This window comes from Pedobacter ginsenosidimutans (assembly GCF_001442625.1).
Taxonomy (GTDB): domain Bacteria; phylum Bacteroidota; class Bacteroidia; order Sphingobacteriales; family Sphingobacteriaceae; genus Pedobacter; species Pedobacter ginsenosidimutans.
Genome location: NZ_LMZQ01000006.1, coordinates 57672 through 288357, shown reverse-complemented (window position 1 = coordinate 288357; position 230686 = coordinate 57672). Strand labels below are relative to the sequence as shown.

Genomic DNA, 230686 nt, shown 5'->3' with positions numbered 1-230686 from the left:
AATAAAGAAGTTTCTAAGTACCCACAAGTGCGCAGAGATTTATCTTTATTGATCGATCAGGCCGTAACTTTCGATACTTTAAAAGGCATTGCTTTCAAAACCGATAAAAAGCTGATCAAGGAGGTTGGTGTGTTCGATGTGTATGTAGGTGATAAATTGCCTGAAGGTAAAAAATCGTATGCCTTGAACTTTATTTTGCAGGATGAGGAACAAACCTTAACCGATAAGCAGATTGAAAACACGATGCAGAAATTAATCGCGAATTTAACGGCACAAGCTGGTGCAGAAATTAGGAAATAAAATATAAATTCGTATTTTTAGAAATAAATTCATGGCTTCTGTTGCAGATCAATTAGATAAAGTATTACAAAAAACGGCTCAGGTATTAGAGCTATGTAATGCGCTACAGGAAGAAAATGATTTATTAAAGCTTGAAAATCAATCGTTAAAAGTAGCACTCGATACAGCGAAGGGCAAAAATGTAGAACTTGATGAAAAATTAAGGGTTACAAAATTGGCTAAAAGTATAGAGGGAACAAGTGAGAAGTCGCTTGACATTAAACAAAAAATTAACGATTTTGTGCGGGAGATTGATAAAAGTATTGCATTATTAAAAAAATAATGATGCAGAGAAATCAGAAACTAAGCTAAACAAATGGGAGAAATCTCGATTAAAATAACCATTTCCGACCGTATTTATCCACTAAAGGTGAATATGGAAGAGGAAGAAATTGTGAGACGGGCAGCAAAAATGATCAATGAGCGCATAAAAGATTATCAGGATAATTATGCGGTTAGAGATAAGCAGGATCTTCTTTCTATGGCAGTGTTACACTATGCAACAGCCGTATTGAGAACAGAGAATAAAGTACAAAACCAGGATACTGCTGTTGCCGATAAAGTCGAAGAATTGGATGTTTTACTCAGTAATTTCTTTTCAAAATAAGGTTCGTTCTTTCGGCGATTCGTCACTCTGAACTTGTTTCAGAGCCTAAAATAATTTAGGATGACAGCGCCAATATTTAGCATAAAAACATAGCCGCGGCTAGTTTTTGAGTTTCAAATTTTATAAAACTTAACACTTCAATATCTATAGGGTTAAGAGGGCGTATTTCATCTGCTATGGCACCTGAAAATGGCTTAAACCCTAATTATGCTTAGTTGAGGTTTAAAATGTATGAGACTTTAAAAATTAGTTGCGGTTTTTTTTTACTTAAAAAACAAAATGGAAATAGTTGAAATATTAGGATACGTATTTGCCGTAATAGCGGGTATAGCTATCGGAGTGGTGGTAGGAAGATTCCTCCTGCGTAACTTGCTTAAACAGCAGGAAGTTGCCGCACAGAACAAAGTGAAAAAGATTTTAAAAGATGCAGAAAACAATGCAGAGATCTTAAAAAAGAATAAACTTTTAGAAGCAAAAGAAAAGTTTTTGCAAATGAAAGCTGAGCATGAGCAAGAAGTGAATGCCAAAAACAATAACATTAACCAACGCGAAAATACCATGAAGCAGAAAGAGCAATCGGTAAATCAGCGTATGGAAAATTTTAATAAAAAAGAACAAGAACTCGATAAGCAAAAAAGCGTTTTAGAAAAGCAAACCGAAATTGCGATTAAAAAGCAAGAAGAGGTTGAAGTGCTTAAAAACCAACACCTAAAACAATTAGAAACCATTGCTGGTCTATCTGCCGAAGAAGCTAAAGAGCAATTGGTAGAAAACCTGAAACAAGAAGCCCGTACACAGGCAATGATGCAGGTAAAGGATATTGTTGATGAGGCAAAGTTAACAGCGAGCAAAGAAGCTAAAAAAGTAGTCATCCAAACCATTCAACGTACCGCTACCGAAGCTGCAATTGAAAATTCGGTTTCTATTTTTCATATCGAAAGCGACGAGATTAAAGGTCGTGTTATTGGTAGAGAGGGCAGAAACATCCGTGCTTTAGAAGCCGCTACCGGTATTGAGATTATTGTTGATGATACACCGGAAGCAATTATTTTATCAGGTTTCGATCCGGTAAGAAGGGAAATTGCCCGTTTGGCTTTACACCGTTTGGTAACTGATGGTCGTATCCACCCGGCTCGTATTGAAGAAATTGTAGCGAAAACCAAAAAACAGATCGAAGATGAGATTGTAGAGATTGGTGAGCGTACAGTGATCGATTTGGGTATCCATGGTTTACACCCTGAGTTAATCCGTATGGTTGGCCGTATGCGTTACCGTTCATCTTACGGACAAAACTTGTTACATCACTCTCGTGAGGTAGCTAATTTCTGTGCGACGATGGCTGCCGAATTAGGCTTAAATGCTAAAATGGCTAAACGTGCAGGTTTATTACACGATATAGGTAAGGTGCCTGATGATAACCCTGAATTGCCACATGCGATTTTAGGTATGCAATTGGCCGAAAAATATAAAGAGCATCCTGAAATCTGTAATGCTATTGGTGCCCACCACGATGAAATTGAGATGACTTCAATGATATCTCCAATTGTACAGGCTTGTGATGCGATCTCTGGTGCTCGTCCGGGTGCGCGTCGTGAGGTGGTAGAAAGTTATATCAAACGCCTGAAAGATTTAGAAGAACTGGCTTTATCTTACCCTGGCGTAGAAAAAACGTTTGCAATTCAGGCTGGTAGAGAATTACGCGTGATTGTAGAAAGTGAACGTATTACTGATGCACAGGCAGAACTTTTAGCTGCAGATATTTCGACCCGTATTCAAACTGAAATGACCTATCCAGGACAGATTAAGGTTACTGTAATCAGAGAAACCCGTTCTGTAGCATTTGCAAAATAATAATCTCAAGACCTTATAGGTTTTAAAAACCTATAAGGTCTAATATAAAGCGATGGAATATCCATCGCTTTTTTTTATTTTTACATAATGAGCAAGCAAACCATAACAACCGAACCCAAACGGCCAGTAGATGTGCTTTTTGATAAGTACGCCGAAAGTCATCAAAATCCAACAAACAAGCTGGTACACTGGATTTGTGTTCCGTTAATTGTATTCAGCTTACTGGGTTTGATCTGGCAGATCCCTTTTCCGTATATCGGTTTTTTAGGTAGCTACAACGGTTTCTTTAACTGGGCGTCTTTTCTATTGGCCTTTAGCTTGTATTATTACTTTACACTTTCGCCGGTATTGTTTTTTTTGATGATCTGGGTAGTGGGTTTAATGAGTTACATCATCGTAAAAATTGAGCAAGCAGTAGGCCTGGGTAATGGAACGGCCTATGCTATTTATGCGGCAATATTTGTAGCCGCCTGGATTGGTCAATTTATTGGTCACAAAATTGAAGGCAAAAAACCTTCATTCCTTGATGATGTTAAGTTCTTGTTAATAGGTCCGATCTGGTTATTGCACTTCATTTGCAAGAAAGTGGGTATCCGTTACTGATTCTAAAAGTGCTTAACGTTTAGTTAACCTTAAGGTAAAGCAATGTTAATTAACACCTAACTTGTAGTTAACACTGTGGTAATACTTTTGCCCTTATCAAATAAAGGCAAATTGGACTTACTAAACTCTTTTAAAAGAGCGGCACTCACTGTGTTCGCTTTAACGATTAGCATACTTGCGTATGCGCAAACAGGAAAAATTTCTGGTAAAATTACGGATAAATCTACAGGTCAAACATTGGTAGGCTTATCTGTCCTGATAGAAGGAACATCAATTGGTACCACCAGTGATGCTGAAGGTAATTATATTTTAAATACTGTAAAATCAGGAACTTACCGGGTAAGTTTTTCTTTTATTTCCTTTAAAAAACAGATAATTTCGAATGTAAAAGTTACTCCGGGAAAAACGACTGTAATAGATGTTGTAATGGAAGATGACCAATCTACCCTTAACGATGTTGTAATTACAGGAGCTAGAAAAACAGGTACTGAAGTATCTCTTTTGGCAGAGCTGAAAAAATCTCAGTCAATTGCAAACGGAGTTTCATCTCAAACCATTCAGAGATCTGGTGATACGGATGCTGCACAGGTAGTGAAACGTGTTCCGGGTATTACTATTGTAGACAATCGTTTTATTAATATCCGTGGTTTAGCCGAACGCTATAATAATGTTCAGTTAAACAATGTGACAGCACCAAGCTTGGAAACGGACGTTCGATCTTTTTCTTTTGATTTGATCCCAAGCAATCAAATCGATCGCGTATTGGTTTATAAAAGCCCTTCTGCTGATATTCCCGCTGATTTCGCTGGAGGTGTTGTAAAAGTTTTTCTTAAGAGTATTCCTGATGATGATCGGTTAACAATCGACTATGGCACAAGTTACCGCCAAAATGCTACTTTCAAAGATTTCAAAAGGACCAATACCGGAAGTTTATATTTTACGGGCTTCAATACAGGTGAAAATGATCTGCCTATTAATTTCCCTTCAAATTTAAACGAGGTTAATGCCAGCAAATTAAACGCCGCAGGGCATGCACTTAGAAATAACTGGGTGCCGGAAGTTAATACTGCTAATTTGGATCAAAAACTAAATATCTACGGTAGTAAGCGATTTAATATCAACAACAAGTTATTGGGAAATATTACCGCGGTAACCTATAGCAACAGCAAAACAAATAATGCCGTGTTTAGAGGGAATTACGAGGTTTACGATCCAATTTCTAAAATTGCTGAAGAAAATTACAGATATAATGATGATCAGTACACCTACAATGTTCGTTTAGGGGTTGTGCATAACTGGGCTTTTAAATTAGATAACAACAATACTTTCGAGTTCAAAAACTTGTATAATCAATTAAGTACATCACAATATGTTAGTCGCTTGGGGGCTGAAAAGCAACAAGAGTACGCCAATTATGCATCGAATGTTTTATATCGTGGTATTTATTCAGGACAATTATCTGGTGTTCATAAATTCAATGAAGAGCATACAAAATTTGACTGGGTTTTAGGTTATAGTAAATCATTTAGAGATCAGCCAGATTATTCACGTTACAGAACACTCGCTAATGGAGATGGTACATACAATATTTTCGTGCCAACTGGTGGCGCTCAGCCAGAGTTCTTAGGGAGATTTTATTCCAAAATGAATGAGGACATCAAAACGGGTTCATTTAATGTAGAACAGGCGCTAGCTCCAAAATCTGAAGGTTTTAAGCCTTCGATAAAAGTTGGAGGTTATTATGAAGATAAACAAAGAACATTTTCTTCAAGAAACATCGGTTATGTGAGGGCAAATTCGTTAAATTTTGATCAGTCGTTGTTGAAAGGAACTATAAGTGAGCTTTTCGATTGGAAAAATATTAATACGACCACGGGAATCAGACTGGATGAAAAATCTAATCCTTACGACAATTATGATGCTTCAAATAAACTATTAGCTGGATTCGCGAATTTTGTTTTGCCGTATAAAGATAAGCTAACGATAGTTGCAGGTGCGAGAGTAGAGAATAACGTTCAAAAACTGAACAGTTTTGATACTGGAGGTCCTGTTAATGTTAATAATGATATTACAAGGATACTTCCTTCTGCAAACGTACAGTTTAATATGAACGAAAAATCTTTATTCAGACTGGCTTATGGTAAAACATTAAACAGACCAGAATTTAGAGAGATTGCCCCTTTTTCATTTTATGATTTTGATCAGAATTTCAATGTTGCTGGTAACCCAAATTTAAAAACAGCAAAGATTGATAATTACGATTTAAAATATGAATTCTATCCTTCAACAAGCGAGCTGATCAGTATTTCAGGTTTCTACAAAAAATTTAAAGATGCCATTGAGATGACTGCTATACCGGGTTCTAATGCGCAATCTTTTAATTTCAATAACGCTCAGAATGTTAGAAATATAGGGGTAGAACTAGAAATGCGTAAATCACTTGCAGGATTAAGTGAAAGTAAGTTTTTAAATGATATCACAATTTTGTTAAATGCTTCTTACATTAATAGTAAAGTAATGTTTGATGGTGCCAGCGCAATTGGGCAATCAAATAATCGTCCGATGCAAGGGCAATCACCATATATTTTAAATGCAGCTATATTCTACAATAACATTAAATCTAAATTCCAGGTTAACCTGCTTTATAATGTTGCTGGAAAACGCATTGCATTTGTAGGCACAGACCTGATCAGGGATATTTATGAGATGCCAAGAAACATAGTTGATTTAGTTGTGACAAAAAACTTCACTAATAAACTATCGCTAAAAGCCAACTTCAACGACTTGCTCAACCAGAACTTTACGCTAATGCAAGACGGAAATCAAGATGGGAAATTTGATCAATCAGAAGATCAGGTTACTGCACAATTTAAAAGTGGCCGTCAATTCGGATTAACACTTTCTTACAAAATATTTTAATATAAAAAATAAAGACTTAAAATAGGAAAAATGAATATGAAAAAGCTTTACAAGCCAAAATTTGGTACTAACGGATTCAAAACAATGGTATTTGTTTTGGCAGGAACATTAATTTTTAGTTCATGTAAAAGAACAACTATTATCGAATACAACGAAGCAGGATATAATTCTGGTAACGGATCGGGCCCAAGTACAAATCCAGCTACAGGATTTACTAAACCAATAGTAGAAGTTGCGAATGGAAGCATTACTACAAATACCAAGTGGACTAAAGACAAAATTTACAGACTTAATGGTTTTGTTAGAGTGGGTAGAGATGCCAAAAATAAAGCTGGCTTAGCAGCAGTTGAAGGTGTCACTTTAGAAATTGAAGCAGGTACGGTAATTATCGGCGATAGAGAAACAAAAGGTACTTTGGTAGTACAAAGAGGAAACAAATTAATTGCCGAGGGTACTGCATCTCAACCAATTATTTTCACTTCTGAACGTGCAGCAGGATTACGTGAGCCAGGAGACTGGGGGGGGGTTGTATTATGTGGAAAAGCAACTAACAATCAATCAGGCGGAGAGGCTGAATTAGAAGGAGCTTACGAAGGCTGGCACGGTGGTGCTGTTGATACAGACAACTCTGGTATTTTAAAATATGTGAGAATTGATTATGCTGGTACACCGATTAATCCTAACCAAGAGGTTAACTCTTTAACTATGGGCTCAGTAGGTTCGGGAACTGTAATTGATTACGTACAATGTTCTTATGGTTTAGATGATGCTTTCGAATGGTTTGGCGGAACCGTAAATGCGAAACACTTAATTGCATACCGTGGTCTTGATGATGACTTTGACGTTGATTTTGGTTTCCGTGGTACCGTTCAGTTTGCTATTGGTATCCGCGATGCAAATTCTGCCGATCAATCTGGTTCTAATGGTTTTGAAGTTGATAACGATGGAACTGGATCAAGCGTTACGCCTTACACATCGCCTCAGTTTTCGAACGTAACAATTATCGGCCCAAAGAAAGACAGAACAAAAACCATTTCAACTCAATTTCAAAATGCAATGCATTTGAGAAGAAATAATAAAATAAAAATTTACAATTCTGTATTTACAGCATACCCTAATGGATTGTTTATTGATGGTGCAACCACCTTAGCCAATGCTGCAAATGGCGAGCTAGTACTAAAAAACATTGTTTTGGCAGGTGTTGATGGTTGGGGAGCAAATGGTTACGGTACAGGTGGAACAACAACATTCCCAAATCCAATCGGAGTTGAAACGAAATCAACTGGTAATGTTGGTACGCTGGCAATTGATGTTTGGTTTAAAACAGCGTCATTCGCAAACGAAACTTATGGAAAATGGCAAGATTTAGGTATTGATGAGACTATTTTTGATTTAGGTGCTACTCCTAAATTCACTTTAAATACTGGATCAATTTTATTGACAGGCGCTAGTTTTACAGGCTTAACTGGTTTTGATGTGGTAACTCACCGTGGTGCATTTGGTACTTCAGACTGGACAGCAGGTTGGGCTAACTTTACACCTCAAACTAACGTTTATTAAGCCTTCAAGAATATAAAATACAAAAAGCCAGGTAGAGATATCTGGCTTTTTGTATTTTATATTTCGTTGATAATATATTTTTAAGCATTATTTTTAGTCTTTTAACTTAATATTTAGTTAATTATGATTTGATTTTCATCATTTATTTTTAGTTGATGGAAAAATTAAAAATTAAGGCTCTCAAGATTGCAATAGTTGCGATTATGTTGCCGTCAGCTTTAGTAAGCTGTAAGAAAGAAAGTAGCCCGCTTATAGAGCCTGCTAATTTAAAAATACCAAATAAAATGGCAGTTATTCCAACTCATGTTTTTGACTGGGAAACAACAGATTATATGCCTACACCAGTGGGTTTACCACCTATCCTGGTGCCATGGGCATCTGGGAGTAACCAGTTATTCCCAGATGAAATTGCTTTTGATTATAAAAAGGCTGATGGCTGGAATCTGGTCTACAATACTTTTAGCCCAACACAAGTAACATCTCCAAATTTTTTTGCATTGTATAACAAGTATAGAGGAATAATACGCTTTTACTTGTATTTACCCCCTGGAAGCCCATATGCATCTTCATACTTTAGTGATGGATTAGGTATATCTGGTGGATTTCAATCTTCAATTATGAATTTTTCTAAAGAGATTATTGATCCTGAAAATATACAAAAATCTGTAACAAAAATTCAAAATTATCAAATACTATCAACTGGTGCTTGGTATGCCTGTCAATATGAACTAGCATATGACCAATATATTGCAAACGCCAATCATGAGAATTTAAACTTTGTTTGGAATGTGTCTTCAACTAATTTATCACAAATAGTTCTAAATGGAACGTCAAATGGAACTTTAACTGGTACAGTTGGTACTGCAAATTCTGGTGGTTTTAACTTAGGTAGTTTATTGGGTAATTTAGGAAATACGGCTATTCATGTAGCTGGTTTTAAGGGGATACAAGCACTAAATCTACCTAAATCAAAAGTCTTTGGAACCGATGTTACAAAGTCTATAGAGGATGGTATTAAAGGCGGATTAAGTGGTGCGGTTAAAGGGTTTTTTAGTGCGATATTAGGTGGGTCTGCTAGTAGCCCTCAAGTAGTTGATTTAAAATTAAAGGTAGAAACTAATTTAACGGGCTCAATAGCAAATAATAGTGGTATCCTAAGTACTACTTTAGCAATGCCAGGATCGGCGAATTCGAATACAGTTGGATATATACCAAACTATAATAAAATTATGGGTGTTGTAAATATTACTAAATCTCCCGTAGTTCATGTTTTTACTGAATTGCTTAACTCACTTGAAACTCAATCTACTCCAAAAAAATATATAAATGATCATAGCTTAATTTATCTTGATTATGAAAATACGGATAATATTATTTATAATCCAGAAGTTACAAATGATGGAACTACAATTAACCTTATAAGAACAGACTTGTTAGTGCCTTATAGGCATAGATATTGGTATCAAGGGGCTAATATTCCTATTCGAAAACCAGTTGGCGTAACCTGGAACGGTATTGAAAAAACAACAATAGTTCCATTCATAGCTGGAGAATATTTTTCATATAATCTATCTTCTTATACGCTTCCTAAATTTTCAGGGCGAGATATTGTGAGCGACGAAGTGTATATGTATGGGAGTAGTTCAGAAATTAAAAATGATCGTTTTATCGCCTTTAAAGTTCAACATCGTCAAGATATTAGCGGCGGAGGGACATCTAATTATAATGCTACTGATCTTAATGGTGTTTGTGTACGATATACTTTTTTAGTAACTCCACCAAATGGTTCAAATCCTGTCACAATAGTTAAAACATTTAAAGCAAGTATTGCACCAATAGGCGAAAAAATAACATATCCATAAACAACTAACAATAATGGTTGACTAAAGTAGAACAATAACCTTTGAGTTTATAATTATGATCTTTGAGATAATAGTTGTCAATCATCCGATAAAAATTATTAGTAAACGCAATATAAATCGGCAGTCAGTTTATAATATTTTTTGGCTTCGGATAGGTTTGAAAATGCAGGAACTAAGGTTGGGTTTGCGTAGCATAATAATTTGCCTTGCCTACAAAAGTTGATTTTTTTTATTTTAAGCATTTCCATTCGCTCGTCTGGGCGTTAGGTTAAATGGTTCTAGTTTTAAATAGTATTATAAAGCCAGATAGCGATATCTGGCTTTATTGTGTATATAAAAATTATTTTTTATCAGTAACTTCTTTCTCCGCCACTTTAGTTTTTTTTATTGATTCTTTCGCAACTACAACTGGTTTTTGTTTTTCAGCTGGTTTTTTTTCTTCTTTGATATATGGCGTTATAGAATCATCTTGAGTGGCGAAAGTAACTTTTTTAGTTAATTGCTTTGCAAATTTTTCGATTACTTTATCGGTTTTTTTGGCTTTGCCGTACTGGATAACAAGTTCGTTAAATGCAAGGGCTAATTTCGATTCTAATTCTTTACGTAATTTTTTGCTTGTCGAATGATTTTTCGACTTGGATTTGTTCTTTTTCATCTAAAACTTATGGGTTTTCCCAAAGATAGAAAAACAGAAGGTTAAATTAATATTATCATTATGTTAACACTTGTGTGTATGGTTAACATGTAAAATATTTCCTATAACTTAGTCTAAATCAGATCGCTTAGGTTTTAATCCAACGAATATGAACTATCCAGTATTAATCGGAGTAATTATTTTAGTTGCCATTTTAATCGTTTATCTTATCAAAAGAAACCAAAAAGACAAAAAGGAATTTGAAGAAGAGGTAATCCAGTCAGAACTTCCACCTGAGAAAGATGATAAAGAAAACAACTAAAAAGTATTTCCTGGCGCTATATCTCCGCCCAGATCGAGTGTGTTCTGGAAACCTTCCAGGTATTGAAGTAAATGCCGTTCGGCATTTGCGTAAGAAGTAAATGTTGATGCCGGTTCATAGGCATCAGAATCAGTTTTACTTTTGTAAAATGAACTGATTTTGAAAACGAAAACTTTGCCATCATTAATGGGCGACATAATTCTAGCCTTTATAGCGTGACCGTTTACCTCAACAAAAAATTCCTTTAAAACGGTATAGATAATAGCAGACATAGACAAGGTTTTAGATTTAACTCAATATAAGAAATCTAAATTACCTTAAATAGCTAATGAATCAACCTGTTGTTGATAAGATAATGATTTATTAACATTAATTTAATGTTTATTCTTTTGTTTATGCGAAGGGCTTATTTCTTGATAGGCTCATATGCATAAACCACTTCGTATTTACTGTTCCTAAAATTCGAAGAAAGTTGTCCGATTTTTAGATTCTGAGCCTGGGGTGTAGGCTCGCAGTACGAATACTTTTTGCCTTTATAGGTAATCGGTTCGCCAACTGGTTTGTCAAACTGAACAGCGATAGTTAAATGTTTAGGGTAAAGCAAAGCAATCATCGGCAGGTTATATATTTCCTTTACCAAATAGAAAAATAGTGCGGCCCGGTCATCGCAATCGCTGTAGGTACTTAATAATGTTTGTTCAGGAGAGAAACGTTTTTCCTTGCCAAAATTCTCACCGTCATCTTCATATAAAAAACCATAACGGGTAAATCTCATCAGATAATCAACACCTTTTTTCTGATCCATGCCTTTTAGGTTTTCTTTCAAGGTGGGAATAAGAGAGCTATAGGTTTCCCGGCTCAAAGGAATATTAAAATAGCTCTCAAAATCCACTACCGGATAGTTTTTGAAAATGGTTTGTACATCTTCATTAACTTTTAGTTTAAAATGATGGATTTTTTGACGATAGCTAAATTCGATATCTTTTTCCTGATAACTTTCCGGTTTAAAATCGGGCATTCGGGTAACCTTATAAGAGAAAGGGTTTTTAGCCTCTGGAATTAAAATTTTAACGGGCTTGTAAGCATCGGCCTGTTTAAACAGCTTGCCGTAATCATGGTAATTTAGGCACATAAACTTTTTATCATCAATCATAAAAAACGGAATATCGCTGATATCCTCTTCATTTCTTACATAAAAGATAACCTGATCATTGCCTACAGCTAACCTTGCATCATAGCCGCATTTACTCAGTAAAAACCATTTGTATAAAGTATAGCCAAAATAATTATCTGCTTTCGGACTAATCTGTTCTGCTGTTTTTCGGATCAGTTGATAATAAATCCAGTCGTTTAAATTATATTTTTTCTGGTATTTTTCTAAAGACGAAATAAGGGGCGTATACTGGCCAGAAGAGATGTGGTTGTAAAAGTTTGAAACAGCTGATGCAGTTGCTGTTTTTGGTATCGGAAAAACCACTGAAGAATCAACACTAAAATTAAAGGTCCCATCATAAAAATCGAAAGAATAATTCTGTCCCTTCGAGATGACGGTACTGATCATCAGGCAAGCGAACAAAATAGTTCTCAAAATATATGTGTAAATCCCTCTTTTCAAACCGCCTCATATTTGGTTACATTAAATTTACCTATTATTAACATAAAATCAACAATTTCTTTATGTAAACAATTAGGGTGGTGCTTAATGGGAAATTAACATTGTATTTTCATGAATCTGGATCAGGTTACTTTTTTAGGGCGTAAAGTCGATTTCTTAAATGTTTTAAAAGTGAGGTATTACAATCTTTACAGTCTATTTCTTTCAAATGAATGGGTTTGCCGATACTGATTTTTAACTGGTGACCATTTTTGTTGAATAACTCTGAAATCAGCTTTGCTGTTTGTAACGAAGGGTGTATAAATTTCAGCAGGCTAAAAAAAATGCCATTATTGCCATGAAAATATACCGGTAATATGGGTACATTGGCTTTTGAGATGATTTTCCCAACCACGGGATGCCATTCGCGGTCGGTAATCTGATTTTTTCTGAATTTATAAGAAGAAACTTCGCCTGCCGGAAAAATAGCAACAGGACTACCATCTTTTAAAACTTTTAAAGTTGTTTTTAATCCGCTAATACTTGATGAATCCTGAACTTTTTCGAACGGATTTACTGCGATAATACATTTCTCAAGGTTTGGGATTTTCTTTAACAGAAAATTTCCCATAAACATTGTATCAGGTCGGTAATTGGCAAGAGTACTTAATAATGCCAATGATTCTATAGCGCCGTAGGGGTGGTTTGCAATCGCAATAAATGCACCATCTTTTGGAATGTTGGTCAAATCTTCATCACTGATCTGAATAGTAACGCCCAGAACATCCAGAATATGATTGGCAAATTTTTCTCCTTCTAAGGTATTAGCATCTCTAATAATTACATTGAAGTCGTTAATCTTCAAGAACCTCATTAAAAAGGAAGCAAGACCAGGGATTGGAATATTACAAATGCCTGTTGCCTTTGAAAAATTCTCTTTAGAAATGACTGTCATAATTATAGTTCAAAATTGATTCCATTAGGGAGCCAACTTGATAAATGATTTTTTATTTGAGCTAAATATAAGGGAGGGAAACATTCGGCTCTTACGAAGAAGAATGTTTATCATAGCTCATACAGAGTACCTAAAGATAATGGAATAATATGAACAACAGCGTATTAATCGATTAAGAAATTGTAAGGAAGAAAATTCTATAAATAATATTCCATTAACACCAATTTAACAGGGCAAACCTACTTTTGTGGCATAAATATTTGGTTAGTATTTATAAAGTTTAGGTTAGTTGATAATAAAAAACCCAGATGGATGTCTGGGTTTTTTTATTGAATTCGTTTATAGATTCTTGCCGAGCTTTTCGAGCATTTCTGGTGGAATATTATGCGTATCAACCACTAAGAAACCATCTAAACAATCAGAAAATTTAGGATCGATATTAAATGAGATAATCTTTGCATTCAGGTTCATGTATTGCCTCAACAATACCGGAATCTTAATATGCGAGTTTTCGATATCTCCGATAATGCTATCCAGATCTTTAAAAGACTCGCTGCTATCAACCAATGTATCTGTAGAAATTGGTAAAAGATCGGCTTTAAATTTGTTTCTTGGCTTTACATACTTTGCCATCTCATAATCGAAATGGTTTTTGGTAATGTAATCTACAATTAAGGCTTTGCTAAATTTCGAGAAATTGTTACTGATACTTACCGGCCCGAACATATAGCGGTACTGTGGGTTATCGATCAGGTATTTTAAAATTCCTTTCCAGAGCAAAAATAATGGAAGTGGTTTACCCTGGTATTCTTTTCTGATCCACGATCTGCCCAACTCAATTCCCTGTCTTAACATTGGGTAGAACTGATCTTTCATTTTAAACAATTCAGACAGGTAGAAGCCACGGCGGCCCATACTTTCTAAAATCTCATCACCTTTACCAATCCGGTAGGCACCTACGATATTTTCTAGGTCCTTATCCCAAATAAATAGGTGATTATAGTAGATGTCGTAATTGTCGAGATCGATTTTTTTGTTGGTTCCCTCACCAACCTCGCGGAAAGTAATTTCACGTAAACGGCCAATTTCTCTTAAAATATTGGGGATTTTTAAAGTCGGAACAATGTATACTTCGTAATTTTTCTCCGTCCAAACTTTAAAATCTTCTAAAAGTACCACCTCGTTTTTAATTAAAACCCTCGAAGTTTCTTCAATTACCTCAACAGGTTTCTTTTTAATTTTGAATAAGTTCAGTGGATTAAAGAGTTTTTTCTCTGTATCTAAGCCAACACCAAGTGCATACGTCCGGGCCCTCAAAAAGTCCATCAATTTATTACTGCTGTTCATGTGCGAAATTTCAGATACAGCTATTGGTTTGCCAATCCTGACCTTAATGGTGCGACCATGTTTATTTAAAAACTCCGAAGGTAACTTTGCAGTACGCAGGGTAGGGTGGATGAAGCTTAAAATGTTAAAGAAAACACCGTTATTGCCGTGAAAATAAATAGGTACAACAGGTACTTTTGCTTTGGCAATCAGTTTTCCAACAACAGGATGCCACATCCTGTCGGTTACCTGTTGGGCATCTAACTTAAAGGTAGAAACCTCTCCTGCAGGGAAAATACCAATCGGTGTTCCATTTCTAAGCAGATCGAAAGTCGTTTTTAATCCACTGATGCTTGAAGAGTGCTGCACATTTTCGAAAGGATTTACGGCAACAAAAAATTCATCCAGGTTTGGTATTTTTTTCAAAATGAAGTTCACCATCACCTTGGCATCAGGTCTAACCGTACACAAAAGTTTAACTAAAGCCAAGCCTTCTACACCACCATAAGGGTGATTTGCAATAGCAATAAAAGGACCTGTTTTCGGAATACTATTTAAATCATCATCATCAAATTCTATAGAAACGCCAATGGTTTCTAATATCTTGTCTACAAATTCTAAGCCTTTAAAGTGTTGATTTTGAGCGAATACGTCATTGATGTCGTTCAGTTTCATGATCTCCATCATCAAACCTGCTAAACCTGGTACACCTAGCTTATCTATCTTTGTTGCTTTTGCAAACTCAGATGTAGTTATGATCTTCATATAAATTCTTAGATTGTTGATAGGCAAAACCTGTTCTGTTTTGCAATTCCAAAAATAAGATTTATATTTATAATACACATGTCATATCGCATCAATGAGAATTTGGCTCAACAAAAATTTTGGTGTTAGCAAAAGTGAATTTAATGGATTGCTATTTCTAGTCTTTATTATTATTGTAATTAAGGCAACACCTATTATATATGGCTATTATCAGCCCATTTCAAATGATGGTTCAGATCTTTTAGCACAAATTCAGAAGATAACCATAACAGATCAGGCATATGCCAATACTATTCGTGATCGGATTGAAAATTCAAATCCCGAAAAAACAGTTAAACTTTTCAAATTCAATCCCAATACTTTAGATGCACAGGGTTGGCAAACTTTAGGCTTATCCCCAAAACAGGCACAATCGATTATGAATTATACCGCTAAGGGCGGTAAGTTTTACAAAGCCGAAGATCTTCAGAAAATGTATACCATTTCGCCGGAAATGTATAAAAAGATATTGCCCTATGTTAACATACCCGATCAGCGCATCAATGTTTCAAGAAAATATACTCCTTTCAACAAAAAGGAATACGCTAAAAAAACTTTAGGAACCGTTGATATTAATAAGGCCGATTCTGCACAATTGGATGAGATAAAAGGTATAGGCGGAACTTTTGCACTTCGAATTATTAAATACCGTGAACGTTTGGGCGGTTTTTACAAGAAAGAGCAGCTTCTGGAAGTTTATGGCTTAGATTCTAATAAGTATGCCGAAATTAAAGATCAGATTGAAATCAGTAATGCCCCATTAAAAACAATAAATATAAATACAGCAACATTTAACGATTTAAAGCGCAATCCGTACCTTTCTTATAAACAGATTAATGCCATTATTCAATACCGTAAGCAGCATGGTAATTATGCTAGCCCATCCGATTTAAAAAAGATCATCATTTTAAACCAACAGGTTATTGATAAGATTGCGCCTTATATTTCTTTTTAATACTTTGAATTTAAAAGATTAAATTTTAAATGTTTTGCTAAAAACAGGTTTTATTTTATCCATATTCATCAAAAATTCCACATAATTAGTTTATTCGGTTATAGTTGTAAGAAAAATTGAAAAAAACTTTCTCCGTCAATTTCAAGGTTTAAAATTAACCGATAAACTAATTGAACCGAATACCATTTCATTCTGTAATTGTACAAATGTTTAATGGTAACTAACTATCAAATAATTGTTTATAATTGCCTCAACTAACTTTAAAATATAAATTTAATGAGCGTAAGCTTCGATTTTTCAGAAACAGAAACTCAGCAGAGTGTAAAGGCCATGGTCCGCGATTTTGCAGAGAAAAACATTCGTCCACATATAATGGAATGGGATGAGGCACAGCATTTTCCTGTCGAATTGTTTAAACAGCTCGGAGAATTAGGCTTAATGGGGGTTTTGGTTCCCGAAGAATATGGAGGCTCTGGATTGGGGTATCAGGAATATGTTGATGTAATTGTAGAAGTGGCCCGGGTTTGTGGCTCAATCGGCTTATCATTAGCAGCACACAACTCCTTATGTACCGGGCATATTTTGGCTTTTGCCAATGCGGAACAGAAACAAAGGTGGTTGCCCAAGCTGGCGACGGCCGAATGGATAGGTGCCTGGGGATTAACTGAAGCTAATACCGGGTCGGATGCCTTAAGGATGATGACCACTGCCGTTGAAGATGGAGATGACTATGTAATAAATGGTGCAAAAAACTGGATTACCCATGGCAAAAGCGGCGATATTGCGGTTGTTATGGTAAGGACAGGGGAGCAGGGAAGTTCGAAAGGGATTTCGGCCATTGTGGTAGAGCGGGGTACACCTGGTTTTACGGCGGGCAAAAAAGAAAATAAATTGGGCATGCGTGCATCAGAAACAACAGAAATGATTTTTGACAACTGCCGTGTGCCAAAGGCTAATTTATTGGGGAATGTTGGCGAAGGTTTTAAACAGGCGATGAAAGTTTTAGATGGTGGAAGGATTTCTATTGCAGCATTGGCTTTAGGTATTGCAAAAGGTGCTTTTGATGCAGCGGTAGCTTATTCAAAACAGCGCCAGCAGTTTGGTCAGCCCATTGCCAGCTTTCAGGCCATTAGTTTTAAACTTGCTGATATGGCTACTGAAATTGAGGCAGCTGAATTATTGATCCGCCAGGCGGCAGATTTAAAGAACAGGCATTTGCCTATGACAAAAGAATCGGCCATGGCAAAATACTTTGCCTCAGAGGTTTCGGTAAGGGTAGCAACAGAAGCTGTTCAGATATTTGGCGGTTATGGTTATACCAAAGATTTTCCGGTAGAAAAATTTTATCGCGATAGTAAATTATGTACAATAGGCGAAGGAACGTCTGAAATACAGAAAATTGTAATTGCCAGAGAAGTATTATCAAGGTAGAGGGTTTAGGGTAGAAGGTTTAGGGCTTATGCATTGAACCTTATACCTTAAACCTTTCGTCTTCAGTGTTATAAACAACAAACCAAATATATTATGAGTAATCCGGACGGTTTAAGCACCTCCGGATTTTTTTGTTTTAAAATTTTCAAAACCAACTTTCAATTGCCGGTGTTTTTGCTAAAGACTAAAGACTAAAGACTAAAGAGCAATAACCAATAGGCAATTACCAATGAACTATTGACCATTGAACTAATGAACTAAAAATATGGCAAAGTATTCAGAAAAAGCTGGTGAAAAAGTAGAAAAAACCATGCACGAAATGAAAAAAGGTGAGCTTAAAAGCGGGGCAGGTAAAAAAGTGACTTCAAAAAAGCAAGCGATTGCTATTGGATTATCGGAAGCCAGGAAAGAAGGGGCTAAGGTGCCGAAAAAAGGTTAGGAGGTAATAGGTTTATGGTGTAAGGTTTTAAAACTAATCTTCCAAATAATAGTTTCCCCTAAACCCTAAACCCTAAACCCTAAACCCTAAACCCTAAACCATTTACCTTATTGCGGTATATCTTTAGTAGTTAAAATGCTATCTACTACATAAACGCTAAACCCGCGCCATGGTAAGGTATTTTTATATTCTTTATAGTGGAGTTCGTAAAACTTGCCGCTATTGGCCATCATTTTATCTGCAATTTCTTTACTTGCAATAGAAAACTCAAACTCATTATTTTGTAATGTTCCTGCTTGTCTGGATTTTACCCCACTCTGGATCAATTTCCCTTCGTAGGTTTTAAAGAGATAGCCTTTCTTTACTACATAATTTAATTCGCCGGCTTTAACGCCTTCGCCAAAAACAAAGAAATACCGGTAATAGCAAATTGCTACGAGTAAAATAACGACTGTAACCGCGATAATTGTGCCTACTTTTTTGCCTGTTGTCATTTTAATTTTTTTAATTAAAAGTAAGAAAAGAATAGAAGAATATGCTAGTCATCTCGGTTAAAAAATGTAGGCGTGTTTTTGCTGTTTTTTTGTCTTTTATTGTGTTTTGATGATTTTTATTTAGTTTTTGCGTTAATTTTTTAATTGTTTTTAATCTTAAGCTATTTTTAATGAATTTTTGTGTTAATTTTTCAGGTATTTTTATTTTTTAATGATTTTTAATTTATTTTTTTTGTGATTTTTTATTAAATTTTTGCTTTGTATATTAAATTATTACATTTTTTGTTCTTTTTTGTTATTTGTTTTTAGTTTTTTTATGTAAATCATAACCTAAACAAATTTTTTAACCGAATATCGCTATTTTATTAAGTGAATTTTTATAATTCATGGTAAAGTAAGCGGTATTTTTTTGTTTTTAATCAGATCTAAGGGGTATTTCGTGAGTTAAGTAGAGCTTTTTAAGCTTATTGATCGATTGTATAAGGTTGATTTTGTAATTGAATGCAATTTCCTCAATAATAACTAATCAATAAACTAAAACTAAAAGCATGAAAGAAAAATTACTCGTTTCGTTCCTTCTCATGGTGATGAGTTTCTCTGTACTGGCACAACAGAAGAAAATTACTGGAAAAGTTACATCAGAAAAGGATGGCCTTCCTATTCCAGGCGTTTCCGTTGTGGTACCAGGTGCAAGAATTGTAGCACAAACTGGCAGTGATGGTATATATAGTATCGCTGTTCCCAATAGTACCACTTCTCTTACCTTTCGTTTTATTGGTTTTGCAAGCAAAACCGTTTCGGTTACCGGTTCAACCCTAAATGTTGCACTAAAAGAAGAAAATAATGATTTAACAGATGTTATCGTAACCGGATACGCTACATTAAGGAAGAAAGATAATATAGGATCTATTGCTACAATTTCTGGTAAAGATCTCGAAAATAAACCCGTTCAAAGTTTTGACCAGGCTTTGGGCGGAAAGGCTGCGGGGGTTCAGATTACCATACCCAATGGCGTACTAAATAATCCTCCCGTTATCCGTATCCGCGGTACAAATTCAATATCATTAAGTTCTTATCCTTTAATTGTAATCGATGGTGTGGCCACCTATACCGGAGATTTGAGTGGTTCCAGTGCTCCGGGTAATGCCTTGTCGAGCATAAATCCAAATGATATTGAACGTTTAGAGGTTTTAAAAGATGCAGCAGCATCGGCAATTTATGGTAGTCGTGGAGCTAATGGCGTTATTTTGATCACCACAAAAAAAGGGAAAACAGGCAAGGCTGTTGTTAACTTCGATACCTGGGTTGGATCTACCAAGCCAAGAAATCTGCCTGTATTATTAGATGCATACCAATATACTGACCTTAAAAATGAAGGCTTAAGGAATGCAGGTACGTTCGATAATACAAATCCGGTAGTAGCAAACAGGAAGTATTTTGCGTTGTCAAATGATGCTTCGGGAAATGTAATCAATACCAATTGGTACGATTACATATATAGAACAGGCTATTCCAATAGTAATACCTTGAGCATTTCAGGGGGGAACGAATCTACAAACTATTATATGTCTGGAAGTTACACTACTCAGGAAGGTATTGTAGTAAATAATAATTATAACAGAAAGGCGGGATTATTTAAGGTTGATCATCGTGAAGGAAAGATCTTTGTTGTTGGTGGTAAATTATCTTATTCAAATGAAGAAAACCTTTCAGCTACTTCTACTGGCTCTTTAGCTGGAGAAGCTTTCGGAACCGGAGGGCTTGGTAGGTTGGCAATTGTAACTGCCCCCAATGTTTCTCCTTATAATAATGATGGAAGCTACAGCGTATTTAACGCTACAACTATTGGCAGGGGAGCAAATATGGGTTCAGATGTTGGATTTTATAATCCGGCAGCCGTACTTAATTTAGACCGCTCAAATAATGAGATCAATCACATTCAGGGTAATATTTATTTGCAGGCAAATATTACCTCCTGGTTAAATGCCAAGTCTACCTACGGAATCGACTATATATTTTCTGATAACGATTCTTTTGCCAATCCAATTAATGGTGGTTCGGCAGCTGCAGGTGGTTCAGCAGCCGAAAGTTTGAATAAAAACAAACGTTGGGTGTTAACAAATACGATCCAGGCAAACCGCACCTTTGCCCAGAAGCACAATGTTTCCCTGTTATTGGGTAATGAGCAACAAAGGAGTACTTCTTTGGGGTTTGGTGCATCGCGTACAACACTATCCGATCCTGCATTTAATGTTTTCGCTGCTGGTTATGCTACGCCATCAGTAAATGTTGCCAACATGGGCGAAAATTACCTGGTTTCGTTTTTTAGTGGATTAACTTATGATTATGATAAAAAATATTATTTAACGGCAAACGTTCGTCAGGATGAATATTCTGCATTCGGAGCAGACAATAAAAAAGGTGTTTTTTATGGAATAGGATTGGGTTGGGAGATTGCAAATGAGAAATTCTGGTCAAAAGCAGGTTTAGATAAAACTTTTTCAAGTTTTAAACTTAGGGGTTCGTACGGAACAGTTGGTAATACCAGTGGTTTAGGGAACCTGGCGTCATATTCATTCTATAGTACGGGTTTATATAACGGTTCGCCAACTTTGGTGCCTAACCAAACAGGAAACGACCAGATTGGCTGGGAATCGAGCAAAAAGCTTGATTTAGGTTTTAACTTTGGCATTTTGAACGATAGGATTACTGTTGAGGCGGCCTATTATAAGAATACGCTTGATGGTTTAATTTATGAAGTTCCCCAAGTGCCATCGGCAGGTTTACCATCAAGACCTCTCCTAAATATCGCCTCTATGTATAATAAGGGGTATGAGCTTACTGTTAGTGGCGATGCCATTCGCTCGGCAGACTTTAGCTGGTCGCCTTCTTTTAATGTATCATATAATAAAAATGAAATCATTTCACTCTCGGAGGGCCTAACCCAGTTTATACAAGCCACCTCTACATTAGAGTCGGCAAGCATTTCGCAGGTTGGAGGGCCATTGGGAATGATTTATGCTGTGCAAACAGCTGGCGTAGATGCTGCTACAGGTAGAAGAATTTTTATTGAAAAATCTACAGGTAAAAAAGTGCTTTATCAACAGGTTGCACCTGTTGGTCAATTCAGGTATGCTTATGAAGATGGTACGGAAGCAAAGAATGGTATTTCATTGAATAATGATGGTATTGCTTACCGCAATACCCAGCCTAAATTTTCAGGTGGTTTCGATAATACATTTCGCTACAAACATTTTGATTTAGGCCTTACTTTTACATTTCAACTTGGCTTTTATATCTATTACGGAACAAACTCTGGCTTAAGAGATCAGCGTTTTTGGAACAACTCTGAAGATATGTTAAGAAGGTGGACAGCTCCGGGTCAGCAAACTGATATTCCAAAAATAATTAATGGTGATAATGTTTCTAACGGTTCATCATTCCCGATTGATGTTAATGTTTTCAAAGGCGATTTCCTTAAACTGAGGAGCGCTAGTTTTGGCTATACACTCCCAAAAGACTTTTTAGCTAAGATAAGACTTTCAAATGTAAGGTTATATGTAAGCGGAAATAACCTGTTGATTTTTACTAAATATCCTGGTTCAGACCCCGAAGTATCTTCAAATGGAAATTCAACTGCAGGTAACTCCGCTCAAGGGGTCGAAAGAAATTCAGTAGGAAATGGTAGGGCATTTACAGCAGGTTTATCAGTTAAGTTCTAACAAATAATTTGAAAAAAAATGAAAAAGAAACTAATATATATTACTTGTTTAACAATTGCTTTGTTTGCAAGTTGCAAGAAAGAATTTCTTACACCAGAATCGGAAACAGCCGTTGCAACACTCAATTATGCACAGTTTTCAACTGTAGGCAGAATTCAGGGCCAGGTGTTGGGTTTGTATGCTGGTTTAAGGGCGGGAGACTTTTATGGAAGCCGTTATCTGGTTTATAACGAGCTCAGGGCTGATAATTTTATCGCGCAAAGTAGTAATTCAGTAACGGCTTACCAAACCTATAATTATACACTCGGAAATGGTGCGCAAGAAGTTACCGATTTTTGGGCTTCTGCCTACAACACGATAAACAGATGTAATTTGTTTATTGAGGGGATGGCAGCAAAAGGAACTTCTGTAGTTGGCGATGCTATTTCCAAAAACTATATTGCAGAGGCAAAACTGGTTCGTGCCATATCTTATTATAGCTTACTTCAGCTTTATGCCAGGCCATATTACGATGGTTTGGGAACAAAACCTGGTTTGCCTTTGCGTTTATCGGGCAATTCGGTAGCCGGGAATTATGATCTGGCCAGAAGTTCAGTTGGGACGATCTATACGCAGATTTTAAAAGATTTAAACGAAGCGGAAACAGATCTGCCTTTAACCTACGGAACTGTTGCCGTAACAAACGTAACAAGGGCCCATCGAAACACAGCAATTGCATTTAAAACGAGGGTATACCTTACTATGCAGAAATATGCTGAGGTAATAACCGAAGCAAATAAAATCGTAAGTGCTGCTGCGCCTTTTACGGCTGCAACAGGTGTTCCGCTTGCTTTGCAAGCCGATATTACCAACGTATTTAAAACACCATATACCACAAGCGAATCCATTTTGTCGATGCCCTTTGTGAGTGGTACTGAAGTAGGAGGTGGACAAAGTGCTTTAGGCTCATATTTTTTTGGGGTAAAACTATACTCTTTAAATCCAAGTGGGATTATTGGAGATCCAACTTTTACAGCTGCAGACAAAAGAAGAAGTTTTATTACCGTATCGGCAGGACTGCCTTATATGTCTAAATTTCCTACGCTTGCCGCTGCTGGATATGCAGATTATGTTCCGGTAATACGTTATTCGGAGGTGCTGCTTAACCTTGGTGAGGCCATTGCAAGAAGTACAAATTCGGTAGACGCAAGAGCTGTTGCATTGCTCAATGCTGTAAGGTCTAGATCGGATGCTACAACTGTTTTTACTGTGGCAGGCTTTGGTTCATCACAAGCCTTGTTTGATACTTTCCTCAAAGAGCGTAATATCGAATTTTTGGGCGAGGGTTTTAGAAGTCCTGATTTGTTGCGTTTAGGCTTGACGATCCCTGGTAAAAGCAATGTTGATCCTGTGCCTCCAACTTCAACACAATATATTTGGCCGATATCGGGAGCAGAGTTGTTATATAATAAACTCATGACTGATAATTAATATTTTTTACGCATTATTTAAACTTAAAGAGGCAATCTTCGTCAGGAGGTTGCCTCTTTTATGGATACTGGCTATTGTTTTTGAGCCAATAAAATTTCGTTTTATTGTGGTTATGAGAAGAGTTAAGCCTAATTTTTTCATGTTGGGGCTATTTAATCTCTATTAAATCGAAAAATAATAACTAAACCTTTCTCATTTTCAATATTTTGCTTACATTTGCATCCCCGATAATACGGGAAATTTAAAAACCACGAGAGGAGGTATTTCAGCGTTATGATCATTATCAACATTAAAGACGGCGAATCATTAGATAAAGCCCTTAAACGTTTCAAGAAAAAGTTTGAAAAAACTGGTGTATTGAGAGAACTACGTAGTCGCCAAGCATACGAGAAAAAATCCGTTGCTCGCCGTACTGAAATTAAACATGCTGTTTACATTCAGAATATGAATCTAGATACAACTTCTTAGTTGTTTACGATATAAATACATTAAAGCTCCGATCATTTGATCGGAGCTTTTTTGGTTTTAAAAGAAATCAAAAACTTTACAATAAACAATTAATTAATGATTTCTTTATATCAAAACTATTTGTAACTTCATATCAATGCCCAGCAAAAAAATATTGAATGTTGCTAAAAAGTTTTATAACCTATTTAACTCACGAGAAGCGCTATTCTCAGCATACCATTACCTCTTATCAAACAGATTTAGATCAGTTTGAAGAGTATATCAATATTACGTTCGATCTAAACTTTTTAGAAGTTAAGCATATTCACCTAAGAAGCTATATGGTAGATCTGATGGAGAAGAAAGTATCAGAACAGACCATCAATAGAAAAATTTCAACATTAAGGAGCTTTTATAAATTTTTGCATCGAAGCGGAAAGATTGATCAAAATCCTACCGTTTTAATTAAGGCACCAAAAATACCCAAAAGACTACCCGTATTTGTTGATTCGCAAAAGATGGATCAGCTATTGGATTCAGAGCATTATTTTAATGAAAGCTTCTCTTCTGTTCGCGATCATCTGGTAATTGAACTGCTTTTTGGTACAGGCATGCGTTTAACAGAACTACTCCAGCTAAAAGATACTGATATTGATATTTATTCGGGAACAATAAAGGTATTGGGTAAAAGAAATAAAGAACGGATCATCCCCGTAAATAAACAGCTTATCAATCAGGTAAATACCTATATTGAGCTAAAAAAGTTGCAAAACTTTAATAACAATTTGCCTATCTTAATCGTTACCAATACAGGTGCAGCGGCATATCCAAAATTAATATACCGTATTGTTACCTCATACCTAAACCACGTATCAACCAATGAGAAGAAAAGTCCCCACGTGCTTCGGCACAGTTATGCAACAAGCCTGCTAAATGCAGGAGCAGATCTAAATGCAATTAAAGAACTTTTGGGGCACGCCAGCTTAGCAGCAACCCAGGTGTATACCCACAATTCGATCGAAAGATTAAAAACAATTTATAAACAAGCCCATCCAAAGGCGTAAAAAAAAGGAGGAAAAATGAAAATCGGAGTTCAATCAATCCACTTCAGTGCAGACAGTAAGTTGTTAGATTTTATACAAAAAAAAGCAAATAAGCTAGATCAGTTTTTCGACCAGATCATTAGCGGAGAAGTGTATTTAAAGTTAGAGAACGTAGAGGACGAGGCCAATAAGATTAGTGAGATAAAACTCATTGTACCGGGTGGGACCCTCTTCGCTAAAGAACAATGTAAATCATTTGAAGAAGCCACAGATCTGGCAATTGAATCGTTAAGAAAGCAGATCACTAAACATAAGGATAAAACACGCGCAAAATTAAGTGAGCATAAAGCAATTTTAAGCGAAAGCGAAGCTGCTGATTACTAAAAATCAGCATAATTTTAAAAAAGGCAACATGATTAATCATTATGTTGCCTTTTTTTATGGGCTATAGTGAGGGATTTGCTGTTGTTTTTGACTAATAAATAATGGTATTGATTGTTTTTTTTAAAAATTTAATAAGGATATAAACGATTTAGTGGTGTTAAAGGATATAAGAAGTGGTAGCTGGAAAGCGCCAGGACATGGGGGCAAGCGCAATTAAACTTAAAAACCGATTCATATTCGTTAGAACACAGAAAAAGATGAAAAAATAATACAATTTTAAGCGAAAGCAAAGCGACTGATTATGAAGTACCTATTATTTTAAATCGTCTTAATTGAGTGGGAGGGCTAAAAATTTCGCTATTTTTTTTCAAATTTATTTTGAAGTGAAATATAAGTGTGTATATTTGCATTCCCTTTCGGAAACGGTGTTAGGCCAAGAAGAAAAGGCTTGTTCTTTAAAAAGATAAAAGTTTTAAAAAAACACGTTAATAGTATGAAAAATGAAGATTTTTCGTATCATTGCACAAAATTTAAAGCCTCCTTAGCTCAGCTGGTAGAGCAACTGACTTGTAATCAGTAGGTCATTGGTTCGATTCCGATAGGAGGCTCTTTTTATTTTAAAGTGTTAGCATTTTAAAGTAGAAAATGGGGAGATTCCAGAGCGGCCAAATGGGACAGACTGTAACTCTGTTATCGCAAGATTTCGAAGGTTCGAATCCTTCTCTCCCCACACTTTAAATGAACGACCAAATGTTTTAATGAGAGATTATTTCTATCATTCTTTCATTCAATCAATCACTAGTTTTTAAAAGCGGAAGTAGCTCAGTTGGTAGAGCGATAGCCTTCCAAGCTATAGGTCGCGAGTTCGAACCTCGTCTTCCGCTCCAATAAAAATTAGAAAGTGGGCAGTTATTGGTAACAGTTTTAATTTGGTTAAAACTAAAAGGCTGGAACTGGAAACTAAAAAGCCGACTTAGCTCAGCGGTAGAGCACTTCCTTGGTAAGGAAGAGGTCATGGGTTCAATTCCCATAGTTGGCTCAGGATAATAAAGCTTTGTTAAATCTGTTTAATATGCAGGGTAGACAAGGTTTTTTGTGTTGCATTGCATCAAAACAATAAATAAAATTAATAAAAAGTTAACCTACTAATTAGTTATAAATAAAATGGCAAAAGAAAAATTTGACCGTAGTAAACCGCACTTAAACATCGGTACAATCGGTCACGTCGATCACGGTAAAACAACTTTAACAGCAGCTATTACAAAAGTTTTAGCTGATGCAGGTTTATCTGAGGCACGTTCATTCGATTCAATTGACTCAGCTCCTGAGGAAAAAGAAAGAGGTATTACAATTAATACTGCGCACGTTGAGTATTCAACTGCAAACCGTCACTACGCACACGTAGATTGTCCAGGTCACGCGGATTATGTTAAAAACATGGTTACAGGTGCGGCTCAAATGGATGGTGCTATTATCGTTGTTGCTGCTACTGATGGTCCAATGCCACAAACTCGTGAGCACATCTTATTGGCTCGTCAGGTTGGTGTACCTTCATTGGTTGTATTCATGAACAAAGTGGATATGGTTGATGATCCTGAATTATTAGAATTAGTAGAAATGGAAGTTCGTGAATTATTATCGTTCTACGATTTCCCTGGTGATGATATTCCTGTTATTCAAGGTTCTGCTTTAGGTGGTTTGAACGGAGATGCTAAATGGGTAGCAAAAATTATGGAATTAATGGATGCTGTTGATAGCTACATTCCAATTCCTCCACGTTTAACTGATCTTCCATTCTTAATGCCTGTTGAAGATGTATTCTCGATCACTGGTCGTGGTACTGTAGCAACTGGTCGTATCGAGCGTGGTGTAATCAACTCTGGAGATCCTGTTGAAATCTTAGGTATGGGTGCTGAGAACTTAAAATCTACAGTAACTGGTGTTGAGATGTTCCGTAAGATCTTAGATTATGGTGAAGCTGGTGATAACGTAGGTTTATTGTTACGTGGTATTGAGAAAACTGATATCCGTCGTGGTATGGTAATCTGTAAACCAGGTTCAGTAACTCCTCACACTGATTTCAAAGCTGAGATCTATGTATTATCAAAAGCAGAAGGTGGTCGTCACACTCCATTCTTCAACAAATACCGTCCTCAATTCTATTTCCGTACTACAGACGTTACTGGTGAAATTTCACTAGCTGAAGGTACTGAGATGGTAATGCCAGGTGATAACGTTACAATCACTGTAAAGTTGATCAACGCTATCGCAATGGAAAAAGGTCTACGTTTCGCTATCCGTGAAGGTGGTAGAACAGTAGGTGCTGGTCAGGTAACTGAAATTTTAAAATAAATCTTAAATCCCGATTTATCGGGACTAAAGAAAAATAAGAAAAGCAAAGTGTTTGAGCACGCTTAAGCACTTTGCTTTCTAATTACGGGAATAGTTCAACGGTAGAATAGAGGTCTCCAAAACCTTTGATCAGGGTTCGAATCCTTGTTCCCGTGCTCAAAACAATGGTTGAGTAATTGAATGAGTGAATGATTGAATTTGAAAGTTAGCTTTCGAATATTATCATTCACTCATTTAGTCATTCTGTCATTCAATAAATTAAATATGGCTAAAGTAGTTGAGTTTATAAAAGAATCGTACGATGAAATGACCCAGAAGGTTACATGGCCTACCTGGGGTGAACTGCAAAGTTCGGCAATTCTTGTATTAGTGGCTTCTTTAATTATTGCATTGGTTATTTTTGCAATGGATAAAGGATCAACATTTGTGTTAGATACTTTTTATAAATCACTTTCTAATTAATATTTACTAATGAGCGATCTAAAGTGGTACGTTGTAAGGGCTGTTAGCGGTAAGGAAAAGAAAGTAAAACAGTACATTGATGCTGAGATCAGCCGTTTAGGTTTCTCTCATTTGGTTCCTCAGGTTTTAATACCAATGGAAAAATATTACCAAATGAAAGATGGTAAAAAAATTGCCAAAGAACGTAACTTCTATCCAGGTTATGTTTTAATCGAAGCTACATTAGATGGAGAATTAGAGCACATCATTAAAGGAATTAATAGCGTTATTGGTTTTCTGGGTGATAAAGCTGGTAACCCAATCCCAATGCGCCAGGCAGAAGTTAACCGTATTTTAGGTGTGGTTGATGAAATGAGCGAGCAAGGTGAAACGATGAATGTACCTTACTATGTTGGCGAAGGCATCAAAGTAATGGACGGACCTTTCAATGGTTTCTCAGGTATTATCGAAGAGGTAAACGAAGAGAAGAAAAAACTGAAAGTAATGGTTAAAATCTTCGGTCGTAAAACACCACTTGAGCTTAACTACATGCAAGTAGAAAAAGAATAAGAAATTATTTTGAAATATTCAGAAGCCTCGATTAATTCGGGGCTTTTTTTTGTCTTCATTTTTTAGATACGTTTTTGTCTTATTTGTTTGTAGTTTTAAATTTATTGCTATATTAGTTTAGTATTGCATTTACACAAAATATCCCGATTAAAAATTGTCCCATTTTTATTGTAACTATTTAATATAAATAAAGGATGAAAAACAATCTATTTAACGGAAATCTATTTAAGATTTCACTCTCATTAATAAGCATTACACTTTTGTTCGTACAAGCCTGTAAGAATGATAAAACTGAACTTAGAAATATAGACCCGATCGCCAGTGCCAAAGCCTGGTACTTAAAGAGTAATATAAATGGCAGTATGCAACTGCAACTTCAATCAAGTAAAGGGACCATTCAGCAAATCAAACAGGAGATAGACTGGGTGAGTGCAAAGGCATTTAAACTTGATGATGGTACCGATGTGTTTGGCATTCCTGTAAAAATGATTTTAGGCGAAGCTGTGCTTGGTGGGAGTTTCATGATGCTCATTTCCAAGGATAAAATCGGTTATAACCTGCAGATTGCTTATAATACGAGGACAGATTATTTTAAGGGCAGTATCTCTAATAAGGAGATGATCAATATCTATAAGCAGACCCTCGTACCCGATAAAATAAATTTGCGTGGAAACGGAAGTGGAGCTAAGCTAATGGCTATTACCTGCACCAATTGGCATATGGTAACCAATTTTTACGATGGTGCTGGTAATTTCATCACCAGTACATCACGGTTTTTATATCAAAGTTGTAGTGGCGATATAGGCGATTATCCAGAACCAGATCATGGCGGACCCGTAGATTGTGCTGGTACTTTGGCAGGGGGAGCTTATTTGTCAGATTGTGGCTGTATTTGGGGGAGCAACGGGAATTTTGGAGTGCTATAAAGTTATAATGAAAGTAGTCGTTGATCCAAACGTAAGACAATGTTTAAAAGATATAAAAGCTGCTCTTGAAGCTTTAGGAATGAAAAATACAAGCAGGAGTTTTAAATAAATTAAATCTGAGTACCGGTTTAGATTTTAATGCTACAATTACTGAGGGAAGTATAAATTCAAAATATATCGCTGAGACAACTTGGGAAACGAATCCAAATGGTAATAGAATTACTCAAATTAAATTTAATGAAACTTATTTAAACCGTGCAACAGATCTGAAAATGGCTGGTACCATGATGCATGAATATATCCATGCTTATTTTGATTGGAATCTATATCTGATGAAAAGTGGTGCTACAACTTATGATGCTAACTTTGAAAAAACATATAAATTACTTTTTGATGAAAGTGGTGTTCCATTAAACGATGGATTTGGCGCTAATCAGCATGAACAGATAGCTACTAGCTTTGTGAAAGAAATTGCAGCCATGCTTAAAATTTATGCAGCAAACCAAAATATTCCATTACCTGCCGATCCATTGTATTTTGAAAAGATTGGTTGGGGAGGCTTACAATATACATCATTATACAAGTATGCGCCAGAAGGAACAACATATGCAAACAGTGCTGAGGCTGGAAATAATTCAACAACTATAACACAAACGATTAAGTGTAAAAAATTATAACTTATGAAACTAGGGTATATTATTTTCTTATTAATTATGCTAAGCACTTTTCAATTGCTAGCACAAAATGATAATAGCCAAAAGTATATTCTTGTTAGCTTAGATAGCTCTAAAATAAAAAGCTTAGTTGGCTATTCATTCTGTAAAACACAAGACAAATTTAATAAACAAATTTATGTGTTTAGCATTAGGTATAACTTGCAACGGATTACTAAAAGTAAGATTGATTCAGACGCGGATTTTATGTTTGTTTTCTATATAATTCCAAAGGGCAATAAAGTTAAACTAACAATAATAAGTAACATCGACACAATTTTAAATAATGCTGTAAAAGATATAGTAAATGTTAAAAATGAATTACTCCAGGCGGGCAGTATTGATGATTTTAATTTTAAACCAGTATTAAGTCATAAAGGGCAATTATTTGGATTTGTAAATGCAGATATATTTGGCCAGGCGTTTAATTTAAAAGAAGAAGTACAATATTTTCCTGAATATAAGCCGCTGAGCTCAAATCGATATGAGCTAAATTTACTCAAAAAGCCTTATATTGAAGAGGATATTAAGTCTTTACAAAAGAAAGTAATAAGCGATACAAGTGGTTTTTTTCATTTTGATTATGATGGTTTTGATGGGAAATGGAACATAAAGGCGGTTAATAAAGTTGAAAAAAGTATAGTTTTTTGGATAAACTTAGTAAGGGTAGCTACTGGAACCTACAGTTTTGGCCGTTTTGTCACAGAAGTGCGTTTTAAAATAAATATCGGGATAACAGATTTTAAAGTGATAAGATTATTCCCCTTTTTTGATGAAAAATACAATAGAGAACCTGAACTAGTTCAATTTAATTTTAAACAGTTTGTAGATTTAAAAACTCTGATTAACTAGATTTAAGGCTTATTGGAATTACTAATAATATATTTCTCTCCATCTATTGTGCATTTACAAGATTATCCATATCTTTGCAGTCCTTTAAGCTTTATAGGAGCTCTAAGGAATTAAATGTTACATGCTTCCAATATTTAACATTGAGTTTTAAATAAACAAAAAACACAAAATGGCAAAAGAAGTCAGTGCAATGATCAAATTACAGATCAAAGGCGGAGCGGCAAATCCATCGCCACCAGTAGGACCTGCATTAGGTGCTAAAGGGGTGAATATTATGGAGTTTTGCAAACAGTACAACGCTCGTACCCAAGATAAAGCAGGTAAAGTATTGCCAGTTGTAATTACTGTTTATGCTGATAAGTCATTCGATTTCATCATCAAAACCCCTCCTGTAGCTATCCAGTTAAAAGATGCTACTAAATTACAGAGTGGTTCTGCTGAGCCTAACCGTAAAAAAGTTGGATCGGTGACCTGGGACCAGATTAAAGTTATTGCTGAAGATAAAATGCCTGATTTAAATGCATTTACAATCGAATCTGCAATGAGTATGGTTGCTGGTACAGCACGCAGTATGGGAATCACCGTTTCTGGTGACGCACCCTGGAACAATTAATTAAAAAACAGTTTACAACAGTGGCGAAATTAACTAAAAATCAAAAAAAGGCACACGCTAAAATAGAAGCTGGTAAAGCTTATACTTTACAGGCTGCTGCTGCTTTGGTAAAAGAAATCACTACCACTAAATTCGATGCATCAGTTGATATTGATGTATCTTTAGGTGTAGATCCGCGTAAAGCGAATCAAATGGTACGTGGTATAGCTACTTTACCACACGGTACAGGTAAAACTGTACGTGTTTTAGCTCTAGTAACTCCTGATAAGGAAGAAGAAGCAAAAGCAGCCGGCGCAGACTTCGTAGGTTTAGACGAATATGTGGCTAAAATTGAAGGTGGTTGGACCGATGTAGACATTATTATCACAACACCAGCTTGTATGGCAAAAGTAGGTAAATTAGGCCGCGTTTTAGGTCCAAGGAACTTAATGCCAAATCCAAAATCTGGTACAGTAACTAACGAAGTTGGTAAAGCTGTAACAGAGGTTAAAGCAGGTAAGATTGATTTTAAAGTAGACAAAAGCGGTATTATACACGCTTCAATAGGGAAAGTATCATTCCCAGCAGATAAAATTTATGAGAATGCACTTGAAATCATTCAGGTAATTTCAAAATTAAAACCATCTGCTGCTAAAGGAACTTATTTTAAAAGCATTCACGTGTCTTCTACAATGAGTCCTGGAATTGCAATTGAAACAAAATCAGTAGCGGGGATTTAATCATGAACAGAGAAGAAAAAAACGAAGTAGTTTTAGAACTACAAGGACAAATGCAAGAGTATGGCAATTTCTATATTGCTGATACCTCTAGCCTTTCTGTTGAGCAGATTAACAACATCCGCCGCAAATGTTTCGAAGGTGATATCATCATGAAAGTTGCTAAAAACTCTTTAATCCGCAAAGCGATTGAAGGTTTAGATGGCGATGCTTCTGAGATATACGAAGCCCTTAAAGGTTCATCATCATTATTATTCTCAAAAACAGCAAACGCTCCGGCTAAGTTGATTAAAACTTTGAGAAGAACATCTGATAAACCAGTGCTTAAAGCAGCATATATAGATTCATCAGTATACGTTGGCGATGACCAATTGAATAACTTAGTAAGCTTAAAATCGAGAGAAGAGCTTATTGGCGATATCATTGGATTATTACAATCACCAGCTAAGAATGTTATATCTGCGCTTAAATCAAGCGGAGGCAAAATTGCAGGAATTGTTAAAACTCTACAAGAAAGAGAAGGTTAACGAACACCTTAAGTTCGCAATTAAACAAAATTATTTTTACGTAAATTTTTAAAATCTTAATAAAATGGCAGATTTAAAATCGTTTGCTGAGCAATTAGTAAACTTAACAGTTAAAGAAGTTAACGAATTAGCTCAAATCTTAAAAGACGAGTATGGTATCGAGCCTGCAGCTGCTGCTGTAGTTGCTGGTCCTGCTGCTGGTGGTGATGCACCTGCTGCTGCTGCAGAAAAAACATCATTTGATGTTATCTTAAAAGAAGCTGGTGGCGCTAAATTAGCAGTTGTAAAACTTGTTAAAGACTTAACTGGCCTTGGTTTGAAAGAAGCAAAAGACTTAGTAGACGGAGCACCAAAAGAATTAAAAGCTGGTGTTACTAAAGACGAAGCAGAAGCTCTTAAAAAACAATTAGAAGAAGCTGGAGCAGTAGTTGAGATTAAGTAATCACTTAACTTAGCTAAGCTAAAAATGTATTAGACACCGACTGAAAATGTTGGTGTCTTTACCTGTTTATAAACATCTCATTTTGTTTGGTTAATGAGAATGCTTGAAACTGAAACCAAACAAATAGTTTATTCTTAAACTAAAATCTTTTAGTCCATTGGCAAAGACAGTCGAACAAAGAGTAAATTTTGCAACTAGTAAGCACATTATAGACTATCCGGATTTTCTGGATGTGCAATTGCAATCATTCAGAGAATTTTTCCAGATAGATACCACATCAGACGACCGCTCTAGCGAAGGTTTGTTTAAAGTGTTTGCTGAAAACTTTCCAATAACAGATTCAAGAAATATCTTCGTATTGGAGTTTCTTGATTATTTTGTTGATCCGCCACGTTACGATATACATGAGTGTATTGAGCGTGGATTAACCTACAATGTTCCATTAAAAGCAAAGCTGAAGCTTTCTTGTAATGATGTAGAACATGAAGATTTTGAAACCATTATTCAGGATGTGTACTTAGGTACAATCCCGTATATGACACCAAAAGGTACGTTTGTTATCAACGGTGCAGAACGTGTTATCGTTTCGCAATTACACCGTTCTCCAGGAGTGTTCTTCGGTCAAAGCCGTCACACAAATGGAACCAAATTGTATTCTGCACGTGTAATTCCTTTCAAAGGTTCATGGATCGAGTTTGCTACAGACGTTAATAACGTGATGTATGCTTATATCGATCGTAAGAAAAAATTCCCGGTTACCACTTTATTACGTGCTATCGGTTACGATTCTGATAAAGATATCTTAGAACTTTTTGATCTTGCTGACGAAGTAAAAGTTAGTAAATCTGGTTTGAAGAAATACATCGGTCGTAAACTGGCTGCAAGGGTATTAAAAAAATGGGTTGAAGATTTTGTAGATGAAGATACAGGTGAGGTAGTTTCTATCGACCGTAATGAAGTGATTCTTGAAAGAGAAACCGTTTTAGAAGACGAACACATTGATATGGTTATCGAAGCTGGCGTAAAAAGCATCATCTTATCTAAAGAAGATGGCGCAAGTCAGGCTGATTATACCATTATATATAATACATTACAGAAAGATACATCAAACTCAGAAAAAGAAGCTGTAGAAAACATCTATCGTGCTTTGCGTAACGCAGAACCACCTGATGAGGAAACAGCTCGTGGTATCATTGATCGTTTATTCTTTTCGGATAAACGTTACGATTTAGGAGATGTTGGTCGTTACCGCATCAACCGTAAATTAAAAATGAATACCCCTGATGAGGTTAAAGTATTAACAAAAGCAGATATTATTGCAATTGTAAAATACCTGATCAAATTGATCAACTCAAAAGAAGAGGTAGATGATATCGATCACTTATCTAACCGTCGTGTACGTACGGTAGGTGAGCAATTGTACGCACAATTTGGTGTTGGTTTAGCCCGTATGGCCAGAACAATCCGTGAGCGTATGAACATTCGCGATAACGAGGTGTTTACACCAACTGATTTGATTAACGCCCGTACGTTATCATCGGTTATCAACTCTTTCTTTGGTACTAACCAGTTATCTCAGTTCATGGATCAAACAAATCCATTGGCAGAGATCACGCACAAACGCCGTTTATCGGCTTTAGGTCCAGGTGGTTTATCACGTGAGCGTGCCGGTTTCGAGGTACGTGACGTTCACTATACTCACTATGGTCGTTTATGTACTATTGAAACTCCAGAGGGACCAAACATTGGTTTGATTTCATCACTTTGTGTGCATGCAAAAATCAACAATTTAGGTTTCATTGAAACACCATACAAACGTGTTGAAGATGGTAAAGTAGTTGTAGATTCAGACGTTATTTATTTATCTGCTGAAGATGAAGATGGTAAAACCATTGCTCAGGCCAATGCAGAGTATGATGATAAAGGTAACTTTACCACACCACGTGTTAAAGCGCGTTATGAGGGTGACTTCCCGATTATTGAGCCTGAGAAATTAGACTTAATGGACGTTGCGCCTAACCAGATTACTTCAATCGCTGCTTCGTTAATTCCGTTCTTAGAACATGATGATGCGAACAGGGCTTTGATGGGATCGAACATGCAACGTCAGGCCGTACCATTGTTACGTCCTGAAGCGCCAATTGTAGGTACAGGTTTAGAAGGTCGCGTTGCACGTGACTCAAGAACTTTGATCAACGCAGAAGGTGACGGTGTTGTAGAGTATGTTGATGCTAACGAAATCACAATTAAATATGAGCGTAACGAAGATGATCGTTTAGTTTCATTTGAAGGTGATAGCAAAACTTACCGTTTAATTAAATTCAAAAAAACCAACCAGAATACTTGTATCAACTTAAAACCAATCGTTAAGAAAGGTCAGAAAGTGACTAAAGGACAAGTACTTTGCGAAGGTTATGCAACTGAAAATGGTGAATTAGCATTAGGTAGAAACTTGAAAGTGGCATTCATGCCTTGGCAAGGTTTCAACTTTGAGGATGCGATTGTAATCAACGAGCGTATTGTTCGTGATGACGTTTTCACTTCATTGCATATTGAAGAGTTTGAATTAGAAGTACGTGATACTAAACGTGGAGAAGAGGAATTAACACCAGATATCCCGAACGTTTCTGAAGAGGCTACTAAAGACCTTGATGAAAACGGTATTATCCGTATTGGTGCTGATGTAAAAGAAGGTGATATTTTAATTGGTAAGATTACTCCAAAAGGAGAATCCGATCCTTCACCGGAAGAGAAATTACTACGTGCAATTTTCGGTGATAAAGCAGGTGATGTTAAAGATGCGTCTTTAAAAACTCCTCCTTCGATCCAAGGTGTAGTAATTGATACTAAATTATTCAGCCGTGCTAAGAAAACTACAAAAGCTGAGGAAAAATCGGCAATTGAGAAATTAGACAAAGGATATAACAATATCACTGAGAAATTAAAAGCAGAATTAGTTGACAAATTATTCACTATCGTAAACGGCAAAACATCTCAGGGTGTATTTAACATTTACAAAGAATTATTAGTTGCTAAAGGCGCTAAATTTACTCAGAAAATTTTAGCTGAGCTTGATTATAATCACATTAGCCCTAACAAATGGACTACTGATGATGATAAAAACGAGATGATTAAAATGTTGCTTCACAACTACGGTATCCGTGTTAACGAAGAACTTGGTGCTTACAAACGCGATAAATTCGCGATCAGTGTAGGTGATGAGCTTCCTTCAGGAATCGTACAGATGGCAAAAGTTTATGTAGCTAAAAAACGTAAATTAAAAGTAGGTGATAAAATGGCAGGTCGCCACGGTAACAAAGGTATTGTTGCACGTATTGTACGTGATGAAGATATGCCTTTCTTAGCTGATGGTAGTCCGGTTGATATCGTGTTGAACCCACTGGGTGTACCTTCACGTATGAACCTTGGTCAGATCTACGAAACCGTATTGGCATGGGCCGGTAAAGAATTGGGTGTTAAATTTGCAACTCCGATTTTTGATGGTGCTACGCATGATGAGGTGGAAGAATGGATCGCTAAAGCAGGAGTTCCTGCTTCAGGAAAAACCTACTTATACAATGGTTTAACAGGTGAGCGTTTCGATCAGACTACAACTGTAGGTATTATCTACATGTTGAAATTAGGTCACATGGTTGATGATAAGATGCACGCCCGTTCAATCGGACCATACTCATTAATTACACAACAACCATTGGGTGGTAAAGCTCAGTTCGGTGGTCAGCGTTTTGGTGAGATGGAGGTTTGGGCATTAGAGGCATTCGGTGCAGCTAATATTCTTCAGGAGATCTTAACCGTTAAATCGGATGATGTAATCGGAAGAGCCAAAACTTACGAAGCCATTGTTAAAGGTGAAAACCTACCAACGCCAGGTGTACCAGAATCGTTCAACGTATTGGTACATGAGTTACGCGGATTAGGTTTAGATATTACGTTAGACTAAGTATTGAGTATTAATGTATCGAGTATCAAGATTGGATTATCCGTTTTGATACTCGATACTAAGTACTTGCTACTAAAAACAAAAAGATATGTCTTACAAAAAGGATAATAAATTAAAAAGCAATTTCACATCAATCACGATTAGCTTATCGTCTCCAGAAATTATTTTGGAACGTTCAAGCGGTGAGGTGTTGAAACCAGAAACCATTAACTACCGTACTTACAAACCTGAGCGTGATGGTTTGTTCTGTGAGCGTATTTTTGGTCCGGTAAAAGATTACGAATGTCATTGCGGTAAATACAAACGTATCCGTTATAAAGGTATTGTTTGCGATCGTTGTGGTGTTGAAGTAACGGAGAAAAAAGTACGTCGTGAGCGTATGGGACACATTGCTTTAGTGGTTCCTGTTGCACACATCTGGTACTTCCGCTCTTTACCAAACAAAATCGGTTATTTATTAGGTTTACCTACTAAAAAATTAGATTTAATTATCTATTACGAGCGTTACGTAGTTATTCAATCAGGCTTAATGGCTGAAGAAGGTATCAACTATATGGACTTCTTAACGGAAGAAGAATATTTAGATATCTTAGATAAATTACCTAAAGAAAACCAATATCTGGATGATAAAGATCCTAATAAATTCATCGCCAAAATGGGTGCTGAAGCATTAGAAGATTTATTAAAACGTATTGATTTAGATACTTTATCTTATGATTTACGTCACCAGGCAGCTAACGAAACTTCTCAGCAACGTAAAAATGAGGCTTTAAAACGTCTTCAGGTTGTTGAAGCTTTCCGTGGAGCTAATACACGTATTGAGAATCGCCCTGAGTGGATGATTGTTAAAATCGTTCCGGTTATTCCACCAGAATTACGTCCGTTAGTACCATTAGAAGGTGGCCGTTTCGCTACTTCCGATTTAAATGATTTATACCGTCGTGTAATTATCCGTAACAACCGTTTAAAACGTTTGATCGAGATTAAAGCACCAGAGGTAATTTTACGTAACGAGAAACGTATGTTGCAGGAAGCTGTAGATTCGTTATTCGATAACTCACGTAAAGTTAATGCGGTTAAAACTGAAGGTAACCGTGCTTTGAAATCACTTTCAGACATCTTGAAAGGTAAACAAGGTCGTTTCCGTCAGAATTTATTAGGTAAACGTGTGGATTATTCAGCTCGTTCAGTAATTGTTGTAGGGCCTAGCCTTAAATTACACGAGTGCGGTATTCCTAAAGATATGGCTGCTGAGCTTTACAAACCGTTCATTATTCGTAAGATGATTGAGCGTGGTGTAGTAAAAACAGTTAAATCTGCTAAGAAAATCGTTGATAGAAAAGATCCATTAGTTTGGGATATCTTAGAAAATGTATTAAAAGGTCACCCGGTATTATTAAACCGTGCACCAACGCTACACAGACTAGGTATTCAGGCTTTCCAGCCAAAATTAATTGAAGGAAAAGCAATCCAGTTACACCCATTAGTTTGTACTGCATTCAACGCCGATTTTGATGGTGACCAGATGGCTGTCCACTTACCTTTAGGTAACGCAGCAATTTTGGAAGCCCAGGTATTAATGTTGGCCGCACACAATATCTTAAACCCTGCAAACGGTACACCAATTACAGTACCATCACAGGATATGGTTTTGGGTCTTTATTATATTACTAAAGGCCGTAGAACAGATGAAACCAGAGTTGTAAAAGGACAGGATTCGAATTTCTATTCTCCGGAAGAAGTTATTATTGCTTATAACGAGAAAGAATTAGACTTGCACGCATTTATCAAAGTAAGGGTAAATGTTAAACAAGCCGATGGTTCTATCGTTAATAAATTAACTGAAACCACTGTTGGTAGAGTATTGTTCAACCAAATGGTTCCTGAAGAAGTTGGTTATATCAATGAATTATTAACCAAAAAATCTTTAAGAGATATTATTGGTGAAGTAGTGAAAATGACTGGTATGGCCCGTGCTTCTCAATTCTTAGATGATATCAAAGAATTAGGATTCCGTATGGCATTCCAGGGAGGTTTATCGTTCAACTTACAAGACGTAAACATTCCGGTAGAAAAACATACTTTATTAGAACAGGCAGCAGCTGAGGTTGAAGAGGTAAGAAACAACTATAACATGGGTTTCATTACCAACAACGAGCGTTACAACCAGATTATCGATATCTGGACCCGTATCAACAACAGGTTAACTACATTCGTTATGACTCAGTTATCATCAGATAACCAAGGTTTTAACTCGGTTTACATGATGCTTGATTCAGGTGCACGTGGATCTAAAGAGCAGATTCGTCAGCTTTGCGGAATGCGTGGTTTGATGGCGAAACCTCAAAAATCAGGTTCAGGTGGCGATATCATCGAAAACCCGATCTTATCAAACTTTAAAGAAGGTTTATCGGTATTAGAGTACTTTATCTCTACTCACGGTGCACGTAAAGGTTTGGCAGATACGGCGTTAAAAACGGCGGATGCAGGTTACTTAACCCGTCGTTTACATGATGTGGCGCAGGATATGATTGTTAACGATAACGATTGTGGTACTTTAAGAGGTATGTATACAACCGCTTTAAAAGATCAGGAAGATATCGTTGAACCATTATACGACAGGATTTTAGGCCGTACTTCACTACATGATGTGTACAATCCATTGGATAACACTTTATTGGTAGGTGCCGGAGAAGATATTAACGAAGATGTAGCTAAATTGATCGAAGAATCTCCACTAGAAGGTATCGAGATCCGTTCAGTACTAACTTGCGAATCTAAACGTGGTGTTTGTGCATTATGTTATGGCCGTAACTTAGCATCTGGTAAACGCGTTCAAAGAGGTGAGGCAGTTGGTGTAATTGCAGCACAGTCAATCGGTGAGCCGGGTACACAGTTAACACTTCGTACTTTCCACGTGGGTGGTACTGCATCAAACATTGCTGCAGAATCTAACATCGTAGCTAAGTTTGATGGTGTTATCGAATTCGAAAATATCCGTACTGTTGATACACAAACAGAAGAAGGAACAGTTCAGGTGGTATTAGGTCGTTCAGGTGAGTTCAAAATTGTTGAGCCAGGAACCGGACGTATCATTGTAACCAACAACATTCCTTACGGTGCATTTTTGTTCGTAAAAGAAGGTGATAAACTTTCTAAAGGTGATAAAATCTGTTCGTGGGATCCGTACAACGCGGTTATTCTATCAGAATTTGCCGGTAAAGCACAATTTGATGCCATTATTGAAGGTGTAACCTTCCGTGAAGAATCAGATGAGCAAACTGGTCACCGTGAAAAAGTAATTATCGATACACGTGATAAAACTAAAAACCCTTCAGTTCAGATCGTTGATAAGAAAGGTGAATTCATTAAAGGTTATAACATTCCGGTAGGTGCCCACGTTTCAGTTGATGAAGGTGAAACAATCCAAACTGGTCAGATTATCGCTAAGATTCCTCGTGCAACTGGTAAAACCCGAGATATTACAGGTGGTTTACCTCGTGTAACGGAATTATTTGAAGCGCGTAACCCATCTAACCCAGCTGTAGTAACTGAGATTGATGGTGTGGTAACTTTAGGTGGCGTTAAACGTGGTAACCGCGAAATCACAATCGAATCGAAAGATGGTGAAGTTAAAAAATACCTGGTTCCATTGTCGAAACACATCCTTGTTCAGGATAACGACTTTGTAAAAGCAGGTATGCCTTTATCAGATGGTTCAATTTCTCCTGCCGATATCTTATCAATTAAAGGCCCTGCAGCGGTTCAGGAATACCTGGTAAATGGTATTCAAGAGGTTTACCGTTTACAAGGTGTGAAAATTAACGATAAGCACTTCGAGGTAATTGTTCACCAGATGATGCAGAAAGTTCACATTGAAGATCCAGGTGATACTATTTTCTTAGAAAACAATGCTGTTGACCGTTGGGATTTTGCTGACGAGAATGATGCAATGTACGATAAGAAAGTAGTTGAAGACGCAGGTGATTCTACAGATTTCAAACCAGGTCAGATCGTTTCATTACGTAGATTGAGAGACGAAAATTCTCAATTGAAACGTAAAGATTTAAAACAGATCACGGTTAGAGATGCAAGACCAGCAACTGCAAGTTCTATCTTACAAGGTATTACACGTGCATCATTAGGTACTAAATCGTTCATTTCTGCGGCTTCGTTCCAGGAAACTACGAAAGTACTAAATGAGGCAGCTATTGCAGGTAAACGCGATAATATGTTAGGCTTGAAAGAAAACGTGATCGTTGGTCACTTAATCCCTTCAGGTACTGGTGTACGTGGTTACGAAAGAATCATCGTTGGTTCGCAAGAAGAATACGATAAATTATTAGCTTCGAAACAAGAAGAAGTAGAAGCTTAGATTTTAATCTAACAATAATTTCAAGCCCCCGATGTAAAATCGGGGGCTTTTTTGTTAATGAAATAATCTATCTATTTTGTTACAGTCTCTCAAACGTTTGCGTAGAGGCACCTTCTTAGTCAGTTAATCTTATTCTAATAGGTTTGATTAACTTAGGTTTATGAAGTTTTTATTATTGATACTATTAATGAGTTTGGGTTTAACAAGCGCAGCTCAGGATGTTAGTCTGGCCTTACAAAAAGCAAAATTGTCAGATAGCGAAACTCTAAATAAGGAGTGGAATAATGCCTCTGAAGGATTAAATATTAGTTTTGCGAATAGTAACCTCAGGTTTGCAAAAGAGGTACCTCCAGCCGTTTCAATTCAAAATACATGGACTACTGCTGCCTGGAAAGGAGAAAAAGTACATACCCAGCTGTTACTTTGGACAAAGGCTAATCATACCAACATCAGTATACAGGTTTCTGATCTGAAAGATCAACAAGGTAATAGCATAAAAAAAGAAAACATTACTTCAGGTATAATTAAATATGTAATTACCGACGAGTTTAGAGATGGCTGTGGCTACCGTAAGGCTGCAGATTTTGATTCATCGTATGTAGCAGACCTGATCGATACTAAAATCAATACGTTCGGCATTAACGCTAACAATACACAGCCGGTCTGGCTAAGTATAAAAGTTCCTCTTAATGTAAAAGCTGGAAATTACTCAGGAACAGTCAAAATAAAAGGCAAAAAAGAATACAATTTGCCAATTAAAATCCATGTACTCGATAAAACTTTACCACCTCCAAGTGAGTGGAAATACGACTTGGATTTATGGCAGCATCCTGCTGCTATTGCCCGAGCGCATAACGTAAAATTATGGAGCAGCGAACATTTTGTTTTAATGAAACCATATTATACCATGTTGGCCAATGCCGGACAGAAAACCATTACGGCAAGTATTGTAAACGAACCCTGGGGGCATCAAACCTTTGATGACTATCCAAGTTTAATCAAATGGACGAAGAAAAAAGATGGCAGTTGGCTTTACGATTATAGCCTATTTGATAAATACATTGCTTTTGTAATGACCACTGGCATAAATCAGCGCATTAATTGCTACAGCATGGTGCCGTGGAAAATTGCTTTTACCTATTGGGATGAAAGTACACAGAAAGAAGCTGTTTTTACAGAAGCCATTGGTAGTTCTGGTTACAATGCTTTTTGGAAGAACATGCTTACTGATTTTACCAAACATTTAAAAGCTAGGAACTGGTTCGAGAAGACATATATCGCTATGGATGAGCGCCCAATGAAAGCTATGCAGGCCGTAATCAAACTATTAAAAAGTGTTGATCCGAAATGGAAACTCGCTTTAGCAGGTGAATACCATCAGGAAATTGAAAAAGATATCGATAATTATTGCATTGCTTCAAAATGGGAATTTCCGGCTGATGTGTTGCAAAAACGTAACGAGCAGGGTAAAACCAGCACCTGGTATACTTGCTGTACCGAACCTTACCCAAATGCATTCAGTTTCTCTTCGCCCGCAGAGCAGGTATGGATGGGTTGGTATACTGCCAATAAAAATATGGATGGTTATTTGCGTTGGGCCTATAACAGCTGGACCAAAAATCCTTTAACCGATACGCGTTTTACAGCTTGGCCTGCTGGCGATACCTATCAGGTTTATCCTGGGCCATTAACATCGGTCAGGTTTGAAAAATTGATTGAAGGTGGACAGGATTTCGAGAAAATTAAACAGCTGCAGGCACTTTACACCAAAAATAAAAATACAGCAGCACTCTCGGAATTGAATAAAGCGTTAGAGAATTTCAACTTAAAATCTTTATCAACCGTTACCGCAGATGAAATTTTGAAACGTGTAAAACCACTGCTAAACAAATAATAAATTAAACCAATTGCTTTTTTGTAGGATTGATAATCTGCCTGGTGTATTGCGAATTGAGTTATGAATGACGAGCTTTCTATAGGAATCTTCAATGGTAGCCTAATCGAAGGATAATCTTTTTCATTTACTTAACCATAGATCCCGGACCAGACCAAAATATTTAATTAACTAATATTTTATATATAAAAACACTTAGTTTTGTTATATGGAAGAACAACAAAACGAGAATCAATTAAACATAGAGCTATCAGAAGAAATTGCAGAAGGGATTTTTTCTAACTTAGCCATTATTACCCATTCTAATACCGAATTCGTATTAGATTTTATCCGTGTAATGCCGGGAATTCCGAAGGCAAAAGTTAAATCAAGGATTATCTTAACCCCAGAACACGCAAAGCGTTTATTATCAGCGTTGGAAGATAATATTCAGAAATTCGAAGCTGTAAACGGACGTATTAAAACTCAAGAAGAACCACCTTTTCCTATGGGCTTCGGCGGGCCAACCGCTCAGGCGTAAGACTATTCAAAATCTTACAAACAAATGTTTGTTTACTATGTTAGCATAGTATATATTTGTGTATAACCATTTATAGATGAAAAAAATTTTATTGAGCGTATTACTTTCTGCCCCACTTTGGGTTTTGGGGCAGGGTTTCCAGGTTAATTTACAAGGACAGAAACAAATTGGTATGGCAGGTGCAGGTTCTGCATTGGCTTTAGATGAGGCTTCCGTATTTTATAATCCCGGTGCAGTAACTTTCTTAGAGAAAAACTCAGTTTCAGCAGGTGTAAACCCATTATTATTCAAATCAGCTTTTAAACAAACGGGTTCGAATGTTACCGAGGATGTGAAGAACAAAATTGCCCCTCCCTTCGAGTTTTATGCGGTGTGGGGGCCGAAATCAAATAAGTGGAAGTTAGGCTTAGGTGTATATACACCTTTCGGCGGTTTAGTAGATTGGGGCGATAATTGGTCTGGTAAGTATGCGTTAACCTCATTAAATTTAAAAGCCATCTATTTTCAACCTACTTTAAGTATTAAAATCACCGATCGTATCGGCATTGGAGCTGGTTTTGTTTATAACCATGGCGATGTGAATCTTCAAAGAGCCATCCCGGTAAATTTTCCTGACGGTCGTTCGGGAAAAGCAACTTTAGATGGTACCGGAACAGGCTATGGATGGAATGCGGGTTTATATATCAAAACATTAAGCAATATCTCTTTTGCGCTTGTACATAAATCAAAGGTAATTACGAAACTTGATGGTGGTTCAGCAGAATTTGAGGTTCCAAAGTCATTAGAAGGATCTTTTCCAGCGGGAAATACTTTTAACGCCGAATTACCTTTACCAGCAACCACAAGTTTAGGTGTGGGTATTCCATTGTCAAAAAGTACAGTTTTAGCTTTTGATGCAAGTTGGGTACAATGGCATATTTATCAGGATTTGTCTTTTGATTATGCTACCAATACACCTGCGCTCGTTGATACAAAATCAGCGCGCAATTATCGTGATGGTTCTTCGTTTAAATTAGGTATTAACCACCAGGCATCAGAGAAATTAGCATTAAGGGCAGGTGTTGGTTATGCCTTTTCTCCAGTACAGGATGGATATGTAACTCCTGAAGCTCCTGATGCTGACCGATACATTTTAAGTGCAGGTTTAGGTTATACTCCAACCCACCATTTTGAAGTTAATGCATCATTCTTTTTTGAAGATGTTAAATCGCGTAAACAAAAGAATATTGAAACGGGCCTGGATGGCACCTTTAAAACTTTAGTTTATGCACCAGGTATTTCGTTAACTTATAAATGGTAGGAGAAATTTAAATGAAAAAATATATATTAAATAGTTTCGTTGCTGCTATCATCCTTTTTGCAGCAGCTTGTAAACCCGAAATAGAAACACCTGCAGGTACAACAGCCGGACAAGCTAATTTTAGTAAATACATTGCAGTAGGTAACTCCTTAACTTCTGGATATGCCGATGGTGGCTTATATTTGGAAGGACAAAAAGTTGCTTATCCAAACTTAATTGCCGCCAAAATGGCTACGGTAGGTGGTGGAGCATTTACCTCTCCGTTTTTTAGTGAAGAACATTTAAATGGCTCAGGTTACATTTCTTTAACAGCACTGGTTAATGGTACGCCAACTTTAACTCCTGTAGTTGATAAACTGGCTATAAGAGATGCAGCGAAGCATTTAGACAAATACAGTGGCGAAATCCAAAATTTAGGTATTCCCGGTATGCGTGTTGATTTGGCTTTTGCGCCAGCATTTAGTGCCGCAAATCCATTTTTTGAACGTTTATTAACTGATGCCCAAGTGGGTACTACAAGTTATTTTCAATATGTTCAAACCAAAAACCATACTTTCTTTTCATTGTGGCTTGGTAATAATGATGTATTGGGTTATGCTTTAAACGGAGCGGTAACTGTATCTACTGATCCAACTACCACTTTAACAGATAAGGTTACTTTTTCTTCTTTGTATGCTAATTTTTTAAATGCCTTAACTGCCGGGGGCCAAAAAGGTATAGTTGGTACAATTCCTGATGTAACTGCTGTTCCTTATTTTAATACAGTTACCGTAGCAGCTTTATTAAATGCTGCTAAAGCAATTAATCCTGCAGCTGCAGCTATTTATATCCAAACAGGAACAGGTGCGGTAAGGTCTGCAACTGCTGAAGATTTAATCCGTTTGCCATTCCAATCAGAAGGCATATTTGGAAAACCAAATGGTTCAGGCATTCCTTATGGTTTGCACCCATTAAATCCGATTGAAAATAGATGGGTATTGGATAAAGATGAAGTAATTAAAGTGAAAGATTATGTAAATAGCTACAACGGTACCATCAAATCTTTAGCCTCAAGCAAAGGTTTAGCCATTGCAGATACTTATGCGTATTTTAATCAGGTTAAAACTGGGATTAATGTTCAGGGTGTTGGTATCAACGCTTCGTTTATTACTGGTGGCGCATTCTCTTTAGATGGTATTCACTTAACGCCGCGTGGAAATGCAGTAATTGCCAATGTATTTATAGATGCCATTAATGCGAAATACGGTTCTACTGTACCAAACATTGATATTACGCAATATAGAGGCGTTAAATTCCCGAATTAATTCAAAAAGATTTTTATATTTAAAAGGTTCTAACACTGTTAGGACCTTTTTTATTTTAGCCTGTCATGGATAAGATTGATTATCTTTTCTTTTTCAATAGGTTCAAACCAATTGATCCCCTCATCTCTTCTAAACCAGGTGAGTTGGCGTTTGGCAAAGCGACGCGTATTTTGTTTAATTGCCGAAACGGCGTCCTCAAGAGATAATTTTCCGTCTAGGTAGTCGAAAAGCTCACTATAGCCTACTGTGTTTAAAGCATTATATTTTTTAAAGGGTATTAGCGATTTTACCTCTTCTACTAAACCATCAGCAATCATTTTATCAACTCTTCTGTTAATCCTGTCATAAAGGACAGCACGATCGGTATTAAGGCCTATTTTAATAATGTTAAATGGTCTTTCCTTTTTTGTAGCCGAAAGCATTGACGAAAGTTTTTGGCCTGTTGATAAAAATACCTCCAAACCCCTGATCATTCTTTGCGGATTTTGTTGATCTACCTTAGCGAAATATTCAGGATCTAATGTTGCCAGCTGTTTTTGGATACTGGGTAATCCTTCTTCTTCAAACTGTTTATTCAGCCTTTCACGTATGGCTAAATCAATGTCTGGCATCTCATCCAGACCATTAATTAAGGCATTAACATATAAACCCGAACCCCCAACCATAATAGCCAGATCGTGGTTTTTGAAAATTTGACCGAGGGTATTTAGGCCTTCTATTTCAAAATCGCCTGTACTAAATAGTTGTGAAACTGAATGAGAATCAATAAAGTGATGTTTTGCCGCTGCTAATTCGGCTGCATCAGGTTTTGCCGTTCCTATGTCCATTTCCTTAAAAAACTGGCGGGAATCGGCAGAAATAATTTCTGTGCCAAAATGTTGTGCCAATTGTATCGCCAAAGCTGTCTTTCCTATTGCAGTGGGTCCAACAATAGAAATTAAGGTTTTCGGTTTTTGAATAGTTTGATCTGCAGTAAGCATAACATTTTAAAAGAAAAAGTCAGATGTATACACCTGACTTTGTATGGATAATAATTCGTTCAGTTAATGCTGATCCCCGAAGTTTCAGGAGAGCATGACGATATGGTGAATTAATAGTCGTCTTTGTGGCTATCATCTTCGAAGTTATCACTATCAGAAAATTCGTCGCCGAATTCGTCTTCTTCGCTTTCTTCATCTTCGTCTCTCTCTTCGGCATTGATCCCCATTTCGCCCATAGCTTCCAATTCGTCGGTATCTTCTGGTACAAAGTTCATTTCATTTAAGAAATCAAATTCGCTTGCCGCCGCTGCTGCACCTCTTGGATCAACAGCCTGTGGACTGTTTTGCTCCATTATTTTGGGTGCTTCACCACTGCTTTTAGCTAGAAATGGATATTCTATATTTGGATCGGCATCTAAAATTATTTTTACAAGCTCCACATGAAAATCATAAGGGCGATCAAAATTGTAGATATAATAAAACTTTTGATGCGGATCTTCAATAAAACCACTCAGTTTAGAATTCTCCATTAAAACTACACGGTCTTTTTTACGTTCGCTTGGTAAATAAGCAATTTCATCACCTTTTAACCAATTATCGGTGCTTACGTAAAAAGAGGAAGATTTTTCGGCATTATAACCCGTAGATCTGTGAATAGCCTTATGCAGGTCTTCAAATGTTTGGTTTGATTTAATGTCGATCTCTCTCACAACATCATCAAAATCTTCGAAAGTAATTCTAAATTTATAAATAGCCATTATAGTGTTTTGGAACCGTAAAAATAAAGTTAATTTATAATTACCACAAATATCAGGTGTTATAAAAGACAGCCTAATTGTAGCGTTTTAGCAATTAAATTATTTATTAACAGGATTTAATCCCATTTGTTTTGCCTGATTTAGCATAAAATTAAATGCTTCTTGATAGTCGTTTGTAATCTCCCCCTCTAATATGGCTTCACGGATGGCATTTTTAATTATACCAACCTCTTTTCCTGCATCAAGACCGAAAGTTTCCATGATATCGTTTCCTGAAATAGGGGGTTGCCAGTTTCTGATTTTATCGCGTTCTTCTACATCCTTAAGCTTTTGCTTAACCAGCTCAAAGTTGTTTCGGTATTTTGTTTTTTTGTATTCGTTTTTAGTGGTTACATCGGCATTGCAAAGCAGCATTAAACTTTCAATTTCTTCGCCGGCATCAAAAAGTAATCTCCTTACCGCTGAATCTGTAACGGTTTCCTGCGCCAGAACAATCGGCCGTAAATGAAGCTGCACCAATTTTTGCACGTACTTCATCTTTTCGTTTAAGGGCAGTTTTAGCTGTGCAAATATTTTAGGAACCATTCTGGCTCCTCTATCTTCATGTCCGTGGAATGTCCAACCGTGGCCTTCTTCAAAACGTTTAGTGGCTGGTTTGGCAATATCGTGTAAAATAGCCGCCCAACGTAACCATAAATCATCAGTATCTGCACAAATGTTATCTAACACTTCAAGTGTATGGTAAAAATTGTCTTTATGCCCTTTTCCTTTTATAATCTCTACCCCATAAAGCTGTGCCATTTGAGGGAAAATGAGCTGCAATAAGCCTGTATCAAAAAGATGTTTAAAGCCGATAGAAGGTTTTTTAGAGAGGATGATTTTATTCATCTCATCTGTTATCCGCTCTTTTGATACGATGGTAATACGCTGTTTTTGCGTTTTAATGGCATTTAGGGCAGCTGGATCGATGTTAAAATTAAGCTGCGAAGCAAAGCGGATTGCCCTCATCATGCGCAAAGGATCGTCGGAAAAAGTAATTTCCGGGTCGAGTGGGGTACGGATGAGTTTATTTTCTAAATCTTTAATCCCGTCAAACGGATCTAACAATTCACCAAAATGATCAGCATTTAGATTGATGGCTAAAGCATTGATGGTAAAATCTCTGCGCAGCTGGTCATCTTCTAAGGTACCATCTTCAACAATTGGTTTACGTGAGTCAGAACGGTAAGATTCTTTTCTGGCGCCTACAAACTCAACTTCTAAATCCTGATATTTGATATTTGCTGTGCCAAAATTTTTAAAAACAGCAACTTTGGTATTTAGTTTTCTGCCTACTGCTTCAGCATATTCTATTCCACTGCCCACCACAACAACATCAATATCTTTTGAAGGGCGATCTAAAAATAAATCGCGAACAAAGCCTCCGATTACATATGCTTCGGTATTGTTCTTATCGGCAATTGTGGATAAGGTTTTAAATATTGGGTTTTGTAGGTGAACCCCTAAATCCCCTGAAGGGGACTTGGAGTTCCCTTCGTTTAAATCAGACTGCATATATAAGGGTAATTCATTTGTTCAAAATTAAGCAAAACATTTGGTCGGTAAAGACTATCAACGATTCAAAGCCCCTTTAGGGGTTGAGGCTTACTTCCTAATAAACTCAAATTGTCCGCCGGGAGAAAGTTTCATAATGGTTGATGGCTTTCTGTTGGTTCGGTTTTCCTGCTCAAAATCTACCACGTAATCAACAGCATCAATAATTTCAGGGGCTATATCGTCAAAGAATTTTGGCGAAGGCTGTCCGCTTAAATTTGCAGAGGTAGAAACTATGGGTTTCCTAAAGCGTTGGATTAATGGTGTGCAAAAATCGTGTTTAACAATTCTGATACCCACACTGCCGTCGGCATTGATTACATTTTGGGCTAAATTTTTTGCTCCAGAGAAAATAATTGTCAAAGGATTTTCAGCATATTCAATTAAATCGTAAGCCACATCAGGTATTTCGGCAACATAACTTTGCAGTTTGCTATCCACATCCAATAATACGATTAAACTCTTTTCGGCCGGACGGTTTTTTATCTTCAATAATTTATCTACCGCCTCGGCATTGCTTGCATCGCAGCCCAAGCCCCAAATGGTATCTGTTGGATATAAAATAACACCACCTGATTTTAATACTTCAAAAGCTTTGTTAATCTCGTCTCTTAGCATTTTACAAAGTTAATTTATTAAGAGGAAGTTAAATAATCTTAATATGTATTTCCTGTGGTGTCAGATATTTCTATCTAACACCCATAAATATCGATGAAAGAATTTTGCGATCGTAACCTGTTCTTATCATTTATTTACTGCAGCAATGTGTTTTAATCCAATAAACTAGTATTTTAGTAATAGGTTATTAAATAAAACATAAAATGAAACACACACTTAAATGGGGTATGCTGTTTACTATTGTAATGGCATTTACCAGTTGTATTGCTGTACTTACTGCATCAGATTACGACAAAAAGATCGATTTTTCTAAGTTAAAATCCTTTGCTTACTACGAAAAAGGCATTGAACATTTAGAATTAAACAACCTCGACAAGCCTAGGATGTTAAATGCCGTTGAAACTGCTATGACAAAAAAAGGTTTTGTTAAAAATGAGCAAGCAGATTTTTTAGTTAACGTAGCGGTTTTGAGCAGTACTAAAGCGAGGGCCGATTGGGGCTATAGCGGAGGCGGTTATCAATGGGATTCAGCTTCATCTTCCTACCAATGGAGAGATTCGCAGTTTGGGCCGCTCAACACCAGCAAACAATACCAGTCTGGTACCATTATCATTGATTTTTTAAATCCCGAAACCAAAGCAATTATGTGGCATGGGGTAGGCGCAGGATTTAATTTCGATGATTATGAGAATAGGGAAGGAAGGATAAATCTGGCTGTAAAACAGATCTTATCAGAATACCCGCCCATAAACTAATTCAACGATTTAATCCAATTGTAAAATATTTAGTCTGAGTGATATAACGTCAAAACATAATCAAATAGAAATCGTTTTACAGATAACAATCTGATTGTAAAAAATGTTAAATGATTTGCCATTTGGTTCCCAAAATCGTTATATTTAAGTCAGGTTATTTATACAACAGCGCACAAAATGAGAACAGCACAAAAATTATTAATGCTTTTTACAGTGGTATTGGCATTAGCAGGATGTACAACACTCCGCACCGCATCAGATTATGATAAAAATGTTGATTTAAGCGGTTACAAAACTTACAATTTTTACGATAAAGGCATAGCAAGGGTTAAACTTAACAATCTGGATAAACGCAGATTAATAGCTGCAGTTGAATCTGAAATGAATGCTAAAGGATTTACGAAATCAGACCGACCTGATTTATTGGTGAATTTAGTGGTAGTTGCCAGAGAAAAAACTGATGTTTATGGCCCAGGTTACTATGGTGGCTGGGGATGGGGCTGGCGTGGCGGCTGGGGAAATCCTTTCTGGGGCGGTGGCGGAACCTACGTAAACCAATATATTGAAGGTACAATCATTATCGATTTCTTAGATCCTGCTAAAAAGATTTTATTCTGGCACGGACAGGGATCTGGTTTTAACTTAGATAGTTTTAATAAAAGAGAACAGCGTTTATACACCGGCGTAAAAGAAATATTGGCGCAATATCCACCAACTGTTACTGCTGCTAAATAATTTGTAGCCGTTACGTTAAAATATCTAAATAGCAATCCATTAATTGCTGAGTAACTACAGGGCTGTTGAATTTTTGAACAAATTCCAGCCCTTTTTCCTTCATCTCTTTTTGGAGCTGAGGTCTTTCTAGAATTTGATTAATGGCTTTTGCAAGTCCGCTAGCATCATCAGGCGAAATGTATAAGCTATCTGGTCCGCCAGCTTCTTCCAGGCACGACCCAGTTGCTGCAACAATAGGAACCGCCGAATATAGCGCCTCGATAATCGGAATACCAAAACCTTCGTAAAAGGAAGGATAAACAAAAACATTTGCCATTTGATAAATACCGGGCAGATCGGCAAAAGGGATATTTTTTAAGAATAAAATTCTGTTTTTAAGGCCGAGTTTTTCTATTTCTTTCTCTACTGTTTTAAAATAAGCCGTTTGTTTACCTATTACTACCAGTTTATACTCCTCATTAACCTCTTTTAGAGCCTGTACAGCCAATTTAAGGTTTTTGCGCTCTTCAATCGTACCAACGTTTAGGATGTATTTTTCAGGCAGTTTATAAGTTGCCTTAATGCGGCTTAAGGTTGCTGCAGCAAAAGGCGTTTTAAAACTGTCATCACAGCTTTGGTAAATTACCTCGATTTTTTCAGAACTGATTCCGTATAAATCAATAATGTCTTCTTTTGTTTTTTCGCTGATGGCGATAATTTTATTGGCACGTTTACAAGCAGATTTGCTTTTCCACTCGTATAATTTTCGGTCGATAAATTTATAATACTGAGGGAAACGAAGAAAAATTAAATCATGAATGGTAACGATCGATTTAATCCGTGTATGTTGTATGGCTAATGGAATTTCATGACTGAGCCCATGATAAATCTGGCAACCATCTTGATTTAAATCTTTAAGGATATTTAAACTTCGCCATAAAAAAGGCCCGTTTTTTGGAAGCTTCAGTTCGATGTTTTCATTTGCGAGAAAAGCATCAATCTGTTTAGCCGATTTTACTTTTGGAGTGTACACCAAATACTGGTGCTGAGGAAACTGATGTGCCAAATGCTCAATTAAAGACCGGCTGTAATTACCTAATCCTGTTAAGTTATTGGCAGCACGCTTGCCATCGTATCCAATTTTCATAGAGGTGTAAGGTTTAAGGTAAAAGGTTTAAGGCTTTGGGTGTTACCTTACACCTTAAGCCCTATACCTTAAGCCATTTATACTGCTACATTATTTTCTCTTAACGCATCGTTAAGAGAAGTTTTCTTATCTGTACTTTCTTTACGTTTACCAATAATTAAAGCACAAGGTACCTGGAATTCGCCTGCAGGGAATTTTTTAGTATAGCTTCCTGGTATAACAACCGAACGTGCAGGAACAATTCCTTTATATTCTACTGGTGTAGGACCGGTAACGTCAATAATTTTGGTTGATGCAGTTAATACTACATTAGCACCTAAAACAGCTTCTCTTTCTACTTTAACACCTTCTACCACAATTGCTCTAGAGCCTAGAAATGCATCATCTTCGATAATAACCGGAGCAGCTTGTACAGGCTCTAAAACACCACCAATACCCACACCACCACTTAAGTGAACGCGTTTACCAATTTGTGCACAAGAACCAACAGTAGCCCAGGTATCAACCATAGTACCTTCATCAACGTAAGCGCCAATGTTTACGTACGATGGCATCATGATTACACCTTTTGCTAAAAACGCACCATAACGCGCACTTGCCATAGGCACAACACGTACACCAGTTGCTTTATAATCGGTTTTTAAATCCATTTTATCGTGGTAAACGAAAGGACCACTTTTAATTTCTTTCATCTCGCGAATCGGGAAATATAAAATTACTGCTTTCTTTACCCATTCATTAATGCCCCAAGAGTTTAAAACTGGCTCAGCAACACGGATTTCGCCCTTATCAAGGCCCATAATAACGGCTTCAATGGCTTCGCAATAGTTGCTATATTTTAAAAGGGTTCTATCCTCCCAAGCGGCTTCAATTAATTTCTTTAAATCTGAATACATGATGTTTTTAAATTTTACGCAAAATAAATCAATTTTTGCTTATTAAATGGTTAATTGTTTAAATTGTTTTGTAGATAGGTTAATTGTTTAAATCGTTTAAACTGGTTAACTATAAGTGGGCGCATGATATAACAGTTACCGATTAACCAGTTTCTACAATTAACCAACATAGGAATTAACCTAATTATGTATTTTTGAATTTTATGACAGAGACAGAAAAACTTAGGATAGATAAATATTTGTGGGCGATCAGGTTGTTTAAAACACGGAGCCTGGCTACCGATGCCTGTAAAGCGGGGAGAGTAAAACTAAAAGGGCAGAATATTAAGCCTTCGGCCATTGTGAAAGTGGGTGAAGTTTATCAGGTATCGAAAGGTATCGAAAAGAAAATTATTGAGGTAGTAGAGCTGTCGTACAACAGAACAGATTCGCCAACAGCCTTAACAAAATACAAAGATTTAACGCCTGTTGAAGAAACGCATGCTTTTAAATCGATGTTTCATGCGCCAAATCTAAAACGCGATAGGGGTACCGGCCGCCCGACTAAAAAGGACCGACGGGAGACAGATGACCTGATTGGAGGAATGTTCGAAGAGGAGGATTAGTTAGTTTCCAGTTTCTAGTTTGCGGTTTTCAGTTTGTGTACTGATCACTGCATACTGCAAATTGAAATACCGCATCCGGTAGCTCATCATAGCTGTTTTGCCCAGTTTTTCGATCAGTTTATAATTGGCAACTGCACCAACTGCTGCACCCACAAATGGAAGCATCTGCGCAAGTTTGGCTAAATCAATATAATCGCGGTATTGCTGTTGGAAGGTAAGCCAGTCAAATTCATCAATATTGGTAGGCAATTGATGGGCTTTATCATCCCAATCCTGCATTTTCATAAATATATTCTGGCTTTCTTCTTTACTTGAAAAGGCCAGCTGGAAGATGTGCAAAATATATAAACGTTCGCGGTAATCTTTAACATCGTATCCGTAAACTGCGGCAATATCAAAAAGCATCTTCATCTTTATGCCCAGCAATAGCGGAAAATCGGCCAGGCTCATTAAAAAACCTCCTGCACCTGTAATTCCGCCTTCGGCAGCACCCGTTTTTTTATAATTTTCTATCTTTTGTTTAATCAATGCTTCTCGGTGCATCAATGTTAAATCTATAATGGGTTTCGATGTGGTAAATGTCGATCCAAAAAGCACCGCCTTAACCATCTGTTTTATAGCAGAAGTTATAGCATTATGAACCTTATCAGGAATATAACTGTTTATTTTTTTCTGCACCCTATTAGTTACCTTATTCAACAGCGAAGGTTTTTGCAAGGTTTTAAACTTCCAGAAATTTAGTTCGCCACTTATTTTTTGTTCGTAGGTCATGCTTAATTACTACAATAATTATTCCTTAAAATTTAACATAAAATAACTTTGAAGAATAAAGAATAAACTATATATTTAGTTACCTGATAAAAACTTAATCCTTTCATTATGAAAACCTTAAAATTATTATGCTTGCTCACGTTTGCTGCTGGAGTAGCAAATGCACAAGGAGTGAAATTTTCTGCTAACAAACCTGCAGCAGGAAGTACAGTTAAATTTACATACGACCCGAAGGGAACCAATCTCGAAAATCTGGCAGATGTGAAGTGTACCGGTTATACTTTTTTTTCAAAATCGAACCCCAAAAGCACTAAAATTGAACTCACTAAAGATGGAGCGGTTTATAAAGGAGAAATCTCTACTCCGGATAGTGTTACAGTGGTTGGACTTGCTTTTTCGGTAGGTGATAAAAAAGATGAAGCGCCTGCCGGTTATGTTTTAGAATTCACTAAAGCAGGGAAAGTGCCAGCTGAAGCTTATCTTAACGAAGCTTTTTTGTACGGATTAGCAGGAAATTACTATTTGGGGCTTACTATCGATCCAGAAAAGGCCGTTTCACTGTATAAACAAGCTTTTGCTTTAAAACCCGAGTTGAAAAAGAAAAATCTAAATCAATATCTGTCGCTCGAGTACAAAGCAGATAAAGACAAAGGAACAAAACTAATCAACGAGAATATTTCTGCATTAACGAAACTAAAAGAACCAAAAGAAGAAGATTTAGGTACAGCTTTAAGCCTTTACTCACTATTAAAGAAAAAAACTCAGGCAGATTCTGTTAAAGCCATCATCATTAAAAAATACCCTAAAGGAAATTACGCCTGGAATGATGGTATGAATTCACTTTATGGTACAAAAGATTTTGCTACACAAATACAAAAGGCCGAAGAAATGATTGCCGCCTTTAAACTTGATCCAGGTAAAACAGTAGATGCAGGTAGATTGAACTCAATTTATAGTATGTTGGCTAACAGCGCTATAAAAGCTAAGGATCTGGGGAAATTTCAGGATTACGCTAAGAAGGTCACCGATAAAATGACCAGGGCAAGTTTGTATAACAATAGTTTTGCCTGGCCGTCTGCTGAGAAAAAAGAGAATATCGAACTTGCTGCTCAGCTTTCAAAACAATCGCTCGAACTGATTGAAGCATCAAGAAATGATGAAATGCCAAAATATTACAACACTAAAGAAGAATACCTCAAATATTTAGACGGCGCTTATGGTATGTATGCTGACACTTATGGACTGTTGCTATATCATCAGGGAAAATTTAAAGAGGCTTTGGCTATGCAAGAGAAAGCCATTCCTTTATATGCAACAGTTCCGCCCGATGTATCGTCCCGTTATGTAACTTATTTAATTAAAGATGGCCAGGATGATAAAGCTTATACTGAGGCCGAAAAATTGATTAAAGAGGGTAAAGGCAATGATTCGCTAAAGAACGAATTTAAAATGCTTTATACTAAACTAAAGAAAGATGGAACTTATGAAACTTATCTGGCCAATTTAGAAAAAGCAGCATTGGAAAAAGAGCGGGCAGAATGGACAAAAAAAATGATTAATATTCCAGCCCCTGCGTTTTCATTAACTAACCTTAAAGGCGAAACCGTAAGCCTAGCCAGTTTGAAAGGAAAGATTGTAATTTTAGATTATTGGGCAACATGGTGCGGACCTTGCGTGTCTTCTTTCCCAGGCATGCAAAAAGCCTTAAACAAATACGCCACTAATCCAAATGTGGTATTCCTGTTTGTAAATACCTGGCAAACAGAAGAGAATAGAGAAAAATTGGTAACTGATTTTATTACTGCAAAAAAATACAATTTTAATGTGTTGTACGATACCAAAAACGTAAAAGACCCTTCCAAATTTGATGTGGTAAGCGCCTATAAAGTTGATGGAATCCCAACCAAATTTGTGATTGACGGAGATGGTAATATCAGGTTTAAAGCTGTAGGTTTTTCTGGCTCTGACGATGGTGTGGTGAAAGAAATAGATTCGATGATCGGCTTGCTGGCAGGAAAAGAATCGAGCAAATAAACAATGATTTCCAAATAAAAAAGGTGCTGATTACCGGCACCTTTTCTATTTTAGTATTCTATCCTCATTGGTGAGGTTTCCCATAGCCTAAAAGCCGACAGGGCTTCATCACGCATCAGCTGGATAACCGGCAGGCTTCTGTTTTCCATCGGCTTGTCTAGCTCTTCATAGATAAATTTATCACTAAAACCAATGTGCTCGGCATCAGCCTTGGTATTTGCATAATAAATCTTGTCAATTCTTGCCCAATAAATTGCGCCTAAACACATAGGACAAGGTTCACAACTGGTATAAATTACACAGCCACTTAAATCGAAACTATTTAATTCGGTACAGGCAAGCCTGATTGCCGAAACCTCTGCATGCGCAGTTGGATCGTTGGTAGAGGTTACCTTATTTGCCGATTTAGCAATCAACCTCCCATCTTTTACCACTACAGCTCCAAAAGGCCCACCAATGCTTTCGCTTACATTTTGTACAGATAACTCGATTGCCATCCGCATATATTCCTGATGTTGATTGTTCATATTAATTTGATCTTTTATAAAAAAACAGCACAAAAAAAATGCCCCGATTTTATACGAGGCATTTATATTTTAATGGCTATTCGCTTATTTTTTGCTGTATTCTGCGTTTAAGCCTTTAATTACTTCTGAAGTAACATCTAAACTCTCGTCGGCAAATAAAATAGCGCTGTTACCTTTTGAGTAAGTTAAAACCATTTTATAACCCTTTTCTTTAGCGTAACCTTTTAAGTAATCAGCAACTTTATCATAAAGTTTTTCATTCTCAGCAGCTTGCTCGTTCTGTAAAGCACCACCAGCATTTTGTTGATAAGTTTGTAGTTCTTGTTGTTTACGTGCTAAACGCTCTTCAGTGCTTTTACGTTGATCGGCCGATAAAGTTTGTGCCGATTGTTGGTATTGTGCAACTTCTCTTTGAAAAGCCTGACCTTTAGCCTGCATGTCTGCCTGAGCATTTTTGGTCTTACCTTCAAATTTCACTTTTAGGTCTTTGAAGTATTCATATTTTGTAAGTAACGAGTCGGAGTTTACATACACAATTTTCTCAGTTTGAGAAACCGCTGCAGTAGTACCCTCTGTTTTTTTAGTTTCAGTAGTTTTAGTGTCTTTGTTCTGGCATGCAGAGAAAGCAGTTATCAAAGTTGCTGTTGCAAGTAAACCAAAGGTTTTAAAGGTTCTTCTTTCCATTCTTGTTTAATAAATTTTAGCAAACTTATATAAATTAGTTTTTATATCCAATTTAAAGCCGATCCGATAAATATAAGCGATTGTAAAATACTAACGATTTTTGATTGAGGAAAGCAATTACAGCATTCATTTTAATGTTACACCCGCTGTCCGCTTTATTTCATGCCCGCTGCCATCGGGTTTAGGTGGCATGGCTAGTAATGGCTATTTGGGGTTGCAGGGTGGCCATAGTAAATTTCATAACGCCAAACGTTCCTACGGAACGAAAAAAATGTTTCATTTTTTTTCTACCCATGAGGCGTTCCTCTGGAACGGGTTGTCGGATTAGAAATGTTAAATCTTAATGTCTATGGGAGACTTAAAAATGAGATATGAGGCGTTCCTCTGGAACGGTTTGCGATTTGGAAATCTTAATCCTTAACGTCCCCTTAGGGACGTTTCGTGGGTAGCCAATTGAATAATTGGCGTTTTCGTTCCGTAGGAACGTTTGGTGGGGCTGGTGCGATAATCCCATAATATTTGCAGGTTGTGGCCACCTAAACCCGATTGAAATGGAAAGCTCCCGCTTCTTCTGCGGGACTTATAACGGAAAGCGGGAGGAGACATGGATTGGAATGCCGGTTTTGCTTTCTAAAACCTGATTTAAACCTGTTTTAATCGCTTTAACTGTAATCTCTTAACAGCTCAAAATTTATCCACATATTAGTTTAAATGCCAAAATTTCCGTATTTTTGATACTTATTGTTTTTAATTAAAATATGAGCGAAGAACAGGATTTAAAGTCAAATTATTCGGCAGATAATATACAGGTTTTAGAAGGTTTAGAAGCGGTGCGTAAGCGCCCTTCAATGTATATAGGTGATACTGGTGTAAAAGGTTTACACCATTTGGTTTACGAGGTTGTAGATAACTCAATTGATGAGGCTTTAGCCGGTCATGCAGATACAATCGATGTTAGAATTTTAGAAGGTAACTCCATCAGAGTTGAAGATAACGGTCGGGGTATTCCGACCGGGATTAATACAAAAGAGAATAAATCGGCGCTTGAAATCGTAATGACGGTTTTACACGCGGGTGGTAAATTTGATAAAGATACCTACAAAGTATCTGGAGGTTTGCACGGTGTGGGGGTAAGTTGCGTTAATGCCTTATCTACACATTTAAAAGCCGAAGTTCACCGTGAAGGTAAAATCTGGATGCAGGAATATAACATTGGTAAACCTTTATACGATGTTAAAGAAGTGGGTGAAACCGATAAACGCGGTACCATCGTAACTTTTAGTCCGGATGCTACCATTTTTACACAAACTACTGAATATAAATACGATACTTTAGCTGGTCGCTTACGTGAATTGGCTTTCTTAAATAAAGGAATCACCTTAACGCTAACAGACGAGCGTGAGGTCTTAGAAGATGGTAAATTCTTGTCAGAAGTATTCCACTCTGATGGTGGTTTAAAAGAATTTGTTGCCTTTTTAGATGGAACAAGAGCATCTTTTTTGCCAGAACCGATTTATATCGATGGTATAAAAAACGGTGTTCCGGTTGAGCTGGCTTTTCAGTACAACGATAGTTACTCAGAAAATGTTCACTCTTATGTGAATAACATCAATACACACGAAGGTGGTACGCACATCGCTGGTTTCCGTAGAGGTTTAACACGTACGTTAAAAAGCTATGCTGATAAATCAGGTTTGTTGAAAAACCTCAAAATGGAAATTACTGGTGATGACTTTAGAGAAGGTTTAACGGCGGTAGTTTCTGTAAAAGTTCAGGAGCCTCAATTTGAAGGGCAGACTAAAACTAAACTGGGTAACAGTGAGGTAATGGGTGCAGTAGATGTAGCTGTAGGCGAAGCATTAGGTGCTTATTTGGAAGAAAATCCGAAAGAGGCTAAAATGATCGTTAACAAGGTAATCTTGGCTGCAACGGCCCGTGCTGCGGCGCGTAAGGCCCGTGAGATGGTTCAGCGTAAGAGTGTAATGGGTGGTTCTGGTTTGCCAGGTAAATTGGCCGATTGCTCAGACAGTGATCCTGAAAAATGTGAAATCTACCTGGTAGAGGGTGATTCGGCGGGTGGTACCGCTAAACAAGGTCGTGATCGAAACATTCAGGCTATTTTACCACTAAAAGGTAAAATCTTGAATGTAGAAAAAGCGATGGAGCACAAAATCTATGAGAATGATGAGATCAAGAATATGTTTACCGCTATCGGTGTGAGTATTGGTACACCAGAAGATGATAAAGCATTAAACCTAACTAAATTACGTTACCACAAGATCGTAATTATGACGGATGCGGATATTGATGGTTCTCACATTACCACTTTGATCTTAACATTTTTCTATCGTTATATGAGGGCATTAATCGAAGCGGGTTATGTTTACATTGCATCGCCACCACTTTACCAGGTTAAAAAAGGTAAAGATTTCGAATATTGCTGGAATGATGTACAACGCGATGCAGCTGTACAACGTATTAAAGGTAATGGTAAAGAAGATAGCGTACACATTCAACGTTACAAAGGTTTGGGTGAGATGAACGCTGAACAACTTTGGGATACCACGTTAAATCCTGCTACACGTACTTTATTACAGGCTACAATTGAAAGTGCTGCAGAATGCGATCATACATTCTCTATGTTAATGGGCGATGAAGTTGCTCCACGTAGAGAGTTTATTGAGCGTAATGCAAAATATGCGAAAATTGATGCTTAATTAAGCGAAAGGCTCAAAGAAAAAGCTGAAAGCAAAATAAATGAAACCTCTTCAAGTTAAATCTTGGAGAGGTTTTTTTGTGTAGATTCGTCATTGCAATGACGATAACCCAATGATTGTGGTGTAAGATGTTACCATCTTACACTGCGCTGAATTTTTCTTTTTCGGGTACCTTTAGTAATCACGAGTCAGATGGTAACATCTGACTACACAATAATGATTGTAAAACCAAAGCCATTCGTAAACAGAATGGCTTTGGTTCACTATAAACCTTTCAAAATGATTGTGCTATCCAGTACAAATACATTTTGATTAACTAACCATCTCAATGGATGAGATTATTTTATGGCATTGATTATTACAGGATGTAATATGACCCTACAGGTGCCAATTCGGTTTGAGGTTTGTCCTCGTATATTTTATTATCGTCCAGCATCTGACATAGATCGCGTTCAATAGTTCTGCAGATCGTTGTGGTTGGTGTATCTGTAGGTTTATTTTCAAAAGGATCCTGAAGATGCACCGCCATTTTTTCTACCAACAGGAAGAACGCAGCTATGGCAACCACTAATGGAACTTCCATGTAGCCAAAGTATTCAATTAAGCCAAAAGGCAGTAACACGATGAATAAATGGATAGACATGTTAATGTATTTACTATAAGTAACCGGAAAAACAGTATTTTTTATTCTTTCCGATCCACCCATGTGGTTGCATAAAGCTGTAATGGTTTTATCAATTTCTATTTGCTGATATTTATTGATCCAGCCTTCTTGCAATGCCTTTTTTAAGTCCATTGCGTGCAACTCTAATATCGTAGTAGTTACATTTTTACGTTTTTTAATAAAAGCGATTTCCTCTGCACACAGGTATTCTTCCAAACCTTTGCGTGGGTTAAAACCTCTTAGTGATTGGCTTAAGGCATAACACCAGGCAATCTGCCTTTTTATAAAACGTTCTTTAAACGCCTCAACCTCATCTAAGCCATAAGGGTTTTCTACAAAAGATAATATCTGGCGCGACAGGGTTCTCGAATCGTTAACAATTGCACCCCAAAGAATTCTGGCTTCCCACCATCTATCGTAAGCCTGGTTAGACCGGAATGCTAATAGCAGGGAAATGATTGTTCCCAGTAGTGCAGGTACAGCAACAGGAATGGAAATTCGTGTAACATGAAAGTTTTCATACAACACTACAATACCTATGGAGTAGCCAATAACAAACAGGAGTTCTTTTTTGATCTTTCCGAATATATAAGTGAGCGGAATATTATTTCGTAACAGCATAATATAAAGTTTAAAGTGTGGATGATTAAGCGTTTGCTTCTTGCAACTGCGTTTCGTGTATTTTTGTATCGATTAAGTTTTCGCTAGCATGAACTGTCAAGGTATTTAGCTGGATTACTTCGCAACCTGCACGTTCTGTTAATATTTTAGGGTCGATGCTATATTTGTTGATCGGCGTAAAATTATATTCTTTTAAGTAGGCAATACGTTCTACATCAAAAGCTTCGATAAAGTTTTTGAAAGCGGCTACTGTACTTCCGTAAAAGTATTCGATTCCAATGGCATTGATCTGACTAGGGTATTTTGCCTTGGCTTGATTTATCTGCTGATAAAATTCGTTGCTAACATTTTCGTAATCGCGGCTGCGGCGACTTAACATTAACATATCGGTTATAGAATCCGATAATTTAAAGGCATGTACAAAAATGATGTTTAAGGTTTCATTTTTTTGATGTTGAACAAGTGCATCAATAATTTTAATGCTTTCTAATTTAAAGTCGGTTGGTACTAATACTGTTTTCATCGCTATATCTTGTTTAAATGAATTGAAAAATTATTTATACAAGTTTAGCTTGATGTTATTATAGCGAAATAAGAGTAAGATTAGAATGAGATTAGAGTGTACTCCCTTTTGGAGTGGCTGTAAGTTTGGTTAACTGTATAAATTCGTTAATTGTACCATTAGGCTAGTAACAGTTAACCAGTTTTAACGATTTAAACAATTAACCATTAAGCGAACTAACTTTTGGTCGGCAATAAAACCTTAATCTCTGTGCCAACTCCTTCCTGCGATTTAATTGCAATACTACCCCGGTGTAAACGGATAATATTCAATGAAAGTGGTAAGCCAACGCCATATCCCTTAAAATCATTGGTATTAGAAGCACGATAAAAGGGTTCGAATATATGCTGTATATCTGTTTGCGGTATTCCAATTCCTCTATCTGTTACAGCAATAGAAAGCATATTGGCATTGCTTTCAATACTAATGCTTACCAGATTTTCATTTGAGTATTTACAGGCATTATTTACAATATTGCTGATGGCAAGCTTAATCAGGTTTTTGTTTACCCGTAGGGTTAGTAATTCATCATCATCAGGAAGTTTGGTGAAATCGATTTCTATTTGACTGTTGGGATGTACCTGATTAACGGATTCTTTAATTTCCCATAATAGTTCGTCCATCCGCACTTCTTCCCAGGGTTGGTTTTTTCCATTAAATCCAGATTGTGCCAGGCCCAGTAAACTGGTTAAGATATGTTCTAATCTTTCTGCCTCATCCTTAATTTTTGCTAATGCTTTTTCCTGTTTTGCGGTATCTTCGATGGTCTTCATTGCTAGCTCAACTTCACCACTAATAATAGTTAATGGTGTTCTTAACTCGTGCGAAGCATTACTGATAAAGTTATTCTGTGTTTCGAAAGCTGTTTCTAAGCGGTTAAGCATGTTATTAAAGGTTTGGGCCAATTGCGACATTTCATCGTTACCTTTTTTTACATCCAACCTTAAGTGTAAGTTTTCAGCCTTTATTTTTTTTACGCTCTTAATTATATTTCTTAGGGGCATTAACATGTAGTTGGAAAATTTCCAGCCAACTACAAAAGATAAAATAACAGAAAGGAAAAAACCGATAATCAAGATTCTTTGGAGGTCTTTTAGTTCCCTGAAGCCAAAGGGATCGTTTGCCGAAACAATCACTATATATCCTTTATTTGGATTTTTAAAGAATTTTCCGGCATAAAAGTGATTCTCAACACGATAACGTGCTACGTATCCGGCATTTATGCGGTTATAAAAACTAGCCGGTAGCTCCCGGTCCAATTTGTTGGTTGGTTTTCCAGCTTCTATGATATACTCTTTTTCTGAAGGTAAGCGTTCCAGGTATTGATTACGCATTTTAGCATAAACTTTATTGTTGCCATCTTCATATAGTTTGATCTGGGCAGCAATGTTAACCCTGGCTTCTAAACGTTTATAAAAATCTTCAAAGGCGAAATCGTTAGAAAAATACCAAACAAAACCACTTAATAAGGAGATAATAATTGCCGATAAAATGGCGAAAAGTAAGGTAATTTTCTTGGCTATCTCCATTATTTTTCTTTTAATATATAGCCCAGGCCTACAACAGTGTGAATGAGTTTCTGATCTGAATTTTTATCTATCTTTTTGCGAAGATAATTAACATAAACATCAACCACATTGGTGCCAAGGTTAAAGTCGATATCCCAAACGTTTTCTAAAATGTCTATCCTCGATAAAATTTTTGATTTGTTTTTGGCCATATACTCGATCAGGCGATATTCTGTTGCCGTAAGTATAATTTCCTGTTGGTTTCGTTTTACCGTTTTTGCGCTTAAATTAAGCTGGAGATCTGCTATGGAGATAATCTGATCTTGCGAAACCACACCATGATATCGCCTCAACAGCATTCTGATCCTTGCAAAAAGTTCAGCAAATTTAAATGGCTTTATTAAATAATCATCAGCACCATTATCCAGTCCGTTTACTACATTTTCTGTAGTACCCAATGCCGTAAGCATAATAATAGGCGTATTTGGTTTTTGTTCTTTAATGATTTTGCAGAGTTCCAAACCATTTATTCCAGGTAGCATAATATCCAGGATAATCAGATCGAACTGGTTTTCTATAGCCATCTGTTTCCCGATTAAACCATCAGGAGCTATACTTACGGTAAATCCTTCATCGGTTAAACCCCTCGAAATTACAGATACAACGCTCGGTTCATCTTCTACAAGTAATAAATTCATTTTGTTGGCAAGTAATCTAAAAAATGGGGAATTACAAAATATTAATCGCTGATTAACTGATTTTTAATGCTTTTTTAACGCAAAGCCGACACAATTGTTTGGATGATTGCAAATTGACGTAAAAAAAGCCTCTCAAAAGAGAGGCTAGTTATGTTTTAACCACAGAGAGAATAGAGGAAAGTCACAGAGTGCGCAGAGGTTTTTCTTGCGTTTTAGGCTTCCATCATCCATCATTAATAGGGTCTTCGACTCCGCTCAGGATGACACCGCGTTCTAGACTCCCTTTTCCGATTTTTCCTTCAAATATTTTAGCCCATCTTCAAAATCTTTCCCAATCATTTTGTCCATACTCACAAACACACACATCCATTTACTGATCAGGTTATTTTCTCCACTCATTGTCCAGGTTACCTTATTGCTGCTTCCCTCTGGCTGAATGTCGAATTTTGTATCCGCTAAACTTTCAAAAGGCTCAATAAATTTTAATTCGATATCTACCTGTTTGTTAGGTGTTACACTTTTTATTTTCATGTAGCCACTTCCTGTTTCTTTACCTTTCCATTCGTATATGTGGCCTGGCTCACCTGCAACACCACCGTATGTAGTTTTTGCTGAAGGTTCCATTTTTGCCCATGGATTCCATTTGTAGAATTCTTTAAAGTCGGCAATGTTTTTATAAATGACACTGTCTGGAGCATTGATTACAGTAGACCTGCTTACTGTATAACTTTTAGGCAAGAAGAAGCCACCCACAATGATGATTATTGCCAATACGACAATGATGCCTAGTAAGATTTTGAGGAATTTCATAATTTGATTTAGTTTGGTTAACTAAATTTATAAAGAAAGCAGTTTAAATCAAAGCAGAAAATCTATACAATTTTAATCTTCGATTGAGGAGAATTTATTTTAAAATGCATTAAATCGGCAATAGATTGTGCCTTTTGTTTAATCAGATTGGCATTTTCTCCCTTAAAAAGATCGTCGACAGTTTGGAAAAAGAGGTTTTTCCAGGTCTCAAAGGCTTCAGCTTGAAGGGGCGTTTGTTCATTCAAGGCAAAATGGGTAAGCATGGGGTTGCCTTTGTAAATTGCTTTTCCGAAAAGGATGCTTTCCCAGAAATCGTACATTTTAGGTAAGTGGTGCGACCAGTCTACTTTGGCAACATCGGTAAATATTGGGCCTATCTGTTTGTTAAGCGCAACATTTTTGTAAAATGTATCCACTAAAAGCATGATATCTTCTCTATTATGAATATCTTTTTTCATGGTACAGTGATTTTAAACTTAAAAAACCCAGAACAATTAATGACAGGAATTTTATGGTGTCGATAATGATGTATAAAATATGGTGATAACTTTTGATTGGAGCATTGCCTGCCAAAACCAGTTTTGCCCTTTCATCGAGTATTGGCAACAGCCAAAAAGTGTCTGCTATTAAAAGGATGGTAACCGAGAAAAGTAAAATGCTGTGAAAGTTTTTTAAAGGTGCGGGTAGCGAGCAGACTAAAATAATAATCAGTAATACGATCTCTATTTTATTGAGGGCCTGAAAAACCAATTGTCCTATACCTAAGCCTAGTGGAATTGTAATTCCTGGAGCCTGGAATTTTAATGGAGCTTCTAAAAAACTAATTCCACCGATTAAACCTGCCCAGAAAATGACACAAAAGATTGTGATTAACTTTTTCATCAGGTTCAAATATCATTTAAAATAGCTTAATAAAAATGATTAAAGTCATAAAGTAAAATTATGTTTATCTATAAAGCCTAAGGATCATTTTCTTGTAATCAATAACGGCTTTATACTGCATTAATATATCTCCACCAATAATACTCATAATAGGTGGGTGACCAAACTGTTGGTAAGTATCACTCACCGATTGCAGGTCGAAAGCCACTGTTTCGTAGTTTTTGATCTTTAAGGTTCCGATTTTTAGCTCAGGAATAGTTGCCTGAATGGTAGTGGTGGTGGTAAAAAGGGTGGCTGCATTAATTTCGTCAGATACCTGGAGGGTTTCTGATAGGTGTTGCTCAATCAACGATTTATCGAACACACTTCGCGATGCACCGGTATCTAAAACAGCAAAATGTTTTTCCTTAAAAACAACAACTTCCACCAAAAGGTGAAAACCGTCGTCCTGTAAGTTTATCAGAGTTAGTGGGATTGAAATTGATTTCATTGTTTATTGATGTCTACTGCCCTTCGACTACGCTCAGGGTGACAACTTATTTAAGTGTAAAAAATGCCACGTCTGTCTAGCTATTCAGGTAGGGGAGTACGAAATACACGGATGTAAAAGAACGGTCGTCATTCTCGCGCAGGCGGGAATCTTAAAGCCTATTGCACTAAGATTCCCAATCGAGTTGGGAATGACGCACCGAGGAAACCCATTTAGTAATTTAATACTTTCGTTAAAGATTTATCTTCAGAATGGTATTAAACCAACTTCATTTCTGCCAGTACATTATTCATATTTCTTACTGCATCGGCACTTTTGTTAAATGCGGCCTGTTCATCTTCAGTTAATTTAAAATCGATGATTTTTTCCCAGCCATTACGACCAATAATTACGGGTACGCCTAAACAGATATCTTCCTGTCCGTATTCTCCTTCAAGAGAAACGCAGCAGGTAAACAGTTTTTTCTCATCACGTAAAATTGCTTCAACCAATGCAGCGCCTGCAGCACCCGGTGCATACCAGGCAGAAGTGCCGATTAATCCTGTTAAAGTAGCACCGCCAACCATGGTATCGGCTGCAACTTTATCAAGCGTAGCTTTATCCAATAAATTACTAACTGGTAAACTTTGGTATGTAGCTAAACGGGTTAGTGGAATCATAGTGGTATCGCCATGGCCGCCAATTACAAAGCCCTGCAAATCGTTAGGGTTGCAATTTAAAGCTTGCGATAAATAAAATTTGAAACGGGAGCTATCTAACGTTCCACCCATGCCGATAATACGGTTTTTAGGTAGGCCTAACGATTTTAAGGCTAAATAAGTCATCGTATCCATTGGGTTACTGATTACGATGAAGATAGCTTCAGGAGAGTATTTTAAAATATTTTCGGCAACACCTTTAACAATACCGGCATTAATGCCAATCAGTTCTTCACGGGTCATCCCTGGTTTGCGGGGCAAGCCTGAGGTAATTACGACCACGTCAGAACCAGCAGTTTTGCTGTAATCGCCAGTTACACCGGTAATTTTAGTGTCGAAACCCAAAAGAGTTGCGGTTTGCATCATGTCGATCGCTTTGCCCTCGGCAAAACCCTCTTTAATATCTAACAAAACAAGTTCGTTCGCTAATTCTTTGCGGGCAATATTATCTGCACAAGTGGCACCAACTGCGCCTGCGCCAACAACCGTTACTTTCATATATTTTATTTTAATGGTTTGCGTATCGTTAAATATTAATCGAAGGTAGAAATAAATATAAGGTTTAAAAATCCTTTTCAAAACTTTATAATTTGATGATGGTTTACTTAATTCATAGGCGAGTTCAGTCCCGCTCTTTACTAAATTCCCATGAAACCTGTGAAACAAGCAAGCATACCAAAAAACAATGAATAGCCATGCTTAAATCGGAATACAGCTTTCGATCGGGTTTATTTACTATAGATAGTTGGAGCCACCTAAACCCGGCCAAAGTGAAACCCCAGTAAGACGAGGAACGAGGCGCGGACTTGTAACAGGTGCTGGACTGTATTAAGCCAGATATTGTTATATCTGCTTTTCAAGCCAAATCAATAATCATTTTAATCGTGTTGTAGATGAAGTTATTTGGTGGGCTTATATCATCCAAATTGCAAAAGATAACTAGTTTAAGGTTTTTCTTTATTCTCGATTATTTCCCATTTATCAAAGATCGCTCTCAGCCCAATCCGCTTTTCTTCATCATAAGAAGTAAGGCTCACTTTCCCGTCTTTTGCTTCCAATACAATTTCGGCAGGGCTTTTATTCCCATCTTGTTGTAGAATATATCCTTTATAATAAGCTTTGCCTGATGATAGTTTTTTGCTAAAAGAACATTCAATACTTTCAATCTGCGTTTCGAACAAAACTTTTTCCTGATCTGGTGGAGTGCTCACTAACGTAATAACCTTTGTAGTTGGGTTAATCGTTATTTCTGTTGGTGCAGTTATTTCTTCGCCGTTTGGCCCTAGCAGTTTATTGGTGGTGTACTTAATGGTTTTGCTACAGATTTCGCTTTCTGGGGTATTTTTGTTTACAGGAGATTCATCTGCGACAAAACTGCTGGCTAACAGGAAAAAGCTAGAAAGTACAATGAATCTATTGATGTAAGTTTTCATAAGGTGATCGATTTAGATATGGCTAATGTAACATTTATCTTAGATGTTTTATGGAGGCTTAAGCTATGGGTTTTTGCAATTTAAATCTGATTGATGGGGAAGCTTGGGGGTACAAAAACCAGATAGTTTTTTAGTTAGATGGTTTTATAATTTTCTTGATCTCGTCTAGCGTATATACTTTATAAACAAAACCAAATCGCTTCGTATTCTCTTCAACTGTTGTATCGAAACCTGCTTTCTTACGTCTTTGATTTACGTTTTTAGCATCTTTGATCGGGATAACATATTGGAAAAAGTCTTTTTTGCCAGTTTGAGGATTACTAATTTGCATTCCATATACTTGTGTGCCGTAAATCTGTTCCTTCCCTTCGTTGCTCAGTTTTCTATCCAACATCGTTGCTGTGTATTTAAAAGGTAATTCTCCACTTTTGCCCGCTTTTTCAATCAGTGGATAATATTTTGGAATAATACCAGGGTTATGCTGTATTACATAAAATACTGCGGTATTTGTTGGCTCTCCAACAAGCGTTTTTCCAGGATAACCATATTTTGCAATAATGGCTTCAACTTTTTTAAGATGAATAGAATCTATTTCCGCCATTATTTTCCATTGACTTTTTTTAAGCATCTCTTTCGAAGAATTAAATAATGCTGCAATGGTATCTTTTCTCTTTTCAGAGGTTTCCGTATCACCAAATTCTCTGATACCTTGGTCGAGCTGCAAAATAGAGTCAAGCTGTTTTTTTAATTCTATATTAATCTGCTGTTGTGCAGATGCAATTGAAACGGTTCCCGAAATAAAGAGGAAAAGTAAAATGAATTTCATAACATATCTTTGCAATTTTGGGTTATTGTATATTACTAAAATAATAGTTTTTTGATTGATATCTTTCTCGTTAACCAAGTTTAACTTTATTTAACAAGCTAATATATATCCTCCTAGTTTTGCAAGAGATAACTATTTTAAAGATTTGTTGCATCAGCTTTTTGACTGGTGGCTTTTTTTAAGTTTTGACCACAGACTTGTGTTAGCTAAACCCGATAACAGCGAACACGTAGTGCAACGGAGTAAAGCGTATAGCGGGGCTGAAAATCCCGATGAAAAACCGAAGCACTCATTTCCAAAAAAAAATAAAATGTTCAAAAAAGAACAAAATGGTAATGAGTTCGGGATTAATGCTTTAAAAAAAACTATCGGGTTTTTAAAACCTGATAGGTTTGATCGCCATTTTTTTGTTGATAAAATCCTGACAACTTCAACCCTCAAATTCCTTATTTTTGAAGAACCGTTATTATTCTAAAACGGTTAATTCTTTACCGCACTATATGTACTTAATTTTTGATACTGAAACCACTGGTTTGCCACGTAATTATAATGCACCCATTACCGATACGGATAATTGGCCGCGTTGTATACAGATTGCATGGCAACTGCACGATGAGATGGGGAGATTGGTTGAACATCAGGATTATCTGGTTAAACCAGAGGGATTTAATATTCCGTACGATGCAGAACGGATACATGGTATTTCTACTGAACTCGCTGCCGAACAAGGCATCGGTTTCGACGAAATGTTGGCCAAGTTTAACGAAGTTTTAGATAAAGCCAAGTTTATTGTAGGCCAGAATGTTGGTTTCGACGTAAACATTATGGGCTGTGAGTTTCACCGTTTTGGTGTAGCCAACCGTTTGGCCGAGATGCCTGTGTTGGATACCTGTACCGAAGTTACCGCCCAGCTTTTACAATTGCCTGGAGGTAGGGGTGGAAGGTTTAAATTGCCAACCTTAACCGAGTTACATTCTTATTTATTTGGTGTTCCTTTTAACGAAGCCCACAACGCAACTGCCGATGTGGAAGCCACTACGCGTTGTTTCTTGGAATTGGTAAAAAGAGAGGTTTTTAAAAAAGAAGAACTACAGGTTGACGTAGAATATTTTCCTCGTTTTAGAGAGGTAAACCCAGCTACGATTGAAGGAGTTGGGTTAAAACACATCAATTTAAAAGCTGCTTCTGATGAAATCCGCAAGCGTTTACAAAAAGCTGAGGGCGGAGGAATTTCGAAACAGGAACTTGCCGGAAACAAACAGGAACTTGCTGCAGCAACTTTTGTGCATTTGCATAACCATACACAGTTTTCGGTATTGCAAAGTACCATCAGTATTCCCGATCTGGTAAAAGCTGCGGCAGCACAAAAAATGCCGGCTGTAGCCATGACCGATCATGCGAACATGATGGGAGCTTTTCACTTTGTAAACCATGTTTTAAATCATAACAAAGCTGCCGAAGCGAAAAATGCTGCCGCAATTGAGGCTGGCGAGCGCCCAACGGAAGTGGTAATGACACCCATTGTTGGGGTAGAATTTTTTGTTTGTAATAATCACTTAGACCGGACCGCAAAAGATAATGGTTACCAGATGGTACTGTTGGCGAAGAACAAAAAAGGCTATCATAATTTAGCTAAAATGTCTTCTATCGCTTATACCAAAGGTTTTTATTACGTTCCACGTATTGACAGGGAGGTAATTGAACAGTATAAAGATGATATTATTGTTTTATCGGGCAACCTATCCGGAGAGATTTCGAACAAAATTTTAAACATGGGCGAAACCCAGGCTGAAGAAGCGCTGATCTGGTGGAAGAACATGTTTGGCGATGATTTCTATGTTGAGGTAATGCGTCACAACCAGGAAGATGAAGACCGTGTAAACGAATCGCTGATTGCTTTGGCGCGCAAACACGAGGTTAAATTAGTGGCTACCAATAATACCTATTACATTAACAAAAAGGATGCGAACGCACACGATATTTTGCTTTGTGTAAAAGATGGCGAAAAACAGGCAACACCAATTGGCCGTGGTCGCGGTTACCGTTATGGTTTGCCTAATCAAGAATATTATTTCAAATCTGGTGATGAAATGAAATCGCTTTTTGCCGATTTGCCAGAGGCTATTGTAAATATTAAAGAAATTGTAGATAAGATCGAAATCTACAAACTTGCCCGCGAAGTACTCTTACCTAAATTCGATATTCCAGACGAATTTTTAGTGGCGGAAGATGAGGCCGATGGAGGAAAACGTGGGGAAAATAAATTTTTGCGTCACCTTACTTATGAGGGGGCCAAGAAACGTTATGGCGTGTTAACCCCTGAGGTTATTGAACGTTTAGATTTCGAATTACAGACCATTGAAAAAACCGGTTATCCGGGTTATTTCCTAATTGTACAGGATTTTATTGCCGAAGCCCGCCGCAGGGATGTTTCGGTAGGACCTGGCCGTGGTTCTGCAGCAGGATCGGTGGTGGCTTATTGTTTGTGGATCACGAATATCGATCCCATTAAGTACGATCTCCTTTTTGAGCGTTTCTTAAATCCCGATCGTGTATCCATGCCCGATATTGATATCGATTTTGACGATGAGGGCCGTGGCCGTGTAATGGAATATGTAATTGGCAAATACGGTTCCAGCCAGGTGGCGCAGATTATCACATATGGAACCATGGCCGCCAAATCTTCTATCCGCGATACAGCGAGGGTGTTAGATTTGCCACTTTTTGAAGCAGATAAGATTGCCAAGCTGATCCCGAATATGAAGCTCGCAAAAATCTTCACTTTGGATGAGAAAACACTGAAAGAAGCTTTGCGCCCTGATGAATATGAACGTGTAGTAGAATTGAAAAACCTTGGCGCATTAAAAGATTTGAGTGCCGAAACCATTCAACAGGCACAGATTTTAGAGGGCTCTTTACGGAATACCGGTATCCATGCCTGCGGGGTAATTATTACGCCAAGCGATATTACCAATTTCGTTCCCGTTTCTACTGCAAAAGATTCTGATTTATATGTTACCCAATTTGATAACTCGGTTGTAGAAAGCGCGGGTTTATTAAAGATGGACTTTTTGGGTTTAAAAACCCTTACCCTGATAAAGGATACCGTAAAACTGGTTAAAAAACGCTTTGGTATTGATCTCGATCCGGATAATTTCCCAATTGATGATGTATTAACCTATGAGCTTTTCCAGCGAGGTGAAACCATCGGGATTTTCCAGTATGAGAGTCCGGGTATGCAGAAATACATGAAGGAGCTGAAACCAACGGTTTTCGACGATTTAATTGCGATGAACGCATTATATCGCCCGGGCCCAATGGAGTATATTCCAAGTTTCGTTCGCCGTAAAAATGGCGAAGAAGAAATTAAGTACGATTTAGATGCCTGCGAAGAGTATTTGAAAGAAACCTATGGAATTACCGTTTACCAGGAGCAGGTAATGCTTTTGTCGCAGAAACTGGCCGGATTTACCAAAGGTGAGGCCGATGTGCTACGTAAGGCGATGGGTAAGAAACAGAAAGACGTTCTGGATAAAATGAAACCCAAGTTTGTGAAACAAGCGGCCGAAAAAGGTCACGATGCCACAACTTTGGAAAAAATATGGAAAGATTGGGAAGCATTTGCATCTTACGCTTTCAACAAATCACACTCTACCTGTTATGCATGGATTGCCTATCAAACCGCATACTTAAAAGCACATTACCCTGCCGAATATATGGCTGCGGTACTGTCCAATAACATGAGTGATATTAAACAGGTGGCTTTCTTTATGGAAGAGTGTCGCCAGATGAGTGTTACGGTATTAGGCCCCGATGTAAACGAATCCGATCTCAAATTTTCGGTAAATGCCAAGGGCGAAGTCCGTTTCGGCATGTCGGCAGTAAAAGGTGTGGGCGAAAAGGCGGTAGAAAGTATTATTGAAGAAAGATTGGCAAATGGGCCTTATGGTAATGTGTACGATTTTGCCAAGCGTTCTAACACCCGCATTGTAAATAAAAAAGCTTACGAGAGTTTTGTGTACAGCGGTGCTTTCGATGCGTTTGGAGGTCATAGGGCACAGTATTTTTATATCGGACCGAACGATAAAATGAATGGTATTGAAAAGATTATCAAATATGCCAACGATTTTCAGAATAATGAAAGTACGTCACAAGCTTCCTTATTTGGTGGCTCTAAAGCCGATCTTATTTTAGAACCAAGTTTGCCCGTTTCGCCAGAATGGGCATTAATGGACCGGTTAAAGTACGAAAAAGATGCCATTGGGATTTTTCTTTCTGGCCACCCTTTAGATAATTATAAACTCGAACTCGATAAATTCTGTACACACGGTGTTAAGCAATTGAGCGTGATCAACAAGGTGCGTATGGGCGATAATAATGAAGAGGTTTTGGCCGAATTCGAAAAGCTGAAAAACCGTGAGCTTTGTGTAGGCGGACTCGTGGTCACCGCATCACAGCGGATTACCAAAACGGGTAAGCCATTTGGTACTTTTGTTTTCGAAGATTATGAGGATGCAAGTGAAATGGCCTTGTTCGGGGAAGATTTTTTAAAATTTAAATCGTTTTTAACTGAAGGATATTTCTTGCAGATTAGGGGTAGGGTTGGTGAGCGTTTCGGTAAAGCTGGCGATTGGGAGTTTAAAATTACTGCAATTAACTTAATGTCTGAACTGAGGGATAAATTAGCTAAAAGTTTAACGATCCAGGTGCCAATTGAGCGGGTTAACGATCAATTGATGCGCGAGATTGAAGCCATATTAGCAGACAATAAGGCAAACTCCGAGCAACAAAACTGCCAACTTAACTTCGCTATTTTTGATCGGGAAAAGGAGATTATGTTGGATATGCCATCCAAAAATCTTAAAATAAATCCAAACAATAAGTTTTTGGAACAATTACTCGGGCTTAATGTTGTAAATTACAAGTTAAACTAAGGTATGAGGCCTAAGGTTTAAGGTGGAAGGTTATAGCGCCTAAACCTTATACCTTTCACCTTTAAGCCCTCTACCTCAAAATAATGTCAAATTGACATTACCAATGGGTTGGCATTACAATTGAATACATATATTTGAACATAAAAAAAATAATTATGGCATTAGAAATCACAGATGCAAACTTCGAGGAGCTTGTATTAAAATCAGATAAACCCGTATTAGTAGATTTTTGGGCAGAATGGTGTGGCCCTTGTCGCATGGTTGGTCCAGTAGTAGAAGAAATCGCAAAAGAGTATGATGGCAAAGCGGTAGTTGGAAAAGTAAACGTTGATAACAACCCTCAAATTTCAATGCAGTTTGGTATCCGTAACATCCCGGCTTTATTATACTTTAAAGATGGTCAGGTTGTTGACAAACAAGTTGGTGCTGTTCCAAAATCAGTATTAGCAGAAAAATTAAACAAGCAATTGGCTTAAATAAAGGTTGAAGGTAAAAGGTAGAGGGTTTAAGCTAAACGCAAAATCTTCAAAACTTCACTAATAATATTACAAAAACCCAAGTTCATTTGATGAATTTGGGTTTTTTTCGTTTAGAACTAATTTTATCTACCTTGTCTTTCACAAGGACAAATTGAAAATCATTGAAAGAGGTTTTTTTTAACAGGTAATTCCTTTCGAAAAATAAGAGATACCCTTTTAGTGCCATTAAGCAGGAATACTTTGGACATTTAGCGTACCTCTCATTGATCATAAAGCCTATAATTACTGATTTAAATAGCTAAGCCTATTTAAATTTATCATATTCTTAAATCATTTTTACTGTTGAGCTCTTCTTTTCTCATCAAAACGGATGTCTTTGTTATTTCCGGAAACTTTTGATCGCCCGAATGAGTAGGTAATACCAAGATTAAAGGTTTTATAATTATAGTCTGTTTTTACAGTTTGCACAAAATCGACAAAGCGAATCTCATATTTGTTTACTGTGCCAATAAAAAAAGCTGGGCTGATGATCAAATTGTTATTAAATAACTTTATCCTGGCTCCAGTTCTTAAACTACGTTGACTATAGCTGTAAACATTTCTATCAGTTGACGGAAGATTTTGGCTGTAATTCAAATAAAAACTTAGCGAGTTAGTTGCCTTGAAACTATTATTGATACTGAATGAGGCAGCAGTTCCATTTGGAGTGTTGATTGCGTCTATTTTAGATTTTGGTGATGCATATGAGAAAGAGGCTGAAATGCTATTGTCCCACCATTTAAATAATGACCGATTAAAAGATAGGTAAGCCCCAAGATTATCCTGAGTCAGAAAGTTTCCTCTACTGGTTACCACTATTGGGCCATTAACCGTTGTAAGGTTCGAAATTATATCGCTGGTATGTTGTGTAAATACAGTAAAAGAAAACATGCCTTTATATAGGTAGTTAATCTCAATATTATTACTGTATGAAGGTAAGAGCAATGCATTTCCGGTAGAATAAGTATAAATATTTGTGTAATAGGCAAATGGATTTAAGGAGTTCAAACTTGGTCGGTTTATCCTCCTGGAATAGTTTAACGAAAAAGTATGAACCTCGTTAGCTTTGTAAACGATATAAGCTGTAGGAAATAAAGCGCCGTAATTACCTTTGTTGCGTTGATCTAAGGTAGGCGAATATCCATCCATCATAGTATACTCATAGCGTAACCCTGCTTTAGCTGTCCACTTTTTTGATAGTTCAGATTCCATACTGAAATAGGCGGCCAGATTATTTTCGGCGTAATTGAATTTGTTACTACGTGTTTCATCTAACAAGAAATCTTCTTGGATATAATTATAGTATTCAACATTAGCATTGTTGTTAAAATTAGCGAGCTTAATACCCGTTTCTATTTTGGCCCATTTATAAGGTAATGTTAAATCTGATTGAAATGACCATATATTGTATTTTGAAAAGTTATTATTCCGAATACTGGCATATGTATTTTCAGCCTCAGAAACAAAATCATTTTTCATTTCAGGTGTGTTTGTGAAAAAATTAACAGAACTACTCAATTTTTTTCCATTCGAATCGAGCTTTAAATCATGGTATAGATTGAAAGTCTGTGTAAATAACGGCCTTGAAAATTTTCCTGTAGTATTTAAAACCGAGTCAAGAGTGTTACCTGTAATAAAGCTATAGTTGTTACTAAAGCTTGTATTCGATTTGTTGTCTGAAATATTATATATAAGCCCAATGTTGTTGTGTTTATTTAGTTCATAATCAATGCTTAAACCTGCTTGCAAACCAGGGGAGCTTCCCAAGCGCTGCTCATTGCTTAGAATCTCGTTAGGACGCCCGGTTATATCGACAGATTCTTTAATAATGCTGCGGTAGTTTGATTGGTTAAATGTAAGAGAGCTGTTAACTTTTTTTGATCGAAAAAAAAGTGCTAGATTGTTGTTGTACGATCCATAGGTATTTTGATAGTACGTTGAACTTACTGATCCGCGCCAGCCTAAAGATTCGTTTTTCTTTAAAACAATATTAATCAAACCACCATTCCCCTGGGCCTCATATTTTGCCGGTGGGGTGGTTATGATTTCAATTTTTTCTATATTTTCAGACCGGAAGGTTTTCAGGTAGTTTACCAAGTCAGTTCCTCCTAAATTGATGATTTTTTCATTAACCATAACACCCATACTCCCTTTGCCAACCATAGATATACTGTTTTCGGAGACTATTAAAAGAGGTGCAACCTGCAAGGCTTCAAAGAGAGAAGCACCGTTAGCCATGATTGTCTTGTTTAGATTAAATATTAATCGGTCAACCTTTCGTTCAAGAAGAGGTTTTTTAGCCTCAACAGTTACTTCTTGCAGTTCTTTATCTTTTGTGCCAAGAATGATATCTGTTAATTTAACTGAAGAACCATCAAACTTAATATCTTTTAATAATTGAGTATGATAGCCTAAACACGAAATCTTGATTTTAAATATTCCACTACTTAAATTATTGAGCTCAAAATAACCTTCTTTGTTGCTTACCCCATATTTTACAACAGTCGAATCTGTAATGTTTAAGAGTGTCACAGTTGCATTTTCAATTCCAATACCCCTGGTTTCTTTTACCCTGCCGGAAATTGTTTGTGCTGTACTATGATACATTATGACGAAAAACAAAAGAGAACTTAGTATACCTCTTTTATAAAATAGCTTCATATAAATAATTTGATTTTACAGATAGGACACTATCAATCTGGAAACGTTGCACTCAACAAAACCACGTATATACACTTAAATCGGGTGTTTACACCCAATTTTAATATAAGTACTTCATTTAATTGATTTTTAAACAGGTTCGAATTATAAAATTTGATAAATTGAACTCGTTTTTTTAGATTTAAGAGAAAGCTTTTAGACCTTTTAACAGTAATATTACTATCACAGACTTTTTGTTATAAACTTATTTTTGTTTCTTTAATAAAAAACTAACAATCATGTCTATTAACCTATTTAACAATAAAACTTTAGGTATTTTATTGGCAGGTTTAACCCTAAACTGTGCAAATATTGCATGTGTATCGGCGCAAAACCCTGTTGAAACGAACGAACCATCAGCAGATTATAAGCCAGCATTTGCCGGGCAGACCCGAATTGCAGGTGTAAAGACCAAAACGCCTTTGGATATTACGATTATTAATGAAAAGTTAGAAAATCCCTGGGCCATTTCAGTTCTTCCAAATGGTGGTTTTTTAATTACACAAAAACAGGGTACAATGGTGATCCTTACTCCTGATGGGAAATTAAGCAAAAAGATAACCGGTTTACCCAAGGTAGACCCATCTGGCCAGGGAGGTTTATTAGATGTAACCTTAGATCCAAACTTTGCTAAAAATAGAATGATTTATTGGGCCTATTCAGAGCCACAGGATAAAGGTGTTTTATTAGCTATTGCTAAAGGGAAATTAGCAGCCAATGAAACTACAATAGAGAACCAGACTATTATTTATCGCGCTACACCAGCTTATGGTGGTAAACTTCAATACGGTTCGAGAATTGTCTTCGATAAGAGTGGTAATTTATTTATAAGTACCGGCGAACGTTCTGGTAACGATATCAGAATTCAGGCGCAGTATTTAAATTCTTCTTTGGGTAAAATTTTACACCTAACTACTGATGGTAAAGCAGTGGCAAATGGTCCATTTGCTGGCAAAGCAGATGCAAAACCAGAAATTTATGCTTATGGATTGCGGAATCCAGATGGTTTAGCCATTAATCCTTTAACCGGAGATTTATGGGAGGCTGAATTTGGCCCTAAAGGTGGCGATGAAGTGAATATCATTAAACCAGGCAAAAACTATGGCTGGCCAATTATTACCTACGGAACAGAATACAGCGGTAAAAAAGTAGGCGATGGTATTCAACAGAAAGAAGGCATGGAGCAGCCTGTTTATTATTGGAATCCAAGTATTTCACCTGGCTGTATTGCGTTTTATAACAGCAATAGCATTGCCGAATGGAAAGGGAATTTATTTGTGGGCGGTTTAGGTGGTTCGCATATTATCCGATTGGTGATAAAAGATAACAAAATTGTTGGTGAAGAGCGATTGCTGGAAGGTAAAGGCGAACGTTTCCGCGATATGGTAGAAGGAAAGGACGGGGCGCTTTATTCTGTAACCGATAATGGCCATTTGTTTAGAATAGCTAAGAAGTAAACTTATTTAAGCTGGAGGATGTATCATAAATATCAATTGTCATCCTGAGCTTGTCGAAGGACCTAGGTAAATACACTTGTATGTGTTTCGACAGGCTCTCCGTAGGAGTCCTTTGGACAACATGACAAAATCTGCCGAGAAATTGTCTTTATGATACAATCTTCTTTAATCCCGAATTCATTTATTGAGTCCGGGATTTTTTGTTTTAAGCTTATTGTTCGTTGTTTTTTGGAAATGTGGGGTTCTGCTTTTCATCGGGGTTTTAAGGGCGAGGCGGTTAAAATTATATGAACTTATTCGGAAAGGTGCTTTAGTAGTGCTTGGGTTTGTTCAGTCCTGCTGTTCACTGTAGCCCTCATACTTCGGGGCTGCCGCTGCCATCAGGTTTAAATTACTTAGGTTTGGTGGTACTTGGGCTGGGTTGCCTTTCTGGCGTTGATTACTCCCCTCCTTGTTTTAAGGAGGAGTGCCCTGCGGGGCGGGGTGGTTAGCGTTAGGGATTGTAAGGGTTCAGTACCGATCCTTCATCGGTACCGGAGCGTAGCGCAGCCCTGGAAAGCCCGCCCCTTGCGTAGCTTGGGGAACGCCCTTATCAGTTAGCAGCTTACGATTATCAGTTTACAGTTAGCTAATTGGCTATTTTTAATCTATAAAGAATTTTTAATAAATCTTTTATTAGCTTTACCCTATGCGGGTTGTAAACTACGAGAACGAAACAAGCTATGGTAATTTAGAATTGCTTGCACAGCAAGTGGTAGAAGGTTTTATTACCGGACTGCATAAAAGCCCATTTCATGGTTTTTCGGTCGAATTTGCAGAGCACCGCCAGTATAATAATGGCGATAATGTAAAAAATATCGACTGGAAATTATACGCCAAAACAGATAAACTTTACAGTAAACGTTTCGAAGAAGAAACCAATTTACGCTGCCAGTTTGTGATTGATGTTTCCTCATCAATGTACTTTCCTGAACCGAAAAATAACAAACTGATTTTCTCCATACAGGCCACTGCATCTTTGATGTACCTGTTGAAGAAACAGCGTGATGCTTTTGGTTTAAGCTTATTTACAGATGAAATACTATTGAATTCACCAGCAAAGTCTACTACCGTACATCAGAAATATTTGTTTACACAGTTAGAAGATCTGTTACATAAACCCAGGGTAAATGCGCAGACTAATTTAAGTGAAGCTTTGCATCAGGTTGCAGAATTGATTCATAAACGCTCATTGGTAATTGTTTTTAGCGATCTTTTTAATACACAAACCAGCACAGATAAAACGGACGAATTTTTTGATGCCTTGCAACATTTAAAATTCAACAAACATGAAGTGGTGGTTTTTAATGTGGTAGATAAATCAAAAGAAGTTGATTTTAATTTTGAGAACCGCCCATACCAGTTTATTGATATGGAAACCGGCGAAACGATTAAAGTACATACCAATCAGGTAAAGGAAAATTATACAGCAGCAGTTTCCTCATATCGACAGCAGATTGCGCTAAAATGCGCCCAATATAAAATTGACTTAATTGATGCCGATATGAACGATGGATTTTACCCTGTCCTTCAGTCTTACTTAATCAAAAGGCAAAAATTAGGCTAAAGTTTGTTGCAAACAACGCAGATTCAGCGTTGTTTAATAAATAATTTAAATTTTAAACTCCCTTATATGTTAGAAAAAGGCGCTACAGCACCAGATTTCGAATTGAATGCTACTCCCGATCAGAAAATAAAACTTAAAGATTTTAAAGGTAAAAATGTTATCCTGGCTTTTTATCCTGCCGATTGGAGCCCCGTATGTAGCGACCAAATGGCACTTTATAATGAAATGCTAAAATATTTTAATAAGTATGATGCACAGATCTTCGGTGTTTCTGTTGATAGTGTTTGGTGTCACCTCGCTTTTGAAGAAAATAGAAAACTGCATTTTCCACTTTTGGCCGATTTTGAACCAAAGGGCGCAGTGTCTAAAGCTTATGGTGTATACGATGAAGAACTTGGTGAAAGCAAAAGGGCACTTTTTGTGATTGATAAAGAAGGGAAAATTGTCTGGAGTTATTTGTCGCCAATAGCCGTTAACCCTGATGCCGACGGAATTTTAGACGCATTGGAGGAATTAAATAAGAAATAAGCTATGAGTACTTTAAAACCTGAAATAAACAATCAGGATCATATTCAAGGCGATGATTCTGCCAGTGTAACCATTGTCGAATTTGGCGATTATCAATGTCCATATTGTGGCAATGCCTACCCGATTATGAAGGAAATTGAAGAAACATTCGGTCATCAGATCAAATTTATCTTCCGTCATTTTCCTTTGGCAAATGCCCATGAGTTTGCTTTTCCGGCTGCCATCGCTGCAGAAGCGGCAGGTTTACAAGGTAAGTTTTGGGAAATGCACGATGCACTCTACGAAAATCAATACCGCTTGAATGGTGAGCTGTTTGACGAATTGGCTGAAACGATTGGTTTAGACCTGGAGCAGTTCCAGCAAGACAGTACCTCAGAAGAGATCAAACGAAAAATAGAAGATGATTTTGACAGTGGTGTACGGAGTGGCGTAAACGGAACACCTTCATTTTATGTAAACGGAACTAAATTTGATGGAGGTGCAACAGATCTTTATCAGATGCTTAAAGAAAGTGCCGAATAGAAGGGAAGACGCAGGATGTAAAGCCAGCTCTTCTGTACCATGTTGCGCAACTTATGCGGAAGGCCTCTTTAGTCGAGTGTGAAGTTAACGTTTATGCTATATTTTATAATCAGGTCTTTGACGATATGGAATTCACAATCGCCTGGGACTAAAAGCTGAGAAATAGTGACTGATTGATTAGGTTTAAGGTTAATCTTCTGCTTTATATTATATGCTTTATCGCAACCTTTAGCCACATAACCATCCAGACAAAAAGAAATATCAGTTATTACTTGTTTGGTTGTGTTTTTAATCGTGATTTTGGCAGATGTACTTGAATCGCTATTGTGTTTATATTTGACTTCTTTCACGTAAACGGTGTTTCGCCTGTTGATGGTATCATTTAATATTGATTTTGATGATTCAGGTTTTTGAAAAGTCGTGATTTTACCCTGCTTTACCTCTTTGTTTATTTCCTGAAATGGCATTTTCAATGCTCCACAACAGATAATCATTAATATTCCTAATTCTTTAGTAAGCATAAATTGAGTTGTTGTGGTTCAATAACCGTAAGTTATTGCTTTTTTTTAAATAAACCTATTGCATAATTTATGCCCTCATGGTGCAGAATTTTGAATAAAAAACCTCATGTATTTTGCAATACATGAGGTATCAGATAAGGGTAACCGGAAAACTAAAAAACTAATTATGAGTTTTTAGAATTTAACAAAATTGAAATCGCTTCGTGTTTTGTTATATCAAAGGTGCACTTCAATTATGAAGTTTTAGTGAAGAATTAAAATCAATAATCTATCGTCATCACCAGTTTCTTTCCTCTGGTTAAATTGTTTTCCATAATGTTATGCGCTTGCTGTACGGTTTTTAGAGAAAAATTGCCCAAAACATTTATTGATGGGGCAGCTAATTTTTCAGCTTCAATCAAGCCAGTGATTTTCCTTAAGGTGTTTCCATACCAGTTCAGATTGTTATCGAGTGTGAAAGCATAATTTGAAATATTGAGCACTGATGCTCCTTTATCAAATAAGGTTTCCCGGGTTTTTTGTGTGCCTAGAAATGTTATATCTGCATATACGCCATTTACTTTAAGCGTATTTGCAGCAATTTCTGCTGATTTATCGCCAACTATATCCACTGCAAAATCGAAATAATGATTGTGATTTGCATTCAATATGATGCTTTCGAGATCTGGATTACGATAATCTATTATTTGTGATTCTTTTAATCCAATGGCTTTAATCGCATCTATACTTTCCAAGCTTCCTGCAATGGTTATAATTTGATCAAGATGCCTGGGTTTTAATAGCCTGATAAGAAAAGATCCTACAGCACCGCTTCCTCCTGTGATGAAAATATGGTCTTTTTTTTTAATATGAAGTCGGCTAAAGGTTTGCCACGCCGTTAAACCAGCAGAAGGGATCGCTGCGGCTTCCTCGAAAGTTATATTTTTTGGTTTCAGCGCCACTCGTTTTTCTGTCAACGTCATGTATTGTGCATAACTGCCATTTGATCCGCCACTGCCTGAGGCAGCGTAAATTTCATCTCCTAACTTAAAATTTTTAACGTTCTCGCCAAGTTCTTCCACTATTCCTGCCAGCTCACGTCCTAAAATAGGAGAATTCATTATGTGGCTTTCCCTCCTTCCTAAACGCATTTGGTAATCAATAGGATTAAAGGCAGTTGCTTTTAATTTGATTAATACCTCATCATTTTTAGGTTTTGGAATAGGATAGTTCTCCAATTTAAAATTTTCTGTATTACCGAATTCTTTTAATGTAATTGCTTTCATAAATATTGTAATTAACTAACGGTTATGATTTAGTCGTGAAAAAATCCAGCGCTCTTTTTCTTAACTTAGTCAAAGTTGAATTTAAAAAACACGGCGTGCAATGGCTTGTTTTATTTGGAGTTACTCAAAAAAATGTGAGTTATGATTAAAGAAAGTTCCTCGAATGCATTAAATAAGGCTTTTTTGCTTAATTCATGCCGTGTAAACGGTGCGTTAGATATTATTTCAGGCAGATGGAAAGCATTGATCCTGATCCATATTTTTGAAGGAATGAACCGCTTCAGCTTGTTGAAAAATGTACTTCCTACTATATCTGATCAGGCTTTAGGCAAACAATTAAAAGAACTGGAAGCAAATAAATTACTGACCAAAGAAATTATTGCCGAGGTTCCAGTTAGGGTAGATTACCATTTGACGGAAAAGGGATTGGCATTAATGCCTATTTTGACCAATCTTTCGGAGTGGTATGATTTATAAATTGATTGCTGGATTTAAAACGGCAAATAAATAAAAAACAAAAAGCCAGAAATTAATTTCCGGCTTTTATAATGATTAAGTTAATTACTTTTTCGAATAGAGGCTTTGCAGGTGCATGAGCGCCACGATCAATTTCTCCTCATCTCCAGCAAGACAATAATATTTAATTCCGTTTTTATCATTGTCAGGTTCATTTTCACGCTTTTCGAAAACAGGATAAATTGATTTAAGGGTTGTACTATTCTGTTCAGGACTAACCTTAAATCCTTTCCAATGCTGTATTTGCGATTTGTTGGTGGTTTCTTCTTTGGCATTGTCTGAACTGGCAAAGGTTTTTCCAACTGTAAAAACCCCGAAATTCATTTCTTCATCAATAGAGAACGAATTTGCTGTAATGGTAAACGTGGTTTCTGTTCCCTTACGTAAAATACGATTGGTTCCACCGATAGCCTTTGCCAGCAATTGATTGATGGTTTTTACAATTTCGGCTTTTGGTTGCGCGAAGCCGCCGAATGATCCAGCCAGTAATAAAACCAGCATTAGTTGTGTTTTCATAATTCTTAAGGTTTAAATATTTGTGTGTATCTAAATTTAAATAATTATTTGATTAAACACATACCGAAAAATGAGTAAATAAAAAGGGCAACCAGATTTACTGATTGCCTTTAATTTATGTTGTTGGTGATACTATAAATTACCTCTCAATTCCTGCTCACGTTCTAACGATTCAAATAAGGCTTTAAAGTTACCAGCGCCAAAACTTTGTGCACCTTTACGCTGAATAATTTCGAAGAAAAGGGTAGGGCGGTCTTCAACTGGTTTAGTGAAAATCTGCAACAGGTATCCCTCTTCATCACAGTCGACTAAAATACCCAGACTTTCTAACAAAGCTATTTCTTCATCAATTTTACCTACGCGTTGTGGCATCATATCGTAATAGGCCTCTGGTGGCGCACTTAAAAACTCCACCCCACGTGCTTTCAGTTCTTTAACCGTTTTAACAATATCTTTCGTGGCAACAGCAATGTGCTGAACGCCTTCGCCTTCATAATATTCCAGGTATTCTTCGATTTGCGATTTCTTTTTGCCTTCGGCAGGTTCATTAATCGGGAATTTCGAATAGCCATTTCCATTACTCATTACCTTACTCATCAAAGCAGAATATTCGGTATTAATCTGCTTATCATCAAAAGATAAGATATTTACGAAGCCCATTACATCCTCATACCATTGTACGGCTTCATTCATGCGGTTCCATCCTACATTACCCACACAATGGTCGATGTATAAAAGACCCGCATCTGCAGGTTGATAATCGCTTTCCCACACACGGTAACCTGGCATAAAGGTTCCGTTATAGTTTTTACGCTCAATAAACATGTGTACTGTTTCTCCATAAGTATAAATGCCACTCATCTTAAGCTCTCCGTTTTCGTCCGTTAAAGTTTGAGGAGCCAGATAGGGTTTTGCGCCACGTTTTGTGGTTTCTTCAAAGGCACTATAGGCATCATCTACCCAAAGGGCCAATACTTTTACCCCATCGCCATGTTTTTTTACATGCTCTGCTATTGGATGCTCTGATTTTAACGCTGTCGTTAAGATCAATCTGATTTTACCCTGTTGCAATACATACGATGAACGGTCACGTACACCAGTTTCTGGTCCGGCATAAGCCAGGCTTTGAAACCCAAATGCAGTTTTGTAGTAGTGAGCCGCTTGTTTAGCGTTGCCTACATAAAATTCTATATAATCTGTTCCGTTAATAGGCAGAAAATCGGGTGCTTTTGATATTTTTTCTGCGAATGTTTGTGTTTCCATTGTTGTTATTATTTTAAATGGTTAACCGCTTAATTGTCTAAATCGGTTAACTATGTGTGTTACTTTAGAAATCTTAAATCCTATAATCCAGAAATCTTAATCATCCTAGCTTTACTCTACGTTAATCTGCCAGCTTTTGTGGTAATTTTCGTCCTCAATATCCAGGGCATCCTGTGTAAGCATTAAAGGTTTAAAAGGATCGATCATTACCGCCAGCTCGTCGGTTTTTTCTTTTCCGATCGATTTTTCTACTGTACCTGGATGTGGGCCGTGTGGAATACCACCAGGGTGTAAGGTAATTTGCCCTTTAACCACACTTTTGCGGCTCATGAAATCACCGTCTACATAGTAAAGCACTTCATCGCTATCTACATTGCTATGGTTGTAAGGTGCAGGAATAGAATCGGGGTGATAATCATATTTGCGGGGAACAAAGGAACAAACCACAAAATTGTGTCCTTCGAAAGTTTGGTGAACCGGAGGTGGTTGATGCAAACGACCTGTTATCGGCTCAAAATCGTGGATAGAGAAAGCGTATGGATAATGATAACCATCCCAGCCTACATAATCAAAAGGGTGCGTACCATACGTATATGGATAAATTAATCCTTGTTTTTTAATCAGAACTTTAAAATCGCCGTATTCATCAAAGGTTTGCAGGTTTTCGGGTAGTCTTAAATCACGCTCACAATACGGTGCGTGTTCCATCAACTGTCCAAACTGATTTAAATATCTTTTTGGCGGCCTTAGCGGACTAAAACTTTCTACAATGAAAAGTCTATTTTGTTCAGTATCAAACTCCATCTGGTAAATGGTTCCCCTCGGGATGATCAGATAATCGCCATAAGCAAACTTAATTTCTCCGAATCCTGTTTTCAATTTTCCAGAACCTTCATGTACAAAGATCATCTCGTCGGCCTGGCTGTTTTTGTAGAAATAATCGGTCATCGATTTTCTCGGCGCTGCCAAAACGATGTGTAGATCGCTATTCACCAAGACAGCTTTTCTACTTTTTAGAAAATCATCTTCAGGTCTGATATTGAAACCGATTAAACTGGTGTGTTTCAGGTGTTTTTCCCGGGCAATTTTTGGCTCAACACTGTAGGCTTCGCCTAAATTTTTTACAATTGTTGGTGGGTGACAATGATAAACCAATGAATATAAACTTGAAAAACCTTCGGTTGATACCAATTCTTCGGCATAAAGATTTCCATCAGGTTTACGAAAAACCGTGTGTCGTTTAGCTGGAATCTGCCCCAATTTATGATAAATAGGCATAATAAAATGATGTTATGGTTAGAAAAGAAAAAATCCTAATGAATTAACAATCAAAACGGTAATGCGTTTCAATTAAAAAAGAAAGGGGGAGTAAAAATTACAGAGAATATTGAGCCATGATCAGCTTGGATAGCATCTTATAGCGACGGGCCGCAATAGCGTCGTTTACTAGATTAATATGTAATGCTTTTAAGATCATGGTTTTAATGGCACCAAGGTAAGTATTTTATTTAAAAGTTGAAATTTTAATTATCTTTAATTACTTACTATATAATCATCCCGATGAAATTTATTTTTACATGCTTAATTTTTTTAGCCTTGAGCTATGCCGCTTTTGCACAACAAAAGGCGAAGTACACCATTAGGGTTATAGACCGAAGTGGAAAAGCAACAAGGGGTTCTTTTTACGCTGCGGCGGATGATGGTTTAACAATTATCAGAAACCGGAAGGATACCATAAAATTAAGTGCCGACAGTATCAGTGCATTATACATTCACCGTAAAGGAATAGCTGCACCGCTAGCCATTGCCGGAGGTTTAACATTTTTTGTATTGGCTGCCAAAAGTGATAAATTGGTCGAGTCGGTAGTGCTTATTGCTGCGGGTGTACCTGTTGGTGTATCTGGTGGAATATTACTTGGTGGATTACTCTCCAACAAAAAACATTACAAAGCGCTTCAGGCAAAAGATTTTCCTTTAATTAAATCAAACCTTCAGAAATATACCGTATTAAAATAATAACGCTTAAGTTTTATTTTGAATGGCCTAATTTCTTAGCTTTACCGCGTATTTAACCAAATCATATATGAAACTAGTATCTTATAAAACCGAAGACAGGGAGCATCTTGGTATATTTATCAACGGACATATTTATAACTTAAATAGTTGCGATAAATTGCTTCCAGATAATATGAGTACGTTTTTGCAAGGTGGCGAAGTGTTAATGGAAAGAGCAAAAAGGATAGACGATCAGATAAAAGATGGTAGTTTAGCTGCTAAAGAAGAAATTTTTTATGAGATTTTAGCACCTGTTCCGCATCCTACCAGTTGTCGTGATGGATACGCTTTCAGACAGCATGTTGCTGCGGCGCGTAGAAACAGAAAGGTTGATATGATCCCTCAGTTTGATGAATATCCGATCTTTTATTTCACCAATCACAACGCTATTCAAGGTACTGGTGAGATTGAATGTATGCCAGATCATTTTGACAAACTCGATTTCGAATTAGAGGTTGCGATTGTTATTGGTAAAAAAGGTAGAAATATTAAAGCTGCTGAGGCTGATGAATACATTGCCGGTTATATGGTAATGAACGATATGAGTGCCCGTACTTTGCAGATGGAAGAGATGTTATTGAACTTAGGCCCGGCCAAAGGAAAAGATTTTTCTACCGTAATTGGCCCATGGTTGGTAACGCCTGATGAATTATTGCAATATAAAGTTGCACCTAAAGAAGGGCATGTTGGTAATGCTTACGATCTTAAAATGACCTGCAGAGTAAATGGCACTGAAGTTTCGAAAGGAAATGCTGCTGATATGGACTGGACTTTTGCCGAAATTATAGAACGCTGTGCTTACGGTGTAGATATCCTTCCGGGGGATGTAATTGGTTCAGGAACAGTGGGTACTGGTTGTTTCTTAGAATTAAACGGGACTGGTTTACTTAACGATCCAAATTATAAAGTACAGTGGTTACAGCCAGGTGATGTTGTAGAGATGGAAATTACAGGGCTTGGTGCTTTAACCAATACGATTACTAAAGCAGACACCGATTTTTCGATTTTGGCGTTGAAGAAATAAAAAGGTTCTTTAGCGTTTTTGTTTAATCATCCGCGCTTGAATAATTTGGTACTAATTCTGAATTCATTTCATGATCTTTTTTCTATTACATGTTATCAATGATAAAATGTAATAGAAAAGTCGTCATCTCGACTGAAGCGCAGCGTAATGGAGAGATCTATGATAGATTTCTCGACTACGTTTCTCTCCGCTCGAAATGACGGCCGTTTTAAGGTTTTAATCTCCATTTAATCCTTGCAAATAGTAAACTTAACTACCTGTGCTAACTTTAAACACCTCCGATTTAACCCCCATAGAGCTGCAAAATTATTTGCAATATGCTATCGCTCCGCGGCCGATCTGCTTTGCTTCAACTATCGATGCCGAAGGGAATATTAATTTAAGCCCCTTCAGTTTCTTTAATATGTTTAGTACAAATCCGCCTATCTGTATTTTTTCCCCGTCAAGAAGGGTGCGTGATAATACCACCAAACATAGCTTGGAAAATGTACTGCAGGTTAAAGAATGCGTCATCAATATTGTAAACTATGATATGGTGCAGCAAATGAGTCTGGCTAGTACCGAATACGCGAAAGGCGTAAACGAATTCGAGAAAGCGGGATTTACCATGTTGAAATCTGATCTGGTTCGGCCACCAAGAGTTGCCGAAGCACCAGTACAGTTTGAATGTGTTGTAAATGAGGTAATTTCATTAGGCGATCATCATGGTGCAGGAAATCTCGTGCTGGCTGAAATAAAAGTGATTCATATTAATGAAGCTATTTTAGATGAAAATGGTAGGATTGATCAACATAAAATCGATCTTGTAGCACGTTTAGGTGGCGATTGGTACTGTAGGGTTACGAATGACAATTTATTCAAAGTAGCTAAACCCCTCGCTAAATTGGGCATCGGTGTAGACCGGTTACCACATTCGGTCCGTTTTTCTAAAGTATTATCGGGAAATGACCTGGGAATGCTGGGAAACGTTGAACATTTACCCAGCGACGAAGAAATCGACCTGATCAGTACCCATATAGAAGTAAAAGAAGTGCTCGATGCTACCATAGGTGATATAACCAACCGCGAGAGAGAACTGCACGAACTGGCAAAAAAGTTTCTTCATAACGGAGCGGTAGAACTTGCTTTAAAGGTTGTTTTGCTTTAAATTTATTAAGGTAATTTTTTAAACTATGCATACAATTGTTCAGGTAGATCAGTACATCATTAATTCGACAGAATTTGCGATTCCTATTTTAGATCATTTAAGGAATCTGGTTCATAAAGCCGATGCACGGATTGAAGAAAAAATGAAGTGGAGTATGCCATTCTTTGATTTCAAAGGTACGGTTTGTCATATGGCATCTTTTAAACACCACTGTGCCTTCGGTTTTTGGAAAGGATCGTTAATGCAAGACGAGTACGGCATTTTTAAAGAACGTTCTGAAGCGATGGGCTTGTTAGGGAAAATAACATCTTTGGAAGATTTACCTTCAGATGAGATCCTGATTGCCTACATACAACAGGCCATTAAATTAAATGAGGATGATGTAAAATTGCCTTCAAAACCAAAATCTACAGCGCAGAAAGAACTGATTATTCCCGAATATTTGATCGAAGCATTAAAAGATGATCCTAAAGCCCTAGCCGTATTTCAGAATTTTAGTTTATCCAATAAAAAGGAGTATGTAATGTGGCTTGAGGAAGCTAAAACAGAGGCAACTAAACAAAAAAGGCTGGATACCACACTGGAATGGCTCGCAGAAGGTAAAACAAGAATGTGGAAATATAAAAAGTAAGTTATATAATACTTACAATTTTCATGAAACGAGCTTTATAATGACCATCAAGATCAGTAATGGTTACCTGATGCACTTTACCCGATGAGGCATGGATAAATTTAATGCCGTTTTCATCGATAGAATAAACGATCCCAACATGACCGATTCTTCTTATTCTTGAATTACTGCCTGTAAAAATCAATACATCACCTACTTTTGCGTTTTCCAAGGTGGTTTCCTTACCCGCATAGCTAAACTCTCGTGAAGAGCGCGGAACCTTAAAACCAAAATTGCTGAATACATAACTTACAAAGCCAGAGCAATCGAAACCAACTTTAGGATTACTTGTTGCATAACGATAGGGGATACCTAACATGCTTTTAGCGAAATCGATTAAACTTTCAGATTGCTTAGCCGAAGAATTGTTTGATGGCTTATCCTCTTTAGGGAGGCTGGCAACGAGCTTTTTAACTAACTCCTGGTACTGAGCCGGGATGATGGTTTGGGCTTTTCCTGCCGTGGCAGACAAAATGAAAAACGCAATCGGGACTATTATTTTCTTCATATGTAGGAACCAAAGATATAAAAAATATCTAAAGTCGATTAAAATGTTGAAAATGAGTGCAAATAAAAAAGTCCAAACAATATGCCTGGACTTCTGATTAAAATATTTGTTTTCGATTAAATACTTGGGAACATGGTTTGTGCTCTTTCACCAATTAATGGAATAGGTTTTTTTTCTCCCTGGATTGCAGCAATTAATCCGATAATCCACAATACAAATAATCCAATTTGAACAATCCGGAGTATATAAACCGCATCTAAAAAGCCAGTTGCAAAAATTAAAGGGATTAAAAATAAGCTTAAACCCCAGCTCAAAACTGTTGATGCCAGATGGAATAGAAGCGTCTGTTTTAAATGATATCTACTCAATTCTGTTTGATTATCTTTGTACATGGCGAAATAGGCAATTAACCATCCAATAAACCAAAAATAGCTTACTATTGCTGCATTTTTTCCATTGTCGGCTGTTTTAAAAGGTGAGTTTGTTTCCATAGGTTTTTAGTTTTTCGATTTAGCACGTAAATTACTAAATAATATGGATATTACGGTGTGGTAACAGCAACAGGTAAAATCTTTCCATTAAAGAATTTATGTCCGGTTTTAGCAAAATCGGTAACATATTTCCCCATTTCGAAAGCCATAACCGGGCTTTGGTAACCAGGAAAAGCAGCTTCTAGCATTTCCGTTTGTGCCGATCCTAATGCAAGACAATTGATTTTGATTCCTGTTTCAGCCAATTCGAACGCCAAACATTCAGTTAGGGTATGCAGCGCCGCTTTACTCGCAGAGTAAGCCGAAAGCCCTGGGAATTTAATGCTTCCCTGAAAACCACCCATGCTGCCGATGTTTACAATGTGGCTTCCGCTTTTCATCAGAGGCAAAATATGTTGAATCATCCTGAAATGTGAAATCACATTGCTCTGTAACATTTCGCCCAGATCAGTTTCTGTAGTTTCTAAAAAGGGTTTATTAATTAAAGCGCCTGCATTGTTAATTAAGATGTCAACAGATCCTAATCGTTCCTTTAAAAATGGAACTAATGCGGCATAATCATCATTTACAATATCAAATTCTACTGGTAAAAGTGTACAGTCTGGATTAATGCCTTTAGCAATTTCTAAGAGTTTACGCAGTTTATCTGCAGATCGGGCAATGGCTACAATTTTGTTCTCTTTCTGTAAGCTAAACTCTAAAGCAGTTTCGAAACCGATTCCACTACTTGCACCTGTAATTATAATGTTCATTAAAAAAAGTTAAAAATTGTTGTAAAGTTAAAAGGTTGAAATGTTTTGGACCTGATGAAATCAAAGTTAGGAAAAAAAGAGTAAGTCAACTAGAACCTTGTTTGGCGACAAGGATTAGAAAATAGCGATTACATCCCTTGATTTACGCATTATATTGCCAACGATGGTGATAGTAATTTTATGAATTTAAGGGATTAAAAAGTTCAACACTACCATTTAGCTTTTCAAAATCTGATATATTATTGGTTAAGAGTTTTCCATTCATTACCTGAGCTGTAGCATAAATAATAGCATCGGGCAGTTTTATCCTATTGTTTTTTCTTATCGAAATGGTCATATTTACCACAGCATCATTTAAAGGTACAACGTTTAAAGAATCTATTAGATCGCTAATGTAGTTTTCTTCAAGGTTGCTATTAAATGCATACCCAAGTAATTCCATTTTTGAAATTATGGAAATAGAATACATGATATTTTCTGTAAATACTTTTTCGGGAGCTAAAAGTTTTTTAGATAAATAGATAACAATATTCGTATCAAATATTACGTTCCCACTCATCTCTTAAATCACTTTGCCATTTAGACGGATCTTTAATGTCTTTAAACATTATGTTGCCTTCAGTATTATCAATTGCCTTTTTTAATTTCTGGTATGATCCTTTTGGCTCTTCCACTATATTTGGCTGATTGTTTTTTATATCAACATCTTCTACAAAAGATAATGCCTTAAGCATCTTTTCGAGAAGCGCAGCATTTTGTTCGTTATCTACTTGTACTGTTATGGTTGTCATAAAGTAAAGTTAATGAAATTAAAGAGATAAATCAATCCTCCACAATCAGTTGACTCACCGGGTTTTTAATTACATGTAAGCCATCGCTGATCAATTTCGTATGATCAAGCTCCCTGCCAGCTTTTATTTCCAGATAAACCTGAATCTCTTTTTCCAGCTGATGATAAATCTTTTTATGGTAAATAATTTCCAGAATTTCCAATGCACAAAGCCAATCCTGCCTATGATTCGATTTTAGTTGTGCAAAGATTTCGGCAAGCTTATCCAAACCTTCGCTACTTTCTCTAATTTCTCTAACCGTTTGGTATAAACGGTGTAGTTTTAAAGTCTTATTATCATAAGTAATCTGATGTGTTTTCTCGTTACTAATTAACGTAATCTCTTCGTAAGCGTCTTTATCGGCAGCTCCATTAAAAACTGAAACAATGGCTTCGCCTATGGCCATATCATAAATGCCCCATTCGGGTTTAAACAAGATATTTCCATTACTTTCTGTAACCGTACAGTCTTTAAAGGCAATTAAAAGAAGCTTGTTGCTTTCGGTAATAATATTGTTAACTACACCAATTATTTTAATGCCGCTTTCAAATACAAGTTCAGTTTTTTCACCTGTAATTATCCCTATAGCCTGTAATTCAGCTAAGCTATAATCTTCCAGTGCTTTTACGGAACCTTTTAACCGACCAACTGGCGACGAAAAACCATCAGCGTGGTAATCTTTTCCGTGGCCTTTTAATTGTTTTCCGTTAAATGCCAATGCCGAAGGCCCCGTGGTTTTAATAAAGGTTACTTCGTCTTTTGTGCCAACACCAATGTCGGTAAATACACCGCTTACCTGTAAGCCCGAACTATAAACTGCTGTGGCTACATTTTTACAGGCAATTGCTTTCATAACGCTTTCTGTGCCACCTTTTCTAAAGGCCATGGTATTGGCAAAGGTTTCCAAAACATCAATAAGATTTTGGAATGTTTCGGTTACAAAAAGTTGCGGTTGTGGCTTGGTAATATCGTAAGCGTAATTAATCGTATCGATGTTGTACCAAAGTTTCTCAACATCATTTTGCATACAGGTTGCACTTTCACCAATAGAAGAAAGCAAACCGGCACCATAAATTTTTGGGTTTTCTAAAGTGCCAATTAAACCATACTCAACTGTCCACCAGTGTAGGCGACCAAGCAAAGCCATTTCAGAAGGTTCGCCCATGTTTTCGCTTATATATCGCAGCTCTTTTTCTGCCTTGGCAATCTGAAACTCATCTGCATCTACGGCTTCCTTCAAAATCGATAGTTTCCTAATGGCCTCGTAAAGTTCAAAATCTTTAGCCGAAAACATGGCTTTTGCACCAATCGAACCAAAATAACTTAAATAATTATTGTAATCTGTATCGGCAATAATAGGTGCGTGGCCAGCACTTTCGTGTATAATATCTGGTGCAGGTGTATATTCAATGTGATTAATCTGGCGGATATCAGCAGCAATTACCAGTACACGGTAGGCCTGATATTCCATAAAAGCAGCTGGTGGAATAAAGCCATCAACAGTTACGGCACCCCAACCAATCTTGCCCAGGTTATCGTTCATGGTTTGCAGATCGGGAATGTGTTCGATACTTAAACCCGCTCGTTGTAAGCCTTTTATGTAAGGGTAGTAAGCAACATTTTTAAGATAGCTGTAATTTTGACGCATCACGTAACGCCACACTGCTTGATCGATCGGTGTGTATTTTTCGTAATTCTGGTCAACAATAAATTGCTTTAAATGATTGGGCAATTTTGTTACCTGCGCATTATTAAAATCATTAAAATGGCTCATGGTTAATCTGAAAATAAGTTGGTCGGCAGCTAAGTTATGATGTTGTTTTTATCTTATCAAGAAAGTGGTTGGATAAATTAACAGGTGAAAGTAATAAAGGTTTTGGGTAGTAAAAAGGATAAGCTGATGATTGGGAAAGGTGCTGTCATATTTCATCGGCGGGGTTCTGTCGGGCTGTGCACTATATCTTTTGCTACCCTTCGACTCCGCTCAGGGTAGCCGCAAAAGGATAACGCTCCCATCCCGTTTATTCACAAGAGCTTGTGCTGATGAACCTTGTTTTTCCTGCATTTTGCTAAAGAACGAAAATAGGAGCAATGCTGTGGCCACCTAAACCTGACTGAGCGGAAAGCCCGTAAACCGAGGAACGAGGTGCGGACTTATAGCGAAGGCAGGACTAAAGAACCTGAAGTGCTTGTGGAACTGCTTTCCAAAAATAGATAAGATTAAAAGCAATTTATAACAGATCCAGTAGAAAGTCTCATCTCGACTGAAGCACCGCGTAGTGTTCCAAAGGAACTCCTTCGGAGGAGAGATCTTTAAACTATGTTATTGAAATCAAATTTAAAGATTTAGCTTCGCTGAGCTTCGGGTTCTCCACTACAGTCGAAATGACGATACTTCTGATCGACTCAGCTCTTTTTATCAGTACCTCCATGACAAACAATTACTGAAGGTTATTAATGCTTCTTCTCCTCCTTTTTACTCCCGATTTTTTTAACGCTAAACGTAAAGTAGTGTTGATACAGGTAACTGAAAAGTGCCATTAAAACAGATACCAGTATTCTCGAGAGCATCGCCAAAGTTGGATAATCTCTTAAAAGTTCCAACAAAAACTTCAATAAAACATAATTAGCCAGTATGTTAATGAATTGAAGATTTAAAAACCTAAAAAGCTGAACCCTGCCTTTTAATTCGCTATGGGTAAATATAACATACTTATTAAGCAAAAAACTGGTTGGGATGGCAATGGTATAATCGATCAATAGTGATGCGGTTTCTCTCTGAAGTACAATTACCCCAAAATCTACTTCTTCGGTTTTAAAAATGAAAAAGTAAGCAAAATAATAACTTAAGATGCCCAACAATAAAGTACCGCCACCAGTGGCCAGATACCTGAAATTATGTAAGGAAATGAATTTTTTAAAAGGCGGGTAAAAAAAATCTATTACGGCTAAAATTGCTGTACGCATTGAAAAAATATTAAAAGTTTCTAGGCCGAAATATTAACAACCAGTTTATCTCATATAAGTTTAAGGCGTAAAGGTAATTTTTTATATAGAATTTTGAAGAAACAAAAAATATCGGGATTTAATTGCTTTGGAGAAATTATACATTTTACTCGTTATTGGAGTAATATGCAGGTTGCGCAACAAAATCGATTACAGCACACCAGGTATAAGAGGGGTGGGGCTGTATGCTTACGCCAACGGTATTGAGCTTGTATTTTTGATCGAGTAAATTAAAACGATGGCCGAGGGAAGGTACACCACAATCTAACAACAAATGGCAAACAATATCTAAACTGTTCGAATAACCGAAATCGATATTTTCGCTCATGGCCTTGTTGGGGAAATATCTGGATAACCGCTTCGAAAATTTATCTCCGTTACTGCTTTCATGTGTATCGAGATTATTCCTGTTTAAATCCTGTGCATGGCTCCGGCTTAAAGATGTTAATTTATCATCAGGATAAAATAGCTGCAGGTTTTTTACGCCACGTAAATGTTTAAGTAAAGAAGTGTAGTAAGAATTGTTTCTGGTAATCCGGAGTTCATTGTAATTTCTATACTTCCGTACTTTAGCATTGTAATTATTGATGTAGTCTTCTAAAAACGTATAATAAAACTTTTCGCCATCAATGCGGATCAGGTTCATGTACATCACAATGTTTTTTTCTTCGTTACTTAAATAAGAAGCATTTGCTGCGGTATTGGCTTTGCGGAATTCGGCATCAGTCCATTTTTGAGCATTAACCTGGCTGGAAAAAATGAAGAGCAAAAGGGTAGGTAGAAGTATTTTAAACATAGGATGATTTTCATGGATAACGTCTTTTAATTTTTTTTATTTCTCGTCTTTTAAAATAATATCGCGTAAGCAATTAGTTACAGCCTTTACCTGATAAGGCAATATGAATATTCGTAATTTTAGTTTTAGAAAACGATGATGAAAAGAATATTAATATTGGGTTGTTTATTAAACTTTGCGGTTTCTTTAAAGGCGCAGGTTGATACGGCAGCAATTAGAACAGTTTCGAATCAGATAAAGAAAGAATTTGCCCCGGATAAACGGTCTGTTTATTTTAATATTCAGTTTAAAGGAGATACTGTTTTTGCAGAAAGTACCTCGGCGCAAGTGCTCGAGGCACTAAATAACCAAAGTAAAGATTTTAAGGGGTTCGTTAAAATAAATACACTCCTTCCTTCAAATAAACTGGCAGGAATGGAATATGGATTAGCCAATCTTTCGGTCTGTAACAATAGGGCAGCCCCTCAAAATGCAGCAGAGATGATGACGCAGATGATTTTGGGCACACCTGTGCAAGTATTAAAGAAACAAGGCGGTTATTATCTGGTACGCACACCCGATGGTTACTTATCATGGACTGATGCTACCGCTGTAAGTATAATGGATAAGACAGCTTTTGAAGAATGGAAAAAATCAAAACGGATTATTTTTACTTCCGATTTTGGTCATGCTTTTAGCAAAGCAGATATGAATTCCTTCCGCGTTTCCGATTTAGTAAATGGCAATATCTTAGTATTAACTGGCGAAGAAAAAGCTTATTATCAGGTTCTTTTTCCTGATAAACGTATAGGCTACATTAAAAAATCTGATGCAAAGTTGTTTTCAAGCTGGATAAAAAGGCCTAATCCAAGTGCTGAAGCTATTTTGGCTACAGCAAAAACATTAATTGGCGTGCCCTATCTTTGGGGTGGTACATCGATTAAAGGTGTAGATTGTAGTGGTTTTACCAAAACAAGCTATTTCCTGAATGGAATTATTATTCCTCGAGATGCCTCGCAACAAGCTTTGGTTGGAGCAGACATACCTGTTTTAGAAGGAGATTCAATTAGTCTCACTAAGTGCCTTAAAAATTTAAAAGCTGGCGATCTATTGTTTTTTGCCGCAGCAAAATTGAAAGAAACATCTGGAGGAAAAATAACACATACTGCTATTTATATGGGCAATGGCGAGTTTATTCAGTCAGCTGGAATGGTTAGGATTAACAGTTTGAAACCAGATGCAGCTAACTTTGATGAACGTGAAAGCAAAACCCTTGTTAGTGCTAAACGTTTTCTGAACTAGATCGGTACTCCCGAAATTACAAGGGTAAATCGACATACCTGGTATGGAGCCTCAGCTTATTAACGGTTGGGTTGAGGCAGTGCTATTCAATAAATTATATCATAAAGATGATTTCACACCAGATAATGTCATGTTCTCCAAAGGACTCCTACGGAGAGCCTGTCGAAACACCTAAAAGCGTATTTAATAGGCCCTTCGACAAGCTCAGGATGACAAATCTATATTTATGATATAGCCTCAAGCTGAAACAGAAGCCGTGGTTACAAACTTAAATAGGATGGGGCTACAAAAACATACCGCCCGATGCTTCAATGCGTTGTGCATTAATCCATCTGGCATCTTCAGTACATAAAAAGGCCACAACTCCACCAATATCATCAGGCAAACCTACCCGGCCTAAGGCTGTATTCGAGGCAATTCCTGCATTTAATTGATCGTTATCGCGCACTACACCACCACCAAAATCGGTTTCTATGGCTCCCGGTGCAACAATGTTTGATCTAATGCCCCTTGCACCTAATTCTTTGGCCTGATATTTTGTTAAGGTTTCCATTGCACCTTTCATCGATGCATAAGCTGCATAGCCAGGGGTGGCAAAACGTGCCAAACCAGTAGAAAGATTAATAATCCCACTGCCATCATTTAATAACGTTAAAGCCTTTTGGGTTAAAAAGAAAGCTCCTTTATAGTGGATGTTTACCAAAGTATCAAATTGCTCTTCGGTAGTTTCGGCAAAAGATGCATGAATGCCGATTCCTGCATTATTCACTAAAAAATCGAATTTTTCGGCATTAAAAACAGATTTTAATACAGCTTTAACTGCTACGAAAAAAGCATCGAAAGTTTTGGTGTCGGCTACATTTAGCTGTAGCGCTGCTGCCTGTACACCAAGTTGTTTTATTTCGTTAACAGTATCTTCGGCTTCTTCTTTTTTGGATTGGTAAGTAACAATTACACCAATTCCTTTTGCTGCAATTTTTAAAGCAGCATTTTTTCCTAATCCGCGGCTACCACCGGTTATTAGCGCAATTTTATTTTGTGTTTCCATTTTCTTTTAATTTGTTAAACAAAGTTAGATGGAAACCTGCTGAAAAAATGGTGACAGCTTAAGTAAAAATGGTGACTGTTTAAGTTTTATATGGTGACAATTTCCTTATTTGCGGCCAAAGATTGAAAATAAGCTTCTCTGTACTGTTTTGGTGTTTGGCCAGAGAAGTGTTTAAAAAACTTGGTAAAGTTAGATGGATCGTAAGTTAGTGTCCTTGCAATTTCGGCAATAGGCATACTTACATTCTGTAACATCGATTTCGAAATTTCCATTAAACGTTCTTCAAAGAAATAACAAGGTGAGTGACCAGTAGCCGATTTAATGGTATTGCTTAAGTGTGTGGGATGAACGTGGATAAGCTCCGCGAAATCCCTTACTTCGAACATCTCAGTTGCTCTGCCCGATACCACATCATCTAAATGTTTATCCAGTTCCTTCAAAAAATCGGCTGCGATTTCGTGTTGACGGGCAAAAAACTTCTGTGGGATTTTCATATTAAAGCGATTGCTGTTTAAACAAATATAATATCCGGATAAATGAATATGAAATCTGAAAGTTATTTGTGACCAAAGGATTATTAATGCAAAAACCGCTGATTTTTAGACCAACGGTTTTAGATTTTTTAAAAATTAATACTTATTTTTTGCTAAAAGGTAGATCAAAAGTGCCATCTGTAACCGTTACAGATGTATTAATCGTCGTATTTTCATTTGGTGCTTTAAATGAAAATGTTCCTTTTAATTTACCACCAGCTTCACTTGTAATCACCAATGTACCGCTTGTAGCAGTAAATGAGCCTGTAGGTGTTTGGTCTTTCATATAAGATCCAATTCCATCGGTTACAAGATCGTATGTGCCTATGCCTTTATAATCTATTACTGAAAGAATCATTCGTTTATCACCATTTATAGTTACAATCGTAAGTAAATTTCCAATAATCGGAGTGTTGATTGATATTGCTTCACCGGTAAAACCAATCGTGGTGCCATCTACCTTTGCACTTAAATTATTAGTGCTGTTATTGGTTTCTGGCAGTTTAACAGGAACCAAACTGATTATAAATTGCCCCTCGCTGATGGTTTTGCTTGTTGAAGTAGATTGATTTTCTCCTTTAAACTCAAAAGTGCCCTTAATGTATTTATCTGCTAGATAGCTGGTTATCTTTATTGTTCCTGATGTATTGCCAATGTAAGCATCTTGTAAACCGGATGTACTTAAAAGGTAAATCGCCATATTGTTATCCGATAACTTATAGGTGCCAACACCTTTAAAATCGCTGATCAGTAAACTAAAGCCGGTATTAATTCCTTTGTTTCCAGAGATTTGGACACTTATTTCTCCACCTACATCGTAAAGCTGGGCAGTAGCCAAAGTACACTGCACTAAAGCACCATCAACTTTTGCACTCATGGTAGATAAAGCCCATTCCTGATGGTAATCGATTTCTTTTTTGCAGGATGATGTAATTAAAAGGCATATGAGTGCCAGTAGCGATAATTTGAAAGGTACTTTCACGAGCGTTAATTGTTTGGTTAATTAATAATATGCTAAGATAAAGAAAACTGATGCAATTTTTTAACAAATTTCTCGCGCTGGTACCAATCGTTATACACCAATTCTACTTGCCTCACCTCGAAAGTGCCAAAATCAAAATCCCTGTATTTTTCGATAAGACTAAGCAAAGCGTCTACGCGGGCTAATTCCGATCTGAATCGGATCACCGTAGAATGGGCTGTTTGAATGGCATAACGTTTATCTATACTCTGTTGAAGATAGGAGTTTTTAAAGCCTGCCCTCAAGTCATCTCTGATTTCGTTTAACGTATCGGTTAAAAAGCCTTGAACTAAAATACAAGAAGGCGATGCCGTAAGTCCTTTAAACTGAATCTTGAAACGCTTATGTCTGGCTAAAACCTGTTGGATGAGCTGAATGTAATCCTCAACATGGATATACTTTAAATCAAAGCCATCATAACAGGAAATGATAGATATTAAGGTGATGTGGATATCCGAATTTTGATAATAATATTGATCTGGCTCAATCGCTTTTGCCTCAGTTAAAAACTGTTGGATTTTACCTTTTGTTGCAACATCTGGTCTGATTACCAGTGTGATTCCAAAACGCTGATCGGTATCCGAATCGATTAAATGATCCGTTTCATAATTCCCGGCAGATATCTTTGCGACTGATTCGGTATAAAGTTTATGGTAATGCTCGGCTAAATTCATTTTTTTGTACACAAAAAGAAAGCGTATCACCAAGGATTGTCATCCTGAGCCTGTCGAAGGACCTACTTAGATTTGTAGTAAAGCGTTTCGACAGGCTCAACGTGACAGATTGAGGGAAAATTAACTTTATGATACCCTCAAATATTATAAATTTACTTTAGAGGTCTGAGGGCATCTGAGGTGGTGAAAATTATGCCAACAAAGTTTTCCAGCTTACCGCCGAGCCGATAATGTTTCCTAAATCGGCAATGGCTACACGTTCTTGCTCCATACTATCACGATGGCGGATGGTAACCGTGTTGTCTTCTAAACTCTGGTGATCAACAGTGATACAGAAAGGCGTACCAACAGCATCCTGACGGCGATAGCGTTTACCAATGGCATCTTTCTCTTCATAAATACAGTTGAAATCAAATTTCAAGGTATCCATAATCTCACGGGCCTTTTCAGGTAAACCATCTTTTTTCGTTAATGGGAAAACAGCAACTTTGTACGGCGCCAAAGCTGGATGTAAACGCAATAAAGTACGGCTATCCTGTTTATCATCGGTGCTTAAATCCTGCTCTTCAAAAGCATTAATCATGGTTAACAAGAACATACGGTCTAAACCGATAGAAGTTTCGATAACATAAGGAACATAGTTGCCATAAGGCTTGCCTTCTTCATTTAAATCGTTATCGAAATATTGCATTTTCTTACCAGAATATTCCTGGTGTTGTGTTAAATCGAAATCGGTACGGCTATGGATCCCTTCAACCTCTTTAAATCCGAATGGGAATTCGAATTCAATATCAGTAGCTGCATTGGCATAGTGTGCTAATTTTACGTGGTCATGGTAACGGTATTTTTCAGGCGAAGTACCTAGAGCTTTATGCCATTTCAAACGTGCTTCTTTCCAGTATTCGAACCATTTTTTGTCTTCACCAGGGCGAACAAAAAATTGCATTTCCATTTGCTCAAACTCACGCATACGCATAATAAACTGGCGGGCAATTACTTCATTTCTGAAAGCCTTACCAATCTGCGCAATACCAAAAGGAATTTTCATTCTTCCCGATTTTTGAACATTTAAAAAGTTCACGAAAATACCCTGCGCTGTTTCCGGACGAAGATAAACCTCATCACTACCTTCAGCCATTGCACCAAATTGCGTGCTAAACATCAGGTTAAACTGGCGTACATCAGTCCAGTTAGAAGTTTTAGAAATCGGGCAGATTACTTTGTAATCAACAATTAAATCTTTTAGCTGTGCTAGATTTTCAGATTTAAGTGCAAGGTTCATTTCTACCTCAAGCGTTAAACCCTTTTTAACAAATCTCCAGCTCGCTTCCTCAACAAAAGGATATTTAGCGTGATCTAAAATCGTTTCCTCATCTTTAAATGTTGGTACCCAGCTCGCCTGACCTTCATCACTTAAGCCCAATATTTCTTGTTGAAATTCTTCAAATTTTGCTTTGTTTTCTGCACTGAAATTGGCCAGTTCCGAATATAGCTCATCAATTTTATTCTCCAATAACTGATCGGCTCGGTAACGTTTTTTAGAATCCTTATTATCGATCATTGGATCGTTAAAACCATCAACGTGTCCGCTGGCTTTCCAAACTTTAGGGTGCATAAAAATTGCAGAATCAATCCCTACAATGTTTTCGTGCATTTGCACCATGGCTTTCCACCAGTAGGTTTTAATGTTGTTTTTTAATTCAGCACCTAATTGGCCGTAATCGTAAACGGCACTTAAGCCATCATATATTTCGCTGCTCTGAAATACAAAACCGTATTCTTTAGCGTGTGATATTACATTTTTAAATTGTTCGTCGTTATTCTTTTGAGCCATAATGCAGCAAAGATAATAAAAAGGCGGAGGGTTTAAAGGTATAAGGCTGAAGGTTTTTGATCAATGGCAAAGGAACTGCAGATTTTAGAATTTCTGCACTTAACTTAGGTGTTCTAAGGTATCTTAGGAGGTCGAAAACATACGAATGTATCTTGCCAGTTAGCTTATTTGCTCTTAAATCTCTTATATGGTTCAAAATAATCAGGAAAGCAATAGTCGTGCTGGTCGGTTTCGGAGCTCCTGCTTTCCGTTTTAATTTTTTTATTGCAGTGATTTTTGAGAGGAATCGTCATTGCGAGAAGGCTTTTTCAGCCGACGAAGCAATCTTAAAACGATCGTTACTAGTCTGCGCTTTAAGATTGCTTCGTCGTTCCTCCTCGCAATGACGACCTTTCTGTGGATTCTGTTAATGGTAGCGGAGCCGAAGGGTAGCAAAAGATATAGCAAACAGCCCGACCGAACCCTCCCCATAAAATGTTACAGCACCTTTACTAATCATTTGCATTATCTAATCGGGCCTAACTCAGATATAAAAAAATCGGTGCAACTAAATGTCACACCGATTTTTAAAATTAAGAAAGTGATTAGGTTTTTGTTGGCTTAAATGCTGATGTCCCTTTCCTCTTCAACACTTAAAACGCCATCAATTTTTTTGATATCTGCAATTTTATGATTGCCCGGAACAATTACGATTACACCAATTGAATCTAAAGCTTCTACATCTTTAACACCAATTTCCTTCAGCTCTTTTGCTACTGAATCCATTGCATTGTCTTTTACAGATATTAACCATTTTGTTTTCATCTTATAATTTTTTCAATTGGGCCAATTGGATCGATAGGGAATTTCGGATTAACTAAAATAGGGAGTTTATCAATTGGGAATCGATCAATTGGGAATCTATCAATTGGGTATTTTATCAATCTTGTTTTTGTAGGTGCCTGTACCAATCCGGCTCCTACATCTCTACCTGGTAAAGGTAATGCTTTTGCTGTTGAGGTTAATTTTCTCCATAAATTAATTCCTCTCAGACCCGATGCCTGTGCCCATAGTGCGGCAATACCAGCAACATGTGGGGTAGCCATACTGGTTCCATTCCAGCTTGCATACTTAGTAGGCAGTTTTGTAGAAGAATACACGTTAACACCTGGAGCAGCAATATCTACAGCACCATAAGTTGGGTAAAGACCTCCGTTAGAAAAAGCCGCTACGTTCATATTTACATCTACAGCACCTACAGCCATTATTGACGGGCAATTTGCAGGGTGCATTACCTGTCTAACAGTGCCTGGCCTTGCCGAATCGTTTCCTGCAGCAGCAATAATTAAAGTACCTTGGGCTAAAGCACGGGCAGCAGCGGTTTCAAAAACAGCAGAATAGCCTGCTCCGGTTACAAAGCCCCTTAACGACATGCTTACCACATCACAACGGTTGGCAATGGCCCAGTTAATGCCAGCAAGAATGCCTCCATCACCACCAGAACCGCCATTGCTTAAAACTTTTCCGATATAAATACTGGCGGCATAGGCAATACCGTATCTTTCTGTTGCCGATGGCGAACTAGAGGGACCACAGGCAGTACCCGTACAGTGTGTGCCGTGGCCATGTCCATCCTGTGTGCTTTCTCCGCTAATAAAACTTTGATGAACAACAGGACGGCCAGCAAAATCAGGGTGATGGAAATCGAATCCTGTATCCAATATGGCAACTTTAATGCCTGCACCATTGTATGGGTTGTATCTTAAAAAGCTGGTTGGTACAACATTGGTTGCTTTTAATCCCCAGGTAGCGCCAACAGATTCTACTTCAGATTCCTGCTCTTCATAGTTGTAATCTTCTGTTTCGGTTCCCACCAATACATTGGTCATTTGGTTTACCGCATCTCTATAGCCCTCTACATAATTTTGGGTACTTTCATCCAGCATTCCAATAGCATAAACTACTCTTTCTTTTTCTACAATCATTTCACTTTCGCCTAAACTGCTGATTGAATTTTCAATTTTTGGTTTTTCGTTTACGATAGCAATACCCAGCTTGTCTAGTATGATACCATCAGTTTTAGCGAGGTCTTTATCAGTGAAAAACTCGTTTTCAAATTCTAAAGAGCTTTTTAAGTTCAATCCGCTAATAGAATTGATCTGGTTAATAGAATCGGAGGTGTTGGATCCTTCTGGTAGTAGTACAAGATATCTTCCTGTGTACTCTACTTTTTCTTCTTTTTTCAAGGTTTTTGACATGGTTTAAGTTTTTAAGTTTTGCCTACTCTATTCAGGATTTTCGGCTTATTCCCATTGGTGTTTTTTGTTGTTAAACACTAATCCAAAGTTGAAAAAGTTGGGGCAGAAAAACCTTAGGTAAACCACTAGAAATCAATGGTGAAAGCAACAAAATAAAAAGCAGTAAAAACAACAATAAAATATGGGGAAAACCCCATCTGTTATCTATAAAAGTTTTATCACATTTGGGAATAAAAGTTAACTTTAATATAAAACTCAAAAATTATGGAAATGCAACATCTACCTAGCTATGCTATCGTATTTTTATGTGGGGTACTAGCATGTTATCTGTTACTAAAACTAATCGATCTTATGAAAACAAATGAAAGGCGGGGACATCCAAATACCATGAATCCGGCAATAATTCAACAAATGGTAGATGGTTATCGGAATAACCATTTAGCTGCGATTAATAAAACATTGGGAATAAACGATTCGCATTCTGTTTCTTTCGGTTTAAAAACCTTGAAAAAATTTATTGCCGATATCGAATTTTTCAGCAAAAAAGTAGATCCGCGCATTGCTGATGGAGCGCTGGGCATTCGTTTCTATTACGCTGCTTATCCAAAAGAGAACGAATGGAGCGGTTTTGAAGATGAAAAATCGATAGGAAAAAATTATGCTCAAAAACATACACTTGTTATGATCCCTACTTTAAAGAAAAAGAGCAGTGACGGAAGCTACCAGGATTATGACTTTAATCCTTTAGACCGTGCTACTTTCCCGCTAAAAGAAAGAGAAAAACAGCATCCAATTACCTTAATGGCCATGAGTTCAGACAGTAGTGATAGTCAATCGCAGGAGGTAATGGCTCAAAATCATGGCCAGCTTATTCCACCAGCTGATTCAGCTATGCAGAAATATTAATGCACTATTTTGATGAGCGAATCTCAACAATTTCTAAGTGACAGTTTTCTCTGGATTGAAGGAGGGGCTGCATTGATAGCGCTATGCTACTTTAAACGATTAAAGGAGCAACATTGGAGATATTTTATCTATTATCTGATCATTATTTTTATCTGTGAAGTTATTGGGAAATGGGGAGGACAGTATATTAATTTTTCAAAAACAAAATATTATAATTACATCATTATCCCCTTCCAGTTTATATTTTTTTACTGGTTATATGGTGCAAAATCTTTTAATAATAAAACGTTATTTTGGACCATTACCATGTTGTACCTATTCTCATTTATATTCAGTGCACTTTACTTTAAAGAAAGAAGAATAATATTTTCATTTAACTATACTTTTGGATGCCTTATTTTAATGGTTTTGGTTGTAATGGAATACTATAAACAAATTACATCTTCAGATATCATTAATTTTAATAAAAATAGAATGTTCTATATTAATCTAGGTGTTACCTTATTCTATATTGGCACCCTTCCTTTTTTAACATTTTATTCGCTTTTGAGAGATTATACTCAAATTTGGAACATTTATTTTGATTACTTTTTGATTTCTAATATTGTAATGTATGTATTATTCTCAATTTCATTCATATGGGGAAAACAGAACTCTTAATTACAATTATCCTTTTTAACCTGTTTTTTGTGCTGTTTGTAGTGGCCATTATGGTTTATATCAAAAAATATAAAGAGCGGAAAAGAGAATATCTGAATGAAATTAAAATCACCAACGAAATACATCAAAAGGAACTTTTAACTACTCAATTAGAAATACAACAGGCCACCATGCAGCAGATTGGCCGCGAATTACACGATAATATCGGGCAAAAATTAACATTGGTGAGCCTTTATACCCAACAGCTTGTACACGAAAATAAGGTGCCTCAGGCAAGTAATAGAATTGAGCAGATTTATCAGATCATTAATTCATCGTTGCAAGACTTGAGGAGTTTGTCGAAAAACTTAACGAACGATAATATAAGTGAAAATGAAATTGTAACTTTAATACAGGAAGAAGTGAACAACCTCAATGCTTTGAAAAAATGTAAGGTAACCTTTCAATACAATTTCGAAAGTATAGATCTGGAGTTTGTGAAAAAGAATGTATTGTTAAGGATAACACAGGAATTTCTTCAAAACAGCTTAAAACATGCACATTGCAGTAATATAAAGATTCAATTAAATTCTTCTCCTGAAATTTTTTTAACGTTAAAAATACAGGATGATGGAGTAGGATTTGATTATGGTAAAATCACTTCTGATGGTATAGGATTAAAAAACATGAAAAAAAGAGCCGAAATTATCGGTGGACAATTTAATTTAGAAAGCAAACCCGATTTAGGCACTACACTTACTATTATTTTAAATGGCCCGGCATGAAAAAAACTATAGTTATTGTTGATGATCATATCCTGATTGCAAAAGCACTTCAAGGTATTATAGATAATTTTGCAGCCTTTGAGGTGCTGTATGTTTGTGAAAACGGAAAAGAGCTGATTAAAAACTTCAAGAACAGCAATAAAATCCCCGATATTTTACTTTTAGATATTAGTATGCCCATTATGGATGGTTTTGAAACCGTTACCTGGGTAACTGCACACCATCCGGAGGTAAAAGTAATGGCCTTGAGTATGCAGGGTGAAGAAAAAAGTGTGATTAAAATGGTTAGTAATGGTGCTAAAGGCTACCTTTTAAAAAATGCGCACCCGGTAGAGCTCGAAAACGCGCTTACAAAATTGAATATCAACGGATTTTTTTACCCTGACTGGGCATCAAAAATCATTTTTTCCAGCCTGAATAAAACCAAAGATGTTGAAATTAAAATTTCAGATCGGGAGAAAGAGTTTTTAAAATACACTGTTACCGAACTTAATTATAAGGAAATAGCCGATAAAATGTTCTGTAGCCCGAGAACTGTTGAAAGCTATCGCGATCAGTTATGTGAAAAACTCGAACTTAAAACCCGGGTAGGATTGGCTGTTTTTGCCATCAAAAATGGCTTTGCGTAAAGGTTAATTATTTAAAAATATGAATTGGTAAACGGATATAATGGCACGATTAACCGATTTCAACAATTAACCAATTAACCTTACTTTTGAAGCATGAAATTCCATCATTTGCTATTTTTGGTTATGGTTGCAGTTTTTACCTCATGCAAACCAGAAGAAAAAAGCCATCAATATATTAAGTTTAATACACTAGCGGAGTTATATCAATTCTTAAAATGGTCGCCAGAAAACCGTTTTCCATTAATCAGTGCCCATCGTGGTGGTCCAATGCCTGGTTTTCCTGAAAACTGTATCGAAACCTTCGATAATGCCACTACCTATAATCCGGTAATTATCGAATTCGACATTGCCTACAGTAAAGATTCGGTAATGGTGATTATGCACGATGATAAGCTCGATCGTACTTCGACAGGAAAAGGACCGATTGGCAGTTATACTTATGAAGAACTGAAGGCTTTTAATCTTAAGGACGATGAGGGCAAAGAAACAAAATTTAAAATCCCGACTTTAGATAGTGTATTAAGCTGGAGCAAAGGAAAAGTTTTATTAACCATCGATTTGAAAAAGGGTGTTTCTTATGCCAAAGTGATCGAAAAGGTAAGGCAATATAAAGTTGAAAGTAATTCGATAATCATTACTTATACTGCCAACCAGGCCAAGGAAGTGCATCAATTGGCACCCGAACTTATGATTTCTGCTTCTGTTCAAAAGAAAACAGAATTAAAACGTTTAAATAGCATGGGGATTCCCAATAACCGTATTGTAGCTTTTGTTGGTGTTTCTGCTCCGGATAAAGAACTGTACGAATACCTGCACAACAAGGGCATTACCACTATCTTAGGCACTATGGGGAATATCGATAAAAGTGCAATTGCCAGTCCGGTAAAGAATGTTTATTATCATTTGGTTAACAATGGTGCAGATATTTTATCGGGTGATAATTTACCACAGGCATCAGAAGAACTGGATAAGTTTAGGTATAATAAAAAATTAAGTTCATCGCATATTAATTAACCAGGGATGGAAAGGATGAATACAGATCTGTTTAACTAATTATGAAATCTGTGTTTATCTGTGCAAATCTGTGGTAAAAAACACAAAATGAGTATTTCCGTTAAAAATCTTTCTAAACATTACGATAAGCAAAAGGCGGTCGATTTGATTAGCTTTGAAGCCAGGCCAGGTCGTATTTTAGGTTTTCTTGGCCCTAATGGCGCTGGAAAATCTACCACCATGCGCATGCTTACCGGGTATTTGGAACCTACATCTGGTGAGGCTGAAATTTCTGGAAAGAACATTCTTTCAGAAGCCATAGAAGCTAAAAAACATATTGGCTATCTTCCTGAGAATACGCCACTTTATACGGATATGTATGTAAAGGAATTTTTGAATTTTGTTGGCCAAACTTATAAGCTTAACAATTTGCCTGCTCGGATTGATGAAGTCATCAAAATGGTCGGTTTAACACCCGAGCAACATAAAAAAATCGGGATGTTATCCAAAGGTTATCGCCAAAGGGTAGGTCTGGCTCAGGCCATTATCCATAACCCGGAGGTACTTATTTTAGATGAACCTACATCAGGCTTAGATCCAAACCAACTCGTTGATATCAGGCAATTGATCAAAACATTGGGAGCGGCTAAAACGGTCGTCATCTCCACGCACATTATGCAAGAGGTTGAAGCCATTTGTGATGACATTATCATCATCAGCAAGGGTAAAATTGTAGCTCACAACTCTCTTGAAGGTTTGAAAAAAGCTCACCAACAACAATCATTAGAAGATATTTTCAGAAAACTTACCGCTTAATCCATGCTTTGCCAAAAAATAAAAAATGCCTTAATAGTCCTTCTATTTTTAACACCTGTTATATTGAAAGCCCAAAATATCCCTAATATTGGTATTGGTGCCGAAATAGGTTTGCCATCGGGAAACTTCGTTAATTTATCTGGAATAGGTTTGGGCGCATCAATAAAAGCTGATTTCCCGATAGCTTCAGATTTTGCTATATCCTTAAACGGAGGTTTTATGAATTTTTTTGGTAAACGAAATCAGCTTTTTAAGGTTCAGGATTTAACTTATATACCCATTAAAGCTGGCCTGAAATATCAGCTGGGAGAAAGCTTTTACGCTGAAGGGCAGTTAGGCGCAACATTGCCTTTAAATAAAAATCAGAAAACCTTATTTGCCTGGTCGCCCGGCATAGGCAATCAATTCAAACTTTCAGGAGGAAATAAACTCGATTTAGGCATCCGCTATGAAGCATGGACAGGAAAGAATAATACGACAGGCCTGAACAGATCTGATACAAAAGGATTTGTGGGGATCAGATTTGCCTATGTGTTTGGGCTCTGAAACAATTGTTGTGTTTAATTGTTTGGTTTATTGGTCAAAAAAAATACAATGCTCCTAAATCTTATAACTTAATACAACGTTTTAGAATAAATTATTCTCTATTTAATGTTCAGTTAATCAGTGTGTTGTGTTTTATAATTTCTTTTTTAGGGTTTATTTGTAACGTTTTTGGCATCATGATTGTCTAAAATGGACAAATAATTAACGAACAATAAATAAAAATCACATGAAAAAAGTATTACTTTCTTTATTAATGGTTGCAGGCCTGGGCTTTGCAGCTTCAGCTCAAACAGAAGGAGCAGTTAACAAAATCAGTGTAGGACCAGAGTTCGCATTGCCAATTGGAGATTTTGGGGATGTTTATAACTTAGGCTTTGGCGGTTCAATTCAAGGTGAGTTAAATGTTGCTAAATCTTTAAATTTAACAGGATCGGCTGGATATTTGTCTTTCTCTTACAAGAAAGAGTATAAAGATGCTTTTAAAGCATTAGGTGTAGACCTTAAGAATGAAGGTGCTATTCCAGTAAAGGTTGGTGCTAAATATTATTTTGGTGGCAATTTTTATGGCGCTGGTGAATTAGGTGCTGCTTTTGGTACTGGAGAGGGATCAAGTACAGCTTTTGCGTATGCGCCAACCTTAGGTGCATCTTTTTCGGTAGCTGATAAATCAAGTATTGATTTAGGAATACGTTATGAAGGTTGGGCGAGAAATGGCTCTACCTCATCGTTTATTGGTATCCGCGCTGCATTCGCATTCGGTTTGTAATAAAAACAATAATTTATTCCAAAGCCTCCAAGAAATTGGGGGCTTTGTTGTTTATCAGCTGTTTAAGGTTTCATTGGTTATAAAATAATTTTAACTATCAAGTTAGTTTGTTTATCATTGTACTGTTTTCGCTTGATAGGTGAAGACACGGAAACTAAAAAATAATTTTCAAAAAAACTCTCAAAAAAAATCAGATGAAAAAACTAGTATTATCTTTATTAACAGTTGCAGGTTTAAGCTTTGCAGCTTCAGCTCAAACAAACAAACCTGTAATTTTTGGTGTGAAAGCCGGAGTAGCCTTTCCAAACATGACCATATCATCAGGAAACGCATCAGTAAGTTTCGATGCAAAAACATCTTATTATGTTGGCGGTACAGCCGAATTTGTATTATCTGATGTAATTTCAATTCAACCAGGTTTAACTTTTATAAACAAAGGAACAAAACTGGCCAGTGGTGATATTGATTTCGAAGATAACGATATTAACACTACTGAAGAGGCAACATTAAATTTTAAATATCTGGAGTTACCGGTAAACCTATTGGCGAATTTTAAAGTAGGAAGCGCTGGTAAGGTATTCCTAGGTGCAGGACCGTACTTTGCTTACGCATTAAGTGCAAATGTTAAATATGGGTCGATAAAAGAAGATATTAAATTTGGCGAGGCAGAATCAGAATTTAAACGGACTGATTTTGGCCTAAACTTTCTGGCAGGTTACCAATTAAACAATGGTTTTAATATTCATGCAGGTTACGGATTGGGGCTAAGCAGTATAGCAGATACAGATCTTTCGGATGATATTACCTTTAAAAATAAAGTTTTCTCAGTTGGTGTAGGTTTTTCTTTCTAAAAGAACCGGGAAATAAAGAAGTGGTTGTATCATAAAGAAGGTTTCTTTTGAGATTTTGTCATGTTGAGCCTGTCGAAACACATAAAAGATTATTTAACTAAGTCCTTCGACGGGCTCAGGATGACAATTCTATTTATGATACAACCTCTTTTTAAATTTAAATATTACTGATTTAATAATACATTCATTTAATCAATTCCTTTTAAATTTGCAGGAATAAATGGTTAACTTCGGCGTTTTAATAGCACATGTACGCAGTTTTTAAACGCGAGTTATTCAGTTTCTTAAGTTCGATGGTTGCTTATATTACCATTGGCATTTTTCTATTGGTTTCTGGCCTGTTACTTTGGTTTTTTCCAGATACTTCAATACTTGATTATGGTTATGCTGAGCTTGATGGTTTTTTTAGTTTGGTTCCTTATCTTTTCATGTTTCTTATTCCAGCCATTACCATGCGCTCTTTTGCCGAAGAGCGGAGAGAGGGAACTTATGAGCTTTTGATTACCCGTCCCATCCAAATCTGGCAGATTGTGGTGGCAAAGTATTTAGCGAGTTTAGTTCTGGTGCTTTTTGCCCTAATCCCAACCTTAATTTATTACTATAGCATTTCAAAGTTGGGTTTTCCTGAAGGAAATATCGATTCAGGATCGGTTATCGGCTCTTATATCGGTTTATTTTTATTAGGTGCTGCCTTTACATCCATTGGCATTTTCTCATCAGCATTGACTAAAAACCAGGTGATTGCTTTTGTGATCAGTGCTGCTTTATGTGCATTCGCTTTTTTAGGCTTCGATTACAGCAGTCAGCTTGCTGCATTTCAAAGTATCGGTAATATCATCAGCAGTTTAGGGATTAATCAACATTATACTTCGATAAGCCGTGGTGTTTTAGACACCAGAGATCTCATTTACTTTATTACTTTTTCAGTGCTGTTTTTATTGTTCACCAAAATAATAATAGGAGGGAAACGATAATGAAGCTTAAGAATAAATGGGTTAATTTCATCATCGTAATAACGGCACTGGTTATTGTGAATGTTTTAGGTCAGTATGTTTTCTATCGCTTTGATTTCACTGCCGATAAACGTTTTACGCTGAGCGAAAAAACAAAAAGCTTACTGCAGAAAAATGAAAAACCAGTAATCATAACTGTATTTTTAGCGGGAGAGTTACCACCTGCTTTTAAAAGGTTACAAGCTGCGGTGTCGGATATTTTAGCTGATTATCAGGCTTATGCTAAAACCGAGGTCAAGGTGGTTTTTGTTGACCCTTTAGCAGGGCTTAATCAGGCCGATCAAGATACAGTGATCAATAATTTGTACGAAAGAGGCATAGAAGCAACCAATCTAAGTGTTAAAACTGAAAGTGGATTAACGCAGAAGCTCGTATTTCCGATGGCGATGATGGAAAGTGAAGGAAGGGAATTTCCCATCAAACTCTTTCAAAATTTAGATACCCGCGGAAATTACGAAGATAATATAAACCGCTCTATTGAAAATCTGGAATATATTTTTACTTCGGGTTTAAGGAAAGTGCTTTCGGGTGATAACCCTCGGATTGGCTTCTCGGAATCAAATGGCGAACTTTCCGATTTACAATTGGCTGATGCCATTCACAGCCTATCTAGCAGTTATCTGGTTGGCCGTATTGATTTGAATAGTATTGATAAAGCAGGGCTGGATAAATTGAAAATGCTGATTATTGCCAAACCCAAAAAACCTTTTACTGAAACAGAGAAATACAAAATCAATTATTTCGTAATGAACGGCGGGAGGGTACTTTGGAGTATTGATCAGGTAAATGCCGAATTGGATAGTTTGCGCGGAAAAAGTGGGCAGATGGCCGTTAACAGTAATTTGAACCTTGATGATATGCTTTTTATGTATGGCGCAAGGATTAATTATAATATTATTGCCGATCCGGCAAACAGTGCCGAGATTCCGGTTTCTACAGGTATTGTTGGCGGACAGAACCAGATGCAGTTGGTACCCTGGATTTATTACCCGGTTTTATTACCAGATACTGTAGAAAGTGTTGTGAAAAAGCTGGATGGTGTAAAATCTGAATTTCCCAGTACGGTAGATACTATTGGTGTTAAAGGTGTAAAAAAATCTTATATTTTAGCAACATCTCCTTATAATAAAGTGTATAATGTGCCGAAATTGTTTAGCTTGCAAATGGTAAGCGAGCAGTTAGATCCGCGGTCTTTCCAAAGTAAACCACAGCCTGTTGGTTTGATGTTAGAAGGTAATTTTCCATCGGTTTTTGCCGGGCGACCCTTACCAGCTACCATTACACAACCTTATACCCTGGAAAGTATAAGTAAACCAGCTAAAATGATTGTGATAGGAGATGGCGATATTTTTAAAAACCAGGTATCGGAGCAAAATGGAACTCCCTTTCCGCTAGGTTTCGACCGTTATTCGCAGCGTACTTTTGGTAATAAGGCCTTATTGCTCAATATTGTTGATTATTTTACGGATAACGACAACTTAATTGCATTAAGGAATAAAGAATTAAAAATTAGATTGTTGGATAAAGCCAAAATTAAGCTCGAAAAAACGAAATGGCAATTTATAAATGTGGTGGCACCCTTGCTATTGTTAATATTCTTTGCGATTTTTCAACATTATCACCGCAAATACAAGTACGCTAAATAATTTTTATATTTTTGAAGAAGACTAAATAATATCATGAGATTTATTGTATCCACATCAACTCTATTAAAACACTTACAAACTGTAAATGGTGCATCAAGCAGCAGTACGGTTTTGCCTATATTAGAAAATTTTCTCTTCGAAATTAAAGATGGAAACTTAACTATCTCTGCTACCGATCTGCAAACCAGTATGACAACTGCTTTGGCTGTAGAATCAAAGGAAGAAGGTAAAGTAGCTGTTCCATCTAAAATTTTATTAGATACGCTTAAAACATTGCCAGATCAGCCCATCGCATTTAATATCGATGATAGTACTTTTGCGATCGAGATCAGTGCCGGAGATGGTAAATATAAATTAAGTGGTGAAAATGGTGATGATTTTCCGAAGATTCCAGTAGTGGAAAACGCATCTTCAGTAAACTTGCCTGCATCTGTTTTAACTGAAGCCATTACAAAAACCATTTTCGCAGTAAGTAATGATGAGTTGCGCCCTGCTATGACAGGTGTATTCTGTCAGTTATCCCCTCAGCACATTACTTTTGTAGCTACCGATGCACATAAATTGGTGAGATATCGCCGTATGGATAGCAAGGCAGATAAAGCAACCTCATTTATTCTCCCTAAAAAAGCTTTAACACTTTTGAAGGCTGCTTTACCCTCAACTGATATTAATGTATCAGTAGATTATAATGCAACAAGCGCTTTCTTTAAGTTCGAAAATATCAATTTAGTGTGTCGTTTAATAGACGAGCGCTATCCAGATTATGAGGCGGTAATTCCAACCAATAACCCTAACAAACTAATTATCGATAGAGGTTTGTTTTTAAATACACTTCGTAGGGTTGTAATTTTTGCGAATAAAACGACACATCAGGTAAGATTGAAAATTAGCGGAAGTGAATTAAATATCTCTTCTGAAGATTTAGATTTTGCTAACGAGGCACATGAACGTTTAAGTTGCCAGTATGACGGAGAAGACCTCGAAATAGGCTTTAATGCACGCTTTTTGATCGAAATGTTGAGTAATTTAAGCGGTGATGAAGTTACTTTAGAACTTTCGACACCAAACAGAGCAGGACTTTTAATTCCACAAACCAATGATGAAAACGAGGACGTTTTAATGCTGGTGATGCCTGTTATGTTAAATAATAGTTATTAAGAAAGAACTGGTTTATTAGTTTTAATAACAAAGTGGCTTGGTTTTTGACCGAGCCATTTTTGTTTATAACCAACTAACACAACCAATGAAAATCTATAACAATCTCTCTAAATCACTGATTTTACTCACCGTATTATGTAGTATAGGTCTATCATCCTGTAAAAAGGACAACCCGGATGAAGTAGTAAAAGGCCAGGCCAAGGTAAAAATGGTCAATGCAGTGCAGGCCGATGTACATCAGGATGTTTATTTAGATAATGAAAAACTAACCACTATTGCTTTAGCCTTTGGCGAAACCAGCGATTATGTAAAAATACCTTCAGGCAATAGAAGCGTTTCTTATACCGGCACAAATAATACAACTACAGATACCTCTTTAAACTTTACACCATCTATTACCTACACTACTTTTTTGGTTACCAATAAAAAAGGAGAGATGGAAATAGTAAGTTACGAAGATAATTTAAGTAATACCGAGTCAACCAAAGCCAAAATCAAACTGATTAATCTTACACCTAATTTTGCCACCGGCATAAATGTTATGGTACAAGGCGGTACCCAGTTTGTTAATGGACTGGCTTTTAAAGAAGCATCTAACTATTTTGCAGTGGATACAGGATTCGATTTAAGATATACAGTAGTAGGTTCTGGTAATGTTAAAACCATTCAAAGTACGGCTTTAGAAGGGGGAAAGATATATACCATTTGGTTTAGTGGTACAACGGCTGCAACGTTAGAAGCACATATCATTACCGATAATTAATTTCAAAGTTTAATATGCTTTCTGCTATCTTTACGTTTTATTAGCATCAGCGATTAATTATGAAAAACAAAGTATTGTTTCCTAAAATATTTCTTCTTCTTACACTTGCCGTTTTAATCAGCTCATGCATCAAAAACGATAATTTAATTGAAGGTGATGCTAAAGTTCGATTCTTTCAAACTGCTTCGACTGATACTACGCAAAATTTCTATTTAAATGGAATACAAATAGGAACACCTGTTGCTTACAATACAAACACAAGTTACGTAGTCGTTGCAGGCGATGCTGCTTATAATATAACCACGCGAAATATAAATACTGGTGTTGATGTAGCTGCACTAGGAGATCAAACATTTAAAATCGGACAGAATTATTCTGTTTTTTATTATAAAGAAAAAACTGGCGATCCTGCAAAATTGAAGGTTTATACCGATGATGTAAAACCAGATCTTGATTCAGCTAAACTAACTTTTTTAAACCTTGGTTATACGCTAGGCTCTAGTGTTGTAATTACAGATAGCACAAATACTGCTAAACCTGTAGAATCTACAATTGCGTATGGAGCGATTAAAACGTTCAAGGTTAAAGTTAATAGAAACATGAAATTTGCCTTTAAATTAACTAGTCCTACTGCTACAAACCCTCCGCCTGCGGTATCACGCTTAGATTCTCTTAATATTAATAATGGTAGGGTTTACCTGATATTATTTGATGGCGATAAAAAGGGAGAACTTAAAAATAGAATCATTTCTGCCAACTAATTTTATTGCAATATACTAGCATTTAATCCCTTTGATATTCATACTTTTGCCCAAAATTAGATAAATGGAACTACTACAGCAGCTTATAGATTTTATTCTTCATATAGACGTACATTTAGCTGAAATTGTTAACGAATACCGTACCTGGACTTACCTCATTTTATTCCTGATCATTTTTGCCGAAACCGGTTTTGTGGTAACACCGTTCCTTCCTGGCGATTCGTTGCTTTTTGCAATGGGCGCTTTAATTGCAGGCGAACATGAAACTGGTTTAAATATCTGGATCATGCTTATTATTCTAATTGTAGCAGCAATTTTAGGAAATACAGTTAACTATAAACTCGGGAGTGTTTTAGGCGCAGGTGTATTCAAAGAAAAAAATAAGATTTTGAAGCTTAAATATTATCATCAATCTCACGAATTTTTTGAGAAACATGGTGGTAAGGCCATTATGTTAAGTAGATTTCTTCCAATTTTCAGAACCATTGCACCATTTGTAGCTGGAATAGCCAAGATGCCATTCGGTCGTTTTACCTATTATAACATTATTGGTGGAGTAGCCTGGATATTTGCATTATTGTTAGGCGGTTATCTATTAGGGCAAATTCCGGTAATTAAAAACAACTTCGAACTGGTTATTATTTTTATTGCTGTGGTAACCTTTGTTCCCGCCATCTGGGCAGCTGTTAGGAGCCGTTTTCAGCCTAAAAAGATTGAAGCAATTATTGAAGGAGAGGATACAAAGGCATAATTATAGTTCCCTACCAATTAAGGAACCATTTTGATATTTCCTTTCTACCGTTTCACTTTCTATTTTCTCATCAGGTAATAGCGATGTTTTAATGAGATTTTTAAGCGCTGGCTGACCTGCATCTACCCAGGCGGAGTACCAGAATGATCCGGTTTTTAATATGGCAGCACGCATTTGCTTTTCTACCATGTTATTCATTTTAGTATGGTAAGCTTTTGAATAGGCTGTAGAGTATTGTTTCAGTACAGTATTATTCCTTTCAGAGAAGCTATACTTCTTGTCGGAAGGAAAAGATGCGTTCAGTTCAGCTTCGAAAGTTAGTACGGTATCAACCAAACTGTGTGTGTGTTTAAGTATTTTCCAGATTTCTTGTAATGGGTTTTCGATATAATCTGCTTTGCCAACAACAAAATTGTAATGAGTTGAAAACAATTCGGGTAAACGGCTTTCCCAAAAGGCATGTATACCTACCTGATTGGTGAGTTGGCCGTTATGGTTGGCAGTAGTGTGTAAAGGAACATGTGCATCGCCAATATAATGGCCCAGGTCTGCAGAATATTTTAAAATCTTTACCGAATCACGCATTTTAAAGGCTTTAACTAAACCATAATAGCTACGTTGTATTTGCCAGGGGATAATACCATCAGTGTTTAGTTTTTTTAGGCCGTATTTAACCAGGGCATCATCCCATTTTTCGGGAATACTATCGATATTTTTCTCATAGTTCTCCACATCGAGGTAATGCCGAGGTGCTTCGAGCGTATCAGCATACCTGCGTTTATCTGGGTCAACGGCATGTTCGGTAATGTATTTGATATTCTTTTTATAGAAACCGATCATATCAGAAGGCAAAGTGAAAACAGCAAGGCTATTTATCCTTTGATGTGCAAAGAACCCCCAAGAGGTACAAAGAAATATAGGGATGATTAACGCGGTTAAAATCGTTAATCTTTTCATATAACCTAAGATAAGCAATTTTCTTTGTAACTCAAAGGGTGCAGAAGTTAAAAATTATGCCTCTTCCATTTTTTTCATATCAAGCTTTTTCATTTTCATAACAACATCCATTACTCTTTTTGCTCTTTCGGGCGTTGCCATTAGCTCACCAATGTTTGATGGAACAATTTGCCATGAAAGACCGAATTTATCCTTTAGCCATCCGCAAACGCTCTCTGCGCCACCATCATTTAGGAAAGTATCCCAATAATAGTCTATTTCTTCCTGGCTGTCGCAGTTTACCATAAGAGAAATAGCTTCATCGAATTTAAACTGTGGACCGCCATTAAGGCCCATAAATTTATTTCCGTTTAATTCGAAAGTAACAACCATAGGGGTTACTTGTGTAATTTTGGAATCTTTAAAAACTGTACAATAGTATTTTGCTGCTTCTTCGGCTTGTCCGTCAAACCAAAGGCATGTTACAAGTGGTTTTGCCATTTTATATAAATTTTTTGTGTTACCACAAGTTAGGCAAGATTTTTAGTTTGCGTAAGGTTTAAAAGTGACGATTTAAGGGGGTAATTTGGACAATAATTTGCTGTTATGTGCCTGGAATTAAGCACCAAATTGTGCTAAATGATGATCTAGGTGTTTATAGAACATGTTATTCCACTCCGTTTTTGCTAACGGGCCAAATGAATGTGATTCTTTGCCGTCGAAATGATTTTCGCCAAGTTGTTGGGTTTGATTAATGTAATCAATTAAACGCCTTTTCTCTTTTTCAAAATCTTTTTCACCCTTAATAATAAATGGCGGGGCTGTCTGATTATTTTTAGGATAAGGTTTCTCGCTAACCACTTTGCTTTTGACTAATTTTTTCAGGATAAACTTCATTATCGGCCCTGGTTTTGGATGAATGTCATCGTAAACCATTTCGTAAGTTACATTGCAATGTGCCAGCATCTGTGCAACGTTCATTTTACCCCAAAGTTGAGTGGTAGCTGGAGTAAGCTTGTTAATTCTTTCAATAATTTCGCTAGTTACTGCGGGTTGGAAAATGTTCTTCATGGTTAATTAAAAATGATTTCTGGACGATAGATATTAAAGACTTCCGATCCTATATTGTTCAATTTTTCGATAAGTGGTTCACTGCCGTTTTCAATGACATGGTTTCTTTCATTTTCAGTTATGGGTATCATCCACAAAACATTAACTGAACTACCTCTATAATCATTGAGTTCTAATTTAGGTAGAACATTTAAGTCCCTAACTAAAATTACAGAAGTGATTTTGGTATTCTTAAATTCTTTAAATGTTATAGTATGGCCATTGCCCATCCATGTAATTCTTTTCCAGGGGATGTCTGCCTGTCCGCTTATCCAATTTCCGATTTTGTCTAACTCCGATTGCATTAAGCCTGATTTTAATATCAGGCCTAATTCTATTCTGTTTATTTGATTAGGATTTTCGCTATACATTTCAACTACTGGCATTGGCAGCAAAGAAAGTCCAACGGTAACAAATACATCATTAAAATCTCCAGTTTTTAAAAATAGTCCTTTTGGTGGCCATTCATTTCCATCAATAGCATAATATTTATTGCTCTTTCCTAAAATTTCTTCATAGCTTTTTAATAATTCTGGTTGTTTTATTTGAAATGGATTTGGTTCGCTATCCCATAAAGCCCAATATTCTTGGGCACTTTTAACCCTATCTATTAAAATATTCGATTCAGTAAGTTCCCAACAGAATTCGCCGTGATCTTTAGAATCTCTAGCGTAGCCGAAAAAGTCGCCACTGCCTGACCACGAAGGTATGATTGCAATAATTTCTTCTTTCGCTAATAAAGCTGCCGAGTCCCCCTCTTCGAGCCACACAATTTCCAAATCTTCACTTTTCAATGGAGGTTGCCCCGCTGGAAATCTACAAAATGAACTGGTAAGCATGGGTGGTATCCCTTTTTTGATAAGATTCGTTTCAAGGTTTGCAGGTGCTGCCGCTAAGTTTCTGATCCAACAGCTTTTAATGCCAAAATCTGTGTCTTTATCACCCCAAAGATAAAAGTAAGCAACTCTTTCATCTTGCTCTACGATTGCTGTAATCGGGCAGCTTGGGCTGCGAAATTCAGCAAGCACTTCTGGTTCTTGCCTTTTTTCTTTTCTCGAAGAAAAAAGCTTTTTTAATAAACTCATTTTTAATAATAAATCTTAATTCCTCAACATTTTAAATGAAAACCAGCCCAATAGTGCGATAATCACCGCCATTAATACCCAAAGCCATGCTTTGTTTTCAAATAATGGTTTTTCTATTTTAATGGAATAGGCAGGGTTTTGCTGTTCTGTTCCAATGTTTACGCTGGTTAAATTATTTGGGATTTTACTTTCAAATTTTTCAATTTCATAAACCGGACCTGTAGCTTTTTCATTGCCATAATATAAAGCATATTCATCTTTTGGTTCGTCAAACCGGGCTATAATTTCATAAATGTTTCCTTTTAACTGTAAGCCGCTTAAACGTAATGGCTTATTGTCGTTATTTTGGATGGTGATTTTTAATCTGGATGTAATGGTATTCGCGAAATTGAATGTTGGCTCTTCCAAAGAACTTATCGTGCCTTCATAGAGATTCGCATAATTGTACTGAATGCCTTTGTCGGTTTTAAAACTATCTGTTGCATATTCAATTTTGATCGAACGGTAGAAATCGAAATCGCTTTGTGCATTCAACTTTAAATAGGATAGGGGAACGGGATTGGCCAAGGTTACATCAATAACTGATTCCTTTTTGGATATATCGTTTTTAAGGTCGAAAGATTGATACTTAACCTCCTGATAGGTTCCCTTTATGGTATCTGTTTTCGAAATTTTTGCTTCCAATAATTCGGGCTGTATTGAGCTTTTTACCGCAATCCTAAAATATTGATATTTCGAATCAGGAAAATTCAATTTGGTAAACTGGTAATCTGTATCATTGTTCTTGATCGATAAAATTCGATAATCTGATAAGATAGCAAACCATTCTTTATTATCGTTACTGCCTTCTAGGGTAACTTTCCAATCGAAGTTTTCTTGTTTAAAAGCCAAATTAATCTGGTTGATTAAATTTATTCCTGGCGACTGAAAAGTATAATAATAACCATTAGGATTGGCACTTTGGTTAATCTGTTTAAATGCAATATCATTTGTAGTTACCTTATCGGCACGCTGTTTTAACAGGTAAGGAACTTCTATGGTATCTTTTCCATTGATGCCAAAAATCCTTAAATCTTCGAAACCTGCATTTGCTTTTTTATATAAATCATCTGGCAGTACCATTTTATGCCAAACCGTATTAACACCCGTTATACTTCGCTTAAATTTGTAAGTATTGGTTTGTGCATTTGCGATGGTGGTGCAAAGCAAAAGCAAGGTAAATAGTTTAATTTTCAATTTTAGCATCATCTATAATTAAATGTTTGTATTTATTGTAAAGGAAAGAAATGATGAGCAATAACACACCCAACGATACAAAAACTATGGTTTTAGAAATTGTGCTTAAAGAATAGATATCGTAAAAGAAAAGTTTGATCAACGTTATCCCAAATAAAACCATTGCCCCAATGCGCAAGTGTTTTTTGTTTTTGGCCAGACCCATGCTAATTAAGAATAATGAGAATATGCCCCAGAGGATGCTCAATCCCAGTTTATAACTTCCTTCTGAATGTGATAGTTCTAAAATATTGATCAATTCGCTACTGATGATCCATAAGATTGAAAGATAAAGCAGGTAATCGAACATGGTCTTTAAATCTTTTTTCAATAACCCCGAACGCTGCAACTGATAGCATTGTACAATCAGCAAAGCAAAAAAAGCAATTGCTACATACCTGATGCCGATATTAAATGAACCAATAATGAAATACTTACTTTCAGGAAGTAAATAGGCATCTCTAAGCTCACTTAATTTATAGAGTCCAAAAGTTAGAAATACTATGATAACCCAGATATTAATAACAAGGTTAGTGATGGCGAGTTTGGTGTTTTTTAGCTTTTTAATGTTCAAATAACTTAATGCTGAAGCAAAAAATAGGGTGTAAATATAAATCCACGCTGTTTTTAAGGTCTTATAATTATAGTTGTATTCACTAATTGAATCGTAAAATCTGGTTTTTGGAGTAGTGTTGATCTTGCTCAGTTCGAAGAGGTTATTAAAGTATTTAGAAATCTCGATCCTAAAGGTAATGTAGATTACAAAAACCAAAATAGCGGGAATGGAATAACTGAGTATCTGTCTCATCCAGATCCATGCTACGGGTTCTTCACTTTCTTTTTTGCTGATGCTGAACATCCAGAAGAAGCAGGCAATAAATATGCATGCGGTTAAAAAGCCAACGTTAAGAATTGGTGTGATTATGGCTGCATTTCCGTTATAGATATCATAATAAGTTATCCAGTCTTCCAGCAGACTAAAAAAGGCCAGAAATATTAATGGGAAGGAAAGTTTTTCGTAAATAACAATCTTTTTTATCCGCGCTAAGTAGAATAGTACAGCGGCTTCTACAACCCAGAAAATGGTTACCCAACCGCCATCTAGCTGAACAGGAACAGCCATTGTAATGAAGGTGATCACCATTGCCAGAATAAGGTAAAAGAGGTTTTTATCTGCAAGATTTTTCTTGTAAATAATCAGGCATACCACAAAGTGGATCACGGCATTTGCCAACGTAAACAAACCTAATAATTCAGTACTGTTTTTATTGTCGGATAATATTAGATAACCTATTCCATAGTATACAAACGAATTTAAAAGTAAAATGACGACATCGCTAAAGCCAAAAACTTCTTTTTTGCTCACTTTGTAGGCCAGGTTGGTAATGTAAAAAATAAGGAAAAATAGAGTAGAAAATAATAATGCGAGGCTAAAGTAATTGTTTGTGCTGCTTAAATCTAAGCGCCAGGCAGAAAAGATGATCCATGTTAAACCAAAAGATGCATAGAATAAAGGTTTCCAGTATTTTTTGAAACTGAGCACGAGGATGCCAATATTGATAATGGCCATGTAGGTAAACAAAACGCCAACCTTGCCCGAACCATCGCTCAGTAAAAAAGGCACGGCATAAGCGCCAACTAAACCAATATGGGCGATAATCTGTTTGTTATACTTAATTGCTGCAACAACGGTAAATGAGGTGAATACAACCATTAAGGCAAAGGCCAGTGCCTGCGGAATTAAAGCGTAGAAATCGTAAGCTGCATAGGTAATAAAATACATAATGGCAATTGCACCACTAACCAAAACGGCTGAAAAATTTTCGTATTTGGCTTTAAGCTTTATGGCAAAAGCCATTAAACCGGCTCCTACTGCATAACCCAATACAATCCTGGTAAGTGGACTAACCATATCATGATCAATGGCATATTTAGCGCCAATAGCCACACCAATGATTAAAATCAGGATTCCAATCTTGCTAATTAGATTTTCTCCAATAAATTTCTCGAAATCAGATTTAACCATGTTTTCACGCTTAAATCTCTCGGCAAAATTAGGTTGCGTTTGGTTTGCCGGCGACGGAATAGGCGCAGGGGTAGGTTGAGGTACAGTCGAATGTTGTGCGACAAAGCCCGGAGGCGTATTTCTTGGTGGTGCTGTAATGATTGGCTCAGGATTTATTGTTGGAGGTGTAGACACTGAACCTGGCGATTGCAGCGCGCTAACCTCGTTTCTTAAAGCTTGAATTTCGGCTTCAAAGCCTTGTTGCCTGAGCAACAGGTTTTCCAGCTTAATTAATAGCAGGTTTAATTTTTCTGAATTATCCATTCGATATCTGGTAGTGCGTAATTTTACTTTACTAAATATAGGAATGTATTTCTAATGGGTACAGAAAATTTTGCGAATGAGTTGAGGTAACGCTCTTACTGAGGCTGTGTCAAAAAGTTAAATTCGATCCGCATTGTCACGTTGAGCTTGTCGAAACGCTCTGCCAAGGCTATTTAATTTAGTCCTTCGACAGGCTCAGGATGACAATCTATTATAAGACAGCCACGCAGGAGCAGGGTTCGTGTCTTTTATTTAGAGTTTATAGTCTGAACCTGCATTAAAATGTTGTTCACATTGTAGATTTTATATTGATAAATCAGCTCCCGTTCTTATTTTCAAGGAGGGGTTGGGGGTGGTTTTTTGTTGGATTGTATACACATTAAATTAATTCGCTAATTTTACGGCAAAATTAGCCCTATGGAATTATCTTGCCCGGTATCAGCAGAAAGAATAAATGAAAATGTAGTTAGGATTATTGCCTTTATAGTTGCTGTGATCGCAATTACTTGTGTTGTGTTTTCAAATTATTGGGCAATTGTTTTCCTGCTGTTTGATTTTGCTTTAAGGGCATTTACTTCAGGTAAATTTAGTTTGTTGAAATTTATCGCCATCAAAATAGCTGACGGACTTTCGCTTTCGCCGAAAATGAAGGATCTGGCGCCAAAAAAGTTCGCGGCAACCTTGGGCTTTGGATTCTGCTTATTGATTACCGCGGTATTTCTATTTGATTTTTATAATGCAGCGCTAATTTTTACCTCTGTTATGATCATTTTCGCTTTGTTAGAGAGTTTATTCGCCATTTGTGTAGGCTGTTATATCTATTCTTTTTTGCAGATTTTCACCAAAAAGAATGAGGTATAATTTATTTCTTTAAAGCCTCGCGTACTTTTGGTGCAATTTTGCTTCCGAATAATTCTATTGATTTCATTAAGGCTGCGTGCGATGGGCCTCCTACATCCATGTGTGCTGAGAAACGTGTTAAGCCAAAGGTTTCTTCCATGGCTAAAATCTTCTCTACCGATTCGTTTACATCGCCAATAATTAAAGCCCCACTACTGTTTCGGCCAGCGTCGAACTGATTGCGTTGATAAGGTGCCCAACCACGTGATTTACCGATCCTGTTCATCTGAGCGGAATAAAGTGGGTAATAGTAATCTGCAACTTCGTTACTGTTTTCGCCAAATAAGGAATGCATATGCACACCTACCTCAAATTTACTCATGTCGTGCCCATACGCTTCATAAACTCTTTTATAATAATCGAAAAGTGGTTTAAACTGTATAGGCTGACCACCGATGATGGCAAACATTACAGGTAAACCTAGTCTGCCAGCGCGTTCTACTGATTCTGGTGTTCCACCAACGGCTACCCATATTTTTAAATTGTCGTTTACAGCTCTAGGCAACACTTCTTGATTATTCAGTTCTGGTCTGAATTTACCCTTCCAGCTGATTTTGGGCTCCTTATTTATTTTGAGGAGTAATTCTAACTTCTCTTCATAAAGTTCGTCGTAATCTTGTAGGTTATAACCAAACAGCGGAAACGATTCGATAAAACTTCCACGACCGGCCATTAATTCGGCCCTGCCATTTGAAATTAAATCTATTGTGGCAAAATTTTGATACAATTTAACCGGATCGGATGAACTTAAAACGGAAACTGCGCTGCTTAGTTTAATGTTTTTGGTTACTGTAGCTGCAGCGGCCAGTATAATTTCAGGACTTGATACGGCGTAATCAGGGCGATGATGTTCGCCGATCCCATAGAAATCTAAACCAACCTCGTCCATTAGTTTTATTTCTGCTATAATTTCCTGAAGTCTTTGCTGAGCGGGTTGGATTTCTCCTTTTGCATTAATCTGCAAATCGCCAAACATACCGATACCTAATTCCATAATGATAAATAATTTCAACAAAGTTAATGGATAAGGATGAAGAGGTTTTTGATGTATGGTAAGAAAAGAGATGAAAGGATTTGTAATTTAATCGTCCAGTTTACCTAAAGTTTTAAAAATGCTTTCGAGTTCGTGATTAGGATAATCGAAGTTGGTAGTGTCGATCTTGAACTTTTTACCATTCTGTAAAGTAATATTCATAAATTTGTACCTGTTACGGCTAAATGGTAGATCAGGAATAGCTTTAATCATTTTGATTTCATTCCACTTAAAAGTTCCCAATTTTAAGAATGTGATCTCATTTTCATCTGCTATGATGGCATATTCCTCTTGTTTGGCTATTAGATTTTTGAAAAAGAATATAAGAAATACCACCAATATCGTCATTGTAATTAATGTTGATTGTAGATAACTCAGGTCACAGATAAAAGTGAGGTTAATTAAAAATAATGGGAAGAAACCAAAAACATAGAGTAATGGACCCAAATTGCTATTATCCTTAACTTTTACCGATGTAATCATGTTTGAAACAGGCGTTGGTTTTTACAGCTTCATAGAAATAAGTCAGTTATAAACACGAAGTAAAGCGGCAAGCGGGACTATCGGAACCGATAAGTATTGGTATTGCTTTCCAAAACAAAAATTAAACATGGGAGTCTTATTTGCAGGATAGATTCTGAAACAAGTTCAGAATGACGACTGCTACTGGAATACTAAGAAAGATCCTGAAATAAATTCAGGATGACGTGCCGAGGCTGAAAACTGGCAATTGAAAACTGCCAACTAGTTACTCTATCTTCTTACCTTTCATTGCCGTAGAAATCGCTGCATCCATTACACGCTCTGCAAAAGGACGGGTAAATTCATTCAGCTCGTCTGCTTTCTTCAAAATGGTATCTTTTTCCTGAATAGCTAAAGCGGTTCTGAGCGCTTCGATATGTACTTTGGTTTCTGCAATTTCGGTCTCTGTTAAATGTTCAGCATGTTTTTCAATAAAACGTTCGGCGGTATAAAGCAATTGCTCACCCTCACTTCTCGCTTCAATGAGCATGCGTTGCTCCACATCACTTTTGGCATGTTCTATACTATCGAGGAGCATTTTCTCTACAGTATCGTCACTCAAGCCATAACTTGGGGTAATTTCTATCTCTTGTTTAACACCCGAACGTAACTCTATCGCTTGAACAGTTAAAATTCCATCTGCATTCAGTAAAAAATTGATATCTACTTTCGGCAAGCCAGCTGGCATCGCAGGAATTCCCTTTAAGTCGAACTCAGCCAGTTTTCTGTTTTCTTTCACTAAATCGCGCTCACCCTGATAAACAGAGATCTTCATGTTTACCTGTCCATCTATTGAAGTGGTATATTGGCGACCAGCTTTAGTTGGCACTTTGCTGTTGCGGGCAATAATTACATCCATTAGGCCACCCATAGTTTCGATGCCCAAAGAAAGTGGGGTAACGTCTAATAATAGGATGTCAGAACGGTTTCCTGCCAAAACATCGGCCTGAATGGCGGCGCCAAGTGCTACAACTTCATCAGGATTGATGTTGTCCTGAGGTTTTTTACCAAAGAAATTTTCTACTGCCTGTTTTACGTAAGGTGTACGTGTAGAACCACCCACCAAAATCACTTCATCTATATCGCTGGCTGATAAATCTGCATCTTTTAATGCATTTTTACAAGCAGTAATAGTTTCTCCAACCTTTGCTGAAATTAACTGCTCAAAAGTTTGTTTATCAAGTGTGCACCAGATTTCGCCAACTTGTTCATTGTATAAATTTTGGGTAGATAGTGCTTTTTTAGCAGCCTCAGCCTGTAAGCGTAAGGTTTGCATCAAAATGTTGTCCTGAGCAACAACTGCTACATCAAGGTTGTTTTTCTCCAACCAATAGTTTAAAATGGCACGATCGAAATCATCACCACCTAAATAAGTATTGCCGTTTGTGGCCAAAACTTCAAAAATTCCATTCTGGATCTGTAGAATAGAAACATCAAATGTTCCGCCTCCTAAGTCGTAAACCGCGATTGTTTTTTGTTGCGATGGATCTAAGCCAATTCCGTAAGCCAAACTTGCTGCGGTAGGCTCGTTTACAATACGCATCACATCTAAACCGGCCAGTTTCCCAGCATCTCGTGTGGCCTGGCGCTGGCTATCGTTAAAATATGCCGGAACAGTGATTACAGCTCTGTTAACCGGAGTTTTTAAAGCGTGTTCTGCTCTTGCTTTAAGCTCTTTCAAAATTTCCCCCGATAATTCAATCGGTGTATAGAAACGGTCGCCGGCATGGATTTTTACTAACGCATCGCTATCGTCGTCTATAATTTTGTAAGAGAAAATAGCTGCATGTTCGGCCACATCTTTATAAGAGCGGCCAAGTAATCTTTTAACTGAAAAAATCGTGTTTGAAGGGTCAGAGGTTAAGTATTCTTTCGCCTCGTTACCTACAACGGCTTCATTCTGGCCATTAAAGTATACTACCGATGGTACCAATATTCCTTTACCTGCATCGTTAATTACCTGCGGATTCTTATCTGGATTGATAAATGCCACCAAACTATTGGTTGTACCTAAATCTATTCCAACTATAATTTCTTCCTTTTGAAACGAACCTGTAGCAAGGTTAATTGATATTTTTGCCATGGCTGCAAATTTACAATAATGTTGTGCTAAAATTGTTGTTAAGTTGTAAGTTTTAGTTGAAAAAGTCCGAGGTCGGAGGTCCGAAAGTCGAGAGTTTTATTAATATCGCTATATCTTCGGACTCCCGACTAAAGACTCTGGACTATCTCTTATTCTTCTCCTCGATCCACAAACTCATATATTTGGTGCTCTGTGTCGTGTGGTGATTTAATATCTGTCCGAAAAAGTTATTTTGCCGGTGTGCAGTTAAATCTGAAGCTAATCTTTCAACTTCTTTAATGAATTGATCTGTAAAATATTTAGCAGCATACCTTTGGTTAATAATCTGTACGCCATTTTGCTGCGCAACTTGCCAGGCATTTTTATCCTGATAGAGCTTTAGCGCTTCATCAATAAATAGCGATAAATTGTCTTCGATGCTACCATTCCAATCTAAATTGCCTTTCATGGCTTCTGCGCCAACGGATGTGGTAACCGATGGGGTACCAACCTGCATCGCATTAATGAATTTCCCTTTTACACCTGCGCCAAACTGGATAGGGGCAAGTAATATCCGATGTTTAGCAATGGTTTCCTTAGCATCTAAGGCTCTTCCTTTAATTAAGAACTTTTCGCCTTTGTTATCCAGTTGCAGCACTTTTTGCGAGGCATAAGATCCAAATATATTCAAGTTTGCGTTTGGAAGCCTTTTTCTGAGTTCTGGCCAGATCTTGGTTTTTAAAACCTGAACGGTATTCCAGTTAGGCTCATGAAGGAAATTGCCAATGAAAACAAAATCAGCACGCTCTTCGAATGAGATCCAGTTTTCGATGGTCTGCTGATCCATTTCTTCTTCGAGAAATGGTAAATAATAAATCAGTGAAGGATCAATTTTGAATTGATTTTTCAGTATATCCATCTCCACTTCCGAAATCATTATAGATAAATCGCAGCGTAAAATTGAAGCGATTTCTCTTTTGGCAGTGTCCGAAAATAAATCTAAAACTTGTTTTTTCTTGTCGCTTTGCTGGCGGGCACTTCTCAGGCAGTGTAAATCTTCGGTATCTAAAATCCTAACTGCATTAGGGCATTCCTGCTGAACCCGCCAGCCATATTGCTCCTCTACCATAAAGCGATCGAACAATACCATTTCTGGATTTAATTCTTTCAGAAATAGGTTGAAACTTTCGTCGTTTAATTTGATTTGTTCGTCAACAACGCTAGTCTCACTAAAATCATAACTGAAATCGCTTTTTGATGCTGCCGATGCAAAAGTGATCTGATAACCTTTGGACAGAAATAAATCAACCAATTGGATCATCCTCGTACCCGCTGCTGATGAAGTGGGTTCGGGCCAAACAAATCCAATAATTAATAATTTCTTAGCGCTTGTATTCATTTACCTGCAAAATAAGTTCTTTTTTTTGGCTCCCGCAGATAAATGTGATTTTCGCGGAGTGAAATGTAAAATCTGCATGATCTTTTAAAACTGCGAGAGATATTAAACGTATCTTAAATATTCTTAATTTTGCAGCTCAATTACAAGCACTACATGTTAGGATTAAAATTATTGACAGACCCACGTTGGGCAAATATGGCGGAATCGAATTTAGAAGAAATTTTATCTGACCATGCCTGGTGCGAACAAAAGGCGGCAACCAATGCCATTACTTTAATTACTCAAAATTCAGAACATCAGGATCTTGTAGATGAATTAACAGCGATTGCCATCGAAGAAATGCAGCATTTCCAGATGGTAATTGAAATTATAAAAAAACGGGGTTATACTTTAAGCCGTGAGCGGAAAGATGACTATGTCGGCCGTTTGGTGAAGTTTAGCAAAAAAGACGGAAGCCGAAATATGGCTTTTATTGATAGATTATTGTTTGCGGCAATGATTGAAGCCAGAAGCTGCGAACGTTTTAGGGTACTTTCGTTAAATATAAAAGATCAGGAACTGGCCAAGTTTTATCACGAGCTGATGGTCTCGGAAGCCGGACATTATACCACATTTTTAAATTTTGCGCGTAAATACAGTACCGATGTTGATGTAGATAAACGCTGGAGAGAATGGTTAGATTTTGAAGGGGAACTGATTCAGAGTTTTGGAACTAAAGAAGCGATACACGGATAGTTCAGTTTGCAGTTTTCGGTTTTTCATTATCAACTGTTAATTGTCAACTCCTTTTTATGTATATTCCACAGCCAGATTACAATATCCTGATAACTATTAATTCCTTTTTTCTGATTGTTCAGTTTTAAGAAACTATCGAATGCGGCATCCATATAACCGAACATATCGCCATTGTATTTTCGCCAGAATTCTTTTTCGGTTTTGAAATCGGCTAAAACCTGTGGTAAGAGTTTCAAATAAAGTAATTTATAATCGTCGGGAGATTTCATCCTGATCTCAAACAAAATATACCGCAACATTTCATAATTAGCAGAATATTGATAATTTACATCTGGGCTGTTGCTTGCGGTTAAATAACCCAATAGGTTAGCTTCATCCTCATAAGCGATGCCCAATTGATGTCCGATTTCGTGGCAGCTTACATAAGGTTTAACGAAATCCGGTAAACTCATATTCATATTGGCTTCGCCGGAAAGCGGCGCGTAATAGCCTTCGATGCCAATTTTACTGATCATCCATGAATTTAAAACAGACTTTAAGCAAGGGTTTGGATAATGGAACAACTGATTTTTTTGTGCCATCAACGCATAAGCCGCTGTTGACCTTATTTCTAGTTCTTTGACTGTGTAAGCTGGAATTTTGCCTTGCTTCAGTTTTAGATTATTGGTTTTTTGGATAAAATAATCGCCAAGAACAACTAATTCTTTAACGTTATATTTTTCATTACCAATACCCAGTTCTTCACTAATGCTTGGCTGACTGTAATTTAGACCCCATACAATTTTGAAAATAATATAGAGCATCAGAAAGAAGTTGAGGACCTGTAAAGGAACAAGAATTCTATCCTGTCTTTTTAGCGATTTTCGTTGTTTATAAAACCTCACGATTTTATAAAGTACAAAGCCAATCAATAAGGCATAAATGATATCGCCAATGGCAAAAGGGAAAGTAGACGATAAAAACCTTAATGCCGAAGAGATGTGAGGATAAAAACCTGTTGAGTAATATTTTTGGACAAGGGAGGGGAAGAAGCCAAAGAAATAAATGAGTAAAGCAATTACTAAAACAACGATAAATTTTGAATAGATAGATTTATTTTTTTGCATTTGTATTACCAGTTGAAAATAATGACCATTATAATAATCACCAAGATGAATATTGGCCTGAGTAATTGTTGTTAGTCTGCTTTTCTAATGTATCCATCTTTCCTTAATTCCCAGGAAACTATAATCTCAAAAAGTGTTGTTGGGGGACTAAATATGAAATCAGAGATAGAATATGACTCATTTGCAAGCTTAAAATTTTCGATTTCAATTGCTTTTTGAGCATAAAATTTACTTTGGTTTATTTCACGTTCAGGTATATTTCTCAACTTGATTTCCTCTTCTGCCTGTACCAAGGCAATGTCATTCCAATCTTCAGGAGAACTAACAATCTGCAGAATTTGTTCTGTCGTTCTGTCTTTTATAGGAGGGTTAAAAGTAATCATTGCTTAAATAGCTTCAAATCCTCAATATTCTTGAAATGCTTGTAATTAAGTGTATCGAAATATAAATCGTGTGCAATAGCTGTTGCTGCAATGAATAAGTCAGCTTTATCTATACTTTTGCGATGCCTTTTTAGTTTGTTTTGAACTTCTACCGCCATCAAAGCCGCATCACTATCGAATGGAAATACAATAAAACTAGACAGCATGGCTTTCCAGAAATCTGCCTGCTCACCTTTTGCACCTGTATAAATTTCAAATTCAGTTATACTGGATATGCACAGGTTTTCTGATTTTTGAGATAAATCAAATAACCTTGTTTTTGATTTATCCATTTTTCTGAAATAATCAATCAAAATTGAGGTATCAACCATTATTATTTGGTCCGCCATTCATTTATTGATTTTCTTGCTTCATCGATTTTTTGAATTTGTGTTTCAGAAAATACTGGGCCATTTAATAAAAGATCCGAAAATTTTGTGCCATATTTTATAGCAGGCTCTTCGACTTTGTTATCAGGAATTACATTTCTATTCTTCGCTTTTTCTTTCAACTTAGCAACAAAATCCGAAACCTCCTTCTTCATGTTTGAAGGGAGTGCTGAAATTTCCGAAAATAACTGTAAATCTGTCATTGCTAATCTCTTAAACTAAACAAATATAACAAATCTATCTTGCAAAAGTTAAGCGTTTTCCAATCTGATCGGTCGTAAATTTGCCATTTTGATAAGCCAGATTTCCTGATACAAAGGTATGTGTAATACTTGCCTGGAAGGTATCTCCATCAAAAGGGCTCCAACCACATTTGTAGAAATTGTTAAGCTTGGTTACTGTCCAGGAATCTTTTAAGTCTACCAACACTAAATCTGCCCAGTATCCTTCACGGATGAAACCACGTTTTTCGATATCAAAACAGATGGCCAGGTTGTGTGCTGTTTTTTCAACAATTTTCTCTAAAGAGATCTTACCCTGTAAATGCATTTCTAACAATGCTGGTAAGGCATGTTGTACCAATGGACCACCAGATGGGGCTTGAGCGTAAGGCTGCTGCTTTTCTGCCAATGTGTGTGGCGCGTGATCTGTGGCAATCACGTCAATGTAATCTTCCAGCACACCTTTAAGCACACCTTTTTGATCATCTTCCGTTTTTACTGCAGGATTCCATTTAATGAAATTTCCTTTTGATGCATAATCTTTATCGTTAAACCAAAGGTGATGTACGCAAGCTTCGGCTGTAATTTTTTTATCCTTTAGCGGGGTAATATTATCAAATAGTGCTATTTCTTTTGCTGTAGAAATATGTAAGATATGTAAGCGGGTTTGATAAGTTTTAGCCAGTTCGACCGCTAGTGACGATGATTTATAACAAGCCTCTGTGCTGCGGATTAAAGGATGCATATCAATAGTCAGGTCGTCACCGTATTGCGCCTTAAACTTGGCTAAGTTTTCGCGGATAGTTGCTTCATCTTCGCAGTGGGTAGCCACTAATATTGGCGCTTTGCTAAAAATGTTTTCTAAAGTTTTCTCATTATCAACCAGCATATTCCCGGTTGATGAACCCATGAAGACCTTAATTCCGCAAACGTTTTTAGGGTCGGTTTTTAAAACCTCTTCAATATTGTCATTGCTGGCCCCCATGTAGAATGAGTAATTGGCCAATGAGGTTTGCGAAGCAATTTCGTATTTATCAGCTAATAAATCCTGTGTTAAAGTATTGGGTACCGTGTTGGGCATTTCCATAAAGGAGGTAATCCCTCCAGCCACAGCGGCCATGCTTTCGGTAAAAATATCGGCTTTATGGGTTAAACCAGGCTCGCGGAAATGCACCTGGTCATCAATCATCCCTGGTAAAAGGTATTGCCCTTCTGCGTTAATTTCTTGCGCATCAGGTGCAGATAGATTTTGACCGATTTTGGCTATCAATCCATCTTTTATCAATACATCGGCAACAACTTTTTGTCCTTCATTTACAATTGTAGCAGCTTTTATCAGGTAAGTATTCATGGTTTCAAAGGTAAAAATAGATTTGAGAAGTTAGATATGAGATTTGAGAATTTTGACACGCTAATTTGGCGGATGAAAGGTGCTGACTGAGTTTAATGTTACTGTTTTGAGTGAAATAAACCCGACAGTAGCGAGCACGAAGTAAAGCGGGTGGCGGGGCTTGCTGAAAAGAAGAGTTACTGGCTTTGCTTTACATTAAATAGCTGATAAGAGCTTTGAATTGCAATTGGGTTCAAAACCTTCTGCCTTACATCTTCTAACCCTCAACCTTAATCACTATCTTTGTGCGCTATGGCAAAATCGTTCGAAGAATTTAAGTTAAACAGGCAAATTTTAAATGCAGTTGCCGATGCAGGTTATACCGTTGCCACGCCGATACAGGAAAAAGCAATTGCACCAGTATTATCTGGACAGGATATTTTTGGTATTGCAGAAACTGGTACAGGAAAAACCGCGGCTTTTGTTTTGCCAATTTTAATGCAATTGAAATATGCACAGGGTGATAACCCAAGAGCACTGATTTTATCTCCAACACGCGAACTGGCGATGCAGATTGCCGAGCAGGTAAAGTTGTTTTCGATTTATACCGATTTACGTTCGTTAGTGATTTTTGGTGGAATTGGTCCGAAAACACAGAAAGAGCAAATTGCAAAAGGAGTTGATATCCTGATTGCCACACCCGGAAGATTTTTGGATTTATATTTGGCTGGTGATATTAATACCCAGAGCCTTAAATTTTTGGTACTGGATGAAGCGGACAAAATGATGGATATGGGCTTTATTGGCTCTATTCACCGGATTTTGGAAATAGTTCCGCGTAAACGCCAAAATTTATTGTTTTCGGCAACCATGAGTGATTTAGTGCAGAAAATTGCAGGCGATTTCTTGAATAATCCGCTTGTGATTGAGGCATCTGCGCAAGCAACCCCTGCTGCAAACGTAACGCAGGCTTTATACCATGTTCCCAATTTCAAAACGAAAATTAATTTACTACAGCATTTGCTGAAGAATGATGAGGCTTTTAACCGCCTGATCATTTTCTGTAAAACAAAAACCGTTGCCGATAATATTTACAGTTTTATTGAGCGCAGATATGGCGCTGAGAATGTTCGTGTGATCCATGCCAATAAAGGACAAAACACCAGAATTAACTCCATAAATAGTTTCAAAGAAGGTAATATCAGGGTTTTAGTGGCTACGGATGTTGCAAGTAGGGGTATTGATGTGAGTGATGTAAGCCATGTAATCAATTTCGATGTGCCGATCATTATCGAAGATTACGTACACAGAATTGGCCGTACGGGTAGGGCATTTGCCAAAGGTGATGCGATTACCTTTGCAACGGATGCCGAAAAATATTATATCCGCAAGATCGAAAAATTGATCCGCCAGTACATTCCTGTTGCTGAAATCCCTGAAGGCGTTTTTATTGATGAAACACCTTATGAAGAGCGCCAACATATTGCAAAGGAAATTGATATGCAGAAACGCAAGGAAGATCCTGATTTTAAAGGGGCTTTCCACGAGAAAAAACATGCTGCTGCAATAGAAAAAAAGGTGAGGGAGAAAGCCAAAGCAAAGGCTGGTAAGCAGGTAAAGAGTTTTAAAAAAGGTAAAAAATTCGATAAGAAAAAGTAATGAACCCGACACAATTAAAATAATTATTAATTTCTAAATAATTATTTCAATTGTCAAAGGCTCCATCTGACAATTGAAAACAAATAAATAAACACAGATGAACTTTAGGATTACGCCTTTAAATATAGTTCAGGCCATCACTGTTGCTGCAATGATTTATTTGATCTTTGCACAGAATAAAGTTGGCCGTAGTGAAGAAATTTCAATCGGTTTTTATTTTTTAATATTGGTCTGTTTAATGTTTGTCACAATAATCACGGATATATTATTCAGAATAACATTGAAAAACACAAAAAGGATTTGGATTATTGAATCGATTTTCATCGTGATAGCCATAATCTTGATGGTAATTTTACAAAAAGTAGCGTAAGGCTACGATGAAGTAAAACTAATATTAATCATCTTTGCATCCGAAAAAAATAAACTGATACCTAAGAATCCCTTTATCGGTGTAATCCTTTAATCGGTGTGATATATTTAAAAAAAATGAAAAAAGCAGAAATAAAAATAACCGTTGAGTTAGATGAAGGCAATAACCCAGATAACATACTTTGGGAGAGTACAGATGCTGGAAACGCTGATAAAGTGCCTGCCAAGGCGATGTTTTTATCGGTTTGGGACCACAATTATAAAAATACTTTAAAGATAGATCTTTGGACAAAAGATATGCCTGTTGATGAGATGAAACGTTTCTTCTACGAAACTTTGCAAACCATGGGCGATAGCTTTTTAAAAGCCACAAACGAAACTTTGATTGTTGAAGATTTACGTGATTACTGTGCCCACTTCGCAGATAAGATGGGGATTATTGAAGGGCAATAGTTCATTAGTCATTAGTCATTAGTCATTAGTCATTAGTCATTAGTCATTAGTCATTAGTCATTAGTCATTAGTCATTAGTCATTAGTCATTAGTCATTAGTCATTAGTCATTAAAAAATGCCAGACAAGTTAGCTATTAACCATCAACTATCAGCTATTAAAGCAATTCACCGATTTATACAGTTAACTGATTAACCAAAAAATATGTTAGTATTAAATAAATTCAGGGCTTGGTTAGGCATTTTATTATGCGTTATTGCAGGTTTCTGCCCCATGTTAAAAGTGCCCATTAAAGGCAATTGGAATTTGTATCAATCAGATGCACGTTTGTTTCTGATCACTTATGCCATTATCGCTATTTCGGTGTTGTTTCTGTTTATCAGAAAAGTAGGTGCCTTTAAGTTTATGAGTTTTGTAATGACTATCTGGTATGTTTTAGCGGTAGTTGCTGTTTATTTTACTGCAAATAATTATACTAAATATGGCTTCGCCAATAAACTTATCGGTAAAGTTGTTCATTTCCAGTGGGGCTGGATTGTACTTTTGGTAGGTGTTATATTTATGCTTTTCAGTGTTAAGAAATCACAATTAGAGGTGAAATCTTAGCTTATTCAACTTAATATTTCAGGAATATAGCTTGTAGCCGTGATTTTATTGGCTACCAGTGTTAAGAATGAACGGCTAGATATAAATAATATCAAATTAAAACGCAGGTAGCCGTCAAGTTACCTGTGTTCTTTTTTTTAACAAGGTTATATGGAGAATTAATTGTTCCCTTTCTTTTTAATCTGCTCCAAACCTTGTATCAGGATATCGCCTACTTTTTGGATGTCGGCTGAGGTTTTGGCATCTCTTTCGGCTTTTAAACGCGCTTTTTCAGCAGCAGCTTCTTTTTCTCGTTGCTGTTGTGCAAGCAAAGCTTCTTCTTTTTTGCGTTTGTTATCTGCGAAAACAGCCTCCTGGGCCTTCGAAAATATCATGATGTAGTACATTCGTGTTTTCTCAAATGGCTTATCGCTATAATTTATAATAACTTCCGATTTTGGATCTTTTGCCTGGGTGATTAAGTCGCTTTTCATTTTTTCATAGTAAGCTTTGTCGCCAGTGCTAAAATAGATAATGCGTGAATAGGTATCGCTCAGTTTGTATTCGTAAACGACATAACTAAGCGAATCGGATGGCGATTTGAAGTAGAACTCGTGCGGGTAAGCCGCCGCATTATAGGTCATCTTTCTACTCGCCCAATCTACACTTACCATTGTAACATATTCTTTGGTTAAAAGGGTTTTCAAAGCATTCTTTTCCATGTTCAAGTAATAGCTTACTAAAGCGCTTGCATCTATCGGATTAGTGTTTTGGTACCTGGTATGAATGTCATTAATAAAAGGTGAAATCGTAAATTGGATATATTTATCCTTGTCGTTATTTAAACATTGAAGATTGTTGTTGTTATAAATAATATCTCCTTCTTCGTCTCCTTCACCTTCATTAGCCCAATTGTTAAAACGGAACCATTTCTTTATTTTGTTGTGCACGAGTGGGTCGGTGAAATAGAAGTTAATACCATCTAATTTTCGATATTTATTGCATGAAATAGTTACAGATGTACCTTCTCCAAACATGTAAGTTGTAGTGTATCCAAAAACTGTTGAAATTCCTTTCCCTTCATAATTTGTTAAAATGTTGTTGAGCGATTTATAAAGAAATTTAATGCCCTGACCCTTTAAAAATTGTACAACACTTTGTCCGGTTTCTTCAGGGTTGCTATGAACCGTTAGCGAATCGGTATTGAATGTTTTTGTTATAGTGGGTGAGATAAAACGATCGGTTTTAGTTAAGTTAATGGCATAAGTAAATTTTGCTTTATCGCTTTCACTACTTCCCATTTCGCTTACTTCGGCTATTAAATTATTATTAAAATAAAGGCTTGAGGTAACAGCATTGCTGATTAAAGGCCACTTGCGGTAGCCCAGTATTTTTTCCGTAGCTGTAAAAGTTGCCGGCGAAATATTGTTAAGATACCAATTTACGCCCTGTACCTGATCGCTTGCATTTGCAAGCACATCTACCTGCATCTTGTTACTGCATCTTAACGATGTGCGCATTTCTAACAGTTTTCCGGGTTTTTCGTTGCTTTTTGGATGATCATATATAGATTCTTCTTCCATACTTTCTATCTGGATACCTATTGCTTTCAGTTCATTGCTGATAAGTTTACAGGCTTGCTCTGTATTGGAGCGAAGTAACTCAGCAGCTAAACTTTTTGCTGTAGACTGAGTGGCAATGATCTGTTTGGTTTTAACAGGCGTTGCTGCTTTTTTAATCTGTGCACTGGTCTTTGTTGCTATACACAATAGCATCAATATAAGGCCTTGTTGAATAAAACTTTTCATGGCTTTAATTGCTTAAGTTAAATGTAATAGGAAGTGTAAGTGAGTATCTTACGCTAATGTTGTTTAATCTGGCCGGTGTCCAGTTTCTACTGGTAAGTGTTGCAACCCTCAGCGCCTCATCCCTTAGTGCCATAGGGCCATCAATTATGGATGCACTAACGCTGCCATCAGTTTCTATTATGATTTTGACATTCACTTTGCCTTGTATATTACTTTCGATTGCTTTTTGAGGATATTTCAGGTTTTCGCCTATAAAAGCACCTAAATCTCCTTTAAATTTTGCCGGAACAACTCCAGAACCGGTATCATAAGCTGCATTCTGGTTTGATGAGGTCTGTTGATTTTGCAAGTTTCTTGCTCCGGTTGTTCCTGTATTTCGGTAAGTATTGGTAGTTTGATTGGACTGGGTAGTTCTTTCTCCGTTATAAGCTTTGTAATTAGGTATACCATTATCGCATTCTGCATAGTAATACCCTTTTCTGTAAATGGCAGGATTAGTTGAGCAATCATCAAGTAAAGTGCCATTATACTCCTTAAAAGCGAAACAGGCTGCCTCAAAGATCCATGAAAGTTCGGTTTCACTCCCAAAACTGCCATTTTTCCAGATTGCATTTGGCTCAAAAGTGTGGCGTGAATTTGTCACAGATGGCTTGCCTTCATTTTTATCGTAAAACACCCAGCTAATGGCTACTCTTTTGGTATACCTGTTTTGTATTTGCCAATTCCAGTACCATTGTTGAGAACTTTTGTTAAAATACGCCTTTTGAACACGGATATAAATGCCTTTATAACATGAGTTCTGGACCCAGCCGCCCCATTCAAATTGAGGATTTGAACTGGAATATAGCTGTGCAGAGGCATTTAATGTTATTCCAAAATATAAGACCATACCAAATACAGCCCGCAGCAAAATATTCTTTTTGATTATATACATGGTTACATTTCTTTAAGTAAAGTCAATATGAATGTGGTTTTTGTAAACTGGATCTTATCTTATTTTTAAAAGGTCGTAAACAATTTTCAACATGCTCACTTGCTGGTTTTTATGGCCTTCCTCTGCTTCAATATTGATATATGGAATTTTATTTTTACCGCAATACACAGATAGTGAGCCGTCATCATTTGGATTGTCGCTTTGCAGCACTACATTTTCATTCAATGCTTTTAAATAATTGAAATCATTTAATTCTGTCACCAGAAAAAAGTCATCTAAATCTTTTCCTCCGGCCATAAATACATCTTTAGCTTCCTTATAATATTTGTTTGGTTTGATATAATCGATCAATGAAAGTGCTCCATTATTGGTATTGTTGTGTATAGAAATGATGTATTTGTTTGGATTTCTGACATTAAACACTTTTAAAAGAGTATCTGAAAATTTTTTAATTTGGGTAGTTATTTCTGTTGGAAAGATTACGGTTCCCTGGTTGTACTTTTTTAGCGTACTGTCAATCCCTGTTTTTGAGAAAATACGGTTAGGATCAAAAAAATAATCCTTTTGGTGTATCCGATAAGCTAACCATCGTTCGTTTGCTTGATGTATTTCGAAAAGATTAAAACTTATTTCTTTCGGTAAGCTATTAAAAGCTTCGATGGCCGTATTTTCATTATCATGTAATGATAGGAGTGTGGCAATACTTTTTTTGTTTTCCTGATATTTTACTGTACAGGTTTTTGCACCCAACCGAAAAGAAATATCGGTATTTGAAGTAAACGCTGTTATTAACACAACATTTATTAAGAGTGCGCTAATTAAGGTCTTTTTCATCTCTATCTCATTTATTTTATGGCAAAGAGGTCACCATAATTTTCTACAGTTCAGCTATTAAAAAACACGTTTTTTTGTAGATTTTAATTTACATATCAAATTTAAGTTTACATTATTCTTTAATTGTGGCAATTGAGTGAAGTATCTACTTTTTATTGTGAACCTGCGGTTATGGAATGTGTAGTAAAATAATATTAAATGGAACAGCGGCTTCTCTGTTTGGTTGGTGCATTTAAACTTAGAATAGTAGGCTTCGCAAGGCTAAAACAAGACCTCACTCATTTTTAGTATTTATTGTACTTTTTCTAATTAACTTTAATGAGGAGATCTTTTTTTAGGTTTTTGATAGGATGGGTATAAAAAATAAATTTTTAATCACTTTAATAGCTTTTGTTTATACCATTATAGGTAACAGCCTGTATTTAATGGGACAACCCGTTATAAAACCTATTACAATTAATGATGAAACAAAAAAAACGGGTTTAGTAAATAATTCCTATTACGCTATTTCAAAAAATAATAACAAAACCATTAACCAGCTTAAAAAGTTAAAATGGTATATGCTAGATAGTGCTTCGCAAAAAACAGACGGATTTGCTGATACTGTGAGGCAATTTTGGATTAATTTTAATACAGTAAGTACGTTAGAAAAAGATACCACCCTAATTTTAAAACTGGGTGGTAAAAATGAAGAAACCTCGCTATATGAATATAAAAACAAGGAATTAGTATTACTCGGTAGAACAGGTTTTGGCAGTCGCATTACCGATTTATCAGTTAAAAGTGATTACTGGAGGGTGTATTTACCTATAAAAAAGCAGCGTACGCAGCATTTTTATCTGTTAATAAGTAAATATCAGTACAACATTATCTATCAATGGCCATATTTAGAAACTTTTGATACCGCATATAAAGAGAAAGTTGATGAGCTCATCACTTCTCCCGCCAGTTTTAAAAATTTAAAGCTATGGGTTGCCGGTTTTTATTTTGCCGTGTTTATATACTGTTGTTTGAAATATTTTCTGCAGCGGAGAGTTAAATCCTATCTCTATTGTGCTTTAGCCTCTATTTGGTTGTTTTTAAGATACTCTTTGCAGGTTGATGCATTGGTGTTTGAAGTAAATTGGTTGCCCTGGCTGAATAATGATTTTATATTTTTACTTTCTTTTATTCCTCAAAGTATTTTCTACATCCTCTTTTTGAGCGAATTTTTACAGGTTAGACAAAATAGATTCCTTAATTTATTCGTTAAAATTTGTTTAGTCCAATGGCTATTAATGTTGATTATAATGCCGGTACACTTTGTTTGGCCCGAGCAAAGTATTATAACCAAGATATTCTGGAAATACAATGTATTACCCTTTCTGATATTATTGCTTTTGTTAAGCTATTACACCAGACCAAAACCCAACAGAGGATATTTAAAGTTTGCATTTATAGGTTTGGTAACTTTATCAGCTGCGTTTATTTTTGTTGTTGTACCCAAATGGCTGTATTTTAATAGTTATCTGCCTCATTGGTACTACCATTTAAATAACCAATACGATTTAATAACATTGGCTTTTGTGGTTGATACGATTCTGTTTTTAACAGCCCTTGCCTATAAAGATAGATTGGATGAATTGGAGCGGATTAACTTAAAAATTAAAAATGCAGAAAATGAGCATAAGATTTTAAGATTGCAGATGAATCCTCATTTCATTTTTAATTGCTTAAATTCAATAAACTTATACATCGAACAGAATAATAGTGTTCTGGCATCTAATTACCTGAGTAAATTTTCTCAGTTAATGCGGTTATCGTTAGCACACTCCCGGAAAGAAAAAATAATATTATCAGAAGAAATCAAAACCATTAAGCTGTATTTGGAAATGGAAACCATGCGTTTTAAAGGTAAGTTGAAATATACTTTTGAAATGGAGGATACGGTTGATGTAGATTTTATAGAAATACCACCAATGCTGATACAACCTTACATTGAAAATGCCGTTTGGCATGGTCTGATGCATAAAAAGGAGGGAGGTGAGATCTTGATTAATATATCACAGAATTTTGCCAAACAAACTTTATTGATAACCATCAGAGATAACGGTATAGGCAGAGCTAAAGCAGCCGAATTGAATAGCAAAGCTGCTGAGAAAGAAAAATCTTACGGAACATTGATTACGGGCGAACGTATTGCTAATTTTAATAAGGAATTTAATACAGATACACAGATCCATACTGAAGACCTATACAATGATGAAAATCAGGCCATTGGAACCTTGGTTTTAATTAGTATTCATTTAACCTAAAATATCTTGTTATAAACATTAGTAAAACATATAATGCTCTTTAAATATGAAAACGCTCAATATTGTAATTATAGATGATGAAGAAGATAGTATAAGCCTGTTACGCATCCAGTTAAAAAAGCATTGTGAACAGATTGGTTCTATTTATTCTTTTAGCAATCCGATTAAAGCTTTAGAGGAGATAGAAAGTTTAAGCCCAGATTTAGTCTTTCTGGATATCGAAATGCCAGAACTAAATGGTTTTCAGCTTTTAGAAAAATTAATGCCGATAACCTTCAAAGTGGTTTTTACCACAGCCTATAATGAGTTTGCCATTAAAGCATTTAGATTTAGTGCATTAGATTATCTGGTAAAACCAATAGATGTGAATGATTTGATAGAAGCCGTAAATAAGGCGGCAGTTCAGCATAATCCCTCTGATGAGCAATTAAATCATTTTCAGCGGCAGATGAATTCGGAGCGCATAAACAAAATTGCCGTGAGCTCGCTTTCTGGTGTTGTTTTTATAAATTTAGATGATATTCTTTATATAGAAGCCAGTAGCAATTATTCTATTTTGGTTTTATTGGACGGAGAAAAGGTAATTGTTTCTAAAACCTTAAAAGATGTACAGGAGATTTTGGAGAACAGAAATTTCTTTCGGATCCATCGTCAATACATTATAAATTTAAACAAGGTAAAATATTTTAATAAAAACGATTGTTTGCTTACACTGGAAAATAATAAACAGTTGCAGGTTGCCCGTATCCAAAGAGATCGGTTTATTGATAAATTTGGGTTGGTTTAAAATTCCTTCTATAAACAATTTTAAAATTTAAACCTTTCGTGCAATTGTGAGTGTAGCTGGTTGAAAACGCTAATCTATAGTGAAATAGTCATCAGTATCATCTCCCAGGGGAATATAGATTCTTTCCCATTCATTACCTTCCATAACTTCCCAGGTGTGTCCTTCTCCGGCTGTATCGTTTGCAATGAGTATAATCCCCGGCTCTATAATAAAAGTTTCGCCATTGCTTACTGTAAATTGAAGTTTACCCTTAAGCGTAATTACGTATTGACGCCTTGGTGCAGGGTGGGGGATTTTCTCTAAAGAGGATACATCGGTTTGTGCGAAAAAATAATTGGCATTGATATGCTGACGGATTGGTATTGTACCCGTTTCAAAGGCACATTTGTTATTTTCAATATTAATTAAGCGGATGGCTTTTATAAAATTTTTAGTTGTTTCGGCTTGGTCTGTATTCATCTGCAAAAAAAAGTATGATTTTAAAATTTTAATTCGGTTTGTCCTTTTTGGGCAATTTCCCGTTCGTGTTGTAGCAGCCACTGTTTACGCCATAAACCACCGGCATAACCCACCAGTTTGCCGTTACTGCCAATTACCCTATGGCAAGGTACTACAATGGCAATATTGTTTTTTCCATTTGCTGCGGCAATTGCCCGTATCGCTAATGGATTGTGTGCAGAAAATTTGGCATATGAGGTGGTTTCGCCAAAAGGTATGGTCAGTAAATTCTGCCAGACCTCCTGCTGAAATTCAGTCCCTTTTTGCTTTATTGGGAAATCGAAATCCTTTAAATCGCCTTTAAAATAGTCATTTAGCTGGTTGGCTACCTTTACCGTAAGTTCATTTTCTGATAATCCAGTAATATCCTTCTCAGCAAAAGTAATTACATGCACAAATTCGTCATCAGCTAAGATAGTTATTGTGCCAACAGGCGATGCTATAACTGATGCGTAATCCATAATTTTCCGTGACTTCAGTGTTTCTGTGGCTAATTTCCTTTTCGCTTATTCTTAAACAAAATTACAACAATACAACAATTTAAGCATGCAATATTTATCAATAAAAGTATCTTTGCGGTTATGCAATTGGCCAAAGAGGTTAAATATTTAATTCACAAGGAAGTATTGTTAGAGTGGCGCTCCAAATATACCATTAACGGTGTATTACTCTATGTGGTTTCTACCATTTTTACTTGTTATCTCTCTTTTGTTAGCCTGGGCGATAAATTAACATGGAATGCCTTGTTTTGGATCATCATGCTTTTTGCTTCAATTAATGGCGTATCGAAAAGTTTTTTGCAGGAAACCAAAGGCCAACAGTTGTATAGTTATATTTTGGCAAGTCCGGCTGCGGTTTTAATTTCTAAAACGGTTTACAATACGCTCCTTATGTTGGTGCTTACTACAATTGCTTTAGGCTTTTATACACTGGTTTTCGATTCTTTTACCCCGCCTGATTTAGTGATGTATTACATAGCCGTGGTATTGGGCAGTATCAGTTTTTCTACTGTATTTACAATGGTTTCGGCAATCGCAAGCAAAGCGGGAAATGGTGGAATGTTGATGGCTATTCTAAGCTTCCCAATCATTATTCCGGTATTGATCCTGTTAATTAAACTGGCGAAAAATGCTGTTGACGGTTTGCCGTGGGAGAATAGTTACGATGAAATAGCGATGTTACTGGTGGTGAATGTGCTGATGGTGGCAACGTCTTTATTGTTATTTCCTTACCTTTGGAGGGATTAAAAAATGATTGAATGAGAGATGGATTGAATGATAGAACAGGGAATAACATTCACTAATTCAATCATTCAGAACTCAATAATTATATAGGTATGAATAAAACTTGGTGGAAAATTTTAGGTTCGGTTTTGGTAATTTATACTGCAATAGCAGGTTTATTACTTGGTGTACCGCATCTGGCTATTTTGAACGAAACAATCCGTAATCTGTATTTCCATGTTCCGATGTGGTTTGCCATGATTGTGCTTTTTTCGATCTCTGTTTTTTACAGTGTAAAATCATTGAGTACCAAAAGTGAAATTGATGATATTAAAGCCGTAGAAAGCGTAAATGCTGGGATTGTTTTTGGCGTTTTAGGTTTGGTAACGGGTGCCATCTGGGCTAAATATACCTGGGGGCAGTTTTGGAGTTTCGATCCTAAACAGAATTTTGCTGCCATCTCAATTTTGCTCTATTTTGCCTACCTCATTCTGCGCAATGCGATAGACGAAGAACAGAAAAGAGCCAAAATTTCGGCCATTTACAATATTTTCGCCTTCCCAATGATGGTGGTATTGCTTTTTGTTTTACCCCGCCTAAAAGATTCATTGCACCCAGGCAATGGCGGTAACCCAGGTTTTAACAGTTACGATTTAGACAGCCGCATGCGTATGGTGTTTTATCCCGCATGTTTGGGCTGGATATTAATTGGCTACTGGGTTTATACTATCCGTTTCAGAATACGTTCAATAGAAACCATTACGAATACACCTGATTATGGTGAAATTAAAGGTATTCGTGATAGCTTCGTTACAGATGAAAATCAATCAACAACAAACGAAAACAAACAACAACATAACTAAAATGAAGAAGATATTTTTCTCCCTGATATTAATGATGGCCACCATGCAACTATTTGCGCAGGATAATGGCGTAGAAATGGCTGATAGCCTTCGCAGCAATGGAAAGATATATGTTGTGGTAATATGTATCGTAATTATTCTTGTAGGTTTGCTGGCCTACCTGTTCTCAATCGATAAAAGATTAAAGAAAATAGAAAAAGAAAACCAAACTGATAAATAGTAGCGTAAATACGAATGCTGGTTAAAACCATACTTGGCTTTAGTAGTTTGATAAACCGATGTATTTGAAGACTAAATTCATCAATTTTTTATATTTATCTTATTGTAAAAGAGGGTTTTGGTAATTTTAAAAGCCCTAATTAAAAATACAAAGCAGTAACCACATAAAATACCTACATCACAGTATTGTTTTTTGGTAATTTATTGATCAAGTTTGATTAGTTATAAATTAAATCAACGGGACGATTTAGGTTAAATTAAGAAGTGATCAACACAATTGGTCACTTTTTTTATGTCCTGTTTTTTATAGGTATTTGCAATATTCATAATATTGATCTGTTTTTTAGCTTCTATTTGTTGAGTGTTGCAACAAAAGGCTGTTTTGAATATTTTTTTTATAATTTTTTTTTGATCAAAATGAGCTGTAATAAAACCTGTAAAAATAGTCGTTTTATGGTGTGGGCTGACAAAGATATCTACGTTTAAATGTGTTTAGGTATAGTTTTTAAACAGTTTTCTCCAACGGGTATAAAAGCTGTTGTTAGGCTAAAATAGAATGGTGTTTGCTTTACACTAAGTCTTTTTGCATTTGGATATGTGCAGTTTTTTTAGGCAATTTTGCATCGAAAACTTATTCAATATAAAAAATAAATAATGGCTAATCTAGCAGACGAGAACAAGTTCTTTGCAGATGTTTGTAAGAACTTTGACAGTGCGGCTCAATTCACCAATCATCCAGAAGGTTTATTGAACCAGATTAAAACATGTAATAGTGTGTATCGTTTCCAATTCCCCATCCGTCGCGGAAACGGTTTTGAAGTAATTGATGCTTGGCGTGTAGAACACTCTCACCACATGAGCCCTACCAAGGGGGGGATCCGTTACAGTGAAATGGTAAACGAAGATGAGGTTATGGCACTTGCAGCCTTAATGACTTACAAGTGTGCCATTGTTAACGTTCCATTTGGTGGCGCAAAAGGCGGTATTAAAATTAACACTAAACAATACAGTGTTGCTGAGTTAGAAACCATTACCCGCCGTTATACTACAGAATTAATTAAGAAAAATTTTATTGGCCCTGGTATCGATGTTCCTGCTCCTGATTATGGATCTGGCGAACGCGAAATGAGCTGGATTGCCGATACTTATATGACCATGAATCCTGGTCAGTTAGACGCTTTAGGCTGTGTAACTGGTAAACCAATTGCGCTACATGGTATCCGTGGCCGTAAAGAAGCTACAGGACGTGGTGTTGCCTATGCTGTGCGCGAATGTGTAGAAGTGGCAGAAGATATGGCTAAAATAGGTTTTAAAGCTGGTTTAGGCGATAAAAGAGTAATTGTTCAGGGTTTAGGTAATGTGGGCTACCATTCAGCTAAATTCTTAGCAGAATTTGGTGCTACTATTGTAGGTTTATGTGAGTTTGAGGGAGCTATTTACAATCCTAATGGATTAAATGTGGATGAGGTTTTTGCGCACCGTAAAAATACTGGTTCGATCTTAGGGTTCCCTGGTGCTAAAGACTTTAAAAATTCGATGGAAGGTTTAGAGCAAGATTGCGATATCATTGTTCCTGCTGCTCTAGAAAACCAGTTCACCGAGCTTAACATCCGTAATATTAAGGCGAAAATTATTGCCGAAGGTGCAAATGGGCCAACAACGCCAGAAGCGGAAACAATTTTTACCGAAATGGGTGGTATCATTATTCCTGATATGTATTGCAATGCGGGTGGTGTTACGGTTTCTTATTTCGAGTGGTTGAAAAACCTTTCTCACGTGGCTTTCGGTCGTATGGAAAACCGTTATGCAGCTAACTCAAATGCCAATCTGATCAATACTTTAGAAAACCTGACCGGTAAAACGATCCTTCCAGAGCACCGTTTAATGATTGTTAAAGGCGCATCTGAAATGGAATTGGTAAACTCTGGTTTAGAAGACACTATGATCCATTCTTACCACGAAATCCGTGAAACATTAATGAACAAACCAGCAACTCAAACATTGAGAACAGCTGCTTTTGTAAATTCAATCGATAAAATTGCGGTTTCTTATATGAATTTAGGCGTTTGGCCATAATCAACTAATCGTCATTGCCACATCCCGATCCTTATCGGGATGTGGCAATCTTATTAAAAAGCCTTGCAGAATTTAAAGCTGCAGGGCTTTTTTGTGCCTAAGTTCGCTATTTGAATCTTTTGCTGGCTGTGTAAGCCACTTCCAGCTTTTTTTTATTTTGGAAATGATAGGTCTGCATTCCATAGGAGTGGGCTAGTCCTGCTGTACCTCCTGCCGATGAAGGATCGGCATCCGTCCCATCAGGTTTAGGTACGATGGACAGTTAATCTGCGTAAATCATCCGAATCCATGTTTAGTGGCTCACCAGACAAGTGAATTATCATGTTAGATAATCTACTAGGATGTTTGTCATTCTGAGCCTGTCGAAGAACTAATGTTATTTTTATTGACACTGCAAACAATTATAGTCTGCGTAAATCATCTTCAATCTGCGGGAAAACCATTACTTGTGTATCGAAATATCAAGAGCCGATTTCAGATTTAACTGATTTTGTAAACCATTTCTAAACGCTTTTAAAAGTTGGATCAGGGCGTTGGCATCCTCGTTTAAAAATAAAAGTTCCGATTCCAGTTTGATTTTGTCTTTCTCTATGCTTTTTGCTTTAATCTCTAATTGACTAAAAGTGCCCAGTTTATCTGCAATTAATGGCATTGGCGTTTGTTTAATCAACTTTTTAAAATCTACTTTAAAGTAAAAGAAATCGTCAGATGATGTCCTTTTTAAATCGGGTTTAGTGCTTTTTACTGTACTTAATTGAATATTACCACTACTGCCTTTAAAGTAAACCTGGTACAATGGAATCATCGAACTGCTGATCTTTCCGGTAGATTGATCCAACGCGCCTAGTGATTTAAGATAATCGCTTACTTCCCGGTCATTGGCAGTCAGGTTCATGGAAATAAAAGGAATCTTCCGGTCCTGAAGTACTTTTTTTTCAACCCTTTCAAAATCATCATTGTATTCATAACCTACAACAGTATCAACCTGTGTAATGGTGTTTGTCCATTCAAAATCCACATAATCTTTGTAAAATCTGAAAAAGCTACCTTTTGAAAGGAGAGAAGGAGTTTCTGTTTGATTTTTTTTAGGTAATTCTGATTTAAACTTTGCATTTAGCCACATACCTATTGTGCTTTCCGGGTTTAAAGTCCGGTGCTGCGGTTTAGCTGCTGGCACGATCATTTGATTTATGAACTCATTGCTGAAATTAATTTTTCCGTCAGTAAAATTAATTTTGCTAAAGCTCTCGGTATTTTGAAACGAAATATGATCGGAAAGGTTTGCAAGCCTGTTAAATTGACTATCACCAAGTTTAACCATATTTTTTTTATCCAGAATTGCTTGCAGAACAGTTTTTAATTGCTCCTTTTGTGGTGTATAAGCTAAAGCGACAGTTGTTTTGTTAAATAAGACACAAAAGGTCGAATCTTTGGATTGAAAGAAATTTCTATCCTTTTTAATCAGCGGCAAAGCAGATTTTTTTTGAATAAAACGGTTAAATGCTAGCGTATCTGCTATTTCAAAAGTCGAAAAAAAAGTAGTTTTTGCTTTTCCTTTTAAACTATATATGTAAATGTTTGCCGGGATTTTCAAGCCTGTGTTTAAATCATCTACCTTTTCCTTAATCCCTTTTTTATCTGCTCCCGAATATTGACTTGGATGTTTTATATAACTAACCGCAATGGTTTTGTATAGCTCATCAACATTAATTTTAAGCAATGCATTGGTAGAATCAGGGATGGATATATTATTGGCCTGGATTTGCCTGTATTTGAAAAAGCCGAAATAACAAAGCAGCAGCAATATTGCTATTGCTGCTGTTATTTTTAAAAATTTCTTCATAGAATATGGTTAACTGTTTAAATTGGTTAATCGGTTAACTGTAAACTGATAATTGCCAACTAAACTACTTAGCTGCATTTTCAATTAAAGAAAACAGATATTTCAGAGCGTTCTCATGTCCGTTCGGAATTTCTGCACTAATATCTGCTGAAACCAATCTGCCCTTAATCGGGTTAGATTTCATGTATACATTACCCATTTTTTCTAAAGTGCTGTTAAATTTCTTAGCGGTTTCTTCGCCACCAATTTCCGAATCTGGTACTTTGCCCACAAGGTTTTTGGCATTAAATAAAAAGCTGAAATTGTTTTTGCTCAATAGTTGTTTGTGCAGTTTACTTAATTTATTGCTGTTGTATTGATTGTTGCTAATGCCCTGCATTTCAGTTAACGAATTACCAAAAAATACAATGCCATCTTTAATCATAAAGTAAATATCAATCGGGCTTTTCTTTTCCAATATTTTATAAATGTTGTTCTCAACAGATACATAATTTTTGTTTACGCCATATTTAATCAGTTTGTTAATCAATCTGTGATCTTCTGATGAAAACATGAAAAGGAAATCAGGCAACGTTTCTTTCTTGGTTTTAACTATTTCTTTTTGTTTGTAATCATCATCATATTCGTAAGTGGTGTAAGTAACGTCTTTGGTATTTAATCCATTGATTACGAATAAGGCATCACCTTTAATTACGTTACTTACTGCTTCTTCATCTAGCAAAAGACTGAAGAGCTCAGCGCCAAGATCAATTTCTTCATCCATTTTAGCGCCCAAAAAAGAACCATAGGTTTGTTTCAATAATTTAGGGAATTCTTCCAGATAAGCTTTGGTATCGATAGAATAGCTCATAAAACCAAGCGCTTTTTCGCTGTTTACATATTTCAAAAAGTTTTTGTTTAACTTTCTGTTCATGATTTTTTTATACGCATCTGCCTGTTCCTGCGCCAATTCTAAGCCTGTAGAGATGCGGAAACTTTTATCATCCATGAAAAGTTTCGCATTTAATGCACCATAACCTTTCATCAGTCCGGCTTTTCCGTAAGTGCCAAATTCTGGCGCAATCGAATTATAAACATCTTGAAGGCTCGATACCCAAAGTTCTGCAATGGCTTTATTATCTAAACTCGCCGTGTATGATTTATTGTTCTCGATAGACTCGTAAGTGCCATTGAAAATCTGATCTGCCTGGGCGGTCATCCAGGTGAAAGCCAATCTCTTTTTCTTTGCATCTTGTTCTAAACGCTCTTGTTGGTAAGTATCATATTGCTCATCAACGATACCATGAACTGGAGTCATGCCGCCTGCAGTGTCGAGTGCGAATTCCCTTGCTTCTCTTGTTTCTTCAAAATCTGAATCTATTTTAGCAACTTTTTTAGATTTTTTGGCCGTTTTCTTTTTACCGGTTTTTTTCGTTCCAACCGTTTTTTTGGTATTCTTTTTAGCCGTCGATTTTTTTTGAACTTTTACTTTTTCAACAACCGGGGCTTCAACTGCCTCTACCATAGGCTCATCTGTCGTTGCGTAAGTAGAATCTACAGCCACAGCCGCACTATCAGCAACTATTGTATCATCACTTTGGAACCTTACATCTTTAATCCCATAACGTGCAGATTTAACTGAATCAGCAAAGAAAGATCCTTTTATGCTTCCGGTTACAAAATACAGCATATTATTGTTCCATTTAATAATGCTCGTGCTATCTGGCAAAACCATCGTACGGGTATCGCCCTGCTGTGTAAACTTTTTCTCTTTGTTGTCAATCAGACTTTCAAATTTTTTGGCATCTTTTATCGGAATAAGAAAACAGTTATATGTAATACTATCGCTTAACTGATTAAAGTAATACATGTTTTTCTCCAGGTTGATGCCGAAATCTTCTATGCTGGTAAAGTTTTTATCAAGTGATTTTGAAGTTTCGGTAAGTAATTTTTTGCCTACAAAAGATTCGTTAAAATCTTTTACAAACATCAGTTTAAATACGTTATCGCCTTTAATGGTGGCAACTGTAAAGGCATTTGCAGGTATTTTCTTAACTAGATCCTGAGCCTTCGCCAGATTAAACGATAAGAAAAGAGAGATGGCAATTAGAATTTTTTTCATTAGATATAATTATTGATTCGGTGTTTATTGTTTTTCGATTGTATCAATGAGCTCGCTTACTCGGTTTGTTTTTTAGCGGTTATGAAGCTATCATGAACATATTCATCTCGGTTTGTGAACAGTATGCTCATGATGGTTTCATTGGATATAATTTGTTTCAGTGGAGGTGAAACGATCGCCGATGATGCGTTGGTTTCATTTTTATTTAGATAGTTGTATAGAATTAGATACGTTAATTTTTCCATTAATTAAATCCATGATGCTGCTTTTTAACATCACTGCTTTTTTAGATTTCGATACATTTGATGCCGGATTGGTACTACTTGTTACAGCAGATTCGAAACGATAGATGCTGGTGTAGGTTGCGCCGTTAAAAACTGCTTTGTCTTTTGCTTTTAATTTATTGAATTCCGTTTTAGCGGTACCTACTGCCTGATATTTTCGGCTAAAGATTTTGGTGGCCTTATTATAAGTATACGAGGAGGTGTTAGTGGCCTTAATTTTTTGCTGGGCAAGAATGTTTTTGGTGATGTTATTGATATTTGAAACATCTTTAAAAGAAAAACTAATGCTTGCGATGTAATTATTAAAATCGCTTGTGCTTTTTACATTAGAAATCCCTTCCGATTTTTTTAAATAGGCCACGGCTTCATTTAATTCCTGTTGAATTTTTTGTTTGCTGGGTACTTTATAGCCTTGTACGCTATCCAAAAGCATTACCGAAGCTACCTTGGTTTTGCTCTGGCTTAGGTTTATGGTGAGCACCACATCGCCGGTCCCATCGTTTTTCATGGCAATTTCTTCAATTACTTCAAAACAAGAGCTTAAAAAGGGTATCAAAACTATAAATAATAAAAGCTTATAAAACTGCTTTAATTTCATGTTAATCCGGTTTATGTTCTATTGTGGGATGTAAAAAAGGAATGATTATCTGACAGGCCAAACTTAACAATTTCAGCCCAAACTTTTAAACGATTTAAGATATTCCTTAAGATCGGTTATAAATATGGGCTTCAGAAAAAATATTTTCCTTCAAAAATCAGATAATTGTCAATATAAAGACAAGAAAAATGTAAAAGAATGCTGGCTAAGCCGATTTTTCTATCTTTGTTGCCAGCTTTTACAACAAGTATAACCATGAAGAAAAGTGCAATCATTGGATTAATTACCATCGCAATTTCCGTAGGGATTTTATTTAGCTTAAACGCAAATACTGATACCTACTCTAATTTCAAACAGGCAGCCCTTTCTGAGAAAGAAGAGCATGTTATGGGCTATTGGGTAAAATCGATGGGTACTTACTACGATGCCGTAAAAGATGCTAACCATTTTTCATTCCACATGAAAGATGAAAAGGGGGAAGTGAGAGAGGTAATTTACGCAGGTACCAAACCGCAGGATTTCGAAAAATCAGAAAAGCTTGTGTTAATCGGTAAGATGAACAAAGACAAGTTTTATGCGTCGAAAATTTTAATGAAATGCCCATCTAAATATAACGACAACCTTGTTGAGATTAATAAAGATGGTAAGGTTGATACGGTAGGTAAGTACGGCGAGAAAAAATATAACTAATTTTAATGGATATTCAATTTGTAGGCGAAAACCTGCTACCGGGTAAAATCGGGCAGTTTTTTATTGTGCTGGCGTTTAGTGCATCATTACTTTCAACAATCGCATACTTTTATGCCAGTCGCGAGAAAAATTTAGAAGATAAATCTTGGCGTAACTTAGGTCGGATTGGGTTCTTAGCTAATTTTGGCTGTATAATTGGTATCGGAGCAATTTTGTTCTACCTGGTACTGGGGCACTACAATGAATATAGCTATATCTATTGGCACTCTTCAAAACAACTTCCAATTCATTATATTATTTCTGCTTTTTGGGAGGGACAGGAAGGAAGTTTCTTGCTTTGGGCTTTCTGGCAATCGTTTTTAGGTACTTTATTAATCTGGAAAGCTAAAACCTGGGAGCGTCCTGTAATGACAGTTGTGGCTTTCTCTCAAGTATTTTTAACTTCAATGCTTTTAGGTGTAGAGATTTTTGGTGAGCGCATCGGAAGTTCTCCGTTTATCCTGTTAAGAGATTCTCTTGATCTAAAATCAATGGCTCCTGTAGTTTTCGCAAACCCTGAAAACTTCGCTAATTATTTAAAATTTATTACCGATGGTAGAGGATTAAATCCATTGTTGCAAAACTATTGGATGGTTATCCACCCACCAACCTTATTTTTAGGTTTTGCCAGTATGATTGTGCCTTTTGCCTATGGGATTGCGGCTTTGTGGCAAAAAAGATATAAAGAATGGATTAAACCAGCTATGCCCTGGGCGCTTTTTGCAGTGATGGTTTTGGGTACAGGTATTATTATGGGCTCTTTCTGGGCTTACGAAGCGCTAAATTTTGGCGGTTTCTGGGCTTGGGATCCTGTAGAAAATGCTTCTTTAATTCCATGGTTAACGCTAATTGGAGCTGTACACGTAATGATTGCTTATAAAAATACAGGACATGCTTATTTTACCGCAATTGCCCTGGTTTTTTTAAGTTTCTTATTGGTGCTTTACGCATCGTTTTTAACCCGAAGTGGAATTTTAGGTGATACATCAGTTCACTCGTTTACCGATATGGGGATGTTTGGCCACTTAATTTTATACAATGTTGTTTTCGCTGTTTTAGCAATTGTGCTCATTGTAGTAAGATGGAAAGAATTGCCAATTACCACTAAGGATGAAGAAACTTATTCGCGCGAATTCTGGATGTTTATTGGGGCTTTAGTGGTAACCATCGCTTGTATCCAGGTAATATTTTCTACATCAGTTCCCGTGTTTAACAAAGCCTTTGGAACAAACTTTACTCCGCCAATTGATGCTGTAAAATACTATAATCAATGGCAAGCACCATTTGCGGTATTAATTACTTTGATTTCGGGTTTCTCTCAATATTTAAAATACAAAAGGACTGATCCACGCAAATTTTATAGCAGTCTGGTATCGGCAATTATTTTCTCCATTGTGTTAACAGCAGGTTTGGTGTATGTGGCTGAGATTTACACCAACACCATGTACATCCTTATTACCTTTAGTTGTTTATTTGCTGTTCTTTCTAATGCTGCAGTATTATATCAAGCTTTCGGTGGCAAGGCTAAATTGGCTGGCTCAGCAATTGCACACATTGGTTTTGCTTTTTTGATCCTTGGCGCATTAATTTCTGCAGCTACAAACAAACCTTTATCAATTAATGCTACTAAATTTATTCCGGTAAAAGATTTCGAAAAAGTAGAAAAACCAGGCGAGAACATCATGTTATACAAAAATGAACCCAAGAAAATGGGTAACTACACTGTAACATATGTAGCCGATACCACTGTAGCGCCCAATACCATTTATACCCTTAATTTTAAAGTTTTAGATAAAGAAGGTAAGGTTAAAGAAGATTTTAACTTACATCCACACGTACAGGAGAACGAAAAAATGGGCTTAATTGCCTCTCCTGACACCAAGCATTATCTTACTTATGATGTTTATACCCACATTACAAGTGCTGCCATTAAAAAAACATCACATGAAGATCACGAAGGTCATTCTGATGATGAAAATTATAAAGCACCGCGTATTGTTAAGGTTTCGGTAGGAGATACCATCCATACCTCAAGTGGTATTGTTACCGTGAAAGATTTGAACAGAAAACCGACCGCAAAAGATTTAGTTTTAGGCCAGGGTGATTATGCCGTTGGTTTACCATTAGAGGTTAATGCTGCCGGTAAAGTTTACAACACAGAGCCTATTTTCTTAATCAAAGGAAATAACACTTTCGATTTCGCCCGCAAGGTAGATGAATTGGATTTGAAATTCCGTTTTGCCAGGGTATTGCCAGACGAGAAAAAAGTAGAGCTTCAGATCTTTGAAAAACCTCAGCAGGCTAAAGACTGGGTAGTTTTTAAAGCAATAGAATTTCCTTTCATCAATTTATATTGGGCAGGTACTATTGTAATGGTTGTTGGTTTCTTACTTTCAATTTTCAGAAGAAGAAAAGAGGCCAAAACCGCATAAAATCATGAAGATCGTTTTATTAGGTTCGGGAAACGTTGCCACACACTTAGCAAAAGCATTAAAAGCCAAAGGTGAAGATGTGGTACAGGTGTACAGCCCAAACCTTAATAATGCAAAGTTATTGGCTGATTTAATAGCAGCCGAAGCTGTAGACGATTTAAATGAGGTTAAACAGCATGCTGATTTATATATTATCTCGGTAAAGGACGATGCCATTGAAACCATAGCCAAATCGTTAAAAAACGTAAGCGGTTTGGTGGTGCATACCTCCGGAACCACCGATATTAATATTTTATCATCAGCGGTGAAAAAAGCAGGCGTTTTTTATCCGTTGCAAACTTTTTCGAAAGGTAAAGAGGTTTCATTTGAAAATATTCCGCTGTGTATCGAAGCGAATGATGAAAGTCAATTGACGATTTTAAACAATCTGGCAATCAAAATTAGCCGTCAGGTGTACCAGTTAGGTGGAGAGAAAAGAAAAGTATTACACCTTGCAGCGGTATTTGCCTGTAATTTTCCGAATCACCTATATGCTTTGGCGAATAAAATTTTAAGTCAGAACGACTTGGATTTCGAAATCATCAGGCCATTAATTGCCGAAACCGCCGATAAGGTAATGGGCAATCTACCTGAAAATGTGCAGACTGGACCGGCAGTTAGGGCTGACGAAAGCACTTTAAATAAGCATTTGAGCATGTTAACCGATATGCCCGAATTGCAGAACATTTATCAAACATTGAGCGATAGCATAAAATTAACGCTGAAATAGCATAATTACGGCTTTTGCTTCTTACTTTTGCAAAATAATTATGAGCATTTTTAAACTAAAAATAAATTTTGAAGAGGCAGATCACGAATCTATTGAATTACCAATAGCAGCGGGAGAATCTGTTTTAGATGTTTGTCTGGATAATGGAATCGAATTACAGCACAACTGTGGTGGTGTTTGTGGTTGCAGTACCTGCCATGTATACGTAACAAAAGGTATGGATAATATCGAAGAGATTTCTGATAAAGAAGAAGACTTTATCGATAGAGCTGTTCGTCCGAAAATTACTTCTCGCTTAGGTTGCCAATGTGTGGTAATTAACGGCGATATTGAAGTAACCATTCCAGATCAGTCTGACTTTATGGGACACTAGTTAGTCTTGAGTCCAAAGTCTTCATTCGGGAGTCGGTTAGCCGATTTAAACAGTTAACCGATTAACCAATTCAAATAATTAACCAACAACAAAACAACATGAACAACGATAAATTTGCTTTACCTTTTTACTGGAACGATTATGAAGATATTGCAATGTCTTTATATGAGAAATTTGGTGATGATTTTACAGAAGCCAAAATCTACCGTATCCGCTTTACCGAACTTTTAGAATGGGTTTTAGCGTTGCCAAACTTTAAAGGTACCCGTGAAGAAAGCAGTGAAGGCCATTTAGAGCAAATTCAATCTGCCTGGGTTTACGAGTGGAGAGATAATCAGTAATTAGTCCTAAGTTCGGAGTCAGCACCGAGCGCTTAACCCTAAACGCGTAAATGTTTTTACAGAAACTAAAAGAGATCACTACTTTCATTTTTGATGTAGATGGTGTGCTTACCGATGGATCAGTTCAGGTGACTGATAACGGGCAGTCGTTGCGTACTTTTAACATTAAAGATGGCTATGCCATGCAGTTGGCCGTTAAAAGGGGATATAACATCTGTATTATATCTGGTGGAGATGGTATTGCCATGGGAAAGCGTTTTTTCAATCTGGGCGTAACCGATGTTTTCCTCGGTACAGGAGATAAGGTGGCTATTTTTAAGCGATACCTTCAGGATAAAAACATTACTGCAGAAGAAGTGCTTTACATGGGCGACGATATTCCAGATTTAAAAGTAATGAAACTCGTAGGGCTTCCAACCTGCCCGGCAGATGCTGTAGAAGAAATAAAAGCGATATCTACATTCGTTTCTCCTTACAATGGTGGCAAAACCGCTGTCCGCGATATTATCGAAAAAGTAATGAAAGTACAGGGCAGATGGCATGATGAAAATCCAAATGCTGCCGATTCGGGTATTTAAATTAGTTCAGTAGCCATTGGTTCATTAGTGAATTATACAGGTGCCATAACGAATCGTCTTCCTGAACTTGTTTCAGGATCTTTCAGGCAAATAAATTTTTAGTTACCTAAACCTAGCATAGCGAATTCGGCTGGTGAAATTTTTTACGAGATTGTTATTCAGAGCGGAGTCGAAGGATCTTTTTGTCATTCATCCAAATAGCTAATTAAGTTAAAGATTTCTCCATTCCGCGGTGCTGCAGTCGAAATGACGACCAAGTTATCGTCACCTTTATCAGAATCGAAACATCTTTAGAGAAGATCAAAGATTATAAATCTCAGACATTAAAATTTGCAATACACCAGATTATATACGAAATTTACATTGATAAATTAATCAATCGATTGATTAATTTATCAATGTAAAAAATGTTAAATTTAATCACATGAGCACATACCTTGTACCAGTAGATTTTTCGAAAACAGCAGATCACGCAGCCAAATATGCTGCCAGGCTGAGTTTTGCGATGACGAACTCAAAAATTATACTGCTTAATGCCTACTATGTTTCAGAATACGAAAGCATTCTCCCAACACCCGATTTAATTGTTACCACAGATGTGCATATCGCCGATGAAATTACGAGAAGGCTCGAAGCACTGGAAAAACTTAAGGTAAAAATGCTTGAGATCAATCCCAAGGCAGAAATAGATGTTTACCTTACAAGAGAAACAATCTTACGTTCTATCATTGAGCGGGTAAATAGAGAAGAGATCGAACTCATTATTATCGGTAGTAACGGTAAAAAAGCGAAAGACGAAAGCGATATCGGTTCTAATGCGATCAAAATTTCTAAATCAAGCCCGGTTCCGGTTTTGGTTGTTCCGCCTAAGGCCGATTATCAATCGATCCGTAAAGCCATTTTGGCCTGCGATTTTAAAAAGGTTAAAGAGGTGATCCCCATGCATGCACTTAAAAATATTTTAAGCAAACATGCCTTAGAACTTTTGGTGCTTAATATCAATTCTGGTGATGTTATTGACTTGAAGGAAGAACATTTTTTACACGAAATGCTCAAAGATTTTTCTCCCGCTTATCACTATGCTGATCATCCTGATGCAATTAAAGGAATAGTAAAATTTGCTAAAAACGAAGAAGCCCAGCTGATCATCGCACTGCCCAAAAAATATAGTTTTTTCGAAAGTCTGCTTCACGAAAGTGTATCCCAAAAATTGACCATTAAATCACATGTTCCCGTACTATTATTAAAAGATTAACTATTTAATCTGCAACAGCTAAGTTACATTTACAGATTAAACTTTCATCTTTTTGCACACTCCAACATGCTCAATTTTCAACCAAAAACAACAAAAACAACATGAAAAAATTAATGATGATTTGCGGATTAATGCTAGGAATAGCTGGTTTCGCTAACGCGCAGCAAGGTAGTGGACCAGGAAGAATGATGATGAAACCTGAAGAAAGAGTAAAACAGTTAGACGAAAAATTAAAGTTATCTGATGATCAAAAAACAAAGTTAACCACTGTTTTTACTGAGCAGGCAGAAACCATGAAAAAAATGCGTGAAGAAATGCAAGGTGGTGATAGAGATGCAATGAGAGAGAAAATGCAAAAAATGCGTGCTGACAATGATGCAAAAGTAACTGCAGTATTAACAGACGATCAGAAAAAAACTTACGAAGCTTGGCAAAAAGAGCAACGTGCTGAAATGGAAAAACGTAGACAAGGTGGTGGAAATAACTAATCTTGGTAAAATATCAAATAAGAAAAGCGGCTTTATGCCGCTTTTCTTATTTTAGCAGAAAAATAAAATATGCCTGCCAATTTCCCTCCCATTATTTTAGCATCTAAATCGCCACGTAGACAAGAGCTTTTAACGCTTATGGGCTTAAATTTTAAAGTCGAACTAAAAGATGTAGATGAAAGCTACCCATCGGATTTAAGTCCTGCAGAAATTGCCGTTTACATTTCAGAGCAGAAGGCTAAGGCTTTTACGGCTAATGGTGAAATAGTGATTACAGCTGATACCATTGTGGCCTTGAATGGAGAAATTTTAGGTAAACCTGAAGATAGGGCGCATGCACAAGAAATGTTAAAAAAACTATCGGGAAGCAGACATGAAGTTTTTACAGGTGTTACACTTGTTAAAGGCGATAAAATTCATTCTTTTTACGATAGGACAGAAGTTTACTGTAAATCTGTTACAGCTGATGAAATTGATTTCTACATTGATAATTATAAACCCTTTGATAAGGCTGGGAGTTACGGCGTGCAAGATTGGTGGGGTATTGTTGTAGTAGAGCGCATAGAAGGCTCTTATACAAACGTAATGGGCCTGCCAACGGAAAAGCTATACAATGAACTGTTGAAGTTTATTTAAAACCTCTTGTGGAATTCGCCTGAAAGATTCATCATCTATGAAAATTAACACGATGAAAACGAGAATTAACAAAGTTACCATAGCCGAGCCATGTTTAGAAAACTGGGATGAAATGGATAAAGGAGAGGGCTTTAATTTCTGTAAAGCCTGTAGCAAAAATGTAATTGACTTTTCGGGCTATACCAATGCCGAAATCATTAGTGTATTGGCAGGTGCCAGTTCTTCTGTATGTGGGCGTTTAAGCCAAGCTCAATTAAACCAGCTTAACCATCATTTATCGGTTGTGCCCACCACTAATAGAAACTGGATGAAATATCTTGGTGTACTCGCCATAGGGATGAGTATTTTTGTGATGGATGCCAGGGCAGAAAATTTGAAAATGCCGATTGAAATAACAAGAAGTATAAACCACAAAACAGATGATAAAAAAACAGTTGTATCCAAAAAAATATGCGGTTACGTTATCGGTGCCGACAATAAACCTGCTGCAGGCATAAGATTAGCCATTCTTGACACCAAATTTTTTGCATTAACCGATAAAAATGGGCGGTATGAAATCACTTTAGATAACAAATTTGATCTAAACAATAATAAATTAGTGGTTGAAAGCATGAGGTATAGGGCATTTTTGACCATTGATTTTTCTAAGGAAAAACAAAGCAGCCTTAAGCTTAATAAGGCTGAGCCCATGATCATGGGAATAGTAATCCCCTCAATTAAGAAGAAATAATCCTAAATTAATATACGCTAATCTCTCGATGATCCATATCCGTATGGATCATTTTTTTTATATCATGCTGGCCAAAACCCCCATCTTTAAATCATAGGTAGAAAGCGTTAAGCGGTTTATTTTACATCGGCCTAAAACATAGTTTGTAAGTAAAACAGCGATCACAATCATATCAATCCTTAAAGGGATCATGCCTGGCATTTCGGCACGTTCGTTATGCGTAGCATTGAGTAGCTTGATCGAAGTTGAAATGTAATCATCGAAATTGAAGGCGAAGGTTTTGGCAGTATTAATATCTGCTTTTAAGTTGTTTTTTCTAATAATAAGCTCTGCGAATGTTTCGAATGCCCCAGCAGATCCGATTAAAATTTCAGGATGGTATTTTTCACAGATTTCGAAAAGATCTGCCAGTTGATTTTGAATGTGAAATAAAATGGCATTCTTTTCATCGTCGGTTATGGGATCTGATTTAAAGAACTGCTGCATTAAACGTGCCGCCCCAATGTTATAACTTTTCTTCCAGATCAGTTTTTCGGGATCGCACAGGATAAATTCTACGCTTCCGCCACCAATATCCATAATCAAAGATGTCTCTGTAATTGCTCCGCTCAGTTTTACACCTTGGTAAATTAATTCAGCTTCTTCATCGCCGCTAATCGTTTCGATGTTTATTCCGGCTCTTTCCTTTACTGCATGTACAAAATCTTGTCCGTTTTCTGCACTTCTAACCGCAGAAGTAGCTGTAGCTCTTATCTCATTAACCTGATATTGAGCAATTGTATGGCTAAACGTTTCAAGGCAGTTTATCCCCCTTTCAAAAGCTGCAGGAATGATAATATTGTCGTTAATTCTTCCTTCTCCCAATTTAACAGGTACATTGGTTTTGTATAAAACTTCAGGCTGATTTCCTGCTGTTTCAGCAATAAGTAAATGGAAGGTATTCGTACCTAGGTCGATAACTGCAATTCGCATAGTTTATATTTTTGTGTTTTGGAAAGCAGTGGCAGTAGTTCTTTGGTAACTGTCGTCCTGCTATCCATTAAATTTCGTATTGCTAAATTAAGGGTCGTAGAACGAAATACCATTGCTAACAGGTTTATTTTTCAGTAGCTCTTGGTTTTGGCAGGATAGCAAGTGGCTTATAAATTTACACTCTTGCGAGGTTTCCATAAATAGTAGCACAAACCCAGGTAAATAAACGGGATAGCAGCGGTAGCTCCCGATTTTTCATCGGGACTACAGCGTATAGCCCGACTAGCTTTAATATGAGTATTGCAATTGCCTTCCAAAATCTACTTGTTTATTATTGTGTGAAATTTCTGTGGAGTTGGATGTTACCATCTGACACAGCAAAAATTAAAATAACCGGAGTTGCTACTTAGTTTTACCTGAACAGTCAGAGACATCTCACTTCACTAAATAACCTGTTGCGTTAAATCCTGTAGCTGTTTCGCATTATGTAATGCCCCAACTCCCCAGGTATTGTTAAAATATACAAAAATTTCGCTTTCTGTATCCTTGATCTGATTTTTGAATGCTTCAATAACATTGATGTCGTATTCTGATTTGTAAAGCACAGGCTTCCCGTGAAAACGGTAATACACAGTTTCTGCATTCTGAATTGCATCATCAGGTAAGGCAGAAGGATAGCTTTGGCCGCTAAATATGATGTTTTTTTGAGCGAGGTTTTTATAAATTTCTTCATCAAACCAACTGATGTGGCGAAACTCTACCGCATTTTTAAAATCAGGGCTTAAATTTTCGATCAAAAGGTTTAACCGTTCCGCGCTATAATCGAACTTTGGTGGAAACTGAAACAGTACACATCCCAATTTCTCTTTTAGTCCGATTTGAATAGCCTCGTAAAAATCGTTTATGAGTTGTTCACATTCATTGAACTGTTTATAATGTGTAATCAGCCGCGGTGCCTTAATCGTAAATAAAAAATCACCCGGACTTTCATTATACCACTTATCGAAAGATTTTTGAGTTGGCATTTTATAAAAAGTAGAATTGATCTCTATTGTATTAAAATGCTCGCAATAATATTTAAACCAATCTTTTTGTGCCAGACCTTTTGGGTAGAAAATCTCTTTCCATTCGCGATAATAGAAGCCTGAGCAACCAATTCTCCATTTCATATATAGAAAACAGACTGTAAATGAAAAGGTTTATTATCCGTTATATATGACGATAAAAATAATTAATGAGACACCAATATAGCCGGATAACTTTAAATAGAAGTTATTTCTCTTAGCTACAAAACCTATTATCAACATAATTAACAAGTAGAAAATTGAAAGTGTTAAAAATCCGGCAAACGGTGAATGATTGTTTTTTAATTGCGACTCGTTTTTTGTCGAAGCAAAGAAAACCTCAATCAGGACTGGAGAAATCCAACCGATTAAATACAATGCAAATATTACTGATGCTATTGGGTACTTTCTGAAAGCGGTATTGAGTTCGTCCATATTTTGAAATTAATACCTGTTTTATGGATATGGTAACCCAAAAAATAAGCAATTTATGCTCAGATATCTGTGGTGTCAGATGTTACTATCTGATACGGCGAAAAATGGATTACCCAAGTTTATAGGTATGGTTTTAGTAGTGAAATGATAACATGTGACTTCACTAAAATAGGGGTTTTTGGTATGATGCTTATAAAATAAAAAAAACCGATGCTTGCGACATCGGTTTTTCAATTTATATTTAATTAATTACTCGAAGTATTCTTTCATTCTTTCGAAGAAACTCTTATCATTTTTACCCGGTTGAGGCTTAAAGTTTGGCGATTCACGTAATTTCTCTAAAGCATTACGTTCGTCGCTACTTAAAGCTTTTGGTGTCCAGATGTTGATGTGGATGATCTCATCACCTCTATGATAAGAATTCACCTCTGGTAAACCTTTACCTTTTAAGCGTAATAATTTTCCGCTTTGTGTACCCGGATCGATTTTGATTTTTGCTTTACCATCAATGGTTGGTACTTCAATGCTCATTCCTAAAGCAGCATCAACGAAGCTTAAATGTAAATCGTAAACGATATTGTTGCCTTCGCGTTTTAAAGTTTCGTGTGGCGTTTCTTCAATTAAAATGATTAAATCGCCTGGGATACCGCCATTAGGTGCTGCATTTCCTTTTCCACTCATGCTTAACTGCATACCTTCACTTACACCAGCAGGAATATTGATGGTAATGGTTTCTTCGCCACGTACAACACCGTCTCCATGACAAACTGTACATTTTGAGGTAATTTGCTGACCGCTACCGTTACAGGTAGGGCAGGTAGATGCTGTTTGCATCTGACCTAAAATAGTATTGGTTACTCTACGCACCTGGCCGCTGCCACCGCAGGTACCACAGGTACTTACCGATGATTTATCTTTCGCACCGGAGCCGTCGCAGGTTTTACAAACAATTAGTTTATTAACCTTGATTTTCTTTTCTGCACCATGTGCAATTTCTTCAAGTGTTAATTTAACTTTTATACGTAGGTTAGAGCCTTTGGCTACACGACGACCGCCACGTTGCTGACCGCCACCGCCACCAAAAAAGCTTTCGAAAGGATTGTGACCGCCAAATACATCGCCGAAATTGCTAAAAATATCGTCCATGTTCATGCCGCCACCGCCGTAACCACCGCCACTTGCGCCTCCAACACCTGCATGACCGTATTGATCATAACGCTGTTTTTTATCAGGACTGCTTAAAACTTCGTAAGCTTCGGCAGCTTCCTTAAACTTATCTTCAGCAGCTTTATCTCCTGGATTTTTATCTGGATGATATTTAATCGCCATCTTGCGGTAAGCTTTCTTTATCTCATCAGCGGCTGCGCCCCTAGTTACGCCTAGTACGTCGTAATAATCTCTTTTACTCATCTTCTTTATAAACGTTGAAATGTTTGAAAGTTGAAACGTTTAATGTTCCTGACCCAAAAACAAACACCAGTTTTATTAATTTTCTTGCTTGGGGTTAATTGTTGCTATTGCTACTGCAACTTTCCAACTTTTAACCTTCCAACTTTTCAATTTCCTTACGCTCCAACTACAACTTTAGCAAAGCGGATTACATTATCATTTAAGGTATAACCTTTTTCAACTTCATCAATCACTTTCCCTTTAAGATCATCGCTAGGAGCAGGGATATTGGTAATTGCTTCGTGGAAATCGGTATTGAAAGGTTGACTGATGCTTTCTACATCTTTCAATCCTTTTTGTGCTAAAGTGTTTTTTAGCTTTGTGCTTACCAATAAAATACCTTCTTTAACAGGGGCAACGTCAGCAGCAGTTTCCATTGCTTTTAAAGCACGGTCGAAATCATCTAAAACAGGTAAAAGTGAAACAATTACATCTTTACCAGCCGTTTGCAATAATTCTACACGTTCTTTTTGTGTACGACGTTTATAATTATCGAACTCAGCGTATAAACGTAAATATTTGTCGTTAAGTTGTTGAACTTCCGCTTGCAATTTTTCTTCTGCAGATAATTCGGGTGCCTGCTCAGTTTCAGCGATAGGAGCATCAGTATTCTCTACATTCTCAGCAGTATTTTCTGATGTATTTTCAGGATTCATTATATTTTCTTCTTTATCGTTATTTTTCTTCTTATTAAACATAATACTGGGCTGAATTTTTTTGTGTTGATCTCAACTATTTTGCCATAAACGGAAATCAGCCAAGCTGTCAGATTTATTTGTATTTATCTGAACAGATTGGCTGATTAGCTGACGGATGTCAGAATTTTTTATACGATTTGTGCATCTTCGTGCACAACTCCATTCTCGCATTTAATAATACGCGAAGGGAAAGTACGGATGATATGGTAATCGTGTGTAGCCATTAATACCGCAGTTCCGGCCTGGCTAATTTGTTTTAAAAGGGTTACAATTTCTTCTGATGTTTCCGGATCTAAATTTCCTGTAGGCTCATCAGCAAGAATAATCTCCGGATCATTTAACAAAGCTCTTGCAATAACAATACGCTGCTGCTCACCACCAGAAATTTCGTGTGGCATTTTTTTGATTTTAGAACGCAAACCAACTTTGTCTAAAACATCTTTAATGCGTTCGTTAATTAGTTTTTCGTCTTTCCAACCTGTTGCCTTAAGCACAAATTCAAGGTTTTTTTCAATGGTTCTATCAGTAAGCAATTGAAAATCCTGGAAAACTACTCCTAATTTACGGCGTAAAAACGGCACCTGACTTTCTTTCAGGTTTTTAAGGTCGAAACCGGCAATATTACCTTCGCCATTACCAATATGTAAGTCGCCATATAATATTTTAAGCAAACTGCTCTTACCCGAACCTGTTTGACCGATCAGGAAGACAAATTCGTCCTTTTCGATGTGTAAATTTACGTTTGAGAGGACTAAATGTTTCTGTTGAAAAACATCAACATTGCTTAAATGAATTACTGAGTTGCCTGCCATATTATATTTCTAATTTTGCAATCTGCCCGAAAGGCAAATCTTTAACCATTTCCATAATGTATTCTTGCTTGTCGCCAAGTCCGAGTTTTTCCAGCGATTTATCAGGCCTATCAACCCTAAAATAAGCTAAAAGTGTAAACTTGTCATCTCTTAACTGTACGTAATCTGGAATTTTGGCTATGCCTTTAACTTTAACGATATACATTGTGTCCAAAAATAGCATTTCCAAATGATAAGCGAAAGTAAGAAGTCCTTTTTATCTCATCAGCATTACCCAGCCGGTATAGGTTTTAAAATCTTTGTTTAAATAAATGCTGTAATAATATATTGCCGGAGGAAGATCTTTCCCATCCATTTTTCCATCCCAGCCCTTAAAATTTCCGGTACTCTGATAAACGAGCTGGCCATATCGGTTGGTTACTTTCACAATTGAATTGGGGAAAGATGTAATAGCTGGAATGTTCCAGGTATCGTTTACATTATCACCATTTGGCGTAAAGGTATTGGGGATTACCACTTTTGGATAAACCTTGATGAAAACCTCATCACTGCTACTGTTACAGCCTAAATTTGAGCTAGCATGTAAAGTATAGGTAATGTCTTCAGTTGGTGTAGCAATGGGATTGAGTTTGGTGGGATCGTCAAGATAATCTGATGGTGTCCAGAAATAGGTAAAATCATCACCACTCACTTTACCATTTAAAATTATCGGCTGTCCAGTTACAATCGTTTGATCCGCACCTGCATCGGCCATTACATTTTTATTCACATTGACGGTGATTTCTGCTTCGGCCGGACATTTTCCGTTTGAAACCTGAACAGTATATGTCGTGGTTTCAGTTGGTGAGGCGATTGGGTTAGCGATTTGAGGATCTGACAAACCTTTTGATGGGTGCCAAAGATAGGTAGAGCCACCCGATGCTTCTAATTGAACCGATTTACCTTTGCAAATGGTTGCATTTTGGATATTGGTTATTGGAATTATTGGCTCTAAAATTTCAACAGTTGTTGTTGCAGGCGATGTACACCCATTTGCAGTTACCTGAACAGTATAAATGCCTTCCATCGCTTTAGTAGCATTGGGGATGGATGGACTTTTATCTGTTGAGCTAAATTGATTCGGGCCCGTCCAGCTGTAACTTGTTCCGCCAGATGCATTTAACTGAATGTTATTACCAATACAAACCGGTCCAGAATTTTCTGCAATGGCTGTTGGCAATGGATTTACAGTAACCTTTATTGGCTCCGATACTGCCCTGCAGTAAGTTCTATCAATATTACCATTCATAGCCGTAATTAACCGATATTGATAAGTGCCAGCTATGCGATCTGAAAAATCTATAGCAGCTTGTTTCGTTGTTTTGCCAACAATGTCAGCCCAACCGCTACCCGTATTTTCCTGCCATTGGTAAACTGCGTTTGTATATCCTGCGGTAATATTTGCATCTAAAATGAAATTGCTGGTATTACCTTCACACATATTTAATAAAGAGGCATTCGTGTTGAAAAATGGAGCGATGGCCGGGCCGCAAGCTTGTACGGTGATATCATCCAAAGCAAAATCGTTGCCGCTATTTGTTAGTGTACTGTTAATTAGTTGTAAGGTTATGGTTGAGCTGTTGCCATTAGTGAAATCTACAAAATATTGATGCCAAGTGAGGTCTGCGTGCACACTTCCAGTAGGTTTCTCATTTAATACATTACCATTAGGATCGGTGATGCGTAAGATCATGTTTGGGGTTTGGGCATTGGCAGCCGGTGAATTTGCATTTAATACCCAGATTGATAAGCGTAAAATAGTATTTGGACACAAATTATCCATTCGTTGCTCAAAAAATACGGTTCGTGTGGCAATTCCGTCGATTAGAAGCATCAAGCCATTGGGATCTCCGGTATGATCAGCATGTGGCTGCCAATAAATGGGAAAGGGATTACCAGGTGTTGCAGGCGTTTTAACTAATCCTGATTGATTAGCCCTTAAAGCAGAATTGCTCGGCCCTGGGGGACCAATAAATTCTGTAAATGTTGAGGCACCTGGTGCATATTGCGCCAATGGACCATACCAGCTGTCAGTATTGTTTCCCTGCCCAAATGTCTGACTAATGAGTGGTTGTCCAAAAGTTCCGCTACAAAGCTGCGCTTTTGCAAAATTTGCAAACAGGAGGATATAAATAAAGAATAACGCTTTTGATAGAGAGTGCATTTACTGGCTCAGATTTATGCAATATTAAATAAATTTAAAATCTAAATGCCATCAGTGAGCAAAGTTACTGGCCGATATTAGTTTAACCCATTCAAAAACTCAACGGTATTTACATTATCTGCATAGTCCCAAAGTTTAGGGTGCTGACTTTGGCCAAAACCGAAAGTGTTTAAACTTAAAGGCGATTTGCTAATCACACATTGAATGTTTTCTGATTGGTTTTTCAGTTTATCTTCAAGCGCTTGTAACTGCTCGTATTCTTCATAAAAGAGAACAGCCAAAGGTGATGTCAGGCTTTCATCTTCTTTTAATAACAAGAAACCATTGTCGAAGTGCTTAGCCGCATTAACCAGATAGATAGATTTATTGTAATCGTAATTGTTATTGTATTTAAAGTGGTTGATAATAGGCTGAAAACTTTCTACGCCTTCGTAAAAATTTGCAATATCGTAACCTTTTGGGAAATAGATTTTAGATACATTTCTACAGCCTAAGCCAAAATAATCAAAAATATCGTTGCCCAGGTTTTGAATATCTTCGAAACTCTCAGCGCCATCTAAAACTGCAACACTGTTCCTGTTTTTTCTGATAATGTTGGGTACTTTACTGAAATAATAATCAAAATAGCGTGATGAATTGTTGCTTCCGGTTGCAATAACAGCATCAAAATCTTTTAAGCGCTCTACATATTCTATTTTATCCTCAAAAGCAGGTTCTATTTTAACGAGTTCTGCAATTACGGCTTTAATTAATTTATCATCAGCCGAAGAAAGTTTGATTAAAGCAATATTACCCGTGGCCAATACACTTAAAACATCATGTAAACCCACCAATGGGATATTCCCCGCCAGGATTAAACCAACCTTTTTAGGTGATGTACTAAACTTAACCGATTTGAACCAAATGGCCAAATCAGCCTCATTTAACATTTCAGCAAAAGATAAAATCGATTTTTTTATGTTTTCTGCAGTAAACCATGCATTAGTGCTTTCGGCACTATAAAATGCATTTCCTAGTATGTCAGTAGGGTTTGTAAGCAATTTACCCAGTTTGTTGAACGCGATTATTACTTTTTCTTGAGTTAATGCTGACATATTTAGAATTATTATTAAGTGATTATATCTTATATTTGCAGCGCAAAGGTAAACTAAGCAAAAGAATTAGACGAAAACATGGCGATTAAAATAACAGATGAGTGTATAAATTGTGGGGCTTGCGAACCAGAATGTCCTAATAACGCAATTTACGATGCCGGTACTGCATGGCGTTTTTCTGATGGTACAAATTTAAATGGTATCATTGATTTTGGTAATCAACAAATTGAAGCTGATGCAGCTCAAGAAGCAGTTTCGGATGAAGTTTATTACATTGTATCCGATAAGTGTACAGAGTGTAAGGGTTTTCATGATGAACCTCAGTGTGCGGCAGTTTGCCCGGTTGATTGTTGCGTAGATGACGAAGATATCCGCGAAACAGAAGAAGAATTATTGGCTAAGAAAGCTTGGTTACACCAGGAAGGATAAGCTTTATAAAATATTTATAATATTAAAGGCACCATTTGGTGCCTTTTTTAGTTTATAGATAGTCTATAATTTTTTTTATTCTTTCTTCAACAGTAAAATCACCTCTAATCTGCAAAATTTCTTTGTCTAAATCTTTAATCCAATCCTCATGTACTTTTAATGATCTGCCTGTAAAGCCAGATTTAATCGGATCAATATCATAATTAGTTGCCCATTCGATAAAATCCTGATACTTTTTTATTCTTTCAGGATCCTGATAAATTACAGAACCATAACGTTCAAATTCTCTTTTTTTTAATCTGTTCAACCTCACTTCTGGTGGAAGCCAAAGAAATACAATCAGATCAAATTCTGGAAAAACACCATCGCCCCAGCTCACACTTGAGCCACCAAAAACCCAATCATCACTTTCCGTTAAAGCCATTTTGATGAGGTCATTTCTTTCCTTAGGATTTCGTTTTGTTATAAATGGAGGATCAGTAGGTATCCAGAAATATTGATCACTGTCAAAATAGGGGATGTTTAATTTTTTTGCCAATGCTTTGCCCAGCGTAGTTACGCCCGAACCAGAAGCTCCAAATATGTGAATTTTCATTTGTTTGAACTGAATTTAGCTCAAACATCGCATTTATTAGGAATAATCAAAACCGGACAAGCAGATTTTCTCGCCACGTGTTCGGCAACACTTCCCATTAAAAAATGGTACAGGCCCGTACGTCCATATGTGCCAATAACAATTAGATCAGATCCCCACTCGTCTGATTGTTGGATAATACCATGCGCTGCGGTATCAACAACACTTAAATAGGTGGTTTTTGCACCTTTGCTATATTTTGTCTCCATTTCTTTGAGCAAAATGTGGCTGTTTTCTTCGCTGTTGTCATATGTTTCTAAAAACACTGGCGCCAGGGTTAAATCGGGGTTTACGTTAGCCGGAATAGGCTCGATAATGTTAACCAGTGCTACTTCTGCTCCAAATTTTTCAGCCATGTCGTAACCGGCTTTTGCCGCTTTTTCCGAGCAGGTACTATTATCAACGGCAATTAATATTTTTTTAAAATTCATGGCGAGCATATTTAAAGGGTGATCATCATAAAAATAACAAATTTGTGTGCAAAATGTTAGGCAATGGATGTATTTTATTAGTTTTACAATAGTTTCACGAGCATATTTAAATGGAAAATCAATACGGTATTTGTAGGGTTGCTGTAGCGGCCTTAAGAGCTGATGCATCAGATAAAGCAGAGATTGTTTCGCAACTTTTATTCGGCGATCATGTAGAAATTATTCAGAAGGAGGAACGCTGGTGGCTCATTCAAAATGGCTATGATGGTTACCAAGGCTGGATGGATTTCAGACAATTGGCCCCGATTACCCAAAGCCAGTTTACAGCAATGCACGATTGTAAATTGATTGCTCCATTAAGTTTCAATAATGTGCTAACAGCAGCCGATGGAAGTTCATATCATTTAAGTCCGGCAAGTAACCTTCCTTTTTTAAAAGAGGGTTTTTGTTATGCTGGCGAGGAAAAATTTAAACTGAATTTCGAAGCATACAACAATAGTGCTGTCGATTTTACCGATAAAGTTACCGAAACGGCAAAGTTTTTTCAAAACATCCCGTATCTATGGGGTGGAAGACATTTGTTTGGCTTAGATTGCTCTGGTTTTGTACAAACCGTATTTAAAATGTTAGGCATTAAGTTAAACCGCGATGCTTCACAACAGGCTGAACAAGGTGAACTGGTTGGTTTTCTGGCCGAATGCAAAGCAGGCGATGTGGCTTTTTTTGATAATGACGAAGGCAGAATTACCCATGTAGGCATTATGTTAAGCCCGAACGAAATTATCCATTCCTCAGCAAAAGTAAAAATCGATCCGATTGATGACCAGGGAATTTTTAATAAAGAATTGGGAAAATATTCGCACAAGCTGAGAATTATCAAACGTTTTGTGGAATAGTAACCGAAAATGTATCCTATATAAAAGATACATTTTTTATGCCATCTAAATTTAAAATTCAAATCTCAAATCCTTGTCATGAAGAGTGGGCGGGAATGCAAGCTGATTCAAACGGGAAATTTTGCAGTTCCTGCCAAAAATCTGTAATAGACTTTACCCATTTTACTGATGCAGAGTTAAAACGGTGGTTTAACCAAAATCCAGGGAATAGTTGTGGAAGATTTAAGCCTGAGCAGCTTGATCGTTATCTAGGTGGCAAAGCCGCACCATTTTTCAAAATTTTTAAACCCAGTTTAATTGCAGCTTCAATTTTTGCATTTTTAAGTATTCCTAAATTCACTTATGCAAAATATGTAAGGCCATTGGAAACGGAATATAAAATTCAACAAAGCCAGGTTTTGGGTGATGTAGAAGGAGAGTATACCTTTATAAAGGGAAGAGTATATGATCAGGATGGAATTGGCTTAAATCATATAAATATCGAATTAAAAGATCAAAATATTTATGCTGAAACGGCCGCCGATGGCTCATTTTATATTAAAATTAGAAAGCCAAAAAACAGGACTATCGCCGAATTGACTTTTACTTCAAACGCATTTGAGGCTAAAAAGAGTTTATTCCTTTTAGGAGAGGAAAAAGAGATCTCTATTGTTTTACAATATGCAATGCAGATGGATTTTACAAACAAAATGGTTGTTGATAAGGTAAGCGAACAATTGGAAGGAAGACTTGGTGGTATTTCGATAAAAACAACTGTAAGCAGGAGGATTGTGAGCGGTGTTATAAATATCTTTAGATAATTTGTTAATTGAATTTTATGAGCTCAAATTTTAAGATCCAGATTTCCAATCCTTGTCATGAAAAATGGGGCGAGATGATCGATAATAATACAGGGAAATTCTGCTGTTCATGTCAAAAATCAGTTGTTGATTTTGCCAATTTCTCCGATCACGAATTACATATTTGGTTTACAGAAAATCAGGGCAAAAGCTGTGGAAGATTTAAGCCCGAGCAGCTTGATCGTTTAATTCGTGTAAAATCGAATTTTGCAATTAGCCAATTTAAACCTAGCCTGATTGCCGCTTCTTTATTGGCTTTTTTGAGTTTTCCAAAATTGGTTAATGCAAATATTTCGTTATCATATCCCACAACATTTCAGACGGATAATAAGAAATCTCTAAAAGATGATGTTTTAAAAGAAAACACTGAAGATGATTTTGTTACCGTACGAGGTAAAGTTATTGATAAAGGTGATAAATTACCGTTAATTGCCGTGAGTATCAGGGTTAAAAATTCAAAGATTGGAACAACTACTGATCGAAATGGAGAATTTGAATTAAGGTTGGACAGAAAACAGTTTAAGGATAAAGTAATTCTGGATATCAGGTATATTGGATTTGAAAGTAAAGAGCTAAAAGTAAATCTCAATAAAAATGATGTTATTTTTGTTAAAATGAAAATGGATCAATCTATTTTAGGTGGATTTGCCATTATTAATCAGCCTACATTTTTAGAGCGTATTACCCAGCTGTTAAATGGGTAGACTAAATCTGTTCCATCTCCCAAACCATTACCTGCCTGTCATCTCCTGTAGAAATGAGATATTTACCATCATGGCTCCATATAATCTTATTGATGGAGTGAGTATGGCCGGTGCCTGCCTTCTCTAAGCTCAAAATTTTATACAATTTAAAATTCTCTGCATCCCAGAGTTTAATGCTTTTATCCTGACTACTCGTAGCGAAATAAGGCAGGCTAGGGTGAAAGGCAATATCGTAAACAGTAAACATATGTGCAGGAACGGTTTCTCTAAGTCCGTAATTGGGCAGATCCCATATTTTTAGCTGTGCATCCCTGCTTCCAGAAATTAAGTATTTACCTGTAGGATGATATGCCAAAGAGGTAACAGGTAATGAATGTCCTTCGAGAGATTGTTTGAGGCTATAATCAGCCAGGTTATAAATCCTGATCAGGTGATCTTTACAGCCAAAAGCCACTTCACTTTCATCAGGCGCAATGGCAATCGCTCTCACGGTATCGTAAGCCACCTGAAAGCGGTAAATCTCTGTAAAATCTACTAACGACCAAACCGCAACTGTACCATCTTCTCCAGTGGTTAGAAGTTCATTTTTGCCTTTTACCGTTTGTATATTGAAAATAGGTTTGGTATGTGCATTTATTCTGGCAATTACTTTCTGATCATTAAAATCATAAACGCTAAACGCACCACTGCGTTCACCGATAAATAGTTGTTTATTGTAATAGTGTAAACAATATACCGAGCTCTGTACCGGCATTTTAACTTTTACAAAAGCCATCGTATTTAACGACCATTCTACAACACCCTTATCGTTTCCTGCACTAAAAAATATACCATCCTCATCCGAATTGGCTAAAGCATATACAGGGTTTTGGTGTCCGGGAAGGGTTTGCAGGTGTTTGAGCATTTCTTGAGGTTTTGGGTTTAGGGTTTAGGGTGTAAGGTTAGGCATCTAGCACCTTAAACCTAACACCTTTTACCTCAAACCTTATTGATGTCTTTTCTCTAAATTCTTCGCTATATCCTGAATCGATAAGCCTTTTTCTTTCAATAAAAACAATAGGTGAAAAACAAGATCTGATGCTTCTCCAATGAGTTCTTCTTCCGTTTCAGCAAGTGCAGCAATTACCGTTTCCACACCTTCTTCACCGACTTTTTGGGCAATCTTATTCAAACCTTTGTTGCGCATTTTGTTGATATAAGACCCTTCAACGGGGTTTTCATATCGATCATTTATGATGTTTTCGAGTTCGAAAATAAAGTTCTGGTTAAAATCTGTTTTAAAACAGCTACGGCTACCGGTATGGCAGGTTGGACCAACGGCATCCGCTTTGATTAGAATGGTGTCGTTATCACAGTCTACAAAAAGTTCTTTAACAAACAAAAAGTTATTGCTGGTTTCACCTTTTGTCCAAAGGCGGTTTTTAGAACGAGAAAAGAAAGTTACCTTGCCTTCGGCCTGCGTTTTCTCGAGTGCTTCAGCATTCATATAACCCAGCATCAAAACCTCTAAAGTTTTGTAATCCTGAATAATTACAGGAAGTAAGCCAGCTGTTTTATCCCAATCAAGGGTTGATATATCGATATTCATTTTTATGATGTTTCCGTCATTGCGAGGCACGAAGCAATCTTACTACTTTTGCAGGTTTCGAACCCATAGCATTAGGATTGCTTCGTGCCTCGCAATGACGAGTTAACTATTATATTCTCACCGGAATATGATTCCTTTTTAATTCTTGCTTTAGATCAGGGATCAGGATTTCGCCATAATGAAATACCGAAGCTGCCAGTGCGGCATCAACATTGGCCTTTTGAAAAACCTCGGTAAAATGCGCCATACTACCTGCCCCGCCTGATGCTATAATAGGGATATTGATCATTTGGTTTACTTTACTGAGTAATCCACAATCAAAACCTGCTTTTGTGCCATCATGGTCCATCGAGGTTAACAAAATTTCTCCTGCACCTAAATCTTCAGCCTGTTTAATCCAGTTTTCGGTTTCCAGTTCGGTAATTAGCCTTCCTCCATTTAGGTGGACCATATTTTTACCGTTTACATATTTGGTGTCGACTGCCAAAACCACAAACTGCACACCAAAGGTTTTAGCCAGATCTTCTATTAATTTAGGATTCCGGACTGCTGCCGAATTGATGCTGATTTTGTCCGCTCCTGCATTTAATAATGCTTCGGCATCCGCAATTTCGGTTATTCCGCCACCAATGGTAAAAGGAATATTTAATTGCCTGGCAACCGATTTAACCATTTCAATCATCGTTTTCCGACGCTCGTGGGTGGCCGTAATATCCAGAAAAACCAATTCATCGGCACCTTGTTGTGCGTATTGTGCCGCCAATTCAACCGGGTCGCCTGCATCGCGTAAATCAACAAAGTTTACACCTTTTACCGTACGGCCGTCTTTAACGTCTAAACAAGGGATTATTCTTTTTGAAAGCATGTGTTTTGTTTGGGTTTTCGTCATTGCGAGGCACGCAGCGATCTTAAAGCTTTCGCTTCGCGAGGTTCATCACCCTGAATTTATTTCAGGGTCTTTACTGTATGAAAGATGCTGATCCCGGATGTCCGGGGCAGCATGACGATCGCCTATTACAATGAGCCAAATATTATATAAAATTCCGCTTTAAATCGAGCTCAACGCCTTCAAATTCCACTCTTTAATTTCTTCGATGGTAATGCGGTCTTCGTAAATTGCTTTTCCAACCACTACACTTCTAATCGGGTACTTGGCTAGGTCGTAAATATCCTGCATCGAACTTACTCCACCTGATGCAATCAGTTTAATCATAGGCGAATGTTCAAGCAGTTTTTCGTATAAATCTATCGCTGCACCACCTAATTTTCCATCTTTGCTGATATCGGTGCATAAGAAACGGAAAAAACCCAGTGAAAGACATTTGTCAACGTAATCCATCAGTTTAATCGGCGAACTTTCCATCCAGCCAGAATATTTAATTACCTCATCCAAAACGTCGATTGCAATTACAATACGGTTTGCATAATCGTCTTTTTTAGCAAAAGCTTCACTCAATTGAGGTAAGAAATCAGGGTTGGTAATGGCCTGTGTACCTACAATTACGCGGTGTATCCCAGCGTCAAGCAAATTGGTTACCTGCTCAATGGTTCTGATGCCACCACCGTACTGCACTTTCATTTCGGTTTTTTTGATAATCTCAAAAAGTGCTTTTTGATTGCTAAAATCGCCTTTGGCTCCGTTTAAATCAATAATATGGATGAAATCTGTACCATTTGAACGGTATTTTTCTATCATTTCGGGGATCGAAACATCATATTCTGTTTTTTGGTTGTAATCGCCTTCACGAAGACGGACAACTTTTCCATCCAAAATATCAATAGCAGGTATTATGTACATTTTATAAGCTTAAGTTTGAAAAATTTTTTAATACTAGTTCGCCGGCTTTTCCCGATTTCTCAGGGTGGAACTGAACGCCGTAAAAATTGTCTTTTTGTACCGCTGCCGAAAACTTTAAACCATAATCAGCAGATGCGATGTCAAAAGTAGGGTTATATTCAATAAAGTACGAATGCACGAAGTAAAATTGTGTATTATCTTCAACACCTTCAAATAGTGAATTGTTTTTCGGATTAACTGCATTCCATCCCATGTGTGGTATTTTGATATGCAGTGACTTATCGAATTTTTTGGTTTTAACCGGAACGATATTTAAAAGCGCTGCATCGCCCTCTTCCGAATGTTCGGTAATGAGCTGCATGCCCACACAGATGCCAAGAACGGGTTTTGTTAGTTTTTTAATGGCTTCAACCAACCCTGTTCCTTTTAGTTTTTCCATGGCTGCCCCCGCATGGCCAACACCAGGGATGATGATGTGGCTATATTTTTCGAGGTCGTTTTCGGTGTTTACCATGCCGTAGGTTACATTTAAGCGATCTAATGCTGCGGTAAGGGAGAAAATGTTGCCTGCTCCGTAATTTACTATTCCAACACCTAAATCCCCTGAAGGGGACTTTGAATTTTTATCGTTTATGTTATTGTGCATAACTTAAGTTATCTTAATTGTGCCCTTTTTATTGATTTACTACCTCACCTAATTTTATTTTGCTCCCCTTTAGGGGCTGGGGGGTTACAATACCCCCTTTGTGCTTGGCAAAACCATTTTCTCTGCATCGCGTTTGATTGCCATTTTAATTGCTTTTGCAAATGCTTTAAAAATAGCTTCAATTTTATGGTGTTCGTTATCGCCTTCTGCTTTTACGTTTAAATTGCATTTTGCAGCATCACTGAACGATTTAAAGAAATGATAAAACATTTCTGTAGGCATATCGCCAACTTTCTCGCGTTTAAATTCAGCATCCCAAACAATCCAGTTTCTTCCCCCAAAATCGATGGCTACCTGTGCAAGGCAGTCGTCCATTGGTAAGCAAAAACCATACCTCTCAATGCCTAGTTTATTGCCTAATCCTTTAGCAAATGCTTCTCCAAGGGCAATACCAGTATCTTCTATGGTGTGGTGCTCATCAATATGTAAATCGCCTTTAGCAATTACCTCTAAATCTACACTTCCATGTCTGGCAATCTGATCAAGCATATGATCGAAGAAGTTTAATCCTGTTTCGATTTTGGCTTTTCCTGTTCCGTCCAGATCAAGGTTAATGGTAATGTCGGTTTCGTTGGTTTTACGTTCGTGGTGAATTTTTCTGCTTCCTGCTTTAAGCAGGTTGTAGATGTCTTCCCATTTCTTGGTTTCCAGAATAATCACATCCAACAACGTTTCATGTTTATCTAATGCTTCAGTAGAACCCAATGCATCATTCTGACGAAGAAAAATCGCTTTAGCACCCAAATTTTTGGCCAAAACCACATCATTTAATCGGTCTCCAATTACGAAAGAATTTTTCAGATCGTAATCTTCACTGAAATATTTTGTCAACAAAGCAGTACCAGGCTTACGGGTAGGGGCATTGTCTTTTGCAAAAGTTCTATCGATCACAATCTCGCTAAAATGAACACCTTCACCTTCAAAAGTATCGAGCATGAAATTGTGGATCGGCCAGAAATTTTCTTCAGGATTTGAAAGTGTTCCCAATCCATCCTGATTGGTTACCATTACCAGTTCATAATCCAGTTCAGCTGCAATTTTAGATAAATAATATAATGAGCGCGGATAGAATTTAAGCTTCGCAAAACTATCTACCTGTTCATCATCAGGCTCGATATTTAACGTTCCATCGCGGTCTATAAACAATACTTTTTTCATTGGAATATAATTATTAATTTGTTGGTGATTGTTTTTAAATGGCATTAATGAGCTCGCAGGCTCGGTTCATTGCTGTTTGCGAGCGGTATGCTCATGATGGTTTCATCTTAAAAATTTTCTAGAACAGTTAATAGTTTGTCGTTTTCTTCTTTTGTACCCACCGTAATCCTTAAACATCCTTCACACAAAGTTACTTTAGAACGGTCGCGTACAATGATACCCTGATCAACCAAAGTATCATAAATTTTCAAAGCATCGGTAACTTCCGTCAGAATAAAATTAGCATCAGAAGGATATACTTTTTTAACAATATTTAATGCATTTAACGCCTTGCTTAAACGGTCTCTTTCTGCAACCGATTCTTTAATCCAAACGTTCACCTGAGCGATGTTTTTTAGTGCTTCGAAAGCTAAATCCTGCGTAGCCTGATTGATGTTGTAAGGTGGCTTAATTTTGTTCAGAACATCGATCACTTTTGTTGAAGAAAATGCCATGCCTAAACGTAAAGCAGCAAGCCCCCAAGCCTTCGAAAAAGTTTGCAAAACAACCAGGTTTCCGTACTCAGTTAACTCTTGAATAAAGGTCTTCTGACGGGCGTAATTAATGTAGGCTTCATCCACCACAACGATACCATTAAAGTTGGCTAAAATAGTTTCAATATCTTCGCGGTTTATGGAATTTCCGGTCGGATTATTTGGCGAACAAATGAAAATTAATTTCGTGTTTTTATCAATCGTTTCTGCGATTTTTTCCATGTCCAATTGGAAGTTCGGAAGCAGGCTAACTTTGCGTATTTCTACATCGTTTATATTGGCCGAAACTTCATACATTCCATAGGTTGGGGGCAGCACAATTACATTATCTTTTCCAGGATTACAGAATGCGCGAAACAATAAATCTATTGCCTCGTCGCTACCGTTTCCTAAAAAGGTATTTTCAATTGGTACGCCTTTTATTTTGCTGATTGCATCTTTCAGATCCAGTTGCAATGGATCAGGATAACGGTTGTAATTTGCCGGTAATGGCGAGCCATAACTGTTCTCGTTTGCATCTAAAAATACTGATGCCTGACCTTTAAATTCATCCCTTGCGGTAGAGTAGGGGCGAAGGTTTTTTATATTTTCTCTTACTAAATCGTTAATGTCCATTTTAATATTTTTATTCGTCACCCTGATCCAATAGCTATCGGATTTAATTCAGGGTCTTTTTAATTATATAGATGCTGAAATAAATTCAGCATGACGGCCTCATTATATAGGTTTACCTTAATTTAATTCTTCAATCTAATACTCACCGCATTCTTATGCGCTTCGAGGCCCTCAGCTTCTGCAAGTATTTCAACTGTAGTGCCAATGTTGTTTAATCCATCAGCTGACAGATGCTGAAAAGTGATTTTTTTCAGAAAAGCATCAGTTGATACACCCGAATAAGCTTTTGCGAAGCCACTGGTTGGTAAAGTATGGTTTGTTCCCGAGGCATAATCGCCAACACTTTCAGGTGTAAAGTTGCCTAAAAACACTGATCCAGCGTTGATAATCGATGGAATAAGGCTTTGGAAATGTTCAGTAGCCAATATTAGGTGCTCTGGTGCATATTCATTTGAAAATTGCATCCCCTCATCCAGGTTTTCAGCTAAAACTGCATAAGAATTGGCTATTGCTTTAGCCGCTATATCCTTGCGTGGTAGGATAGTAAGCTGATTTTCAATTTCTTTTAAAGTATCAGCAATGATCTGATTTGAAGTAGATACTAAAATAGCCTGACTATCAGTTCCATGCTCCGCCTGCGCGAGTAGATCTGCAGCAATAAATGACGGATTGGCAGTCTCATCAGCGATGACCAATACCTCTGATGGTCCTGCAGGCATATCAATAGCTACTTTATTTTGAACCATTGTTTTTGCTGTAGTTACATAACGGTTACCTGGGCCGAAGATCTTATATACCTGTGGTACACTTTCTGTTCCGAAAGCCATTGCTGCAACAGCTTGTGCACCCCCAATCAGGAATACTTTTTCGATGCCCAGTAGCACTGCGCAATAAGCAAGATAACAATTGGTTTTACCATCACGCTGCGGAGGAGAACACACTACAATTTCTTTACAGCCTGCGATGATTGCCGGAGTAGCCAGCATTAAAAAAGTGCTCGGTAAAACGGCAGTTCCACCTGGAATATAAAGGCCAACTTTTTCAATTGCCCTCGATTCGCGCCAGCACAGAACGCCAGGCATCGTTTCGATTTTATCTTCAGTTTTTAACTGCGACTGGTGAAAAGTTTTGATGTTTTGGTAAGCAGTATCAATCGCTTTTTTTGCTTCGGTGGGAATGGTAGATGCAATTGCTTTCAATTCTTCTGCATCTAAAAATAGCTTCTCCAGATCAACTTTATCAAATGCTTTTGCGAAGTTGAAAAGCGCCTGGTCGCCATCTTTTTTTACTGTGCTGATGATGCCGGTTACCCGTTCTTCAACCAGTTTATCGTCTTCAATTTGCCTCGAACAAAGTTCTTCAATTTTTGATTTAGATAAATCTGTATAATTGTAGATTTTCAATGTTTTATAATTTAAAATTAACTAATAGTTAATGTGAGTTTAAACGATTTTACTTGATTATTTTCTCGATTGGCATTACCAAGATGCCTTCAGCACCTGCTGCTTTTAAACTGTTTATTTTATCCCAGAAATCTTCCTCGGCAATTACAGAGTGAACAGCCACCCAGTTAGGTTCGAAGAGCGGAACCACGGTTGGACTTTTCACACCCGGAAGTAAATCGACTACTTTTTGAAGGTTATCTTTTGATACATTTAGTACCACGTATTTGTTAGATTTTGCGCTGAGTACAGAGCGGATGCGTTGAAGCAATTCTGCAACTTCAGGATTGTTGGCTATTGATTTATTTCCGATTAAGACAGCTTCCGATTGCATCACATCAGCGAAAGGTTTTAGTCCGTTGCTCTTTAATGTTCCACCTGTTGATACGATATCAAAAATGGCATCACTTAAACCTAAACCGGGGCCAATTTCTACCGATCCAGAAATGGTTCTGATATCAGATTTTATACCTTTTTCCTGTAAGAATTTTTCGAGGATTACCGGGTAAGAAGTAGCAATCGCTTTGCCATTTAACTCTTCCAGTTTTTGGATATTACTGGTAGCCTGAACAGCGATTTTTAAGGTGCATTTTCCGAAGCCTAATTTTTGAAGATAATCTACCTCAGCTTTGGTTTCTAGAATTACATTTTCACCAACTATACCCAAATCGGCAATGCCATCCTGTACATATTCAGGAATATCATCATCCCGAAGGAAAAGAATTTCTAAAGGAAAATTGGTAACGGTTGAGATGAGCGAGCTTTTGTAGTTTTCGAAAGATAAACCACAGTTTTTAAGTATTTCTACAGATTTTTCGTTTAACCTACCCGATTTCTGGATAGCGATTTTAAGTGTTTTCAAAGTATTGAATATAGAGTGAACAAGAAATTATTTTACGGAAAAAAGTTTTGAAGTACAAAACAAACATATCATATCGCCTATCGGCGATGGTGTAAATGTAAGTGATGGTTCAAAGTTAAATTCATAAATTATTTCTGCCAGTATCAATGCTTTAGCTGATAAGCGCTGGCAAATATAGTGTTTGAAATGGGAAAACAAAAAATAATGGCACTTAATTTGCCATTAAGCTGTTTTTATTGCCAATAACCCTTATTTTGTATTAAAATTTTACTCTTTTGAAAAAGTTTCGCTTTCTAATTCTGCCCTTTATTTTGTTCATTTCTGCCTGTGGATGGTTTAAAAGCCCACCTGAGATCGGGAAAGTGCTGTCTGAACATTTCAAGAACAAAATCTATAAAGATTTCGATACTGTAGCTTATGATAGCATTTTTGTGAAAACAATGGACAGTCTTTCGGGCAAGTTCGTTAATCCTAAAACTATAAAAGCTTTTTATTTAAATCATTCTGCTGAGCCTAAATTAGTTACGCAGTTTTATATTAATGGGGAATTAGACTCGCTGGTAAACTATTTAAACGAAAGTAAGGTTCATGGCTTCAATCCGAAGATTTTTAAAGGAGATGAGATTAAAAACTTATTAGATGAATTAACGGCAAACAAGTTTAAAAAGGTAGAAGAAAGTTATCCGGTTATAGCGAAACTAGAATTACTATCGGCTAACGCTTATTTGAACTACAATAATTACCTTAAATATGGGGTGGTAAATCCACGTACTATTTTTTCGCGTTACTACATTAAAGTTAAACGGCCTGATAGCTTGGGGATGATCAATCTTTTAAATAGTAAAAGTCTAGTTGATACATTAAGGTCTGTTCAGCCAAAATCGGCTCAATATAAAGCTTTGCAGGATGCATATTTAAATACAGATGCTTACGATGAAAAGCGAATTTTACTGTTAAATATGGAGCGCTTCCGTTGGAAAATGCCAGAGACAGGAACCAATTATGTGCAGGTAAATATTCCTGATTTTAAGTTAACCTGGTTTGATAAATCTGATACTGTAATTACGATGAAAGTTTGTGTTGGTGGGAAACGTGAAAACGGTTATGAAGAGAAGTTAAAAGCCTTTGCAAAATCTGGCAATCTGGATGATAAACCGAAGAACCATGAGACGCCGTTATTGTTCAGTAGAATCAATTCCATTCAGGCCAATCCGATCTGGAATATTCCGGTAAGTATTGCGCAAAGTGAGATCTATTGGATGGCCAGAAAAGATCCATATTATTTATCAAATAGTAACATCAAAGTTTACTATAAAGATAAGCTGATTGGTGAGCCCGATACTATTAATTGGAGTAAATATTCAAGGGATAAATTACCCTTTAAATTTAAGCAGGGATCTGGCGGTGGAAATGCATTAGGAAAGTTCAAATTCATCTTCGATAATAGCTCGAGTATTTATCTTCACGATACCAATAACAAGAACGGATTCAACTTAACCAATAGAGCCATTAGTCATGGTTGTGTGCGTATCGAAAAACCTCTTCAGTTTGCCGAACTTTTAGTTAAAGACTCTTACACTTACGACAAATTAAGAGCAGAAGTAGATTTACCACCGATAGACAGTACGCATGTAAAATGGTACAAAAAACGCATGGCTCAAAAAGCAGATACCACTAAAGCCTTTCAGTTAAAACCAGCCTGGTTCGGGCCAAAAAAATCTGTTCCGTTAATTATCACCTATATTACGGCCTGGTCGCAAAATGATAAGATCGAATACAGACCTGATGTTTACGGTATGGACGAAAAACTTTGGACTGCAATGAAGAAGTTCAGGTAGAATTTAATCAACAGTTTCGATCTTCTTGGTTAAAACAATTAACTTTGTGTTGTTTTAACACAAATTAAAGGATGATCGATCAAAATATTAAAATTGCTGTTGATGCCATTGTTTTTGGCTACGAAAAAGGAACACTTTATGTATTGGCAGTTCAGCAGCGATTTGGTAAACTGGCCGATAGATGGGTTTTGCCAGGTGGATTTATTTTAAATGATGAGCCTTTGCTTATGGCAGTTGAGCGCGAACTTAAAGAAGAGGCAGGTATAACGGTAAATTATCTTGAGCAGCTGGGTACTTTTGGTGATGATATCAATCGCGACGAACGCTTCAGGGTAATTTCTGTAGCTTATTTTGCCCTCGTTAATCCTAAAAATTTTGTATTAAAAGCCGATACCGATGCCAAAGACGCGAAATGGTTTCCTGTTACTCAAATTCCGGAATTGGGCTACGATCACAATGAAATGGTTAATCTCGCACATCAGCGCTTAAAAAGTAAACTTACTTACCAACCGATCGGTTTTGATCTGTTGGATCACGAATTTCTCTTTTCCGATCTTGAAAATCTGTACTGCTCCATTTTAGAAAGAGATATAGACCGGCGTAATTTCAGGAAAAAAATTCTAAGTTTTGGAATTGTTACAGAAACAGATAAAGTGGTTAAAATGGGTGCTAGTGGCAGGCCGGGCAAACTTTTTACCTTCGATAAGACAAAATATAACCAGCTTTTGAAGGAAAATTTCCAATTTGATATTAGGTTTGCGTAAAATAAACACAAAATATTTTTTGTATTCTAAAAATGATTTTTATATTTGTGTAAATAATACGCAAATATATGTTGAATCTTAATCCAAGTTTTACTCCGCTAGGCGAAAATAACTTAATCGAATACAAGTCTTTCTTATTTGCGGGTGGCGAACCACACATTAAAATTTCGAACAATTTTGATGTTGCTACTCCTGTTACCATTACGCAAAGAATAAATTCCTTCAATGATTTAGGTATGATCTGTATTACGGTTGATGCCTTGAGAAGAATGGGTGTAAAAGAAATCGAACTTTTTATACCATACTTTCCGGCTGCAAGGCAAGATCGGGTGATGATTTCTGGAGAGCCTTTATCGGTGAAAGTTTATGCCGATATCATTAATGCCATGGCTTTGGCAAGTGTTACCGTTTTCGATCCGCATAGTGAAGTAACACCAGCCTTGCTCAATAATTGTATAACGGTTTCCAATCACGATTTTATAAGGCAGGTGATTGCAAAAATAGGAGCAGAAGTAAAACTCATATCCCCTGATGGTGGCGCATTAAAGAAAATTTATAAAGTATCTGAGTTTTTAGGTGGTACAGAAGTGGTAGAGTGTTCAAAAAGCCGGGATGTAAAAACAGGAAAACTTTCAGGATTTAAAGTATATGCAGAAGATTTAGCTGGTGCTGATTGTTTAATTGTGGATGATATCTGTGATGGTGGTGGTACATTTATTGGCTTGGCAGAAGCGCTAAAGACTAAAAATGCGGGGAAACTTTATTTAGCGATTAGTCATGGCATATTTAGCAAAGGTTTTGATGAATTAGGTAAATATTTCGAACAGATTTTTACAACAGATTCCATCAAAGAAGTTGATCATGAAGGGGTAACACAGATAAAATTGATAGATTTTTTATAAAATAAAAATGAAAACGATACTTCCTCCACAGGTTATTACACCATCCGATGTTTCGGTATTTCTTGCTGGAACCATTGATATGGGCAATTCGATTGATTGGCAACAAAAATTTATCGATAAGGCAAATACTGAAGAAGCCTTGGGTAATGTAATCGTTTTCAATCCACGAAGGGCATCTTGGGACCATAGCTGGGCGCAGACAATCGAAAATGCACAATTCAGCGAGCAAGTGAACTGGGAGTTAGATGCCATGGAAAGTGCTGATGTGATTTTATTGTTCATTGAGGGTAATTCTAAATCACCCATTTCAATGATGGAATTGGGTTTATTTGCCGATTCTGGTAAATTAATGGTTTGTTGTGAAGAGGGATTTTGGAGAAAAGGGAATATCGATATAATTTGTCAAAGGAAAGGAATCGACCAGTACAAAACATTTGATGAACTTGTTACTGCAGTAATGACTAAGCTTAAAAAGTTGGCAAATATTAAATAAACTCAAAAAATATGAGAACCACAGTTATCCATAGCTCAATATTCGGCCTGGTGGTTGGTGATGCATTGGGAGTGCCCGTAGAATTTAAGAAAAGGGATTTTTTTAAAAGATTTCCAGTAAAGGATATGCAGGCCTATGGTGTTCATGATCAGCCCATGGGTACTTGGAGTGATGATAGCTCGCTAAGCCTTTGTTTGGCTGAAAGTCTTTGCAACGGTTACGATTTAAATGATATCTCGCAGAAATTCCTTCAATGGTTTAATGCCGAGATTTGGACCCCTCATGGAAAAGTTTTCGACATCGGTATAGCAACGGCTGAAGCCATCAAAATGATAAAACATGGTGCTGATCCGGTTTTATGTGGTGGAGCATCAGAAATGGATAATGGAAATGGATCTTTGATGAGAATTCTACCTCTATTATTTTATCTTCAAGATAAAAACGACTTGCAGCATATTTTTCAGCTGGTAAAAGAAGTTTCATCCATTACCCATGCGCACTTTCGGTCGGTTTTTGCTTGCTTTATCTATGTCGTTTATGGTTTGGAGCTTTTAAAGGAAAAGGATAAAAGTGAAGCGTATTTTAAAATGCAGTTTAAACTCAAAAATTTTATCGCTGATAATGATTTTGAGCAAAAGGAAATTGATCTGTTTAAAAGGGTTTTGATAAATGATGTCTCAACAGTTCCAGAAAAAGAGATTTATTCTTCTGGTTATGTGTTGCACAGTCTCGAAGCTAGCTTATGGTGTATCCTCAATACCGGAACTTATCAGGATGCCGTTCTAAAAGCAGTTAATCTTGGCGACGATACTGATACAACTGGGGCAATTACGGGCGGTTTGGCAGGTTTGATTTATGGTTTTGAATCTATTCCTGAAAAATGGCTTAATACAATTATTAAAAAAAATGAAATCGAAGAACTCTGTGAAAAAATGAATATGGTGGTTATGAAAAAGCAGAAATACAATGTTGTAGATATAAAAGAAAGTACTGAATTTCTATTTTTTTGGGGACATCAAGGTCCGAAAAATGGAACGCTTTCTAAAGCTTGTTTAAGCCAATGGTGGCCATCTCCATTTGTTGAAAATGACATCATCTATCAAACAGCTGAACATTACATGATGGCAAAAAAGGCTTTATTATTTAATGATCAACAGGTTTTTGAAAAAATATTAACGAAAAAATCTCCCAAAGATGTAAAAGATCTGGGGCGACAGATCAGAAACTTTGATGCTGCAAAGTGGGATGCCCATAAATATAAAATTGTAAAACAAGGAAATCTACTTAAGTTTTCTCAAAATGAAGATTTGAAGTTTTTCCTTTTGCAAACTAGAGATAAAGTCCTGGCCGAGGCCAGTCCGGTTGATGCAATTTGGGGGATCGGTTTGGCTGAAGATAGTTCGAATGCTTTCATTCCAGGAAATTGGAAAGGTTTAAACCTATTAGGGTTTGCATTGATGGAAGTTAGAGATGAGATACCCAATCTTTGATGTTAAGACCAATCATTAAGTAACGAATCAGATAAAATGATTTTAGAACTAATCAAAGCCGATATAACAGAAATTAGGGCTGATGCAATCGTTAATGCGGCAAACAGTTCATTGCTTGGTGGTGGAGGGGTAGATGGTGCCATTCATAGAAAAGGTGGTAAAGCCATTTTAGAAGCTTGCGTAGCCATCAGAGATAAACAAGGGAATTGCAAAACCGGAAATGCGGTAATTACCACGGCAGGCAATTTGCCGGCAAAATATGTCATCCATACCGTTGGACCTGTGTGGAACGGCGATAGTGAAGAAAAAAATGCTTTGCTTGCAGATTGTTACCGTAACAGTTTAGTCTTAGCAGTTAAAAATGATGTTAAGATTATAGCATTCCCCAACATCAGCACAGGGATTTATCATTTCCCTAAAGATAAAGCAGCAGATATTGCCATTGCCACGGTAAATAATTTTGCTGAAAAAGAAAAGATAGAAAAGCTAATCTTCGTGTGTTTCGACGATGAGAATTATCAACTCTACCTAGAGAAATTAAAGTAATAACATTTAAGTGATGGAGAATAAAATAACAAAAGGCATAAGTAAACTACTTAGTTATATTTTGAGACATTCACCAGAAACCATAGGTTTAGAACTTGACGAAAACGGTTGGGCAGATGTAAATGAGTTAATTGCCAAATTTGACCTTTACGACAGAAGAATAGATTTTGAACAGCTTGACTATATTGTTGAAAATAACGACAAAAAGAGATTTGCCTTCAATGATAATAAAACTAAAATAAGGGCAAGCCAAGGACATTCCATTGCTGTTGAATTAAACTTAAATCAAGCCGAACCATTAGTATACCTGTATCATGGTACAGTTGAAAAGTTCCTGTCGGATATTAAATCGCAGGGGCTGCAGAAAATGAGCAGACGGCATGTGCATTTAAGTGCCGATAAGGAAACCGCCAATAAAGTAGGTGGCAGGAGGGGGAAAGCGGTTATACTTACCATTAATAGCGGCGAGATGCACAGGGCAGGCTATAAATTTTATTTATCAGCTAACAATGTGTGGCTTACAGATGTTGTGCCCGCTGAATATATAACGTTTTAACATGGGCAGAACATTAGTAATAGGTGATATACACGGAGGATTAAAAGGTTTAGTTCAGTTATTCGAGCGTGCAGAAGTAACAAAAGATGACAAACTGATTTTCCTCGGCGATTATGTGGATGGATGGAGTGAATCGGCACAGGTGATCAATTACCTGATGCAACTGGAAGAAAATCAGCAGTGCATTTTTATCAAAGGAAATCACGATGCCTGGTGTATCGATTGGTTAGACAAAGGTATTATAGATGATGTTTGGTTTGTTCATGGAGGGAAATCAACCATTGAAAGTTATAAAAACATGCCTGATCCAGTGAAGCAGAAACATCTAAATTTCTTTGAACGTTTGAAAGATTACTATGTTGATGAGCATAACAACCTCTTTATTCACGCTGGTTTTTCTTCTATGCACGGTCCTGAAAAAGAACGTTATTCTTCCAATTATTCGTGGGATAGAACGCTTTGGGAAATGGCCCTGACTATGGATCAAAGGATCAAAAAAGATTCGGTACTTTATCCTAAACGTTTATTGCTCTATCATGAAATCTACATCGGCCATACCCCAACGCTCTATTATAATATGTACGTGCCCATGCAGGGTTGTAATGTTTGGAATATTGATACCGGAGCTGCATTTACCGGAAAATTAACCTGTTTGGATATCGAAACAAAAGATTTTTGGCAAAGTGATACTTTACAAAGCCTGTATCCAAACGAAAAAGGAAGAAATTAAAACATGAAAGAGATTGAATATAAAAAAGGTGATGCAACCAATCCCTCCGGTGAGGGAAATAAGATAATTGTTCACATATGTAATGACATAGGTGGATGGGGAAAGGGATTTGTATTGGCTATTTCGAAAAAATGGAAAGCTCCCGAAAGCAAATATAGAACCTGGTATCAATCGAAAGATAATTTCAATCTTGGTGAGGTTCAGTTCGTACGAGTTGAACAAGATTTATGGATAGCTAATTTAATTGGCCAACATAAAATAATTAAAGATGAAAATGGTAATGCTCCAATAAGGTATGATGCCGTTGAAGGTGGCTTAAAAAAGGTTGCAGATTTTGCAAGAGATATTAATGCTTCCGTGCACATGCCAAGAATAGGATGTGGATTAGCAGGAGGGAAATGGGAAATAATTGAGTCAATTATTATAGAAACGATTTCAAAGAAAGATATTAATACAATAGTTTACGATTTTTAAAAGATAGACACTATGAATCCATTATTATTAACAGACGGTTATAAAGTTGACCACCGTAGACAGTACCCAGAAAATACCACATTGGTTTATTCTAACTGGACGCCAAGAAAAAGCAGGCTCGAAAATGTAGATCATGTGGTGCTTTTTGGCTTGCAGTATTTTATTAAAAAATACATCATTGAAGATTTTAACCAGAATTTCTTTAAACAGCCAAAAGAAGAAATTTTAAAGAAATATGCACGCAGGATCAATAATTACCTGGGAGAAAATTTGGTAGGTATACAACATATAGCTGACTTACACGATCTGGGTTATATTCCAATGGTTTTTAAATCATTACCAGAAGGTGCTGAAGTGCCTTTGCGTGTACCCATGTTTACCATGTATAATACAAAGTCTGAATTTTTCTGGCTGACCAATTATTTCGAAACCTTACTATCAGCGGTGGTGTGGTTGCCATGCAATTCTGCTACCATAGCTAAACAATATCGCGCCATTTTGGATCAGTATGCCGCAGAAACCTCTTCAGTTCCAGAATTTGTAGATTGGCAGGGGCACGATTTCTCTATGCGGGGCATGGGTGGAATAGAGGCTGCGGTAACTTCGGCAGCCGGGCATTTATTGAGTTTTACAGGAACAGATACCATTCCAGCTATTGATTTTTTAGAAGAGTATTACAATGCAGATTCAGATAAGGAGTTAATCGGTGGGTCAGTAGCTGCTACAGAACACTCTGTAATGTGTATGGGGACCAATACCGGAGAACTTGAAACCTTTAAACGTTTGATTTTAGAAGTTTACCCGAAAGGAATTGTATCTATCGTTTCTGATACCTGGGATTTATGGAAAGTATTAACGGAATATCTACCTGTTTTAAAAGACGATATTATTGCGCGTCCGGGTAAAGTAGTAATTAGGCCAGATTCGGGAGATCCGGTTGATATTATCTGCGGAAATCCAAATGGTGAAAACGAAAATGAGAAAAAAGGTGTGATCGAGCTGCTTTGGGACGTTTTCGGTGGAAAAACCAACGACAAGGGATTTAAAGAACTCGTTCCGCAAATCGGTGCCATTTATGGCGATAGCATTACTACAGAAAGAGCTACGCAGATCTGCGAGCGATTAAAAGCTAAAGGTTTTGCCTCTACCAATGTTGTTTTTGGCATCGGTTCATTTACCTATCAATATAATACACGCGATACTTTTGGTTTTGCGATGAAAGCCACTTATGGAGAAGTAGACGGCATCGGTCGCGAGATATTTAAAGATCCGATTACCGATGATGGTACCAAGAAATCAGCAAAAGGTTTATTGAAGATTTTTAAAAATGAAGAAGGAGAATACGAACTGAAAGATCAATGCAGCTGGGAAGAAGAAGCACAGGGCGAATTGAAAGAAGTTTTCAGAGATGGAAAGTTATTGATCGATTATTCTCTCGCCGAAATTAGAGAAAGGCTAAAGAATAGTTAACTTCGCCAAGTTTTTAATCGACTGCTTTTTGCTGGTCGATTAATTTTTTGAAAGATACAATGCAGAACAACCCCACATTTAACCATCAGGCTGATATCGTAAATAGTGCCATTAGATTTATAAACGCATGGTTTAAACAGTCGAAGGCCGTTACCGACGAACTGAATGATTTTTTTATTCTCCCAGGTAATAAAGTTATTGGTAAGGATGTTATTATTGGTCGGTTGAAAGGTATTTTCGGCCGTTCTGATGAATACGTTGGTGGCAGATACGATATTATTGATGTTAATTTCGAACTTTTGAATGATGATAAAGGTATGGGCTTTGTTGAAGGCGTTGCGGGCTATAGAGATGTTGTTCAAAAACAATCGAAAATTGTAAGCGGCCCCTTTAAACTGTATTTCGCATTGTACAACGGTGGCTGGAAAATTGTAAATATCGAATTTCCGGGCTTTAGTTATTAAAACGACTTTATTACAATAGTAATTCGCCACTTTCCATAATTTTTCTATCTTTGGTTTTTAATGAATTTCCTTTATCCGGGCTTTCTTTTTGCACTAATATCGGTTGCCATCCCGATTATCATTCATTTATTCAATTTCAGGAAATTTAAAAAGGTTTATTTCTCTAATGTTCAGCTTTTAAAAGAAGTAGAACAACAGAATTCTTCCAAAGAAAAACTTAAAAACCTGCTCATACTGTTGTCGCGGATTTTGGCGATTATCTTTTTGGTGCTGGCATTTGCTCAGCCTTACATTCCAGCGCACAATCAAAAAACAACTGCTGTTAGTAATGTAGTAAGCATTTATATCGATAATTCTTACAGTATGGAAGCCATTAATAAAGATGGCAACCTGCTCGATGAAGCCAAGCGGAGGGCAAAAGAACTGGTTAAAGGTTTTGGAATGAACGATCGTTTTCAACTCCTGACCAATAATTTTGAAGGAAAATACCAACGATTGTTAAACGAGGAAGCGTTTTTAAAAGCATTGGATGATGTTAAAATCTCTGCAGCAAACCGTAATCTCCAACAGATACTAAACCGACAGGGCAATGTTTTAACGGGTTCTGCAAATAAGTATAGCTTTCTGATCTCCGATTTTCAGAAAAATATCTCCACCACCAATAAACTTGATACAAAAGCGGATATTCAGTATTCATTTTTGAAACTGAACGCCAATACCCTACCCAATGTGGCTGTAGATAGCGTTTGGGCACTTTCGCCAAATCATCAGCCGGGAGCAAATGAGCGTTTGGTTGTACAATTGAAAAATTACTCCGAAGAAGAAGCAAAAAATATCCCTTTAAAGCTCAGCATCAATAACCAACAAAAAGGATTGGGTGCTGTAACCATCCCCGCAGGTAAAACGGTTAAAGATACCCTGAATTTCTCTGGGTTGAACGCAGGATGGCAAAAAGGTCTAATCAGCATTAAAGATTTTCCAGTGACCTTTGATGATACATTGTCATTCAGTTTTAAGGTAGACGAAAGTTTTCCAGTTCTGAGTATTAACGGAGCCAATGCAGGCAGTTATATTAAGGCACTATTTGCTGCCGATCGATATTATAAACTCACTGAGAATGCCGAAAGCAATGTGAATTATAGCAATTTTGCCAGTTATGGTCTGATTGTGCTGAATGGATTAAAGAATCCGTCGTCAGGTTTGGCTCAACAGTTAAAAACCTATCTGAATGCAGGTGGTACGGTGGTGCTTTTTCCTGATTTAGATGCCAATATTCAAACTTATAACTCATTTTTAAGTGGATTGTCGCTTCCTGCCATTCAAGGTTTAAGTACCACACCAAGCAAAGTTGATCAGATTGATCTGCAAAACCCCATTTTCAAGACTGTGTTTGAGGAAATTCCCAAAAATCTTGATCTTCCAGCAGTTTCCCGTTATTATTCTTTTGTAGAGAAAAATAGCTCCAATAAAGAAGATATCATGTTATTGCCTGGCAGAAAACCGTTTTTCTCTAAGTATGGCGTAGGTAACGGGCTGGTGTATTTATCAGCATCTGGATTAAATACAAGTGACGGTAATTTATCACGCCACCCGGTTTTTGTACCACTAATTTATCGTTTGGCATTGAGTGGAGGGAATGAAACACCATTATACTACAACCTCGGTAATGATAATGTACTGGCGGGTAAAAAGATTACATTGGGTAAAAACCAAAGCTTAAAAATTACTGCGGATGGTTTCGAAGCGATTCCTGAAATCCGTCAGACAGATGGGAAAACACTAATTTACATTGCCGATCAGATAAAAAATGCAGGCTTTTATAACCTGAAACTTGCAGATTCGTTACTAGCTGTTTATAGTTTCAACAATGGCAGAACAGAATCTGATATGCATTATTTGGATAAAACAGAACTCGATCAGTTGGCTGACAAAGGCAATCTGAAAATATTCGATACCGATAAAGATGCCGTTAAATTAATTGCTGGCGCCAATAAAATCGGGCAGACTTTATGGAAACTTTGTCTAATTTTGTCGCTGATTTTTATTGCAGCAGAAATTTTGCTCATCCGATTTTTTAACAACACAAAAAAAACAATATGAATCTCCTGGTTAAAAATGTAACCGTTGCCGATCCGCAAAGTAAATTCAATAATCAACAATGCGATGTTCGGGTAGAAAATGGCAAAATTAAAAACATAGGTAAATTAACTGCCGATAAAAACGAAACCGTTTTTGATGCTCAGGGTGCTTTCTTAACGCCAGGTTTTTTCGATCTAAACTGCGTAGCTGGCGATCCGGGTTTCGAAACCAAGGAAGATATTCAAACATTAACCGCAACCGCAAAAGCTGGCGGTTTTACAGGCTTGGCTTTATTGCCGCAAACCAGTCCGGTTGTGCAGTCAAAATCTCAGGTAGAATACATTATCAATAAGGCCAAAAATAATCTGGTTAATGTTTTACCAGTGGGAGCGATAAGCCAGAATCGTGAGGCAAAAGAGCTTGCCGAACTTTTCGATATGCAACAGGCGGGTGCAGTAGCTTTTTCTGATGGGGATAGGGCCTTGCAGGATGATGGTTTTATGAGCCGTGCATTACAGTATGCCAAAGGTTTCGATGCACTTTTGATGGTTTATCCCGAAAATAAATCCATAGCTGGCAAATCGCAGATCAATGAGAGCAAAAACTCTGTGCTTTTGGGCATGAAAGGTTTACCAGCATTGGCCGAAGAAATGCATATTGCCCGCGATATTTTCCTGGCATCTTATAATGAAACCAAAATTCACATCAGCAATATTTCAACTGCAGGTGCTGTGGCGCTGATCCGTAAGGCCAAGAAAGATGGCGTTCAGGTTTCTTGCGATGTAACGGCACATCACCTGGTATTTACAGAAGAACTTTTAAGCGATTTTGATAGCAACTATAAGGTTAAGCCACCACTGCGCGGAAAAGCGGATGTAAAGGCACTAATTGCTGGTTTAAAAGACGGAACCATTGATGCCATTACTTCTCAGCACCGTCCGGAAGAAATCGAATTTAAAAATGTTGAGTTCGAAATTGCACACTACGGCATCATCGCTTTACAAACCGTACTGCCGTTGTTATTAAAGGCTGGATTGGATATCGCTTTAATTGCAGAGAAATTGGCCGTTAATCCACGTAAATTATTAAATTTAGCTATTCCGGTAATAGAAGAAGGTACTGAAGCTAACTTTACTGTTTTTAACACGACAGAAAAATGGCTGTATAATGCCACAAGCAATTATTCAAAATCAGCAAATAGCCCATTATTGGGTGCCGAACTTACCGGGAAGGTAACTTTGGTTTATAATAATAGTCAGTACTGGGAGAATTAAGGTTGAAGGTTAGAAGGTTGAGGGCATAAGGTTCTTAACCATATCTCAAAAGATATTAGTTCAAAAAAAATATTGATAAATTAACAGGTTATAAGAACTTAAAGACTAAAGCAAGAAATTACATTTTGTTGTTCAGGTCATACAATCTTATTATCCTAAAATCCTAAAAATCTTAATCATGGATAACAGAGTAAAAAAAGCACTAAGTGCAGCCATTAACAAGTATGCTGAGGTTTCGGCTATCAATGTAGACGGTTTTGAAACAGAGTTATTAGCTGCTTTTGAGCTTGACGTTAACTTTTTAGATAAAGCTACTGCTTTCGATGCCGTTTTCGATTCTCACCCGAAATTTGAAGAATTACGCGAAGTATTTTTCGATTTATTAATGGTGAATTTCTTTAGCAGTGACGTACAGAAATTGGAAGACGATTATTTGGAAAGTGAGGAGTGGGCGAATATCGAAGAAGAAACCATAGACAGAGGAACCGAATTATTAAACCTTCTGCTTTACATTAAAGAGTGTAAGGATGAAGATTTAGATCCTGAATTGGGCGATTTCTTAAAAGAATTTTTGTTAGTAGAAGATGATGAGTTTCAGGATGAATTCGAAATTTATGAAGAACTGATCAGCAACCAGCAGTTGGCAGAAAGCAGTGTAGAAGAGATTTGTAAAACCGCTGCAAATTTAAATATCAGTGAAGAAATGCAAGAATTATTTGTACCTTTTATGGCCTTTTTCCTTGATGTAGAGGGAAGTGCAGAAACAACTAAAGAAATAATTCAGTATAGTAGTAACAAATCATTCGATTCTGCTACTTATATATTAATTACAACAATTAATAATTAAACTAAAATTTAAAATTATGGACAAAAGTGCTCTTATTTCCAAATTAGCTCTTAAAAATGGATTAATGCTCGCTGCGGTTTCGATAATTCTATCGTTAACCTTGCATTTTATAGATCCAGTATTAATTTACACCAGTTTTGCTGCTCAGATAGGTATCTTTGTCTTATTCATCGCGCTATTGGTAGTGGTGGGAATAAACATCCGCAAAGAAATTGGCGGGTTTTGGACATTTGGAGAAGCCTTTAAAGCTTTTTTAATTGTTTCCCTTATTTTGGCCTTAACAGCAACGCTTTATAATGTAGTGCTGATGAAATTTATTGATCCAGATCTTCCACAAAAAGCTGCGGCGGCAATTGAAGATGCACAGCGGGCGATGATGGAAAAATTCGGAATGGCTAGTGAGCAGATTGATGAAGCAATGGCTAAAGCAGGTAATATGCAAGAGAAGCTTGAGCCTACTTTTAAAAACATCTTTACAAGCTTTGGCGTTTCACTTGCATTGTATGGCGTTCTTTCGTTAATCCTTTCAGCTATCTTAAAGAAAAAACAACCAGTTGTACTAGACTCGTTCCCGAAAGAATCTTAATTTCTTTTATAAAATTTTGAACGTGCAGGTTTTATCATTTAATTTGATGAAATTTGCACGTTTTTAATAATGCGTCATTGCGAACGAAGCGTGGGAAATGCGTAGAGGTGTGGCAATCTTATAATAGATTGCTTCGTCGTTCCTTCTCGCAATGACGATAATACTCAAAAATGGATATATCAGTTGTAGTACCCTTATTTAATGAAGATGAATCTTTGCCAGAGTTAACGGCTTGGATTGACAAAGTGATGATCGACAATAATTTCAGCTATGAAATTATTTTGGTTGATGATGGTAGTACCGATAGATCGTGGGAGGTGATTGAAGAATTAAGACTTCAAAATCTTGCTATAAAAGGTATTAAGTTTAGAAGGAACTATGGTAAATCTGCTGCCTTAAATGTTGGTTTCGAAGCTACTCAGGGCGATGTGGTCATTACAATGGATGCCGATCTGCAGGATAGTCCGGATGAAATCCCTGAATTATACCGCCGTATTAAAGAAGAAAAACTCGATATTATTTCAGGCTGGAAGAAGAAACGTTACGATCCGATTACTAAAACTATCCCAACTAAATTGTTCAACGCGGCTACCCGCAAAATGAGCGGCATAGAACTGAACGATTTTAACTGTGGCTTAAAAGCTTACCGTAGCGATGTGATCAAAACCATCGAAGTTTACGGTGAAATGCACCGCTACATACCAGTAATTGCCAAATGGGCAGGATTTAATAAAATAGCCGAGCAAGTGGTAGAACACCGTGCCCGTAAATATGGAACAACAAAATTTGGTTTCAGCAGGTTTATAAACGGCTTTTTAGATTTACTTTCCATTTTCTTTGTGGGTAAATTCGGCAAACGGCCAATGCACTTTTTTGGTTCGTTAGGGGTTTTAAGCTTCTTTTTAGGAATCGTAATGTCGCTTTATGTACTCATAGAAAAACAAGTTTTAATATGGAAAGGTTTAGCTTACCGTGACGTAACCGATCAACCATTGTTTTATTTATCGCTGGTTGCCATTGTTGTTGGTTCGCAGATGTTCCTGGCAGGTTTCATTGCCGAACTCTTATCGCGTAACGCACCAGAAAGAAACCAATATTTGATAGAAAAGGAATTAAGGTAGAAGGTTAGAAGGCGGAAGGTTATCCGCCTAAGCCCTCAACCTCTAAACCCTCAACCCTCAACCTCAAAAAATGTTTTTCTCCATCATCATTCCACTTTATAATCGTCCTCAAGAAATTGACGAACTATTAAATACCCTAACCAAACAAACCTATTTACAGTTTGAGGTTTTGGTTATTGAAGATGGTTCGAAAAACGATGCAAAAGCAATTGTTGCTTCTTATGCAGATAGACTGGATATTAAATATTACTTCAAAGAAAACGCTGGGCAGGGTTTTGCCCGTAATTTTGGTTTCGAAAGGGCTACAGGCGATTACTTTGTTATTTTCGATTCAGATTGTTTAATTCCTGCAAATTACCTCGAAACAGTTAAAAACTATTTGTACGAACATCATTTAGATGCTTATGGTGGTCCTGATGCGGCGCATGATAGTTTTACACCTGTGCAAAAAGCAATTAGTTATGCCATGACATCGCCTTTCACTACTGGCGGAATCCGTGGAAACAAGCAACATGTTGGGCAGTTTCACCCACGCAGTTTTAACATGGGTGTTTCCCGTCAGGCCTGGGAGAAAGTTGGAGGTTTTATCTTAACCAGATTGGGAGAAGATATCGAATATAGTATCCGGATTCATGAAAACGGTTTCAAAATCGGATTGATTCCAGATGCAAAGGTTTACCATAAACGGCGGACAAGCTTTAGCCAGTTTTACAAACAATTACACTTTTTCGGGAGAGCAAGAATCAATATTTACAAACATTTTCCAAAAGAATTAAAACTTGTACATTTTTTTCCAGCGCTGTTTACATTGGGTTTTGGGTTCACTATTTTATGTAACTTTATATATCCTCCATTGGCATATGTTTGTAACTTCTTCTTATTGATTTACTTTATGTTGATATTTTTTCATTCATGGTCTGTAAATAAATCGTTAAAAGTTGCATTTTTGAGCATTATATCCTCATTTATCCAATTAACAGCTTATGGCTTAGGATTTATACAGGATTTATTTAAACGTGTGGTATTCAAACAACAATGATAAATTATCTAAAAGAAAGTACGTTCGCCGTTAATGATGTAATCCAAAAGGCGTGGAGCATTACCAAGAAACACTATTTCTCGATTGCTACATTATGTTTTTTGATGTTTATCACAGCAAGTGCATCGAGCTTAATGGCCTTCTTTATTAAGGATGTAAGTAAGGCCTTGAGTGTAATCATGGTGATTATTTTCGTTTTGCTCTATTTTACCATCAATCTTTCGCTGTTTAAATACATTTTCCATTTAATGGACGATGAAGAGAACGATGTGAAAATTGTAGATACGCTTCCCACCAGGCAACAGATTATCAGGTTCCTGGTAGCTACCCTTTATTTTGTGGGCTGTATCCTTGGTGTTTATCTGGTTGTAATTTTGATTGCCTTTCCTTTTATTTATACAGGGATTAATGTCTCAATTGTAAAAAATGTAGCAATATCCGTAGGCATCATTGCTATTTTCATTACCTGGTTAAGGATTTCATTCTTCCCGTTTTTTATTATCGATAAAGGTGCAACGCCTTTCGATTCGATTAAATTGAGTTTGGCTACCACTAAAGGAAATTTCACTAAGATTTTATTGCTATTGGTGGTTTTAGGTGGAGGTTATTTAATTTATCTCTTACTAAACTACCTGCAATGGCCGTTGGTGGCTTTCATTGTAAATATTTTAAGTTCATTTATCATCGTTCCACTTTCTAGTGTAGCCTTAACGGTTGCATACCGTAAAATTTCGAGTGAGTATAAAGGCGACGAACACCCGGATATTTTACATAATATCGTTTAACCCCCAGCCCCTAAAGGGGAGTTAAAAATCAGATTTAAATTTATGGAAAAAGAAAAGAACGGCAGAAAGGAAAAGTCCCCTTCAGGGGGTTGGGGGCTTAAAGCAGCATTAAGTAAACCCTTTGCAGCATTTGCAGTTTGGCAGATCAACAAATGGAAAAATAATGCCGTAAATGCTCAGCATAATATCCTGAAAAAGCTGATTGACGAGGCTAAAAATACTGCATTTGGAAAAGATCATCATTTTGCTGAGATTAAAACCTATGCTGATTTTAAAAAACATGTTCCCGTTCAGGATTACGAAGGGTTAAAGCCCTATGTAGATCGTGTAGTAGCGGGCGAAGCCGATGTACTCTGGAAAGGTAAACCACTCTATTTCGCCAAAACATCAGGCACCACTTCGGGGGTAAAATATATTCCACTATCGAAAGAATCGATGCCTGAGCATATAAAAGCCGCCCGTAATGCCATTTTAACTTATATTAATGAAACGGGAAAGGCCGATTTTGTAAACGGAAAGATGATCTTTTTGCAAGGGAGTCCGGTTTTAAGTGTAAAACACGGAATCAATGTTGGGCGTTTATCAGGCATTGTGGCCCACCATGTGCCAGCCTATCTGCAAAAGAACCGATTGCCTTCTTACGAAACCAATATTATCGAAGACTGGGAACAAAAAGTTGATGCCATTGTTGAGGAGACCATCAATGAAAACATGACTTTGATTTCGGGTATTCCACCTTGGGTACAAATGTATTTCGATAAACTCTCAGAGCAATCGGGAGGAAAGAAAATAGCTGAAATATTCAGGAATTTTAGCCTGTTTATTTATGGTGGTGTAAATTTTGAGCCTTATCGGGCAAAAATTGAACAAAGCATCGGGAAGAAAATTGATGCTATAGAAACTTATCCGGCTTCGGAGGGGTTTATTGCTTATCAGGATTCGCAAAAGGATAAAGGACTATTGTTGCTGGCCGATGCGGGGATTTTTTACGAATTTGTTCCTGCCGATGAATATTACAACGATAACCCAACACGGCTATCGCTTGGTGAAGTTGAGCTAGATACCAACTATGCGTTAATTTTAAATACCAATGCAGGTTTATGGGGTTACAGCATTGGTGATACCGTGAAGTTTGTTTCTAAAAATCCTTATAAAATCGTTGTAACCGGAAGGATTAAACATTTTATATCTGCCTTTGGCGAACATGTAATAGGAGAAGAGGTAGAACAGGCAATTTTAAGCGTGGCCAATGAGGAACAGGTAGAAATTACAGAATTTACAGTTGCGCCTCAGGTTAACCCTGAAACTGGTCAATTACCTTACCACGAGTGGTTTGTAGAATTTTCATCTGCACCAAAAGATATGGCTACTTTTAGCAAAAAGGTTGATGAGGCTTTGCAAAAGAAAAATATTTATTACTTTGACCTGATTGAAGGAAACATCCTTCAGCCATTGATTATACGTACTTTGCAAAAAGATGCTTTTGTAAACTACATGAAAAGTGAAGGAAAGTTAGGTGGACAGAATAAAGTACCGCGTTTAAGCAATGATAGAAAGTTAGCGGATGGGTTGGAGAGGTATATTGTTTAACTAATCTTCCTCGGTTCGTGTCCTCACGAAACGAAATGAGGAAAAGTAGTTCGTAGAGACACGAACCACAGCATTGAGAGATAGACAATCTTTAAACAAATTAGATTGCTTCAGCCCGCGCAAGTCCAGCTTCGCAATGACGAAGTATAGTGGGGAAGATTAGAGGTAAGTGGATAACAAAATAATTAGATAAAATGCTTAATTTAACCGTAAGCGTTACGATATTAAAAACGATTTGAAAAGAATAACCATATTAGGTTCTACAGGAAGTATCGGTACACAAGCACTAGAAGTGGTAAGGGATCATCCCGATACATTTAAAGTAGCTGTATTATCTGCACTAAAGAATTCGGCATTACTTATTCAACAGGCGATGGAATTTAAGCCAGCCATTGTTGTAATCTGTGATGAAAGCAAGTACGGCGAAGTTAAAACCGCTTTGTCTGCGCTAAATATTAAAGTTTTGGCAGGCGAAGCCGCGTTGTCGGAAGTTGCGGCCTACGACGATAGTGATGTGGTATTAACGGCATTAATGGGCTCGGTAGGATTAAAACCTACAATTGCTGCGATTAAGGCTGGGAAAAATATTGCTTTGGCCAACAAAGAAACGCTGGTGGTAGCCGGCGAACTGATTACACAACTGGCAACAGGACACCATGTTAAAATTTTACCGGTTGATTCAGAGCATTCAGCAATATTTCAATGTTTGGTAGGCGAGGAGCAGAATGAAATCGAAAAGATTTATTTAACAGCTTCCGGTGGCCCATTCTTAGGCAAAACAAGAGGTTTCTTATCCACAGTAAAAAAGGAGCAGGCTTTAAAACATCCCAACTGGGTGATGGGCGCAAAAATCACGATCGATTCTGCATCTTTAATGAATAAAGGTTTGGAGGTAATTGAGGCAAAGTGGCTGTTTAATCTTGATGTAGATCAGATTGATGTAATTGTTCACCCTCAATCTATCATCCATTCAATTGTTCAGTTTACCGATGGATCTATGAAGGCACAAATGGGTGTTCCGGATATGAAACTACCTATTCAGTACGCTTTAAATTATCCCGATAGGCTAAAAAACAATTTTAAACGTTTTAACTTCCTAGATTATCCAAACTTTAGCTTTCAAAAAGCCGACATGGAAACATTCAGGAATTTAGACCTGGCATTCACTACTTTACGAAAAGGCGGGAATATGCCTTGTATTTTGAATGCCGCGAATGAAATTGTTGTAGCTGCATTTTTGAAGGATAAAATCGGTTTTCTGCAGATGAGCGAGGTTATTGAACAGTGTATGGAAGAAATCAGTTTTGTTGAAAAACCACAATTGAGTGATTATTTAGAAACTGACAAACATAGCCGTATCTTAGCCGACGAATTAGTAACAAAAAGTATAGTTTAACATCTAACATAAAAATTTTATAAGAAAATATGAATGGATTGATTATGGCGGGGCAGCTGCTGCTCGGATTGTCTTTATTGGTAATATTACACGAATTAGGGCATTTCCTGGCAGCCAGGGCATTTGGTATTAAAGTAGAAAAGTTTTATTTATTTTTTGATGCCTGGGGTTTCAAGCTTTTTAGTTTCAAAAGAGGTGATGTTGAATATGGAGTGGGATGGTTGCCACTTGGCGGTTATGTAAAAATTGCCGGAATGATTGATGAGAGTATGGATACCGAGCAAATGGCTCAACCTGCACAACCATGGGAATTCCGCTCTAAGCCAGCCTGGCAACGTTTAATCGTGATGCTTGGTGGTATTATCGTAAACGTAATTGTTGGTATTTTTATCTTTTGGATGTTGACCTTCAATGTGGGGCAAAATTATACCGTTAACAGCAAACTGAACGATGGTATTTCTGTAGGCGCAATTGGGAAAGAAATCGGTTTAAAAAACGGAGATAAGATTTTGGCCATCAACGGCAACAAGTTAATCCGTTTTGAAGATGCTATATCGAGCAAAGTATTGTTTGATGGAGCCCAGTTGACCATTTTAAGGGAGAATAAAACACTTTACATTTCTGTTCCGGATATCATTTTAAATAAAATATCGAAAAACGATAAAGAGAATTTTATCTCGCCCAGATATAAGATGGAAAGTGTAGAAAAGGTAAGTACACCTGATGAAAAAGCAGATAAACCATCTTTTTTTGATAAACTGTTTGGCAGAAAGTTCGAGAAACCAGTATATCCAGCTTATGCTGCAGGGATTAAACCGGGTGATAGTATTTTATCGGTTAATGGAAAACAGATTACTTTCTTCGATCAGTTTAAAGAAGAGGTTTCTAAAAACAAATTAAAACCAATTACCATTAATGCCCTACGCAAAGGCAAAGAAGTAAATTTCGATCTTAAAGTAAGCAAAGATGGAACGATTGGAATTATCCCTAATTTAAAAATGCCTGAAACTGCACATGTAGATTTTGGCTTTATAGAATCGTTACCAGTAGGTGCAACCATGGCATGGAACACTTTTGTAGATAACGCAAAAGGTATTGGGAAAATGATTACCGGAAAGTTAAGTGCACGCAACATCAGCAGCCCAATTGGGATTGCCAAGGTGTATGGTAGTACTTTCGACTGGGTTAAATTCTGGACTTTAACAGGATTAATTTCGATGGCACTGGCATTTATGAATTTATTGCCTATTCCCGGCTTAGATGGAGGTCATGTAGTGTTTCTTTTAATTGAGATGGTACAACGTAAGCCTGTAAGCGAAAAAGTGCTGGAGAAGGCGCAAATTGTAGGCTTTGTAATCTTGATCTGTTTAATGGTGTTTGCTTTTGGTAATGATATTCTAAAATCCTTCGGTAAGTAAAAGCAAATTTATATAATTGCCGCAGATGCGCAGATTTGACGAGTCAATCTGAACATCTGCGGTTTTTTAATTTTTATACATCATGAGCGAAGTGAAACCAGCGACAAATTATTTCGATTTTTACGAGTTACCAATCCAGTTTAACCCAGATCAAAATGCAGTTAAAACAAAATTTTATGCATTTAGCAAGCAGTTTCATCCCGATTTTTATGCCAATGAAAGCGAAGAGAAGCAACAAGAAGTACTCGATCTGTCAACTTTGAACAACAAGGCTTACCAAACACTAAGCAACGCTAAAAAACGCTTAAAATATGTGCTCGAATTAAAAGGAATTGTAGAAACGGACGAAGGTTATCAACTGCCACAATCTTTTTTAATGGAAATGATGGATGTAAATGAGGCTTTAATGGATCTGGAATTTGAACCGGATGCCGAAAAGCTAGCGCAGGTAAAACGAGATGTTGATGCTATAGAAAAAGACCTGGCTAACGAATTGAATGATTTGATAGGTCGTTTTGATGGTAACCCAACAGCATCCGATGCACTGCTGCGTTCGATTAAGGATAATTTTTACAGACAGAAATACGTTGATCGGATCAGGGAACGCTTGCCGAAATAGATGAAAGAAGTTTGAAGTCGGGAGTAGGAGGTCCGAAGATAGTAGCGTAAAAACAAGCGCCCAACGCTGTGTACTTTGTGCCTTTTCTTTGTGTCCTCTGTGGTTAAAAGATGGGAAGCCCTAAACCTTCCACTTTCGACCTTTGTAAGACACCCGATTGTAAAATCATTTTTTAGTTTTTGATAGGCAAAAGCTTTGTTTTACTTTCGGAGCAAACAATCAGATCAATGAATAGTTCTCTTTCAATTTTTCGTAAAGTGGCCGTAGCGGAAGGCATATCCTATCTGCTTTTACTATTTGTAGCCATGCCGTTAAAGTATTTTGCAGATCTTCCTTTGTATGTAAAATATATCGGATGGGCCCACGGATTATTATTTGTGTTATATGCAGCCACCTTAGTTTTAGCTTGGCAAGAACAAAAATGGAAGTTTGGTAAGGCCGTTCTCATCTTTTTGGCATCACTTTTACCTTTTATGCCCTTTGTAGTAGATCGCAGATTGAAAGATGAAAGAGCGATAAACTAATTGCCCATTATACAAATTACTTACCTTAGTGTTTATATGCACTTAACAAATGATCGCCAGAGGTAGGTTAGATATTCGTTTTACCGAACTTTTTAAGGGTGCATTATACTGTATTGGTAGTGCTTGCGGTTTTAAAAAAGAACAGCCCCAGTTTCCCGAAGGGCAGTTGCCCTGTCTTTCTGTTCGTACAGGTTTCTATCTTATATTAGAAGCACTAAATCTTGAACCTGGTGACGAAATACTGGTTGCAGATATTAACATCCCGGATATGTTTGCAATCATCGCTGCCTATCATTTAAAAGTTGTACCCTTGACTGTAGATAAAAATACACTAGGAATATCCGCCGGACAGATAGAAGCAGCTGTTACACCCAAAACAAAGCTACTGCTCATTACCCATTTATTTGGTGCCATAATGGATGCAGAATCACTGCGTAACATAGCCAAATTGCACAATCTGATCGTAATAGAAGATTGTGCACAAGCTTATGACGGAATTTACAAGGGTGATTTAAAATCGGACGTGGTATTGTTCAGTTTTGGACTAATTAAGACGAATACAGCTTTAACCGGAGCGATACTTTGTATTCGGAACAAGCAACTACTTGCTGCGGTAAAAATATTGAACAATAGGCTGCCGGTGCAAAAAGGAGACCGATACTTCAAAAAAGTAATTAATGCTACCCTTATTAATATGCTTACCGCAAGATGGCCATTTACCATAGCTTATTGGCTTTGCAATCTATTTGGTAAAGACTTTGATGCGCTTATTACTGGTTTTTCAAGAGGTTTTCCTGGTGCGGAGGTAATGAAGAAAATCAAATACAGACCATGTTATGCCAATTTGTGTATGCTACAGCATAAATTGAGGTATTTTGATCAATCTCGTATTTATAAAAGAAAGGAACTAGCAACCCGATTATTACAGGATTTAGACCCGCAAAACATTATTGGTAATGCAAACTTAAGGCATACACACTGGGTAATCCCAATAATAGCGACTAATCCATCACTGTTAATCGATAAATTAAGAGACAAAGGATTCGATGCCACTTCAAAAGCATCCAGTTTAATTAAGATTGGTTTTGCCAGCTTGTCGTCAAAAACCTCAAATGAGCTAACACTTCAAAATTTAGTTTATCTGCCAATGAATATGAAAATGAGTAAAAAAGAAGTTAAACAGTTGAATCAGTTATTATTAGATAATCTGTTAAACGGTGGAGGTTTTAGTAAATCAGATCAGGCATAAAAAGAAGTAAATAAAATTTGCGAATTAAGTGCTTAATTTATACATTTGCATCCCGCTGAATAAGCAAATGCCCAGCTGGCGGAATTGGTAGACGCGCTGGTCTCAAACACCTGTGGGAAACCGTGCCGGTTCGACTCCGGCGCTGGGTACCGAGCCGGAAAGATAGTTTTTCGAAACATTCTTTCCGGTTTTTTTATGCTCTAAATCCCTGTTTATCAGGTAAATTAGACGCGCTGCGGGATTCGTAATTCTGGTTCGACCTTCTAAATCTAAAATTTGCCATTTTTCCGGAAAGATCGAACCAATTATGTACCGCTTCTGCTCTATATCGCCTAAAGTGTACAATTCGGTTATTCGTTCCAGCCTGATCAACGCATCATCTACAGCTTTGGATAAATCAAGCTTTACAGCAACGGAATGTTTAAATTCCTTTAGTTCCGCTTCCAGCTTTAAAATCCTTTCATCACATTCACCTTTCATGATCTTATATTCCAGCTGATCGATGTCTTCGGCTAAAAACATACCCCGAACTTTGGTAAGCATATTGTTCTGGATTGCTATCTCTGAAATCAACCGCTTGCGCTCTACATCAAAGCCTCGTTTATCATCCTCGCCCAGATCAGCAATGATCTTCCGGTAAAGCTCAGCCCTGCCAGGTAGCGGCTGGAATTTTTCCAATTCCTGAAAAAACTCCCTGTTGATGAAGTCACAGTTATACCTGGCCTTACACGGGTATTTGCAGTGATAATAGAAGTAGATTCCCTTTCGGCCTTTCGATGCGCTTGAAGTAAGCAATTTACCACACATGGAACAGGTTACAAAGCCCCTTAGGGGATAAGTCTCAGGTGGTATTGCCCTTGCTCTTTTCGGCCTTCTTTTGCCATTGAGCACATCCTGTACGTCCCAAAAGGTCTTTTCAGAAATGATCGGCTGGTGTTTGCCCTGTACAATCTGCATATCATTATTTTCATCCGGTGGAACAACCACAAGGCCGCAGTAAATCGGATTGCGCAGATTAACAAAGAAAGCCTGGGACTGTGATCTAAGACCACGCTCTTTTCCAAGCCGCCAGATCTGGTGCATGTTAAAAGTACCTGTGGCAAGCGTTTCAAATGCCCATCGCATGTGTGTGGCCTCAGGCTCTAAAGGCTCGATATACTTGATTTTATCCTCAATCCTGTTGATATAACCTGCCGGTGCCCGGCCCATCCACCTGCCTTCCATTTTGCCCCGTCTCATGCCTACTACGACATTCAAACCGCGTCTGAGGTTATCGGCTTCAGCTTGTGCGATATACACCGCCAGCATAATCCTGCTTTCGGGGATTTTTAGATCAAGGGATTGATCAATGGCATTGGGGATAATGTTTAGTGTACCCAGAATATCGATCATCTCATAAGCATTGGAAGCATTCCTACTGAAACGATCCCACTTGGTAAACAGCAGCAGATCGCAGATCCGTCCTTTGGTCTTTCTAAGCTCAGATAGCATCTTCGACCATTCTGGCCTTTTCTTAAAGGTCTTAGCCGAATAATCCTCATAAATGACCCTGCCGACTTTAATATTGTTTCTTTCGCAGTATTCAGTTAGCCGCTGATCCTGATCCCGTTGAGAAAATCCACGGTCGGCCTGTTCGTCTGTACTTACCCTAACGTATAGGAAAGCGACTTTTCTGGTGTCGATCTTGTCATCCGCAATGTTTCTTTTGAGCTCAAGTTTATGGGTTCTCCGGTCTCTGAACCGAAGCAGCCCAACGTTCTGTTTTTTCATAATTCTTTCATACGTTCATCTTTAAGTACTTGATTTAAAGATAATATAGCGAAATTATACATGAAATCCAACATGATTCGAGCTTCTGCAAGGCTCATTTTTTCACCATACCTTTTGAGTATCCTTACCGCTTTTTCTGGAGTTACATTTCTTCTTTCGGGATTGATTTTGATCATAATTGAATACAATAATCAGCTATGGTCACCGGGCATTTTGGGGAGTATGTTGGGAAGCCTGTAAAAATAAACCGATTCATTAGCGAGTGGAATACCTGTACGATCGTTTTAATCAAAGCTTACAGAAAAGAACCTGACATTTGATATTGTATTTTGGAAGCCTATCAGGTCAGGATACGGATTTTTTTGCCGAATAACCCGGACTGAAAGCAACGGCAAATCTATCCCATAACATTTCTCCAAAACTGAAAATTATGATATCTTTAATTAAAATAGTTACAACAATGGATTTTATTAAAAAGAGAGCTGAAAATTTTGCCAAACAGTATATTGATAACCAGGTGGACGAACATGAAACAGTGGTTGATGAAGCTCAGATGGAGTTAAGCAAGATTAGAAATCCCTTAGATAAAATAACTTTTCTGCGTGTAATATTGGAACTGAATGAAAGGCAGTATCAGAACCATTTGCTGGTTTGCAGGAATAAAAACAATTGTCCCGAAAACGACAGCCATGAAGCCATTCATTATTATCTTACAGGTGAACTAGAAGACTTAGGTATCCATTTAAATGAAGATCAGTTCACAAAAGAGGAACAGCTTACGGCTGAAAGTAAACTCGACCAAGTTTTAAAGGAATTGGAAACAGTAAAGTTTGGGCATCAGGTTATATATGATGACTTGATGAAAGAAATACAGGAACTCAAGGACTTTTACATACTTGGGAAAAAGAAATGGTATCAGCTATTTTTAGGCAAAACCACCGAAATGGTCTTGGGCGGCGTAATTAGTGAAACGGTGTCCAAAGAACTCGTATCGGTAATGGGTAATGTTTTTCAAAAAGCCATTTCTTAACAAATTATGAAGTACGATTTACCACTATCCAATACACTTTATCTTAAAAATCTCAAATCTTACTTAAAACTGGCAGATGATAACCTTGCCACTTTTAAACAGCAAAACAAAGAATTTACACAAAGGCTGGTCAGAGAGGAAGCCCAAACTGACTGGCTTGACGAGGGAAGTCATTTAAACAATATAGAGTGGCTCTTCTTAAATTCAATTTACGTAACACTATACGCATCTTTCGAGCATTTTCTGTTCAAAGTAGCCAGCACTCTAGAACATCAGACTGGCATAAACATAAAACTAATCGATATTGCGGGGGAAGGTATATTGGCGAAATATACCCGTTATCTTTATCTGGTCGGTGGCATTGCTTCAGCTTCCAGAGAGCTGGCTATTTGGGGGCGGATGAAGCACTACCAGAACGTTAGGAACCTGCTTGCCCACAATGGAGGCATGATGCAGGACAAAAGCACAAAACAGATAGAACAGCATAAGGATTTTCAGTTCCTAAAAAGTGAAGATGTGATTATGGCCGGAGGCTTTGGTCATATTAGAATAAGGAATACAAAAATTCTGCAATCCTTTGCTAGTGATACGGCATTGTTAACGAATCAGATTTTAAAGGAATTTAATTTTAAATATAGCTCCAAGGAATAATATTTTCATCAACCTAAAACTAATATTCTTGGCGGGTGGACTTTAAACACATATAGTTCGTAGTTCTTCAATCTAATATTCTAAATTTCGGAAGAAAACACCGTTTGGAACTTGCGATCAAAATCTAACCCGATCCCACCTGTTTTAAAATGGTCTTCTTTGTAATAAATTTTCTCACAAGGCATATTGTTCATCACCATCGAATATGCAGAATAGATGCGTGGAGTCGAACGGTTTAGAAAAGCGTCAAAAGTGATCCGAAATTGATTCAATGTTTGTCAGAAACTTTATGCCCGTTAGGGCGGCGCGAAAATTTTGCACCCTATTATCTAAAATAAGTTTACAAATAGGGGGAACTTTTTGTTCCCCTTTAAGTCCCTATGTAAACAGGGCTCGTACGATCAGTTTAAATTTTTCATTTTTACTGTCTTTGTCTGCGTATTTTATAATCCGATCTGTGACAAATAGTGAAGTGTAAGTAAAGTATAACTGATCGGAAAACACACGGCTGCTCTTATTCATGTTATAACCATGTTTTTTTATGATGCCTGCGGTTTCCTCTGCCAGGCTCTGCCAATAGTTAAAAGACATAAAGCCAGAATCCCAATTCTGTCTGTAATCTTCTTTATTGGTTTTGAAATCCTCACAAAATGCGCTGATTTGCTCCAATATCATTGGTATTTCATCAGGAAATAGATCATGTAAAAGCCTTGCTTTTTCTGAACCTGTTAATGATGTTAAATTTTTCATGCTGTTTTAGTTATTGTGGTTATCTGTTCGGGTTGATAAATGGTCGTTTTTTAATGCACCCAATTTTTGAAATAGGTCTTTCCAGTATCGTTGGCGTTTTTTGGCAAATGCCGCCTGTTCCTCGCTGGGCACATCGTACAAAAAGCTGATATAAAATGCGACCTGTTTTAACGCTTCATTCAAATCGGTTACCTCGATCAACGCGCCATCCAAATCTTTTATGTAAGTTTTCATGGTGCGGGTTTTTGAGGTAAGTTTTTTAACGCTTCGCTAAAGTCCGTGGGAATTTCGGGCGGATAATCAGCCAGTTGGATTTTTAAGGTTTCCTCCCCCCGATAGGCAAAAGCCACCCGACAGGGTATTACGTTATTAATGGTTATGATCTCGGTTTTACGTTTTTTGAGTTTAAAATAAATGTCCCAAAGGGCGCTATTGAAATTTAGCCCCAAACCTTTAATCAGGTGCCGTTTATAGGTTTTTCCGTTACGCTTTTTAACGTCAACATTAAAATTGAAGTCATAGCAAATCATCATTTCTGCCATAATAAATAATTAAGGGGGATTGCTCCCCCGATTAGAATTAATTAAGCGCCCCAATTCCACCAGTGGCAAAATCACTGCACAGATCAAAAGCCTTTTGGCTGCGCTGCAAGCCTGTGCCATACATAATTGATTTGAATTTGCTTTCGGTGTCCTTGTAACTTTTGGCATTTTGGAAATAACCTGTTACCGCATTGTAAGCACCGAACAAAGTGCCTTTGGTGGTTTCCTCCTGTTGGGTAGGACTGGAAAAAGCGTATTCCATCACCTTTTCTACAGTATTGGTATATAGCGTTGAAAGGTCTTCAAATCGCCCCGCCTTTAAAGCCTCGCTGGTTTCCCTGTTGGGTGACATGGCCAGCCCAATTAATTGTTTAACCTGGCTGTCCGTAATCCGAACCCTTGACCAATGGTTAAATACTTCTTCCAGTTCATTGGCTAAACGGTTGGTTAAACCTAAAAGCTGGTGCGCTACTTTTAACCTGTCCTGTACGTTTGCGGTATGTTTCAAGCGGATGCAATTGGTCTTGTTGCGCATGGCAGCGTTCAGCGTATTATTGCAGACGATGCGCGTAGGGGTAAAGGCTGCCGTGATACTGCCGTAACCATCGTGCGAGGTGGTTAAAAATAAATACTTTTCTATCAGGTCATTACGGCCAACACGGATATAATCGGGCAATTTAGCCGTAATAAAAATGCGCTCGCCTTTGCCCAATGCGCCTGCAGTCTCATACAAAATGCCACCACTACCGCCAACAATACTGTCGAAAAAGTCAAAGGCATGTACATTCTGTACAATCTCATAATCCTTGCCAACAACTCCCAAAACCTGTTCTGTATCCTTGCGCACAGTCGCATAATAATCCGGAACAGCAAGTTCAGGAATCACCAGATCGCGCTCAGGATCGCCCAAATTGTTTTCATTGTCGAAAGTAAACAGCTTGCGTTTTTCAACCGTATAATCCAGTCCGGCAAAACGTAACGCCTCCGCACTGGTCGGGTAATCCTCTATAATCGTACCCAGTCCGTGCCATGCTTTTTCCTTTACGCTCATAAATGCGTGTTTACCTGTAATGCTGTTATAATTGATGTTGTGTCCCATTGTCTTAAATTTTTAAAAGGTTTCAGCTTCTAATAATTCGGTATTTGTTACCCGCACATTTTCTGTGTCACTAAATGAATAGCCCGTGTTTTGTTCAAATTCGGCTATGGTTTCTGAAAGGCTTTGTAAACTGCTTTCAACCTCTACTCTAACCGTGAGGTACAATAAATGACTTTTCATGCCGGGTAAGTTTAGGATTTCTGATTCTTGATAATAAAATTTCGGTTTCCAGTATATTGATATTGGCCGTATCGCTCATCATTAAACTTGATTGGCTTTCAATTTCCCCGATCATATCGGACATGCTGGTATGGTCTGCGTGAACCGTCACGCGCACCATAATACATAAGGTTTCGTATTTCATATCGGTAATCTGTGGTTGGTTTTAAATTCCCTGTAATGGGTATAAAATGCCGTTGGGTTATCCTCTTCGAATTCCTCCGCATAACCCTCCCAATACATTTTGTCCAAAAATTCCTTGAATGCATCTAACATGGCTGAATATTTAAAATGAATAGATAGCCTCCCGAAAACCTCGGGAGGCGTTACCATCTAGGCAGGCAATACAATTCCTGCCTCAACCTCGGCCAAACGTTCAGCAAAACGGCCACTGATAAATACCACTGTTCCTTTAATAACAGACGGACTTTTAGTACTGAACCTGTTGCCCTTGTTATCACTAATCACCAATTCACAAAACTGAAAAGCCGTTTCATCTTCCAGTTCATCGACGTTTTCTTTTTGCTCCTCCTCAAAACCTGCGAGCGAATCGATATAACCTTTGTACCTATCGCGTAAAGCAGTCCTTTTGCTTAATTCCGCAACCAGTTTTAGCGTTTCATCTAAATTCAATACAGGTTTTTGCTGTGCCAGCTGCTCCTTTAAATCCACTTTTGACGGGCCGACTGCTCCTAAAGGGTTTAATTGTTCCTGCTGATTTTTAGTCTCTGCTTTTTTGGTTTCCACATTAACCGGATTACCTGCAACAAAACGAGGGGTTTTGTCTGATTTTGTACCACTTACGTTTGCTTGTCCATTTTGATTTACTTTAGTTTCCATTTTTTGAAAAATTAAATTGTTCACCCTGCGTACTACCTTTCGGCAGGAGCCATCTCTGGCTTTTTGTTAAGCACCCGCATCTGATTAAAGCAGGGGAGACGGCAAGCCTTTGCCACAAAAAATACTACCCGGAGCGCAGCGGAGGTGTGGAGATTTTTTGTGAGCAAGCCCGCAGGGCTCAGGCTTGCAAGGCGATACTGCGGATCAGAACTTTGTTGCGCAAACAGCCAAATTCTCCACAAATCAGATCTTTTTGAACCTTAGCAAAGCGTAATAAAAGCAGGGAACCAAGAAAGGCAGCTACAGCTGCAAAGCAACCTGATCGAAAACAAAACCTTTAACTATTCAAGAAATAGGCAGGTTCATCACCAGCGTCACCAGGTTTTTTAACCAGATAAACAGTTTTGAACTCCGGAGCAGGCGTATATATCCTGTGGGCGAGTTCAATTGCAGCAAGGATAGCACTGGCCTTGGCAACACCCATGCCCTTAAATTTGCACAAAGAAGAATAACTACATTGCTTTAGCAGATGGGGCCTACCACCATGGCCATCATAGATACGTTTGCCCAGCTCAACCGCACTTTCTCTCGGCGTACCTGATCCCACCAAAATTGCCAACAGTTCCTCTGTGGTTAATCGGGAAGCTCCTTTGGAAAACAATTTTTCGCGTGGGCGCGCATCTTCCGGCATTGCCTTAATGCCTTTAGCGGATTTGTATTCTTCAGCCATATCATAAACCGTTTGATAACCCTCATACTGATAAGCTGCTGCCTGGAATACCGAACGCATCGCCCCTAAAAATTCAGGCAGGTGATCTTCAAAAACAACAAAACTCCAGCGTTTATAACTTCCGTCATTCTGCTGCTCACTACGGGTAAGCTGTATGTATCTGCTATTATTGTCTGCCCGTTTGAGATCGATAAAATAGTGTCTTTTAGAATTGGCCGAAAAGAATTCCGAAGCCAGTAATTGTTTATTTTTCATTTTGTGAAAGAGTTGGTTCGCAGCAAACCTCGCTCAGACAGGCCGAAACAATCGGTATAAAATGAAATTACCCGATCAGCTTGTTCATTATCCGATCCTGAAAAGAAATACCCGATAAAATGGCTATATTGCACCATACCAAATACTTACCGATGAGCCAAATTTAGCATGAATCACTAAAGACCTGCACTTATTGCGAGAAGATTTTGCACGGTAGGAGTGATCAGCGATTTTGTAATGATAATTGCCGCAATACCTACAACCGGAACAAAAGGGCGGCCGATAAGGTCAAAGAGCATGAGAATATGCCCGAGATATTCCGCATCATAAAAAAGAATTATCAAATTCTTAAAAAAAGGTGCGACAGACCATGTGAAGAGAACGAAAGCTTTATGACCGATACTACCGCCTTAATAGCAGAGGGATTCAACCCAAAGTTTTTTACCAGCATTGCGACCGATAGTACTGGATCGAAATGGTACTGTGTGTTTGAAATCGGATTTATTATGGGCGTGAAAGATATTTTTATCAAAGATTTTCCAAAACAGGCTCAAGTTTAAAAAAACAATCTATTTCAGAATAAATTCAAGAAAGTGGCCTACAAGTCCTGATGCAGGCCACTTTGAGGCTGATGTTTAAAGTTTTGAAAGCGATGTTTTAAACCAAAATTGATTTTAAGTGCCTGCACTTTGTATAGTTTCTCAAGACATACACAATCATGGAATCAGGATATTCGGTTCCTATTTTTTGGTGAAGCTCGGCGATCGTAGTATCAATTAACGATTGTAGCTTTTTTGATTTAAAATCAGCAAAAGATTTGCTTTCATCTGGCCAAATATCTTTTGGACATTTTTGGTAGACTATATGTGCTACTAACGAATTGCCATACAGATTAATGCTCCGTTCCTTACCTGATGTTTTAGCAGCTAGATCTTTTAAGGTTTGCGATATTGCTCGGTATATAGAAACTACTTTGATCACTTTGGCAGCAGTTGTTCCAGAATTAAAAAGATCTGTGTAGGGAGCGGTTGTGACATCCTGCCATAACTTTCCCGACTCTTTTTTGACCATTGTTGAGTAATCAACATTGGGATTAAATGAAGCCATTCCAAAGGCAACCTCGTCGAGGATATAGTTGGTCTCATCTGGTAAAATTTTATCTTCACTTCTTTTGAAGTGATAATCGATATTTTCCATTTTCAGCTCGATTTTCAGGCGAGCTTGTTCAGGATCCAATGAGATAAAATCTTTCTTGTCAACTTTGTTTTGAGTATTTGTAGCAATTGTAATTCTCTTTCCGAATCCCTGCGCAGCATCCTCCAAAGAAATAAACTTCACAATTACCCGGATTTTTTCAAGTTCATCCGGATTTGCATCATACATTGAGCCGATAGTACCGAGGGTTTGGGCTCCATTAACTACAGCCATACCATTGCATTCAAAAATGCCAACAGATTTGTCCGCTCCTCCAATGACTTTCTTTTTGATTTTTTCACACAGAACAGTAATTCCATTGTTGAAATAAACGAAGTTTTCAGGTTCAGTCTTAATTGTTTGTATGATTTCGTCATTAGCCCCTGAATTTCCTAAAAAACTCCTAATGTTTTCTGTAAATAATCGTACTCCGTACTTCTGGTATAACGTCCCAAGGTCGGTACCCGAAACTTGACCATAATAGGATTTGATAGGTTCTTCAATATGTCCCCAATTATTTAAGATCACGTCTTCAGTGATTGCAACATCCCCGATACCATGCTCTAAAACCCTATAAGCCTTGTCTAAATTGAAATCATGCAATATCACGATCTCGTCTGGATCATTAAGATCATCCATTAAATCCTGTAAGGAGAGGAGGTTATGAGTAGAGAGAGATTTTCCGGTATAAGCCAAAAGCAGCTGAACTTTTACGGAGGCATCATCGAGTGCTTGCAGTAAATCGACTTCTTTATTTTTTACTTTAGCATTAAACCTGGTGAAATCTCCATCAATCAAAAGTTTTACGCCCTTAGTAAATTTTTCAATGTCCCCGTTATCAATTCCACCTGTTCCATTGTGAATAAATTTAGTTTGAACAAGCCAAAGCCTTTTTGAGGTCTTATCGAAATAGATTGCATCAATACCATTGTCATCGAAGCCATCGGTGATAGAAGTTGAAGCTTCTTCGATGGTGCAGCCAGTTAACGCCATCAAAGCGTATGCTGTTAATGCTCTGGACTCGAAATTTTTGTCTATTTCTTCTTGTGATCTTTTTGTTAGGTCACTGAGGTCAATGCTTTCAGAAAATGTCTTTCTAAGGTACGCTTTTAAGCGGTTTACTTTAAGGCTCATAGAGGGTTAATTTTTGCCGCTAAAATATTAAATTAACTTTGAATGTTTTGGTTTGTTGAAATTAATAACATAGCCTTGCAATTGCGCCAAATAAATTATTGTATTAAATGAACTGGAGGATGTTCCATGTTGGTAGCAGTTTTCAATTAATCTTTCACTTGATCTTTCATCATGTCTTGCTCCGTCCAAACGGCAAAAGTCCAAAAAATATCTTCGACCAATATCTTTGGAAAATGTATTGCTAAGTGCAAATCCAACTCTCACCCATTCCTCATAAGTTCCAGTGATTGAAAGGCCTCTTTTCTTTAAATAATGATATATTTTTTTAAGGATTTTTTTTTGGCCCTCGTTGTTTATAATTGCTGATTTTGTAATGCTGATAGATTTCGAAATAATTTTCTGACTTGCGACTGAATCGCTATTTTGACTTTTTGAGTTTTCAGTAGTATCGTCATCAAAATTTAAGAAGTCAGTGCGAAATAACAATTCAGGATCGTATGAAATAAAACATAGCCTGGAAACATCTGATCCACTTTTATCGATTTCGACGCCGTATTCTGTGGTGAAATATTTAACCGCATTCTTGTACACCTGTTTATGTAAATCTCTACTACAGGATGTCGATATTAGGAATTTCAAACCATCTCCAGATGGAGATAACCATATTGCTACTACAAACATATCTTTAAATAAATCGTGCTTGATTTTTTGAAGACGTTCCCCTATTTTGTCTATATCAAGTACGATCAGAGAACTATAAGAGACAATACTCGAAGCATTTCGTGCCGGAGAAAAAGTTCCGGAAAAGGTTACTGCAGGTAGCTTGTTTTTATATAGCGTGTATTCTTCGCTATTCCCAGAATTGTAGATTTCACGCGCTGTGGTAATTATAGTTTTGAAATTTTCACCAGATATATTTTTCAAAATCCTTTCAAGATTTATTTCTATAAAGGAATTACCAAAAGGCTTGATATAGTATCCGACTTTGAATTTTTCTTGCATTATAGTTAAATATAGAATAAAAGTAATAATTTTAACCCGAGGGTAGTGAACTGGTAAGACAGTATTTAGAACTCGATCTATAATTTTAGATTAATATGGAAGGGAAATTCCTTTACAAGAAGAACCAGGTTTTAACCGAACCACACCGACCGACCAATTTTATTGCCACTGCCCTCATTTTTTTTATCTATGGGTGATTTCGAAAGTTGCTTCAGTTTCTATCAATTGGTAGATCAATTATGCCTTTATAGAGCAAAACTTTCTTTTTACACCCATAAAAATTCTTACCTGAATGATTATTGTAAGGTTGACCGCTGGAATGTAAGTGATATTCATAAGATACGGGATATCGAGTTCTTGAAAGATATTTTACCTCCAAGAAAACGTTGGTCTAGACCTAACAAACATATCAACCGAAAACAGCACACATCCTCAATCGAACTTAACAGGATTTCGATTAGAAACAAGGTGTTTATAGTTCACAGAGATTTTATCTCCGGCAAGGTTTCTTTTAAAAATAGCCCGATTTGGTATAGGAACTTAAGGTATTTTATGTTCGAACTCAGGATTGAGGTATTCGGTTCTACTCAGATTAAGATAAAAAAGCCAGATATTTTTCCAGCTAAAAAAAATCCAGATATCAAATCAGATATTCAAAGAAGACCTTTAGCGAAGTTCGAGCTTAAAGACAAGCTAATTCTAAGTCTTACAAATAAATATCTCACCAGAATTTTTGATAGCGAATTTTTAGATTCATCATTTGCTTTTAGATCACGGAATACATTAAAAAGTGGGCCTACACATCACGATGCAGTGGATCAACTTAAAAATTACCGCATTTCAAACATTGAAAAGGAACTTTTTGTTACCGAATGTGATATAAAAAAGTTCTTTGATTGTCTAGATCATGACATTATTGTTAGAGAATATTTTTCACTCAAAGAAATATTGATAAAAAGTGGATATACCGTTCATCCTAGGGCAGAGCAAATTCTATTGGCATATTTAGATTGCTATGCATTTAATAAAGATGTTTTCCCCAAAAATTTGGATGCAAATTACTGGATTGAACAGAATGATTATTCACCCAGAGGCAAATTTGGTTGGGTAAAAGAACTTGAAATTCCTGAGAATTTAGGAGGCGAAAGAAAAATAGGAATACCTCAGGGAGGAGCACTTTCAGGACTGATAGTGAACATATTATTGCACAAGGCAGATATCGCAATGGATAAAATTCCGGGATGGGGTAAAGATTTTCTTTACCTGAGATATTGTGACGACATGGTAATCATACACACCTCTCCTGAGAAATGCGGAACCCTGTTCGAAGAATATGTAAAGGTATTGGAATCGTTGAGTTTAATACCACATGACTGTATGGATCTAAAAACCAGGTATTCTAAAAAATTCTGGGATGATGTAAAATCGAGAGATGTTTATCTTTGGTCGAGAACACGTAAATCTGGATACGCGAATTCGCCTTGGGTTAGTTTTCTTGGTTATATGGTTCATTTCAATGGAGAATTGAAGGTGAGAAAAAAGTCAATTGAAAAACAGGAGAAAAAACATGAATTAGAAGCAAAAAAAACAATAAAGAAATTACGTCAACAAGAGGATTCGGTATTGCTTGAAAATAAAATGTCCATTATACAGAGTTTCGAAACCAAAATGTTTTCTATGGCTGTAGGAAAGGTTGATATAAGAAATTACAAAAGCATGCCTGTTGAAATGTGCTGGGCCGCTGGTTTCCATTTGATCGGCGAAAACAGTTTTACTAAAAACCAATTAAAAAAACTAGACAGATCAAGAAAAATTGCAGTTGCCCAATTGAAGAAATTCCTTAAACTTCGCACAGAAAAATTGGAACAATATTTAATTGACACAGGCAGAATGAACCCAATTTCAAAGAAAATGGTAGTGCTTCAAAATGAAGAAGTTAAAAGGAAAGCGCCAAAAACCATCTTCTCAAAATACCCTCACTCTTTCTACAGCATTCTAGAACGGGAAAAAAAGCTGCTTTAGCGTTTTGAGATATTAAGAAAGGGCAAAACATCTACCGTCCTCGATTACCCGTTTGGTAAGGTTAGAGATCTCTGCATCCCGACCGCTAAAACCATCGAAATTAGGCACATCAAAGTAATTAAAAGATGCAGTTGTCCCCATTACTTAACTTTAAAAAACTCACTGATTTTAGGTCCAAGCCATATTCCCAAGATGAATATGATAATACCAGATACTATATTAATTACAAAACCTACCCATCGTTCCTGATATTTACCTTTATTGACAGTCTTATCAAGTTCTATTAATAATGGTTGGATTTTTTCCTGTTCTATTTCTGCCAGTTTAGAGTATCTTTCGTATTCATCACTTAGGCGTTTAACCTGGTCTGTTCGTTCTGTTAGATCTTTCTGGAGCTCATCTACTAATTCCGAAGTTTCACGTAAAGCGACATAGGCCTTATTGATTTTTTCATTAATGTCTTGCTTTGATTTTTTGAGATCATTTAGGATATCATATAATTCCGGTGCTGGAATTAATGGTAAGGTGCGGAGAAAAAGTTTGATTACCTTATCAATTGTACTTTTTGGTATTGTCATGTCTGCCGAGCGATTAGAGCGGTAATTATTAGGTTAATACCAAGATATTAAAAATTAACTACAAGTTATTACATGTCGTTAGAGCAATAATGTTTTGACGAAAAAAAATGGCTATTTAAAATTTCTGCCCCACTGAAGGCATATTTAGTCTTTTTACTCACATTCTCGCGTACCTGAGAACGATTATTTTTGAGCAATGGCATAATCCCGCTTTGGTTTGGATTAATATTGTTTATTTTCTGAATCCATTATATTGTCGCTTACCAACGAATATTTTACTTTAGTATTTTATCAATTTTTAACGACTTTTTATTCTTATAAATGAGAGAAAATAAGATTTGTGGTTTAAACCTTTCAGAGGGTACAATAGAATATCTAAAGCAGGAAGGAATGGCTATATATCCTGGCAGTCTGGGAAAGCAGGTGCAAATTACATATCCAAGTTACGTTAGTAACCTACGGGTAAATCCACAGGCAGATATACCAAAAAACCTGCATGAATATAGCAAGATTATTATTGATCTGACTACTGAAGCGATCGTCCCATACAGGTCAAGTGATCACGGGAAAATAAATGAAAAATCTAACCGCGGCACATATATTGAATGTCATCAACCTCAAAGTTTATTTGATCCGACACCTCTGATACTTAGCATTCTTCAGAATGAGTTAAGCAATGCCCTGCAGCAGGGGGCATTGCTTATTGTGTTTTGTGGTAGAAACGAGAAAATTGAATATCATTTCAGCGGTGAGCGCGAATCATCGTATGAACGCCAAACTTACTCGTTTCTTCCAGATTTTCCTGGAATAAACAATCGCCAGGGAGAAATACTTAAGGCTGAAAAGGGCACCAACGAGATTTATAGCCTGATAAGGAAGCATTTACCTGGGGCTCGGTACCACGTGACTTTTAATTTGCCTCGGACATATCAGGACGGAAAACCACAGCTTGAGAAGAATTATTATCCACTGGTGTTTTCTCATGATGATGAGGTAGTAAGCTTTTGCATTCTGGACGGAAAATCAGGCATTTTCTTTTTACCCGATATCGACAATAAAGGTGTTTTTTTAAAAGAGTTTTTTACACAGGCAGGCCCTGAGCTGCTGCCAGCACTTTTTCCTGATGAGGTAAAAGATAAATGGTTGGAAAATAAAAGATACAGCTTGCCGAATCAAGAAAAGCTATTGCATGAACGGGAGAAAATTATAGAACAGTTTACTGAGAAGCTTAAGGAAAAAGACCTGGAAATTGACCGCAATAACTTGGAATACGGTTATTTAAAGACATTACTTACAGGTTCCGGTACAGAGTTGGTTACAGCCGTAATCAAATTCCTACACTGGTTGGGTTTTGATCATGTGGTCGATGCAGATACTTTACCTTCTGAGGCAGGTGTGTTGGAAGAAGACGTACAAATTGAAACCGATAAAGGGCTAATCATCATCGAGGTAAAAGGAATCGGTGGTACCTCAACAGACTCTGAATGTAGCCAGATCGGAAAAGTAAGGTTCAGAAGGGCCAAGCAGCGGAATGATTTTAATGTATTTCCTCTTTACCTTGTCAACCATCAACGGCATCTCCCAGCTGAAAAACGGCAACACCCCCCTTTTAATGCCAACCAGATAAGTGATGCCATAAATGATCAGCGCGGAATGTTAAGCACGTGGCAGTTGTTTAACTTATTTTCATTAGTTGAAAAAGGCGTACTCACAAAAGATGAAGCCAGAGCCTGTTTTTATGGTATTGGACATATTGAGTTTATATCCCATAGTAAGAGATTTTTGGGCATACCAAAAGAATATTTTAAAAACAATACTGTGGCGATACTCGAGATGACAGACGAACCAAAAGTGAAAACCGGGGACCAGTTGATAGTTGTACATAATGAAGATGTTCAGATTGCCAAAATCCTCTCCATTGAGCTTAACGATGAACAAGTAGCTGAAAGTGCCGCGGGCGAGGTCGGCCTGTTGCTTGATATTAAAATAAAAAAAGGCGCGAAGTTATTTCTTTAAATTCTCAAGCTATGATGATAATTTGGTAATTTAAGAATTAACACAGCAATTGTTTGTCAAAATACCCTGCTCCAAAGAAGCAGGGTATTACATTCCCAAAACAGTTAACTTGTTTATTTACTTTCAGTATTCTTTAGCTCAGTAACCTCGTTACGGCCAGCCGAAGCTAGGTTTTTAATTTCATGTAGGCCTTACGCAGGCGTGTACCAGCTGCTTTATTGCCCTTAACATAAAACGAATTGGCATCAGCCTCAGTAGCTGCGATCAGCTCTTTTAATTTTTCAAAAGAATTCATATTTATTTTTGTTTTAAAGATTTTGTAAAAATAGAAAACGAAATAAAACAGCTGCAATTACATGCTCGGCGTATTTTCCTGCTGTTTATTTTTCTCCTTGCTGCGGGATTTGCCTTTACCATTCTCCTGATTTAATCCCTGGTCTTTTTTAAGCTCTTCCCGTTTCACCGGCTTACCACCGATTTCAAAGAAATTCAAGTTATTGTACCTGGGAACCGCCTCCATGCGTAAAGCCTTTTCCTGTCCATTTGGCAACACTACCGTTACCAGCGGCCGGTTTCCATTTTCGAGCTTTTCCACCAGTTGTGCTAACTGTTCTGGTTTTTCCAGCTCCTTAATCTGATAACCCGCCAGCTCTTTTTTCAGGTCGAAACCATAACCTTCGCCAAACTGTTTCATGGTATAATTTCCATAACGGTCTTTAGGCTGATCAAACTGATACACACTCCAGGCCTTATACTGTTCACCTGCACGGCTAACCAAATCTTCCCTAAATGCAGACCTGCCCTGAAGCATATTGGCCGCCTGCTCTATGCTAAAGCCTTTACCACGGTCCACATAGTGCGAATTGCGGATGATAGGACTATAAAAAGCCTGGGAGAATTCCTTTTTCACATAGTCGATCTTCCCATCTTTCATGGTCACCAAAGTATCCCTGTACTGCATATCCTTATCTTCAAATCTGCCGGCCGCCAACTCTGAATTTCCTTTTTGTTCCCTGAAATAATCCATTGCCTGTACCGCACTCTCAAACTGGCGCGTTAAGTTTTTCGGATCTCCGGCTGGATTAGGACTCGTCACCAGGTACTTGTGGTCTTTTTCCAAAGGCTTGGCTTTACTCTGCGCAACTTCAAAACGGTTCAGGTAGTAATAATCACTTTGACCCGATTTCTTCATGTGGATGGTAACATCCATTTTCCCCGCATCTGAAGGAATCTGCCCATGCACCGTAAATTTTTCAACGCCCTGTTCCATCATGGATTCAGCCGTTATAGCCATGGCCTCCGGCACTTTCAGTGCCTTGACCTCTGCACGAAAGTTTTCAAGCGAATTTCTGTTCATATCTTTATTGTTTAATGAATAATCTATTTTTTTTAAAGCGCCCATCAGCTCCAAAATGGGCTGGGCAACATGCCAGTTAAAGATCTGCTGGTTTTCTGCTGCATCTTCCAGTGCCGTAAACGGATCCCGGTAACACACCAAATCCCAGCTGCCACTGATTGGCTGATCGCTGTCATATACCACCCAGCTAAAACCAAGACTGGTCTGTTCTTCCAGGTAAGCTGCCAGTTCCCCTGCAAGCCCTTCTTTATCCGCTAACCTTACCATCTCGCTAAAAACTAAGCAATACCTAAAGACTGTGTTTGCTGCTTCTGCTGTACCTTACTGATCTTTAGTTCAGGCTTTATCTCCAGGCTTTTTTCTTTCTTTCTGATCACTTTTTCTAGCGAAACAACTCTCAGCCGCTCGTCCCGCAATAGTATTTTTCCGGACAAGGGACTTGCTTCCAGTAGTATTTTCTCCCCGGAAAGAGAATTTACTGCAATATGGTTTCCCCGTTCCATTGCTTTTAAAATATGCGATGAGAGAAGCTCAGGCCGGTTCAACCCACCAGCAATCTGCTCCATCTGTTTTCCCAGGTCAAATCCATCTGCTTTTCCAAACTCCCGAAGTAAGGGAGCATTTAAAGAAGTAAAATCCAGTTGTAGCCATTTTGCCTCTGAAATGCCGCCCACCCCAAAATCCTTCAATACTGCGCGTCCCTGTAATAGATTCAGCGCTTCCTGCGAAGAAATGTCCATTGCAACATCAAATCCAAAAGATCTGTTACTTTCCGGATCAAAAGTATTTTCCAGCTTCCCGGAATAACCCTGCAGCTTAAACTGCCCCGAGACATCCTTTTCCAGGTGCAAAACCATTTCAAAACGCTTCCCTGCACGCTGGAGAGATGAAAGGGAAATATCCACCTGCTGCCGCTGAAAGTCTAAAGCCCGTTTCAGATTTAGTTTTGTGGTATCAATACCAAGCCCACTGGTAACCTTATCCAGCGCCGCCATGTTCCTTTTTTTTAACCTACCCTCCTTAAGCCTAACCAGTGGCTGGTCTAATACCAGTCTTTTGATCTTATTAGCAAGCCGAACGACTGGGTGGGGGTAAAGCTCTTTTTCAAGCCTTCGGATAGATTTTCGGATGATGGCCAATACCAGTTTTTCATCAGGGCTAGCTGAAGAAATACGCTGCATACCTGCCGATAAAAATTCTAATTTTTCCCTTCCAAGATTTTCTGATATTTTACCATGCCCGAAAACTTCCAGCAGCATTTTTTCCTTAGCTTCCCAGTTCCGCCAAAGCGCTATCGCCCTATTGACTTCAGCAGCCATCACTTCAGTTTTTTGGTGTTGTCACGCAGCAATAGGGGATAACCCGCTTTCAGGTTCTGCTTTACCCGGCCGATCTTTTTGGTCAGCAAAGATTTCGCTGCATCTATACCAGCCCCTGCAATCTGCGTGGTCAGATCAAAGCCCGACAGCCCCAGGCCTCCGATCGCATCGGTTGTGCCACCATTCACCGCATCGGTTAACAGTGCCTCCGGCGCATTAATTCCCTGCATGGCATCACGCTGATCAAATACAGTCAGATTAACCGGGATGACCTGGTTACCCAGACGCACATTTTTGATCTCCAGGTTTAACCGCTGGTTAGAAAAAGCGGCCAAGCCGAATAGGGGATGCCCTTTAGGAAAAACAACGCCATTCAGCACCACAGAATCCAGTAAACGAAGCTCTACAACAGAACCTTGTCTTGCTCTTTGGTTCATCGCAATCACTGCCGGAATGGCTTTAAATAAACTATCCGGTACAATCTTAGCATCCTGTTTTTTATAAATCTGTCCGGCCAGATCAGGATTCTGCACAGCAATAAGCTTATCCATCATCGCATTCAACTGCACCATTTCAGGATCAACTTCAGCCGAATTCTCCTTCATATTTTTCATCAGGGCTTCCAACCGGTCCACATCGCTGGTCATTTTGTTATTCTGAAAACCTCCGGTAAGATCAATACCACTGCCAGCATTGTTTTTCGGCGCCGCATAAGGCGCATTGATTTCTTTATTAATTGCCGCCAGCTTTTCATTGATCTGGGCAGTCTGCGGATCTTCTTTCATATCCAATCCAAACTTAGCCGCAATGGCATCTATTCCACCTATCTTACCCGAATCCGCAATTACCTGATTATAAATTTCCATTTTATCATCAGGCTGCTTGCCCTTAAACTGCGCATCGGGTAAAGCTGTATTGATGCCTTTGGGCAAAGCAGCCTGCTGAGCGCTTATACCACTACCACCGCCCAGCGCATAAAAGCCAAAGGCTAAAAAAGGCAGTACCAAAAAGGGAAGCAGCATCAGTACCTTCCTTTTTTCCATTCGATTTCTTTTCATTGTTATCGTTTAAAAGGTGAATAATATTGTTAATTGAATGTCTGCATCACTAAATGGATCAGGTAAGCACCAAAACCAGCGCAAAAACAGACCAGTAAAAACAGCCATGTTTTAGGATGCAGATCAGCAGTTTTAGCGTTTAGCCAACCCGACAACTGGCGCTGTACCGCTAAAATCCTGCCTGCGATCCTAAAGGCAAACCTTTCCTGACCATCAGATAGGGGCCTGCTATATTTCCTGAATAACTTCATGGTTCCGGCATTTTAGGGTTCACATCCGCATTAACCAGTGTTTCCCATTTCTGGATCAGAAAACCATGCGGATTGTTATCGGTCTGGGATTCCAGTACACGCAGCTC

At 37.2% G+C, this 230686-nt stretch carries 227 protein-coding genes and 6 tRNA genes (2 of these 233 only partly in view); 125 read left to right on the top strand and 108 right to left on the bottom strand.

Annotated features, from left to right (window positions below; genetic code table 11):
- From pheT to ASU31_RS11720, 8 genes are all read left to right on the top strand, one after another.
- On the top strand, positions 1 to 300 hold the 3' end of the coding sequence (gene pheT / locus ASU31_RS11755; protein ID WP_057932493.1) for a phenylalanine--tRNA ligase subunit beta. The gene continues 2100 nt to the left of window position 1, outside the view; the window shows 300 of its 2400 coding nt (coding positions 2101-2400); the start codon falls outside the window, past its left edge; it ends in the stop codon at positions 298 to 300.
- 31 nt (positions 301 to 331) lie between these two features.
- Positions 332 to 622, top strand: a complete 291-nt coding sequence (locus tag ASU31_RS11750; RefSeq protein WP_057932492.1) for a hypothetical protein — start codon at positions 332 to 334, stop codon at positions 620 to 622.
- A gap of 33 nt (positions 623 to 655) precedes the next feature.
- Entirely contained in the window at positions 656 to 946 is a 291-nt protein-coding gene (locus tag ASU31_RS11745; RefSeq protein ID WP_029277272.1) for a cell division protein ZapA, read from the top strand.
- A 279-nt stretch (positions 947 to 1225) separates the two neighbouring features.
- Positions 1226 to 2797, top strand: coding sequence for a ribonuclease Y (gene rny / locus ASU31_RS11740; RefSeq protein WP_029277270.1), 1572 nt, complete (start codon positions 1226 to 1228; stop codon positions 2795 to 2797).
- Between the two features lie 87 nt (positions 2798 to 2884).
- Positions 2885 to 3400, top strand: coding sequence for an Mpo1 family 2-hydroxy fatty acid dioxygenase (locus ASU31_RS11735; RefSeq protein ID WP_057932491.1), 516 nt, complete (start codon positions 2885 to 2887; stop codon positions 3398 to 3400).
- A 111-nt stretch (positions 3401 to 3511) separates the two neighbouring features.
- Positions 3512 to 6319 carry a TonB-dependent receptor gene (locus ASU31_RS11730; RefSeq protein ID WP_057932490.1) on the top strand — a complete coding sequence of 936 codons (2808 nt, stop codon included), beginning with the start codon at positions 3512 to 3514 and terminating at the stop codon, positions 6317 to 6319.
- Between the two features lie 36 nt (positions 6320 to 6355).
- Positions 6356 to 7879, top strand: coding sequence for an Ig-like domain repeat protein (locus ASU31_RS11725; RefSeq protein WP_157257981.1), 1524 nt, complete (start codon positions 6356 to 6358; stop codon positions 7877 to 7879).
- Between the two features lie 155 nt (positions 7880 to 8034).
- On the top strand, positions 8035 to 9741 hold the full coding sequence (locus tag ASU31_RS11720; RefSeq protein ID WP_057932488.1) for a hypothetical protein: 1707 nt from the start codon (positions 8035 to 8037) through the stop codon (positions 9739 to 9741).
- Positions 9742 to 10081: 340 nt separating this feature from the next.
- Here ASU31_RS11720 and ASU31_RS11715 read toward each other — a convergent pair whose 3' ends face one another.
- Positions 10082 to 10396, bottom strand: a complete 315-nt coding sequence (locus ASU31_RS11715) for a hypothetical protein (RefSeq protein WP_057932487.1) — start codon at positions 10394 to 10396, stop codon at positions 10082 to 10084.
- Between the two features lie 148 nt (positions 10397 to 10544).
- Here ASU31_RS11715 and ASU31_RS27460 point away from each other — a divergent pair, with 148 nt between their 5' ends.
- Positions 10545 to 10697, top strand: coding sequence for a hypothetical protein (locus ASU31_RS27460; protein WP_157257980.1), 153 nt, complete (start codon positions 10545 to 10547; stop codon positions 10695 to 10697).
- Here the strand turns inward: ASU31_RS27460 and ASU31_RS11710 are convergent.
- The 4 genes from ASU31_RS11710 to ASU31_RS11695 all read right to left on the bottom strand — a co-directional run bounded on the left by ASU31_RS11710 (position 10694) and on the right by ASU31_RS11695 (position 15337).
- Complete coding sequence (locus tag ASU31_RS11710) at positions 10694 to 10969, bottom strand: hypothetical protein (RefSeq protein WP_057932486.1); 276 nt, start codon at positions 10967 to 10969, stop codon at positions 10694 to 10696. The genes ASU31_RS27460 and ASU31_RS11710 overlap by 4 nt on opposite strands.
- 134 nt (positions 10970 to 11103) lie before the next feature.
- The gene (locus ASU31_RS11705) at positions 11104 to 12285 is read right to left on the bottom strand and encodes a hypothetical protein (RefSeq protein ID WP_342437862.1); all 1182 of its coding nucleotides are present in this window, start codon (positions 12283 to 12285) and stop codon (positions 11104 to 11106) included.
- A 154-nt stretch (positions 12286 to 12439) separates the two neighbouring features.
- Positions 12440 to 13246, bottom strand: a complete 807-nt coding sequence (locus ASU31_RS11700; protein ID WP_057932484.1) for a lysophospholipid acyltransferase family protein — start codon at positions 13244 to 13246, stop codon at positions 12440 to 12442.
- 339 nt (positions 13247 to 13585) lie between these two features.
- Positions 13586 to 15337 carry a bifunctional lysophospholipid acyltransferase family protein/GNAT family N-acetyltransferase gene (locus ASU31_RS11695; RefSeq protein WP_057932483.1) on the bottom strand — a complete coding sequence of 584 codons (1752 nt, stop codon included), beginning with the start codon at positions 15335 to 15337 and terminating at the stop codon, positions 13586 to 13588.
- Between the two features lie 94 nt (positions 15338 to 15431).
- Between ASU31_RS11695 and ASU31_RS11690 the strand changes: the two genes are divergently transcribed.
- The 3 genes from ASU31_RS11690 (at position 15432) to ASU31_RS27705 (ending at position 18201) form a co-directional block, all read left to right on the top strand.
- The gene (locus ASU31_RS11690; RefSeq protein WP_057932482.1) at positions 15432 to 16331 is read left to right on the top strand and encodes a ComEA family DNA-binding protein; all 900 of its coding nucleotides are present in this window, start codon (positions 15432 to 15434) and stop codon (positions 16329 to 16331) included.
- A gap of 276 nt (positions 16332 to 16607) precedes the next feature.
- Positions 16608 to 17762 carry an acyl-CoA dehydrogenase family protein gene (locus tag ASU31_RS11685; protein ID WP_057932481.1) on the top strand — a complete coding sequence of 385 codons (1155 nt, stop codon included), beginning with the start codon at positions 16608 to 16610 and terminating at the stop codon, positions 17760 to 17762.
- Positions 17763 to 18027: 265 nt separating this feature from the next.
- On the top strand, positions 18028 to 18201 hold the full coding sequence (locus ASU31_RS27705) for a DUF6496 domain-containing protein (protein ID WP_167346178.1): 174 nt from the start codon (positions 18028 to 18030) through the stop codon (positions 18199 to 18201).
- A 107-nt stretch (positions 18202 to 18308) separates the two neighbouring features.
- Here the strand turns inward: ASU31_RS27705 and ASU31_RS11680 are convergent, their stop codons facing one another.
- Positions 18309 to 18695, bottom strand: coding sequence for a hypothetical protein (locus ASU31_RS11680; RefSeq protein WP_057932480.1), 387 nt, complete (start codon positions 18693 to 18695; stop codon positions 18309 to 18311).
- Positions 18696 to 19243: 548 nt separating this feature from the next.
- Here ASU31_RS11680 and ASU31_RS11675 point away from each other — a divergent pair.
- The 26 genes from ASU31_RS11675 (at position 19244) to ASU31_RS11550 (ending at position 47267) form a co-directional block, all read left to right on the top strand.
- Entirely contained in the window at positions 19244 to 22417 is a 3174-nt protein-coding gene (locus tag ASU31_RS11675) for a SusC/RagA family TonB-linked outer membrane protein (RefSeq protein WP_057932479.1), read from the top strand.
- 18 nt (positions 22418 to 22435) lie between these two features.
- Complete coding sequence (locus ASU31_RS11670; RefSeq protein WP_057932478.1) at positions 22436 to 23887, top strand: RagB/SusD family nutrient uptake outer membrane protein; 1452 nt, start codon at positions 22436 to 22438, stop codon at positions 23885 to 23887.
- 273 nt (positions 23888 to 24160) lie between these two features.
- Positions 24161 to 24355 carry a 30S ribosomal protein S21 gene (gene rpsU / locus ASU31_RS11665; protein ID WP_025143268.1) on the top strand — a complete coding sequence of 65 codons (195 nt, stop codon included), beginning with the start codon at positions 24161 to 24163 and terminating at the stop codon, positions 24353 to 24355.
- Positions 24356 to 24513: 158 nt separating this feature from the next.
- Positions 24514 to 25398 (top strand): tyrosine-type recombinase/integrase, encoded by an 885-nt coding sequence (locus ASU31_RS11660; RefSeq protein ID WP_057932477.1) that lies wholly within the window; start codon positions 24514 to 24516, stop codon positions 25396 to 25398.
- A 15-nt stretch (positions 25399 to 25413) separates the two neighbouring features.
- Positions 25414 to 25761, top strand: coding sequence for a ribosome hibernation-promoting factor, HPF/YfiA family (gene hpf / locus ASU31_RS11655; protein WP_025143266.1), 348 nt, complete (start codon positions 25414 to 25416; stop codon positions 25759 to 25761).
- Between the two features lie 535 nt (positions 25762 to 26296).
- Positions 26297 to 26369: transfer RNA gene (locus tag ASU31_RS11650), tRNA-Thr, on the top strand.
- Between the two features lie 39 nt (positions 26370 to 26408).
- A tRNA-Tyr gene (locus ASU31_RS11645) sits at positions 26409 to 26491 on the top strand.
- A gap of 81 nt (positions 26492 to 26572) precedes the next feature.
- Positions 26573 to 26648, top strand: a tRNA-Gly gene (locus ASU31_RS11640).
- Positions 26649 to 26728: 80 nt separating this feature from the next.
- Positions 26729 to 26800, top strand: a tRNA-Thr gene (locus ASU31_RS11635).
- A 125-nt stretch (positions 26801 to 26925) separates the two neighbouring features.
- Positions 26926 to 28113, top strand: a complete 1188-nt coding sequence (gene tuf, locus ASU31_RS11630; RefSeq protein WP_057932476.1) for an elongation factor Tu — start codon at positions 26926 to 26928, stop codon at positions 28111 to 28113.
- Positions 28114 to 28197: 84 nt separating this feature from the next.
- A tRNA-Trp gene (locus ASU31_RS11625) sits at positions 28198 to 28268 on the top strand.
- 109 nt (positions 28269 to 28377) lie between these two features.
- Complete coding sequence (gene secE / locus ASU31_RS11620; protein WP_029279332.1) at positions 28378 to 28575, top strand: preprotein translocase subunit SecE; 198 nt, start codon at positions 28378 to 28380, stop codon at positions 28573 to 28575.
- Between the two features lie 9 nt (positions 28576 to 28584).
- Entirely contained in the window at positions 28585 to 29124 is a 540-nt protein-coding gene (nusG, locus tag ASU31_RS11615) for a transcription termination/antitermination protein NusG (RefSeq protein WP_025143263.1), read from the top strand.
- A 194-nt stretch (positions 29125 to 29318) separates the two neighbouring features.
- Positions 29319 to 30050 (top strand): hypothetical protein, encoded by a 732-nt coding sequence (locus ASU31_RS11610; RefSeq protein ID WP_057932475.1) that lies wholly within the window; start codon positions 29319 to 29321, stop codon positions 30048 to 30050.
- A 272-nt stretch (positions 30051 to 30322) separates the two neighbouring features.
- Positions 30323 to 30727, top strand: a complete 405-nt coding sequence (locus ASU31_RS11605) for a hypothetical protein (RefSeq protein ID WP_057932474.1) — start codon at positions 30323 to 30325, stop codon at positions 30725 to 30727.
- A 3-nt stretch (positions 30728 to 30730) separates the two neighbouring features.
- Positions 30731 to 31615 carry a hypothetical protein gene (locus ASU31_RS11600; RefSeq protein WP_157257979.1) on the top strand — a complete coding sequence of 295 codons (885 nt, stop codon included), beginning with the start codon at positions 30731 to 30733 and terminating at the stop codon, positions 31613 to 31615.
- Between the two features lie 169 nt (positions 31616 to 31784).
- Complete coding sequence (gene rplK, locus ASU31_RS11595) at positions 31785 to 32228, top strand: 50S ribosomal protein L11 (protein WP_010601094.1); 444 nt, start codon at positions 31785 to 31787, stop codon at positions 32226 to 32228.
- 20 nt (positions 32229 to 32248) lie between these two features.
- Positions 32249 to 32947, top strand: coding sequence for a 50S ribosomal protein L1 (gene rplA, locus ASU31_RS11590; protein ID WP_029279316.1), 699 nt, complete (start codon positions 32249 to 32251; stop codon positions 32945 to 32947).
- Between the two features lie 2 nt (positions 32948 to 32949).
- Entirely contained in the window at positions 32950 to 33471 is a 522-nt protein-coding gene (gene rplJ, locus ASU31_RS11585) for a 50S ribosomal protein L10 (protein WP_057932472.1), read from the top strand.
- Positions 33472 to 33535: 64 nt separating this feature from the next.
- On the top strand, positions 33536 to 33913 hold the full coding sequence (rplL, locus tag ASU31_RS11580; protein ID WP_029279312.1) for a 50S ribosomal protein L7/L12: 378 nt from the start codon (positions 33536 to 33538) through the stop codon (positions 33911 to 33913).
- Between the two features lie 157 nt (positions 33914 to 34070).
- Complete coding sequence (gene rpoB / locus ASU31_RS11575) at positions 34071 to 37874, top strand: DNA-directed RNA polymerase subunit beta (RefSeq protein WP_057932471.1); 3804 nt, start codon at positions 34071 to 34073, stop codon at positions 37872 to 37874.
- A gap of 88 nt (positions 37875 to 37962) precedes the next feature.
- Complete coding sequence (gene rpoC / locus ASU31_RS11570; protein ID WP_057932470.1) at positions 37963 to 42249, top strand: DNA-directed RNA polymerase subunit beta'; 4287 nt, start codon at positions 37963 to 37965, stop codon at positions 42247 to 42249.
- 160 nt (positions 42250 to 42409) lie between these two features.
- Positions 42410 to 44143, top strand: a complete 1734-nt coding sequence (locus tag ASU31_RS11565) for a DUF4091 domain-containing protein (RefSeq protein ID WP_083505342.1) — start codon at positions 42410 to 42412, stop codon at positions 44141 to 44143.
- A 208-nt stretch (positions 44144 to 44351) separates the two neighbouring features.
- On the top strand, positions 44352 to 44663 hold the full coding sequence (locus tag ASU31_RS11560) for a DUF3467 domain-containing protein (RefSeq protein ID WP_029279713.1): 312 nt from the start codon (positions 44352 to 44354) through the stop codon (positions 44661 to 44663).
- Between the two features lie 76 nt (positions 44664 to 44739).
- Positions 44740 to 45963: an OmpP1/FadL family transporter gene (locus ASU31_RS11555; RefSeq protein ID WP_057932469.1), complete on the top strand. Its 1224-nt coding sequence runs from the start codon at positions 44740 to 44742 to the stop codon at positions 45961 to 45963.
- Between the two features lie 11 nt (positions 45964 to 45974).
- Entirely contained in the window at positions 45975 to 47267 is a 1293-nt protein-coding gene (locus ASU31_RS11550) for an SGNH/GDSL hydrolase family protein (RefSeq protein ID WP_057932468.1), read from the top strand.
- A gap of 50 nt (positions 47268 to 47317) precedes the next feature.
- Here the strand turns inward: ASU31_RS11550 and miaA are convergent, their stop codons facing one another.
- The 4 genes from miaA to ASU31_RS11530 form a co-directional block, all read right to left on the bottom strand.
- Positions 47318 to 48247, bottom strand: a complete 930-nt coding sequence (miaA, locus tag ASU31_RS11545) for a tRNA (adenosine(37)-N6)-dimethylallyltransferase MiaA (protein ID WP_057932467.1) — start codon at positions 48245 to 48247, stop codon at positions 47318 to 47320.
- Between the two features lie 110 nt (positions 48248 to 48357).
- Positions 48358 to 49005, bottom strand: coding sequence for an IS1096 element passenger TnpR family protein (locus ASU31_RS11540; RefSeq protein ID WP_057932466.1), 648 nt, complete (start codon positions 49003 to 49005; stop codon positions 48358 to 48360).
- Positions 49006 to 49104: 99 nt separating this feature from the next.
- The gene (locus ASU31_RS11535) at positions 49105 to 50559 is read right to left on the bottom strand and encodes a CCA tRNA nucleotidyltransferase (RefSeq protein WP_057932465.1); all 1455 of its coding nucleotides are present in this window, start codon (positions 50557 to 50559) and stop codon (positions 49105 to 49107) included.
- A 90-nt stretch (positions 50560 to 50649) separates the two neighbouring features.
- Positions 50650 to 51216 (bottom strand): L-threonylcarbamoyladenylate synthase, encoded by a 567-nt coding sequence (locus tag ASU31_RS11530; RefSeq protein WP_057932464.1) that lies wholly within the window; start codon positions 51214 to 51216, stop codon positions 50650 to 50652.
- Between the two features lie 203 nt (positions 51217 to 51419).
- Here ASU31_RS11530 and ASU31_RS11525 point away from each other — a divergent pair, with 203 nt between their 5' ends.
- On the top strand, positions 51420 to 51971 hold the full coding sequence (locus ASU31_RS11525) for a DUF4136 domain-containing protein (protein WP_057932463.1): 552 nt from the start codon (positions 51420 to 51422) through the stop codon (positions 51969 to 51971).
- Positions 51972 to 52148: 177 nt separating this feature from the next.
- Entirely contained in the window at positions 52149 to 52706 is a 558-nt protein-coding gene (locus ASU31_RS11520; RefSeq protein ID WP_057932462.1) for a DUF4136 domain-containing protein, read from the top strand.
- Positions 52707 to 52716: 10 nt separating this feature from the next.
- On the opposite strand, the gene ASU31_RS11515 is transcribed toward ASU31_RS11520, so the two are convergent.
- Entirely contained in the window at positions 52717 to 53832 is a 1116-nt protein-coding gene (locus ASU31_RS11515; RefSeq protein WP_057932461.1) for a glycosyltransferase family 4 protein, read from the bottom strand.
- A 77-nt stretch (positions 53833 to 53909) separates the two neighbouring features.
- Entirely contained in the window at positions 53910 to 54728 is an 819-nt protein-coding gene (locus ASU31_RS11510) for a 2,3,4,5-tetrahydropyridine-2,6-dicarboxylate N-succinyltransferase (protein WP_057932460.1), read from the bottom strand.
- Positions 54729 to 54931: 203 nt separating this feature from the next.
- Between ASU31_RS11510 and ASU31_RS11505 the strand changes: the two genes are divergently transcribed.
- A complete protein-coding gene (locus tag ASU31_RS11505; RefSeq protein WP_029279693.1) occupies positions 54932 to 55333 on the top strand; it encodes an RNA-binding S4 domain-containing protein in 402 nt (133 codons plus the stop codon).
- Here the strand turns inward: ASU31_RS11505 and ASU31_RS11500 are convergent, their stop codons facing one another.
- Positions 55334 to 56104 carry an EcsC family protein gene (locus tag ASU31_RS11500; protein WP_057932459.1) on the bottom strand — a complete coding sequence of 257 codons (771 nt, stop codon included), beginning with the start codon at positions 56102 to 56104 and terminating at the stop codon, positions 55334 to 55336.
- 108 nt (positions 56105 to 56212) lie between these two features.
- Here ASU31_RS11500 and ASU31_RS11495 point away from each other — a divergent pair, with 108 nt between their 5' ends.
- Positions 56213 to 58138, top strand: a complete 1926-nt coding sequence (locus ASU31_RS11495; RefSeq protein ID WP_057932458.1) for a redoxin domain-containing protein — start codon at positions 56213 to 56215, stop codon at positions 58136 to 58138.
- A gap of 50 nt (positions 58139 to 58188) precedes the next feature.
- Here the strand turns inward: ASU31_RS11495 and ASU31_RS11490 are convergent, their stop codons facing one another.
- Positions 58189 to 58665: a nucleoside deaminase gene (locus ASU31_RS11490; RefSeq protein ID WP_083505341.1), complete on the bottom strand. Its 477-nt coding sequence runs from the start codon at positions 58663 to 58665 to the stop codon at positions 58189 to 58191.
- An 84-nt stretch (positions 58666 to 58749) separates the two neighbouring features.
- On the bottom strand, positions 58750 to 59349 hold the full coding sequence (locus ASU31_RS11485; protein WP_029279685.1) for an OmpH/Skp family outer membrane protein: 600 nt from the start codon (positions 59347 to 59349) through the stop codon (positions 58750 to 58752).
- Positions 59350 to 60107: 758 nt separating this feature from the next.
- Between ASU31_RS11485 and gyrB the strand changes: the two genes are divergently transcribed.
- Positions 60108 to 62066, top strand: a complete 1959-nt coding sequence (gene gyrB, locus ASU31_RS11480; protein WP_057932457.1) for a DNA topoisomerase (ATP-hydrolyzing) subunit B — start codon at positions 60108 to 60110, stop codon at positions 62064 to 62066.
- Between the two features lie 358 nt (positions 62067 to 62424).
- Here gyrB and ASU31_RS11475 read toward each other — a convergent pair whose 3' ends face one another.
- The 11 genes from ASU31_RS11475 to ASU31_RS11425 form a co-directional block, all read right to left on the bottom strand.
- Positions 62425 to 63351 carry a bestrophin family protein gene (locus ASU31_RS11475; RefSeq protein WP_057932456.1) on the bottom strand — a complete coding sequence of 309 codons (927 nt, stop codon included), beginning with the start codon at positions 63349 to 63351 and terminating at the stop codon, positions 62425 to 62427.
- A gap of 25 nt (positions 63352 to 63376) precedes the next feature.
- Positions 63377 to 63874 carry a hypothetical protein gene (locus ASU31_RS11470; protein ID WP_057932455.1) on the bottom strand — a complete coding sequence of 166 codons (498 nt, stop codon included), beginning with the start codon at positions 63872 to 63874 and terminating at the stop codon, positions 63377 to 63379.
- Positions 63875 to 64089: 215 nt separating this feature from the next.
- Positions 64090 to 65442 (bottom strand): sensor histidine kinase, encoded by a 1353-nt coding sequence (locus ASU31_RS11465; RefSeq protein WP_057932454.1) that lies wholly within the window; start codon positions 65440 to 65442, stop codon positions 64090 to 64092.
- Positions 65442 to 66119 carry a response regulator transcription factor gene (locus tag ASU31_RS11460; RefSeq protein WP_057932453.1) on the bottom strand — a complete coding sequence of 226 codons (678 nt, stop codon included), beginning with the start codon at positions 66117 to 66119 and terminating at the stop codon, positions 65442 to 65444. The genes ASU31_RS11465 and ASU31_RS11460 overlap by 1 nt, the downstream gene beginning before the upstream one ends.
- 273 nt (positions 66120 to 66392) lie before the next feature.
- The gene (locus tag ASU31_RS11455) at positions 66393 to 66929 is read right to left on the bottom strand and encodes an SRPBCC family protein (RefSeq protein ID WP_057932452.1); all 537 of its coding nucleotides are present in this window, start codon (positions 66927 to 66929) and stop codon (positions 66393 to 66395) included.
- 62 nt (positions 66930 to 66991) lie between these two features.
- Complete coding sequence (locus tag ASU31_RS11450) at positions 66992 to 67387, bottom strand: group III truncated hemoglobin (RefSeq protein ID WP_057932451.1); 396 nt, start codon at positions 67385 to 67387, stop codon at positions 66992 to 66994.
- Positions 67368 to 67811, bottom strand: coding sequence for a hypothetical protein (locus tag ASU31_RS11445; RefSeq protein ID WP_057932450.1), 444 nt, complete (start codon positions 67809 to 67811; stop codon positions 67368 to 67370). Before ASU31_RS11445 ends, ASU31_RS11450 begins: the two co-directional genes overlap by 20 nt.
- Before the next feature lie 64 nt (positions 67812 to 67875).
- Positions 67876 to 68301, bottom strand: coding sequence for an aspartyl protease family protein (locus tag ASU31_RS11440; protein ID WP_057932449.1), 426 nt, complete (start codon positions 68299 to 68301; stop codon positions 67876 to 67878).
- 257 nt (positions 68302 to 68558) lie between these two features.
- On the bottom strand, positions 68559 to 69497 hold the full coding sequence (gene mdh, locus ASU31_RS11435) for a malate dehydrogenase (RefSeq protein WP_057932519.1): 939 nt from the start codon (positions 69495 to 69497) through the stop codon (positions 68559 to 68561).
- A 446-nt stretch (positions 69498 to 69943) separates the two neighbouring features.
- Entirely contained in the window at positions 69944 to 70432 is a 489-nt protein-coding gene (locus ASU31_RS11430; RefSeq protein ID WP_057932448.1) for a hypothetical protein, read from the bottom strand.
- Between the two features lie 130 nt (positions 70433 to 70562).
- Positions 70563 to 71336, bottom strand: coding sequence for a DUF6624 domain-containing protein (locus ASU31_RS11425; protein WP_057932447.1), 774 nt, complete (start codon positions 71334 to 71336; stop codon positions 70563 to 70565).
- Positions 71337 to 71403: 67 nt separating this feature from the next.
- Between ASU31_RS11425 and ASU31_RS11420 the strand changes: the two genes are divergently transcribed.
- The 3 genes from ASU31_RS11420 (at position 71404) to trxA (ending at position 76668) form a co-directional block, all read left to right on the top strand.
- Positions 71404 to 71733: a hypothetical protein gene (locus ASU31_RS11420; protein WP_057932446.1), complete on the top strand. Its 330-nt coding sequence runs from the start codon at positions 71404 to 71406 to the stop codon at positions 71731 to 71733.
- 25 nt (positions 71734 to 71758) lie between these two features.
- The gene (gene dnaE, locus ASU31_RS11415) at positions 71759 to 76192 is read left to right on the top strand and encodes a DNA polymerase III subunit alpha (RefSeq protein WP_057932445.1); all 4434 of its coding nucleotides are present in this window, start codon (positions 71759 to 71761) and stop codon (positions 76190 to 76192) included.
- Between the two features lie 155 nt (positions 76193 to 76347).
- A complete protein-coding gene (gene trxA / locus ASU31_RS11410) occupies positions 76348 to 76668 on the top strand; it encodes a thioredoxin (protein WP_029275428.1) in 321 nt (106 codons plus the stop codon).
- Between the two features lie 339 nt (positions 76669 to 77007).
- On the opposite strand, the gene ASU31_RS11400 is transcribed toward trxA, so the two are convergent.
- Positions 77008 to 79317: an outer membrane beta-barrel family protein gene (locus ASU31_RS11400; protein ID WP_057932443.1), complete on the bottom strand. Its 2310-nt coding sequence runs from the start codon at positions 79315 to 79317 to the stop codon at positions 77008 to 77010.
- Between the two features lie 332 nt (positions 79318 to 79649).
- Here ASU31_RS11400 and ASU31_RS11395 point away from each other — a divergent pair, with 332 nt between their 5' ends.
- The 4 genes from ASU31_RS11395 (at position 79650) to ASU31_RS11380 (ending at position 83523) form a co-directional block, all read left to right on the top strand.
- Positions 79650 to 80867 (top strand): PQQ-dependent sugar dehydrogenase, encoded by a 1218-nt coding sequence (locus tag ASU31_RS11395; RefSeq protein ID WP_057932442.1) that lies wholly within the window; start codon positions 79650 to 79652, stop codon positions 80865 to 80867.
- Positions 80868 to 81555: 688 nt separating this feature from the next.
- Positions 81556 to 82473 (top strand): DUF58 domain-containing protein, encoded by a 918-nt coding sequence (locus ASU31_RS11390; protein ID WP_057932441.1) that lies wholly within the window; start codon positions 81556 to 81558, stop codon positions 82471 to 82473.
- 66 nt (positions 82474 to 82539) lie between these two features.
- Complete coding sequence (locus ASU31_RS11385; RefSeq protein ID WP_057932440.1) at positions 82540 to 83001, top strand: redoxin domain-containing protein; 462 nt, start codon at positions 82540 to 82542, stop codon at positions 82999 to 83001.
- Positions 83002 to 83004: 3 nt separating this feature from the next.
- Positions 83005 to 83523, top strand: a complete 519-nt coding sequence (locus ASU31_RS11380; protein ID WP_057932439.1) for a DsbA family protein — start codon at positions 83005 to 83007, stop codon at positions 83521 to 83523.
- 68 nt (positions 83524 to 83591) lie between these two features.
- Here ASU31_RS11380 and ASU31_RS11375 read toward each other — a convergent pair whose 3' ends face one another.
- Complete coding sequence (locus tag ASU31_RS11375) at positions 83592 to 84044, bottom strand: hypothetical protein (protein ID WP_057932438.1); 453 nt, start codon at positions 84042 to 84044, stop codon at positions 83592 to 83594.
- Between the two features lie 260 nt (positions 84045 to 84304).
- Complete coding sequence (locus ASU31_RS11370; RefSeq protein ID WP_057932437.1) at positions 84305 to 85309, bottom strand: NADP-dependent oxidoreductase; 1005 nt, start codon at positions 85307 to 85309, stop codon at positions 84305 to 84307.
- Between the two features lie 141 nt (positions 85310 to 85450).
- Here ASU31_RS11370 and ASU31_RS11365 point away from each other — a divergent pair, with 141 nt between their 5' ends.
- Positions 85451 to 85786 (top strand): winged helix-turn-helix transcriptional regulator, encoded by a 336-nt coding sequence (locus ASU31_RS11365; RefSeq protein ID WP_057932436.1) that lies wholly within the window; start codon positions 85451 to 85453, stop codon positions 85784 to 85786.
- A gap of 84 nt (positions 85787 to 85870) precedes the next feature.
- Here ASU31_RS11365 and ASU31_RS11360 read toward each other — a convergent pair whose 3' ends face one another.
- The 3 genes from ASU31_RS11360 to ASU31_RS11350 form a co-directional block, all read right to left on the bottom strand.
- Positions 85871 to 86341 carry a hypothetical protein gene (locus ASU31_RS11360; RefSeq protein ID WP_057932435.1) on the bottom strand — a complete coding sequence of 157 codons (471 nt, stop codon included), beginning with the start codon at positions 86339 to 86341 and terminating at the stop codon, positions 85871 to 85873.
- A 132-nt stretch (positions 86342 to 86473) separates the two neighbouring features.
- A complete protein-coding gene (hppD, locus tag ASU31_RS11355) occupies positions 86474 to 87604 on the bottom strand; it encodes a 4-hydroxyphenylpyruvate dioxygenase (RefSeq protein ID WP_057932434.1) in 1131 nt (376 codons plus the stop codon).
- 111 nt (positions 87605 to 87715) lie between these two features.
- Positions 87716 to 88882 carry a homogentisate 1,2-dioxygenase gene (locus ASU31_RS11350; protein ID WP_057932433.1) on the bottom strand — a complete coding sequence of 389 codons (1167 nt, stop codon included), beginning with the start codon at positions 88880 to 88882 and terminating at the stop codon, positions 87716 to 87718.
- A 282-nt stretch (positions 88883 to 89164) separates the two neighbouring features.
- On the opposite strand from ASU31_RS11350, the gene ASU31_RS11345 reads away from it, so the two are divergent.
- The 4 genes from ASU31_RS11345 (at position 89165) to ASU31_RS11330 (ending at position 92461) form a co-directional block, all read left to right on the top strand.
- Positions 89165 to 89620, top strand: coding sequence for a hypothetical protein (locus ASU31_RS11345; protein WP_057932432.1), 456 nt, complete (start codon positions 89165 to 89167; stop codon positions 89618 to 89620).
- A gap of 67 nt (positions 89621 to 89687) precedes the next feature.
- Positions 89688 to 90683, top strand: coding sequence for a fumarylacetoacetate hydrolase family protein (locus ASU31_RS11340; protein WP_057932431.1), 996 nt, complete (start codon positions 89688 to 89690; stop codon positions 90681 to 90683).
- A 259-nt stretch (positions 90684 to 90942) separates the two neighbouring features.
- Positions 90943 to 91830: a flavin reductase family protein gene (locus ASU31_RS11335; RefSeq protein ID WP_057932430.1), complete on the top strand. Its 888-nt coding sequence runs from the start codon at positions 90943 to 90945 to the stop codon at positions 91828 to 91830.
- A 25-nt stretch (positions 91831 to 91855) separates the two neighbouring features.
- A complete protein-coding gene (locus tag ASU31_RS11330; protein WP_057932429.1) occupies positions 91856 to 92461 on the top strand; it encodes a YdeI/OmpD-associated family protein in 606 nt (201 codons plus the stop codon).
- A gap of 1 nt (position 92462) precedes the next feature.
- Here the strand turns inward: ASU31_RS11330 and ASU31_RS11325 are convergent, their stop codons facing one another.
- The 8 genes from ASU31_RS11325 to ASU31_RS11290 all read right to left on the bottom strand — a co-directional run bounded on the left by ASU31_RS11325 (position 92463) and on the right by ASU31_RS11290 (position 98883).
- Positions 92463 to 93008, bottom strand: a complete 546-nt coding sequence (locus ASU31_RS11325; protein ID WP_057932428.1) for a C40 family peptidase — start codon at positions 93006 to 93008, stop codon at positions 92463 to 92465.
- 116 nt (positions 93009 to 93124) lie between these two features.
- Positions 93125 to 93499: a DUF4870 domain-containing protein gene (locus ASU31_RS11320; protein WP_057932427.1), complete on the bottom strand. Its 375-nt coding sequence runs from the start codon at positions 93497 to 93499 to the stop codon at positions 93125 to 93127.
- 50 nt (positions 93500 to 93549) lie between these two features.
- A complete protein-coding gene (locus ASU31_RS11315) occupies positions 93550 to 94251 on the bottom strand; it encodes an SDR family oxidoreductase (protein ID WP_057932426.1) in 702 nt (233 codons plus the stop codon).
- A 178-nt stretch (positions 94252 to 94429) separates the two neighbouring features.
- A complete protein-coding gene (locus ASU31_RS11310; protein ID WP_057932425.1) occupies positions 94430 to 94810 on the bottom strand; it encodes a type II toxin-antitoxin system VapC family toxin in 381 nt (126 codons plus the stop codon).
- Positions 94788 to 95042 carry a hypothetical protein gene (locus ASU31_RS11305; RefSeq protein WP_057932424.1) on the bottom strand — a complete coding sequence of 85 codons (255 nt, stop codon included), beginning with the start codon at positions 95040 to 95042 and terminating at the stop codon, positions 94788 to 94790. Before ASU31_RS11305 ends, ASU31_RS11310 begins: the two co-directional genes overlap by 23 nt.
- 31 nt (positions 95043 to 95073) lie before the next feature.
- Complete coding sequence (locus ASU31_RS11300) at positions 95074 to 96855, bottom strand: aromatic amino acid hydroxylase (RefSeq protein ID WP_057932423.1); 1782 nt, start codon at positions 96853 to 96855, stop codon at positions 95074 to 95076.
- Positions 96856 to 97535: 680 nt separating this feature from the next.
- Positions 97536 to 98048 (bottom strand): GtrA family protein, encoded by a 513-nt coding sequence (locus tag ASU31_RS11295; RefSeq protein ID WP_057932422.1) that lies wholly within the window; start codon positions 98046 to 98048, stop codon positions 97536 to 97538.
- A 145-nt stretch (positions 98049 to 98193) separates the two neighbouring features.
- Entirely contained in the window at positions 98194 to 98883 is a 690-nt protein-coding gene (locus ASU31_RS11290) for a CAP domain-containing protein (RefSeq protein WP_057932421.1), read from the bottom strand.
- Between the two features lie 138 nt (positions 98884 to 99021).
- On the opposite strand from ASU31_RS11290, the gene ASU31_RS11285 reads away from it, so the two are divergent.
- Positions 99022 to 100164, top strand: a complete 1143-nt coding sequence (locus ASU31_RS11285) for an SH3 domain-containing C40 family peptidase (RefSeq protein ID WP_167346177.1) — start codon at positions 99022 to 99024, stop codon at positions 100162 to 100164.
- Positions 100165 to 100447: 283 nt separating this feature from the next.
- Here ASU31_RS11285 and ASU31_RS11280 read toward each other — a convergent pair whose 3' ends face one another.
- The 7 genes from ASU31_RS11280 to ASU31_RS11240 all read right to left on the bottom strand — a co-directional run bounded on the left by ASU31_RS11280 (position 100448) and on the right by ASU31_RS11240 (position 107511).
- A complete protein-coding gene (locus ASU31_RS11280; protein WP_057932419.1) occupies positions 100448 to 101212 on the bottom strand; it encodes an SDR family oxidoreductase in 765 nt (254 codons plus the stop codon).
- Positions 101213 to 101298: 86 nt separating this feature from the next.
- Positions 101299 to 101706 (bottom strand): helix-turn-helix domain-containing protein, encoded by a 408-nt coding sequence (locus ASU31_RS11275; protein ID WP_057932418.1) that lies wholly within the window; start codon positions 101704 to 101706, stop codon positions 101299 to 101301.
- A gap of 142 nt (positions 101707 to 101848) precedes the next feature.
- Positions 101849 to 102727: a DUF6252 domain-containing protein gene (locus ASU31_RS11270; protein WP_057932417.1), complete on the bottom strand. Its 879-nt coding sequence runs from the start codon at positions 102725 to 102727 to the stop codon at positions 101849 to 101851.
- Positions 102728 to 102759: 32 nt separating this feature from the next.
- The gene (locus ASU31_RS11265; RefSeq protein ID WP_057932416.1) at positions 102760 to 103440 is read right to left on the bottom strand and encodes a 2'-5' RNA ligase family protein; all 681 of its coding nucleotides are present in this window, start codon (positions 103438 to 103440) and stop codon (positions 102760 to 102762) included.
- A gap of 190 nt (positions 103441 to 103630) precedes the next feature.
- The gene (locus ASU31_RS11260) at positions 103631 to 105274 is read right to left on the bottom strand and encodes a glycine--tRNA ligase (RefSeq protein ID WP_057932415.1); all 1644 of its coding nucleotides are present in this window, start codon (positions 105272 to 105274) and stop codon (positions 103631 to 103633) included.
- 600 nt (positions 105275 to 105874) lie between these two features.
- Positions 105875 to 106078 carry a hypothetical protein gene (locus ASU31_RS11245; protein ID WP_057932412.1) on the bottom strand — a complete coding sequence of 68 codons (204 nt, stop codon included), beginning with the start codon at positions 106076 to 106078 and terminating at the stop codon, positions 105875 to 105877.
- Positions 106075 to 107511 (bottom strand): S8 family peptidase, encoded by a 1437-nt coding sequence (locus ASU31_RS11240; RefSeq protein ID WP_083505339.1) that lies wholly within the window; start codon positions 107509 to 107511, stop codon positions 106075 to 106077. Before ASU31_RS11240 ends, ASU31_RS11245 begins: the two co-directional genes overlap by 4 nt.
- Positions 107512 to 107862: 351 nt before the next feature.
- Here ASU31_RS11240 and ASU31_RS11235 point away from each other — a divergent pair, with 351 nt between their 5' ends.
- The 14 genes from ASU31_RS11235 to ASU31_RS11165 all read left to right on the top strand — a co-directional run bounded on the left by ASU31_RS11235 (position 107863) and on the right by ASU31_RS11165 (position 120534).
- Positions 107863 to 108417, top strand: coding sequence for a hypothetical protein (locus tag ASU31_RS11235; protein WP_057932411.1), 555 nt, complete (start codon positions 107863 to 107865; stop codon positions 108415 to 108417).
- A 638-nt stretch (positions 108418 to 109055) separates the two neighbouring features.
- Positions 109056 to 109841 carry a sensor histidine kinase gene (locus ASU31_RS11225; protein WP_057932409.1) on the top strand — a complete coding sequence of 262 codons (786 nt, stop codon included), beginning with the start codon at positions 109056 to 109058 and terminating at the stop codon, positions 109839 to 109841.
- Positions 109838 to 110470, top strand: a complete 633-nt coding sequence (locus ASU31_RS11220; RefSeq protein WP_057932408.1) for a response regulator transcription factor — start codon at positions 109838 to 109840, stop codon at positions 110468 to 110470. The genes ASU31_RS11225 and ASU31_RS11220 overlap by 4 nt, the downstream gene beginning before the upstream one ends.
- A gap of 93 nt (positions 110471 to 110563) precedes the next feature.
- Positions 110564 to 111484: a glycerophosphodiester phosphodiesterase family protein gene (locus ASU31_RS11215; protein WP_057932407.1), complete on the top strand. Its 921-nt coding sequence runs from the start codon at positions 110564 to 110566 to the stop codon at positions 111482 to 111484.
- Between the two features lie 87 nt (positions 111485 to 111571).
- The gene (locus tag ASU31_RS11210) at positions 111572 to 112279 is read left to right on the top strand and encodes an ATP-binding cassette domain-containing protein (protein WP_057932406.1); all 708 of its coding nucleotides are present in this window, start codon (positions 111572 to 111574) and stop codon (positions 112277 to 112279) included.
- Between the two features lie 63 nt (positions 112280 to 112342).
- Positions 112343 to 112825 (top strand): hypothetical protein, encoded by a 483-nt coding sequence (locus tag ASU31_RS11205; protein WP_157257978.1) that lies wholly within the window; start codon positions 112343 to 112345, stop codon positions 112823 to 112825.
- Between the two features lie 226 nt (positions 112826 to 113051).
- Positions 113052 to 113591: a hypothetical protein gene (locus ASU31_RS11200; RefSeq protein WP_057932404.1), complete on the top strand. Its 540-nt coding sequence runs from the start codon at positions 113052 to 113054 to the stop codon at positions 113589 to 113591.
- 194 nt (positions 113592 to 113785) lie between these two features.
- On the top strand, positions 113786 to 114442 hold the full coding sequence (locus tag ASU31_RS11195; RefSeq protein WP_057932403.1) for a porin family protein: 657 nt from the start codon (positions 113786 to 113788) through the stop codon (positions 114440 to 114442).
- 248 nt (positions 114443 to 114690) lie between these two features.
- On the top strand, positions 114691 to 115416 hold the full coding sequence (gene gldF, locus ASU31_RS11190; protein ID WP_057932402.1) for a gliding motility-associated ABC transporter permease subunit GldF: 726 nt from the start codon (positions 114691 to 114693) through the stop codon (positions 115414 to 115416).
- Positions 115416 to 117101, top strand: coding sequence for a gliding motility-associated ABC transporter substrate-binding protein GldG (gldG, locus tag ASU31_RS11185; RefSeq protein ID WP_057932401.1), 1686 nt, complete (start codon positions 115416 to 115418; stop codon positions 117099 to 117101). Before gldF ends, gldG begins: the two co-directional genes overlap by 1 nt.
- A gap of 33 nt (positions 117102 to 117134) precedes the next feature.
- The gene (gene dnaN, locus ASU31_RS11180; protein WP_025143176.1) at positions 117135 to 118259 is read left to right on the top strand and encodes a DNA polymerase III subunit beta; all 1125 of its coding nucleotides are present in this window, start codon (positions 117135 to 117137) and stop codon (positions 118257 to 118259) included.
- Between the two features lie 85 nt (positions 118260 to 118344).
- Complete coding sequence (locus ASU31_RS11175) at positions 118345 to 119022, top strand: DUF4397 domain-containing protein (RefSeq protein ID WP_057932400.1); 678 nt, start codon at positions 118345 to 118347, stop codon at positions 119020 to 119022.
- A gap of 59 nt (positions 119023 to 119081) precedes the next feature.
- The gene (locus tag ASU31_RS11170) at positions 119082 to 119783 is read left to right on the top strand and encodes a DUF4397 domain-containing protein (protein WP_057932399.1); all 702 of its coding nucleotides are present in this window, start codon (positions 119082 to 119084) and stop codon (positions 119781 to 119783) included.
- Between the two features lie 64 nt (positions 119784 to 119847).
- Positions 119848 to 120534: a DedA family protein gene (locus ASU31_RS11165; RefSeq protein WP_057932398.1), complete on the top strand. Its 687-nt coding sequence runs from the start codon at positions 119848 to 119850 to the stop codon at positions 120532 to 120534.
- Here the strand turns inward: ASU31_RS11165 and ASU31_RS11160 are convergent, their stop codons facing one another.
- The 6 genes from ASU31_RS11160 to ASU31_RS11135 form a co-directional block, all read right to left on the bottom strand.
- Complete coding sequence (locus tag ASU31_RS11160) at positions 120535 to 121491, bottom strand: zinc dependent phospholipase C family protein (RefSeq protein ID WP_057932397.1); 957 nt, start codon at positions 121489 to 121491, stop codon at positions 120535 to 120537. It lies immediately after the preceding gene.
- A gap of 54 nt (positions 121492 to 121545) precedes the next feature.
- Positions 121546 to 121971 (bottom strand): VOC family protein, encoded by a 426-nt coding sequence (locus tag ASU31_RS11155; RefSeq protein ID WP_057932396.1) that lies wholly within the window; start codon positions 121969 to 121971, stop codon positions 121546 to 121548.
- Between the two features lie 117 nt (positions 121972 to 122088).
- Positions 122089 to 122541, bottom strand: a complete 453-nt coding sequence (locus ASU31_RS11150) for a DUF1569 domain-containing protein (RefSeq protein WP_057932395.1) — start codon at positions 122539 to 122541, stop codon at positions 122089 to 122091.
- A gap of 2 nt (positions 122542 to 122543) precedes the next feature.
- Entirely contained in the window at positions 122544 to 123665 is a 1122-nt protein-coding gene (locus ASU31_RS11145) for a suppressor of fused domain protein (protein ID WP_057932394.1), read from the bottom strand.
- 15 nt (positions 123666 to 123680) lie between these two features.
- A complete protein-coding gene (locus ASU31_RS11140) occupies positions 123681 to 124901 on the bottom strand; it encodes a DUF3999 family protein (RefSeq protein WP_057932518.1) in 1221 nt (406 codons plus the stop codon).
- Positions 124891 to 127269 carry a DUF2339 domain-containing protein gene (locus ASU31_RS11135; protein WP_057932393.1) on the bottom strand — a complete coding sequence of 793 codons (2379 nt, stop codon included), beginning with the start codon at positions 127267 to 127269 and terminating at the stop codon, positions 124891 to 124893. The genes ASU31_RS11140 and ASU31_RS11135 overlap by 11 nt, the downstream gene beginning before the upstream one ends.
- A 417-nt stretch (positions 127270 to 127686) precedes the next feature.
- On the opposite strand from ASU31_RS11135, the gene ASU31_RS11130 reads away from it, so the two are divergent.
- On the top strand, positions 127687 to 128130 hold the full coding sequence (locus ASU31_RS11130) for a DUF4395 domain-containing protein (RefSeq protein ID WP_057932392.1): 444 nt from the start codon (positions 127687 to 127689) through the stop codon (positions 128128 to 128130).
- A 1-nt stretch (position 128131) separates the two neighbouring features.
- On the opposite strand, the gene ASU31_RS11125 is transcribed toward ASU31_RS11130, so the two are convergent.
- The 4 genes from ASU31_RS11125 to ASU31_RS11110 all read right to left on the bottom strand — a co-directional run bounded on the left by ASU31_RS11125 (position 128132) and on the right by ASU31_RS11110 (position 133185).
- Positions 128132 to 129163: an Atu2307/SP_0267 family LLM class monooxygenase gene (locus ASU31_RS11125; RefSeq protein WP_057932391.1), complete on the bottom strand. Its 1032-nt coding sequence runs from the start codon at positions 129161 to 129163 to the stop codon at positions 128132 to 128134.
- A gap of 87 nt (positions 129164 to 129250) precedes the next feature.
- Positions 129251 to 129685, bottom strand: coding sequence for a hypothetical protein (locus ASU31_RS11120; RefSeq protein WP_057932390.1), 435 nt, complete (start codon positions 129683 to 129685; stop codon positions 129251 to 129253).
- Positions 129686 to 129950: 265 nt separating this feature from the next.
- Positions 129951 to 131807, bottom strand: a complete 1857-nt coding sequence (gene hscA, locus ASU31_RS11115) for a Fe-S protein assembly chaperone HscA (RefSeq protein WP_057932389.1) — start codon at positions 131805 to 131807, stop codon at positions 129951 to 129953.
- 142 nt (positions 131808 to 131949) lie between these two features.
- Positions 131950 to 133185: a glycosyltransferase gene (locus ASU31_RS11110; RefSeq protein WP_057932388.1), complete on the bottom strand. Its 1236-nt coding sequence runs from the start codon at positions 133183 to 133185 to the stop codon at positions 131950 to 131952.
- A gap of 153 nt (positions 133186 to 133338) precedes the next feature.
- On the opposite strand from ASU31_RS11110, the gene ASU31_RS11105 reads away from it, so the two are divergent.
- Positions 133339 to 133920 (top strand): MiaE family protein, encoded by a 582-nt coding sequence (locus tag ASU31_RS11105; protein WP_057932387.1) that lies wholly within the window; start codon positions 133339 to 133341, stop codon positions 133918 to 133920.
- A gap of 29 nt (positions 133921 to 133949) precedes the next feature.
- On the opposite strand, the gene ASU31_RS11100 is transcribed toward ASU31_RS11105, so the two are convergent.
- The 5 genes from ASU31_RS11100 to ASU31_RS11080 all read right to left on the bottom strand — a co-directional run bounded on the left by ASU31_RS11100 (position 133950) and on the right by ASU31_RS11080 (position 137409).
- The gene (locus ASU31_RS11100) at positions 133950 to 135026 is read right to left on the bottom strand and encodes a DUF3810 domain-containing protein (protein WP_057932386.1); all 1077 of its coding nucleotides are present in this window, start codon (positions 135024 to 135026) and stop codon (positions 133950 to 133952) included.
- A gap of 71 nt (positions 135027 to 135097) precedes the next feature.
- Positions 135098 to 135409, bottom strand: a complete 312-nt coding sequence (locus ASU31_RS11095; protein WP_083505336.1) for a hypothetical protein — start codon at positions 135407 to 135409, stop codon at positions 135098 to 135100.
- A complete protein-coding gene (locus ASU31_RS11090; RefSeq protein WP_280739859.1) occupies positions 135406 to 135780 on the bottom strand; it encodes a type II toxin-antitoxin system VapC family toxin in 375 nt (124 codons plus the stop codon). Before ASU31_RS11090 ends, ASU31_RS11095 begins: the two co-directional genes overlap by 4 nt.
- A 2-nt stretch (positions 135781 to 135782) precedes the next feature.
- The gene (locus ASU31_RS27850; protein ID WP_057932384.1) at positions 135783 to 136040 is read right to left on the bottom strand and encodes a hypothetical protein; all 258 of its coding nucleotides are present in this window, start codon (positions 136038 to 136040) and stop codon (positions 135783 to 135785) included.
- 34 nt (positions 136041 to 136074) lie between these two features.
- Entirely contained in the window at positions 136075 to 137409 is a 1335-nt protein-coding gene (locus ASU31_RS11080) for a dihydroorotase (protein ID WP_057932383.1), read from the bottom strand.
- A 291-nt stretch (positions 137410 to 137700) separates the two neighbouring features.
- Between ASU31_RS11080 and ASU31_RS11075 the strand changes: the two genes are divergently transcribed.
- The 3 genes from ASU31_RS11075 to ASU31_RS11060 all read left to right on the top strand — a co-directional run bounded on the left by ASU31_RS11075 (position 137701) and on the right by ASU31_RS11060 (position 140474).
- Positions 137701 to 139047: a DEAD/DEAH box helicase gene (locus tag ASU31_RS11075; RefSeq protein WP_057932382.1), complete on the top strand. Its 1347-nt coding sequence runs from the start codon at positions 137701 to 137703 to the stop codon at positions 139045 to 139047.
- 486 nt (positions 139048 to 139533) lie between these two features.
- Positions 139534 to 139869, top strand: coding sequence for a gliding motility protein GldC (gldC, locus tag ASU31_RS11065; RefSeq protein ID WP_057932380.1), 336 nt, complete (start codon positions 139534 to 139536; stop codon positions 139867 to 139869).
- Between the two features lie 203 nt (positions 139870 to 140072).
- Positions 140073 to 140474: a hypothetical protein gene (locus ASU31_RS11060; protein ID WP_057932379.1), complete on the top strand. Its 402-nt coding sequence runs from the start codon at positions 140073 to 140075 to the stop codon at positions 140472 to 140474.
- Positions 140475 to 140632: 158 nt separating this feature from the next.
- Here the strand turns inward: ASU31_RS11060 and ASU31_RS11055 are convergent, their stop codons facing one another.
- The 3 genes from ASU31_RS11055 to ASU31_RS11045 are packed head-to-tail and all read right to left on the bottom strand — an operon-like array spanning position 140633 to position 144029.
- Complete coding sequence (locus tag ASU31_RS11055) at positions 140633 to 142261, bottom strand: hypothetical protein (RefSeq protein ID WP_057932378.1); 1629 nt, start codon at positions 142259 to 142261, stop codon at positions 140633 to 140635.
- A gap of 4 nt (positions 142262 to 142265) precedes the next feature.
- Entirely contained in the window at positions 142266 to 143195 is a 930-nt protein-coding gene (locus ASU31_RS11050; protein WP_057932377.1) for an energy transducer TonB, read from the bottom strand.
- A gap of 54 nt (positions 143196 to 143249) precedes the next feature.
- Positions 143250 to 144029, bottom strand: a complete 780-nt coding sequence (locus ASU31_RS11045) for a hypothetical protein (protein WP_057932376.1) — start codon at positions 144027 to 144029, stop codon at positions 143250 to 143252.
- Between the two features lie 425 nt (positions 144030 to 144454).
- On the opposite strand from ASU31_RS11045, the gene ASU31_RS11040 reads away from it, so the two are divergent.
- Positions 144455 to 146323, top strand: coding sequence for a sensor histidine kinase (locus ASU31_RS11040; RefSeq protein WP_167346176.1), 1869 nt, complete (start codon positions 144455 to 144457; stop codon positions 146321 to 146323).
- A 46-nt stretch (positions 146324 to 146369) separates the two neighbouring features.
- Entirely contained in the window at positions 146370 to 147110 is a 741-nt protein-coding gene (locus ASU31_RS11035; RefSeq protein ID WP_057932374.1) for a LytR/AlgR family response regulator transcription factor, read from the top strand.
- 69 nt (positions 147111 to 147179) lie between these two features.
- On the opposite strand, the gene ASU31_RS11030 is transcribed toward ASU31_RS11035, so the two are convergent.
- On the bottom strand, positions 147180 to 147569 hold the full coding sequence (locus tag ASU31_RS11030; RefSeq protein WP_057932373.1) for a cupin domain-containing protein: 390 nt from the start codon (positions 147567 to 147569) through the stop codon (positions 147180 to 147182).
- Positions 147570 to 147589: 20 nt separating this feature from the next.
- Positions 147590 to 148069 (bottom strand): methylated-DNA--[protein]-cysteine S-methyltransferase, encoded by a 480-nt coding sequence (locus ASU31_RS11025; RefSeq protein WP_057932372.1) that lies wholly within the window; start codon positions 148067 to 148069, stop codon positions 147590 to 147592.
- 120 nt (positions 148070 to 148189) lie between these two features.
- On the opposite strand from ASU31_RS11025, the gene ASU31_RS11020 reads away from it, so the two are divergent.
- The 4 genes from ASU31_RS11020 to ASU31_RS11005 all read left to right on the top strand — a co-directional run bounded on the left by ASU31_RS11020 (position 148190) and on the right by ASU31_RS11005 (position 151989).
- On the top strand, positions 148190 to 148855 hold the full coding sequence (locus tag ASU31_RS11020; RefSeq protein ID WP_057932371.1) for a heme exporter protein CcmB: 666 nt from the start codon (positions 148190 to 148192) through the stop codon (positions 148853 to 148855).
- 89 nt (positions 148856 to 148944) lie between these two features.
- A complete protein-coding gene (locus ASU31_RS11015) occupies positions 148945 to 149694 on the top strand; it encodes a cytochrome c biogenesis protein (protein ID WP_245224532.1) in 750 nt (249 codons plus the stop codon).
- Between the two features lies 1 nt (position 149695).
- Positions 149696 to 149914 (top strand): CcmD family protein, encoded by a 219-nt coding sequence (locus tag ASU31_RS11010; protein WP_029275364.1) that lies wholly within the window; start codon positions 149696 to 149698, stop codon positions 149912 to 149914.
- A gap of 653 nt (positions 149915 to 150567) precedes the next feature.
- A complete protein-coding gene (locus ASU31_RS11005; RefSeq protein WP_057932370.1) occupies positions 150568 to 151989 on the top strand; it encodes a Glu/Leu/Phe/Val family dehydrogenase in 1422 nt (473 codons plus the stop codon).
- A gap of 442 nt (positions 151990 to 152431) precedes the next feature.
- Here ASU31_RS11005 and ASU31_RS11000 read toward each other — a convergent pair whose 3' ends face one another.
- From ASU31_RS11000 to ASU31_RS10990, 3 genes are all read right to left on the bottom strand, one after another.
- The gene (locus tag ASU31_RS11000) at positions 152432 to 153832 is read right to left on the bottom strand and encodes a hypothetical protein (protein ID WP_057932369.1); all 1401 of its coding nucleotides are present in this window, start codon (positions 153830 to 153832) and stop codon (positions 152432 to 152434) included.
- A gap of 64 nt (positions 153833 to 153896) precedes the next feature.
- Positions 153897 to 155933, bottom strand: a complete 2037-nt coding sequence (locus ASU31_RS10995; protein WP_057932368.1) for a hypothetical protein — start codon at positions 155931 to 155933, stop codon at positions 153897 to 153899.
- Between the two features lie 201 nt (positions 155934 to 156134).
- Positions 156135 to 156815: a hypothetical protein gene (locus tag ASU31_RS10990; protein ID WP_057932367.1), complete on the bottom strand. Its 681-nt coding sequence runs from the start codon at positions 156813 to 156815 to the stop codon at positions 156135 to 156137.
- A 255-nt stretch (positions 156816 to 157070) separates the two neighbouring features.
- Here ASU31_RS10990 and ASU31_RS10985 point away from each other — a divergent pair, with 255 nt between their 5' ends.
- The 10 genes from ASU31_RS10985 (at position 157071) to ASU31_RS10940 (ending at position 165146) form a co-directional block, all read left to right on the top strand.
- Complete coding sequence (locus ASU31_RS10985) at positions 157071 to 157505, top strand: cytochrome c maturation protein CcmE domain-containing protein (protein ID WP_057932366.1); 435 nt, start codon at positions 157071 to 157073, stop codon at positions 157503 to 157505.
- 5 nt (positions 157506 to 157510) lie between these two features.
- Positions 157511 to 159976, top strand: coding sequence for a heme lyase CcmF/NrfE family subunit (locus ASU31_RS10980; protein ID WP_057932365.1), 2466 nt, complete (start codon positions 157511 to 157513; stop codon positions 159974 to 159976).
- A 4-nt stretch (positions 159977 to 159980) separates the two neighbouring features.
- Positions 159981 to 160745 (top strand): Rossmann-like and DUF2520 domain-containing protein, encoded by a 765-nt coding sequence (locus tag ASU31_RS10975; RefSeq protein WP_057932364.1) that lies wholly within the window; start codon positions 159981 to 159983, stop codon positions 160743 to 160745.
- 40 nt (positions 160746 to 160785) lie between these two features.
- Positions 160786 to 161118, top strand: coding sequence for a 2Fe-2S iron-sulfur cluster-binding protein (locus ASU31_RS10970; protein WP_029275355.1), 333 nt, complete (start codon positions 160786 to 160788; stop codon positions 161116 to 161118).
- Positions 161119 to 161216: 98 nt separating this feature from the next.
- Entirely contained in the window at positions 161217 to 161459 is a 243-nt protein-coding gene (gene iscX, locus ASU31_RS10965; protein ID WP_057932363.1) for a Fe-S cluster assembly protein IscX, read from the top strand.
- 50 nt (positions 161460 to 161509) lie between these two features.
- Complete coding sequence (locus tag ASU31_RS10960; protein WP_057932362.1) at positions 161510 to 162037, top strand: KdsC family phosphatase; 528 nt, start codon at positions 161510 to 161512, stop codon at positions 162035 to 162037.
- Between the two features lie 424 nt (positions 162038 to 162461).
- On the top strand, positions 162462 to 163292 hold the full coding sequence (locus ASU31_RS10955) for a universal stress protein (RefSeq protein ID WP_057932361.1): 831 nt from the start codon (positions 162462 to 162464) through the stop codon (positions 163290 to 163292).
- Between the two features lie 101 nt (positions 163293 to 163393).
- Entirely contained in the window at positions 163394 to 163780 is a 387-nt protein-coding gene (locus ASU31_RS10950; protein ID WP_057932360.1) for a Spy/CpxP family protein refolding chaperone, read from the top strand.
- Between the two features lie 69 nt (positions 163781 to 163849).
- A complete protein-coding gene (locus ASU31_RS10945) occupies positions 163850 to 164416 on the top strand; it encodes a Maf family protein (protein WP_057932359.1) in 567 nt (188 codons plus the stop codon).
- Positions 164417 to 164468: 52 nt separating this feature from the next.
- Positions 164469 to 165146, top strand: coding sequence for a peptidase associated/transthyretin-like domain-containing protein (locus ASU31_RS10940; protein WP_157257977.1), 678 nt, complete (start codon positions 164469 to 164471; stop codon positions 165144 to 165146).
- Positions 165147 to 165203: 57 nt separating this feature from the next.
- Here ASU31_RS10940 and ASU31_RS10935 read toward each other — a convergent pair whose 3' ends face one another.
- From ASU31_RS10935 to ASU31_RS10900, 8 genes are all read right to left on the bottom strand, one after another.
- Complete coding sequence (locus ASU31_RS10935; RefSeq protein ID WP_057932357.1) at positions 165204 to 166118, bottom strand: Ppx/GppA phosphatase family protein; 915 nt, start codon at positions 166116 to 166118, stop codon at positions 165204 to 165206.
- 443 nt (positions 166119 to 166561) lie between these two features.
- Positions 166562 to 167287, bottom strand: a complete 726-nt coding sequence (locus tag ASU31_RS10930; RefSeq protein WP_057932356.1) for a DUF72 domain-containing protein — start codon at positions 167285 to 167287, stop codon at positions 166562 to 166564.
- A gap of 579 nt (positions 167288 to 167866) precedes the next feature.
- Positions 167867 to 169027, bottom strand: a complete 1161-nt coding sequence (dnaJ, locus tag ASU31_RS10925; RefSeq protein ID WP_029278682.1) for a molecular chaperone DnaJ — start codon at positions 169025 to 169027, stop codon at positions 167867 to 167869.
- Between the two features lie 155 nt (positions 169028 to 169182).
- Positions 169183 to 169764, bottom strand: a complete 582-nt coding sequence (locus tag ASU31_RS10920) for a nucleotide exchange factor GrpE (RefSeq protein WP_029278681.1) — start codon at positions 169762 to 169764, stop codon at positions 169183 to 169185.
- A 128-nt stretch (positions 169765 to 169892) separates the two neighbouring features.
- Positions 169893 to 170576, bottom strand: coding sequence for a cell division ATP-binding protein FtsE (locus ASU31_RS10915; RefSeq protein WP_029278680.1), 684 nt, complete (start codon positions 170574 to 170576; stop codon positions 169893 to 169895).
- A 1-nt stretch (position 170577) separates the two neighbouring features.
- On the bottom strand, positions 170578 to 170781 hold the full coding sequence (locus tag ASU31_RS10910; RefSeq protein WP_057932355.1) for a hypothetical protein: 204 nt from the start codon (positions 170779 to 170781) through the stop codon (positions 170578 to 170580).
- A 51-nt stretch (positions 170782 to 170832) separates the two neighbouring features.
- On the bottom strand, positions 170833 to 172779 hold the full coding sequence (locus tag ASU31_RS10905) for a T9SS type B sorting domain-containing protein (protein WP_057932354.1): 1947 nt from the start codon (positions 172777 to 172779) through the stop codon (positions 170833 to 170835).
- 77 nt (positions 172780 to 172856) lie between these two features.
- Positions 172857 to 173873: an acyl-CoA reductase gene (locus tag ASU31_RS10900; protein ID WP_057932353.1), complete on the bottom strand. Its 1017-nt coding sequence runs from the start codon at positions 173871 to 173873 to the stop codon at positions 172857 to 172859.
- Between the two features lie 78 nt (positions 173874 to 173951).
- Between ASU31_RS10900 and ASU31_RS10895 the strand changes: the two genes are divergently transcribed.
- Complete coding sequence (locus ASU31_RS10895; RefSeq protein ID WP_025143125.1) at positions 173952 to 174302, top strand: 4Fe-4S dicluster domain-containing protein; 351 nt, start codon at positions 173952 to 173954, stop codon at positions 174300 to 174302.
- A gap of 52 nt (positions 174303 to 174354) precedes the next feature.
- Here ASU31_RS10895 and ASU31_RS10890 read toward each other — a convergent pair whose 3' ends face one another.
- The gene (locus ASU31_RS10890) at positions 174355 to 174897 is read right to left on the bottom strand and encodes a P-loop NTPase family protein (protein ID WP_057932352.1); all 543 of its coding nucleotides are present in this window, start codon (positions 174895 to 174897) and stop codon (positions 174355 to 174357) included.
- Positions 174898 to 174917: 20 nt separating this feature from the next.
- A complete protein-coding gene (locus ASU31_RS10885) occupies positions 174918 to 175367 on the bottom strand; it encodes a universal stress protein (RefSeq protein WP_057932517.1) in 450 nt (149 codons plus the stop codon).
- Between the two features lie 110 nt (positions 175368 to 175477).
- Here ASU31_RS10885 and ASU31_RS10880 point away from each other — a divergent pair, with 110 nt between their 5' ends.
- Genes ASU31_RS10880 through ASU31_RS10870 form a run of 3 tightly spaced genes read left to right on the top strand, consistent with a single transcriptional unit; the run spans position 175478 to position 177806 of the window.
- Positions 175478 to 176263, top strand: coding sequence for a C40 family peptidase (locus tag ASU31_RS10880; RefSeq protein ID WP_057932351.1), 786 nt, complete (start codon positions 175478 to 175480; stop codon positions 176261 to 176263).
- A 38-nt stretch (positions 176264 to 176301) separates the two neighbouring features.
- Entirely contained in the window at positions 176302 to 177063 is a 762-nt protein-coding gene (locus ASU31_RS10875; protein WP_157257976.1) for a hypothetical protein, read from the top strand.
- A gap of 17 nt (positions 177064 to 177080) precedes the next feature.
- Complete coding sequence (locus tag ASU31_RS10870) at positions 177081 to 177806, top strand: carboxypeptidase-like regulatory domain-containing protein (RefSeq protein ID WP_057932349.1); 726 nt, start codon at positions 177081 to 177083, stop codon at positions 177804 to 177806.
- Position 177807: 1 nt separating this feature from the next.
- Here ASU31_RS10870 and ASU31_RS10865 read toward each other — a convergent pair whose 3' ends face one another.
- The 9 genes from ASU31_RS10865 to hisG form a co-directional block, all read right to left on the bottom strand.
- The gene (locus ASU31_RS10865) at positions 177808 to 178710 is read right to left on the bottom strand and encodes a WD40 repeat domain-containing protein (RefSeq protein ID WP_057932348.1); all 903 of its coding nucleotides are present in this window, start codon (positions 178708 to 178710) and stop codon (positions 177808 to 177810) included.
- Positions 178711 to 178791: 81 nt separating this feature from the next.
- Positions 178792 to 179394 carry a bifunctional phosphoribosyl-AMP cyclohydrolase/phosphoribosyl-ATP diphosphatase HisIE gene (hisIE, locus tag ASU31_RS10860; RefSeq protein ID WP_057932347.1) on the bottom strand — a complete coding sequence of 201 codons (603 nt, stop codon included), beginning with the start codon at positions 179392 to 179394 and terminating at the stop codon, positions 178792 to 178794.
- 109 nt (positions 179395 to 179503) lie between these two features.
- Positions 179504 to 180259, bottom strand: a complete 756-nt coding sequence (gene hisF, locus ASU31_RS10855; protein ID WP_057932516.1) for an imidazole glycerol phosphate synthase subunit HisF — start codon at positions 180257 to 180259, stop codon at positions 179504 to 179506.
- A gap of 183 nt (positions 180260 to 180442) precedes the next feature.
- Positions 180443 to 181192, bottom strand: coding sequence for a 1-(5-phosphoribosyl)-5-[(5-phosphoribosylamino)methylideneamino]imidazole-4-carboxamide isomerase (hisA, locus tag ASU31_RS10850; protein WP_029278668.1), 750 nt, complete (start codon positions 181190 to 181192; stop codon positions 180443 to 180445).
- Between the two features lies 1 nt (position 181193).
- Complete coding sequence (gene hisH / locus ASU31_RS10845) at positions 181194 to 181838, bottom strand: imidazole glycerol phosphate synthase subunit HisH (protein ID WP_057932346.1); 645 nt, start codon at positions 181836 to 181838, stop codon at positions 181194 to 181196.
- An 84-nt stretch (positions 181839 to 181922) separates the two neighbouring features.
- The gene (hisB, locus tag ASU31_RS10840; protein ID WP_057932515.1) at positions 181923 to 183056 is read right to left on the bottom strand and encodes a bifunctional histidinol-phosphatase/imidazoleglycerol-phosphate dehydratase HisB; all 1134 of its coding nucleotides are present in this window, start codon (positions 183054 to 183056) and stop codon (positions 181923 to 181925) included.
- 107 nt (positions 183057 to 183163) lie between these two features.
- Entirely contained in the window at positions 183164 to 184204 is a 1041-nt protein-coding gene (hisC, locus tag ASU31_RS10835) for a histidinol-phosphate transaminase (RefSeq protein WP_057932345.1), read from the bottom strand.
- A gap of 122 nt (positions 184205 to 184326) precedes the next feature.
- Positions 184327 to 185607, bottom strand: a complete 1281-nt coding sequence (gene hisD, locus ASU31_RS10830; protein ID WP_057932344.1) for a histidinol dehydrogenase — start codon at positions 185605 to 185607, stop codon at positions 184327 to 184329.
- A 49-nt stretch (positions 185608 to 185656) separates the two neighbouring features.
- Positions 185657 to 186508: an ATP phosphoribosyltransferase gene (gene hisG / locus ASU31_RS10825; RefSeq protein ID WP_057932343.1), complete on the bottom strand. Its 852-nt coding sequence runs from the start codon at positions 186506 to 186508 to the stop codon at positions 185657 to 185659.
- 275 nt (positions 186509 to 186783) lie between these two features.
- Here hisG and ASU31_RS10820 point away from each other — a divergent pair, with 275 nt between their 5' ends.
- From ASU31_RS10820 to ASU31_RS10700, 25 genes are all read left to right on the top strand, one after another.
- A complete protein-coding gene (locus tag ASU31_RS10820; RefSeq protein ID WP_057932342.1) occupies positions 186784 to 188346 on the top strand; it encodes a L,D-transpeptidase family protein in 1563 nt (520 codons plus the stop codon).
- A 71-nt stretch (positions 188347 to 188417) separates the two neighbouring features.
- The gene (locus ASU31_RS10815) at positions 188418 to 189110 is read left to right on the top strand and encodes an NUDIX hydrolase (RefSeq protein ID WP_209434984.1); all 693 of its coding nucleotides are present in this window, start codon (positions 188418 to 188420) and stop codon (positions 189108 to 189110) included.
- A gap of 68 nt (positions 189111 to 189178) precedes the next feature.
- Complete coding sequence (gene prs, locus ASU31_RS10810) at positions 189179 to 190012, top strand: ribose-phosphate diphosphokinase (protein ID WP_057932341.1); 834 nt, start codon at positions 189179 to 189181, stop codon at positions 190010 to 190012.
- Between the two features lie 7 nt (positions 190013 to 190019).
- A complete protein-coding gene (locus ASU31_RS10805) occupies positions 190020 to 190505 on the top strand; it encodes a nucleoside 2-deoxyribosyltransferase domain-containing protein (RefSeq protein WP_057932340.1) in 486 nt (161 codons plus the stop codon).
- Between the two features lie 11 nt (positions 190506 to 190516).
- Complete coding sequence (locus ASU31_RS27935; RefSeq protein ID WP_083505335.1) at positions 190517 to 191995, top strand: riboflavin biosynthesis intermediates N-glycosidase; 1479 nt, start codon at positions 190517 to 190519, stop codon at positions 191993 to 191995.
- Between the two features lie 36 nt (positions 191996 to 192031).
- A complete protein-coding gene (locus ASU31_RS10795) occupies positions 192032 to 192541 on the top strand; it encodes an O-acetyl-ADP-ribose deacetylase (RefSeq protein ID WP_057932339.1) in 510 nt (169 codons plus the stop codon).
- Positions 192542 to 192554: 13 nt separating this feature from the next.
- Entirely contained in the window at positions 192555 to 193097 is a 543-nt protein-coding gene (locus ASU31_RS10790; RefSeq protein WP_057932338.1) for an RNA 2'-phosphotransferase, read from the top strand.
- 1 nt (position 193098) lies between these two features.
- Positions 193099 to 193827, top strand: coding sequence for a metallophosphoesterase family protein (locus tag ASU31_RS10785; protein ID WP_057932337.1), 729 nt, complete (start codon positions 193099 to 193101; stop codon positions 193825 to 193827).
- Between the two features lie 3 nt (positions 193828 to 193830).
- Positions 193831 to 194301 (top strand): macro domain-containing protein, encoded by a 471-nt coding sequence (locus ASU31_RS10780; RefSeq protein ID WP_057932336.1) that lies wholly within the window; start codon positions 193831 to 193833, stop codon positions 194299 to 194301.
- 12 nt (positions 194302 to 194313) lie between these two features.
- Entirely contained in the window at positions 194314 to 195771 is a 1458-nt protein-coding gene (locus ASU31_RS10775) for a nicotinate phosphoribosyltransferase (RefSeq protein ID WP_057932335.1), read from the top strand.
- Between the two features lie 59 nt (positions 195772 to 195830).
- Positions 195831 to 196235, top strand: a complete 405-nt coding sequence (locus ASU31_RS10770; protein WP_057932334.1) for a hypothetical protein — start codon at positions 195831 to 195833, stop codon at positions 196233 to 196235.
- A 60-nt stretch (positions 196236 to 196295) separates the two neighbouring features.
- Complete coding sequence (locus ASU31_RS10765) at positions 196296 to 198335, top strand: BatA domain-containing protein (RefSeq protein ID WP_057932333.1); 2040 nt, start codon at positions 196296 to 196298, stop codon at positions 198333 to 198335.
- On the top strand, positions 198332 to 199588 hold the full coding sequence (locus tag ASU31_RS10760; RefSeq protein WP_057932332.1) for a dihydroorotase: 1257 nt from the start codon (positions 198332 to 198334) through the stop codon (positions 199586 to 199588). The genes ASU31_RS10765 and ASU31_RS10760 overlap by 4 nt, the downstream gene beginning before the upstream one ends.
- A 178-nt stretch (positions 199589 to 199766) precedes the next feature.
- Positions 199767 to 200435 (top strand): hypothetical protein, encoded by a 669-nt coding sequence (locus ASU31_RS10755; RefSeq protein ID WP_057932331.1) that lies wholly within the window; start codon positions 199767 to 199769, stop codon positions 200433 to 200435.
- A gap of 16 nt (positions 200436 to 200451) precedes the next feature.
- Positions 200452 to 201021 carry a DUF4199 domain-containing protein gene (locus ASU31_RS10750; protein WP_057932330.1) on the top strand — a complete coding sequence of 190 codons (570 nt, stop codon included), beginning with the start codon at positions 200452 to 200454 and terminating at the stop codon, positions 201019 to 201021.
- Between the two features lie 170 nt (positions 201022 to 201191).
- Positions 201192 to 202142 carry a glycosyltransferase family 2 protein gene (locus tag ASU31_RS10745; protein ID WP_057932329.1) on the top strand — a complete coding sequence of 317 codons (951 nt, stop codon included), beginning with the start codon at positions 201192 to 201194 and terminating at the stop codon, positions 202140 to 202142.
- A 70-nt stretch (positions 202143 to 202212) separates the two neighbouring features.
- Entirely contained in the window at positions 202213 to 203181 is a 969-nt protein-coding gene (locus tag ASU31_RS10740) for a glycosyltransferase family 2 protein (protein ID WP_057932328.1), read from the top strand.
- Complete coding sequence (locus ASU31_RS10735) at positions 203178 to 203966, top strand: hypothetical protein (protein WP_057932327.1); 789 nt, start codon at positions 203178 to 203180, stop codon at positions 203964 to 203966. The genes ASU31_RS10740 and ASU31_RS10735 overlap by 4 nt, the downstream gene beginning before the upstream one ends.
- A gap of 42 nt (positions 203967 to 204008) precedes the next feature.
- Positions 204009 to 205556 (top strand): GH3 auxin-responsive promoter family protein, encoded by a 1548-nt coding sequence (locus tag ASU31_RS10730; RefSeq protein ID WP_057932326.1) that lies wholly within the window; start codon positions 204009 to 204011, stop codon positions 205554 to 205556.
- A gap of 235 nt (positions 205557 to 205791) precedes the next feature.
- On the top strand, positions 205792 to 206952 hold the full coding sequence (locus ASU31_RS10725; protein ID WP_083505334.1) for a 1-deoxy-D-xylulose-5-phosphate reductoisomerase: 1161 nt from the start codon (positions 205792 to 205794) through the stop codon (positions 206950 to 206952).
- 29 nt (positions 206953 to 206981) lie between these two features.
- On the top strand, positions 206982 to 208370 hold the full coding sequence (locus tag ASU31_RS10720; RefSeq protein ID WP_057932324.1) for a site-2 protease family protein: 1389 nt from the start codon (positions 206982 to 206984) through the stop codon (positions 208368 to 208370).
- A gap of 82 nt (positions 208371 to 208452) precedes the next feature.
- Entirely contained in the window at positions 208453 to 208989 is a 537-nt protein-coding gene (gene hscB / locus ASU31_RS10715; protein ID WP_057932323.1) for a Fe-S protein assembly co-chaperone HscB, read from the top strand.
- Positions 208990 to 209216: 227 nt separating this feature from the next.
- Positions 209217 to 209513, top strand: a complete 297-nt coding sequence (locus tag ASU31_RS10710; protein WP_057932322.1) for a DUF3817 domain-containing protein — start codon at positions 209217 to 209219, stop codon at positions 209511 to 209513.
- Positions 209514 to 209562: 49 nt separating this feature from the next.
- Positions 209563 to 210762 carry an aminotransferase class V-fold PLP-dependent enzyme gene (locus ASU31_RS10705; protein ID WP_057932321.1) on the top strand — a complete coding sequence of 400 codons (1200 nt, stop codon included), beginning with the start codon at positions 209563 to 209565 and terminating at the stop codon, positions 210760 to 210762.
- 69 nt (positions 210763 to 210831) lie between these two features.
- A tRNA-Leu gene (locus tag ASU31_RS10700) sits at positions 210832 to 210911 on the top strand.
- Here the strand turns inward: ASU31_RS10700 and ASU31_RS28105 are convergent.
- Positions 210865 to 212532 carry a recombinase family protein gene (locus ASU31_RS28105; protein ID WP_083505346.1) on the bottom strand — a complete coding sequence of 556 codons (1668 nt, stop codon included), beginning with the start codon at positions 212530 to 212532 and terminating at the stop codon, positions 210865 to 210867. The two genes, ASU31_RS10700 and ASU31_RS28105, sit on opposite strands and share 47 nt — an antisense overlap.
- Positions 212529 to 212708: a hypothetical protein gene (locus ASU31_RS10695; RefSeq protein ID WP_057932320.1), complete on the bottom strand. Its 180-nt coding sequence runs from the start codon at positions 212706 to 212708 to the stop codon at positions 212529 to 212531. Before ASU31_RS10695 ends, ASU31_RS28105 begins: the two co-directional genes overlap by 4 nt.
- Before the next feature lie 284 nt (positions 212709 to 212992).
- Between ASU31_RS10695 and ASU31_RS10690 the strand changes: the two genes are divergently transcribed.
- Positions 212993 to 213562 carry a DUF305 domain-containing protein gene (locus ASU31_RS10690; protein WP_057932319.1) on the top strand — a complete coding sequence of 190 codons (570 nt, stop codon included), beginning with the start codon at positions 212993 to 212995 and terminating at the stop codon, positions 213560 to 213562.
- Positions 213563 to 213568: 6 nt separating this feature from the next.
- Positions 213569 to 214213, top strand: coding sequence for a hypothetical protein (locus ASU31_RS10685; RefSeq protein ID WP_057932318.1), 645 nt, complete (start codon positions 213569 to 213571; stop codon positions 214211 to 214213).
- Between the two features lie 378 nt (positions 214214 to 214591).
- Here ASU31_RS10685 and ASU31_RS10680 read toward each other — a convergent pair whose 3' ends face one another.
- From ASU31_RS10680 to ASU31_RS10640, 7 genes are all read right to left on the bottom strand, one after another.
- On the bottom strand, positions 214592 to 214963 hold the full coding sequence (locus ASU31_RS10680; protein WP_057932317.1) for a hypothetical protein: 372 nt from the start codon (positions 214961 to 214963) through the stop codon (positions 214592 to 214594).
- A 6-nt stretch (positions 214964 to 214969) separates the two neighbouring features.
- Positions 214970 to 215197: a hypothetical protein gene (locus ASU31_RS10675; protein ID WP_057932316.1), complete on the bottom strand. Its 228-nt coding sequence runs from the start codon at positions 215195 to 215197 to the stop codon at positions 214970 to 214972.
- Positions 215194 to 215496, bottom strand: coding sequence for a hypothetical protein (locus ASU31_RS10670; RefSeq protein WP_157257974.1), 303 nt, complete (start codon positions 215494 to 215496; stop codon positions 215194 to 215196). Before ASU31_RS10670 ends, ASU31_RS10675 begins: the two co-directional genes overlap by 4 nt.
- Positions 215497 to 215542: 46 nt before the next feature.
- Positions 215543 to 216604 (bottom strand): DUF932 domain-containing protein, encoded by a 1062-nt coding sequence (locus ASU31_RS10665; RefSeq protein ID WP_057932314.1) that lies wholly within the window; start codon positions 216602 to 216604, stop codon positions 215543 to 215545.
- A 12-nt stretch (positions 216605 to 216616) separates the two neighbouring features.
- Positions 216617 to 216784, bottom strand: a complete 168-nt coding sequence (locus ASU31_RS27450) for a hypothetical protein (RefSeq protein ID WP_157257973.1) — start codon at positions 216782 to 216784, stop codon at positions 216617 to 216619.
- A gap of 372 nt (positions 216785 to 217156) precedes the next feature.
- Positions 217157 to 217663: a hypothetical protein gene (locus ASU31_RS10650; protein WP_057932311.1), complete on the bottom strand. Its 507-nt coding sequence runs from the start codon at positions 217661 to 217663 to the stop codon at positions 217157 to 217159.
- A 337-nt stretch (positions 217664 to 218000) separates the two neighbouring features.
- Entirely contained in the window at positions 218001 to 218648 is a 648-nt protein-coding gene (locus ASU31_RS10640; RefSeq protein ID WP_057932309.1) for a UPF0758 domain-containing protein, read from the bottom strand.
- Between the two features lie 305 nt (positions 218649 to 218953).
- Between ASU31_RS10640 and ASU31_RS10635 the strand changes: the two genes are divergently transcribed.
- Positions 218954 to 219208, top strand: a complete 255-nt coding sequence (locus ASU31_RS10635; protein WP_157257972.1) for a hypothetical protein — start codon at positions 218954 to 218956, stop codon at positions 219206 to 219208.
- A gap of 97 nt (positions 219209 to 219305) precedes the next feature.
- On the opposite strand, the gene ASU31_RS10630 is transcribed toward ASU31_RS10635, so the two are convergent.
- Positions 219306 to 220976 (bottom strand): AIPR family protein, encoded by a 1671-nt coding sequence (locus tag ASU31_RS10630; RefSeq protein ID WP_057932307.1) that lies wholly within the window; start codon positions 220974 to 220976, stop codon positions 219306 to 219308.
- 27 nt (positions 220977 to 221003) lie between these two features.
- Positions 221004 to 221978: a BT4734/BF3469 family protein gene (locus ASU31_RS10625; protein WP_057932306.1), complete on the bottom strand. Its 975-nt coding sequence runs from the start codon at positions 221976 to 221978 to the stop codon at positions 221004 to 221006.
- Between the two features lie 552 nt (positions 221979 to 222530).
- Between ASU31_RS10625 and ASU31_RS10620 the strand changes: the two genes are divergently transcribed.
- The gene (locus tag ASU31_RS10620) at positions 222531 to 224000 is read left to right on the top strand and encodes a reverse transcriptase/maturase family protein (RefSeq protein ID WP_167346175.1); all 1470 of its coding nucleotides are present in this window, start codon (positions 222531 to 222533) and stop codon (positions 223998 to 224000) included.
- Between the two features lie 12 nt (positions 224001 to 224012).
- Here ASU31_RS10620 and ASU31_RS28000 read toward each other — a convergent pair whose 3' ends face one another.
- Both ASU31_RS28000 and ASU31_RS10615 read right to left on the bottom strand, forming a co-directional pair.
- Positions 224013 to 224141 carry a hypothetical protein gene (locus ASU31_RS28000; protein WP_280739848.1) on the bottom strand — a complete coding sequence of 43 codons (129 nt, stop codon included), beginning with the start codon at positions 224139 to 224141 and terminating at the stop codon, positions 224013 to 224015.
- Entirely contained in the window at positions 224141 to 224578 is a 438-nt protein-coding gene (locus ASU31_RS10615; protein WP_057932304.1) for a hypothetical protein, read from the bottom strand. The genes ASU31_RS28000 and ASU31_RS10615 overlap by 1 nt, the downstream gene beginning before the upstream one ends.
- 321 nt (positions 224579 to 224899) lie before the next feature.
- Here ASU31_RS10615 and ASU31_RS10610 point away from each other — a divergent pair, with 321 nt between their 5' ends.
- Positions 224900 to 226594, top strand: a complete 1695-nt coding sequence (locus tag ASU31_RS10610; RefSeq protein WP_057932303.1) for a hypothetical protein — start codon at positions 224900 to 224902, stop codon at positions 226592 to 226594.
- A gap of 166 nt (positions 226595 to 226760) precedes the next feature.
- Here the strand turns inward: ASU31_RS10610 and ASU31_RS10605 are convergent, their stop codons facing one another.
- The 6 genes in view from ASU31_RS10605 to traK are tightly spaced (at most 57 nt apart) and all read right to left on the bottom strand, a layout consistent with a single transcriptional unit that may run on beyond the window.
- Entirely contained in the window at positions 226761 to 226889 is a 129-nt protein-coding gene (locus ASU31_RS10605) for a histone H1 (RefSeq protein ID WP_425339029.1), read from the bottom strand.
- Between the two features lie 57 nt (positions 226890 to 226946).
- The gene (locus ASU31_RS10600) at positions 226947 to 228218 is read right to left on the bottom strand and encodes a hypothetical protein (RefSeq protein WP_057932302.1); all 1272 of its coding nucleotides are present in this window, start codon (positions 228216 to 228218) and stop codon (positions 226947 to 226949) included.
- 11 nt (positions 228219 to 228229) lie between these two features.
- A complete protein-coding gene (locus ASU31_RS10595; RefSeq protein WP_057932301.1) occupies positions 228230 to 229270 on the bottom strand; it encodes a hypothetical protein in 1041 nt (346 codons plus the stop codon).
- Positions 229270 to 230328 (bottom strand): conjugative transposon protein TraM, encoded by a 1059-nt coding sequence (gene traM / locus ASU31_RS10590; protein WP_057932300.1) that lies wholly within the window; start codon positions 230326 to 230328, stop codon positions 229270 to 229272. Before traM ends, ASU31_RS10595 begins: the two co-directional genes overlap by 1 nt.
- A 29-nt stretch (positions 230329 to 230357) precedes the next feature.
- Positions 230358 to 230579, bottom strand: coding sequence for a hypothetical protein (locus ASU31_RS10585; protein WP_057932299.1), 222 nt, complete (start codon positions 230577 to 230579; stop codon positions 230358 to 230360).
- Positions 230576 to 230686 carry the end of a conjugative transposon protein TraK gene (traK, locus tag ASU31_RS10580; RefSeq protein WP_057932298.1) on the bottom strand. It continues 519 nt past the right edge of the window, so the window shows 111 of its 630 coding nt (coding positions 520-630); its start codon lies beyond the right edge, outside the window — the gene reads right to left on this strand; its stop codon occupies positions 230576 to 230578. The genes ASU31_RS10585 and traK overlap by 4 nt, the downstream gene beginning before the upstream one ends.

Coding starts and splice junctions, on each gene's coding strand:
- ASU31_RS11670 (WP_057932478.1), top strand. CDS start 22,436: ATGAAAAAGAAACTAATATATATTACTTGTTTAACAATTGCTTTGTTT.
- ASU31_RS11305 (WP_057932424.1), bottom strand. CDS start 95,042: ATGACAACCATAACAGTACAAGTAGATAACGAACAAAATGCTGCGCTT.
- ASU31_RS10680 (WP_057932317.1), bottom strand. CDS start 214,963: ATGAAAAATTTAACATCATTAACAGGTTCAGAAAAAGCAAGGCTTTTA.
- secE (WP_029279332.1), top strand. CDS start 28,378: ATGGCTAAAGTAGTTGAGTTTATAAAAGAATCGTACGATGAAATGACC.
- ASU31_RS11475 (WP_057932456.1), bottom strand. CDS start 63,351: ATGCTGTTACGAAATAATATTCCGCTCACTTATATATTCGGAAAGATC.
- ASU31_RS11200 (WP_057932404.1), top strand. CDS start 113,052: ATGAAAAAAGTATTACTTTCTTTATTAATGGTTGCAGGCCTGGGCTTT.
- ASU31_RS11215 (WP_057932407.1), top strand. CDS start 110,564: ATGAAATTCCATCATTTGCTATTTTTGGTTATGGTTGCAGTTTTTACC.
- ASU31_RS10930 (WP_057932356.1), bottom strand. CDS start 167,287: ATGAAATGGAGAATTGGTTGCTCAGGCTTCTATTATCGCGAATGGAAA.
- ASU31_RS10915 (WP_029278680.1), bottom strand. CDS start 170,576: ATGGCAGGCAACTCAGTAATTCATTTAAGCAATGTTGATGTTTTTCAA.
- ASU31_RS11100 (WP_057932386.1), bottom strand. CDS start 135,026: ATGCAAAAAAATAAATCTATCTATTCAAAATTTATCGTTGTTTTAGTA.
- ASU31_RS10865 (WP_057932348.1), bottom strand. CDS start 178,710: ATGCTCAAACACCTGCAAACCCTTCCCGGACACCAAAACCCTGTATAT.
- ASU31_RS10615 (WP_057932304.1), bottom strand. CDS start 224,578: ATGACAATACCAAAAAGTACAATTGATAAGGTAATCAAACTTTTTCTC.
- ASU31_RS11465 (WP_057932454.1), bottom strand. CDS start 65,442: ATGGAGATAGCCAAGAAAATTACCTTACTTTTCGCCATTTTATCGGCA.
- ASU31_RS11310 (WP_057932425.1), bottom strand. CDS start 94,810: ATGAGTGGGAACGTAATATTTGATACGAATATTGTTATCTATTTATCT.
- ASU31_RS10905 (WP_057932354.1), bottom strand. CDS start 172,779: ATGCACTCTCTATCAAAAGCGTTATTCTTTATTTATATCCTCCTGTTT.
- ASU31_RS10740 (WP_057932328.1), top strand. CDS start 202,213: ATGTTTTTCTCCATCATCATTCCACTTTATAATCGTCCTCAAGAAATT.
- ASU31_RS11160 (WP_057932397.1), bottom strand. CDS start 121,491: ATGAAAAGATTAACGATTTTAACCGCGTTAATCATCCCTATATTTCTT.
- ASU31_RS11075 (WP_057932382.1), top strand. CDS start 137,701: ATGGCAAAATCGTTCGAAGAATTTAAGTTAAACAGGCAAATTTTAAAT.
- ASU31_RS11540 (WP_057932466.1), bottom strand. CDS start 49,005: ATGGCTATTTATAAATTTAGAATTACTTTCGAAGATTTTGATGATGTT.
- ASU31_RS11680 (WP_057932480.1), bottom strand. CDS start 18,695: ATGACAACAGGCAAAAAAGTAGGCACAATTATCGCGGTTACAGTCGTT.
- ASU31_RS11370 (WP_057932437.1), bottom strand. CDS start 85,309: ATGAAAGCAATTACATTAAAAGAATTCGGTAATACAGAAAATTTTAAA.
- ASU31_RS10595 (WP_057932301.1), bottom strand. CDS start 229,270: ATGGCTGCTGAAGTCAATAGGGCGATAGCGCTTTGGCGGAACTGGGAA.
- rplK (WP_010601094.1), top strand. CDS start 31,785: ATGGCAAAAGAAGTCAGTGCAATGATCAAATTACAGATCAAAGGCGGA.
- rpoC (WP_057932470.1), top strand. CDS start 37,963: ATGTCTTACAAAAAGGATAATAAATTAAAAAGCAATTTCACATCAATC.
- hscA (WP_057932389.1), bottom strand. CDS start 131,807: ATGGCAAAAATATCAATTAACCTTGCTACAGGTTCGTTTCAAAAGGAA.
- ASU31_RS11720 (WP_057932488.1), top strand. CDS start 8,035: ATGGAAAAATTAAAAATTAAGGCTCTCAAGATTGCAATAGTTGCGATT.
- ASU31_RS10875 (WP_157257976.1), top strand. CDS start 176,302: ATGCCATCTAAATTTAAAATTCAAATCTCAAATCCTTGTCATGAAGAG.
- ASU31_RS10910 (WP_057932355.1), bottom strand. CDS start 170,781: ATGTATATCGTTAAAGTTAAAGGCATAGCCAAAATTCCAGATTACGTA.
- ASU31_RS11050 (WP_057932377.1), bottom strand. CDS start 143,195: ATGTATATAATCAAAAAGAATATTTTGCTGCGGGCTGTATTTGGTATG.
- ASU31_RS27450 (WP_157257973.1), bottom strand. CDS start 216,784: ATGAAAAGTCATTTATTGTACCTCACGGTTAGAGTAGAGGTTGAAAGC.
- ASU31_RS11695 (WP_057932483.1), bottom strand. CDS start 15,337: ATGAAGATCATAACTACATCTGAGTTTGCAAAAGCAACAAAGATAGAT.
- ASU31_RS11020 (WP_057932371.1), top strand. CDS start 148,190: ATGCAATTGGCCAAAGAGGTTAAATATTTAATTCACAAGGAAGTATTG.
- ASU31_RS11515 (WP_057932461.1), bottom strand. CDS start 53,832: ATGAAAATTGGATACGATGGCAAGCGTGCTGCCAATAACTTAACAGGA.
- dnaN (WP_025143176.1), top strand. CDS start 117,135: ATGAGATTTATTGTATCCACATCAACTCTATTAAAACACTTACAAACT.
- ASU31_RS11660 (WP_057932477.1), top strand. CDS start 24,514: ATGTTGCTAAAAAGTTTTATAACCTATTTAACTCACGAGAAGCGCTAT.
- ASU31_RS11325 (WP_057932428.1), bottom strand. CDS start 93,008: ATGAAGAAAATAATAGTCCCGATTGCGTTTTTCATTTTGTCTGCCACG.
- hisIE (WP_057932347.1), bottom strand. CDS start 179,394: ATGAATATCGATATATCAACCCTTGATTGGGATAAAACAGCTGGCTTA.
- ASU31_RS11290 (WP_057932421.1), bottom strand. CDS start 98,883: ATGTTTAAAATACTTCTACCTACCCTTTTGCTCTTCATTTTTTCCAGC.
- ASU31_RS11375 (WP_057932438.1), bottom strand. CDS start 84,044: ATGCTTACTAAAGAATTAGGAATATTAATGATTATCTGTTGTGGAGCA.
- nusG (WP_025143263.1), top strand. CDS start 28,585: ATGAGCGATCTAAAGTGGTACGTTGTAAGGGCTGTTAGCGGTAAGGAA.
- ASU31_RS11450 (WP_057932451.1), bottom strand. CDS start 67,387: ATGAAAAAAGATATTCATAATAGAGAAGATATCATGCTTTTAGTGGAT.
- ASU31_RS11105 (WP_057932387.1), top strand. CDS start 133,339: ATGTTAGGATTAAAATTATTGACAGACCCACGTTGGGCAAATATGGCG.
- ASU31_RS11510 (WP_057932460.1), bottom strand. CDS start 54,728: ATGTATTCAGATTTAAAGAAATTAATTGAAGCCGCTTGGGAGGATAGA.
- ASU31_RS11260 (WP_057932415.1), bottom strand. CDS start 105,274: ATGGCTCAAAAGAATAACGACGAACAATTTAAAAATGTAATATCACAC.
- miaA (WP_057932467.1), bottom strand. CDS start 48,247: ATGCTTACTGCAGATCAAACTATTCAAAAACCGAAAACCTTAATTTCT.
- ASU31_RS11700 (WP_057932484.1), bottom strand. CDS start 13,246: ATGACAGTCATTTCTAAAGAGAATTTTTCAAAGGCAACAGGCATTTGT.
- ASU31_RS11430 (WP_057932448.1), bottom strand. CDS start 70,432: ATGAAAACTTACATCAATAGATTCATTGTACTTTCTAGCTTTTTCCTG.
- ASU31_RS11300 (WP_057932423.1), bottom strand. CDS start 96,855: ATGAGCCATTTTAATGATTTTAATAATGCGCAGGTAACAAAATTGCCC.
- ASU31_RS11090 (WP_280739859.1), bottom strand. CDS start 135,780: ATGGTTGATACCTCAATTTTGATTGATTATTTCAGAAAAATGGATAAA.
- ASU31_RS10735 (WP_057932327.1), top strand. CDS start 203,178: ATGATAAATTATCTAAAAGAAAGTACGTTCGCCGTTAATGATGTAATC.
- ASU31_RS11520 (WP_057932462.1), top strand. CDS start 52,149: ATGAGAACAGCACAAAAATTATTAATGCTTTTTACAGTGGTATTGGCA.
- ASU31_RS11565 (WP_083505342.1), top strand. CDS start 42,410: ATGAAGTTTTTATTATTGATACTATTAATGAGTTTGGGTTTAACAAGC.
- dnaE (WP_057932445.1), top strand. CDS start 71,759: ATGTACTTAATTTTTGATACTGAAACCACTGGTTTGCCACGTAATTAT.
- ASU31_RS11245 (WP_057932412.1), bottom strand. CDS start 106,078: ATGAAAACAAAATGGTTAATATCTGTAAAAGACAATGCAATGGATTCA.
- ASU31_RS27850 (WP_057932384.1), bottom strand. CDS start 136,040: ATGACAGATTTACAGTTATTTTCGGAAATTTCAGCACTCCCTTCAAAC.
- hisH (WP_057932346.1), bottom strand. CDS start 181,838: ATGCACAATAACATAAACGATAAAAATTCAAAGTCCCCTTCAGGGGAT.
- hppD (WP_057932434.1), bottom strand. CDS start 87,604: ATGGAAACACAAACATTCGCAGAAAAAATATCAAAAGCACCCGATTTT.
- ASU31_RS10600 (WP_057932302.1), bottom strand. CDS start 228,218: ATGGTAAGGTTAGCGGATAAAGAAGGGCTTGCAGGGGAACTGGCAGCT.
- ASU31_RS11605 (WP_057932474.1), top strand. CDS start 30,323: ATGGCTGGTACCATGATGCATGAATATATCCATGCTTATTTTGATTGG.
- rny (WP_029277270.1), top strand. CDS start 1,226: ATGGAAATAGTTGAAATATTAGGATACGTATTTGCCGTAATAGCGGGT.
- ASU31_RS11505 (WP_029279693.1), top strand. CDS start 54,932: ATGACAGAGACAGAAAAACTTAGGATAGATAAATATTTGTGGGCGATC.
- ASU31_RS10625 (WP_057932306.1), bottom strand. CDS start 221,978: ATGCAAGAAAAATTCAAAGTCGGATACTATATCAAGCCTTTTGGTAAT.
- ASU31_RS10775 (WP_057932335.1), top strand. CDS start 194,314: ATGAATCCATTATTATTAACAGACGGTTATAAAGTTGACCACCGTAGA.
- ASU31_RS10585 (WP_057932299.1), bottom strand. CDS start 230,579: ATGAAGTTATTCAGGAAATATAGCAGGCCCCTATCTGATGGTCAGGAA.
- ASU31_RS11560 (WP_029279713.1), top strand. CDS start 44,352: ATGGAAGAACAACAAAACGAGAATCAATTAAACATAGAGCTATCAGAA.
- ASU31_RS10690 (WP_057932319.1), top strand. CDS start 212,993: ATGGATTTTATTAAAAAGAGAGCTGAAAATTTTGCCAAACAGTATATT.
- ASU31_RS10695 (WP_057932320.1), bottom strand. CDS start 212,708: ATGATCAAAATCAATCCCGAAAGAAGAAATGTAACTCCAGAAAAAGCG.
- ASU31_RS11600 (WP_157257979.1), top strand. CDS start 30,731: ATGAAACTAGGGTATATTATTTTCTTATTAATTATGCTAAGCACTTTT.
- ASU31_RS10895 (WP_025143125.1), top strand. CDS start 173,952: ATGGCGATTAAAATAACAGATGAGTGTATAAATTGTGGGGCTTGCGAA.
- ASU31_RS11060 (WP_057932379.1), top strand. CDS start 140,073: ATGTTAGTATTAAATAAATTCAGGGCTTGGTTAGGCATTTTATTATGC.
- ASU31_RS10665 (WP_057932314.1), bottom strand. CDS start 216,604: ATGGGACACAACATCAATTATAACAGCATTACAGGTAAACACGCATTT.
- ASU31_RS11195 (WP_057932403.1), top strand. CDS start 113,786: ATGAAAAAACTAGTATTATCTTTATTAACAGTTGCAGGTTTAAGCTTT.
- ASU31_RS11525 (WP_057932463.1), top strand. CDS start 51,420: ATGAAACACACACTTAAATGGGGTATGCTGTTTACTATTGTAATGGCA.
- ASU31_RS10920 (WP_029278681.1), bottom strand. CDS start 169,764: ATGTTTAATAAGAAGAAAAATAACGATAAAGAAGAAAATATAATGAAT.
- ASU31_RS10805 (WP_057932340.1), top strand. CDS start 190,020: ATGAAAACGATACTTCCTCCACAGGTTATTACACCATCCGATGTTTCG.
- ASU31_RS10755 (WP_057932331.1), top strand. CDS start 199,767: ATGGATAACAGAGTAAAAAAAGCACTAAGTGCAGCCATTAACAAGTAT.
- ASU31_RS11210 (WP_057932406.1), top strand. CDS start 111,572: ATGAGTATTTCCGTTAAAAATCTTTCTAAACATTACGATAAGCAAAAG.
- ASU31_RS11495 (WP_057932458.1), top strand. CDS start 56,213: ATGAAAACCTTAAAATTATTATGCTTGCTCACGTTTGCTGCTGGAGTA.
- ASU31_RS10760 (WP_057932332.1), top strand. CDS start 198,332: ATGAATCTCCTGGTTAAAAATGTAACCGTTGCCGATCCGCAAAGTAAA.
- ASU31_RS11340 (WP_057932431.1), top strand. CDS start 89,688: ATGAAACTAGTATCTTATAAAACCGAAGACAGGGAGCATCTTGGTATA.
- trxA (WP_029275428.1), top strand. CDS start 76,348: ATGGCATTAGAAATCACAGATGCAAACTTCGAGGAGCTTGTATTAAAA.
- ASU31_RS11685 (WP_057932481.1), top strand. CDS start 16,608: ATGAGCGTAAGCTTCGATTTTTCAGAAACAGAAACTCAGCAGAGTGTA.
- hscB (WP_057932323.1), top strand. CDS start 208,453: ATGAGCGAAGTGAAACCAGCGACAAATTATTTCGATTTTTACGAGTTA.
- ASU31_RS11315 (WP_057932426.1), bottom strand. CDS start 94,251: ATGAACATTATAATTACAGGTGCAAGTAGTGGAATCGGTTTCGAAACT.
- ASU31_RS10815 (WP_209434984.1), top strand. CDS start 188,418: ATGATCGATCAAAATATTAAAATTGCTGTTGATGCCATTGTTTTTGGC.
- ASU31_RS11015 (WP_245224532.1), top strand. CDS start 148,945: ATGAATAAAACTTGGTGGAAAATTTTAGGTTCGGTTTTGGTAATTTAT.
- ASU31_RS11395 (WP_057932442.1), top strand. CDS start 79,650: ATGTCTATTAACCTATTTAACAATAAAACTTTAGGTATTTTATTGGCA.
- ASU31_RS10970 (WP_029275355.1), top strand. CDS start 160,786: ATGAGCATTTTTAAACTAAAAATAAATTTTGAAGAGGCAGATCACGAA.
- ASU31_RS11550 (WP_057932468.1), top strand. CDS start 45,975: ATGAAAAAATATATATTAAATAGTTTCGTTGCTGCTATCATCCTTTTT.
- hisA (WP_029278668.1), bottom strand. CDS start 181,192: ATGTACATAATACCTGCTATTGATATTTTGGATGGAAAAGTTGTCCGT.
- gldC (WP_057932380.1), top strand. CDS start 139,534: ATGAAAAAAGCAGAAATAAAAATAACCGTTGAGTTAGATGAAGGCAAT.
- ASU31_RS11125 (WP_057932391.1), bottom strand. CDS start 129,163: ATGGAATTAGGTATCGGTATGTTTGGCGATTTGCAGATTAATGCAAAA.
- ASU31_RS11345 (WP_057932432.1), top strand. CDS start 89,165: ATGAAATTTATTTTTACATGCTTAATTTTTTTAGCCTTGAGCTATGCC.
- ASU31_RS11555 (WP_057932469.1), top strand. CDS start 44,740: ATGAAAAAAATTTTATTGAGCGTATTACTTTCTGCCCCACTTTGGGTT.
- ASU31_RS11010 (WP_029275364.1), top strand. CDS start 149,696: ATGAAGAAGATATTTTTCTCCCTGATATTAATGATGGCCACCATGCAA.
- rplL (WP_029279312.1), top strand. CDS start 33,536: ATGGCAGATTTAAAATCGTTTGCTGAGCAATTAGTAAACTTAACAGTT.
- ASU31_RS11445 (WP_057932450.1), bottom strand. CDS start 67,811: ATGAAAAAGTTAATCACAATCTTTTGTGTCATTTTCTGGGCAGGTTTA.
- ASU31_RS11295 (WP_057932422.1), bottom strand. CDS start 98,048: ATGCGTACAGCAATTTTAGCCGTAATAGATTTTTTTTACCCGCCTTTT.
- ASU31_RS10870 (WP_057932349.1), top strand. CDS start 177,081: ATGAGCTCAAATTTTAAGATCCAGATTTCCAATCCTTGTCATGAAAAA.
- ASU31_RS11055 (WP_057932378.1), bottom strand. CDS start 142,261: ATGAAAAGTTTTATTCAACAAGGCCTTATATTGATGCTATTGTGTATA.
- ASU31_RS10705 (WP_057932321.1), top strand. CDS start 209,563: ATGATCGCCAGAGGTAGGTTAGATATTCGTTTTACCGAACTTTTTAAG.
- ASU31_RS11535 (WP_057932465.1), bottom strand. CDS start 50,559: ATGCAGTCTGATTTAAACGAAGGGAACTCCAAGTCCCCTTCAGGGGAT.
- ASU31_RS11170 (WP_057932399.1), top strand. CDS start 119,082: ATGAAAAACAAAGTATTGTTTCCTAAAATATTTCTTCTTCTTACACTT.
- ASU31_RS11610 (WP_057932475.1), top strand. CDS start 29,319: ATGAAAAACAATCTATTTAACGGAAATCTATTTAAGATTTCACTCTCA.
- ASU31_RS10880 (WP_057932351.1), top strand. CDS start 175,478: ATGGAAAATCAATACGGTATTTGTAGGGTTGCTGTAGCGGCCTTAAGA.
- ASU31_RS11240 (WP_083505339.1), bottom strand. CDS start 107,511: ATGTCAAAAACCTTGAAAAAAGAAGAAAAAGTAGAGTACACAGGAAGA.
- ASU31_RS11285 (WP_167346177.1), top strand. CDS start 99,022: ATGAAAAGAATATTAATATTGGGTTGTTTATTAAACTTTGCGGTTTCT.
- ASU31_RS11735 (WP_057932491.1), top strand. CDS start 2,885: ATGAGCAAGCAAACCATAACAACCGAACCCAAACGGCCAGTAGATGTG.
- ASU31_RS10720 (WP_057932324.1), top strand. CDS start 206,982: ATGAATGGATTGATTATGGCGGGGCAGCTGCTGCTCGGATTGTCTTTA.
- ASU31_RS11440 (WP_057932449.1), bottom strand. CDS start 68,301: ATGAAATCAATTTCAATCCCACTAACTCTGATAAACTTACAGGACGAC.
- ASU31_RS11225 (WP_057932409.1), top strand. CDS start 109,056: ATGGGGAAAACAGAACTCTTAATTACAATTATCCTTTTTAACCTGTTT.
- ASU31_RS10770 (WP_057932334.1), top strand. CDS start 195,831: ATGCAGAACAACCCCACATTTAACCATCAGGCTGATATCGTAAATAGT.
- prs (WP_057932341.1), top strand. CDS start 189,179: ATGTTGAATCTTAATCCAAGTTTTACTCCGCTAGGCGAAAATAACTTA.
- ASU31_RS11235 (WP_057932411.1), top strand. CDS start 107,863: ATGAAAACAAATGAAAGGCGGGGACATCCAAATACCATGAATCCGGCA.
- hpf (WP_025143266.1), top strand. CDS start 25,414: ATGAAAATCGGAGTTCAATCAATCCACTTCAGTGCAGACAGTAAGTTG.
- ASU31_RS11080 (WP_057932383.1), bottom strand. CDS start 137,409: ATGAATACTTACCTGATAAAAGCTGCTACAATTGTAAATGAAGGACAA.
- mdh (WP_057932519.1), bottom strand. CDS start 69,497: ATGAAAGTAACGGTTGTTGGCGCAGGCGCAGTTGGTGCCACTTGTGCA.
- ASU31_RS11030 (WP_057932373.1), bottom strand. CDS start 147,569: ATGAATACAGACCAAGCCGAAACAACTAAAAATTTTATAAAAGCCATC.
- ASU31_RS10890 (WP_057932352.1), bottom strand. CDS start 174,897: ATGAAAATTCACATATTTGGAGCTTCTGGTTCGGGCGTAACTACGCTG.
- ASU31_RS11485 (WP_029279685.1), bottom strand. CDS start 59,349: ATGGAAAGAAGAACCTTTAAAACCTTTGGTTTACTTGCAACAGCAACT.
- hisB (WP_057932515.1), bottom strand. CDS start 183,056: ATGAAAAAAGTATTGTTTATAGACCGCGATGGAACGTTAAATATCGAG.
- ASU31_RS11150 (WP_057932395.1), bottom strand. CDS start 122,541: ATGAAGAACATTTTCCAACCCGCAGTAACTAGCGAAATTATTGAAAGA.
- ASU31_RS11025 (WP_057932372.1), bottom strand. CDS start 148,069: ATGGATTACGCATCAGTTATAGCATCGCCTGTTGGCACAATAACTATC.
- ASU31_RS10785 (WP_057932337.1), top strand. CDS start 193,099: ATGGGCAGAACATTAGTAATAGGTGATATACACGGAGGATTAAAAGGT.
- ASU31_RS11275 (WP_057932418.1), bottom strand. CDS start 101,706: ATGAAAATCCCACAGAAGTTTTTTGCCCGTCAACACGAAATCGCAGCC.
- ASU31_RS27705 (WP_167346178.1), top strand. CDS start 18,028: ATGGCAAAGTATTCAGAAAAAGCTGGTGAAAAAGTAGAAAAAACCATG.
- ASU31_RS10750 (WP_057932330.1), top strand. CDS start 200,452: ATGGACAAAAGTGCTCTTATTTCCAAATTAGCTCTTAAAAATGGATTA.
- ASU31_RS10745 (WP_057932329.1), top strand. CDS start 201,192: ATGGATATATCAGTTGTAGTACCCTTATTTAATGAAGATGAATCTTTG.
- iscX (WP_057932363.1), top strand. CDS start 161,217: ATGAACAACGATAAATTTGCTTTACCTTTTTACTGGAACGATTATGAA.
- hisF (WP_057932516.1), bottom strand. CDS start 180,259: ATGCTTTCAAAAAGAATAATCCCTTGTTTAGACGTTAAAGACGGCCGT.
- gldF (WP_057932402.1), top strand. CDS start 114,691: ATGTACGCAGTTTTTAAACGCGAGTTATTCAGTTTCTTAAGTTCGATG.
- ASU31_RS11470 (WP_057932455.1), bottom strand. CDS start 63,874: ATGAAAACAGTATTAGTACCAACCGACTTTAAATTAGAAAGCATTAAA.
- ASU31_RS11710 (WP_057932486.1), bottom strand. CDS start 10,969: ATGTCTGCTATTATCTATACCGTTTTAAAGGAATTTTTTGTTGAGGTA.
- ASU31_RS11120 (WP_057932390.1), bottom strand. CDS start 129,685: ATGATTACATCGGTAAAAGTTAAGGATAATAGCAATTTGGGTCCATTA.
- ASU31_RS11040 (WP_167346176.1), top strand. CDS start 144,455: ATGGGACAACCCGTTATAAAACCTATTACAATTAATGATGAAACAAAA.
- ASU31_RS10620 (WP_167346175.1), top strand. CDS start 222,531: ATGTTCGAACTCAGGATTGAGGTATTCGGTTCTACTCAGATTAAGATA.
- ASU31_RS11390 (WP_057932441.1), top strand. CDS start 81,556: ATGCGGGTTGTAAACTACGAGAACGAAACAAGCTATGGTAATTTAGAA.
- ASU31_RS28000 (WP_280739848.1), bottom strand. CDS start 224,141: ATGGGGACAACTGCATCTTTTAATTACTTTGATGTGCCTAATTTCGAT.
- ASU31_RS27935 (WP_083505335.1), top strand. CDS start 190,517: ATGAGAACCACAGTTATCCATAGCTCAATATTCGGCCTGGTGGTTGGT.
- ASU31_RS10975 (WP_057932364.1), top strand. CDS start 159,981: ATGAAGATCGTTTTATTAGGTTCGGGAAACGTTGCCACACACTTAGCA.
- ASU31_RS10710 (WP_057932322.1), top strand. CDS start 209,217: ATGAATAGTTCTCTTTCAATTTTTCGTAAAGTGGCCGTAGCGGAAGGC.
- ASU31_RS10730 (WP_057932326.1), top strand. CDS start 204,009: ATGGAAAAAGAAAAGAACGGCAGAAAGGAAAAGTCCCCTTCAGGGGGT.
- ASU31_RS11145 (WP_057932394.1), bottom strand. CDS start 123,665: ATGAGTTTATTAAAAAAGCTTTTTTCTTCGAGAAAAGAAAAAAGGCAA.
- ASU31_RS10885 (WP_057932517.1), bottom strand. CDS start 175,367: ATGAATTTTAAAAAAATATTAATTGCCGTTGATAATAGTACCTGCTCG.
- ASU31_RS11135 (WP_057932393.1), bottom strand. CDS start 127,269: ATGGATAATTCAGAAAAATTAAACCTGCTATTAATTAAGCTGGAAAAC.
- ASU31_RS11455 (WP_057932452.1), bottom strand. CDS start 66,929: ATGAAATTCCTCAAAATCTTACTAGGCATCATTGTCGTATTGGCAATA.
- ASU31_RS11110 (WP_057932388.1), bottom strand. CDS start 133,185: ATGAATACAAGCGCTAAGAAATTATTAATTATTGGATTTGTTTGGCCC.
- tuf (WP_057932476.1), top strand. CDS start 26,926: ATGGCAAAAGAAAAATTTGACCGTAGTAAACCGCACTTAAACATCGGT.
- ASU31_RS11045 (WP_057932376.1), bottom strand. CDS start 144,029: ATGAAAAAGACCTTAATTAGCGCACTCTTAATAAATGTTGTGTTAATA.
- ASU31_RS10795 (WP_057932339.1), top strand. CDS start 192,032: ATGATTTTAGAACTAATCAAAGCCGATATAACAGAAATTAGGGCTGAT.
- ASU31_RS10780 (WP_057932336.1), top strand. CDS start 193,831: ATGAAAGAGATTGAATATAAAAAAGGTGATGCAACCAATCCCTCCGGT.
- ASU31_RS10790 (WP_057932338.1), top strand. CDS start 192,555: ATGGAGAATAAAATAACAAAAGGCATAAGTAAACTACTTAGTTATATT.
- ASU31_RS11155 (WP_057932396.1), bottom strand. CDS start 121,971: ATGGCAAAACCACTTGTAACATGCCTTTGGTTTGACGGACAAGCCGAA.
- traM (WP_057932300.1), bottom strand. CDS start 230,328: ATGAAAAGAAATCGAATGGAAAAAAGGAAGGTACTGATGCTGCTTCCC.
- ASU31_RS11530 (WP_057932464.1), bottom strand. CDS start 51,216: ATGCTAAGAGACGAGATTAACAAAGCTTTTGAAGTATTAAAATCAGGT.
- ASU31_RS11400 (WP_057932443.1), bottom strand. CDS start 79,317: ATGTATCATAGTACAGCACAAACAATTTCCGGCAGGGTAAAAGAAACC.
- ASU31_RS11130 (WP_057932392.1), top strand. CDS start 127,687: ATGGAATTATCTTGCCCGGTATCAGCAGAAAGAATAAATGAAAATGTA.
- ASU31_RS11350 (WP_057932433.1), bottom strand. CDS start 88,882: ATGCCTATTTATCATAAATTGGGGCAGATTCCAGCTAAACGACACACG.
- ASU31_RS11005 (WP_057932370.1), top strand. CDS start 150,568: ATGGCTAATCTAGCAGACGAGAACAAGTTCTTTGCAGATGTTTGTAAG.
- ASU31_RS10980 (WP_057932365.1), top strand. CDS start 157,511: ATGGATATTCAATTTGTAGGCGAAAACCTGCTACCGGGTAAAATCGGG.
- ASU31_RS10935 (WP_057932357.1), bottom strand. CDS start 166,118: ATGCGAATTGCAGTTATCGACCTAGGTACGAATACCTTCCATTTACTT.
- ASU31_RS11750 (WP_057932492.1), top strand. CDS start 332: ATGGCTTCTGTTGCAGATCAATTAGATAAAGTATTACAAAAAACGGCT.
- ASU31_RS10765 (WP_057932333.1), top strand. CDS start 196,296: ATGAATTTCCTTTATCCGGGCTTTCTTTTTGCACTAATATCGGTTGCC.
- ASU31_RS10685 (WP_057932318.1), top strand. CDS start 213,569: ATGAAGTACGATTTACCACTATCCAATACACTTTATCTTAAAAATCTC.
- ASU31_RS10650 (WP_057932311.1), bottom strand. CDS start 217,663: ATGGAAACTAAAGTAAATCAAAATGGACAAGCAAACGTAAGTGGTACA.
- ASU31_RS10900 (WP_057932353.1), bottom strand. CDS start 173,873: ATGTCAGCATTAACTCAAGAAAAAGTAATAATCGCGTTCAACAAACTG.
- ASU31_RS10955 (WP_057932361.1), top strand. CDS start 162,462: ATGAGCACATACCTTGTACCAGTAGATTTTTCGAAAACAGCAGATCAC.
- rpsU (WP_025143268.1), top strand. CDS start 24,161: ATGATCATTATCAACATTAAAGACGGCGAATCATTAGATAAAGCCCTT.
- ASU31_RS10675 (WP_057932316.1), bottom strand. CDS start 215,197: ATGAAAACTTACATAAAAGATTTGGATGGCGCGTTGATCGAGGTAACC.
- ASU31_RS11500 (WP_057932459.1), bottom strand. CDS start 56,104: ATGACCTACGAACAAAAAATAAGTGGCGAACTAAATTTCTGGAAGTTT.
- ASU31_RS10670 (WP_157257974.1), bottom strand. CDS start 215,496: ATGATGATTTGCTATGACTTCAATTTTAATGTTGACGTTAAAAAGCGT.
- ASU31_RS10940 (WP_157257977.1), top strand. CDS start 164,469: ATGAAAACGAGAATTAACAAAGTTACCATAGCCGAGCCATGTTTAGAA.
- ASU31_RS10605 (WP_425339029.1), bottom strand. CDS start 226,889: ATGAATTCTTTTGAAAAATTAAAAGAGCTGATCGCAGCTACTGAGGCT.
- rplJ (WP_057932472.1), top strand. CDS start 32,950: ATGAACAGAGAAGAAAAAAACGAAGTAGTTTTAGAACTACAAGGACAA.
- ASU31_RS10950 (WP_057932360.1), top strand. CDS start 163,394: ATGAAAAAATTAATGATGATTTGCGGATTAATGCTAGGAATAGCTGGT.
- ASU31_RS11490 (WP_083505341.1), bottom strand. CDS start 58,665: ATGAACAATCAACATCAGGAATATATGCGGATGGCAATCGAGTTATCT.
- ASU31_RS11460 (WP_057932453.1), bottom strand. CDS start 66,119: ATGAATTTATTACTTGTAGAAGATGAACCGAGCGTTGTATCTGTAATT.
- ASU31_RS11690 (WP_057932482.1), top strand. CDS start 15,432: ATGAGAATTTGGCTCAACAAAAATTTTGGTGTTAGCAAAAGTGAATTT.
- ASU31_RS11365 (WP_057932436.1), top strand. CDS start 85,451: ATGATTAAAGAAAGTTCCTCGAATGCATTAAATAAGGCTTTTTTGCTT.
- ASU31_RS10990 (WP_057932367.1), bottom strand. CDS start 156,815: ATGAAATTAAAGCAGTTTTATAAGCTTTTATTATTTATAGTTTTGATA.
- ASU31_RS11035 (WP_057932374.1), top strand. CDS start 146,370: ATGAAAACGCTCAATATTGTAATTATAGATGATGAAGAAGATAGTATA.
- ASU31_RS28105 (WP_083505346.1), bottom strand. CDS start 212,532: ATGAAAAAACAGAACGTTGGGCTGCTTCGGTTCAGAGACCGGAGAACC.
- gyrB (WP_057932457.1), top strand. CDS start 60,108: ATGAGCGAAGAACAGGATTTAAAGTCAAATTATTCGGCAGATAATATA.
- ASU31_RS11280 (WP_057932419.1), bottom strand. CDS start 101,212: ATGGAAACACAAAATAAAATTGCGCTAATAACCGGTGGTAGCCGCGGA.
- ASU31_RS11330 (WP_057932429.1), top strand. CDS start 91,856: ATGCATACAATTGTTCAGGTAGATCAGTACATCATTAATTCGACAGAA.
- ASU31_RS11725 (WP_157257981.1), top strand. CDS start 6,356: ATGAAAAAGCTTTACAAGCCAAAATTTGGTACTAACGGATTCAAAACA.
- ASU31_RS11320 (WP_057932427.1), bottom strand. CDS start 93,499: ATGGAAACAAACTCACCTTTTAAAACAGCCGACAATGGAAAAAATGCA.
- ASU31_RS11000 (WP_057932369.1), bottom strand. CDS start 153,832: ATGAAGAAATTTTTAAAAATAACAGCAGCAATAGCAATATTGCTGCTG.
- ASU31_RS11745 (WP_029277272.1), top strand. CDS start 656: ATGGGAGAAATCTCGATTAAAATAACCATTTCCGACCGTATTTATCCA.
- ASU31_RS11220 (WP_057932408.1), top strand. CDS start 109,838: ATGAAAAAAACTATAGTTATTGTTGATGATCATATCCTGATTGCAAAA.
- ASU31_RS10640 (WP_057932309.1), bottom strand. CDS start 218,648: ATGAAAAATAAACAATTACTGGCTTCGGAATTCTTTTCGGCCAATTCT.
- ASU31_RS11380 (WP_057932439.1), top strand. CDS start 83,005: ATGAGTACTTTAAAACCTGAAATAAACAATCAGGATCATATTCAAGGC.
- ASU31_RS11715 (WP_057932487.1), bottom strand. CDS start 10,396: ATGAAAAAGAACAAATCCAAGTCGAAAAATCATTCGACAAGCAAAAAA.
- ASU31_RS27460 (WP_157257980.1), top strand. CDS start 10,545: ATGAACTATCCAGTATTAATCGGAGTAATTATTTTAGTTGCCATTTTA.
- ASU31_RS11675 (WP_057932479.1), top strand. CDS start 19,244: ATGAAAGAAAAATTACTCGTTTCGTTCCTTCTCATGGTGATGAGTTTC.
- ASU31_RS11175 (WP_057932400.1), top strand. CDS start 118,345: ATGAAAATCTATAACAATCTCTCTAAATCACTGATTTTACTCACCGTA.
- ASU31_RS11385 (WP_057932440.1), top strand. CDS start 82,540: ATGTTAGAAAAAGGCGCTACAGCACCAGATTTCGAATTGAATGCTACT.
- ASU31_RS10630 (WP_057932307.1), bottom strand. CDS start 220,976: ATGAGCCTTAAAGTAAACCGCTTAAAAGCGTACCTTAGAAAGACATTT.
- ASU31_RS10985 (WP_057932366.1), top strand. CDS start 157,071: ATGAAGAAAAGTGCAATCATTGGATTAATTACCATCGCAATTTCCGTA.
- ASU31_RS11095 (WP_083505336.1), bottom strand. CDS start 135,409: ATGATTACTTTTAACCCTCCTATAAAAGACAGAACGACAGAACAAATT.
- ASU31_RS10960 (WP_057932362.1), top strand. CDS start 161,510: ATGTTTTTACAGAAACTAAAAGAGATCACTACTTTCATTTTTGATGTA.
- ASU31_RS10610 (WP_057932303.1), top strand. CDS start 224,900: ATGAGAGAAAATAAGATTTGTGGTTTAAACCTTTCAGAGGGTACAATA.
- hisC (WP_057932345.1), bottom strand. CDS start 184,204: ATGGACATTAACGATTTAGTAAGAGAAAATATAAAAAACCTTCGCCCC.
- gldG (WP_057932401.1), top strand. CDS start 115,416: ATGAAGCTTAAGAATAAATGGGTTAATTTCATCATCGTAATAACGGCA.
- ASU31_RS10995 (WP_057932368.1), bottom strand. CDS start 155,933: ATGAAAAAAATTCTAATTGCCATCTCTCTTTTCTTATCGTTTAATCTG.
- ASU31_RS10945 (WP_057932359.1), top strand. CDS start 163,850: ATGCCTGCCAATTTCCCTCCCATTATTTTAGCATCTAAATCGCCACGT.
- dnaJ (WP_029278682.1), bottom strand. CDS start 169,027: ATGAGTAAAAGAGATTATTACGACGTACTAGGCGTAACTAGGGGCGCA.
- ASU31_RS11360 (WP_057932435.1), bottom strand. CDS start 86,341: ATGAAAACACAACTAATGCTGGTTTTATTACTGGCTGGATCATTCGGC.
- ASU31_RS11165 (WP_057932398.1), top strand. CDS start 119,848: ATGGAACTACTACAGCAGCTTATAGATTTTATTCTTCATATAGACGTA.
- ASU31_RS10635 (WP_157257972.1), top strand. CDS start 218,954: ATGCCCGAGATATTCCGCATCATAAAAAAGAATTATCAAATTCTTAAA.
- ASU31_RS11265 (WP_057932416.1), bottom strand. CDS start 103,440: ATGAATTTAGCCGAGCATTACCATAAACTTTATACCGAATCAGTCGCA.